General features: G+C 64.3%; 218 protein-coding genes, 2 tRNA genes, 1 other RNA gene, 1 pseudogene and 2 riboswitches (1 of these 224 running past the window's edge). Of the genes and pseudogenes, 101 read left to right on the top strand and 121 right to left on the bottom strand.

What is annotated here, in order from left to right; genetic code table 11:
- Nucleotides 1–24: 24 nt before the first annotated feature.
- Entirely contained in the window at nt 25–1,185 is a 1,161-nt protein-coding gene (locus O9Z70_RS13050) for a hypothetical protein (RefSeq protein ID WP_286019880.1), read from the bottom strand.
- Between the two features lie 133 nt (nt 1,186–1,318).
- On the opposite strand from O9Z70_RS13050, the gene copM reads away from it, so the two are divergent.
- Nucleotides 1,319–1,771, top strand: coding sequence for a CopM family metallochaperone (gene copM / locus O9Z70_RS13045; protein ID WP_286019879.1), 453 nt, complete (start codon nt 1,319–1,321; stop codon nt 1,769–1,771).
- A 41-nt stretch (nt 1,772–1,812) separates the two neighbouring features.
- On the opposite strand, the gene O9Z70_RS13040 is transcribed toward copM, so the two are convergent.
- The 11 genes from O9Z70_RS13040 to ccoN form a co-directional block, all read right to left on the bottom strand.
- Nucleotides 1,813–2,214 (bottom strand): YbaN family protein, encoded by a 402-nt coding sequence (locus O9Z70_RS13040; RefSeq protein ID WP_286019878.1) that lies wholly within the window; start codon nt 2,212–2,214, stop codon nt 1,813–1,815.
- A gap of 300 nt (nt 2,215–2,514) precedes the next feature.
- The gene (locus tag O9Z70_RS13035) at nt 2,515–3,201 is read right to left on the bottom strand and encodes an NnrU family protein (RefSeq protein WP_286019877.1); all 687 of its coding nucleotides are present in this window, start codon (nt 3,199–3,201) and stop codon (nt 2,515–2,517) included.
- Nucleotides 3,198–3,644 carry a hemerythrin domain-containing protein gene (locus O9Z70_RS13030; RefSeq protein ID WP_286019876.1) on the bottom strand — a complete coding sequence of 149 codons (447 nt, stop codon included), beginning with the start codon at nt 3,642–3,644 and terminating at the stop codon, nt 3,198–3,200. Before O9Z70_RS13030 ends, O9Z70_RS13035 begins: the two co-directional genes overlap by 4 nt.
- A gap of 6 nt (nt 3,645–3,650) precedes the next feature.
- Nucleotides 3,651–3,818, bottom strand: a complete 168-nt coding sequence (gene ccoS / locus O9Z70_RS13025) for a cbb3-type cytochrome oxidase assembly protein CcoS (protein WP_286019875.1) — start codon at nt 3,816–3,818, stop codon at nt 3,651–3,653.
- A complete protein-coding gene (locus O9Z70_RS13020; protein WP_286019874.1) occupies nt 3,815–6,052 on the bottom strand; it encodes a heavy metal translocating P-type ATPase in 2,238 nt (745 codons plus the stop codon). The genes ccoS and O9Z70_RS13020 overlap by 4 nt, the downstream gene beginning before the upstream one ends.
- 211 nt (nt 6,053–6,263) lie before the next feature.
- Complete coding sequence (locus O9Z70_RS13015; RefSeq protein WP_286019873.1) at nt 6,264–7,058, bottom strand: DUF2189 domain-containing protein; 795 nt, start codon at nt 7,056–7,058, stop codon at nt 6,264–6,266.
- 40 nt (nt 7,059–7,098) lie between these two features.
- On the bottom strand, nt 7,099–7,311 hold the full coding sequence (locus tag O9Z70_RS13010) for a hypothetical protein (protein ID WP_286019872.1): 213 nt from the start codon (nt 7,309–7,311) through the stop codon (nt 7,099–7,101).
- On the bottom strand, nt 7,308–8,180 hold the full coding sequence (ccoP, locus tag O9Z70_RS13005; RefSeq protein ID WP_286019871.1) for a cytochrome-c oxidase, cbb3-type subunit III: 873 nt from the start codon (nt 8,178–8,180) through the stop codon (nt 7,308–7,310). Before ccoP ends, O9Z70_RS13010 begins: the two co-directional genes overlap by 4 nt.
- Nucleotides 8,171–8,344 (bottom strand): cbb3-type cytochrome oxidase subunit 3, encoded by a 174-nt coding sequence (locus O9Z70_RS13000; protein ID WP_286019870.1) that lies wholly within the window; start codon nt 8,342–8,344, stop codon nt 8,171–8,173. Before O9Z70_RS13000 ends, ccoP begins: the two co-directional genes overlap by 10 nt.
- Nucleotides 8,344–9,075: a cytochrome-c oxidase, cbb3-type subunit II gene (gene ccoO / locus O9Z70_RS12995; RefSeq protein ID WP_286019869.1), complete on the bottom strand. Its 732-nt coding sequence runs from the start codon at nt 9,073–9,075 to the stop codon at nt 8,344–8,346. The genes O9Z70_RS13000 and ccoO overlap by 1 nt, the downstream gene beginning before the upstream one ends.
- 4 nt (nt 9,076–9,079) lie before the next feature.
- Nucleotides 9,080–10,726 carry a cytochrome-c oxidase, cbb3-type subunit I gene (ccoN, locus tag O9Z70_RS12990; protein ID WP_286019868.1) on the bottom strand — a complete coding sequence of 549 codons (1,647 nt, stop codon included), beginning with the start codon at nt 10,724–10,726 and terminating at the stop codon, nt 9,080–9,082.
- A gap of 248 nt (nt 10,727–10,974) precedes the next feature.
- Between ccoN and O9Z70_RS12985 the strand changes: the two genes are divergently transcribed.
- Genes O9Z70_RS12985 through O9Z70_RS12970 form a run of 4 tightly spaced genes read left to right on the top strand, consistent with a single transcriptional unit; the run spans nt 10,975 to nt 13,397 of the window.
- Nucleotides 10,975–11,223 carry a DUF2249 domain-containing protein gene (locus O9Z70_RS12985; RefSeq protein WP_286019867.1) on the top strand — a complete coding sequence of 83 codons (249 nt, stop codon included), beginning with the start codon at nt 10,975–10,977 and terminating at the stop codon, nt 11,221–11,223.
- 22 nt (nt 11,224–11,245) lie between these two features.
- Nucleotides 11,246–12,586, top strand: a complete 1,341-nt coding sequence (locus tag O9Z70_RS12980) for a hypothetical protein (protein ID WP_286019866.1) — start codon at nt 11,246–11,248, stop codon at nt 12,584–12,586.
- Entirely contained in the window at nt 12,583–13,089 is a 507-nt protein-coding gene (locus O9Z70_RS12975) for a DUF2249 domain-containing protein (protein ID WP_286019865.1), read from the top strand. The genes O9Z70_RS12980 and O9Z70_RS12975 overlap by 4 nt, the downstream gene beginning before the upstream one ends.
- Nucleotides 13,086–13,397, top strand: a complete 312-nt coding sequence (locus tag O9Z70_RS12970) for a metal-sulfur cluster assembly factor (protein WP_286019864.1) — start codon at nt 13,086–13,088, stop codon at nt 13,395–13,397. Before O9Z70_RS12975 ends, O9Z70_RS12970 begins: the two co-directional genes overlap by 4 nt.
- 480 nt (nt 13,398–13,877) lie before the next feature.
- Here O9Z70_RS12970 and O9Z70_RS12965 read toward each other — a convergent pair whose 3' ends face one another.
- From O9Z70_RS12965 to nirK, 4 genes are all read right to left on the bottom strand, one after another.
- Nucleotides 13,878–15,083, bottom strand: coding sequence for an NnrS family protein (locus O9Z70_RS12965; RefSeq protein WP_286019863.1), 1,206 nt, complete (start codon nt 15,081–15,083; stop codon nt 13,878–13,880).
- Nucleotides 15,084–15,248: 165 nt separating this feature from the next.
- Nucleotides 15,249–15,971, bottom strand: coding sequence for a Crp/Fnr family transcriptional regulator (locus O9Z70_RS12960; protein WP_286019862.1), 723 nt, complete (start codon nt 15,969–15,971; stop codon nt 15,249–15,251).
- 64 nt (nt 15,972–16,035) lie between these two features.
- Nucleotides 16,036–16,926 carry an SUMF1/EgtB/PvdO family nonheme iron enzyme gene (locus tag O9Z70_RS12955; RefSeq protein ID WP_286019861.1) on the bottom strand — a complete coding sequence of 297 codons (891 nt, stop codon included), beginning with the start codon at nt 16,924–16,926 and terminating at the stop codon, nt 16,036–16,038.
- Between the two features lie 70 nt (nt 16,927–16,996).
- Nucleotides 16,997–18,124, bottom strand: coding sequence for a copper-containing nitrite reductase (nirK, locus tag O9Z70_RS12950; protein ID WP_286019860.1), 1,128 nt, complete (start codon nt 18,122–18,124; stop codon nt 16,997–16,999).
- Nucleotides 18,125–18,341: 217 nt separating this feature from the next.
- On the opposite strand from nirK, the gene O9Z70_RS12945 reads away from it, so the two are divergent.
- On the top strand, nt 18,342–18,785 hold the full coding sequence (locus O9Z70_RS12945) for a pseudoazurin (protein ID WP_286019859.1): 444 nt from the start codon (nt 18,342–18,344) through the stop codon (nt 18,783–18,785).
- 52 nt (nt 18,786–18,837) lie between these two features.
- Here the strand turns inward: O9Z70_RS12945 and O9Z70_RS12940 are convergent, their stop codons facing one another.
- Nucleotides 18,838–19,452 (bottom strand): pyridoxamine 5'-phosphate oxidase family protein, encoded by a 615-nt coding sequence (locus O9Z70_RS12940; RefSeq protein ID WP_286019858.1) that lies wholly within the window; start codon nt 19,450–19,452, stop codon nt 18,838–18,840.
- 152 nt (nt 19,453–19,604) lie between these two features.
- On the opposite strand from O9Z70_RS12940, the gene msrB (O9Z70_RS12935) reads away from it, so the two are divergent.
- A complete protein-coding gene (gene msrB, locus O9Z70_RS12935; RefSeq protein WP_286019857.1) occupies nt 19,605–20,009 on the top strand; it encodes a peptide-methionine (R)-S-oxide reductase MsrB in 405 nt (134 codons plus the stop codon).
- Between the two features lie 518 nt (nt 20,010–20,527).
- On the opposite strand, the gene hrpB is transcribed toward msrB (O9Z70_RS12935), so the two are convergent.
- Nucleotides 20,528–22,990, bottom strand: a complete 2,463-nt coding sequence (hrpB, locus tag O9Z70_RS12930) for an ATP-dependent helicase HrpB (RefSeq protein ID WP_286019856.1) — start codon at nt 22,988–22,990, stop codon at nt 20,528–20,530.
- A 101-nt stretch (nt 22,991–23,091) separates the two neighbouring features.
- On the opposite strand from hrpB, the gene O9Z70_RS12925 reads away from it, so the two are divergent.
- Entirely contained in the window at nt 23,092–23,988 is an 897-nt protein-coding gene (locus O9Z70_RS12925) for a DUF72 domain-containing protein (protein ID WP_286022016.1), read from the top strand.
- A 91-nt stretch (nt 23,989–24,079) separates the two neighbouring features.
- The gene (locus O9Z70_RS12920; protein ID WP_286019855.1) at nt 24,080–24,949 is read left to right on the top strand and encodes an aldose 1-epimerase family protein; all 870 of its coding nucleotides are present in this window, start codon (nt 24,080–24,082) and stop codon (nt 24,947–24,949) included.
- A gap of 133 nt (nt 24,950–25,082) precedes the next feature.
- On the opposite strand, the gene O9Z70_RS12915 is transcribed toward O9Z70_RS12920, so the two are convergent.
- From O9Z70_RS12915 to O9Z70_RS12905, 3 genes are all read right to left on the bottom strand, one after another.
- The gene (locus O9Z70_RS12915) at nt 25,083–26,606 is read right to left on the bottom strand and encodes an AAA family ATPase (protein WP_286019854.1); all 1,524 of its coding nucleotides are present in this window, start codon (nt 26,604–26,606) and stop codon (nt 25,083–25,085) included.
- 364 nt (nt 26,607–26,970) lie between these two features.
- Nucleotides 26,971–29,517, bottom strand: a complete 2,547-nt coding sequence (locus O9Z70_RS12910; protein WP_286019853.1) for an ABC transporter permease — start codon at nt 29,515–29,517, stop codon at nt 26,971–26,973.
- Nucleotides 29,517–30,218, bottom strand: a complete 702-nt coding sequence (locus O9Z70_RS12905) for an ABC transporter ATP-binding protein (protein WP_286019852.1) — start codon at nt 30,216–30,218, stop codon at nt 29,517–29,519. Before O9Z70_RS12905 ends, O9Z70_RS12910 begins: the two co-directional genes overlap by 1 nt.
- A gap of 294 nt (nt 30,219–30,512) precedes the next feature.
- Between O9Z70_RS12905 and O9Z70_RS12900 the strand changes: the two genes are divergently transcribed.
- Together O9Z70_RS12900 and O9Z70_RS12895 are read left to right on the top strand one after the other, a co-directional pair.
- Nucleotides 30,513–31,013: a hypothetical protein gene (locus O9Z70_RS12900; RefSeq protein ID WP_286019851.1), complete on the top strand. Its 501-nt coding sequence runs from the start codon at nt 30,513–30,515 to the stop codon at nt 31,011–31,013.
- A 62-nt stretch (nt 31,014–31,075) separates the two neighbouring features.
- A complete protein-coding gene (locus tag O9Z70_RS12895) occupies nt 31,076–31,414 on the top strand; it encodes a GFA family protein (RefSeq protein ID WP_353057798.1) in 339 nt (112 codons plus the stop codon).
- A gap of 152 nt (nt 31,415–31,566) precedes the next feature.
- On the opposite strand, the gene O9Z70_RS12890 is transcribed toward O9Z70_RS12895, so the two are convergent.
- A complete protein-coding gene (locus O9Z70_RS12890) occupies nt 31,567–32,847 on the bottom strand; it encodes a Gfo/Idh/MocA family oxidoreductase (protein ID WP_286019849.1) in 1,281 nt (426 codons plus the stop codon).
- 208 nt (nt 32,848–33,055) lie between these two features.
- On the opposite strand from O9Z70_RS12890, the gene O9Z70_RS12885 reads away from it, so the two are divergent.
- The 4 genes from O9Z70_RS12885 to O9Z70_RS12870 all read left to right on the top strand — a co-directional run bounded on the left by O9Z70_RS12885 (nt 33,056) and on the right by O9Z70_RS12870 (nt 38,554).
- On the top strand, nt 33,056–33,733 hold the full coding sequence (locus O9Z70_RS12885; protein WP_286019848.1) for a GntR family transcriptional regulator: 678 nt from the start codon (nt 33,056–33,058) through the stop codon (nt 33,731–33,733).
- A gap of 95 nt (nt 33,734–33,828) precedes the next feature.
- Nucleotides 33,829–34,803 (top strand): aldo/keto reductase, encoded by a 975-nt coding sequence (locus tag O9Z70_RS12880; protein WP_286019847.1) that lies wholly within the window; start codon nt 33,829–33,831, stop codon nt 34,801–34,803.
- Between the two features lie 124 nt (nt 34,804–34,927).
- Entirely contained in the window at nt 34,928–37,834 is a 2,907-nt protein-coding gene (locus O9Z70_RS12875; protein WP_286019846.1) for an insulinase family protein, read from the top strand.
- Between the two features lie 135 nt (nt 37,835–37,969).
- Complete coding sequence (locus O9Z70_RS12870; protein ID WP_286019845.1) at nt 37,970–38,554, top strand: exopolysaccharide biosynthesis protein; 585 nt, start codon at nt 37,970–37,972, stop codon at nt 38,552–38,554.
- On the opposite strand, the gene O9Z70_RS12865 is transcribed toward O9Z70_RS12870, so the two are convergent.
- Both O9Z70_RS12865 and O9Z70_RS12860 read right to left on the bottom strand, forming a co-directional pair.
- Entirely contained in the window at nt 38,551–39,021 is a 471-nt protein-coding gene (locus O9Z70_RS12865; protein ID WP_286019844.1) for a DUF305 domain-containing protein, read from the bottom strand. The genes O9Z70_RS12870 and O9Z70_RS12865 overlap by 4 nt on opposite strands.
- Before the next feature lie 55 nt (nt 39,022–39,076).
- Nucleotides 39,077–40,090, bottom strand: a complete 1,014-nt coding sequence (locus O9Z70_RS12860; RefSeq protein WP_286019843.1) for an alpha/beta hydrolase — start codon at nt 40,088–40,090, stop codon at nt 39,077–39,079.
- A 155-nt stretch (nt 40,091–40,245) separates the two neighbouring features.
- Between O9Z70_RS12860 and O9Z70_RS12855 the strand changes: the two genes are divergently transcribed.
- The 4 genes from O9Z70_RS12855 (at nt 40,246) to O9Z70_RS12840 (ending at nt 43,856) form a co-directional block, all read left to right on the top strand.
- The gene (locus O9Z70_RS12855; RefSeq protein ID WP_286019842.1) at nt 40,246–41,247 is read left to right on the top strand and encodes a ligase-associated DNA damage response exonuclease; all 1,002 of its coding nucleotides are present in this window, start codon (nt 40,246–40,248) and stop codon (nt 41,245–41,247) included.
- Nucleotides 41,244–42,809 (top strand): cisplatin damage response ATP-dependent DNA ligase, encoded by a 1,566-nt coding sequence (locus O9Z70_RS12850; protein WP_286019841.1) that lies wholly within the window; start codon nt 41,244–41,246, stop codon nt 42,807–42,809. The genes O9Z70_RS12855 and O9Z70_RS12850 overlap by 4 nt, the downstream gene beginning before the upstream one ends.
- A gap of 39 nt (nt 42,810–42,848) precedes the next feature.
- Complete coding sequence (locus O9Z70_RS16340) at nt 42,849–43,115, top strand: UvrB/UvrC motif-containing protein (protein ID WP_502870131.1); 267 nt, start codon at nt 42,849–42,851, stop codon at nt 43,113–43,115.
- Between the two features lie 105 nt (nt 43,116–43,220).
- On the top strand, nt 43,221–43,856 hold the full coding sequence (locus O9Z70_RS12840; RefSeq protein WP_286019840.1) for a hypothetical protein: 636 nt from the start codon (nt 43,221–43,223) through the stop codon (nt 43,854–43,856).
- A 5-nt stretch (nt 43,857–43,861) separates the two neighbouring features.
- Here O9Z70_RS12840 and O9Z70_RS12835 read toward each other — a convergent pair whose 3' ends face one another.
- Nucleotides 43,862–44,872 (bottom strand): hypothetical protein, encoded by a 1,011-nt coding sequence (locus tag O9Z70_RS12835; RefSeq protein ID WP_286019839.1) that lies wholly within the window; start codon nt 44,870–44,872, stop codon nt 43,862–43,864.
- Between the two features lie 124 nt (nt 44,873–44,996).
- Here O9Z70_RS12835 and O9Z70_RS12830 point away from each other — a divergent pair, with 124 nt between their 5' ends.
- Together O9Z70_RS12830 and O9Z70_RS12825 are read left to right on the top strand one after the other, a co-directional pair.
- The gene (locus tag O9Z70_RS12830; RefSeq protein ID WP_286019838.1) at nt 44,997–45,683 is read left to right on the top strand and encodes a hypothetical protein; all 687 of its coding nucleotides are present in this window, start codon (nt 44,997–44,999) and stop codon (nt 45,681–45,683) included.
- On the top strand, nt 45,680–46,696 hold the full coding sequence (locus O9Z70_RS12825; protein ID WP_286019837.1) for a hypothetical protein: 1,017 nt from the start codon (nt 45,680–45,682) through the stop codon (nt 46,694–46,696). The genes O9Z70_RS12830 and O9Z70_RS12825 overlap by 4 nt, the downstream gene beginning before the upstream one ends.
- A 50-nt stretch (nt 46,697–46,746) precedes the next feature.
- Here O9Z70_RS12825 and O9Z70_RS12820 read toward each other — a convergent pair whose 3' ends face one another.
- Both O9Z70_RS12820 and O9Z70_RS12815 read right to left on the bottom strand, forming a co-directional pair.
- Nucleotides 46,747–47,142: a MerR family transcriptional regulator gene (locus O9Z70_RS12820; RefSeq protein WP_286019836.1), complete on the bottom strand. Its 396-nt coding sequence runs from the start codon at nt 47,140–47,142 to the stop codon at nt 46,747–46,749.
- On the bottom strand, nt 47,139–48,845 hold the full coding sequence (locus O9Z70_RS12815) for a long-chain-fatty-acid--CoA ligase (protein ID WP_286019835.1): 1,707 nt from the start codon (nt 48,843–48,845) through the stop codon (nt 47,139–47,141). The genes O9Z70_RS12820 and O9Z70_RS12815 overlap by 4 nt, the downstream gene beginning before the upstream one ends.
- Nucleotides 48,846–49,194: 349 nt before the next feature.
- On the opposite strand from O9Z70_RS12815, the gene O9Z70_RS12810 reads away from it, so the two are divergent.
- From O9Z70_RS12810 to O9Z70_RS12770, 9 genes are all read left to right on the top strand, one after another.
- Nucleotides 49,195–51,657: an acyl-CoA dehydrogenase gene (locus O9Z70_RS12810; RefSeq protein ID WP_286019834.1), complete on the top strand. Its 2,463-nt coding sequence runs from the start codon at nt 49,195–49,197 to the stop codon at nt 51,655–51,657.
- Between the two features lie 84 nt (nt 51,658–51,741).
- Nucleotides 51,742–53,703, top strand: coding sequence for a 3-hydroxyacyl-CoA dehydrogenase NAD-binding domain-containing protein (locus O9Z70_RS12805; RefSeq protein ID WP_286019833.1), 1,962 nt, complete (start codon nt 51,742–51,744; stop codon nt 53,701–53,703).
- Between the two features lie 187 nt (nt 53,704–53,890).
- On the top strand, nt 53,891–55,174 hold the full coding sequence (locus tag O9Z70_RS12800; RefSeq protein ID WP_286019832.1) for an acetyl-CoA C-acetyltransferase: 1,284 nt from the start codon (nt 53,891–53,893) through the stop codon (nt 55,172–55,174).
- Nucleotides 55,171–55,329, top strand: a complete 159-nt coding sequence (locus tag O9Z70_RS12795) for a hypothetical protein (protein ID WP_286019831.1) — start codon at nt 55,171–55,173, stop codon at nt 55,327–55,329. The genes O9Z70_RS12800 and O9Z70_RS12795 overlap by 4 nt, the downstream gene beginning before the upstream one ends.
- A gap of 309 nt (nt 55,330–55,638) precedes the next feature.
- The gene (locus O9Z70_RS12790; RefSeq protein WP_286019830.1) at nt 55,639–57,255 is read left to right on the top strand and encodes a peptide ABC transporter substrate-binding protein; all 1,617 of its coding nucleotides are present in this window, start codon (nt 55,639–55,641) and stop codon (nt 57,253–57,255) included.
- Between the two features lie 105 nt (nt 57,256–57,360).
- Entirely contained in the window at nt 57,361–58,284 is a 924-nt protein-coding gene (locus O9Z70_RS12785) for an ABC transporter permease subunit (protein ID WP_286019829.1), read from the top strand.
- Nucleotides 58,284–59,204, top strand: coding sequence for an ABC transporter permease (locus O9Z70_RS12780; RefSeq protein WP_286019828.1), 921 nt, complete (start codon nt 58,284–58,286; stop codon nt 59,202–59,204). The genes O9Z70_RS12785 and O9Z70_RS12780 overlap by 1 nt, the downstream gene beginning before the upstream one ends.
- A 10-nt stretch (nt 59,205–59,214) precedes the next feature.
- Nucleotides 59,215–60,057 (top strand): ATP-binding cassette domain-containing protein, encoded by an 843-nt coding sequence (locus O9Z70_RS12775; RefSeq protein ID WP_286019827.1) that lies wholly within the window; start codon nt 59,215–59,217, stop codon nt 60,055–60,057.
- Nucleotides 60,054–60,920 carry an ATP-binding cassette domain-containing protein gene (locus O9Z70_RS12770; RefSeq protein ID WP_286019826.1) on the top strand — a complete coding sequence of 289 codons (867 nt, stop codon included), beginning with the start codon at nt 60,054–60,056 and terminating at the stop codon, nt 60,918–60,920. Before O9Z70_RS12775 ends, O9Z70_RS12770 begins: the two co-directional genes overlap by 4 nt.
- A gap of 14 nt (nt 60,921–60,934) precedes the next feature.
- Here O9Z70_RS12770 and O9Z70_RS12765 read toward each other — a convergent pair whose 3' ends face one another.
- Entirely contained in the window at nt 60,935–61,420 is a 486-nt protein-coding gene (locus O9Z70_RS12765; protein ID WP_286019825.1) for a response regulator, read from the bottom strand.
- A gap of 183 nt (nt 61,421–61,603) precedes the next feature.
- Here O9Z70_RS12765 and ykgO point away from each other — a divergent pair, with 183 nt between their 5' ends.
- Nucleotides 61,604–61,729: a type B 50S ribosomal protein L36 gene (gene ykgO / locus O9Z70_RS12760; RefSeq protein ID WP_046139985.1), complete on the top strand. Its 126-nt coding sequence runs from the start codon at nt 61,604–61,606 to the stop codon at nt 61,727–61,729.
- Between the two features lie 87 nt (nt 61,730–61,816).
- On the opposite strand, the gene O9Z70_RS12755 is transcribed toward ykgO, so the two are convergent.
- From O9Z70_RS12755 to O9Z70_RS12745, 3 genes are all read right to left on the bottom strand, one after another.
- Entirely contained in the window at nt 61,817–62,641 is an 825-nt protein-coding gene (locus O9Z70_RS12755) for a class I SAM-dependent methyltransferase (protein WP_286019824.1), read from the bottom strand.
- A 165-nt stretch (nt 62,642–62,806) separates the two neighbouring features.
- Nucleotides 62,807–64,246 (bottom strand): pyruvate kinase, encoded by a 1,440-nt coding sequence (pyk, locus tag O9Z70_RS12750; protein ID WP_286019823.1) that lies wholly within the window; start codon nt 64,244–64,246, stop codon nt 62,807–62,809.
- Nucleotides 64,243–64,788 (bottom strand): DUF1036 domain-containing protein, encoded by a 546-nt coding sequence (locus tag O9Z70_RS12745; protein ID WP_286019822.1) that lies wholly within the window; start codon nt 64,786–64,788, stop codon nt 64,243–64,245. Before O9Z70_RS12745 ends, pyk begins: the two co-directional genes overlap by 4 nt.
- A 232-nt stretch (nt 64,789–65,020) precedes the next feature.
- Here O9Z70_RS12745 and O9Z70_RS12740 point away from each other — a divergent pair, with 232 nt between their 5' ends.
- Nucleotides 65,021–65,284, top strand: coding sequence for a DUF2312 domain-containing protein (locus O9Z70_RS12740; protein ID WP_286019821.1), 264 nt, complete (start codon nt 65,021–65,023; stop codon nt 65,282–65,284).
- Nucleotides 65,285–65,406: 122 nt separating this feature from the next.
- On the opposite strand, the gene dxs is transcribed toward O9Z70_RS12740, so the two are convergent.
- The 6 genes from dxs to O9Z70_RS12710 form a co-directional block, all read right to left on the bottom strand.
- Nucleotides 65,407–67,335 (bottom strand): 1-deoxy-D-xylulose-5-phosphate synthase, encoded by a 1,929-nt coding sequence (gene dxs / locus O9Z70_RS12735; RefSeq protein WP_286019820.1) that lies wholly within the window; start codon nt 67,333–67,335, stop codon nt 65,407–65,409.
- A 150-nt stretch (nt 67,336–67,485) separates the two neighbouring features.
- On the bottom strand, nt 67,486–69,138 hold the full coding sequence (locus O9Z70_RS12730) for a peptidoglycan L,D-endopeptidase MepK (RefSeq protein ID WP_502870130.1): 1,653 nt from the start codon (nt 69,136–69,138) through the stop codon (nt 67,486–67,488).
- A 175-nt stretch (nt 69,139–69,313) separates the two neighbouring features.
- On the bottom strand, nt 69,314–71,011 hold the full coding sequence (locus O9Z70_RS12725; RefSeq protein ID WP_286019819.1) for a L,D-transpeptidase family protein: 1,698 nt from the start codon (nt 71,009–71,011) through the stop codon (nt 69,314–69,316).
- Nucleotides 71,012–71,162: 151 nt separating this feature from the next.
- Nucleotides 71,163–71,843: an outer membrane protein gene (locus tag O9Z70_RS12720; protein ID WP_286019818.1), complete on the bottom strand. Its 681-nt coding sequence runs from the start codon at nt 71,841–71,843 to the stop codon at nt 71,163–71,165.
- Nucleotides 71,844–71,948: 105 nt separating this feature from the next.
- A complete protein-coding gene (locus O9Z70_RS12715) occupies nt 71,949–73,433 on the bottom strand; it encodes a sigma-54-dependent transcriptional regulator (protein ID WP_286019817.1) in 1,485 nt (494 codons plus the stop codon).
- Nucleotides 73,434–73,625: 192 nt separating this feature from the next.
- Nucleotides 73,626–73,802: a YdcH family protein gene (locus O9Z70_RS12710; RefSeq protein ID WP_286019816.1), complete on the bottom strand. Its 177-nt coding sequence runs from the start codon at nt 73,800–73,802 to the stop codon at nt 73,626–73,628.
- A gap of 152 nt (nt 73,803–73,954) precedes the next feature.
- Here O9Z70_RS12710 and O9Z70_RS12705 point away from each other — a divergent pair, with 152 nt between their 5' ends.
- The 4 genes from O9Z70_RS12705 to rpsU all read left to right on the top strand — a co-directional run bounded on the left by O9Z70_RS12705 (nt 73,955) and on the right by rpsU (nt 76,260).
- On the top strand, nt 73,955–74,170 hold the full coding sequence (locus tag O9Z70_RS12705; RefSeq protein ID WP_286019815.1) for a YdcH family protein: 216 nt from the start codon (nt 73,955–73,957) through the stop codon (nt 74,168–74,170).
- A gap of 73 nt (nt 74,171–74,243) precedes the next feature.
- Nucleotides 74,244–74,735, top strand: coding sequence for a 5-(carboxyamino)imidazole ribonucleotide mutase (gene purE, locus O9Z70_RS12700; RefSeq protein ID WP_286019814.1), 492 nt, complete (start codon nt 74,244–74,246; stop codon nt 74,733–74,735).
- A 4-nt stretch (nt 74,736–74,739) separates the two neighbouring features.
- Complete coding sequence (locus tag O9Z70_RS12695) at nt 74,740–75,834, top strand: 5-(carboxyamino)imidazole ribonucleotide synthase (RefSeq protein WP_286019813.1); 1,095 nt, start codon at nt 74,740–74,742, stop codon at nt 75,832–75,834.
- A 186-nt stretch (nt 75,835–76,020) separates the two neighbouring features.
- Entirely contained in the window at nt 76,021–76,260 is a 240-nt protein-coding gene (gene rpsU, locus O9Z70_RS12690; protein WP_286019812.1) for a 30S ribosomal protein S21, read from the top strand.
- Between the two features lie 50 nt (nt 76,261–76,310).
- On the opposite strand, the gene O9Z70_RS12685 is transcribed toward rpsU, so the two are convergent.
- The 4 genes from O9Z70_RS12685 to O9Z70_RS12670 all read right to left on the bottom strand — a co-directional run bounded on the left by O9Z70_RS12685 (nt 76,311) and on the right by O9Z70_RS12670 (nt 79,650).
- On the bottom strand, nt 76,311–77,516 hold the full coding sequence (locus O9Z70_RS12685) for a multidrug effflux MFS transporter (protein ID WP_286019811.1): 1,206 nt from the start codon (nt 77,514–77,516) through the stop codon (nt 76,311–76,313).
- The gene (locus O9Z70_RS12680) at nt 77,513–78,322 is read right to left on the bottom strand and encodes an alpha/beta hydrolase (protein ID WP_286019810.1); all 810 of its coding nucleotides are present in this window, start codon (nt 78,320–78,322) and stop codon (nt 77,513–77,515) included. The genes O9Z70_RS12685 and O9Z70_RS12680 overlap by 4 nt, the downstream gene beginning before the upstream one ends.
- Nucleotides 78,323–78,373: 51 nt before the next feature.
- Nucleotides 78,374–79,012 carry a DsbA family oxidoreductase gene (locus tag O9Z70_RS12675; protein WP_286019809.1) on the bottom strand — a complete coding sequence of 213 codons (639 nt, stop codon included), beginning with the start codon at nt 79,010–79,012 and terminating at the stop codon, nt 78,374–78,376.
- 86 nt (nt 79,013–79,098) lie between these two features.
- Nucleotides 79,099–79,650: a hypothetical protein gene (locus O9Z70_RS12670; protein ID WP_286019808.1), complete on the bottom strand. Its 552-nt coding sequence runs from the start codon at nt 79,648–79,650 to the stop codon at nt 79,099–79,101.
- A 149-nt stretch (nt 79,651–79,799) separates the two neighbouring features.
- Between O9Z70_RS12670 and O9Z70_RS12665 the strand changes: the two genes are divergently transcribed.
- Complete coding sequence (locus O9Z70_RS12665; RefSeq protein ID WP_502870129.1) at nt 79,800–80,012, top strand: SlyX family protein; 213 nt, start codon at nt 79,800–79,802, stop codon at nt 80,010–80,012.
- Between the two features lie 81 nt (nt 80,013–80,093).
- On the opposite strand, the gene O9Z70_RS12660 is transcribed toward O9Z70_RS12665, so the two are convergent.
- Entirely contained in the window at nt 80,094–81,911 is a 1,818-nt protein-coding gene (locus O9Z70_RS12660) for an ABC transporter ATP-binding protein (protein WP_286019807.1), read from the bottom strand.
- Nucleotides 81,912–82,123: 212 nt separating this feature from the next.
- Between O9Z70_RS12660 and rpmE the strand changes: the two genes are divergently transcribed.
- Nucleotides 82,124–82,345: a 50S ribosomal protein L31 gene (gene rpmE, locus O9Z70_RS12655; RefSeq protein ID WP_286019806.1), complete on the top strand. Its 222-nt coding sequence runs from the start codon at nt 82,124–82,126 to the stop codon at nt 82,343–82,345.
- Between the two features lie 97 nt (nt 82,346–82,442).
- Here rpmE and rcdA read toward each other — a convergent pair whose 3' ends face one another.
- The gene (rcdA, locus tag O9Z70_RS12650; protein WP_286019805.1) at nt 82,443–82,964 is read right to left on the bottom strand and encodes a protease adaptor protein RcdA; all 522 of its coding nucleotides are present in this window, start codon (nt 82,962–82,964) and stop codon (nt 82,443–82,445) included.
- Between the two features lie 322 nt (nt 82,965–83,286).
- Nucleotides 83,287–83,469 carry a DUF1192 domain-containing protein gene (locus tag O9Z70_RS12645; protein ID WP_286019804.1) on the bottom strand — a complete coding sequence of 61 codons (183 nt, stop codon included), beginning with the start codon at nt 83,467–83,469 and terminating at the stop codon, nt 83,287–83,289.
- Between the two features lie 80 nt (nt 83,470–83,549).
- Here O9Z70_RS12645 and O9Z70_RS12640 point away from each other — a divergent pair, with 80 nt between their 5' ends.
- From O9Z70_RS12640 to O9Z70_RS12605, 8 genes are all read left to right on the top strand, one after another.
- A complete protein-coding gene (locus tag O9Z70_RS12640; RefSeq protein ID WP_286019803.1) occupies nt 83,550–84,572 on the top strand; it encodes an NAD(P)H-quinone oxidoreductase in 1,023 nt (340 codons plus the stop codon).
- A gap of 116 nt (nt 84,573–84,688) precedes the next feature.
- Complete coding sequence (locus tag O9Z70_RS12635; protein WP_286019802.1) at nt 84,689–85,426, top strand: DUF1013 domain-containing protein; 738 nt, start codon at nt 84,689–84,691, stop codon at nt 85,424–85,426.
- 434 nt (nt 85,427–85,860) lie between these two features.
- Entirely contained in the window at nt 85,861–86,619 is a 759-nt protein-coding gene (locus O9Z70_RS12630; protein ID WP_286019801.1) for a sulfite exporter TauE/SafE family protein, read from the top strand.
- Between the two features lie 67 nt (nt 86,620–86,686).
- Entirely contained in the window at nt 86,687–88,486 is a 1,800-nt protein-coding gene (locus O9Z70_RS12625) for a M3 family oligoendopeptidase (RefSeq protein ID WP_286019800.1), read from the top strand.
- A 51-nt stretch (nt 88,487–88,537) separates the two neighbouring features.
- Nucleotides 88,538–88,702, top strand: coding sequence for an aa3-type cytochrome c oxidase subunit IV (locus tag O9Z70_RS12620; protein ID WP_286019799.1), 165 nt, complete (start codon nt 88,538–88,540; stop codon nt 88,700–88,702).
- Between the two features lie 66 nt (nt 88,703–88,768).
- The gene (locus O9Z70_RS12615; RefSeq protein WP_286019798.1) at nt 88,769–90,130 is read left to right on the top strand and encodes a Re/Si-specific NAD(P)(+) transhydrogenase subunit alpha; all 1,362 of its coding nucleotides are present in this window, start codon (nt 88,769–88,771) and stop codon (nt 90,128–90,130) included.
- Nucleotide 90,131: 1 nt separating this feature from the next.
- Complete coding sequence (locus O9Z70_RS12610) at nt 90,132–90,440, top strand: proton-translocating transhydrogenase family protein (protein ID WP_286019797.1); 309 nt, start codon at nt 90,132–90,134, stop codon at nt 90,438–90,440.
- An 11-nt stretch (nt 90,441–90,451) separates the two neighbouring features.
- Nucleotides 90,452–91,855 (top strand): NAD(P)(+) transhydrogenase (Re/Si-specific) subunit beta, encoded by a 1,404-nt coding sequence (locus O9Z70_RS12605; RefSeq protein ID WP_286022013.1) that lies wholly within the window; start codon nt 90,452–90,454, stop codon nt 91,853–91,855.
- A gap of 432 nt (nt 91,856–92,287) precedes the next feature.
- Here the strand turns inward: O9Z70_RS12605 and O9Z70_RS12600 are convergent, their stop codons facing one another.
- Entirely contained in the window at nt 92,288–92,977 is a 690-nt protein-coding gene (locus O9Z70_RS12600) for a thiamine diphosphokinase (protein WP_286019796.1), read from the bottom strand.
- A gap of 27 nt (nt 92,978–93,004) precedes the next feature.
- A riboswitch (TPP riboswitch) is annotated at nt 93,005–93,103 on the top strand.
- 72 nt (nt 93,104–93,175) lie between these two features.
- On the opposite strand from O9Z70_RS12600, the gene thiB reads away from it, so the two are divergent.
- From thiB to O9Z70_RS12585, 3 genes are all read left to right on the top strand, one after another.
- A complete protein-coding gene (gene thiB / locus O9Z70_RS12595; protein ID WP_286019795.1) occupies nt 93,176–94,180 on the top strand; it encodes a thiamine ABC transporter substrate binding subunit in 1,005 nt (334 codons plus the stop codon).
- Nucleotides 94,181–94,337: 157 nt separating this feature from the next.
- Nucleotides 94,338–95,930, top strand: a complete 1,593-nt coding sequence (locus O9Z70_RS12590) for an ABC transporter permease family protein (RefSeq protein ID WP_286019794.1) — start codon at nt 94,338–94,340, stop codon at nt 95,928–95,930.
- Nucleotides 95,914–96,549, top strand: a complete 636-nt coding sequence (locus O9Z70_RS12585) for an ATP-binding cassette domain-containing protein (RefSeq protein ID WP_286019793.1) — start codon at nt 95,914–95,916, stop codon at nt 96,547–96,549. Before O9Z70_RS12590 ends, O9Z70_RS12585 begins: the two co-directional genes overlap by 17 nt.
- A gap of 13 nt (nt 96,550–96,562) precedes the next feature.
- On the opposite strand, the gene O9Z70_RS12580 is transcribed toward O9Z70_RS12585, so the two are convergent.
- From O9Z70_RS12580 to O9Z70_RS12545, 8 genes are all read right to left on the bottom strand, one after another.
- Complete coding sequence (locus tag O9Z70_RS12580; protein WP_286019792.1) at nt 96,563–98,518, bottom strand: hypothetical protein; 1,956 nt, start codon at nt 98,516–98,518, stop codon at nt 96,563–96,565.
- A 48-nt stretch (nt 98,519–98,566) separates the two neighbouring features.
- Complete coding sequence (locus O9Z70_RS12575) at nt 98,567–99,856, bottom strand: adenylosuccinate synthase (protein ID WP_286019791.1); 1,290 nt, start codon at nt 99,854–99,856, stop codon at nt 98,567–98,569.
- A 248-nt stretch (nt 99,857–100,104) separates the two neighbouring features.
- Entirely contained in the window at nt 100,105–101,688 is a 1,584-nt protein-coding gene (gene serA, locus O9Z70_RS12570; protein WP_286019790.1) for a phosphoglycerate dehydrogenase, read from the bottom strand.
- A 119-nt stretch (nt 101,689–101,807) separates the two neighbouring features.
- Entirely contained in the window at nt 101,808–102,980 is a 1,173-nt protein-coding gene (locus tag O9Z70_RS12565) for a phosphoserine transaminase (RefSeq protein ID WP_286022012.1), read from the bottom strand.
- 220 nt (nt 102,981–103,200) lie between these two features.
- The gene (locus O9Z70_RS12560; RefSeq protein ID WP_286019789.1) at nt 103,201–103,950 is read right to left on the bottom strand and encodes an ABC transporter ATP-binding protein; all 750 of its coding nucleotides are present in this window, start codon (nt 103,948–103,950) and stop codon (nt 103,201–103,203) included.
- Nucleotides 103,940–104,956, bottom strand: a complete 1,017-nt coding sequence (locus tag O9Z70_RS12555; RefSeq protein WP_286019788.1) for a FecCD family ABC transporter permease — start codon at nt 104,954–104,956, stop codon at nt 103,940–103,942. Before O9Z70_RS12555 ends, O9Z70_RS12560 begins: the two co-directional genes overlap by 11 nt.
- Nucleotides 104,957–105,013: 57 nt before the next feature.
- Nucleotides 105,014–105,952: an ABC transporter substrate-binding protein gene (locus O9Z70_RS12550; RefSeq protein WP_286019787.1), complete on the bottom strand. Its 939-nt coding sequence runs from the start codon at nt 105,950–105,952 to the stop codon at nt 105,014–105,016.
- Complete coding sequence (locus O9Z70_RS12545) at nt 105,939–106,667, bottom strand: (2Fe-2S) ferredoxin domain-containing protein (protein ID WP_286019786.1); 729 nt, start codon at nt 106,665–106,667, stop codon at nt 105,939–105,941. The genes O9Z70_RS12550 and O9Z70_RS12545 overlap by 14 nt, the downstream gene beginning before the upstream one ends.
- Nucleotides 106,668–106,766: 99 nt before the next feature.
- Nucleotides 106,767–106,974: riboswitch (cobalamin riboswitch) on the bottom strand.
- A gap of 154 nt (nt 106,975–107,128) precedes the next feature.
- Between O9Z70_RS12545 and O9Z70_RS12540 the strand changes: the two genes are divergently transcribed.
- Nucleotides 107,129–108,430: a PQQ-dependent sugar dehydrogenase gene (locus O9Z70_RS12540; RefSeq protein WP_286019785.1), complete on the top strand. Its 1,302-nt coding sequence runs from the start codon at nt 107,129–107,131 to the stop codon at nt 108,428–108,430.
- A 92-nt stretch (nt 108,431–108,522) separates the two neighbouring features.
- Here the strand turns inward: O9Z70_RS12540 and O9Z70_RS12535 are convergent, their stop codons facing one another.
- The 5 genes from O9Z70_RS12535 to O9Z70_RS12515 form a co-directional block, all read right to left on the bottom strand.
- A complete protein-coding gene (locus O9Z70_RS12535; protein WP_286019784.1) occupies nt 108,523–109,248 on the bottom strand; it encodes a hypothetical protein in 726 nt (241 codons plus the stop codon).
- A gap of 277 nt (nt 109,249–109,525) precedes the next feature.
- On the bottom strand, nt 109,526–110,869 hold the full coding sequence (glmM, locus tag O9Z70_RS12530) for a phosphoglucosamine mutase (RefSeq protein ID WP_286019783.1): 1,344 nt from the start codon (nt 110,867–110,869) through the stop codon (nt 109,526–109,528).
- A gap of 119 nt (nt 110,870–110,988) precedes the next feature.
- Nucleotides 110,989–112,920, bottom strand: a complete 1,932-nt coding sequence (gene ftsH, locus O9Z70_RS12525) for an ATP-dependent zinc metalloprotease FtsH (RefSeq protein WP_286019782.1) — start codon at nt 112,918–112,920, stop codon at nt 110,989–110,991.
- 250 nt (nt 112,921–113,170) lie between these two features.
- Nucleotides 113,171–114,037, bottom strand: coding sequence for an RNA polymerase sigma factor RpoH (gene rpoH, locus O9Z70_RS12520; protein ID WP_286019781.1), 867 nt, complete (start codon nt 114,035–114,037; stop codon nt 113,171–113,173).
- 299 nt (nt 114,038–114,336) lie between these two features.
- A complete protein-coding gene (locus O9Z70_RS12515; protein WP_286019780.1) occupies nt 114,337–115,368 on the bottom strand; it encodes an RluA family pseudouridine synthase in 1,032 nt (343 codons plus the stop codon).
- Between O9Z70_RS12515 and O9Z70_RS12510 the strand changes: the two genes are divergently transcribed.
- Nucleotides 115,367–115,714 (top strand): hypothetical protein, encoded by a 348-nt coding sequence (locus O9Z70_RS12510; RefSeq protein ID WP_286019779.1) that lies wholly within the window; start codon nt 115,367–115,369, stop codon nt 115,712–115,714. The two genes, O9Z70_RS12515 and O9Z70_RS12510, sit on opposite strands and share 2 nt — an antisense overlap.
- 279 nt (nt 115,715–115,993) lie before the next feature.
- Here O9Z70_RS12510 and O9Z70_RS12505 read toward each other — a convergent pair whose 3' ends face one another.
- Both O9Z70_RS12505 and O9Z70_RS12500 read right to left on the bottom strand, forming a co-directional pair.
- On the bottom strand, nt 115,994–117,163 hold the full coding sequence (locus O9Z70_RS12505; RefSeq protein WP_286019778.1) for a coiled-coil domain-containing protein: 1,170 nt from the start codon (nt 117,161–117,163) through the stop codon (nt 115,994–115,996).
- A gap of 181 nt (nt 117,164–117,344) precedes the next feature.
- The gene (locus tag O9Z70_RS12500) at nt 117,345–117,914 is read right to left on the bottom strand and encodes a DUF1134 domain-containing protein (RefSeq protein ID WP_286019777.1); all 570 of its coding nucleotides are present in this window, start codon (nt 117,912–117,914) and stop codon (nt 117,345–117,347) included.
- Nucleotides 117,915–118,035: 121 nt separating this feature from the next.
- Here O9Z70_RS12500 and O9Z70_RS12495 point away from each other — a divergent pair, with 121 nt between their 5' ends.
- From O9Z70_RS12495 to O9Z70_RS12485, 3 genes are all read left to right on the top strand, one after another.
- Nucleotides 118,036–118,503 carry a YHS domain-containing (seleno)protein gene (locus O9Z70_RS12495; protein ID WP_286019776.1) on the top strand — a complete coding sequence of 156 codons (468 nt, stop codon included), beginning with the start codon at nt 118,036–118,038 and terminating at the stop codon, nt 118,501–118,503.
- A 76-nt stretch (nt 118,504–118,579) separates the two neighbouring features.
- Entirely contained in the window at nt 118,580–119,260 is a 681-nt protein-coding gene (gene chpT / locus O9Z70_RS12490; RefSeq protein WP_286019775.1) for a histidine phosphotransferase ChpT, read from the top strand.
- Nucleotides 119,261–119,340: 80 nt separating this feature from the next.
- A complete protein-coding gene (locus O9Z70_RS12485; protein ID WP_286019774.1) occupies nt 119,341–119,706 on the top strand; it encodes a response regulator in 366 nt (121 codons plus the stop codon).
- Between the two features lie 358 nt (nt 119,707–120,064).
- Here the strand turns inward: O9Z70_RS12485 and O9Z70_RS12480 are convergent, their stop codons facing one another.
- Both O9Z70_RS12480 and ctrA read right to left on the bottom strand, forming a co-directional pair.
- Complete coding sequence (locus O9Z70_RS12480) at nt 120,065–121,357, bottom strand: RNA polymerase sigma factor (protein ID WP_286019773.1); 1,293 nt, start codon at nt 121,355–121,357, stop codon at nt 120,065–120,067.
- 370 nt (nt 121,358–121,727) lie between these two features.
- The gene (gene ctrA, locus O9Z70_RS12475) at nt 121,728–122,435 is read right to left on the bottom strand and encodes a response regulator transcription factor CtrA (protein WP_286019772.1); all 708 of its coding nucleotides are present in this window, start codon (nt 122,433–122,435) and stop codon (nt 121,728–121,730) included.
- 462 nt (nt 122,436–122,897) lie between these two features.
- Here ctrA and fliI point away from each other — a divergent pair, with 462 nt between their 5' ends.
- Nucleotides 122,898–124,226, top strand: coding sequence for a flagellar protein export ATPase FliI (gene fliI, locus O9Z70_RS12470; protein ID WP_286019771.1), 1,329 nt, complete (start codon nt 122,898–122,900; stop codon nt 124,224–124,226).
- Between the two features lie 62 nt (nt 124,227–124,288).
- Entirely contained in the window at nt 124,289–124,702 is a 414-nt protein-coding gene (gene fliJ, locus O9Z70_RS12465) for a flagellar export protein FliJ (protein ID WP_286019770.1), read from the top strand.
- A 58-nt stretch (nt 124,703–124,760) separates the two neighbouring features.
- Here fliJ and O9Z70_RS12460 read toward each other — a convergent pair whose 3' ends face one another.
- On the bottom strand, nt 124,761–125,450 hold the full coding sequence (locus O9Z70_RS12460; RefSeq protein ID WP_286019769.1) for a PRC-barrel domain-containing protein: 690 nt from the start codon (nt 125,448–125,450) through the stop codon (nt 124,761–124,763).
- A gap of 152 nt (nt 125,451–125,602) precedes the next feature.
- A complete protein-coding gene (locus O9Z70_RS12455; protein WP_286019768.1) occupies nt 125,603–126,061 on the bottom strand; it encodes a GNAT family N-acetyltransferase in 459 nt (152 codons plus the stop codon).
- On the opposite strand from O9Z70_RS12455, the gene O9Z70_RS12450 reads away from it, so the two are divergent.
- Nucleotides 126,060–126,356: a DUF2934 domain-containing protein gene (locus tag O9Z70_RS12450; protein WP_353057797.1), complete on the top strand. Its 297-nt coding sequence runs from the start codon at nt 126,060–126,062 to the stop codon at nt 126,354–126,356. The two genes, O9Z70_RS12455 and O9Z70_RS12450, sit on opposite strands and share 2 nt — an antisense overlap.
- A gap of 160 nt (nt 126,357–126,516) precedes the next feature.
- Here O9Z70_RS12450 and flhA read toward each other — a convergent pair whose 3' ends face one another.
- The 6 genes from flhA to fliF all read right to left on the bottom strand — a co-directional run bounded on the left by flhA (nt 126,517) and on the right by fliF (nt 133,919).
- On the bottom strand, nt 126,517–128,652 hold the full coding sequence (gene flhA / locus O9Z70_RS12445; protein ID WP_286019767.1) for a flagellar biosynthesis protein FlhA: 2,136 nt from the start codon (nt 128,650–128,652) through the stop codon (nt 126,517–126,519).
- Between the two features lie 148 nt (nt 128,653–128,800).
- On the bottom strand, nt 128,801–130,168 hold the full coding sequence (flbD, locus tag O9Z70_RS12440) for a sigma-54-dependent transcriptional regulator FlbD (RefSeq protein ID WP_286019766.1): 1,368 nt from the start codon (nt 130,166–130,168) through the stop codon (nt 128,801–128,803).
- Between the two features lie 11 nt (nt 130,169–130,179).
- Nucleotides 130,180–130,470, bottom strand: a complete 291-nt coding sequence (fliN, locus tag O9Z70_RS12435) for a flagellar motor switch protein FliN (RefSeq protein ID WP_286022010.1) — start codon at nt 130,468–130,470, stop codon at nt 130,180–130,182.
- A 50-nt stretch (nt 130,471–130,520) separates the two neighbouring features.
- Nucleotides 130,521–131,192, bottom strand: coding sequence for a FliH/SctL family protein (locus tag O9Z70_RS12430; protein WP_286019765.1), 672 nt, complete (start codon nt 131,190–131,192; stop codon nt 130,521–130,523).
- A gap of 4 nt (nt 131,193–131,196) precedes the next feature.
- Complete coding sequence (fliG, locus tag O9Z70_RS12425) at nt 131,197–132,273, bottom strand: flagellar motor switch protein FliG (RefSeq protein WP_286019764.1); 1,077 nt, start codon at nt 132,271–132,273, stop codon at nt 131,197–131,199.
- Nucleotides 132,274–132,278: 5 nt separating this feature from the next.
- A complete protein-coding gene (gene fliF / locus O9Z70_RS12420; protein WP_286019763.1) occupies nt 132,279–133,919 on the bottom strand; it encodes a flagellar basal-body MS-ring/collar protein FliF in 1,641 nt (546 codons plus the stop codon).
- Between the two features lie 268 nt (nt 133,920–134,187).
- Here fliF and O9Z70_RS12415 point away from each other — a divergent pair, with 268 nt between their 5' ends.
- Nucleotides 134,188–134,469 carry an AbrB/MazE/SpoVT family DNA-binding domain-containing protein gene (locus O9Z70_RS12415; protein WP_286019762.1) on the top strand — a complete coding sequence of 94 codons (282 nt, stop codon included), beginning with the start codon at nt 134,188–134,190 and terminating at the stop codon, nt 134,467–134,469.
- Between the two features lie 2 nt (nt 134,470–134,471).
- Nucleotides 134,472–134,810 carry a type II toxin-antitoxin system PemK/MazF family toxin gene (locus O9Z70_RS12410; RefSeq protein ID WP_286019761.1) on the top strand — a complete coding sequence of 113 codons (339 nt, stop codon included), beginning with the start codon at nt 134,472–134,474 and terminating at the stop codon, nt 134,808–134,810.
- Between the two features lie 97 nt (nt 134,811–134,907).
- On the opposite strand, the gene sciP is transcribed toward O9Z70_RS12410, so the two are convergent.
- The 3 genes from sciP to O9Z70_RS12395 all read right to left on the bottom strand — a co-directional run bounded on the left by sciP (nt 134,908) and on the right by O9Z70_RS12395 (nt 137,768).
- Nucleotides 134,908–135,186 (bottom strand): CtrA inhibitor SciP, encoded by a 279-nt coding sequence (sciP, locus tag O9Z70_RS12405; RefSeq protein WP_035085775.1) that lies wholly within the window; start codon nt 135,184–135,186, stop codon nt 134,908–134,910.
- Nucleotides 135,187–135,584: 398 nt separating this feature from the next.
- The gene (locus O9Z70_RS12400) at nt 135,585–136,307 is read right to left on the bottom strand and encodes a flagellar hook assembly protein FlgD (RefSeq protein WP_286019760.1); all 723 of its coding nucleotides are present in this window, start codon (nt 136,305–136,307) and stop codon (nt 135,585–135,587) included.
- Nucleotides 136,308–136,319: 12 nt separating this feature from the next.
- Nucleotides 136,320–137,768, bottom strand: a complete 1,449-nt coding sequence (locus O9Z70_RS12395) for a flagellar hook-length control protein FliK (protein WP_286019759.1) — start codon at nt 137,766–137,768, stop codon at nt 136,320–136,322.
- Between the two features lie 242 nt (nt 137,769–138,010).
- On the opposite strand from O9Z70_RS12395, the gene mnmA reads away from it, so the two are divergent.
- On the top strand, nt 138,011–139,162 hold the full coding sequence (gene mnmA, locus O9Z70_RS12390; RefSeq protein WP_286019758.1) for a tRNA 2-thiouridine(34) synthase MnmA: 1,152 nt from the start codon (nt 138,011–138,013) through the stop codon (nt 139,160–139,162).
- A gap of 90 nt (nt 139,163–139,252) precedes the next feature.
- On the opposite strand, the gene O9Z70_RS12385 is transcribed toward mnmA, so the two are convergent.
- Nucleotides 139,253–139,441 carry a hypothetical protein gene (locus tag O9Z70_RS12385; protein ID WP_286019757.1) on the bottom strand — a complete coding sequence of 63 codons (189 nt, stop codon included), beginning with the start codon at nt 139,439–139,441 and terminating at the stop codon, nt 139,253–139,255.
- A 109-nt stretch (nt 139,442–139,550) separates the two neighbouring features.
- On the opposite strand from O9Z70_RS12385, the gene O9Z70_RS12380 reads away from it, so the two are divergent.
- From O9Z70_RS12380 to O9Z70_RS12370, 3 genes are all read left to right on the top strand, one after another.
- On the top strand, nt 139,551–140,105 hold the full coding sequence (locus tag O9Z70_RS12380) for an RNA polymerase sigma factor (RefSeq protein ID WP_286022009.1): 555 nt from the start codon (nt 139,551–139,553) through the stop codon (nt 140,103–140,105).
- Nucleotides 140,102–142,060 carry a YfbK domain-containing protein gene (locus O9Z70_RS12375; RefSeq protein ID WP_286019756.1) on the top strand — a complete coding sequence of 653 codons (1,959 nt, stop codon included), beginning with the start codon at nt 140,102–140,104 and terminating at the stop codon, nt 142,058–142,060. Before O9Z70_RS12380 ends, O9Z70_RS12375 begins: the two co-directional genes overlap by 4 nt.
- A 203-nt stretch (nt 142,061–142,263) precedes the next feature.
- On the top strand, nt 142,264–142,920 hold the full coding sequence (locus O9Z70_RS12370; RefSeq protein ID WP_286019755.1) for a hypothetical protein: 657 nt from the start codon (nt 142,264–142,266) through the stop codon (nt 142,918–142,920).
- A 112-nt stretch (nt 142,921–143,032) separates the two neighbouring features.
- Here O9Z70_RS12370 and O9Z70_RS12365 read toward each other — a convergent pair whose 3' ends face one another.
- Nucleotides 143,033–143,983, bottom strand: a complete 951-nt coding sequence (locus O9Z70_RS12365; RefSeq protein ID WP_286019754.1) for a ring-cleaving dioxygenase — start codon at nt 143,981–143,983, stop codon at nt 143,033–143,035.
- Between the two features lie 266 nt (nt 143,984–144,249).
- Here O9Z70_RS12365 and O9Z70_RS12360 point away from each other — a divergent pair, with 266 nt between their 5' ends.
- Both O9Z70_RS12360 and O9Z70_RS12355 read left to right on the top strand, forming a co-directional pair.
- On the top strand, nt 144,250–144,912 hold the full coding sequence (locus O9Z70_RS12360) for a UdgX family uracil-DNA binding protein (RefSeq protein ID WP_286019753.1): 663 nt from the start codon (nt 144,250–144,252) through the stop codon (nt 144,910–144,912).
- A 58-nt stretch (nt 144,913–144,970) separates the two neighbouring features.
- Nucleotides 144,971–145,047 (top strand) — tRNA-Met (locus O9Z70_RS12355).
- Between the two features lie 120 nt (nt 145,048–145,167).
- On the opposite strand, the gene O9Z70_RS12350 is transcribed toward O9Z70_RS12355, so the two are convergent.
- The 5 genes from O9Z70_RS12350 to O9Z70_RS12330 form a co-directional block, all read right to left on the bottom strand.
- Nucleotides 145,168–145,545: a DUF4260 domain-containing protein gene (locus tag O9Z70_RS12350; protein WP_286019752.1), complete on the bottom strand. Its 378-nt coding sequence runs from the start codon at nt 145,543–145,545 to the stop codon at nt 145,168–145,170.
- A gap of 260 nt (nt 145,546–145,805) precedes the next feature.
- Nucleotides 145,806–146,645, bottom strand: coding sequence for an alpha/beta hydrolase family protein (locus O9Z70_RS12345; RefSeq protein ID WP_286019751.1), 840 nt, complete (start codon nt 146,643–146,645; stop codon nt 145,806–145,808).
- 116 nt (nt 146,646–146,761) lie between these two features.
- A complete protein-coding gene (locus tag O9Z70_RS12340; RefSeq protein ID WP_286019750.1) occupies nt 146,762–147,145 on the bottom strand; it encodes a GFA family protein in 384 nt (127 codons plus the stop codon).
- 40 nt (nt 147,146–147,185) lie between these two features.
- Nucleotides 147,186–147,434 (bottom strand): hypothetical protein, encoded by a 249-nt coding sequence (locus O9Z70_RS12335; RefSeq protein WP_286019749.1) that lies wholly within the window; start codon nt 147,432–147,434, stop codon nt 147,186–147,188.
- A gap of 190 nt (nt 147,435–147,624) precedes the next feature.
- A complete protein-coding gene (locus tag O9Z70_RS12330; protein ID WP_286019748.1) occupies nt 147,625–148,473 on the bottom strand; it encodes a sugar phosphate isomerase/epimerase family protein in 849 nt (282 codons plus the stop codon).
- A 262-nt stretch (nt 148,474–148,735) separates the two neighbouring features.
- Between O9Z70_RS12330 and O9Z70_RS12325 the strand changes: the two genes are divergently transcribed.
- From O9Z70_RS12325 to O9Z70_RS12300, 6 genes are all read left to right on the top strand, one after another.
- Nucleotides 148,736–149,725, top strand: a complete 990-nt coding sequence (locus tag O9Z70_RS12325) for a C4-dicarboxylate TRAP transporter substrate-binding protein (protein ID WP_286019747.1) — start codon at nt 148,736–148,738, stop codon at nt 149,723–149,725.
- A 23-nt stretch (nt 149,726–149,748) separates the two neighbouring features.
- Entirely contained in the window at nt 149,749–150,237 is a 489-nt protein-coding gene (locus tag O9Z70_RS12320; RefSeq protein ID WP_286019746.1) for a TRAP transporter small permease, read from the top strand.
- Between the two features lie 8 nt (nt 150,238–150,245).
- Nucleotides 150,246–151,526 (top strand): TRAP transporter large permease, encoded by a 1,281-nt coding sequence (locus O9Z70_RS12315; protein WP_286019745.1) that lies wholly within the window; start codon nt 150,246–150,248, stop codon nt 151,524–151,526.
- 91 nt (nt 151,527–151,617) lie between these two features.
- Nucleotides 151,618–152,301 (top strand): GntR family transcriptional regulator, encoded by a 684-nt coding sequence (locus O9Z70_RS12310; RefSeq protein ID WP_286019744.1) that lies wholly within the window; start codon nt 151,618–151,620, stop codon nt 152,299–152,301.
- Nucleotides 152,298–153,026, top strand: a complete 729-nt coding sequence (locus tag O9Z70_RS12305) for an SDR family oxidoreductase (RefSeq protein WP_286019743.1) — start codon at nt 152,298–152,300, stop codon at nt 153,024–153,026. Before O9Z70_RS12310 ends, O9Z70_RS12305 begins: the two co-directional genes overlap by 4 nt.
- Nucleotides 153,027–153,033: 7 nt before the next feature.
- Nucleotides 153,034–154,080, top strand: a complete 1,047-nt coding sequence (locus O9Z70_RS12300; protein WP_286019742.1) for an Ldh family oxidoreductase — start codon at nt 153,034–153,036, stop codon at nt 154,078–154,080.
- A 52-nt stretch (nt 154,081–154,132) separates the two neighbouring features.
- On the opposite strand, the gene O9Z70_RS12295 is transcribed toward O9Z70_RS12300, so the two are convergent.
- The 3 genes from O9Z70_RS12295 to O9Z70_RS12285 are packed head-to-tail and all read right to left on the bottom strand — an operon-like array spanning nt 154,133 to nt 157,100.
- Nucleotides 154,133–154,777: a response regulator gene (locus O9Z70_RS12295; RefSeq protein WP_286019741.1), complete on the bottom strand. Its 645-nt coding sequence runs from the start codon at nt 154,775–154,777 to the stop codon at nt 154,133–154,135.
- Nucleotides 154,774–156,588 (bottom strand): sensor histidine kinase, encoded by a 1,815-nt coding sequence (locus O9Z70_RS12290; RefSeq protein WP_286019740.1) that lies wholly within the window; start codon nt 156,586–156,588, stop codon nt 154,774–154,776. The genes O9Z70_RS12295 and O9Z70_RS12290 overlap by 4 nt, the downstream gene beginning before the upstream one ends.
- On the bottom strand, nt 156,585–157,100 hold the full coding sequence (locus O9Z70_RS12285; protein WP_286019739.1) for a putative pterin-binding protein: 516 nt from the start codon (nt 157,098–157,100) through the stop codon (nt 156,585–156,587). Before O9Z70_RS12285 ends, O9Z70_RS12290 begins: the two co-directional genes overlap by 4 nt.
- 196 nt (nt 157,101–157,296) lie before the next feature.
- Here O9Z70_RS12285 and O9Z70_RS12280 point away from each other — a divergent pair, with 196 nt between their 5' ends.
- The 4 genes from O9Z70_RS12280 (at nt 157,297) to O9Z70_RS12265 (ending at nt 161,704) form a co-directional block, all read left to right on the top strand.
- Nucleotides 157,297–158,271: a hypothetical protein gene (locus tag O9Z70_RS12280; RefSeq protein ID WP_286019738.1), complete on the top strand. Its 975-nt coding sequence runs from the start codon at nt 157,297–157,299 to the stop codon at nt 158,269–158,271.
- Nucleotides 158,272–158,294: 23 nt separating this feature from the next.
- Nucleotides 158,295–160,325, top strand: coding sequence for a vWA domain-containing protein (locus O9Z70_RS12275; protein WP_286019737.1), 2,031 nt, complete (start codon nt 158,295–158,297; stop codon nt 160,323–160,325).
- A 41-nt stretch (nt 160,326–160,366) separates the two neighbouring features.
- On the top strand, nt 160,367–161,155 hold the full coding sequence (locus O9Z70_RS12270; RefSeq protein ID WP_286019736.1) for an SH3 domain-containing protein: 789 nt from the start codon (nt 160,367–160,369) through the stop codon (nt 161,153–161,155).
- 87 nt (nt 161,156–161,242) lie between these two features.
- Complete coding sequence (locus O9Z70_RS12265) at nt 161,243–161,704, top strand: pseudoazurin (protein WP_286019735.1); 462 nt, start codon at nt 161,243–161,245, stop codon at nt 161,702–161,704.
- A gap of 564 nt (nt 161,705–162,268) precedes the next feature.
- Here O9Z70_RS12265 and O9Z70_RS12260 read toward each other — a convergent pair.
- Together O9Z70_RS12260 and O9Z70_RS12255 are read right to left on the bottom strand one after the other, a co-directional pair.
- The gene (locus O9Z70_RS12260; RefSeq protein WP_286019734.1) at nt 162,269–162,595 is read right to left on the bottom strand and encodes a DUF983 domain-containing protein; all 327 of its coding nucleotides are present in this window, start codon (nt 162,593–162,595) and stop codon (nt 162,269–162,271) included.
- Between the two features lie 117 nt (nt 162,596–162,712).
- Nucleotides 162,713–164,101, bottom strand: a complete 1,389-nt coding sequence (locus O9Z70_RS12255) for an NAD(P)H-dependent flavin oxidoreductase (RefSeq protein ID WP_286019733.1) — start codon at nt 164,099–164,101, stop codon at nt 162,713–162,715.
- 414 nt (nt 164,102–164,515) lie between these two features.
- Between O9Z70_RS12255 and O9Z70_RS12250 the strand changes: the two genes are divergently transcribed.
- A complete protein-coding gene (locus tag O9Z70_RS12250; protein WP_286019732.1) occupies nt 164,516–166,024 on the top strand; it encodes a catalase in 1,509 nt (502 codons plus the stop codon).
- A 78-nt stretch (nt 166,025–166,102) separates the two neighbouring features.
- Here O9Z70_RS12250 and O9Z70_RS12245 read toward each other — a convergent pair whose 3' ends face one another.
- The 10 genes from O9Z70_RS12245 to O9Z70_RS12200 all read right to left on the bottom strand — a co-directional run bounded on the left by O9Z70_RS12245 (nt 166,103) and on the right by O9Z70_RS12200 (nt 177,239).
- Nucleotides 166,103–167,806 carry a hypothetical protein gene (locus O9Z70_RS12245; RefSeq protein ID WP_286019731.1) on the bottom strand — a complete coding sequence of 568 codons (1,704 nt, stop codon included), beginning with the start codon at nt 167,804–167,806 and terminating at the stop codon, nt 166,103–166,105.
- Entirely contained in the window at nt 167,803–168,951 is a 1,149-nt protein-coding gene (locus tag O9Z70_RS12240; RefSeq protein WP_286019730.1) for a protein-glutamate methylesterase/protein-glutamine glutaminase, read from the bottom strand. Before O9Z70_RS12240 ends, O9Z70_RS12245 begins: the two co-directional genes overlap by 4 nt.
- Before the next feature lie 9 nt (nt 168,952–168,960).
- Entirely contained in the window at nt 168,961–169,836 is an 876-nt protein-coding gene (locus O9Z70_RS12235; protein ID WP_286019729.1) for a CheR family methyltransferase, read from the bottom strand.
- Between the two features lie 63 nt (nt 169,837–169,899).
- Nucleotides 169,900–170,364, bottom strand: coding sequence for a chemotaxis protein CheW (locus tag O9Z70_RS12230; protein ID WP_286019728.1), 465 nt, complete (start codon nt 170,362–170,364; stop codon nt 169,900–169,902).
- Nucleotides 170,365–170,446: 82 nt separating this feature from the next.
- Entirely contained in the window at nt 170,447–172,534 is a 2,088-nt protein-coding gene (locus tag O9Z70_RS12225; protein WP_286019727.1) for a HAMP domain-containing methyl-accepting chemotaxis protein, read from the bottom strand.
- Nucleotides 172,531–173,028 carry a chemotaxis protein CheW gene (locus tag O9Z70_RS12220; protein ID WP_286019726.1) on the bottom strand — a complete coding sequence of 166 codons (498 nt, stop codon included), beginning with the start codon at nt 173,026–173,028 and terminating at the stop codon, nt 172,531–172,533. Before O9Z70_RS12220 ends, O9Z70_RS12225 begins: the two co-directional genes overlap by 4 nt.
- Nucleotides 173,025–175,025: a chemotaxis protein CheA gene (locus O9Z70_RS12215; RefSeq protein ID WP_286019725.1), complete on the bottom strand. Its 2,001-nt coding sequence runs from the start codon at nt 175,023–175,025 to the stop codon at nt 173,025–173,027. The genes O9Z70_RS12220 and O9Z70_RS12215 overlap by 4 nt, the downstream gene beginning before the upstream one ends.
- Entirely contained in the window at nt 175,022–175,390 is a 369-nt protein-coding gene (locus tag O9Z70_RS12210) for a response regulator (RefSeq protein WP_286019724.1), read from the bottom strand. The genes O9Z70_RS12215 and O9Z70_RS12210 overlap by 4 nt, the downstream gene beginning before the upstream one ends.
- A gap of 12 nt (nt 175,391–175,402) precedes the next feature.
- The gene (locus tag O9Z70_RS12205; protein WP_286019723.1) at nt 175,403–175,723 is read right to left on the bottom strand and encodes an STAS domain-containing protein; all 321 of its coding nucleotides are present in this window, start codon (nt 175,721–175,723) and stop codon (nt 175,403–175,405) included.
- 466 nt (nt 175,724–176,189) lie between these two features.
- A complete protein-coding gene (locus O9Z70_RS12200; RefSeq protein ID WP_286019722.1) occupies nt 176,190–177,239 on the bottom strand; it encodes an HD domain-containing phosphohydrolase in 1,050 nt (349 codons plus the stop codon).
- 144 nt (nt 177,240–177,383) lie between these two features.
- On the opposite strand from O9Z70_RS12200, the gene O9Z70_RS12195 reads away from it, so the two are divergent.
- A complete protein-coding gene (locus O9Z70_RS12195) occupies nt 177,384–178,595 on the top strand; it encodes a TIGR03862 family flavoprotein (protein ID WP_286019721.1) in 1,212 nt (403 codons plus the stop codon).
- Nucleotides 178,596–178,616: 21 nt separating this feature from the next.
- Here the strand turns inward: O9Z70_RS12195 and O9Z70_RS12190 are convergent, their stop codons facing one another.
- The 20 genes from O9Z70_RS12190 to tkt form a co-directional block, all read right to left on the bottom strand.
- Nucleotides 178,617–179,594, bottom strand: coding sequence for a cation diffusion facilitator family transporter (locus tag O9Z70_RS12190; protein WP_286019720.1), 978 nt, complete (start codon nt 179,592–179,594; stop codon nt 178,617–178,619).
- Between the two features lie 392 nt (nt 179,595–179,986).
- Nucleotides 179,987–180,307 (bottom strand): ArsR/SmtB family transcription factor, encoded by a 321-nt coding sequence (locus O9Z70_RS12185; RefSeq protein WP_286019719.1) that lies wholly within the window; start codon nt 180,305–180,307, stop codon nt 179,987–179,989.
- A gap of 67 nt (nt 180,308–180,374) precedes the next feature.
- Nucleotides 180,375–182,252 carry an ABC transporter ATP-binding protein gene (locus O9Z70_RS12180; RefSeq protein ID WP_286019718.1) on the bottom strand — a complete coding sequence of 626 codons (1,878 nt, stop codon included), beginning with the start codon at nt 182,250–182,252 and terminating at the stop codon, nt 180,375–180,377.
- A 42-nt stretch (nt 182,253–182,294) separates the two neighbouring features.
- Nucleotides 182,295–182,984 (bottom strand): pyrimidine 5'-nucleotidase, encoded by a 690-nt coding sequence (locus O9Z70_RS12175; RefSeq protein ID WP_286019717.1) that lies wholly within the window; start codon nt 182,982–182,984, stop codon nt 182,295–182,297.
- Between the two features lie 79 nt (nt 182,985–183,063).
- A complete protein-coding gene (locus tag O9Z70_RS12170) occupies nt 183,064–184,284 on the bottom strand; it encodes an aq_1923 C-terminal domain (protein WP_286019716.1) in 1,221 nt (406 codons plus the stop codon).
- A 95-nt stretch (nt 184,285–184,379) separates the two neighbouring features.
- Nucleotides 184,380–185,906, bottom strand: coding sequence for a threonine ammonia-lyase, biosynthetic (ilvA, locus tag O9Z70_RS12165; RefSeq protein ID WP_286019715.1), 1,527 nt, complete (start codon nt 185,904–185,906; stop codon nt 184,380–184,382).
- A gap of 65 nt (nt 185,907–185,971) precedes the next feature.
- Complete coding sequence (locus O9Z70_RS12160) at nt 185,972–186,748, bottom strand: sulfite exporter TauE/SafE family protein (RefSeq protein ID WP_286019714.1); 777 nt, start codon at nt 186,746–186,748, stop codon at nt 185,972–185,974.
- 70 nt (nt 186,749–186,818) lie between these two features.
- Nucleotides 186,819–187,721 carry an acetylglutamate kinase gene (argB, locus tag O9Z70_RS12155; RefSeq protein WP_286019713.1) on the bottom strand — a complete coding sequence of 301 codons (903 nt, stop codon included), beginning with the start codon at nt 187,719–187,721 and terminating at the stop codon, nt 186,819–186,821.
- Between the two features lie 141 nt (nt 187,722–187,862).
- The gene (gene tilS / locus O9Z70_RS12150; RefSeq protein ID WP_286019712.1) at nt 187,863–189,137 is read right to left on the bottom strand and encodes a tRNA lysidine(34) synthetase TilS; all 1,275 of its coding nucleotides are present in this window, start codon (nt 189,135–189,137) and stop codon (nt 187,863–187,865) included.
- Entirely contained in the window at nt 189,122–190,090 is a 969-nt protein-coding gene (ybgF, locus tag O9Z70_RS12145; RefSeq protein WP_286019711.1) for a tol-pal system protein YbgF, read from the bottom strand. Before ybgF ends, tilS begins: the two co-directional genes overlap by 16 nt.
- A gap of 163 nt (nt 190,091–190,253) precedes the next feature.
- On the bottom strand, nt 190,254–190,703 hold the full coding sequence (gene pal, locus O9Z70_RS12140) for a peptidoglycan-associated lipoprotein Pal (protein WP_286022008.1): 450 nt from the start codon (nt 190,701–190,703) through the stop codon (nt 190,254–190,256).
- Between the two features lie 358 nt (nt 190,704–191,061).
- Complete coding sequence (locus O9Z70_RS12135; protein ID WP_286019710.1) at nt 191,062–192,087, bottom strand: peptidoglycan -binding protein; 1,026 nt, start codon at nt 192,085–192,087, stop codon at nt 191,062–191,064.
- A 3-nt stretch (nt 192,088–192,090) separates the two neighbouring features.
- Nucleotides 192,091–193,077, bottom strand: a complete 987-nt coding sequence (locus O9Z70_RS12130) for a flagellar motor protein MotA (RefSeq protein WP_286019709.1) — start codon at nt 193,075–193,077, stop codon at nt 192,091–192,093.
- 162 nt (nt 193,078–193,239) lie between these two features.
- Entirely contained in the window at nt 193,240–194,034 is a 795-nt protein-coding gene (locus O9Z70_RS12125) for an inositol monophosphatase family protein (RefSeq protein WP_286019708.1), read from the bottom strand.
- Nucleotides 194,035–194,166: 132 nt separating this feature from the next.
- Nucleotides 194,167–195,264: a tetratricopeptide repeat protein gene (locus tag O9Z70_RS12120; RefSeq protein ID WP_286019707.1), complete on the bottom strand. Its 1,098-nt coding sequence runs from the start codon at nt 195,262–195,264 to the stop codon at nt 194,167–194,169.
- Nucleotides 195,261–195,863, bottom strand: a complete 603-nt coding sequence (locus O9Z70_RS12115; protein ID WP_286019706.1) for a thiamine phosphate synthase — start codon at nt 195,861–195,863, stop codon at nt 195,261–195,263. Before O9Z70_RS12115 ends, O9Z70_RS12120 begins: the two co-directional genes overlap by 4 nt.
- 196 nt (nt 195,864–196,059) lie before the next feature.
- A complete protein-coding gene (locus tag O9Z70_RS12110; protein WP_286019705.1) occupies nt 196,060–197,088 on the bottom strand; it encodes a class I fructose-bisphosphate aldolase in 1,029 nt (342 codons plus the stop codon).
- Between the two features lie 156 nt (nt 197,089–197,244).
- Nucleotides 197,245–198,447, bottom strand: coding sequence for a phosphoglycerate kinase (locus tag O9Z70_RS12105; protein ID WP_286019704.1), 1,203 nt, complete (start codon nt 198,445–198,447; stop codon nt 197,245–197,247).
- Between the two features lie 148 nt (nt 198,448–198,595).
- A complete protein-coding gene (gene gap, locus O9Z70_RS12100) occupies nt 198,596–199,603 on the bottom strand; it encodes a type I glyceraldehyde-3-phosphate dehydrogenase (protein ID WP_286019703.1) in 1,008 nt (335 codons plus the stop codon).
- Between the two features lie 48 nt (nt 199,604–199,651).
- Complete coding sequence (gene tkt, locus O9Z70_RS12095; protein ID WP_286019702.1) at nt 199,652–201,628, bottom strand: transketolase; 1,977 nt, start codon at nt 201,626–201,628, stop codon at nt 199,652–199,654.
- A gap of 240 nt (nt 201,629–201,868) precedes the next feature.
- Here tkt and O9Z70_RS12090 point away from each other — a divergent pair, with 240 nt between their 5' ends.
- The 8 genes from O9Z70_RS12090 (at nt 201,869) to O9Z70_RS12055 (ending at nt 205,696) form a co-directional block, all read left to right on the top strand.
- A complete protein-coding gene (locus tag O9Z70_RS12090; protein WP_286019701.1) occupies nt 201,869–202,156 on the top strand; it encodes a DUF4164 family protein in 288 nt (95 codons plus the stop codon).
- Nucleotides 202,157–202,160: 4 nt separating this feature from the next.
- Nucleotides 202,161–202,532, top strand: coding sequence for a cell division protein ZapA (locus O9Z70_RS12085; protein ID WP_286019700.1), 372 nt, complete (start codon nt 202,161–202,163; stop codon nt 202,530–202,532).
- Between the two features lie 48 nt (nt 202,533–202,580).
- Complete coding sequence (locus O9Z70_RS12080) at nt 202,581–202,844, top strand: type II toxin-antitoxin system ParD family antitoxin (RefSeq protein ID WP_286019699.1); 264 nt, start codon at nt 202,581–202,583, stop codon at nt 202,842–202,844.
- Between the two features lie 6 nt (nt 202,845–202,850).
- Nucleotides 202,851–203,138, top strand: coding sequence for a type II toxin-antitoxin system RelE/ParE family toxin (locus tag O9Z70_RS12075; protein ID WP_286019698.1), 288 nt, complete (start codon nt 202,851–202,853; stop codon nt 203,136–203,138).
- Nucleotides 203,139–203,268: 130 nt separating this feature from the next.
- Nucleotides 203,269–203,425, top strand: a non-coding RNA gene (ssrS, locus tag O9Z70_RS12070) — 6S RNA.
- Nucleotides 203,426–203,446: 21 nt separating this feature from the next.
- On the top strand, nt 203,447–204,034 hold the full coding sequence (locus O9Z70_RS12065) for a 5-formyltetrahydrofolate cyclo-ligase (protein ID WP_286019697.1): 588 nt from the start codon (nt 203,447–203,449) through the stop codon (nt 204,032–204,034).
- Nucleotides 204,031–204,852, top strand: coding sequence for a TIGR00282 family metallophosphoesterase (locus tag O9Z70_RS12060; RefSeq protein ID WP_286019696.1), 822 nt, complete (start codon nt 204,031–204,033; stop codon nt 204,850–204,852). The genes O9Z70_RS12065 and O9Z70_RS12060 overlap by 4 nt, the downstream gene beginning before the upstream one ends.
- 97 nt (nt 204,853–204,949) lie before the next feature.
- Nucleotides 204,950–205,696, top strand: a complete 747-nt coding sequence (locus tag O9Z70_RS12055; protein ID WP_286019695.1) for a YebC/PmpR family DNA-binding transcriptional regulator — start codon at nt 204,950–204,952, stop codon at nt 205,694–205,696.
- Between the two features lie 194 nt (nt 205,697–205,890).
- Here the strand turns inward: O9Z70_RS12055 and O9Z70_RS12050 are convergent, their stop codons facing one another.
- Nucleotides 205,891–206,634 carry a GGDEF domain-containing protein gene (locus tag O9Z70_RS12050; RefSeq protein WP_286019694.1) on the bottom strand — a complete coding sequence of 248 codons (744 nt, stop codon included), beginning with the start codon at nt 206,632–206,634 and terminating at the stop codon, nt 205,891–205,893.
- 155 nt (nt 206,635–206,789) lie between these two features.
- On the opposite strand from O9Z70_RS12050, the gene ruvC reads away from it, so the two are divergent.
- The 13 genes from ruvC (at nt 206,790) to O9Z70_RS11985 (ending at nt 215,805) form a co-directional block, all read left to right on the top strand.
- On the top strand, nt 206,790–207,296 hold the full coding sequence (ruvC, locus tag O9Z70_RS12045; protein WP_286019693.1) for a crossover junction endodeoxyribonuclease RuvC: 507 nt from the start codon (nt 206,790–206,792) through the stop codon (nt 207,294–207,296).
- Entirely contained in the window at nt 207,293–207,910 is a 618-nt protein-coding gene (gene ruvA, locus O9Z70_RS12040) for a Holliday junction branch migration protein RuvA (protein ID WP_286019692.1), read from the top strand. Before ruvC ends, ruvA begins: the two co-directional genes overlap by 4 nt.
- 60 nt (nt 207,911–207,970) lie before the next feature.
- The gene (locus O9Z70_RS12035) at nt 207,971–208,255 is read left to right on the top strand and encodes an AbrB/MazE/SpoVT family DNA-binding domain-containing protein (protein ID WP_286019691.1); all 285 of its coding nucleotides are present in this window, start codon (nt 207,971–207,973) and stop codon (nt 208,253–208,255) included.
- Nucleotides 208,252–208,650, top strand: coding sequence for a type II toxin-antitoxin system VapC family toxin (locus O9Z70_RS12030; protein WP_286019690.1), 399 nt, complete (start codon nt 208,252–208,254; stop codon nt 208,648–208,650). Before O9Z70_RS12035 ends, O9Z70_RS12030 begins: the two co-directional genes overlap by 4 nt.
- Nucleotides 208,647–209,684, top strand: coding sequence for a Holliday junction branch migration DNA helicase RuvB (gene ruvB, locus O9Z70_RS12025; protein WP_286019689.1), 1,038 nt, complete (start codon nt 208,647–208,649; stop codon nt 209,682–209,684). The genes O9Z70_RS12030 and ruvB overlap by 4 nt, the downstream gene beginning before the upstream one ends.
- On the top strand, nt 209,681–210,175 hold the full coding sequence (locus O9Z70_RS12020; RefSeq protein WP_286019688.1) for an NUDIX hydrolase: 495 nt from the start codon (nt 209,681–209,683) through the stop codon (nt 210,173–210,175). Before ruvB ends, O9Z70_RS12020 begins: the two co-directional genes overlap by 4 nt.
- Nucleotides 210,172–210,570 carry a tol-pal system-associated acyl-CoA thioesterase gene (gene ybgC / locus O9Z70_RS12015; protein WP_286019687.1) on the top strand — a complete coding sequence of 133 codons (399 nt, stop codon included), beginning with the start codon at nt 210,172–210,174 and terminating at the stop codon, nt 210,568–210,570. Before O9Z70_RS12020 ends, ybgC begins: the two co-directional genes overlap by 4 nt.
- Nucleotides 210,571–210,778: 208 nt before the next feature.
- Nucleotides 210,779–211,480, top strand: coding sequence for a protein TolQ (gene tolQ, locus O9Z70_RS12010; protein ID WP_286022007.1), 702 nt, complete (start codon nt 210,779–210,781; stop codon nt 211,478–211,480).
- 1 nt (nt 211,481) lies between these two features.
- Entirely contained in the window at nt 211,482–211,919 is a 438-nt protein-coding gene (locus tag O9Z70_RS12005) for an ExbD/TolR family protein (RefSeq protein WP_286019686.1), read from the top strand.
- A gap of 9 nt (nt 211,920–211,928) precedes the next feature.
- Nucleotides 211,929–213,050, top strand: a complete 1,122-nt coding sequence (gene tolA / locus O9Z70_RS12000) for a cell envelope integrity protein TolA (RefSeq protein WP_286019685.1) — start codon at nt 211,929–211,931, stop codon at nt 213,048–213,050.
- 64 nt (nt 213,051–213,114) lie between these two features.
- Nucleotides 213,115–214,425 (top strand): Tol-Pal system beta propeller repeat protein TolB, encoded by a 1,311-nt coding sequence (gene tolB, locus O9Z70_RS11995; RefSeq protein WP_286019684.1) that lies wholly within the window; start codon nt 213,115–213,117, stop codon nt 214,423–214,425.
- Nucleotides 214,426–214,559: 134 nt separating this feature from the next.
- On the top strand, nt 214,560–215,033 hold the full coding sequence (gene msrB / locus O9Z70_RS11990) for a peptide-methionine (R)-S-oxide reductase MsrB (RefSeq protein ID WP_286019683.1): 474 nt from the start codon (nt 214,560–214,562) through the stop codon (nt 215,031–215,033).
- A gap of 52 nt (nt 215,034–215,085) precedes the next feature.
- Complete coding sequence (locus O9Z70_RS11985) at nt 215,086–215,805, top strand: type 1 glutamine amidotransferase (protein WP_286019682.1); 720 nt, start codon at nt 215,086–215,088, stop codon at nt 215,803–215,805.
- 33 nt (nt 215,806–215,838) lie between these two features.
- Here the strand turns inward: O9Z70_RS11985 and yihA are convergent, their stop codons facing one another.
- The 4 genes from yihA to rpmH form a co-directional block, all read right to left on the bottom strand.
- Nucleotides 215,839–216,483, bottom strand: a complete 645-nt coding sequence (gene yihA, locus O9Z70_RS11980; RefSeq protein WP_286019681.1) for a ribosome biogenesis GTP-binding protein YihA/YsxC — start codon at nt 216,481–216,483, stop codon at nt 215,839–215,841.
- 63 nt (nt 216,484–216,546) lie between these two features.
- Complete coding sequence (yidC, locus tag O9Z70_RS11975; protein ID WP_286019680.1) at nt 216,547–218,385, bottom strand: membrane protein insertase YidC; 1,839 nt, start codon at nt 218,383–218,385, stop codon at nt 216,547–216,549.
- On the bottom strand, nt 218,382–218,789 hold the full coding sequence (gene rnpA / locus O9Z70_RS11970; protein WP_286019679.1) for a ribonuclease P protein component: 408 nt from the start codon (nt 218,787–218,789) through the stop codon (nt 218,382–218,384). The genes yidC and rnpA overlap by 4 nt, the downstream gene beginning before the upstream one ends.
- A 15-nt stretch (nt 218,790–218,804) precedes the next feature.
- A complete protein-coding gene (gene rpmH / locus O9Z70_RS11965; RefSeq protein ID WP_286019678.1) occupies nt 218,805–218,939 on the bottom strand; it encodes a 50S ribosomal protein L34 in 135 nt (44 codons plus the stop codon).
- A 222-nt stretch (nt 218,940–219,161) separates the two neighbouring features.
- Here rpmH and O9Z70_RS11960 point away from each other — a divergent pair, with 222 nt between their 5' ends.
- From O9Z70_RS11960 to O9Z70_RS11950, 3 genes are all read left to right on the top strand, one after another.
- Nucleotides 219,162–220,604, top strand: a complete 1,443-nt coding sequence (locus O9Z70_RS11960; protein WP_286019677.1) for an FAD-dependent oxidoreductase — start codon at nt 219,162–219,164, stop codon at nt 220,602–220,604.
- Between the two features lie 123 nt (nt 220,605–220,727).
- Nucleotides 220,728–222,155 (top strand): sensor histidine kinase, encoded by a 1,428-nt coding sequence (locus tag O9Z70_RS11955; protein WP_286019676.1) that lies wholly within the window; start codon nt 220,728–220,730, stop codon nt 222,153–222,155.
- Nucleotides 222,156–222,282: 127 nt separating this feature from the next.
- Nucleotides 222,283–222,359, top strand: a tRNA-Arg gene (locus O9Z70_RS11950).
- A 754-nt stretch (nt 222,360–223,113) separates the two neighbouring features.
- On the opposite strand, the pseudogene O9Z70_RS16285 reads toward O9Z70_RS11950, so the two are convergent.
- Nucleotides 223,114–223,537, bottom strand: a pseudogene (locus tag O9Z70_RS16285) (recombinase family protein) (its annotated part continues 272 nt past the right edge of the window); the annotation flags it as partial.

Below are 223,537 nucleotides of genomic sequence, written 5' to 3'. Positions count from 1 at the left end.
CCTTCGCTGGATATGGACGCCGGCCTAGGGGGTGGTGGCGTCCAGGTGGGGATGCTCTGCATTGGGCAGGTGCGTCAGCCGCTCGGCGGGGGGCGGTATCTCGGTCGGTGCATTGGCGTAGAGCAAGCCATGCAGCCCCCAATAGGCGCCGCCGATAACGACCATCGCCGCCACCAGGCCCAAAGGCACTTTGAGCACCGCTTGCCAGCCCCGGTCATTGGCCGGAACCAGATATGTCGGGTCGGCGACGATCAGGAGCAGCGTGCCCATGATCAGCGCGTGACCGACAAGGTCGATGCGGCCGAACGGATAGACGGCGAGGGTGAAGATGACGAGCAGGGCGATGGCCGAGAGCCGGCGCACCAGTGGGGTCCAGAGCAGGCCGAAGCCCATGGTGAATTCGGCCACGCCGGCCATGGGAATGAATGGGTCGCGCGGCATGCCCAGCGTCAGGAAGGGGCGTTCCTCGACCAGGGGATAGAACCATTCGGGATAGGCGAATTTCTCCAGGCTCGACCACATCAGGGCGATGGCGACGCCCCAGCGCAGGATGAGAAAGCGCTTGTCGAAATATTTGCTGCCGGGAAAGGCGGCGAGCGCCAGATAGGCGGCGACGCCGATGCCGAGCGCCAGATAATCGAGCAGGTGGAAGAAATCGTAATCGCGCAGGGCGATGACCCAGAGGCCGATAATGCCCGCCGCCGCCAGCGGCATGGTGCGCCGCGAGAAGATCAGGGCGGCGATCAGCAATTGCAGCCACGACACCCATTCATTGGGCGTCTGCAGATCGGGGGTGAGATAGACGCCGCCCACCGCGAAGATGGCGACGAAGAAGGCGGCCGTGACGGCGCGCATGAAATCGTCGGCGCGCAGCCAGAGCGGCCGGGTCGCCCCGTCGATGAGGCTGCTGATCGTGTGGCCCAGGCCATGGCGTTCGACCAGCACCGCCACGGCGAAGAAGGCGAGCACCAGGCCGATGCCGAGCCAGAACCAGATATTGGTCAGGATGTCGGTGACCGGAGCGGGGCTGGCGCCCACCACGAAAGGCGCGAACCATTTGACGTGAGCGAAAGCGGGCAGCGGCATCATCACCGCCAGGGCGGTGGCGGCCGCCGCCAGCCGGCGGAATTGAACCGGGTTCCGGGCAAAAGGCCGAATGCCTTCGGGTCTCCAAGCGCCTGTCATCTTCATCTCCATCCGCCGGGGTCGGATTCCGGCTGGCTCCTCATAACATGTACTATTGAGGTATCTTTGATCTGGCTCAAGACGTGGCTTGTGATTATGCAATTCATTCTTGCTGAAAGCCAAGGAGATGAAAATGGATCTGATCAGAATCGGGGCTGGGGTCGTGCTCGGCCTGGCCTTTGTAGGCGCCCTGCTGGTGCGCAACGATCCGCCCCCCTCCCAGGATGCGGTGCTCGACATGGCGATCTGCGGCCAGGACCATGGCTCGCATGGCGGCGAGGAGATGGCGGCGCATATGGCCGCCATGGCCGTCAATGCCGAGGCCGGTCATGCCGAACTGATCGACACCATGGAGCCGATGCACACCGGCATGATGCGCGGGCTGGCGGCGGCCGATTTCGATGCAGCCTTCCTGTGCTCGATGATTCCGCACCACCAGGGCGCGGTGGACATGGCGCGGGTGGCGGTGAAATACGGCCAGGACCCGTTCGTGACCATGCTGGCGCACCAGATCATTGCCGATCAGGAACGCGAAATCGGCGAGATGGGCCGCTGGCTGGAGCGGCGCGAGGCGGTCGGGCAGTAAGGCGGCCGCCGGAGGTCCGAAGGAATGATCGCGGCGGGCGATCAGTGCGGATGCCGGGCCTGCGGCAATTGCCGGACCGGGCGCGGGCGGCTGAGGATGAAGGTCGAGCAGCAGCTCAGCAGGAGCGCGACCATGGCCTGTATTGGCAGGGCCATGTCGGTGGTGATGAGGAAAATGGCATAACTCGCCAGCATGGCGCCGACGGCGACGGTCTTGATCCGGGGGGCTATGGCCCCGGAATGCCGCCAATCGGCGAGGGGCGGGCCGAAGCGGGGATGGTCGAGGAGCCAGGCCTCGAGGCGCGGGAACGAGCGCGCGAAACAGGCGGCTGCCAGCAACAGGAAGGGCGTGGTCGGCAATAATGGCAGCACCGCACCCAACGCCCCCAGCGCCAGCATGAGCATGCCCAATGCCGACAGCAATATGCGCCTGGCATTGGTCATGGCCGGCGCTCCCGGGCGAGAGGGAAGGGCCGGATGAAGTGGTCCGGCTTGGAACAGACCCCTCCACCCGGCGTTACCGCATCGACATGCCCCGACTCAGCGATACGGTAATGGAAAGTGTGCCGTTTTTCGGCTGACCATAATTGGGGAACGGGTCCGTTCATGGGTCAGCGCTCGGTCTGTTCATGGCCGCCTCTGCTTGCAGATCGAGGGTGAGATTAGCGGGGTTCGCCGGGACCTGCTTTGATGCAGCGCAAGGAGGGGGCAATTGCCGGGGTAAATCCGGGTCTCTTGTCGCGATCAGGACACGGCCGCCATGGTCAGCGGGTCGGCTCCGAACAGGGCCAGATGACCGCCCAGCAGCAGCCAGGCGGTAATGGCGGCGCTGGCTAGGAGGGCGATGGCCAGGTTGCGATCCACGGCCCAGCGGGCCCGCCCGGCGATAAGGGCCGCCAGGGGCAAGACGGACGTGGTTTCGGCGATCGACGGCCAAGCGCTGCCCAGGCGCCGGCGGCCGCGGCGTTCGGCCATGGCGATGCCGAAAACTGCGAAGAGCGTGAAACTGCCGAAAAGCAGCAGGCTGCGCAGGTCACCATTGGCGATCACATGGCCGAAAGCCCAGAGGATGAAACCCCAGAGGACCGGATGGCGGGTGATGGCGGTGATGGCGCCGGCCCCACCCTTGCCGCGAAAGCTGATCGAAGCCGGATTGGGGCTGATCAGGCCGGCAATGAGCAGGAACAGCGCCAGCGGCGACAGGATCAAAGTGGTCCAGGCCTGCCAGGGGGCGGGGGGCCAGAGTTCGATATAATCGAGCCGGAGAGCGGCGTGGAAGACCCAGGCCAGGGCCAGCAGCGAGACCAGCGAATAGAGCACGAGATAGGCGCGGCGCCCCAGCAATTGGATCAGTGTCGTGCGGATGGCCGGCACGGCCGGGACGGAATGGAGGGCGAGAAAGCAGAGCAAGGCCAGGACAAATTGGGTCAATTGTCTGTTCCGAAAGGGTTTTCGCGGGGGCCGAGCAGCGCGATCAGGTCCTGCTCGGTATGGACGTGGCGGCGTGTGCTCTCGAAGAAGGAGCGCAACATATAGCCTTTCGCCTCGGCTGACGGAATCGGATCGTCGCCGCTCATGGCCAGGAGCGCCTCGCCGATTTCCAGCGCGGCCAGGCTGTCGGCGTCGTGTTCGCGCCGCAGCCGGATTGCCAATTGCCGCAATTCGGGCCGCCCGGATTGGGCCAGGAGCGGCAGGAGGACCTGTTCTTCCTCGCGATGGGTGCGGTCCAGGGCCTGCGCCAATTCTCCGCCGAGGGTCCGGCATTGCGCCGGTGGCGGCGGCTTGGGCAGATTATCCGCAATGGTTTCAAGCATATCGCAAAGCGCCAGCAGCTGGCGGTAGCAAGACAGGAGCTTGTTCCATGCGGGCGACATGCGGCCCTAGCTTTCCCAGCGCTCGGAGCGGGGATGGTCGTCCTCGTAGAGGATGCGTTCGGAGGCGCCATCGAGGTCTTCATATTGACCATTGCGCAGGGTCCAGAGAAAGACCAGCAGGCCGATCAGGCCCAAAACGATAGAGATTGGAATGAGATAGAAAAATTCACTCATGCGGTGACCTCCCGCTGGGACAGGGTTTTCCTACCGCCGAACGGATGCCAGCCGAGGCGGAGGGCGTTGAGGACGACGACGATGGAGGAGGCCGACATGGCCACGGCGGCGAGGAAGGGATTGACCAGGCCGGCGACGGCGATGGGCAGGGCGATGACGTTGTAGAGCAGGGCGAGAATGAGGTTCTGGCGCACCAATTCCCTGGCCTCGCGGGCAATGGCGAGGGCCTGGGGGATTGTCAGCAAGTCATTGCGCAAGAAGACGAAATCGGCGGCGCTGCGGCCGATGTCGACGGCGCTGGCCGGGGCCATGGAGACATGGGCGCGGGCCATTGCCGGCGTATCGTTGAGGCCGTCGCCGACCATGAGGACCTGATGCCCGGCGGCGGCCAATTGCCCGATGCGGTCGAGTTTTTCCTGCGGCAGCAGCCCGCCGGAACCGGCAATGCCGAGGCGGTCGGCCAGCTTTTGCACCTGGCCCGGACGATCGCCCGACAGCACCAGCACCTGGCGGCAATCGGTTAGCAGACTGTTAACGCCGGGCACGGCATTGGGGCGCAAATCATCCTCGAACTGGAAGGCGGCGATAATGGCGCCGTCGCGCGACAGGATCGAGCCGGCCTCGGCGTCCTCGGCGGGGCCGGACCAGCCGGGGCGGCCGAGGCGATAGAGGTGCTTTCCCAGACGGGCCTCGATGCCGAGACCGGGATGTTCGGCGACGTCCCGCCAGTCGGGGCGCGGCGATGCGGGAAAGGCGCGGGCGATGGCGATGGAATAGGGATGAGCGGAGAGCGCGGCGAGGCCGGCGCCGATCTCGACGGCCTGCTTGTCACCATGGCTGATCCGGGGGACGGCAAGGCCGGTGGTGAGGGTGCCGGTCTTGTCGAAGACCACGACGTCCACTTCGGCGAGGCGCTCTAGGGCCGAGCCGTCCTTGACCATGATGCCGGCCTCGAACAGGCGGCGGGCGGCCATGACCTGCACCATGGGCACGGCGAGGCCGAGGGCGCAGGGGCAGGTGATGATGAGCACGGCGATGGCCACGGTGGTGGCGTCGTGCAGATTGCCGCTGAAGATCATCCAGCCGATAAAGGCGAGGGCAGCCGCCAGATGCACGATGGGCGAATAATAGGCGGCGGCGCGGTCGGCGATGCGGCGATAGCGGTTGCGGCTGGTTTCGGCGTCGTCGAGCAATTGCACCAGACGGTTGAGGGTGGAATCGCGCTCGCTCGCCGTGGTGCGGACGAGCAACGGCGCCGACAGGTTGAGGGCGCCGGCCGGCACCGGCTGGCCGGGGCCGATGGCCTCGGCAAGGCTTTCGCCGGTGAGCAGGCTGCGGTCGAGGGCGCTGATGCCCTGAAGGACCGTGCCATCGAGCGGAATGCGCTCGCCCTGGGCCACGGAAATGGTGCTGCCGGGGGCTATGTCGGCCAGGGGATGAAAGGCTGGGCCATCCGGCCCGTCAAGCACCAGCGCCCCGGCGGGCGCCAGCCGGGCGAGACCCTTGACGGCGGTGCGGGCGCGCTCGCGCATGGCATGGTCGAGGGTGCGGCCGATCAGCAGGAAGAAGATCAGCGAGGCGACGGCATCGTAATAGACGCGGTCGCCGGAAAAGACGGTGTCGTAGAAGCTGAGGGCGAAGGCCAGGGCGATGCCGATGGTGATCGGCACGTCCATATTGGTGCGGCCCGAGCGGATGGCGGACCAGGCGGATTGATAGAAGACGCGGCCGGAATAGAGCAGGGCCGGCAGGGTGAGGATGGCGCAGATCCAGTGCAGCAGGCCGCTGGTGGCGCCATCGGCGCCGGACCAGACCGAGCCGGAAAGCATCATGATGTTCATCGAGCAGAAGGCGGCGACGGCCAGGGCGCGGATGAGCGCGGCCAGATGGCCGTCCTTGCCCGCCTCCTCCAGCGAGAACAGGTTGGGCTCATAGCCGAGCTCGACCATGCGGCGCACCATGGGCGGCACACTATCGGCGCTCCGCCAGCGCACGGTGACGCGCTTGCTGGAGAGATTGACCCGGGACGAGACGATGCCGGGCAGGGCGTCGAGCGCCGCTTCCAGCGTGCGGATGCAGGCGCCGCAATGAATGGCGGGGGCGGAGAATTCGGATTGGCGCAGGCCAGTGCCGAGATCGCGGCTGGCCAGGCGGACCTCGTTGTCGGAGGGGCCCCGATCGGGGCCGCCGGCAAGGGCGTCGACAAAGGCGGGTGGCGGAGCACAACAGGTCATCGCGGCGCTTCCGGGTTTTTGCGCCGGTCGACGGGCGGGATCGGCGATGCGGTGGCCGCGCCCTCGTGGTTCGACAGGCTCACCATGAGGTCTATGCCGGGTTGGAGAGAGTGATGGGACCGCCACGATCTTCCCGCAGACCTCATCCTGCGCCTGTCGAAGGAGGAGGTCGGTAAATCCGTGGCTGCGACCGGGTGGTGCATGGCGGGTCCTAGTCTCCCCTTACCGCGATATAGGCGTGCCAGGTGGCGTGGCCGAGCAGCGGGAAGATGATGACGAGGCCGACAAGGCCGGTGGCGATGCTGATTAGGACGAGGCCGACGACCAGCGCTGCCCAGACCAGGGTGGCGGGCAGATTGCTGGTGACCAGCGACAGCGACAGGCCCATGGCCGAGAAGGCATCGCGCTTGCGGTCCAGCATCATGGGGATGGAAAAGGCGCCGATGGCGAAGGAGAAGGCGGCGAACAGGCCGCCCACGGCGGTGCCCACCAGCAGCAGCGACAGGCCGAGCGGGGTGGTGAACAGCATCTGGGTGACCTGGTCGAAGCCGGGAAAGGGCCGCCAGCCAAGGAACAGCGCATAGAGCAGCACGGCGGCGCGGACCCAGACCAGCATCAGCGTCATCAATACGGCGCCGACAAAGAACAGATGCAGGCCGCCGCGCGGAAACAGCATGGCGCCGAGGCCGATCTGCTGCCCGGCGGCGAGGCGGCGGCTCTTTTCATAGAGGCCGGTGGCCAGCAGCGGACCGACGACGAGAAAACCGGCCAGAGCCGGGAACAGGATCTGGGCCCAGTCGAAGACGAACATCGAATAGATGAGGCCCCAGGATACCAGGGCAATGCCCAATCCATAGGCCAGGCTGGGCAGCGGATTGGTCCAGAGATCGCGCCAGCCGGCGGCGAGCCAGTGCAGCGGCGCAGTGGCGGCCAGATGGCGATTATGATCGACGGCGCGGGGCAGCGCCGGCTCATAGGGGGGAAGGGTATCGACGGTTTCGGTCATGGCTCTTCCGGGGGTTGGGGTGGGGTCACGGCCAATCTCGCTAGCAGCCCGATTTGGCGGCGCGGAAATGGTCGGTGCTGCCATCGGGGAGTTTGAGGTGGGTGACGCAATCGGGCTGCGAGGTGAAGGCGACATAGACGAGATGGGCATTGGCGATTAACAGCACAGCGACGATGACGAAGCCGATCAGCCAGCCGAGCCGACGCCGCCGGGGCGGCGTCTGGAGCAGGTGCCGTTCGCCCGGGGCGGTCACCGAGTGGCGCTCCGCAGGTCGAGAACGTAAAGGCCGAGCAGGCGAATCTGCGCGGCGCTGAGGCGGCCTTCCCAGGCGGGCATGACGCCCTGGCGGCCATTATAGATCGAGTGCCTGATGGCGGCGGGCTCGCCGCCATAGGTCCAGAAGGCATCGGTGAGATCGGGGGCGCCGAGATCGGTCATCCCCCGGCCATCCTCGCCGTGGCAGCCGGCGCAATTGTCGGCGAAGAGCGTGGCGGCGGCGTCGCGCTCTTCCCGGGCGAGCATGGGGGTTCCCGACAGGTCGGCCAGATAATTGACCAAAAGGGTGATGTCGGGGGCGCTCAGCATCTGGTCGCGGCCAAAGGCCAGCATCTGGGCGTAGCGGGTTTCGGGATGATTGGCATTGATGCCGACGCGGATGGTTTCCACGATGGTCTCGGCGTCGTCGCCCCACATCATCGGCGCCTCGGCGATATTGGGATAGCCGATATTGCCTCTGGCCTCGACGCCGTGACAGGCGGCGCAATTGTCGCCGAACAGCATGGAGCCGGATTGGCGCACCACGGCCATGATGGCGTCGTCGGCGGCGAGATCGGTCAGGTCCTCGTGCGCCAGCCGCGCGGTCCAGACGGCGCGCTCGGCCTCGGCCTCGGCCAGGCTGGCCCGGACCGCCTGCTGCTGGTCGACGCCGAGCAGGCCACGGAAATAACCGCTGAGGCCGGGCCAGGAGGGCATGAGCAGGGTCCAGACCAGAGCGAACAGGGTCATGGAAATCAGGAACAGCCAGAGCAGGCGCGGCACGGGGGTATTGAGTTCCTTGATGCCGTTCCATTCGTGGCCGGTGGTCATCTGGCCGGAAAATTCATCGCGTTCCTTCAGCGCCATGGCCGGTCTTCCTCTTCGAGCAGCGGCATTTTGGCGGCTTCGTCGAAGCCCTTCTTGTTGGAGGGCCAATAGGTCCAGGCCAGGCAGATGACGCTGAGCGTGACGAGATAGAACAGGCCGAACGACTTGGCGAAGCCGGCCACGGTTTCATGATCGAAGGGCATTATTCAATCTCCGCCTGCAAGCTGGTATGGGCGACATCGGTGAGGGTGCCGAGCACCTGGAGATAGGCGACCAGCGCGTCCATGTCGGTGAGCGGGCCGGGCCGGCCGTCAAAGGCGCGGATATTGGTGGCCTCGCCATAGCGCTCGGCCACGCCGGCGGCCTGGGGGCTGTCGGGATTGGCCTGGCCATAGGCGTCGCTGGTGGCGTTGGCGATCTGCTCGTCGCTATAGGGCACGCCGACGGCGCGCAGGGCTTTCAGGTGATCGCCCAGATCGTCGATGCGCAATTGATCGCGCAGCAGCCAGCGATAGGCCGGCATTTTCGATTGCGGCACCAGGTCGCGCGGATTGTAGAGATGGGCGGTGTGCCAGTCGTCGGAATATTTGTTGCCCAGGCGCGCCAGGTCGGGGCCGGTGCGCTTGGAGCCCCAGAGATGGGGGTGGTCATAGCTGCTTTCCACCGCCAGCGAATAGGGGCCGTAGCGGTCGACCTCGTCGCGCAGCGTGCGGATCATCTGGCTATGGCAGGCATAGCAGCCTTCGCGGATATAGATGTTGCGGCCGGCCACTTCGAGCGGGGTATAGACCCGCATGTCCTCGACCTGCTCCACCGTCTCGTCGATGGTGAAGAGCGGCGCGATCTCGATGAGGCCGCCGATGGAGGCCACGAAGATGATGAACACGACCAGACCGATGGCGCTGCGTTCGAGGCGGTAGTGAAATCCAAACATCGGCTTATTCTCCAGCCTGCAGCGCCGGCCGGACCGGCAGATCGCCATGGATGTCCGGCGCGGTGTCGATTGCGGGCATGCGGATGGTCATGATGACGTTGTAGAGGGCGGTGACGGCGCCGAGCACGAAGAGCAGGCCGCCAAAGGCGCGCACGATGTAATAGGGGTGCATGGCCTCGAGGCTCTCCAGGAAGGAATAGGAGAGCGTGCCGGACTCGTCATAGGTGCGCCACATCAGGCCCTGGATGACGCCCGAATTCCACATGGCGAAGACGTAGATGACGGTGCCGGCCAAGGCGAGCCAGAAATGCAGCTCCACCAGCTTCTGCGAATAGATGCGCTCGCGCTTGAACAGGGAAGGCACGATCGAATAGAGCGAGCCGAAGGTGATCATCGCCACCCAGCCGAGCGCGCCGGCATGGACGTGGCCGATGGTCCAGTCGGTGTAATGGCTGAGCGAGTTGACGGCGCGGATGGCCATGAACGAGCCTTCGAAGGTGGTGATGCCGTAAAAGATCGCCGCCAGGGCCATGAAGCGGAGCACGGCGTCGTCGCGCACCTTGTGCCAGGCGCCGTTGAGGGTCAGCAGCGCATTGCCGGCCGAGGCCCAGGAGGGGACCAGCAACACGACCGAGAAGGCCATGCCCAGCGTCTGCACCCAATGGGGCAGGGCGGTGTAATGCAGGTGGTGCGAGCCGGCCCACATATACATGAAGGTGATGCCCCAGAAGGAGATGATCGACATCCGATAGGAGAAGATCGGGCGGCCGGCGCGTTTGGGCAGGTAATAATACATCATGCCGAGGAACCCGGCGGTGAGGAAGAAGGCGACGGCATTGTGGCCGTACCACCATTGGGTCATGGCATCCTGCACGCCGGAGAACAGCGAATAGGACTTGGCGGCGCCGAAGGAGACCGGCACGGCCAGGTTGTTGACGATATGCAGGATCGCCACCACCAGGATGAAGGCCATGTAATACCAGTTGGCGACGTAGATATGCGGTTCCTTACGGCGAGCCAGGGTGCGCATATAGATGGCGAAATAGGTCACCCAGACCACGACCAGCCAGATATCGGCATACCATTCGGGTTCCGCATATTCGCGGGACTGGGTCATGCCCATGAGATAGCCGCTGGCGGCGACGACGCAGAAAAGATTGTAGCCGAGCAGCACGAACCAGGGGCTGATCGCGTCCGGCAGGCGGGCGCGGCTGGTGCGTTGCAGCACGTGGAAGGAAGTGGCGATCAGCGCATTGCCGCCGAAGCCGAAAATGACGCCGCTGGTATGAATGGGGCGCAGGCGCCCGAAGCTCAGCCAGGCGACGTCGAAGGTCAGGTCGGGCCAGGCGAGCAGCGCGGCGACCCAGAAGCCGGCGGCCATGCCGACAATGCCCCAGATAAGGGTGAGGATGATGCCCACCCGGGTCGGGGAATCGTAATATTCGGCGAGGCTCTCGGCGGAGGGCTCGGGCAGGTCATAGCCGCGCACGAAGGCGAAGAAGCCCCAGAGGCCCGCCGCCGCGACCATCCAGCCATGCACGCCCATGAGGTCGTTGCGCCCGCCAATGGCCATGGCCAGGCCGATGAATATCAGGCCCCCGAGCAGAATGAGGGCGGTCACCCGCTCGCTGCGCGTAAAATCAGCCACCATGAATCTTGCCCCCGATGCGTGGATAGGCGGCGAATGCGCCGCGCCTTGGCCACAGCCCTAGCCGAATGGCGCGGACGCACTTTGATCTGGATCAAAGATGCAGGCGGACGCCGGTTGCGGCCGGAACAAATGCCGGCCGGCAGTTTGCGCCGCGACAAAGTGCGCATGGCCGGGCCGGCCTAGGGTGACGACAATCCGGCGCATGGCCGCCGCCGGGGGCTTTGTCCATTCGCGGCCGGGACAGATTCATGCCAGACCAGACCGAGTTCGACATCATCGACGTGCGCACCATTCCGCCGCGCGAACGGCATCCGCAGATCTTCGCCAAGGCCCATGGGCTGGCGGTGGGGGAAAGCTTTGTGATCGTCAACGACCACGATCCGCGGCCGCTGCATTATCAATTGCAGGCCGAATTTCCCGGCCAGTTCTCCTGGACCTATCTGCAGGCCGGCCCCGAAATCTGGCAGGTGGCGCTGGGCCGGGAAGAAGCGGCCTGAGCGAAAGGGCGCGGCGATGCCGATGGGCAGCACATCGCGCTGGACCCTGGCCTTTTTCGGCTGCGCGCTGGCCTGCCTGGTCGGCGCGCTGGGGCTGATGAGCGCCGGCCTGGCCTATCCGCATGCGGCGCTGATGGCGCCGCAGACGCTGATAATGGTGCATCTGGTGGCCATTGGCTGGCTGACCCTGCTGATGCTGGGCGCCTTGCTGCAATTCCTGCCGGTGCTGGTGGGCGGACCCCTGCGCGCCGCCGGCTGGGCGCCGCTGGTGCTGGTTCTGATCGTGGGCGGGCTCGCCCTGTTGCTGGCCGGCTTCGCCGCCATGGATGGCTGGCCCGGCCTGCCCGCCGAGATTTTGCCGCTGGGCGGATTGCTGCTGCTGGGCGGGCTCGGCCTGGCGGCTTTCATGCTGTTCGCCACGCTGTTCAGGGCCAGATCGCTGCCGCTGCCGGCCGGTTTCGTCGCCCTGGCGCTGCTGAGCGTGCTGGTGGCGGCGCTGCTGGGCGAGACGCTGGCCAGCGCCATTGCCGGCCTGTTCGGCGGCGATTTCGCCATGGCGATCGTCACCCATGGCGTGCCGCTGCATGCCGGGTTCGGGCTGGGTGGCTGGCTGACGCTGGCGGCCATGGGGGTGAGCTATCGGCTGGTATCGATGTTCCTGGTGGCGCCGGAGCGGCAGGGCGTGCTGCCGCGCCTCGCCTGGTGGAGCGGCATGGCCGGGCTGGCGGCGCTGTGCACGGGGTTTGGCGTGCTGCTGGCCAGCAATGCGCCGCTGCCGCTGGCGCTGGGCGTGGCGGCCCTGGCCGGGCTGGTGGCCGTTTTCGCCTATGCCGGCGACATTGCCATGCTGTATCGCGGGCGGCGGCGCCGGGCGCTGGAGCTGCATATGGGCGCGGCCATCGCCGCCTTCGCCGCGCTGCCAATAAGCGCCGTCTGGCTGGTGCTGGCGGCGGCGCGGGAGAGCGAGGCGGGCCTTGCCGCCGCGCTCTATCTTCTGGCTTTCGGCTGGCTGGGCGGGCTGGGGCTGGCCATGCTCTACAAGATCATTCCGTTTCTCACCTGGCTCGAATGCTTCGCCCCCTTTATGGGCCGCAAACCGGTGCCGCGGGTGCAGGACCTGGTCCGCGAACCGCGGGCGCGGGCATGGTTCGGCCTCTATTTCGCCGGTGTGGCGCTGGGCGCGGCCATGATGCAATTGGCGCTGCCGCCGGCCGTTCAGGTCGCCGCCGGGTTGCAATTGCTGGCCTGCCTCCTGCTGATCCGTCAATTCTACCGGGCCCGGCTGCTGGCGGACCTGCCCGCCGACTGGCATGATTTCCCCCGACCCCGATTGCTGCTGCCGCAACAAAGGAGCTTGCTATGACCGATCTGGAACTCGATGTGCGCCCCATATTGCGCAATGGCGGCGAGCCATTCGGCGCCATTATGGGCGCCGTCAACAGCCTCCTGCCCGGACAGCGACTGAAGCTGTTCGCCACGTTCCGCCCCGAACCGCTATTCCGCGTCATGGAGGCCAAGGGGTTCGGCTTCGAGGCCACGCCGCTGGCGGACGGGGACTGGCAGGTGCTGTTCACTCCGCAGGCGCCCGATCTGGTTTCCGGCGGCTCGACGCCGGACAATCCCGATAGCTGGGCCGATCCCAACCATTATCTGGACCTGACCGATCTCGATCCGCCCGAGCCGATGGTGCGCATCCTGGCGCGGCTGGAGGACATGGATGAAGGCGAGGTGCTGTTCGCGCTGCTGGCGCGCGAGCCGCTGTTCCTGTTCCCCGAAATCAAGGCGCGCGGCCATGCCTGGGCCGGCGATTTCGACGCCAGCGGCACGGCCTATCGGCTGATGGTGCGGGCGGGGCGCCAGACATGAATATGGCGCCGGGCCCGGAGCTGGAGGCGGCCATCCGCGCGGCCCTGCGCGCGGTGATCGACCCGGAACTGGGCCACAATATCATCGATCTGGGCATGGTCTATGCCATCGATGTCGACAGCGATGGCGCCGTGCTGGTGCTGATGACCACCACGGCCCGCTTCTGCCCGGCCAGCGGCTTTCTGCAGGAGGCGGTCAGCGAAAGAGCGGCCGAGGTGGAAGGAGTGACGCGGGTGCGCGTGGAACTGACCTATGATCCGCCCTGGACGCCGGAGCGCATGGCGCCGGAGATTGCGGTGCGGTTTTGAGGGGATTGGTGACCGCGACCTCGTGCTTCGACGGGCTCGGCATGAGGTCTATGAGCAGTTCCGGCTTTGACGGAATCGGCGTCTCACCCCCCGTTCGTCACCCTCGCGCTTGACGCGAGGGTTTTTTGTTTGTGGGTCTGCCGTAAGAGCCCTCGCGTCAAGCGCGAGGGTGACGATCCGGAATAGGAGAGGATTGTGGCCGCGACTTCGTGCTTCGACGGGCTCGGCATGAGGTCTATGAGCAGTTCCGGCTTTGACGGAATCGGCGTCTCACCCCCCCGTTCGTCACCCTCGCGCTTGACGCGAGGGTTTTTTGTTTGTGGGTCTGTAGTAAGAGCCCTCGCGTCAAGCGCGAGGGTGACGATCCGGGAATAGGAGAGGATTGTGGCGGCGACCTCGTGGTTCGACAAGCTCAGCATGAGGTCTATCGAAGCGGGTAGCGCGAGATTGCCGATTGTGCAGGGCCCGACGGCCCGGCATTTATTCCGGCCGGGCTTTGCGGCGGGTGAGGAGGGCGGGGGCGTATTCGGCGAGATAGAGGGCGAAGGCGAGCATCCAGAACAGGCCGCTGAGCTCGATCAGGCGCAGATAATGGTCGGGCAGGAGCGCGGCGGCCGGACGCAGCAGGGCGCTGAGCAGGAGCAGGCCATAGCTGGCGACGGTGAGCGGCGGGGCGGTGAGGGGCAGGCCGGTATGGCCGCGGGTGGCGCGGCCCATGACGGCGAGGGTCATCAGGCCGATGGCGCCGATGGTGAAGACGTGCAGAGCGGCAGCCTGTTCGGCCAGCTCGAAGGGCACCAGGGCGACGGCGAGGAAGCCGAGCGGCACGAAGCCATAGGCCAGATGCAGCACGAGGACCAGACGCTCGGCCCCGGTCCGCCAGCCCTGCCAGCGCGCCAGGCGCCAGGCATGCAGCAGGGCGGCGGCCAGGCAGGCGATGGCGGTGAGGTAATGGTTGGGGGCAAAAGCCCAGAGGGCCAGGGCGGCGAGGCCGGCGAGCAAAGCGAGCGTGTCGAAACGGCCATAGGAGGCCGGCAGCTCGACGACATGGCGCTTGGCCAGCCAATTGCGGGTGAAGCTCGGGACGATGCGGCCGCCGATGATGGAAATGAGCATGATATAGGCGCCGACGGCGAGGCGGCTGGCGAGGCCCGGATCCTCACCCCAGACGACGAGTGCATGAAAGCCGATATTGGCAAGGCCGAGGGCGCCGACGCCGGCCAGCACCTTGAGGTCGCGCCATTTGCGGCCGGCGACGATCTCGCGCAGGCAGACGGCGAAGAGCAGGGGCAGGAAGGCGGCGTCGACCAGGATGGCGAGGGGCAGGCCGATCAGGTCGGGCGCCATCAGCACCAGCCGGCCGGCCAGCCAGGCCAGGACCAACAGCGCCAGGGGCCGGCCGGAAACGGGCAGCCGCCCGGTCCAATTGGGGATGGCGGTGAGCAGGAAACCGGCCAGAGCGGCGCTGGTATAGCCGAACAGCATTTCATGGGCGTGCCAGGCCGGGCCGCCATAGGAGCCGCCAATGCCGAGCCCGGCGGCGAGGGCGGCGACCCACAGGGCCATGGCGAGCACGGCCCAGATGCCGGCGGCAAGGAAGAAGGGCCGGAAGCCATAGGCGAGGATGACCGGGCCGCTATGGGCAATGCCGCGCGGCACGGGTTTGCGGGGGGATTTGGGGGGCATGGCGAAGCGGGGTCCGGGGACATTCGGCGCGAAGTGTAACGGGGCCAAGCCGGGCATCGTTGCGTTGGCGCAAAGTTGGGCGCCTATCTTCGGTGGATAGGAGCCTCATGTCCTGCGCTAACTGGTCGGGGTGAGTGCCACGTTAGCGCGGCGATATCCTTCCCCTCAGCCTTGTCCTTCGGCGAGGGCTTCGAGGCGGGGGCGGTCGCGGACCAGCAGTTTCTGGCGGCCGCCCTTGACGATGCCCTGGCTTTCCCAGGCGCTGAAAATGCGCGAGACGGTGTGCAGCGTGGTGCCGGTCATCTCGGCCACGTCCTGGCGGGTGAGGGGGAAGTCGATGCGCACCCCGTCCTGCTCGCGCCGTCCGGCCTGGTCGATGAGGCGGAGCACGGCATGGGCGACGCGGCGCTCGACTTCCTCGGTGGCCATTTCGCGGATGCGGGTATGGGCTTCCTGCAGGCGCTGGCCGATGGTGCGCATGGCATTGACTGCCAGATGCGGATTCTGCTCGACGAAATGGCCCCAGACATCGTTGGGCCAGGACATGACGACGCTTTCGGCGGCGGCGATGGGAGTGCCGGGATAATCGTCGCGCTGCAAGGCCTGGGCGAAGCCGAACAGGTCGCCGGGATGGACGACGCGCACGATGATCTGCTGACCTTCGGGCGTGACCTGGGTGACCTTGAGGCGGCCATGCAGCAGCAGGAAGAAATGCGTGGCCTTCTGGCCCTGCTCGAACACCGTCTCGCTGATCTGGACGCGGCGCATGCTGGCGCGGGCGAGCAGGCGGTCGAGATCCTCGTCGGTCATATTGGCGAACAGGGGCAGGGCCCGCACCAGGCTGCGGTCGATTTCGGCCACGTCGCTGTCCTCCGGCTGTTGCTGCATCGCTGATACAGCAAAAGCCGGGGCGGCGAAACCGGCGCGAGGGTCGCACCCATCGGGCGCTCGGCTAGAGGCCAAAGCGGGCCAGCAGCATCTCGTGCCAGGCCGGACGGCGCACCAGGCGGAAGCCGAGATTGTCGGGAGGCACGCCCACCGAGCAGCCGCCGCTGCGGGCGTCGCGGATGAAATAGCTCACCGGGGTGCGGTGCTGTCCCGCCAGGATGCGGATCGTGCAGGCCGGCGCCTGGCTGACGATGTCGCCGGCGGCGTCGATATGGATCCGGGCATGGCAGGTATCGGTCCATTCCCAGACATTGCCGGCAATGTCCATGAGGCCATTGGCATTGGCGCCAAAGCTGCCGAGCGGGCGCGGCAGCGGATCGGCGGCGCGCTTGCGGGCGGCTTCCCGGCGGTAATCGGCGATCCAGCGCAAAGCGGGATTGGTGCGGTCGTCGGCCAGGCCCAGCGCGTCGTCGGCAAAGCGCTCGCCGGCGGCATAGGCCCATTCGGCGTCGCTGGGCAGGGTCCAGGTCTGGCCGGTCTCGGCCGAGAGCCAGGCGGCATAGGCCAGGGCATCGCCATAATTGACGCCGGTGGCCGGGACGTCGCCGCTGCCGAGATGGCGCGGCTCGGCCGTGGCGCAGGCCCCGGCATTGACGCAGCGGGCATAATCGGCGGCGCTCACCTGATATTGCATGATGGTGAGCGGCTCGGCGATGGCGATATCGGTCATGGGGGCATCGACCGGCACGGCGTCGCGCAGATAGTGGCCCGGGGCGCGATAGGTCAGGTGTCCCGGAGGCAGGGTGACCGTTGCGGGCCCAACGGGATCGACGGAACGGACCAGGGCCGGGAGCGGCGCGATCTGCACCGCCATGGCCGCCAGCGCCAGGGCCAGCAGGGTGGCGGGCAGCAGCAGAATGGTCGCGTTCTGAGGATGGGCGGCTTTGGCTGTCATTGTCCTGCCTCCGGGGGAAGCCGGCGCCCATAGGGGCGGGCGCCGGATAGGGATGGCATGCGGGACCCGGTCAGATGGGGCTTGGAGCCAGCACGCTGGTCATCAGGTCGTCGTTCCAGTCGCCCTCGACCACGAAATGGCCGGCGGCGCCGAGTTCGAAGGCCTCGATGAGGTTGTGGTTCACATAGGCGTATACGCCCGGCTGGAGGAAGGTGTAGAAGGCCGCGCCAGCCGCGCCGCCGGGGATGAACCAGGTTTCCTGATCGACATCGGGCGGGGTGTGGAACTTGCCCGTGGGCCAGACGAAATCGCCATGGCCGCCGATCAGGTGGGGCCGGGTGTCGCGATTGGCCTGCGAGTGGACGATCAGCACCTTGTCGCCGACATTGGCCTTGAGGGCGTTGTCGCCGGTCAGCGCCCCTACCCTGCCGTTGAAGACGATGTGGCTGGGCAGCAGGGTGCGCATGACTTCGAGCGTATCGGCATAGCCGTCGCCGACGCTGTCATAGCTGCGGTAATTGCCGTCCGCGTCCTTGGGAATGTAGAAATCCTGCTCGCCGACATAATAGACCCGGTCATAGGTGAGCAGATTGCCCTGGGGATCGCGCAGGCCCTCGCGCGGCAGCACCATGATGGCGCCGTTCATGCCGGCGGTGACGTGCCAGGGCACCATGCCCTCGGGGGCGCAGTGATAGACGAAGACCCCCGCCTTGGTGGCCTTGAAGCGCAGCACCGCCTTCTCGCCCGGATTGACATCGGTGAGGCTCGCACCGCCCAGCGCGCCGGTGGCGGCGTGGAAGTCGATATTGTGCAGCAGCAGGTTGGTGTCGGGATTGATCAGCGTCAACTCGACATAATCGCCCTCATGCACCACCATGAGCGGGCCGGGGATCGAGCCGTTGAAGGTCATGCCCCAGACTTCGGCATTGTCATCGACCTGGTGGACCTTTTCCTCGATGACCATGGTGAACTCGACGATTTTGGGGGCGCCGCTCGCGACCTGTTCATGGGCATGGACGAAGGGTGGGGCGACCAGATCGACCTTGACGCGTTCGAGGGCGTCGAAGGCCACCGGAGCGATGGCCTCGGCGACATCCTGGGCACCGGCAGCGACCATTGTGGTCAATTGCGCCGTTGCACCGATGGCCGCTGCTCCCGCAAGTAAAGCGCGGCGCGAAAGCATGGTATTATTAGCCATTTTCTTCTCCATGATCTGGCACATCTGTGTTCTGTGCCTTCGTGGAGGAAGCTACGATACCTTGCGCAAGCCTACATTGCTCTGGCGCAAATAAAAATCGGCATTTCTCAGCCCGGTTCAGGCTGTGATTATTTGATGTGGATCAAAGATGGGCTGAACGAAAACCGCTAGAAAGAGCGCAACGGGTTGATCGACCCACCTATAAGGAGACCCCCCGATGCGTGCCTTTGCCAGAATTTTCGTCACCCTCGCCGCCCTTGGCGGCATCGCCGCCCCGGCCCTGGCCGCGGATTACGAGGTGCATATGCTCAATAAGGGCGCTGCCGGCACCATGGTGTTCGAACCGGCTTTCCTGCGGATCGAGCCGGGCGACAGCGTGACCTTCCTGCCCACCGACAAGAGCCATAATGTCGAGACGATCAAGGAGATGATCCCGGAAGGGGCGGAGCTGTTCAAGAGCAAGATCAACGAGACCTTCACGGTGACCTTCGAGGTGCCCGGCATCTATGGCGTCAAATGCACCCCGCATTATGCCATGGGCATGGTGGGGCTGATCGCGGTGGGCGACGGCAATGAGAACCTCGACGCGGTCAAGGCAGTGAAGGTGCCCAAGAAGGTGGGGGAGCGCTTCGAGGAGGCCTTTGCGGGCCTCGGCCTCTGACAGCCTGCACAGATGAGGAGGACGGGGCGGCTTCGGGCCGCCCCTTTTTTCATCACCACATCGTCTTTTTGGCGCGCTCGGGCCAAGCCTGGTCATAACCGTCGCCGCCGACCCGGTTTTCGGTCATGGCGGCCAGAATCTGGCCGGGGCTGGGCAGGCTGGCCGGATCGACATGGCGGGCCGGGTTCCAGAGCTCGGAGCGGATGATGGCGCGGGCGCACTGGAAATAGACTTCCTCGATATCGAGCACGATCACCGAACGGGGGGCTTTTTCCTCGACGGCGAAGCTGTCCAATATGGCCGGATCGATGGAGAGATAAGCGCGGCCATTCACCCGCAGCGTGGTGCCCGAGCCGGGAATGAGGAAGAGCAGGGCGCAGCGCGGATCGCGAACGATATTGCGGAGGCTGTCGACGCGGTTATTGCCGCGCCGGTCGGGCATCATCAGCGTCTTGTCGTCGTGGATGCGCACGAAGCCGGGCTTGTCGCCGCGCGGCGAGCAATCGATGCCTTCCGGGCCGATCGTCGCCAGCGCGGCGAAGGGGCTGGCTTCGATCAGGCGCCGGTAATGCGGGGTCACGGACTGGGCGATCTTGGCGGTGGAGGCGGCGGCGGGCGCCGGCTGGTAGAGCGCGTCGAGCTGGTCGAGAGAAATTATCCGGGTCATGGGGGTCGCGTTGTGATGGAACCGCGCTGGGATTGGCGGGTAAGTAAGCCTATATCTGGCGATAATGACAGTCGGCCCCCGGGCCAATGTCGCGTTTTCGAGCGGAAAAGTGGTGGCCACTTGGTCCGCAAACGCCTTGAAGGAGCAATGCCATGGACGCCCATGCCTTTCCCGTGACCCGCAGCGAAGCCGAATGGCGCGAGAAGCTGACGCCGGAGCAATACCAGATCATGCGCGAGCACGGCACCGAGCGGCCGGGAAGTTGCGCGCTGCTGCACGAAGAGCGGCAGGGCACATTTTCCTGCGCCGGATGCGACACGCCGCTTTTCGCCTCGACGCTGAAATTCGAGAGCGGCACCGGCTGGCCGAGCTTCAACGATCCCATTCCCGGTTCGGTGGAAACCACGACCGACCGCTCCTTCGGCATGGTGCGCACCGAGGTGCATTGCGCCACCTGCGGCAGCCATCTGGGCCATGTGTTCCCCGACGGCCCCCCGCCCACCGGGCTGCGCTATTGCATCAACGGCGTGGCGCTGAATTTTTCGCCGGCGGAATAGGGGGCGCGTCCGAGGTTTCGACACCGTCGCTCCCTCCGCTTCCCCTAGCCGGGCTATTGTCCATGGCGTGGATAGCGCCCCCTTCCCGGATCGTCACCCTCGCGCTTGACGCGAGGGCTCTTGCGGTGCCGGTAACGCCCTCGCGTCAAGCGCGAGGGTGACGAGCGGTGGTTGTGGGCGATCGCATGGCCCGCTAATCGCTCCGGGCGTGGGGCCGCACGATTTCCTTATAGACCTCATCCTGAGCGCGTCGAACCACGAGGTCGGCAACACCGTGGCCGCGACCTCGTGGTTCGACAGGCTCACCATGAGGTCTATTGATGTGCCGGGGGGTGTGGGTGGGTATCTTGCCAATCGACGTCGCCCGGCAGTCCCAATTAGGCACCATTTCTCGCAGACTTCATCCTGAGCTTGTCGAAGGACGAGGTCGGCAACACCGTGGTCGCGACCTCGTGGTTCGACAGGCTCACCATGAGGTCTATGAGTGGCTTGGGACGAGGTCGATAAATCGATGCCCGTTAGGTGCCTCTTGGCTTGGCCCTGCTGGTGGCGTTGGCGGCGAGGGGGTCGTCGGGCCAGGGGTGGCGGGGATAGCGGCCCTTAAGGTCTTTGGCGACGTCTTTCCAGCTGCCGCGCCAGAAGCCGGGCAGGTCGCGTGTGGTCTGGATGGGGCGGCGGGCCGGCGAGAGCAAGACCAGCAGCAGGGGAATGCGGCCATTGGCGATGGCGGGGTGGCGGTCGAGGCCGAACAATTCCTGCACGCGGATTTCGAGGGCCGGGCCGTTTTCGGCCCCGTAATCGATCGGCAGATGGCTGCCCGAAGGGGCGTGGAAATGGCTGGGCAACAGGCGCTCGATCTCCTGGCGCCTCGCCCAGGGCAGCAGCGTATCGAGCGCCATGCCCAGGCGGTCGGCGCCGATGGCGGCGAGGCGGGTTTCGCCCAAGAGATGCGGGGCGAGCCAGGCGGAATCGGCGGCGAGGGCCGCGTCGGACAGGTCGGGCCAGTCGCCGCCCAGGCGCCGATGCAGGAAGGTGGCGCGGCTGCGCAGCGCCTGCTGCTCCCTGGACCAGGGCAGGTTTTCCGGACGTTTCACGGCGGCCTCGGCCAATAAAGCCGCGGCGGCTTCGAGATCGGCGACCGGGGCCGGGTCGTCGGCAAGGCGCAGGGCGTCGAGGCGGCGCTGGCGGCGGGCGCGCACCGAATGGGTGGCGGCATCGAAGGCGAGCACGGTCCGGGTGTCGATGCGGGCGGCAAAGAGCGTTTCGAGGTCGGCCGGATCGAGCGCGGCGGCGGCGCGGATGCGGCCCTGATGGGCGCTGCCGGTCAGATCGGCGACGACGATATAGGGGGCGCCGGCCAAAGCATGGGTTTCATCGAGCTGCGCCTGCCGGCCATTGGCGAGGCGGAAGCGGCCGCGCGGACCGGCCGCTTGCGCCGCCCGGTCGGGGAAGGCACGGGCGAGGTGATGGCCGACGCCCGGAGAGTCTTCAGGCCGGGTCTCGGAACGGCCATGGGCCTGGGCCAGCCGGGTCCAGCGCCGGGCGAGGGCGCGGGCATCCTCGGCGCGCCGGGAGCGATCGAGACGGAAACGGTCGAGGCGGCGGGCCAGGTCGATATCGTCGCCGCCCAGGCCGCGTTCGCCGATGAGCACGGCCAGTTCGGCGGCCATCCCGCCGTCGCCGGTTTCGGCTCCGGCCAAGACCATATGGGCGAGGCGGGGATGCAGCGGCAGCCGCGCCAGCGCCTTGCCGGCCGGGGTGAGGCTGCCAGTGGCGTCGATGGCATCGAGCCGCGTCAGCAGCGCCCTGGCCTCGGCCCAGGCGGGGGCGGGCGGGGGATCGAGAAAGATCAGGGAGGCCGGGTCGGCGACGCCCCAGGCGGCGAGATCGAGCACCAGGCCGGACAGGTCGGCGGCGAGAATTTCGGGGGTTTCGAAGGGCTCCAAAGCGGCGGTCTGCCCCTCGTGCCAGAGGCGAATGCAAATGCCCGGAGCGGTGCGGCCGGCGCGGCCGCGGCGCTGATCGGCGCCGGCGCGGGAGACGCGGCGGGTGGCGAGCGTGGTGAGGCCGGTGGCCGGTTCATAGACCGGGATGCGGCGGAAACCGCTATCGATGACGATGCGGACGCCTTCGATGGTGAGCGAGGTTTCGGCAATGGACGTGGCCAGCACCAGTTTGCGGCGGCCCGGACCGGCGGGCTGGATGGCTGCGTCCTGTTCGGCCGGGCTCAACTGGCCGTAAAGCGGGGCCAGATCGACATGAGCGGGCAGGCGGGCGACGAGGCGCTCGGCGGTGCGGGCGATTTCGCCCTGACCGGGCAGAAAGGCCAGGATCGAGCCTTCATGCTGGCGGAGGGCCTGGAGAATGGCGGTGGCGAGCTGATCTTCGAGGCGTTGCAGCGGATCGGGCTCGGCATAAAGCGTTTCGACCGGAAAGGTGCGGCCGGGGCTGTCGATGACCGGGGCGCCATCCAGCAGGGCGGCGATGCGGGCGCCGTCAATGGTGGCCGACATGACCAGGATGCGCAGATCGGGCCGCAGGGCGCGGGCATCGAGCGTCAGCGCCAGGCCGAGATCGGCGTCGAGGCTGCGCTCGTGGAATTCGTCGAACAGCACGGCGGCGATGCCGGTCAGTTCGGGATCGTCGAGGATCATGCGGGTGAACACGCCTTCGGTGACGATCTCGATGCGGGTCCGGACCGAGACCTTCGATTCCATGCGGACGCGATAGCCCACGGTCTGGCCGACATCCTCGCCCAGGAGCTTGGCCATCTGGCGGGCGGCGGCGCGGGCGGCGAGGCGGCGTGGCTCGAGCACGACGATGCGGCCATTCCGGCGCCAGGGCGCGTCGAGCAGCGCCAGCGGCACGCGGGTGGTCTTGCCGGCGCCCGGCTGGGCGACAAGCACGGCGCTCTGGCGCTGCGACAGCGCTTCGCGCAAGGCGGGCAGAACGGCTTGGATGGGCAAAGCGGGCCAGGACATTTCCGGGGCATAGCGGCTGGCGGGGGCCGGGAGCAAGCAGATTGCGCGGCAACGCCGGAGGCAGGGAAGGCGTTGGGCTGGCGAACGAGAGGAGCGACGACGTGGCGGGCGGCGGCAAAGGCGATATCAGGATCGGGGTCTCGGGCTGGACCTACAAGCCCTGGCGCGGCAATTTCTATCCGTCCGGGCTGGTGCAGAAGCGGGAGCTGAACTTTGCCGCTTCCCAGTTCAACGCGCTGGAGATCAACGGCACCTTTTATGGCATGCAGACGCCCAAGGCCTTTCGATCCTGGGGTGCGGCGGCGCCGGAGGGCTTCGTCTTCGCCGTCAAGGGGCCGCGCTATCTGACCCATATGCTGCGGCTGACGAATCCGGAGCCGCCGCTGGCCAATTTCTTCGCCTCGGGGCCGCTGGTGCTCGGCGACAAGCTCGGGCCGGTGCTGTGGCAGTTTCCGGCCAGCTTTCGCTTCGACGCGGCGCGCATCGAGGCATTCTTCAAGCTCTTGCCGCAGGACAGCCGAGCGGCGGCGAAACTGGCCCATAGGCATGACCACAGGCTCAAGGCGCCGGCGGATTATGGCGATGGGGGCGCGCGGCCCATACGCCATGCCATGGAAATCCGGCATGAGAGCTTTCGCGATCCGGCCTTCATCGCGCTGTTGCGGCGATATGGCGTGGCGCTGGTCTGCGCCGATACGGTGGATTGGCCGCTGCTGATGGATGTGACGGCCGATTTCATCTATTGCCGGCTGCATGGATCGGCGGAACTCTACCGATCCGGCTATTCGGATGCGCAGCTCGATCTTTGGGCCCGGCGGGTGGGCAATTGGGCGCGGGGCCGGGCGAGCGACGGCAATTTCGTCAGCGGACCGACCGATGACGGAATGCGGCGCGATGTCTTCGTGTTCTTCGACAATACCGACAAGCTGATGGCGCCGAGGGATGCCAAAGCGCTGATGCAGCGGACCGGTATTGCCTGGCCGGACGAGCCGCATTGAGGACTTGTTCACCGCGGGCGTACCGGCCGGTTCTCCAAACCGCATTCGGACGCTAGGGTGAGCGTCCCGAGGAATCGCCCGGAGAGGCGCCATGCAGCTTACTCGTATCGCCAATGACGATATTACCGTCGACGTCGCCGCCCTGGGGGCGGAGATGCAATCCATCCAGACCCGCGATGGCAGGCATTGGCTATGGCATGGCGACGCCACGTTCTGGACCGGGCGGTCGCCGATCCTGTTCCCCATGGTCGGGCGGGCGCCCAATGACACGATCAGCATCGGGGGGCAGCGCTACCAGATGAGCCAGCATGGCTTTGCGCGGCGCAGCAATTTCACCCTGGTGGTCGAGGAATCGGATCGCTGCGTCTATCGGCTGGAAGCATCCGAGGCGAGCCGGGCGATGTATCCGTTCGACTTCCAGCTCGATGTGGAGCACCGGCTGGACGGGCGGGCCGTATCGGTGACGGCGGAAGTAACCAATCGCGATCATCGGGTGATGCCCTATGGCATCGGCTTTCATCCCGCCTTTGCCTGGCCCTTGCCGGGGGCGGCCGGACAGACGCATTTCGTGACGCTGGACAATGGCGGCGAACCGGACCTCTATCGCCTGTCGCGCGGCCTGGTGCGGCCCGAGGCCTTGGCCTCGCCCTTTGTAGCGGGGCGGCTGGAGCTCGAACACCGCCTGTTCGAGGACGATGCGATGGTCTTTCGCGACGGGGCCGGGGCGGGCCTGCGCTTTGGGACGGATACGGGACCGGCCTTGCGGTTCAGCTGGGAAAACCTGCCCAATTTCGCCTTCTGGAGCAAGCCGGGCGCCGGCTATATCTGCCTCGAGCCCTGGCACGGCACGGCGGCCGAAGTGGGCGGTTCAGACGATCTGGCCGAGCGGCCCTATTCGGAATTGCTGGGGCCGGGAGCCACGGGGCGCTATGGTTTCCGGGCGGAAATCCTGCCGGACTAAAGTGGTCCAATTTTGAGCCGGGACGCTGGGGCCCGCGATGTCATTCCCGCGAAGGCGGGAAACCGGCTTGGCTTGAAACGGAGATTCCCGCTTTCGCGGGAATGACCCGGTGGGGCGAAGGGAAAAGATCCAGCTATTCGGCGGCGCCGCGTTCGTCGATGAGGGCATCGGGGCCGGCCGGATCGCCGGGGGCGGTTTCGGCGCCGAGATCGGGGAAGGCGACGATGCGCTGGCCGCGGAAATCGGTGCGCAGGACGACGAGGCCGCGTTCCTCGAACCAGGTGAGCAGGCGCCGGGCGCGGCTGGCCGAATGGGTGCCGTAGAGCCGAGCGAGGGTGGCGTCGGACGGGCAGGGCGCGGCGGCAAGCGCCGCCTGGGCCAGCACCAGGAAGACGCCCTGTACGTCGTCGGTCAGGGTTTCGGACAGCGACAGCGCCTGCTGCCAGCCTTCGGAGCCGGCCGTCTCCTCGTCGGGGGCGACGCGGGCGACGGCGAGCAGGCGCTTGAAGGCCGGTAGGGCCGGGGGTTCGCCGGGCACGCGGCGGATGCGGCAGCGGACCAGAAAATCCTGGTAGAGCACGGCATGGGTGCGGAAGCCGGCATCGGGGTCGCTGAGCAATTCCGCCATTACCGACTGGATCATGGCCTCGCGCTCGGCCTCGTCGATCTCGGGAAACAGCGAAGCAGGTTCGGATGGCGCCTCGGCGCGGGCCCGGGCCCGGGCTTCGGCGACCTGGGCGAGCAATTCGTTGGTCGAGGGCGGCGGCGGTGGTGGCGGGCGGCGGACGATGGGCCGGCTGAGCTCTTCGGGGTCCTGTGTGAAAATCAGATCGGCGGCGTCAATTGGCGCTTCGGGCAGCGGGGTCAGCTTGGGGCTGGTGGAGCGGGCTGAGGTTTCCACGGGGCCGATGGTGACCGGCAGGGGGCGGCGGGATATGGCCGGGCCGAGAGCGACGAAATGACCGCGGGCCAGGTCGCGGAATTGCTCGGCCTGGCGGCGGTCCATGCCGAGCAGATCGGCGGCGCGGGCCATGTCGATATCGAGAAAGGTGCGGCCCATCAGGAAATTGGAGGCTTCGGCGGCGACGTTCTTGGCCAGCTTGGCGAGGCGCTGGGTGGCGATGACACCGGCCAGGCCGCGCTTGCGGCCGCGGCACATCAGGTTGGTCATGGCGCCGAGCGACAATTTGCGGGCTTCGTCGGAGACTTCGCCGGCCGCGGCGGGGGCGAAGAGCTGGGCTTCGTCCACCACGACGAGGACCGGATACCAATAATCGCGGTCGGCATCGAACAGGCCGCCGAGAAAGGCGGCGGCGGCGCGCATCTGCTGCTCGACATCGAGGCCTTCGAGATTGAGGACCACCGAGACCCGGTGCTGGCGGACGCGGGCGGCGATGCGGGTGAGTTCGTTCTCGGTGCGGGCGGCGTCGACGACCAGGTGCCCGTAGCGGTCCGCGAGCGTTACGAAATCGCCTTCAGGATCGATGACGCATTGCTGCACCCATTGCGCGGATTGCTCGAGCAGGCGGCGCAGCAGGTGGGATTTGCCGGAACCGGAATTGCCCTGGACCAAGAGGCGGGTGGCCAGCAGCTCCTCCAGGTCCATGCTGGCGGCGCCGGCTCCGCGGCTTTCTCCCATGTCGATGGCGACCTGCATTCTCTCTCCGGCTGGACGCGTTCACATCCGGCATGGAAAGGCGAACGCACGGCTACATGATGTCGGGGGCAGTGTTAGCACGAAGCGTCACCGATTCGGCCATGGGGGGTGGAGAGTGTTTACATTGGGTGCTTGCTTCGGCGACAGGGCTGGCGGCTCCTGCGTCCCTCGAAGGGGGGTGGCGGCGCGAGGGCGAAACTCCCGGATGTGTAGGAACCGCAGCACCCCCACCCCTTCCCTCCCCTCAAGGGGGAGGGGGCGAAAGGTCTCAATGCCCGAGACAACTCGACTCAAAGCGCCCGATGTAAACACTTCCGCTGTCGCGGGCACCGAGAAAAATGCCACAGATGCGCCGGTGCCGGCGCTAAAGGTCGCGCAGCAACCTTGCGGGGCGGGCGGAAGCGGCTCGCAGGATGGTCATGGCGCCGAGCAGGGCGGTGATGACGATGGCGGTGGCCAGCACCACGGCGATGATGTCGGGGCGGAAGGTGAATTCCACTTCCAGCATCAGCATGGAAACGGTGCGGCCGATGCCGAGGCCGAGGATTAGCGCCGGAATGGCCGCGAGCAGCGCCAGCAGGAAATATTGCAGGAAAGCGGTGGCGATGAGCTCGAAGCGGGTGGCGCCCAGGACCTTGGTGATGATGGTGTCGGCCTCGCGCTGGCGGCGGCCCGTAGACAGTGAGCCGATGAGCACCAGCAGGCCATTGCCGACCGCCAGGCCGCCGACCAGGGTGGCGGCGAAGGAAAGCTGGCTCAGCGCGTCGGTGACCTGTTTCAGCGTATCGCCGACCGAGATGAAGCGGATATCGGGGAGTTCGCTGGCCAGGAGCCGGGTGACGTTTTCTTCCTGGCCGGGGGCGGCGGTGACGGCGGCGAAGAGCGTCGTCGGATAGGCGTCGAGCACGCCGGGCGAGAAGGTGGCGAGGAAGTCGATGCCGCCCTGCCAGGAATAATCGCGGAAGCTGGCAATGGTGACGTCGACGCTTTCGCCGAAAATGGTGAAGGTCAGCGTGTCGCCCAGATCGACGCCGAGGCCGTGGCGCAGGCTTTGATGCAGGCTGACCAGGCCGGGACCGGCGTGATCGGCGGGCCAAAACTGGCCGGCGGTGACGCGGGAGGAGGCGGGCAATTCGCTGCGCCAGGTGAGCGGTACGTCGCCGGAGAGCAGGAACGTGGCCTCGGGGCCGCGGGTGCGGACAAGCTCGGCGGGAATTCCGTTGACCGCGGCGAGGCTGCCACGCAGCATGGGCGTGGAGACGAAGCGGGTCATGCCATTGCCGGCGGCGGCGAGGATCTGCAAATCCTCCACCTCGTCGGGAAAGAGATCGGAGCCGACCAGGGTGGGGGCGTCGAAGGCCGAGGCGCCGAGGAATTCCTGTTGCAGATTGGCCTGCATGACCAGGACGACGATGAGCATGGCCAGGGCCATGCCGGCGGAGACGACGATGGCGGCGGCATTCTGCCCGGCGGCGGAAATGTTGCGCAGGGCATGGCGGAAAATGCGCGGACCGGCTTCGGGCAGGCGCGCGAGCCCGGCCTGGACGAGGCGGATGAAGAGCTGGAACAGAATGGCGGCGACGGTGCTGGCGAGGCCGAAAGCGGCGACCAGGGCCGCATCGCCGGTCATCAGCCAGGCCAGCAGGAAGAAGGCGGCTATGGCCAGGATCAGCGGCAGCACCTGCCAGGACAGCAGCAGGGCGCGCCAATCGACCGGCGGCGCATCGAGCCCCCGGGAGCGGAACAGCAGGACCGGGCGGATCGCCTGGGCCTGTTGCAGCGGCAGATAGGCGAAGGCGAAGGCGGTGACGAGGCCGGTGCCGGCGGCGATCAGCAGCGGCTGGGCATGTATGGCGGGCTGGAGGGCAATGCCGACGGCGGAGCCGATCGAGGGCAGGATGAGGAAGGCGGTGGAGGCGCCGGCGACCAGGCCAATGCAGACGCCGATAGCGGCCAGGGCGGCGACCTGGGCGAAAAAGTGCACGAAGACCCGGAAGCGGCTGGCGCCGATGGAGCGCATGACGGCGATGACGCCGGAGCGCTCGGCGATATAGGCGCGCATGCCGGTCCAGACGCTGACGCCGCCGATGAGCAGCGAACCGAGCCCGACAATGACCAGGAAGCGCATGAAGAGGTCGTAATAGCGCACCATCTGGCCCAGCCCGTCGCGGGCCGAGCGCACGGTCCAGCCGCTATCGCCGAAGCGTTCGGTGGCGGCGGCGAGGCCCGTTTCGAGGTCGCGGTCGGCCAGCAGGATCTTGTAGCGATACCAGGTGCCGAGGCCGGGCAGGGGCGAGGAACGGTCGCTGACCACGCTGAAACCATCGGCGGTGATCAGCACCGGCAGGCCGAGGCGGAAGCCGCGCACCGGCGCGTCGGGCAATTGGCCGAGCGTGCCGCGCACGGAAAATTCGGTGCCGCCGAGACCGATGGAATCGCCGATCCGGACGTCGAGCTGGTCGAGCATGACTGCATCGATCAGGGCGCCGGGCACGTCATCTTCCGGAGCGAGGAATGTGGCGATATCGGTATCGGCGGGCAATTGCGGGCTGCTGACGGCGCCAAGCAGCGGATAGAGGGGGCCAACGGCGCTGACATCGGCGAAGGCCTCGCCGGTAAAACTCTCGGCGCGCAGATTGGTGTCGATGATATTGACCACCACGCCCAGGGTGGCCATGGCGGCGATTTCCTCGGCGCTGGCGAGGCGGTCGGCGCGCGACAGTTCAATGTCGCCGCCCATGATTTCGGCGGCGCCGGTCTCGATGGCGCGGGTAATGCTGGCGCCCACGGAATTGACGCCGGCAATGAGCGCGGTGCCGACGGCGAGGCAGGTGACCAGGAGCAGGAAGCGGCGCAGATCGCCGCGCATGTCCAGCAGGCCGGTGCGGATGGCGGGCCAGAGCTTGACCATCAGCGCGCCACCGGCGTTTCGGTCAATTCGCCCTGGGTCATGGTGTAGACGCGGTCGGCCTTGGCGGCGAGGGCCGGGTCATGGGTGATGAGCACGATGGCGGTCTTGTTGCGGCGGGCCAGGTCGAACATGAGATCGACGACCACGGCGCCGGTCTTCTGGTCGAGATTGCCGGTGGGCTCGTCGGCCAGCAGCAAAGGCGGATTGGCGACCATGGCGCGGGCCAGGCCGACGCGCTGCTGCTCGCCGCCCGACAGGGCCGAAGGACGGTGGTCGAGCCGGGCTTCGAGCCCGACAGCGGCGAGGGCCGCCGCCGCCTGTTCGCGAATCTGGGCCATGGACAGGCCGGGCTCGGCGATTTCGAGCGCCATGCCGACATTGTCGAGGGCGGTCAATGAGGGGATGAGATGAAAGCTCTGGAAGACGATGCCGAGCGTATGGCGGCGGAAACGGGCTAATTGGTCCTCATTCATCGCGCCGAGATCGCTGCCATTGACCACGACCTTGCCGCCGGTGGCCTTTTCCAACCCCGCCAACAGCATGAGCAGCGAGGTCTTGCCGCTGCCCGAGGGGCCGACAATGGCCACGACTTCAGCGGGGGCGACGCGCAGGGATACCTGGCGCAGGATATGCAGGGGCCGTCCGGCGATTTCGAGCGTATAGTCGACATCCCGCGCATCGATGATGGCCGTCTCGGTCATTGCGTAAGGTCCCCATTCCCCCAGGCGCGGCCCATTCGACGGAATCGATTCGCTGCGCCCCATTGTTGTTGCCGCAACCTGGCCCCCTGAAAAGGGGGTTCATGCTGCCGGCGGCAGTCTTAAGCTCTCTGTGCGCCGCAAAACCGTCCTGGCGGCTATATTGGACAGATCAGTGCCGGCTAATCGTAACAAAGCCGTCAACAGCAACAATTTCCCACTGGCCTAGATCGATCCGGGCTGGCAGAGATTAATATAGTGAAAGTTTGTGAGGGGGACCCCAGAGTGAAGACGTGGTTGCGGGCTGTAATTGCTTTGCTGGCCTTGCAGATGGCCGCCGTGGCGCCGGTACAGGCGCAGGGAGAGCTGGCGCTGCTCGAATCCTATGTGGGCGATTGGCGAGGCGACAGCGCGCTGGTGGGCGCCAATAAGCACGAGCCGTTCCGCTGCCGGCTGGGGGTCAACAAGGGCAATCTGGGCAAGATCAACTATACCGGGCGCTGCACGCTGGTGAATGCGACTTTGTCGATCAGCGGCACCATCGCCTTCAACGAGGCGACACGCCGGTTCGAGGCGGCGATGAGCACCAATGCCGGCTATACCGGGCTGGCGGTGGGCCAGACTTCGAGCGGACGGATCAGCTTCGACCTGCGCGAGCAGCAGAAGGACCGGGCCGGCGGCGACGTGCGCATCGGCGCGCGCATCCTGCTGGTCGCCGAGCGCATCACGGTGGACTTCGAAGTCGAGTTCAACAATTCCGGCGAAGTGATGACCGCGTCGGTGCCGTTCAGCCGGTAGGGGAGGCTATGCATAGGGGCTCGTGTCTTTGCGGGGCGGTGTCGTTTGTCCTCAGGGGAGACATGCCCGAGGCCTCGGCCTGCCATTGCACCAGATGCCGCAAGGTCAGCGGCTCCTATGAAATCGGTATAGATGTCAATAAATCGGCATTGGAGATTTCCGGTGCGGAGCATCTGACCTGGTATTTTTCGTCGGAGAAAGTCCGGCGCGGATTTTGTGCGACCTGTGGTTCACCGATGTTCTTCGATGCTCCGGAGGCCGACTGGATCGGGCTGCATCTGGGCTCATTCGACGGTAAAACGGGGGCGCGGATCGCCAAACATATCTTCGTTGCCGATAAGGGCGATTATTACGAGATTTGCGATGGCGCGCCGCAATATGAGACGGTGCCTGCAGGATAGACACGCCGTTCGTCACCCTCGCGCTTGACGCGAGGGTTCTTTTTTGCCGGGGTCGCCAGGGCCCTCGGGTCAAGCCCGAGGGTGACGATCTGGGATGGGCCCTCGGGTGAAGCCCAAGGGTGACGTCTGTGCTGTAACGGGCATTAGCCAGCTTAGAGCCGCAGCAAGGTTTTCACGTCGACCGGCAGGCCGGTGGCGAAGGATTGGTTGGCGGCGATGCCGGTGAGGATCGACAGGGCGCCGTCGCGGTGATCGGCGCCGTAGCCGGGCCGGGGCTCGGCATTGCCGAAGATTTCCTCCAGCATGATCTTGTCGCCGCCGCCATGGCCGCCTTCGGCGTGGGCGATCGGGATCTGGCGCGGTTCGCCATGCATGGGGAAGTGATAGAGTCGCACCCCCTTGGCGGCCCCTTCGGTGTCGGGGCTGGAGCCGGCATTGATATAGGAATTTTCGTGCACCGTGAGTTCGAGGCGTCCGGCGGTGCCGTTGAGCGCGACGTTGAAGCCTTCCCAGGGCGCATAGGCATAGAGCGAATAGGTCATCACCGCCTTGTTGCGATAGCGCACCATGACCGACATGGTGTCCTCGATGCTGATGCCGTCGCCGAAAACGTTCTGGTCGCGCTGATAGCCGTCTTCCTTCTCGGCATCCCAGTAAAGGCCCTGCTGCACCGGATTGTCGGTGAGGCTGATGGCGAAGGGATCGTTGCGCGCCGCCTCGACATTGGTGGTGCGGGTATAGGGCGTGAAGACGCCGCGCTCTTCGGCATTGGCGCGGCCGTAAAACCGCAAATCGCCCATGGCAAAGACCGTGTCGGGCCGGGAGCCGAGCCAGAAATTGACCAGATCGAAATGATGGGTGGATTTGTGGACCATCAGGCCGCCGCTATTGCGCTTGTCGCGGTGCCAGCGGCGGAAATAATCGGCGCCATGGCGGGTATCGAGCAGCCATTCGAAATGCACCGAGGTCACGGTGCCGATGGCGCCGGCGGCCACCAATTCGCGCAGGGCGGCATTGTGCGGGGCGTAGCGATAATTGAAGGTCACGCGCACCGAGCGCCCGGTGCGCTCGACCGCATCCAGGATTTCCTGGCATTTCTCGCGGTCGGTGGTCATGGGTTTTTCGGTGATGACGTCGCATCCGGCATCGAGAGCGGCGACGATATATTGGTGATGGGTGCGGTCGATCGAGGTGACGATCACCGTGTCGGGCCGGCATTCCTGTAGCATCCTGGCGAAATCGGCGGCCCGGTAGGCGGGCACCGCCTCCCCCGACAATTCCCCAACAATCACCTTATTGGTGTAATCCATGCGGACCTGATTGGTGTCGCAGAGCGCGACCAGACGGGACTGCTCCCGATGCGGCCCCAATATGGCTTCATAGAACATGCGCGCCCGACCTCCGGTCCCCACCAGCGCGTAGGTCTTGGTCATTCGATGATCTCCGGTCTCGATATGGATAGAATGCCGCGCCCCCGAATAGGCGGCGCCGGCTGAATCTACCATACAAGATTGCGCGGCGGTATACTTGTTTCTATATTCCGGTCTTTGCCGGGCCGTGGCCTGATTCCTGTGGATGCCGGCATTGACGGGCAAGCCATGGGACATTTGCTGTCCCATGGTCGAAGGAAGGGAATCACTCATGACCGTCAGCGCCCCCGCGACAAGCGAAGAGACCATGGCGATGCGCGTCGTCGGCGCGCTGCGCGACGATATCGTAACCATGGCGCTCAAGCCCGGCGACGTCATCTCGGAAAGCGATATTGCCGGGCGCTATGGGGTGTCGCGCCAGCCGGTGCGCGAGGCCTTTATCCGCCTGGCGCAGCAGGGGCTGCTGCTGATCCGGCCCAAACGGGCCACCGTGGTCAAGAAGATCTCGCCGGACGGGGTGCGGCAGAGCCGGTTCATCCGCGAAAGCATCGAGGTGGAGATCATCCGCCGGGTGGCCTCCCATCCCGGAGGGGACGCGGCCGGGGTTCTGGCCGGGCTGATCCGGGATCAGGAAGCGGCCTCCTCGGCCAATGACAGGAGCCGCTTCCATATTCTGGACGAGCTTTTCCACCGCACCCTGGCGCGGTATGCCGGGGTGGAATATGCGTGGCAATTGATCGACGATCACAAGATGCAGCTCGACCGGGTGCGCTATCTGACGCTGGGGGCATCCTCCAGCCAGCGGGCCATCAGCGAGCACAAGGCGATCGCCGCGGCGGTGGCCAAGGCCGATCCGGCGGCGGCCGAGGCGGCCATGCGCGCCCATCTGGCCCGGGCCGAAATCTTGCTGACCCAGACGGTCGAGGAATTTCCCGAATATTTCGAATAAGCTGCGGTTCGGCGCGGGGGCGGGGACAGCTTGCCCTGGCGGACCGGGCTCAATAGGTTGCCGCGCCAGAGGCAGAGCAGCGGGAGAGCAAGGCCATGAAGACGCGGCGATTGGGCAAGACCGGATATGAAGTCAGTGAAATCGGCCTGGGCTGCTGGCAATTGGGCGGCGATTTCGGGCCCCTGGGCGATGAGACCGCCATGGCCATTCTCGATCAGGCGCTGAGCGCCGGCATCAGTTTCTGGGACAGCGCCGACGTCTATGGCGACGGGCTGTCGGAAAGCCGGATCGGCGCCCATGCCAAGGGGCCGAATGTCCGGGTGGCGACCAAGCTGGGCCGCTCGGGGGCGCTTTATCCGGACAAATACAGCAAGCAGGGGCTGCGTGAGAGCGTTGTGGCTTCGGCCAAGCGGCTGGGCGTCGCGACGCTGGACCTGGTGCAATTGCATTGCGTGCCGCCCGAAGTGCTGCGCGCCGGCGCCATTTTCGGCTGGATGGACGAATTGGTGGAGGAGGGCCTGGTGCGGCATTGGGGCGCCAGCGTCGAAACCATCGAGGAAGGCCTGCTCTGCCTCGAGCAGCCCGGCTGCGCGACGCTGCAGATCATCTTCAACCTGTTGCGCCAGGATGCGGCGACGCAATTGCTGCCGCAGGCGGCGGAGAAGGATGTGGGCATCATCGTGCGGCTGCCGCTGGCGAGCGGCCTGCTGAGCGGCAAGTTCAGCAAGGACACGACCTTCGACCCGGCCGATCACCGCCATTACAATCGCGATGGCGCGGCCTTTTCGGTGGGCGAGACCTTTTCGGGCATCCGCTTCGAGCGCGGGGTGGAACTGGTGCAGGAATTGAAGGGGCTGGCGCCCGAGGGCATGCCGCTCAGCCAGTTCGCCCTGCGCTGGATTCTGGACCATCCGCAGGTCTCGACGGTGATCGCGGGGGTGAGCAAGCCGGAACAGATCGCCGACAATGTAGCGGCGTCGGAACGCAAGAGCCTGTTCCCGGCGCTGATGATGCAATTGGGCGAATGGTATCAAGCCGAAGTGAAGCCGGAGATTCGAGGCGCGGTTTGAGGGTCACCCCCGGCCTCTCCCCTCATGGGGAGGGGACGATAGACCCAGTCATTTCGGCTGGCCTATAGCGATCCTGCCCTGCCATGCCTAGGTTAACGGCTCCAAGACCAAGAAGAGTATCCTCATGTCCCATCCCGCCTTCGAGCTCGTTCGTGACGAAAAAATCGCCGAAATCAATTCCGAGGCGCGGCTTTATCGGCACAGGAAGACCGGGGCGGAGGTGCTCAGCCTCGTCAATGACGACGAGAACAAGGTGTTCGGCATCACCTTCAAGACGCCGCCGGAGGATTCGACGGGGATCGCGCATATTCTGGAGCATTCGGTGCTGTGCGGCAGCCGGAAATATCCGGTGAAGAAGCCGTTCGTGGAGCTGCTCAAGGGCTCCATGCATACTTTCCTTAATGCCATGACCTTTCCCGACAAGACCGCCTATCCGGTGGCGAGCCAGAACCTCAAGGATTTCTACAACCTGGTCGACGTCTATCTCGACGCGGTATTGTTTCCGCTGATCTCGGAAGACACGTTCGAGCAGGAAGGCTGGCATTACGAGCTGGAAAGCCCGGAGGCGCCGCTGGTCTATAAGGGCGTGGTGTTCAACGAGATGAAGGGCGTCTATTCCTCGCCCGATTCGGTGATGCACAGTCTGAGCCAGAACGCGCTCTATCCCGATATAACCTATGGCAAGAGTTCGGGCGGCGACCCCAAGGTCATTCCCGACCTGACCTATGAGCAGTTCAAGCGCTTCCACCAGACCTATTATCAGCCGTCCAATGCGCTTGTGGTGTTTGCGGGGGACGACGCGCCGGAAAAGCGGCTGGACATTCTCGACGCCTATTTCAGCCAGTTCGAGCCCATCGCAGTGAATGCCGAAGTGGCGCTGCAAACGCGCTGGAATGCGCCGCGCCAGGTTGCGGGCAGCTATGCCGGCAATGTCGATACGGACAAGCGCCGCGACGGCATGGTGTCGGTCAATTGGATGCTCGACCCGCCGGAGAGCCGCGAGGAGGTGTTGAGCCACGGCATGCTGAGCTATCTGCTGGCCGGCAATCCGGCGGCGCCGCTGCGCAAGAAGCTGACCGAAAGCGGGCTGGGCGAGGGCATGATCGGCGGCGGGATTTCCTCGCATCTGCGCCAGCCCATGGGCGGGTTCGGGCTCAAGGGCATCGATCCGGCCAATGCAGGCAAGGTCGAGGCGCTGATTCTCGAAACGCTGGCCGAGATTGCCGAAACCGGCTTTTCCGCCGAGCAGCGGGAAGCGGCGGTCAACACGTTCGAGTTCAATCTGCGCGAGCAGAATACCGGCTCCTATCCGCGCGGCATGAGCTATATGTTCAACGCGCTGGGCAGCTGGCTGCATGGCGGCGATCCGCTGGCGCCGCTGGCTTTCGAGGCGGCGCTGGCCCAGCTCAAGGATAAAGCCGGGCAGGGGCATTTCGAAAAGGAAATCCGCCGGCTGTTCCTCGATAATCCGCATCGGGTGACGGCGAAGCTGGAAGCCGATCCGGAGCAGGGCGCCCGCGAGGCCAGGATCGAGGCGGAGAGGTTGGCGGCGGTGCGCGCCGGGCTCGACGGGGCCGGGCTCAAAAATGTGCTGGAGCGGACGGAACGGCTCAAGGCGCTGCAAGAGGCGGTGGACAGGCCGGAGGACCTGGCCAAGATCCCGACGCTGACCCTGGCCGATCTGGATCGCGACATCCGCACCGTGCCGACCGAAGAGAGCGATATCGGCGGCGCGCGGGCGCTCTATCACGAATTGCCGACGCTGGGGATCGTCTATCTCGATATCGGCTTCGACCTGCATGTGCTCGACAAGGCATTGCTGCCCTATCTGCCGCTGTTCGGGCGGGCGCTGCTGCAAACCGGGACGAGCGGCGAAGATTTCGTGTCGCTGACGCAAAGGATCGGACGCACGACCGGCGGCATCTCGCAGCATCGCGGGCTGGCGACGCGGCAGGACGGGACGGGCAGCGCCGCCTGGCTGTTCCTGTCGGGCAAGGCGGTGCCGGAGAAGTTCGGCGACATGCTGGAGATCATCAGCGATGTGCTGCTCGATGCGCAATTGTCCAACCGCGAGCGGTTCCGGCAGATGGCGCTGGAGGAAAAGGCCGGGTTCGAGGCCCGGCTGGTGCCGCGCGGCAATTTCTTTGTCGACACCCGCATCAAGGCGGGGCTGACCGAGGCGGGCTGGATCGCCGAGCAGATGAGCGGCGTCAGCTATGGATTGTTCCTCAAGGAACTGGTGCAGCGGATCGACAGCGATTGGGCCGGCGTCGAGGCCGCGCTCACCACCATCCGCGACAAGCTGCTCAATCGCGGGCGCATGGTGGTCAATGTCACCGCCGACGGAAAGCTGTGGGATGCGGCGCGGAAGCAGGTGGATACCTTCGTCGCCAGCCTGCCGGACCGGGCCATTGCCGATGCCGATTGGAGCCACCAATTCGCGCCGAGGCATGAGGGCCTGGTGATCCCGGCCCAGGTCAATTATGTCGGCAAGGGCGCCAATCTCAAGGCGCTGGGGATTGAACTCAGCGCCGCATCCGCCGTCGCCTTGCGGCTGCTCAACACCACCTATCTGTGGGACAAGGTGCGGGTGCAGGGCGGGGCCTATGGCGGGTCGAGCCGGTTCGATCTGTCCTCGGGCAATTTCGCCTTTCTCTCCTATCGCGATCCGAACCTCTTGCAGACGCTGGATGCCTATGACGGCGCCGCTGAAGCCTTGCGCGCCGAAATCGGCGAGACCGACCTGGTGCGCTCGGTGATCGGGGTGGTGGGCGATCTCGACCGGCCCGAATTCGTCGATGCCAAGGGCTATGCGGCGATGTGGCGGCTGCTCAACGGGACGACGGACGCGCTGCGCCAGCAGCGCCGCGACGCCATCCTCGCCACCAGCCGGGCGGATTTCCTGGCCCTGGCGGATGCGCTCGACGTGGTGGCCCGCGAGGGGCATATCGTGGTGCTGGGCGGCGAGGCGGCGATCGAGGCGGCCAATGACCAGCGGCCGGGACTGCTGGATGTGAGCAGGGTGGTGTGAGCCACCGGAATTGCCCGGACAGACGGGCAATGGCGATGGAGCGGGAATGATCGCCGGGCCGGTTCCGGCGATCCTGGTGCGGCGGGCGGAACAGCGGCGGCAGGCCGGGCGTTTTCATGCCGAAAGGATTTCCCCATGACATCGCAGGAAGGCGCGCTGGGCCGGCTGGTTCGCAAGGTCGAGGAACGGCTCGAGGCCGGCGATGAGGTTTCGATCGGCCTGATCCAGGCGGTTGCCGGGCACCGGGCGGCGGGGCCGATGCTGCTCTTGCCGGCGCTGCTGGTGATCTCGCCGCTCAGCATCATTCCGGGCGTGCCGACCCTGGTGGGGATCAATACCATCCTGGTGGCCGGGCAGATCGTCTTGGGGCGCGACCAGGTCTGGCTGCCCAAATGGCTGACCGAACGCTGCATCTCGGCCAAACATGCCCGGACATTGATGAAGTTCCTGGTGCCGGCGAGCCGGATGGCCGATGGCGTGGTCAAGCGCCGGGCGCGCTTCATGACCGGGATGGTGATGCGGCGCATCGGCGCGGCCATCTGCGTCCTGGTCGGCGCGATCATGCCGCTGCTCGAATTCGTTCCCTTCACCTCCACCGGCGCGGCCGGCATTATCGCCGTCTATGCGCTGTCGATCACGGCGCGCGACGGCTGGCTGGCCCTGGCCTGGATGGGGCTGGTGGCGGGGGCCGTGGGGCTGGGCTGGCTGCTGCTGGGCTAGAGCCGGTCGAGGATCGTGCGCATCTGCTCGATCTCGGTTCGCTGGGCGGCGATGATGTCCTGGCACAGCGCGGCCAGTTCGGCGTCGGCGAGGTCGGCCTCCCGGCACATGAGGATGGCGCCGGAATGGTGCGGAATCATGGAGCGGACGAATTGTTCGTCGCCGATGGCGCCCTGCAGGCGAATGGCGGCAAAGGCGAGCAGGAAGGCAGCGAGGAAGGCCAGATGCAGAGCCAGGTTGAGACGCCGGCTCGGATACATGGCCGGCATGGTGAGCAGCATCAGCGGCCCCATGGGCGCGGCCATCATCATTGCCATATAGCCCATGTTGAGATTGTGGAAGAAATCGCCGCTCCCGTCGATCATGGCGAACATGACGAAGTACATGATCACGAGGCTGACGAGGATATTGACCGCGAGGGACCAATAGGTCCCGCGCCCGGCATGGCTGTGATCGTCGTCCTGCATGGCAATGCTCCCGCCTGTCCAGCGGATAACCCTCGGGAGGGTGTCGGCGTTCCGCTCAGCCGCTCAGCGCCGCGGCCAGATAGGGCAGGCTGATATCCATGCGATAATCGACGCCGGAATGGTTGTCGGGGAATTCCTCGTAGCGATGGGCGATGCCCTGGCGCTCCAGCGCCTTGTGCACGCGCCTCGTGCCATAAAGGATGTTGTACTGGTCCTCGGTGCCGCAATCGAGGAAGAAGGCCTTGAGCTTGCCGATGGCGCCGGCATGGGTCTCGACCATGCGGGCGGGGTCCCAGGCAAGCCAGTTCTGCCAGCGCTCGTCGATCAATTCGCAGGTATCGAGGGTGACGGGCAGGCGGAGGCCGAGAAAGGTGTCCGGGTCCGGATCGGGATCGAAGCTGGCGGCCTGGGCGAGGATCATCAGGACCAGGGTATCCTTGCCGTCGATCTTGGGCTTGGCCTCGAAGGCTTTCAGCCATTTCTCGATGGAATTGTCCTGCTTGGCGAGGGCGCGCAGGGTGGCAGGAAATTCGGGGATATAAAGGTTCTCGAAACCGGCATCGCCGGAATGGCTGGCGGCGGCCGCCCAGATATCGGGATGACGCATGGCATGGACGAGTGCGCCGAAGCCGCCCGATGACTTGCCGAAAACGCCGCGCCTGCCCGCGCCGCCGCAGGCGAAGCGGCTTTCCACCGCCGGCAGCATGTCACGAATGAGAAAATCCTCGTAATTCCCGATCACCGGCGAGTTCACATATTGATTGCCGCCGAGGCGGGAATAGCAATCGGGGAAGGCGACGATAACGGGTTGCATCAGGCCGTCGCCAATCAGGCGGTCGAGGCGTTCGGGGACGTTTTCGGTGAAGCTTTTCCAGGCGGTGTGGGCCGGGCCGCCAGCGGTGTAGCCGACCAGATCGACCAGGAGCGGCAGGTCCTTGCCCTCGTGGCCATGCGGCACATAGACATCGACGATGCGGTCGGTCGGATCGCCGAGGCGATTGCCGGCAAGAGCCTTGCCATCGACAATCAGGCGGTGGACGGCGCCGGGGGCATGATGGGTCTTGCGCATGGAAACTCCTTTTCGGTTCCGGTTTTAGGCGATGGGGCGCTTTTGGCCAAGCGCGGCCTGGAACAGCCCTCGGGTCAAGCCCGAGGGTGACGAATGGTGGGGATGCGGGCAAGGCGGCTGAACCGGTGAACGGGGCGCCGCGTTAGAGGGGCATTATGGGTTTCATCATCGACCGCGATTTGTATGTGCCGGCCATCGATGCCTGGATCGATCCGGGGGAGCCGAAGCCGCGCGCCATCATCACCCATGGCCATGCCGATCACGCGCGCTCGGGACATGGGGCAGTGCTGGCGACGCCGGAAACCATCGCCATCATGAAGGTCCGTTATGGCGAGGATTGCGCCGGCTCGTTCGAGGCGCTGACATTCGGCGAACGGCTGGCGATAGATGGGGCGGTGGTGAGCCTGCATCCCGCCGGCCATATCCTCGGCTCGGCGCAGGTACTTGTCGAGGTCGCGGGGCAGCGGGCGCTGGTGACGGGGGATTACAAGCGCCTGCCCGACCGGACGGCCGAGGCGTTCGAGACGGTGGCATGCGACCTCCTGGTGACCGAGGCAACGTTCGGGCTGCCGGTATTCCAGCATCCGAACCCGCGAGACGAGATCGGGCGCCTGCTGAAATCGGTGGCTGACCAGCCGCAGCGTTGCCATCTCGTCGGCTGCTACGCGCTGGGCAAGGCGCAACGGGTGATTGCGTTGCTGCGCGATGCCGGCTGGGACCAACCGATCTATCTGCATGGCGCGATGATCCGGCTGTGCGAGCTTTACGAGCAATTGGGCGTGACGCTCGGCGAACTCGTTCCGGCGACGGGCATGCCCAAGCCGGCAATGGCCGGGCAGATCGTCATCGCGCCGCCTTCGGCCATTCGCGATGTATGGAGCCGGCGGTTTCCCGATCCGGTCGTGTGCCAGGCTTCGGGCTGGATGAGCATCAAGCAGCGGGCGCGGCAGGCGCTGGTGGAATTGCCGCTGGTGATTTCCGATCATTGCGATTGGGGCGAGCTCAACCAGTCGATCCTGGAAAGCGGCGCCTCGACCGTCTGGGTGACGCATGGGCGCGAGGACGGGCTGGTCTATTGGTGCCGGAAACAGGGACTGGCGGCCGAACCGCTGGCGCTGCCGGGGCTGGACGACGAGGGCGGGGAGGGCGGGAAATGAAGCGGTTCGCCGACCTGCTGGAATTGCTGGCGCTGACGCCGTCGCGGACGCGCAAGATCGCCGCCCTGGCGCAATATTTCGCCGAAGCGCCGGACCCCGATCGGGGGCTGGCGCTGGCGGTGCTGACCGGGGAAATGGATATAAGCAACGTCAAGTCGGCGCTGCTCAAGCAAACCGTGCTGGCCGAGGTGGACGAGACGCTGTTTGCCCTCAGCTACGATTATGTGGGGGATCTGGGGGAAACCATCGCGCTGATCTGGCCCCATCGGGGCGAAGGGGAATTGCCGCGGCTCAGCCAATTGGTGGCGCTGCTCAACACCACGAGCAAGGCGGAATTGCCCAAAGTGATCGGCGGGCTGCTGACCCAGGCGGCGATCCATGAACGCTGGGCGCTGGTGAAGCTGGCGACCGGGGCCCTGCGTATCGGAATATCGGCGCGGCTGGCGAAGACGGCTCTGGCCGCCATGAGCGGGGAGCAATTGCAGGCCATCGAGGAGGTCTGGCATGGCATCAAGCCGCCCTATGCCGAGCTTTTTGCCTGGCTCGAGGGCAAGCAGGGGCGGCCGGATATCGACCATACGGCGCGGTTTCACCCGCTGATGCTGTCCAATCCGATCGAGGACAAGGATTTCGAACGGCTCGATCCGCGCGATTTCTCGGCGGAATGGAAATGGGACGGCATTCGCGTGCAATTGGTGTTGGGCCCGGACGGAGCGTCGATGTTCTCGCGCACCGGCGACGATATCGCGGCAAGCTTTCCCGATGTGGTCGAGGCGGCGATGGGGCGGGCGGTGCTGGACGGCGAATTGCTGGTGGGGCACGATTTCGAGGCGCGCAGCTTCAACGATCTGCAACAGCGGCTCAATCGCAAGCAGGCATCGGCCAAGCAGATGACGGAATTGCCGGGCTTCGTCAGGCTCTATGACATGCTGTTCGACGGCGACGAGGATATTCGCGCTTTCGGCTGGGAGGAGCGGCGGGCGCGGCTGGAGGCGTGGCTGGCGAACAACCCGCAGACACGGATGGACCTTTCCGAAGTGCTGGCCTTCGAGAGCTGGGACGATCTGGCCGCGCTGCGGCGGCAGGGGGCGGAAAGCCATGGCCATGAAGGGGTGATGATCAAGCTCCGAACCGCGCCCTATGTGCCGGGGCGGCCCAAGGGGTTCTGGTTCAAGTGGAAGCGCGATCCGAACATGGTCGATGCGGTGCTGATGTATGCGCAGCGCGGGCACGGCAAGCGCAGTTCCTATTATTCCGATTACACATTCGGGGCGTGGAAGGGCAACGAGCTCGTGCCCATCGGCAAGGCCTATTTCGGCTTCACCGATGAAGAGCTGAAGCAGCTCGACCGCTGGATCAGAGCCAATACGATCGCCAGTTTCGGGCCGGTGCGCGAGGTGAAGAAGGAGCTGGTATTCGAGGTGGCGTTCGACAGCGCCCAGAAGAGCGGGCGGCATAAATCCGGGGTGGCCTTGCGGTTTCCGCGGATCAACAGGATACGCTGGGACAAGCCGGCCGGGGAAGCGGCGCGGCTTGAGGATATGGAGGCGTTTGTGGGATGAGTGTTCCCATGCGCCGCCGATGATGTGGAGACAGGATCGATGTCGTCGCGAAGCAATCAACAACGGCTGATGGCGCTGGAAAAACAGATGCAGGAGGCCGCTGCCGCCGCCGATTTCGAGCAGGCGGCAGCGTTGCGGGACGAGATCGCGCGGCTCAAGGGGGAGAACGAGGATATTGTCGGCCAGCCGCCGCCGGGGCAGATGGGACTGGGTTCGAATGTGCCGGTGCGCGCGCCGCCCAAGGGCTGGGTGAAGCCGCAAAAACCGGACCTGATGACCGCCGGGCGCAAGGGCCGTAAAGGCTAGATTCAGCTTGTCGTGAAGGATATTTGCCCGGCACTGGAAACTGCATTGCTGTTTCTTGGCATGGTCATGCAAGTCTTGTAGGGTCCTTCTGCTTTGGAGGGCTCTATGAAGACTACACTTTCCCTGGTTTGCGTATTTGCATCGGCGTTGATGCTATCCGTGGTCCCGGCGCTCGGGCAATTTTCGCTCGACGAGATCGAGGCCAGCGTCGGCAAGCTGTCCGACGAAATGGGGCGGGTGGATGCGCTGCTCGGCGACACCGACCCCAATAAGCGGCTGGCGGCCATGGACATGCTCATCAAGTCGGGCAATGCGGATTATGCGACGCGGGCCAGGGAAGTGGGCCTGTTCAGTTCCGACAAGCAGATGCAGCGCCGGGCGCTGGCGGCGGTGTTCGATGCCGGCGGGCCGTTCCGCTTCGATATTCCCCTGACCGGGGTGGCGGAAGATGCCACGCGCATCCGCGCTTATATCAAGAACTGGAATACCGGGGTGCTGCGCGACAATGAAAGTGTGGGCCAGTTCCTCCTCTACACGGCGCCCTTTGACGAGGGAAAGCAGTGCTGGACCTATAAAACCAGCAGCAGTTGCGCCGTCACGCCGACCGGCGAGCAATATGTATTCACCGACGGTTCCTCGTTTGTCGGGTCGTTCAAGCTCATGCCCGACGCTACCCTCGCCGGCGAGGGCTCATATCGCGGCAACAAGACGGTCAGTTTTGTCGTCAATCTGGTCGAGTGAGCGGCTCAGTCGAACCGGATGCAGCTCAGCCCTAGCGGATGGTCTTCGGACCAGGCCGTCGACAATGTGATGGCGACCCGGCTGGCGAAGGGTCGGGCGCCGTTTGTCAAGGTGGCCTGGCCGGTCGGGGTCATGTCCATGGCGCCGAAACGGTTCCAGCGCGGTGTGCCGCGTGTGCTGCTGACGTCGACAGCGATGGCTTTGGGCGTGGCCAGGGTCTCGGAGGTCGGCGCAGCGAGCGTCACGGTGCGCAGCGGCACTGCCGACTCGACGTCGAGTTCGATCTCGATACGCACGGGGCTGCCCTGAACGAAGCCGGCGACGGCCGGAGGCGTCGTGGAAAGATTGGAACAGGCGAGTTCGGCGGCGGGCGGTTCGCTATCGCAGGTGACCAGCCGGATCGGAATGGCACCGGGTTCGCACTGCGCCGGGGTCGTTTCCAGCGCCGCGTCGCCCGGATCGCCGATAGCGACGCGGCGTTCCGGCGTGACGATGCGGCGGATGCGGGCGACGATTTCGTCCATGCGCAGGAATGTCGCCTGCTCGACATTCTCAGACTGGATCGCCATGCCCACCGGGGTGGCGCCGATGCGCAGGATGGCGCCGCTGGTGCCCTGGTAGATCTCGGTATTCCGGGCCGTGGCGGCGATGGTGTCGAAGTCGATGGCGGTGAGGTCCATGCCGGCGCGGGTTTCGCTGCCGGTGGCGTCGACCCGGTGTAATTGCGCGGTGACGGCGCCGTCGAGCAAGGCGCCCAGATCGTCGGGGAGCTGGGCGAAACGGTCCTGGCAACGTGCGTCGAGGCCGGGCGCGACATAGAATAGCGACAGATCCAGTTCGGGCGCGAAGCTGCGCATCAGCGTGGCGTCGCCCACCGCCGATGGCGCCGTGGTGGCAATACTGACGCGCGAGCCGCGCCCATGGACATGGGCGGGCAGGATAAGAAAGCAATTGCCGTTATGGGTGAAGATATAGCCCAGCCCGGCGCCGCGATTGACCGATACGGGCTCGGCCATGGCCGGGGGCGCGAGAACCAAAAGGGCTAAAAAGAGCTGGATAAGCGGCTTGAGATACTTCATCACTACAGCAATGGGTGTGTCCGACAGGGGGATATAACAGGGCATGTGCCGGAATTTGGCAATGGCGCTCGTTGCCGTTTCGCTCCTGGGAGGCGCGAATGCAGCGATGGCGCAGGGCACCGCCTTGGAGGAGCGGGGGGAATTGCGCGAGCGCTATGCGCCCAGCGCCGATATTTCCGGTTCAGCCGTGATCGGGCTGGTGGCGGCCCGGGCCGGTCCGGCGGTTCCCAATGCGATAATCGCCAGCATTCCCGCGGGCTGGGCCGGGCAGGACATTTGCGCCCGCATGGTGTCGAGCGACGGGCGCTATGATGCGACGCGGCCTTTCTTCGTTCCGGCGGCCTGGCCGGCCGGATTGGCACGGCTCGATATTCCTACCCGGTTCGAGGCGCAGTTGAATGCGCTCGAAGAAGTGGCGCTCGGCGTGGCGGTGTCGCTGGGCGATTGCGACCAGGCCAATGAGGAGCGGCAATTCGTGCCGGCCGCCTGGGGCAGCGCCGCGCTGGGCGAAACGTTGCTGCTGCTGGTCAATTCCTTTCGCGCCGACGAAGCCTATCTCTATTTCCCGGAATCGGGAGCGGATGTGGATTGCGCGCCGGCGGCGATCGAGGCCCGCACCGCCTTCGACATGGTCTGTCCATTGCCCGCCGAGCTTGTCGCCCAGGGCGGCGCCCAGGCGGCCGAACTCAATCGCGTGCGCCGGGGGACGATGATGGGCAGCGACTATTTCACCATCGATCTGCGATGAAATCCGCCTGGTCGTCCTGGAGCGGGTCCGCTGTCAGATGGGCCCTGCTCGGCTTCGCCTTTGCCGGCCTGTTCGGCTGCGTCCTGTTCCTGCTCAGGGACAATCCGCGCTCCTTCGCGGTGGAAGCAGCGGCGCGCGGCGCGCAGGTGCGTATCGATCATCCCGCCATGAGCCAATGGCTGCTGGACCGGGCGCAATTATGCATCCGGCGGGAGCGGCGCCTACCCGGCGCCCTGGCCGAAGCGTTCTCGATCTGCGATCCCAGCCTCTATGAGGTGGCAATTGAGCGCAATGTCGAAGTGTTCTGGCCGGCAGGCGCGGAATTCCAGCTGACGCGGACCGGGCCGCAATCGCCGCTATTGGTGCGCCTCGTCTCGGAAGGCGCCGTTCCGGTCGGCGACAGGACGTTGACGCGGTCCGACCTGCTGGTGGTGGACAGCCGGGACTGGATGGCCAATGGCCCGCTGACCATTGCCGGGCACGTGGTGGTGGGCAGCCGTCCGGGGCCGGGCGAAGTGGGAAACCTTTTGGGCGGCACCTATTCGGTCAGCGAGCGGCTGCCGCTCTCGCTGGGACCGAGCCCGATCATGGAAGGGAAACTGCTCTCGGGCGATGCGGTGGAAATCCTGATCCGGCGCAACTGCTCCGGGCGGGCCGACGATGCAGCGCAATGCAGCGACGCCGATCCGAATGTGCGCCGCTTCGGCCCGGCGCAATCCTTCGGTTTCATCGAGCCGCGCGGCGCCGACGATGCGGGCTTCGGCATAACGCTTTATTCGGAAGCCTCGGACAGTTCGCTGTCCATCGACCGTTTCGGGGCCTCGGGCCTGATGGTGACGCCGAACTGGGTGCATCGGGCGCTGGGCAATCCTGTCCTGCTGGGCGCTTCGGCGCTGCTGGCCATTCTGTCGGGGCTGTCCAGTCTCAATTTCCTGGTGCCGCTGCTGGTCTGGGCGAGCAAGGCGGCGAGGCCGGGCGCGGTCTGGCCGGGGCGGGGCAGGCGAGCGCGTTAGGGTGGGTCACGCTCGTTTCTGGTTCAGTCAGTTTTCCACCGGGAACCGCTTTAGCTTGCCTTCCGCTCCAGCCGTTCCTCGGCCAGCTTCCTGATCTCGCGCAATTCGGCAATGGTGGTTTCGAGGTCGTGGCGCTGGCGTTCGAGCAAAGCGAGGCGTTCGTCGACCTTTTCGGCCAGCAGATGGACCTGCTGGCTGCGATCGGCGTCGTAAAGGCTGAGATAATCCGAGATGTCGCGCAGCGAGAAGCCGAGGCGCTTGCCGCGCAGGATGAGGATGAGACGCGCCCGGTCGCGGCGGCGGAAAACCCGGGTGGCGCCCACTCTCTCGGGTGAGAGCAGGCCTTTGGATTCATAGAAGCGGATGGCGCGGGTGGAAATGCCGAACTCCTTGGCGAGATCGGCAATGGCGAACAGGTCCCGACCTTCGGATTCAGGACGATTCACGATTTTGCGGCTTTCATCTGGGCATATTCCTCACGCAGTTCCTTCTTGGAGAGCTTGCCGATCAGGGTCTTGGGCAGGGCGTCCTTGAAAATGATTTCCCGGGGCATCTCGATCTTGCTGAGCCTGCCGGCGGCAAAGCTCTTGAGGTCCGCCTCGGTGGCCGGCTGGCCGGCCTTGAGCTTTACATAGGCGATGGGGGCCTCGCCTCGATATTGGTCGGGCACGCCGATGACATTGACCTCCTCGACCGCCTCATGGGCCATCAAGGCTTCCTCGATGGTGCGCGGATAGACATTGAAGCCCGAGCAGATGATGAGGTCCTTGAGGCGGTCGACAAGGAAGACATAGCCCTCTTCGTCCATATGGCCGACATCGCCGGTCCGCAACCAGCCATCCATGAAGGCGTCGGCGCTGGCCTCGGGATTTTCGTAATAGCCGGACATGACCTGCGGCCCCTTGACCTGCAATTCGCCATTCTCGCCGATGCCGACTTCCCTGCCGCTATCCACGTCGACAAAGCGGATATCGGTGCCGGGCAGGGGCAGGCCGATGGACATGGGCTTGCTGGGCATGCGCAGGGCGGCGCAACAGACCACCGGGGAGGCCTCGGTGAGGCCATAGCCTTCGGCCAGCAGGGCCTTGGATTTCTTGCCGAAGGCGTGCCGCACTTCGTCGGGCAGGGCGGCGCCGCCGGAAATGGCGACGTCGAGGCAGGCCAATTGCTCGGGTGTGACATTGTCGGCGCGGGCGATGGCGTTGAGCAAGGTGGGAACCGAGGGCAGCACATTGGCCTTGGTGCGGGCGAAGACGCCCAGCAGCGCCTTCAATTCGAAGCGCGGCAGCATGATGACGGGGATGCCATTGCCCAGGGGCACGTTCAGGCACACCGTCATGGCGAAGATGTGAAAGAAGGGCAGGACCGCGACGACTTTGGACGGCGCATAGAACAGGCCGTCGCCCCACTTGTCGATCTGGCTCACATTGGCGGCGATATTGGCATGGGTGAGCAAGGCGCCCTTGGGAATGCCGGTGGTGCCGCCGGTATATTGCTGAACGGCGATGTCCTGCCGCGGCTCGATGGTGACCGGGCCGGGTTTGTCATTGCGGGCGAGAAGCGCCTCGAACGAGACGATCGTGGCGGCATAGGGCGGCCTGGCCAGGTCCTTGCGCTTGGCGACGGAAAACAGGAGCTTTTTCACCAGCGGCAAGGCGTTGGGGAAATGGGCGACGATCAGCGTCTTGACCTGACCGGCTTCGAGCAGGGTCTCGGCCTTTTCATAGATCTGCTGCAGATCGAGCGTCACCATGATGTCGGCGCCGGCATTGGCGGTGATGTGGCTCAATTCGGGCACGGTATAGAGCGGGTTGCAATTGACCACCGTGCCGCCGGCGCGCAAGATTCCATAATAGGCGATGGGGTAGAAGGGCGTATTGGGCAGCATCAGCGCGACGCGGCTGCCCTTGGTGACGCCGAACTGGCTCTGCAAGGCGCCGGCAAAGGCGATGATCTGTTCGCCCAGCGCGCCATAGGTGGTTTTTCCGCCGAGGAAATCGAGGGCCAGCGCGCCGGGATTTTTGGCGCAGGCGGCCAGCACCTGTTCGTGCACGGGCGTTTCATCGATCGCCGCATTCCAGTCTATTCCCTCGGGATAGCTGGCGATCCAGGGGCGAAGGCTGTCTTTTTCCGTGGCAGTGCTGCCCATATGTTTCCTCCTCGAAAGACCCTCCTTTGGCGGAGAGCGGCGGGTTTTTCCCGTTGCGTCCGGCAGGGCCGGAACAAAGAAACTATTCCACGGGTTTACGTTAGCGTCAATTCGATGCCCGTGTGACACCGATAGCCTGTGGGAGGCCTGCGCGCTAATGGACGTATTGGGCTTGTAGTTGACGTATAGGTAAACTTGGATAGACTGATCTATATGAGACCCCTTGCCCGCGTTATGATGCGGGCTGGCAAGGGGAGGCCGGGACCCAGCGGCGCCGGCCGGCATTTGAGGAATGGCGGGCACGAGGCCCTGCTCTTGCGGGCAGCGTCCGTGCCGGGAGGATGACGGGATGGCCTTTTTGCTGGTTGCGATCAGTCTTGTCGTATTTGCGACCCTGGCGATGCGGGAAAGCCCGCTCTGGCAATGGGGCGTCGGCTTTGTCGCGATCGGGCTGTTGTCGGGCGCGGATTTCACCCAGAGCGGCGCCGTCTATGAATTGGGCTGGTTCGCTTATGTGCTGTTGGCAATCGGGGCGATCCTGGTGGTGCTGGCGGTCAAGCCGATCCGCATGCTGGTGCTGACGCGGCCGGTCTATGGCGCGGTCAGGTCCATCCTGCCCAAGGTCAGCCGCACCGAGCAGGAGGCGCTGGATGCCGGCACGATCGGTTGGGATGCCGAATTGTTTTCCGGACGGCCCGATTGGGACAAGCTGACCAAGATCCGTCCGCTGACCTTGACGGCGGAGGAACAGGCTTTCCTCGACGGGCCCGCCGAAATCGCCTGCCGGATGATCGACGACTGGGATATCCGCCACAACCGCGCCGACCTGTCGCCGGAACTCTGGCAATTCCTCAAGGAGCAGGGCTTTTTGGGCATGCTCATCGCCAAGGAGCATGGCGGCCTGGGCTTTTCGGCGCAGGCGCAGTCGATGATCGTCTCCAAGATCGCCAGCCGTTCGGTGGCGGCGGGGATCACGGTGATGGTGCCCAATTCGCTCGGTCCGGGCGAATTGCTGGAGAAATACGGGCTGCCGGAGCAGAAGGAAAAATATCTGCATCGCCTGGCCGATGGCCGGGAAGTGCCGTGCTTTGCGCTGACCGGGGTGCATTCGGGGTCGGATGCCGGCGGCATGCGCGATATCGGCGTCGTCACCAGGGGCGTCCATAATGGCGAGGACGTGCTGGGCGTCCGGCTCAGCTTCGACAAGCGCTATATCACCCTGGCGCCCATCGCGACGCTGGTGGGCCTGGCCTTCATCCTCAAGGACCCGGAAAACCATCTGGGGCGCGGCGAGGATATCGGCATCACCCTGGCGCTGATCCCGCATGACCATCCGGGCCTCGATATCGGCCGCCGCCATTATCCGGCACGGCAGGCCTTCATGAACGGGCCGGTGCGCGGCAAGGACATGTTCATCCCCATGGATTTCCTGATCGGCGGCACCGAATATGCCGGGCAGGGCTGGCGCATGCTGATGGAATGCCTGTCCACCGGCCGTGCCATTTCGCTGCCCGCCATCGGCACCACCTCGATCAAGGCGACATTGCGCACCACGTCGGCCTATGCCCGGGTGCGCCGCCAATTCGGCATTCCGGTCGGCATCATGGAGGGCGTGGCCGAGCCGCTGGGCGAGATGGTCAAGCGCGCCTATATGTTCGAAGCCGCGCGCCGGCTGACGGCGTCGATGGTGGATGAGGGTCAGCGCCCGGCGGTTATCGCGGGCCTGCTGAAATATATCACCACCGAAGCCATGCGCGACAGCATGGACGATGCCTTCGACATCCAAGCCGGCCGCGCCATCCAGGACGGGCCGGGCAATTATCTGTTCGGCGCCTATCAATCCATGCCGGTGGCGATCACGGTGGAGGGGGCCAATATCCTCACCCGCACCTTGATGACCTTCGCCCAGGGCGTCTTGCGGGCGCATCCCTATCTGCTGGCCGAAATCCAGGCGGTGCAGAATCAGGACAAGCGCGCCGGACTGGAGGCCTTCGATGCCGCCTTTGGCGGCCATACCAGGTTTATGCTGCGCAATGTCGTCGCCAGCTTCCTGCACGGGCTGAGCAATGGCGCCTTCGCCTCGGCGCCCAATGATGGGCCGATGGCGAAATATTATCGACGCCTGCATCGCTATGCGCAGGATTTCGCGCTGGTGGCCGACTGGACCATCGTGGTCCTGGGCGGGGCGCTGAAGCGCAAGCAGAAGCTGTCCGGGCGCATGGCCGATCTGCTGGGCGAGCTCTATCTGATGTCGGCGACGCTGAAGCGATTCGACGAGGAGGGGCGGATTGCCGAAGACCGGGAATTGGTCGAGGCGATCATGGCCGATCGCATCGCCAATCTGGAACGCATTTTCGGCGAGATCTTCGCCAATTTCCCCAATGCCTTTTTCGCCAATGCCATGCGCTTGCTGTGCTTCCCGCTGGGGCGCCATGCACAGCGCGCTTCGGACCGGGTGAATTACCGCTTCGTGCGGGCGGTGCTGCGCCCCGGCGCCTTCCGCGACCGGCTGACCACCGGAATTTATGTTTCCACGGACCCCAATGACGTCACCGGCGTTCTGGAAGATGCCTTCGTCAAGGTGACCGAAGCCGAGGAGGTGGAGGCGCGCTTCGTCAAGGCGGCGCGCCGGGGTGTATTCGAGCGCCGGCTGGATCGCGACGCCATCGAGGATGCCTTGGCGGCGGGCATCCTCAATAAGAACGAGGCCGGCATCATGCGGGCCGCGGACGAGGCGACAGACCGGGCGGTGCATGTCGACGATTTCGGCATGGACGTGCTGAAGGAGATCGAACCGCCGGCGGTGGAGTAGCTGCCGCCGAGGGCCGGATTGGAATTGTGCAGGTTGAGCCTGCGCCTCCCTCCCTTCAAAGGGGGGAACGTAGCGAGGAAAAACATGATCGCGCCACAGGCAACCGAGACCAAGCATTGGAGCTTTCATACCGATCTCGAAAAGATCGGCTGGCTGACCATCCATACGCCCGAGGCCTCGGTGAATGTGCTGAGCCGCGAGGCGATCATGGAGCTGGAAACGCTGGTGGCGCGGATCGAGGACCTGGCCAGTTCCGGTGAAGTGGTGGGCGTGGTGCTGCTCTCGGGCAAGGATAGCGGTTTCATCGCCGGGGCGGATGTCAGCGAATTCGACGCGATGAGCGATTTTTCGGTTCTGCCGGAAGCGCTGAGGCGCACCCATGCCCTGTTCGCGCGGATCGAGAAGCTGAACGTGCCGGTGGTGGCCGGCATTCATGGCTTCTGCCTGGGGGGCGGACTGGAACTGGCCCTGGCCTGTCATTATCGCATCGCCGTCAATGACGAGAAGACCAGGATCGGTTTCCCGGAAGTCAATCTGGGCATCTTTCCCGGTTTTGGCGGCACCGGGCGCTCGATCCGCCAGGCGGGGCCGGTCGATGCCATGGGGATCATGCTGACCGGCAAGATGTTGCGGACCGGCGCGGCGCGGCGCCTCAATCTCGTCGACAAGCTGGTGCGCCATCGCGACATGCTGCGCTGGGAGGGCCGCAGGGCGGTGCTGTCCCAGCGCAAATCGGCCGGGGCACCCTGGTCCAAGAGGCTGATGGCGATGGGACCCCTGCGGGGCTATGTCGCCAGCAAGATGCGCGACCAGGCCGGCAGGAAGGCGCGCAAGGAGCATTATCCGGCGCCCTATGCGCTGATCGATCTGTTCGAGCAGCACGGCGATGACTGGCAGGCGATGATCAGGGGGGAGGTGGACGCCTTCGTGCCGCTGATGAGCTCGCCGACCGCCACCAATCTCCGCCGGGTTTTCTTCCTGTCCGAGGGGCTCAAGAAACAGGGCATCAAGGGCGCCAGGTTCACCCGCGTGCATGTCATCGGCGCCGGCGTCATGGGCGGCGACATCGCCGCGTGGTGCGCTTATCGTGGCATGAGCGTCACCTTGCAGGACCTCGACATGGCGCGCATTCAGCCGGCGCTGGACCGGGGCAGGAAGCTGTTCCAGAAGCGCTACAAGAACAAGCGCGAGGTGGATGCGGCCATGCTGCGGCTGGCGGCCGACCCGGAAGGCAAGGGCGTCTCCCGCGCCGATGTGATCATCGAGGCGGTGGTGGAAAAGCTGGACGTCAAACAGGCGATCTTTGCGGGTATCGAGGACAGGCTGAAACCGGGGGCGATCCTGGCCACCAATACGTCCTCCATCGAGCTCGAGCGTATCGCCGAGGCGTTGAAAGACAAGGCGCGGCTGATCGGGCTGCATTTTTTCAATCCGGTGGCGCAATTGCCGCTGGTGGAGGTGATCCGCTCCAAGTTCAATTCCGACGAGGCCATCGGCAAGGGCGCGAGCTTCGCCCAGGCCATCGGCAAGTCGCCGGTGGTGGTCAAGTCGGCCCCGGGCTTTCTCGTCAACCGGGTGCTGATGCCCTATATGCTGGGCGCGGTGGAGCGGGTCGAGCGCGGCGAAAGCAAGGAATTGCTGGACGCGGCGGCCATGGCCTTCGGCATGCCGATGGGGCCGATCGAACTCATGGACACGGTGGGCCTCGATGTCGGCAGGTCGGTGGCAACCGAGCTGGGCCATGCCGTGCCCGAAACCAGCAGGTTCGGCCGGCTGATCGCCGAAGGCAAGCTGGGCCGCAAGAGCAATGAAGGCTTCTACAAGTGGGAGAAGGGCAAACCCATCAAGGGGCAGGTACCGCCCCATGCCGACCTGGCCGCCCTGGGCCGCGAATTGGTGAAACCGCTGGTGGACATGAGCGAAGTGGTGGTGAGCGAAGGCGTCGTCGCCTCGCCGGAACTGGCCGATATCGGCGTCATCATGGGCACCGGCTTCGCGCCGTTCCTGGGCGGCCCGCTCAAGGCCCGTGCCGATGGGCGGGCTTGAGGATGGATATGTTTCAATTGAGCGCGGAATCGTTCCCCTCCCCCCTGAGGGGAGGGGCTAGGGGTGGGGGTGCTGCGGTTTTTGCGACCTCTGCATATGTGGATGCTCCGACACCCCCACCCTCAATCCCTCCCCTCAAGGGGGAGGGAGGCGATGGAGCCGGAACGCTGGCGATGGGAGCAAGAAAATGACCGAACTCAAGCGCGTTGCCATTGTCGGCTCGGCCCGTATTCCTTTCGCCCGGGGCGGGACGGCCTATGTGGAGGAAACCAATCTTTCCATGCTAGGCACCACCCTTGCCGGGCTGGCCGACAGGTTCGGGCTCCGGGGCGAGAAGGTGGATGAGGTGATCGCCGGCGCGGTGATCAACCATTCGCGCGATTTCAACATTGCCCGCGAGGCCCTGCTCGATGCGGGATTGTCGCCGCGGACGCCCGGCACGACGATGCAGATTGCCTGCGGCACCAGCTTGCAGGCGGCCTTGGCGCTGGCCGGCAAGATCGCCTCCGGGCAGATAGAGAGCGGCATCGCCGCGGGGTCCGACAGCGTTTCCGACAGCCCCATCGTGTTCGGGTCGACATTCCAGCACCGGCTGCTCAAAGCCAATGCGGCCAAGACGACCGGGCAGAAGCTCAAGGCGTTCAAGGGTTTTTCCTTCGGGGAATTGGCGCCGGTCGCGCCATCGGTCAACGAGCCGCGCACCGGGCTGTCCATGGGCCAGCATTGCGAACTGATGGCGCGGGAATGGCATATCGGCCGGGAGGAGCAGGATGCGCTGGCGGTGGCCAGCCATCGCCATGCCGCCGCTGCCTATGACGAGGGCTTTCACGACGACCTGCTGGTGCAATGCGCCGGGCTGTTGCGCGACAATAATGTGCGCGCCGACGCCAATCTGGAAAAGATGGCGACGCTGAAGCCGGCCTTCGACAAGAAGAGCGGCCATGGGACGCTGACGGCCGGCAATTCGACGCCGCTGACCGATGGGGCGGCGGGCGTGCTCCTGGCCTCCGAGGAATGGGCGCGGGCGCGGGGCCTGCCGATCCTGGCCTATCTCACCACCGGCCGGGTCGCCGGCAATGACTTCGCCCATGGCGAGGGCCTGCTGATGGCGCCGACCATTGCGGTTTCCGAAATGCTCGACAAAGCGGGGCTGAGCTTTGCCGATATCGACTATTTCGAATTGCACGAAGCTTTCGCGGCGCAGGTGCTGTGCACGCTCAAGGCCTGGAGGGACGAGGCCTATTGCCGCGACGTGCTGGGGCGCGAGACGGTGATGGGCGAGATCGACCCGGCCAGGATCAACGTCAAGGGATCGAGCCTGGCCTATGGCCATCCCTTCGCCGCGACCGGTGCGCGGATTCTGGGCGTCGCCGCCAAGATGCTGGCCGCCGAGAGCGGCAAGCGGGCGCTGATCTCGGTATGCACGGCGGGGGGCATGGGCGTGGCGGCTTTGGTGGAAAGCGCCGCATGAGTGACAAGATCGTCAAATTCCGCCGCCCGGAAAAGCCTCCCGAGCCGCCGGTGCGGAAGCCGGCCACTCCCATGCCCGGCCGGGTGCCCTTCGCGGTGCTGCTGGGCCTGGCGCTGCTGATCTTTTTTGCACAAGAGAGCGGTTTGCTTGGATGAGGCGGCAATGCCGCAAACAGGATATGTTTTTTCAGGTTAACCGTTGACATGGCGGTTTTGGCATAAAGTTCTGCTCTCGCTCGATTTTGTGCAAACTGATGCTCAAAAACCCCGGCTTTCGGGCCTATCTCTCCAAAGGATGAAGGTGACGTTTAGGTCAATCTTTCGCTTGTCAGTAGACGGAAGAGCAGGATACCGTCCAGTTACCTCAGCCGACCGACAAAAAGCGGCGGCCATCGGGTTCGGAACCGCGCGGAGGCAATGGCGCGGTCCTAATGATCGAAGAATTCCACAAGGAGATGGGACGAGATGAAGTTCACGACAGCTATGAAGGCGGTCGCGACCGCCAGCGTGTTCGCGCTGATGATGAGCACTGCCGCGTCGGCGGTGACGTTGCAATTGCACAATGGCGGCGATCCGCGCACCCTCGATCCGCACAAGGCTTCGGGCAATTGGGAAGATCGCCCGATCAGCGATTACATCGAAGGCCTGATGACCCTCGATCCCCTGGGCGAGCCGGTCCTGGGCCAGGCCGCCTCCTATGACGTTTCCGAAGATGGCCTGGTCTATACTTTCACGCTGCGCGACGATGCGGTGTGGTCGGACGGCACCCCGGTGACGGCCCAGGACTTCGTGCTGGGCGCGCAGCGCCTGCAGGATCCGGCAACCGCCTCCAGCTACGCCTATCTCAACCATTTCATCGAAAATGCCGAGGCCATCAATAGCGGCGAAATCACCGATTTCGACGAGCTCGGCGTCAAGGCCATCGACGACAAGACCGTCGAGATCACCCTCAATGCCCCCACGCCCTATCTGCTGGCGGCGCTGACCCATTACACCGCCTATCCGGTGCCCTCGCATGTGGTGGAAGAGCATGGCGAGGCCTGGAGCCAGATCGACAATCTGGTTGCCAACGGCCCCTATGTGCCGGTGGAATGGGTGCCGGGCTCCTTCATCCGCTCGGAAAAGAACGACAGCTATTACGACGCCGCCAATGTGGCGATCGACGAGGTGGTCTATCACATCACCGAAGACGACAATGCGGCGCTCAACCGCTATCGCGCCGGTGAATTCGACATTCTCTCCAGCTTCCCGGCCGATCAATATCAGCTGTTGCAGGATCAATATCCGGGCGAAGCCCATGTGGCCCCGTTCCTGGGCGTCTATTATTACGTGATGAACCAGGAGAGCGAAGCGCTCAAGGACATGAATGTCCGCAAGGCCTTGTCGATCTCCCTCAATCGCGAAGTGATCGGCCCGGACGTGCTGGGCACGGGCGAATTGCCGGCCTATGGCTGGGTGCCGCCGGGCACCGCCAATTATGAAGGCGAGCAATATATGCCCGACTGGGCCAGCGAGGATTACGGCACCCGCATCGCCGACGCCACCGCGCTGATGGAAGCGGCCGGCTATAGTGCCGACAATCCGCTCAACCTGCAGCTTCGCTACAATACTAACGAGAACCATCGCCGCATCGCCGTGGCCATCGCCTCCATGTGGGAGCCGATCCATGTCCGCGTCGAATTGTTCAATGCCGAAGTGGGCCCGCACTATGATGCGCTCCAGGAAGGCGACTTCCAGATCGGCCGCGCCGGCTGGCTGATGGACTATAACGACGCCTCCAACATGCTCGACCTGCTCAAGTCCGGCACGGCACAGGCCGGCGGCAATATTGCCTGGGGCAATAATTACGGCCGCTATTCCAATGCCGAATACGATGCGCTCCTGGCCCAGGCCGCGACCGAGCTGGACCTGGTGGCCCGCGCCGGCATGATGCACGAGGCCGAGGCGATCGCCATGGACGAGTTCGGCGTGCTGCCGATCTATTACTACGTGTCCAAGTGGGTGATTTCCCCGCGCATTTCCGGCTTTGAGGACAATGCCGTGGATCGCCACCTGACCCGTTACCTGTCCAAGTCAGAGTAATCCGATCGGGGTGACCGCCGCCGCGGTGGCGGTCACCCATTCATTTGCCGCTCTGCCCGCGCACCGCAAAGCCGGTGCCGCCCGCTGCGGACGAGGACTGCCAAAATGCTCTCATATGCGCTCCGCCGGGTGCTTTCCGCGATCCCGGTGGCCTTGATCGCCATTACGGCGTGCTTCTTCATTCTCAGGCTGGCGCCTGGCGGCCCCTTCGACCAGGAACGGGCGCTGCCGGCCAATATCCTGCGCAATCTGCGCGCCGCCTATGATCTCGACCAGCCGCTGGTGGTGCAATATTTCCTCTATCTGGCGCGGCTGCTGCGCGGCGATCTCGGCCCCTCCATGGTGGTTCAGGATTTCACCGTTTCCCAATTGCTGGCCCTGGGCCTGCCCTTCAGCATCATGCTCGGCCTGGTGGCCTTCGTCATCGCCACGGCCATCGGCTTGCTGGCCGGGATGATCGCCGCGGTGACGCGCAATAAATGGCCCGATTACGTGCTGGTGCTGGTGGTGATGATCGGGCTGGTGGTGCCGAACTTCCTCATGGGCAGCCTGTTGCAGCTGATGTTCGGCGTTTATCTCAAATGGCTGCCCGCCGGCGGCTGGCAGCCGGGCTCGGTGGCCCATCTGGTCCTGCCGGTGACGGTGCTGGCCTGGCCGCATGCGGCGCGCATATCGCGGCTGATGCGGGGATCGATGATCGAGGTGCTGGGCAGCAATTACGTGCGCACCGCCACGGCCAAGGGGCTGGGACAGCGCCTCATCCTGGCGCGCCACGCCATCAAGCCGGCCTTGCTGCCGGTCGTGTCCTATCTGGGGCCGGGCCTGTCCTACCTGCTCACCGGCTCGCTGATCGTCGAGCAGATTTTCGGTCTGCCGGGCATCGGCAAATATTTCATCAACGCGGCCCTCAACCGTGATTACGGCCTGGTCCTGGGTACGGTGATCCTTTACATGTTCCTCATTCTCGCCCTCAATCTCATCGTCGACCTCATCTATGCCTGGCTCGACCCAAGGGTGAGGTATCGCTGATGCCCGGGATCACAGGAAAAGACCAGGTCCTGACGGCCTATGCCGACAAGCTGGCCAATCTGGACGCCCCCAAGGGGCGCTCGCTGACCGACGACGCCATCCGCCGGCTCTTCGCCAACAAGGCGGCGCTGGTCTCGATGTTCATCCTCGCCGCCATCGTGCTCATCGCCTTTCTCGGCCCCTATTTCCTGCCCTGGGGCTATTCGCAGGTCGATTGGTCGGCGATCCGCAAGCCGCCCGATTTCGACAAGCTGCATTATCTGGGCACCGACCAGAACGGGCGCGATCTCCTGGCGCGGCTGCTCCAGGGCACGCAGATGAGCCTGATCGTGGCCGCCGTCGCCACGTTGGTATCGGTGATCATCGGCATCGTCTATGGCGCGGTATCGGGCTATTTCGGCGGCCGGGTCGACGCGATCATGATGCGCTTCGTCGATATCATGTACGCGCTGCCCTATATCCTGTTCGTCATCATCCTGGTGGTGATCTTCGGCCGCAGCCCGGTGCTGCTGTTCGTCGGCATCGGGGCGCTGGAATGGCTGACCATGGCGCGCATCGTGCGCGGGCAGACGCTGTCGCTCAAGGAGAAGGAATTCATCGAGGCGGCGCGCGCCGGCGGGGTGAAGCCCTTCACCATCATCATGCGCCATATCGTGCCTAACCTGACCGGACCGGTGGTGATCTATGCGACGCTGACCATTCCCGAAATCATCATCGTGGAAAGCTTCCTGTCCTATCTCGGCCTCGGCATCCAGGAGCCGCAGACCTCGCTGGGGACGCTGATCTCGGAGGGGGCGCAGGTGACCGAGGTGATGCCCTGGCTGCTGATGGCGCCTGCAGTGGTGCTGGTGGCGCTGCTCTTGTGCCTCACCTATGTCGGCGACGGGCTGCGCGACGCGCTCGACCCCAAGGACCGATAGGACCGCGATCATGACTTTGCTCGAAGTAAAAAACCTCAAGGTGGATTTCGACACCCAGGATGGCGTGGTCCATGCGGTGCGGGACCTGTCCTATACGCTCGACAAGGGCAAGACGCTGGCCATTGTGGGCGAAAGCGGCTCGGGCAAGACCCAGGGCGCCTTCGCCATTCTCGGCCTGCTGCCGGGCAATGGCCGCGCCTCGGGTTCAGTCATGTTCGACGGCAAGGACATCCTCAACCTGCCGCGCAAGCAGATGAATAGCTATCGCGCCGAGCGCATCGGCATCATCTTCCAGGACCCGATGACCTCGCTCAATCCCTATCTGCGCATTTCGCGGCAGATGACGGAAGTGCTCGAATATCACCGGGGCATGAGCCGCAAGGCGGCTTTGGCCGAAAGCGTGCGCCTGCTCGACGCGGTGCGCATCAGCGACGCCAGGAACCGGGTCCATATGTATCCGCATGAATTTTCCGGCGGCATGCGGCAGCGGGTGATGATCGCCATGGCGCTGTTGTGCAGCCCCGAACTGCTGATCGCCGACGAGCCGACCACGGCGCTGGACGTGACCGTGCAGGCCGAGATCATCGACCTCCTGGTCGACCTGCAGGAGGATTTCGGCGCCGCCATCATCCTGATCACCCACGATCTCGGCATTGTCGCGGGCACCTGCGAGGACACGCTGGTAATGTTCGACGGCAAGGTGATGGAATATCGCAAGACCGCCGACCTGTTCGAGCGGCCCGAGCATCCCTATACAAAGGGCCTGCTGGCGGCGGTGCCGCGTCTGGACAAGCCGGTCGAGCGGCTATCGACGATTTCCTATGAATTCATGGCCGGAGTGCGCGAGGTATGAGCGAGCGGGAACCCATGCTCAAGATCCGGGACCTTTCGGTGGATTTTGCCGTGCGCGGCAAGGGCGGGCTCTTTGCCGGGCGGGAGCTGTTCCGGGCGGTCAACAATGTCTCCTTCGACCTCTATGAGGGCGAGACATTGGGCATTGTGGGGGAGAGCGGCTCGGGCAAGTCGACGCTGTCGCGCGCCATTATCCGCCTGGTGCAGGCGTCGTCCGGCGAGTCGGTGTGGTTGGGGCGCGACATCCAGAAAATGTCCGCCAGCGACCTGCTGGCCCTGCGCAAGGACATCCAGATGGTGTTCCAGGACCCGCTGGCCTCGCTCAATCCGCGCATGACGGCCGGGGCGATCATCGCCGAGCCGCTGCTGACTCATTTCCCCAAGCTCGGCAAGGTCGAGCGCATGGGCCGCGTGATCGAGATGATGGAAAAGGTCGGCCTGTCGCCGAGCATGATCAACCGCTATCCGCACGCCTTTTCCGGCGGTCAGTGCCAGCGTATCGGCATTGCCCGGGCGCTGATCACCCGGCCCAAACTGGTCATCTGCGACGAGGCGGTTTCGGCGCTCGACGTGTCGATCCGGGCGCAGGTCATCAATCTGCTGATGGACCTGCAGAAGGAGATGGGCATTTCGATGCTGTTCATCTCGCACGACATCGCCGTGGTGCGGCACATCGCGCAGCGCGTCCTGGTGATGTATCTTGGCGAGGTGGTCGAACTGGGCGAGGCCGAGCAGGTGGTGATGCACCCCCAGCACGATTATACCAAAAAACTCATCGCCGCCGTGCCGGTGCCCGATCCCCGGGTCGAGATGGAGCGCCGCGAACAGCGCCGCCGGATGCGGCGCGAGGCTGCTGCCGCCTGACCGTCCAGCCGCCCTTATCGGCCGCGCCGGTCCGCTGCGCCGATATCGAGCTTGCGGCGGCGGCGGTCGGGACCGGCATAGGAGCCGGCGTCGACGAAGCCGCGCGGATTGGCTTCGATATGGTCGAGCCGCGATTTCAGGTGATTGGCGGCGAAGGGCTTGCGCAGGAATTCGGTGACGCCGGCATCGCGGGCGGCGGCGATGCGGGCGGCATCGGGCGCGGCGGCCATCATGATGATCGGCACCAGCCGATTCTGGCAATTATGGTCGCCGCGGATGCGCCGCACCAGGTCGACGGCGTCGGAACCGGCAATGCCGTCATCGAGCACGATGACATCGAAAATGCGCCGGCGCAGTTCGAGCATGGCCTGGCCGGCATCATTGGCCTCGCGGATGTCGCGCCGGCCGAGAGAACGCAGCATGGTGGCGACCAGCATGGCCATATTGGGCTGCGGATCGATGATGAGAACGCCCTGCTTGGTAATGGTTTCTATGGCCATGGCCCGCTTGCCGCAAAAGTCTTTCCGCCAGGATAGCGCTTGCCGGTCACCCCGGCGTTAACGGCGGCGCAAAAGGGGAAAAGTGTTGTCGCGGCGCGTTGACAGGCGGGGTCAATTCCCCTATGACGAGGCCAGTTTCCGGGCGCCTTGGCGCCCCTTTTGTTTGATCCGAGGATTTAAGAGATGAAAGTCCGCAACTCGCTGAAGGCGTTGATGACTCGCCACCGCGCGAACAAGCTCGTCCGCCGCCGTGGCCGGGTCTACATCATCAACAAGGTCGACAAGCGCTTCAAGGCCCGCCAGGGCTGAGTCTGCCGCAATCCGCGCCTATATGCAAAACCCGCCGCTGGCGGGTTTTGTCGTTTATGGGGGTGGAAAGGGCGGCGTCGCGTGACTTCAAGCTGGAAAGCGGTCACTCGGCTTGATGCCAGTCGCGATCCAGACGCGATGCGGAACTGAGAGCGGGTCACTGGGGAACCGCTTGCGCAGCAATTTCGCCAGGCTCTCGTCGAAGCGCTCGATCGCCTCGGTTTCCAAGCTGGCCTTGATGCCGGCACTGGCTCGGATGCGACCGCGCCACGCTTCATGGCCATAAATAACCGGCAGATCAAACGAGGCCGTCTCCAGTTCATGGAACGACACCTCGGCCAGGTCACGCAGCCAGGCGGGATAGATGCCGCTGCCTCCGGCCATCGTCCAGGCGGGATTGTAGGAAAGGATCAGCTCCTCGGTCGCCTCCACCACGTTGCCAGCAAGCGGAAGCCAGTCGAAATGAGCGATGATCACGCGCCCGCCGGGAGTCAGGACCCGCATCGCCTCAGATGCAGCTCGTGCTCTGTCAAACCAATGCCAGCATTGCCCGGCGGTCACCAGCTCGACGCTGTCATTCGCTTCAGACAGGTCTTCGGCCGTGCCAATGCGGTATTGCACACCAAGGCCCAGTTCCCGATCCATCGATTTCGCTTCAGCTAGAAGCGCTTCGGCCGGGTCGACACCTGTCACTAAAAGGCCCATCGCTGCCAGGCCACGGGCAATTGTCCCGGTTCCCGTGCCGAGATCGAGCGCGCTTTGGCCGGGCAGCGCCCAACCTCGTTTCGCCAGGAGATCGAAGAAGTCCGGCGGGAAACCGGCCCGGAAGGCGCGATAGTCGGAGGCGGTGCGGCCAAAATCAACACTGGCTCCAAAGGAGCGTGTGGCCGATAGGTCCTGGGTGATCGGCATAGCTGTTCCCTGCCATGAACGAAGCCTTGTCGAGCCGATCCTACACGAATCCCGCCTGCTGCAAGATCGCGTTCACACGCCTGACGACCGAAATGGACATCAAAGCTTCCCTACAAACAAAAAGCCCGCCGGATGGCGGGCCTTTTTTATCTGCTTTGGGCAGTTTCAGCTCGATCCGGCGCCGTCCTGGCGGACGAAGGCGATACGCAGCATATTGGTGGCGCCGGGGGTGCCCAGGGGCACGCCGGCGGTGATGGCGATGCGGTCGCCGGGGCGGGCGAAGCCCTCCTGGTAGGCGATGACGCAGGCGCGGTCGACCATGTCTTCCAGGTTCACCGCGTCCTCGGTCTGCACGCAATGGATGCCCCAGACCACCGAGAGGCGGCGGATGGTACGCAGATTGGGCGACAGGGCGATGATCGGCTTGATCGGCCGCTCGCGCGCGGCGCGGATGCCGGTGGAGCCGGAGGCGGTATAGGTGACGATGGCGGCCAGGTCGAGCGTTTCAGCCACCTGGCGCGTTGCCGCCGAAATGGCGTCGGCGGCGGTGGCCTCCGGTTCGGTCTGGGCGGCGCGGATGATGTTGCGGTAATTGGCGTCGCTTTCGACGGCCACGGCCACCTTGTTCATGGTGGCGACGGCCTCGACCGGATATTGGCCGGAGGCGCTTTCGGCCGAGAGCATGACCGCGTCGGCCCCCTCGAAGACGGCGCTGGAGACGTCGGAGACCTCGGCGCGGGTCGGCACCGGCGCGGTGATCATGGATTCGAGCATCTGCGTGGCCACGACCACCGGCTTGCCGTAGCGGCGGCACATGCGGATCATGCGCTTTTGCAGGCCCGGAACGGTTTCGAGCGGCAATTCGACGCCCAGATCGCCGCGGGCGACCATGATGGCGTCGGAGAGCTTGACGATCTCTTCCAGCCGCTCGATGGCCTGCGGCTTTTCGATCTTGGCCATGACGCCGGCGCGGCCCTGCACGATCTTGCGGACATCGATGATGTCCTCGGGGCGCTGCACGAAGGAGAGGGCGACCCAGTCCACTTCGGCCTTGAGCGCTTCGAGCAGGTCGGCATGGTCCTTGTCGGTCAACGCGCCGGTGGGCAGGAGCGTATCGGGCAGGGAAACGCCCTTCTTGTCGGAAAGCTTGCCGCCATAGACGACTTCGGTTTCGATGACGCCGCCGCCGACCTTGGTGGCCTTGAGCTGGAGCTTGCCGTCGTCGAGCAGCAGGCGGTCGCCGACCGAGACATTCTCGATGATTTCGGGATGCGGCAGGTAGACCCGCTCGGTATTGCCGGGCTCGTCGGCATTGCTGTCGAGGCTGAATTTCTGCCCGGCGACGAGATTGACGGACCCTTCGGCGAATTGCCACACGCGCAGCTTGGGCCCCTGCAGATCGGCGAGAATGCCGATCGGGCGCTTGAGGCGCTCCTCGACGCGGCGGATGCGGGCCACGGTCTGGTGCAGCACTTCATGGCTGGCATGGCTCATATTGATGCGGAAGACGTCCGCGCCGGCCTTGACCAATTCCTCGATCATATTCTCCTCGTGGCTGGCGGGCCCGAGGGTGGCGAGGATCTTCGCGCGTCTGATCCGTCTCATTGCGTATCCATATCGTCTGGCGTTGGGAGGGCGTCGGGGTCGACCAGAAAGGCCGGGTCTTCGAGGTCTTCTTCCAGATCCGGTCCGACGACGCTCGGAACGCCGGCGCGTTCGGTCAGCTGCAAGGTCCAGTCGGTCCGGTTCTGTGTATCGATTTCAAAGAACCCGGTGCGCTCATAGCCCCGCGCGAGGCAATCCTCAACCCCGAATATTGTGAAGGTTTCGTCACGGGAGCACATGAAGATGTCTCCGGCCCAGGCACCGCCGCCGATATCGTCCACCGCGTGCAGATAATAGAAGCGGCTTTGCAGCTCGCCCTGAAACAGCACGCGGCAATCGCCGGGCGGGGTCTGCCACCAGCCCTCGCTCATCCAGCCGCGCTCGGCGCGATAGCCCAAAGCCACGGAAATGAGGTTGGCGGTCTGGTTGCAGATGCGCAATTCGGCATGCGCCGGCACCGTGCTGGCCAGGAGGCCGGCAAAGGCGGCAGCCAGCAGGGGCGGAACAAGACGGATGCGGTGCACGAAGAAGCCGGAAATCATGGTGAAAAGGAGTGCCTGTTTGAGCCGATGGAGGTGACAAGGTCAATGGCTAAAGGGGTTCTATGACGGAAATGCGGGGATGTGGCGAAGCGGCGGCGGGACGCGGCGGCGTCAGCATGTGGATTGCCCCATAAAGGGGTTGAACGGGGCCGGTGCATGAGGTTGATGGGGCGCGAGGGTTTTTGAGATTTTCGGGTCCGCCATCGGCCGGCCCAGCGTTAAGAGGTTTGCCATGGCCGTTGAGGACAGCGTCGCGCAGGATCAGCTCCGCGCTTTCATCGAGCGCATCGAGCGGATGGAAGAAGAAAAGGCGGCGATCGCCGCCGATATCAAGGAAATCTATGCCGAGGCCAAGGGCACCGGCTTCGACACCAAGGTGTTGCGCAAGATCGTCTCGATCCGCAAGCAGGATGCCAATGAGCGCATGGAGCAGGAAGCGCTGCTGGAGCTCTACATGTCGGCCCTCGGCATGGTGGAAGCGCCGCCGGAACACTGAACCGGCTTTTTGCGAAGACGGTAACAGCGCCCGCGAAAGCGGGCGTTCGTTTGTGGGGCGGCTGGAGGGGTTCCGGTTTGCTATCCCACCGGGAATGACCCGGTGGAAAGAGACGAAAAGACCTAAACCTTGGCCAGGGCGGCGTTCATGGCCGCCTGATCATAGCCCAGTGTGCTCAATGCCGTTTGCACGATCCCGGCGCGGTCGAGGCCGGCGGCCGCATACATGTCGGCCTGGCTCGAATGTTCAACAAAGCTGTCGGGGATCATCAGCGGGCGGAAGCGCAGCTTGCCGTCGAGCAGGCCATTGGCGGCGAGGAAGGTCGCCGCATGGCTGCCGAAGCCGCCCAATCCGCCTTCTTCGATGGAAATCAGCACGTCATGGCTCTGTGCCAGCTGGGCGATCAATTCCTCATCGAGCGGCTTGAGGAAGCGCGCATCGGCCACACTCGGATTGAGCCCCAAAGCCGCCAGCTTGTCGGCGGCGGCAAGGACTTCCTCGAGGCGGGTGCCATAGGACAGAAGCGCAATGGTCGAGCCCTGCCGGACCATGCGGCCCTTGCCGATGGGCAGGACCTGGCCGCGCGCCGGCATATCGACGCCCATGCCCTCGCCGCGCGGATAGCGGAAGCTGATGGGGCCATCATCGTAAGCCGCTGCCGTCGCCACCATATGGCGCAGTTCCGCCTCGTCGGCGGCGGCCATCTGCACGATACCGGGCACGGCGCCGAGATAGGCATTGTCGTAATTGCCGGCATGGGTGGGGCCGTCGGCGCCGACATAGCCGGCGCGGTCGATGGCGAAGCGCACCGGCAGGCCCTGAATGGCCACGTCATGCACCACCTGGTCATAGGCGCGCTGCAGGAAGGTCGAATAGATGGCGCAGAACGGCTTCATGCCCTCGCTGGCCAGGCCGGCGGCAAAGGTCACCGCATGCTGCTCGGCAATGCCGGTATCGTAGATACGGCTGGGGAAGAGCTCGGCGAATTTGTCGAGCCCGGTGCCCGAGGGCATTGCGGCGGTGATGGCGACGACGCGCGGATCGGCCTCGGCTTCCTGGATCAGCGAGGAGGCGAAGACCGAGGTATAGGACGGCGCATTGGACGGTGCCTTGGCCTGGGCGCCGGTAATGACGTTGAACTTGGATACGCCGTGATATTTGTCGGCGGAATTTTCCGCCGGCTCGTAGCCCTTGCCCTTCTTGGTCACCGTATGGACGAGGATGGGGCCGGTGCCGAAATCGCGGACATTTTCGAGGATGGAGAGCAGATCGTCGAGATTGTGGCCGTCGATGGGGCCGACATAATAGAAGCCCAGTTCCTCGAACAGGGTGCCGCCGGTGAAGAAGGAGCGGGCGAATTCCTCGGTCTTGCGCGCCGGCTCGTGCAGGAAGGGCGGCAGTTTGTGGACGATGTTCTTGGCCGCCTCGCGGGTGCCGCGATAGACCGGCCCGGAGACCAGATGGGCCAGATAGGTGCGCAGCGCCCCGGTGGGCGGGGCGATGGACATGTCGTTGTCGTTGAGGATGACGATCAGCCGCGCATCCATGGCGCCGGCATTGTTCATCGCCTCATAGGCCATGCCGGCGGACATGGCGCCGTCGCCGATCACCGCGATGACATTGCGCGGCGTTTCCAGGTGCTGGCTGGCCACCGCCATGCCGAGCCCGGCGGAAATCGAGGTCGAGGAATGGCCGGCGCCGAAGGGGTCGTATTCGCTCTCGGCGCGGCGGGTGAAGCCGGACAATCCATCCTTCTGGCGCAGCGTGCGGATGCGGTCGCGGCGGCCGGTCAGGATCTTGTGCGGATAGGCCTGGTGGCCGACATCCCAGATGATGCGGTCATGCGGCGTGTCGAAGATGGCATGCAGGGCCACGGTCAGTTCCACCACGCCCAGTCCCGCGCCCAGATGGCCGCCGGTGACCGAAACGGCGTCGATCATTTCAGCGCGCAATTCATCGGCGAGCTGCCGCAGGTCCTCGCGCGGCAAAGCGCGCAGCTCGGCGGGTGTTCCGATGGTATCGAGCAATGGCGTATGGGGTCTGTCGGCCAAGTCGGCCCTCTTGATCTTCTTGTTTCAGCCCCTGTTTAGGCCCCGGGTCCGGGCTTGGCAATGCCGCGGGGGCCACGGGGACAGGGAGGATGGGAGTGAAACGGATCATTCCGACTTTTGCGGGGCAGGGCGGCGGGCGCCGCCCGGCACTCAATTGGTCATGACCGAAATCGGGAACTGCGCCCGCATCTGACCGGGACCGGCATCGCTCACACCCTTGACCAGCACATAGCGGCCCATTTCCGGCGTCGGGTCGAAATCGGCTTCGTCGTGGTCGAAGATCACGGCGAAGTGGCTGGAGGTAAGCGAGACCGGCGCGGTGAAGATGTCGGCCACATGGTCGAGGTCGGGGGCGATCAGGTCGGGGCGGCGCATCCCGCTCTCCGCTGACTGGCTGGCGACATGCCGGGCCAGGGCGTCGGCAAGCGCATCGGGGCCGGCCGCGCCGGTTGCGTCGAAGGTGCGGTCGAAAAGCCCGTCCATGGCGTTCGCCGGTTGATCGGGAGTAGCGTCGAGCGGCGCCGGCAGGCCGGGCAGACGCAGTCCGGCGGCGATGGCGGCGGGCGCGGTGGCGCCGGTAATGATGGCTTCGAGCGTGCGCTGCGCCCCGGCATCGGGCGCCTGGGCCGGCAGATAGGCGGTGAGGATCTCGGCGGGCGGCTCGGTCATGAGCAGGCGGGGCGTCGGCATGGCCGGTGCGGTCAGAGCGGCCAGGGCGGTGACGGCGTCGCCGGAAGGCAGGGCGGAGGCGCGCTGGCTGCGCAAATCGTCCGGCATAGCGACCGGCAGGGCCAGGCTGGCCAATTGCACATGGCCCAGTTCGTCCGGCGTCAGCGGGGCGCTGCCGGCAGTGGAAAAGGGCAAGAGCGGCTCGTCGGCAATGGCCGCCGCCTCGGTCGCGGCCGGGACGCCGGCCCCGAGATCGGCCGGGCGAGCCACCGGCATGACCGGGGCGATGCCGCTAGGTTGCGGCGTCAGGGAAGCGGTCTGCACCTGCGGGGCAGGCGAGGCGGCGGGCTGGCTGTCGCCGCCGCCACCGAACAATACGTCCATGAGCGTGCGGCCGGAGCCGCCGGAACTGGCCACCTGGGTGCCCGAGCTCGAGCCATTGCAGGGATAGGCATGGCAGCGCTTCCATTCGGCGAGGGCGACCTGATAACCCTCCTGGGACAGCGGCTTGCCGTCGGTGGGCAGGTGCATGGTCCGCCCGTCGGGGAAAATCTCCTTGAGCTGGGCGCGGGTCATGCGCGGCCAGGCGCGCACCGAGCCGGTATCCAGATGCACGAAGGGGCTGCCCGAGGTCGGGTAATAGCCGACGCCGCCGACCTGTTTCTTCATGGCCACGGCGCGCAATTTGGTCAGCGGTACGCCGGGGATGAAGAAATCCATGGCGGTGCCGCGCATATGCTGGGAATCGTCGGCGACGCCGGAGGAGTTCTTGGCCAGCATGGCGTTGGTGGCCGGCGAACGATAGGCCGAGACGACATTGATCGGCTGGCTGCCGCCGACTTCCTGATAGACTTCCCAGACCAGGTCGAACAGGCGCGGGTCCATCTTGGCAGGCTCGTTGCGGCGCCAGTCGCGCAGGAACTGGTTCAGCTCATTGAGGCCGGATTGCACATATTGCCCATTGCGCTTGAAGACGATGCGGGCGGTTTCCTTGGTGTGGGTATAATGGAGGTAAAGCGCGCGCTCGGTCGCCGCCTGGGCCGGCGCGGCGGCCAGAAATGCGACCAGGCCCATAAAGCCCGCGAAACACAGCCGGGCCATGCCCCGCCAATTGAAAGTGCCTATCCCCGTCACGCCAAACTCTGCCCGGTTCAATCATCAGATGGGATCGGACGTTAGCGAGCAAATCGATCGATTCTCTTAACGCTAACCGATTGTGAACGGCTTCTCCCCGCCTTCACGGCTTCGTTATTACGGGCAAAACCGGGCGCAACCAAGGCGAAAATGTAAAGCGGGGGTTAACCCGCCCTCACGGCGACAGCTCGTCGGGAATCGGTTCCGCGCCGGCAATGATTGTCGGAACGGGCCCGGTGGCGAGCCCCAGGGCGGCGATCAGCTTCTCGTTGTGACCATAGACGTCGCCATAGGAGCGGATGGTGCCGCCCGCATCGACGCGCAGGGTAAAATAGGTCAGGTGCACCGGAATCCGGGTCTGCGGGTTCACCCATTTTTCGCTGGGCCCGAACATGGCTTCGAGCGAGGCGCGCGAGATATTGGGCTCGTTGGCCATCAGCGCCTCGGCGAATTCCATCGGGTTCTGCACGCGGATGCAACCATGGCTGAAGGCGCGAACGGAGCGGGCGAACAGCGATTTGGACGGCGTGTCGTGCAGATAGACGTCGTGCTTGTTGGGAAAGAGGAACTTGATCTGCCCCAGCGCATTGCCGGCGCCGGGACGCTGGCGCACGCGGAAGGGGAAATTGGCGGCGGAAACCTGCGTCCAGTCGACCTGCCAGGGGCTGACCGGAGTGCCGTTATAGAGCAGGTCCATGTTCTGGCCGTCGATATAGCCGGGATTTCTCAGCACCGCCGGGGCGATTTCGCCGCGAATGATCGAATTGGGCACGTTCCAATAGGGGTTCACCACCAGGTGGCGGATATTGTCCGAGAAGATCGGGGTCTGGTTCTTGGTGGTGCCGACGACGACGCGGGTGCCATATTGCTCCTGCCCGTCGCGATTGATGGCGAGGCGGAATTCGGGAATGTTGACCACGACATTGAACGCGCCCAGATCCGCCGGCATCCAGCGCCAGCGCTCCATATTGGCGATGAGGTCTTCGCGGCGGATGGCGGCGCCGCCATTGAGGGCGGCGATGGTGGCCGGCCCGATAACGCCGTCGACCTCCAGATCCTGGCCCTGCTGGAAAGCCTTGACCGCATCGACGGTCGCCACGTCGTAGAGGCTGGAGGCGGAGCCGGGCAGGGCCAGCCGCTGGCGGATGGCGGGGAGCCGGGCATCGGAATTGCCTGGCCGCAGCACCGCGCCGCCGGCTATGGGCGCCGGGCGTTCGGCGGTTTCGGCCTCGAAATTGGCGAGAGCCGCCTTGAGCGCCAGGAATTCGGGATGTTTGGGCTCGAGTTCGGCAAGGATGGCGGCGGGGTCATGGCTCTTGGCCAAGCGCTCCAGCAGGGCGGCCTCGTCGATCGGCTTGGCGATGATGTCGAAATTCTCGCTGACCGATTGCGGGCGGATGCGGCCATTATGGAGATGATGGGCATAGCGGGTCACCGCCGCCGAAAAGGCGGTTTCGAGCTCGGCCAGGGCGGCGCCGTCACCGGCCACGCGCTTGAGGTCGATGGCCGGGGTCAGGTAATCCTCGGGCCGCAACCCTTCGGCGGCGGCGTCGCGGAACAGGGCGATGATCTTGTCGGCGGCCGGAGAGAAGGCGACCTGGCCATCGGCATTCTCGCTCAGCCAGATCGGCGCGAAATGGCGTTCGCCGTAGAGGAAATAGAGACGCTGGGCGTCGTCATAGGATTGGGTGCCGGTGCGGCTGCCGTAATAGGCGGCGGACAAATCGTCCTTGATGGTGCGGGCAATGGCGCTTTGCGGCGGGGCGATGACGATGCGGCTGGTTTCGAGACTCGCCACCACCTGCTGGGCGCTTGCCGGATATGCCAGAATGGCGGCGAACAGGCCGACCATACCAACCACGAACTTGTTCATCGCCGCTCCTTGCCGCGCATCGGACCCGGCAAGGCGGATGGGCCGTTTTCGACCCATTCCAGGCCATGCCGTACGAATCTCAATAGCCTTGAAAGCTTAACGGGAGCAATTGCTCGCGGCTTTGTGAAACGCCGTTGTGGCGGCGCTGCAACTAGAACTTGTAGTTGACGCCGGCGCGGATGACGCCGAAGCGCTGGCCGACCTCGCGGTCGCCGATGGTGGGAAGGCCGTTATAGGGCTGGCTGCCCAGATCGACATAGAGATATTCGGCCTTGAGCGAGAGATTGGCAGTGGCCTGCGCCTCGAGGCCGACACCGGCGGCCCAGCCGAAATGGTTGGCGGTCTGGGTCGAGGAAATGGTGGTGTCGACGGTGGCCGAGCCGCGGCCATAGGCGACGCCGACCGTGCCATAGGGCATGACCTGGCCGATCGGGATGCCGGCGCGGGCGCGCAGCGTGCCGAAAAGATCGGTGCGCGCGGTAAAAGTGCCGCCGGCAATGGGTTCGGAATAGCCGATATTGGCCCATTGCAGGTCGGCTTCACCGCCCAGCACGAAGCCGCCCATATCCATGTTGTAGCCGAGCTGGCCGCCGATGGTCCAGCCATTGGAATTGTTGTCGGCGGTGCCGCCGGGCAGGGCCGGGGCATTGGTCGTCGTGCCCCAGCCATGGCCACCGGACACGCCGGCATAGAAGCCGGACCATTGGGCGGCGCTGACGGGGGAATAGAGCGACGATGAATTGCCGCCGCCGCCCCAGTTCAGATCGGCCGCCTGGATGGCGGTGGTGGACAGGGCAAGAAGGGCGACGAGCGCAATGCCTTGGAGCTTCATGATGGCCTCGCGGGTTAACACTTTCCTGCAAAATCGACGGAAGATGTTAAGGCCGCGGTAAGGAACAGGGTTAACGGCTTTATTGTGCGTTCACAATTTGTCGCGTCATGCCGCGTCGCTGATCAGCCCTTCGGCCAGGCCATATTCGTGCAGCTTGCGGTAGAGCGTCGAGCGGCCGATGCCCAAGGCGCGGGCGACGCGCGACATGCGCCCGCCATGATGCCGGATGGCGAATTCGATGGCGGCGCGTTCGATCGCGGCCAGGGCCTGCAATTCGCCGGTCGCGTCGAGAAAGCGATCGGGCTGGGCGGCGATGGCGGGCTCGCTCCGGCCGCGGGCCGGAGCGGCGTCGATATGGACGGGCATGGCGGGAATCTCCACCTGCTCGATACTCCGCAGCGCTTCCTCGCGGCCGGCCGATTGCGCCAATATCTGCGGGAAATCCTGGATTTCGAGAAAGGCGCCATCGGTGAGCACGATGGCGCGATAGACCGCGTTTTCGAGCTGGCGGACATTGCCCGGCCAATCATAGCCGTGCAGCAGGTCCATGGCGGCGGGGGAAATGCCCAGTACGCGCTTGCCGGCCTCGGCCGAGAAGCGGGCGACGAAGTGGTCGGTCAGCGCCTTGAGGTCCTCCTGGCGCTCGCGCAGCGGCGGCACATAGATGGGAAAGACGTTGAGGCGGTAATAGAGGTCCTCGCGGAATTCGCCGGATTTGGCCAGGTTGAGCAGCCGCCGATTGGTGGCCGAGATCAGCCGGACATTGACCTTTTCCGTCCGCGTCGCGCCCACCGGTTCGATCTCGCCGTCCTGCAGGACGCGCAACAGCTTCACCTGGGTGTCGAGCGGCAATTCACCCACTTCGTCGAGAAAGATCGTGCCGCCATGGGCTTCGGCGAATTTGCCATGCTGGTCGGCATGGGCGCCGGTGAAAGCGCCCTTTTTGTGCCCGAACAGCACCGATTCCACCAGGTTGGGCGGGATGGCGCCGCAATTGACGGTGACGAAGGGCTTGCCGGCGCGGTCGCTGGTGCCCTGGATGATGCGGGCGACCAATTCCTTGCCGGTGCCGGTTTCTCCCTCGACCAGCACCGGAATGGCGCTTTTGGCCGCCTTGGCGGATAGCGAAAGGACACGCGCCATGGCCGGGGCGGCCGCGATCATGTCCGAGCGGCTGAAAGTGCCGGATTTGCGGGAATGCTCGGCGCGAATGGCGCTTTCGAGCGCTTCGAGCTTCAGCGCGTTGCGCAGCGAGATCACCAGCCGTTCCGGGGCCACCGGCTTGACGAAATAATCGGCAGCGCCCTGGCGCATGGCCGAGATGACGGTTTCGAGCGAGGCATTGGCGGTCTGAATGATGACCGGATTGGTCAGGCCTTCGCGGCGCATGATTTCCATCACCGCCATGCCGTCGAGATCGGGCATGACGAGGTCGAGGATCACGGCGCCGATCCGGCGGTCGTCGCGCAAGGCGGCCAGGGCCTGTTCGCCGCCGGTGGCGGTGATGGGCTTGAAGCCGGCACGATTGGCGATCTCGGCAGTCAGCCGCAATTGCACCGGATCGTCATCCACCACCAGAACGCGCGTCATAAATACTCCGGGTCTCGTCTTTTTCGGCACGAATCGGCATGTGCCGTTTTGGGATGACGATGCCGGGCGGGCCTTAAGAGGGTGTTAATCCTGATGAATTTGTCGCGAGGCCGGTGGAGCGGCGGATATGAAAAAAGGGCCCCGGCTCGCGCCGTGACCCTCCGGGGCAATCAATGCTTCATGCCTGCCGCCTTATTGCCGCATGGCGCCCTGGAGCTTGTAAAGTTCGTCCTTCACTTCGAGTTTCTTGCGTTTCAGCGCCGCCACCATCAAGTCGTCGGCCAGTCGATTTTGCGCTTCCGTCTGAATCTGCCGGTCGAGTTCCTGATGGCGCCGTTCCAGCGCCGCGATGTAGCCTTCAGTCGTCATGACAACTCCTTTAAGCGTGTTGGACCCAGGCATGGTCCCAAATATTTTCCGCTTTGTCGACGCCGATTGCCGGGCGCGGGGAAATCAGATGCAAAACCCGGCGCGATCGGTTAACCAGAGATGAGATCGATGCCTGACCATGTCGTTGCCCCATGCTGACGCCGACCAAGGAACTGGAAGCCCAATTGGGGCTCGAACTGGCGACGAAACGCCAGGAACACGCCGATCTCGACGCGGCCATCCATACTTTGAGCCAGTCGCCTCTGGCCGATAGAATGCTCATCCAGCGGCTCAAGAAGCGCAAGCTGGCGCTCAAGGACCGCATCGTCCAGCTCGAAAATATTCTGCTGCCGGACATCATCGCCTAGCCGGGCGCTACCTTGTTTTGTGGCGGGAATCGGGCTAATTCCGCGCTTTGCGGAGCGGGATCGGGGAATCGCCATGCTCAAGCCGCCAGTCGCCATCGTCATGGGCAGCCAGTCGGATTGGCCCACCATGCGGCTGGCCGCCGAAACCCTCGAAAATCTCGAAGTCGAATATGAAGCGCGCGTGGTTTCGGCGCATCGCACCCCCGAGCGCCTGGTCGATTTCGCCACCAATGCCCGGGCCGAAGGCGTCCGGGTCATCATTGCCGGCGCCGGCGGGGCCGCGCATCTGCCCGGCATGATCGCCGCGATGACGACGCTGCCGGTTTTCGGGGTGCCGGTGCGCTCCAAGGCCCTCAACGGGCTCGACAGCCTCTATTCCATCGTACAGATGCCCGGCGGCGTGCCGGTGGGAACCATGGCGATCGGCGAGCCGGGCGCCATCAATGCGGCGCTGCTGGCTGCCGCCGTGCTGGCGCTTTTCGATGATGAACTGGCCGAGCGCCTCGACGCCCATCGCGACGAACAGACCCGGGCCGTGCCGCATTTTCCATCCGATCTCGAGTAATGCCTTGACCCCACCGACAGCCCCATTGCCTCCCGGTTCCACCATCGGCATTCTGGGCGGCGGCCAGCTTGGACGCATGCTGGCCCTGGCGGCGGCCAGGCTCGGCCTCAAGAGCCACGTCTATTGCCCCGATCCGCAAAGCCCGGCTTTCGACGTCACCCCGTACAGGACGATAGCGGCTTACGACGATGCTGAGGCCCTGCGAGCCTTCGCGGCAGAGGTCGACGTCATTACCTATGAGTTCGAAAATGTCCCCGCCGCGACGGCCGAATTGCTGGCCGGGCTGAAGCCCCTCCATCCCGGCGCAAGAGCGCTGGCGATTGCGCAGGACCGGCTGGAGGAAAAGGGCTTTTTATCCTCCAAGAACATCCCGGTCGCGCCCTATCGGGCCGTGCGGGACCGCGGCGGGCTTGAAACGGCCATCGCCGAACTCGGCCTGCCCGCCGTGCTCAAGACCACGCGGCTGGGCTATGACGGCAAGGGCCAGCGGGTTTTGCGCCAGCCGGGCGATGCCGAAGCCGCCTTCGACCAATTGCAGCCCCATCCTTTGGTGCTGGAAGCCTTCGTGCCGTTCGAGAAGGAAATCTCGGTGGTGGTGGCGCGGGGGCTGGATGGCTCGGTGCGGGCGTTCGACGCCGCCGAAAATGTCCATCGCGACCATATCCTGTTCACTTCCACCATTCCCGCCGACATTGCCCCGGCGCTGGAGCGGCAGGCCGGCATGATCGCCAAGGCCATCGTCATCGCGCTCGATTATGTCGGGGTGCTGGGAGTGGAGTTTTTCGTGGTCGCGGGGGCGGGGCGGCAGACATTGCTGGTCAACGAAATCGCCCCGCGCGTCCACAATTCCGGCCATTGGACCGAGGCGGTCTGCCTCACCGATCAGTTCGAGCAGCATATCCGCGCCATTGCCGGCTGGCCGCTGGGCGATCCCAGGCGCTATGCCGATGTGGTGATGCAGAACCTGATCGGCGACGAAGTGGATATCGTGCCTGCCGGTCTCGATGGCGATAGCCAGCCGCATCTCTACGGCAAGGCCGAGTCGCGGCCGGGACGGAAGATGGGACATATCAACCGGGTCCTGCGCCGAAGCGAATAGGCCGCATCCGGCGCTGGGAAGCGGCAAAAAGGCGGTATTTTTCGCCGGCCGAGTGTGGACAGGCGGGGATTCTTAGGCTATAGAGCCCGCCACGGTGACCGGCCCCGCTGGTCGGCGGGGCGATTATATCGGTCGCGTCGCTATCATCCAAACATATTTGCCAAGCTTTGAAAGGGCGGTTGACCTTTGCAAGTAGTCGTTCGCGATAACAATGTTGACCAGGCGCTGCGCGCGCTCAAGAAGAAGCTGCAGCGCGAAGGCGTCTTCCGCGAGATGAAGCTGCGCAATTATTATGAAAAGCCTTCCGAGAAGAAGGCGCGCCAGAAGGCCGAGGCCGTGCGCCGCGCCCGCAAGCTGGCCCGCAAGCGCGCCCAGCGCGAAGGCGGCGTGGTGGCCACGTCCGGCCGTCCGGCAGCGGCCCGCTAGCATATAGGCTTTAAGAGATTTGCGGACGCCGTCCTTCGGGGCGGCGTTTTTTATTGGCGGCGCCGGCGCCAGCGGTCGGCCAGCGCCACCATGATGGTGAGCAGCGCCGCCAGCGGCAATTGGACGTTAAGGGCGGTGCGCGCATCGGCAAAGAGCGTCCCGGCCGCCAGCGAGCCTGCGAAGCCCCCGCCGACCTGGAAGAAGCCGGTCAGCGCCCCGGCGGCCCCGGCAATGGAGCCGAAGCCGGCCATGGCGGCGGTGGTGGCGCTGGGACTGATAAAGGCGAGGCCCAGCATCCATACGCCCACCGGTGCCATGATGGCGGTGACGGAGAGCGGGAAAAGCTGCGGCAGGATGCCGAAGCCCAGCCCGCTGATGCCGAGCAGCACCATGGCGATGGTCACCAGGCGCTCGCCGCTGACGCGCATGGACAGATAGGACACCGCGATATTGCCGAGGACGAAGGAGGCCGTCTGCACCAGCATCGCCATGGCGAACTGGAACGGCGTCATGCCCAGCCCGTCGATGAAGATGAAGGGCAAAAGCGCGGTGAAGCCGTGAAAGCCGGAAAAGGTGAGGCAGAGCAGCAGCGAGGGAAAGACGAAATCCGGCGCCGTCAGCAGGGCGCGGTAATTGCGGAAGATCACCCTGGCATTGAACGGGATGCGCTTTTCGGGCGGCAGGGTCTCGCGGGCGCCGCCGGCCAGGAGCGCCAGGATGGCGAGACCGAAGCCGGCCATGACCACGAACATGACATGCCAGGTGCCGAGCAGCAGGATGACGCTGCCCAGCGTCGGCGCCACTGCCGGGGTGACCGTCAGGATCAGGTTGATCAGGGTGAGGATGCGGATCGCCTCGCTGCCCGCGAACTGGTCGCGGACCATGGCGCGCGACAGGGCGACGCCGGCCGAGACGCCGAATCCCTGAACGAAGCGGCCGAGAAACAGCATTTCCAGGCTCGGCGCGGCGGCGGCGATGAGGCTGCCCAGCACATAGATGGCGAAGAATGCCATGCCGACGCCGCGCCGCCCATAGCGGTCCGAGAGCGGGCCGCAGATGAGCTGGGCCAGGGCGAAGGCGGCGAAATAGACGGTGAGCGTCAGCTTGCCGGCGGCGTCATCGGTGGCGAAATCGGCGACGATGGTGGGCAGGGCCGGTGCGTAAAGCGTCAGGCTGAGCGGGCCGGTGGCCACCAGCAGCCCGCCGATAATGGCGGTGCGGCGGGCGGACATGCCCGCCGGGGCGGGGATGGTCACGGGGCGCGGGCTTTCTCGAAGAAGGGCCGGGCCTGGTTCCAGATGCCGGCATCCCAGAGATCGGAATGGCCGGCATTGGGCACGATCCAGAGCGCCTGGGGATTGGGGGCCAGGGCATAGAGACGTTCGCCATTGGAAACGCCGATCGTGACATCGGCAGTGCCATGGGCGATCAGCACCGGCTCGGTGACGCCGGCGATCCATTCATTGCTGGGAAATTGATCCTGCATGACCAAAGCGACCGGCAGATAGGGATAGCGTTCCGCCGCCACGGTGAGGGCGGAGAGGAAGGGGGTTTCGAGCAGCAGGGCTTCGGCGTCGCGCTGGCTGGCGACATAGGTGGCGGGGCCCGATCCCAGCGAGCGGCCCCAGATCAGCATTGGCGCACCATTGGCCCCGGCCCAGTCATAGACGGCGAGGGCATCGGCCAGGATATTGGCCTGGCTGATCTCGCCGGGCGTCGCCGGGAAACCGTGATAGTCGAAGGCGACGAAGCCATAGCCATCGGCGACGAATTGCTCGTAGCGCACGTGTTCCTGGCTGAAACTGCCCGAATTGCCCTTGTAATAGACGATGATCGGCATGCCGGGGCGCGGCGGCTGATACCAGCCATTGACCATGCTGTCCCCCACCGGAATGGCGACCTCCCGGGCGTCTGTGAGCCCGGTTTCGGCCAGCGCTATTATCGCGCCGGGCGCGTCATATTGCAGGGCGCGCTGGTTGACGAACATATAGGCCACGATGCCGGCATAGGCGAGGATGCCCAAAAACAGCAGGGCAAGAACAACATTGCGCAACAGCTTCACGGCAGACCCCCGGACACACCCGGCCCATTCTATAGCAGAGCGAAGCGCTTGTCAGAGTTCGGAAACAATCTTGTCGAGCGCCTGTTTAAATACCTCGTCGGGCTGGGCGCCGGACAAGGCGTATTTTTCGCCGAAGACGAAGAAGGGCACGCCGCGAATGCCCTGCTCGGCGGCGCTGGTGGCGAGCTGGGCGGTGATGGCCAGCTCGCTCTCGTCATTGATGGCGTCCAGCGCATCGCCGCGATCCCAGCCGAAATCGGCGGCGATATCGACCAGCACATTGTCATCGTTGATCTGGCGATGGTCGAGGAAATAGGCTTCGGCGATGGCATTGGCCAGTTCGTGCTGGTTGCCATTGGGCTTGGAAAGGCGGGTGATCGTGTGGGCCTTGGCGGTGTTGAACATGCGCGGCTGCCGCGAGAGGTCCAGATCGAGCCCGGCCTTCCTGGCCTCGCCTTCGACCCGCTCCCACATCTCCTTGGGGTCCTTTGCATATTTCTGCTTCAGCATCTCGCCCACATCGACGCCTTCCGGCGGCACGGAGGGGTCGAGGTAAAAGGGATGGTTTTCGACCACCAGTTCGACCTCGTCCGGCAATTCGGCCAGGGCGCGATCGAGGCGGGCCGAGCCGACCAGGCACCAGGGACAGACCACATCGGTGAATACGTCGATCTTGAGCAATTTGGCCATGAGGGGGACTCCCGAACAGATTTGCCTGTCCAGATGGCGCCGGGAAACGGCGCTGGCAAGAGGGCACGTCGGGGTAACCGGATTATTCAGGCGGCCGGCGTGGTGGAATTCTGCCCCTGCATCAGGGCGAAAGGCGGCGTATAGGCGGCGGTGAGCACCAGACCCATGCTGGCGCTGAACCCCACAATGGCCAGCATGGGCGTCAGCAGCCAACCGGCGAGCGGCGAGGTGGCGCCGACGCGGCGCAGGGTCGCCAGCCCGAGCAGGAACAGGGCGGTGCAGACCAAGCTCAATTGCAGCGAATCAAGCGGCGGGGTGATGAAGGGCAGGGCGATATAGGCGGCTATCAAGGCCGCCAGCCAATGGCGTCCGCGCGGCGCCGCCACCGTCAGCAACACTCCGAAGGCGGCGCCGAGCAAAGCCAATTGCCCCAGATGCGCCGCGCCGCCCATCCAACCGGGCAGGCCGAAAGGCGCGAAGAACAGCGGCAGAACGTCCAGCGCCTCGGCGCCGAGATTGACCAGCCCGAACAGGCCGGGCGCCAGGCCGGCGCCGGCCAGCACGATCATGACGGCGCGCAGATGCCCGGCTGTGGAGCGGGTGCCGGCTGTGGCGATGGTGAATTGTGCGGTCGCCATCTGAGGGTTCCCCATGGTGGTCTTTCGGGGGAGTCAATGGCTGGGCCGGCAACGGGTTCCGTAAACGTCAAGATGCTGGCGCTTGCGATGGTACTTGAGCCGGGTCTAATCCGGGCCTATCTGCGAGCGGACGGACATAGGATAGAGCGATGGCGGGCATGGATCAGGATGAGAGAATCGACGCGCTGGAAGCGCGCATCGCCTATCAGGACCAGACGATCGAGGAGCTCAACGCAGCGCTCACCGAGCAGTGGAAGGTCATCGACCTCTTGAGCAAGAAGCTCGCCATGATGGAAGAGCAGGTGCGCTCGGGCAGCTATATCGCCGATCCGGCGACGGAAAAGCCGCCGCCGCATTATTGAGCGGGGCGGCCCGCCAGAACCGGCCCTCGTGAGCGCAGCGGCTCACGCGCCGGGCGCCAAGCGCGGCGCCGGGATTCCGGGCTATTCCATCTCATCCGGCCGGAACTGCAATTTCGCCAGTTCGGCGTAGCGCCCGCCCTTGGCGACCAATTGGCCATGGCTGCCCTGGTCGATGATGCGGCCGCCTTCGAGCACCAGGATGGTGCTGGCGTCGCGGATGGTGGCGAGGCGGTGGGCGATGACCAGGGTGGTGCGGCCCTGCATCAGATGGTCCAGCGCCTTTTGCACCAATTGCTCGCTTTGCGCGTCGAGCGCGGAAGTGGCTTCGTCGAGCAGCAGGATCGGGGCGTTCCTGAGAATGGCGCGGGCAATGGCGAGGCGCTGTTTCTGGCCGCCGGACAGCATGACGCCGCGTTCGCCGACAATGGTGTCATAGCCGCGGGGCAGCTCGGCGACGAAATCGTCCACCAGCGCCGCCCTGGCCGCCGCGATGACCTCGTCGCGTCCGGCATCGGGCTTGCCGAAAAGGACGTTTTCCTCGATCGTGCCGGCGAAAATGATCGGCTCCTGTTCCACATAGGCGAAGTGGGAGCGCAATTCGTGCAGGTCCAGATCGCGGATGTCGATGCCGTCGACCAGGATCCTGCCCGCCTGAATGTCGTAGAAGCGCTGCAACAGCGACAAAGTGGTGGATTTGCCCGATCCCGAAGGGCCGACCAGCGCCACGGTCTGCCCCTTGGCCACCGAAAAACTGACATCGGACAGGACCGGATCGCCGCCTTCGCCCTGATAGGAGAAGCTGACATTCTCGAAATCGACGGTGCCCAGCGGTGGCTGGGGCAGGGGCGAGGGTCGGGCCGGGTCCTGGATCGCCGGCTCGGTATCGAGAATTTCCGTCAGCCGCTCGGTGGAGCCGGCCACCACTTGCAGCGTGCCCAGCACCTCGGAAACATTGGTGAGCGCGCCCGATGCCATCAGCGCATAGACCAGGAATTGCGCCAATTGCCCGGCGGTGACCGAGCCGTCGAACACGGCGCGGGCGCCCCACCAGACCAGGCCGACCAGGGCGGCGGTGCCCAGGAAAATCACCATGGCCACCATGAAGGCGCGGGCGCCCAGGCGGCGCGTTTCGGCGCGGTAAGAGGCTTCGCTGCGGCTGTCGTAGAGATCGGACTGCACCTGTTCCTGGGTGAAGGCCTTGACGGTGCGGTTGGCCCCCAGCATTTCGGTGGCCATGGCCGACAGATCGGCCAGCGCGTCCTGGGTTCGGCGCGACATGCCGCGCAGCCGCCGGGAAAAGGTCATGACCGGCACCAGCACCAGCGGCAGGGCAATGACCACGGCCAGGGTCAGCACCGGGCTGGTGAGGATCATCATCACCAGCGCGCCCACAATGGTCACCATGGAGCGCAGCGCCAGCGAGAGGCTGGAGCCGACCGCGCCGCGAATGACGGCCACGTCGCCATTGAGCCGGCTGGTCAATTCGCCGATGCGGTGGGTGTCGAAATAGCGGGCGTCGAGCCGCAGCAGATGGCGGAACACGGCCTGGCGCAGATCGGCCAGCACCCGCTCGCCGATGACCGAGATGAAATAGAAGCGCGCGCCGCTGGCAACGGCCATGATCAGCGCGATGGTGAGGATCAGCCAGCCATAGCGGCCGACATTTTCCAGGTTCTGCGCCACGAAACCGTCATCGATCGCGCCGCCCAAAGCGGCGGGGATCGCCAGCGAGGTGATGGCCGAGGTCAGGAGGAAAACGATGGTCAGCGACAGCCGGACCGGATAGGCCAGGATGAACGGCACCAGCCGCCGCAGCGGCTTCAGGCGCTTGGGCTCGATACCTTCCTTGGGGACAATCTTTTCGGGATCCGCCTCGATGGGCATGGCCTGGTCGGTCATGGCTTGGTTCGCCGTCTTCTTGCTATGGGCCCGCCGCCGGCGGCGACCGCCTCCATATAGGCCCTGCTCCTGGGGCCCGCAACCTGCGCCGATGGGGCAAAATTGCCGCTGCGCCGGACTTGCGAAACCGGTGCCGGTGCTGTAGGAAGCGGCCCAATACCAGTTTTCTGCTCTCCGGGCGCTGCGGCGCCCGTTTGATTTGAGGCGACGCCATGAAGAGTGACATTCACCCCGACTACCACCTGATCAACGTGGTCATGACCGACGGCACCACCTACCAGACCCGCTCGACCTGGGGCAAGGAAGGCGCCACGCTGCAGCTCGACATCGACCCCAAGACCCATCCCGCCTGGACCGGCGGCACCGGCCAGCTGATGGATCGCGGCGGCCGCGTCTCGCGCTTCAAGGAGCGCTTCAAGGGCCTGGGCATCTGATCAGTCTGCCTGCTCGATATTGCAAAGCCCGGCCATCGCGCCGGGCTTTGTGTTTTGAGATTGGCGATGCCCTGTCTGCCGGTGCTGCGCGGATAGTCTATTCCACGCGGGCGAAGGCCGCCTTGATGCGGGCGAGCTGATCGGCGACGCCATTGACGCGGCTGGGCACGTTTTCGGGCAGATTGCCCTTTTCCAGCGCATCGAGCTGCATCACCCGCTCGAACAGGCGATCACCCTTGTCGATGAAATCGCGCAGCGCGGCGGGAAGCTGGTCATAACCGGGACCGCCGCGTTGGCTGGGCGTGGCCGAGAATTTCACCTTCTCCTTTTCGGAGCGGGCATTTTCGCGGGTGATCTCGCCTTCATTGACCGCCCGCTGCAATAGCAGCCAGGAGGCCAGCTGCATCAGGCGGGTGGTCAGGCGCATGGATTCGGTGGCGTAGAGAAAGCCGGCCTCGCGCGAAAGGATCCGGCTCTCGATCCGGCCTTTATCGTCGAGATAGGTGGCGACGGCCTCGATCAGGCCCATGCCCTCGCGATAGAGCGCATCGAACCCGCCCGACGCCACGATGCGCGGCCCGATGGCTATAGCGGATTTGGTCTCGCCGGTCTCGACCACGGATATCCCTCCATTCGGCCCATGCTAGGCACAATGACGCCAGCCGTCACTCCAAGGTTCCGCCTATCCTAAAGATCGGGTTTAAGTATGGCAGCCAAGCCTGTTACAGATAAAGAAAAAGAGCCGTAGAATTTACGGCTCTCGAAGTTAACAGGGAGGCGTCAAACAGAGGGAGAAACCACTCTGAAATTCAGAACAATCTGAATAATGAGAGATTGCCGTCCAAAGATTAATTTGCCCTTAACGGCACTTTGTTTCTTAACCTTAAGCGTTCACGAAAGCGCGATTGCATTAACCGCCGGCTCGAGCCCGCTCTACCGTGTTACAGCTTGAACGCCGCCTCGGCGGCCTTACGCGAATCTCCCTTGGCGGCCATGGTGGCGCGCAGCCGCAGGATTTCGGCCTCCAGCAGTCCGATCCGATCCTGCAATTCCTCCACCGACAGGGCATCGAGAGCCATGCCGACCTCATGCTTGGCGGGGTGCTGGGGCGCTGCTTCTTCCATGTTTGCTCTCCGGGTAATTGCCGGAGGAAGTTTAGCGCAGCGGCCTTGCGGAGCAAGCCGGGTTGCGCGACCATTCGGTCATGACCTTGCCCCAAGACATGCTCGCCATCGCCATTACCGCCCCCGGCGCCCCAGACGTGCTGGCCCCGCGCCGCCTGCCGCTGCCGGAAATCGGGCAAGGGGACCTGCTGATCCGCGTGGCGGCAGCGGGGGTAAACGGTCCCGATCTGGCGCAAAGGCGCGGGTATTACGATCCGCCGCCCGGCGCCTCGCCGCTGCCGGGGCTGGAAGTGGCCGGCGAAGTGGCGGGACTCGGCACGGAGGTCGCCGATTTTGCCCTGGGCGACCGGGTGATGGCGCTGACCAATGGCGGCGGCTATGCCGAATATGCCGCCGTGCCGGCCGGGCAGGTCCTGCCCATGCCGGAAACCTGGAGCTTCGCCGAAGCCGCCGCCTTGCCCGAGACCTGGTTCACCATGACCCAGACGCTGGTGATGCGCGCCGGGCTCGCCAAAGACATGTGGGTGCTGGTGCATGGCGGGGCCGGCGGCATTGGCGGCGCGGCCATCCAGATCTGCACCATCCTCGGCGCCCGGGCCATCGCCGTGGTCTCGGACGCGGACAAGGCCGATTATTGCCGCCGCATCGGCGCCGCCGCCGTCATCGACCGGACGCGCGAAAACATTGCCCAACGGGCGCTGGACCTGACCGGCGGTCATGGCGTCGACCGGGTGGTGGATCTGGTGGGCGGGCCGATGGCCGCGATCAACGTCGCCGCCGCGGCGCGGGGCGGGCATATCGTGCAGATTTCGACGCTGGAGGGCGGTAATGCCGATATGCCGCTGCGGCAGATGATGGCCAAGGACCTGACCCTGTCGGGCTCGACCCTGCGGCCGCAATCCAGCACGGTCAAGGCCGCCATCGCCGCTCGCATAAGCGATGATCTCCTGCCCAGGCTCGCGGCGCCGGGCTGGATCAAGCCGGCGATCAAGCGCTTTCCGCTGGAACAGGCTGGCTTGGCCCATGCGGAGATGGAAAGCCGCCGCCATCACGGCAAGCTGATCCTGATGACCGCATTCGGCCATGGGAACAAGCCCAGTTAATCATTGCGGATCGGCTGCATTTTCCCTATATTCATCGACAGTTCCCCCTCAGCATTCGACCAAGAGGCGGAGCGGTCCGGAGGAAAACCGGCCGCGCCACCAGGAGAAATTTAACCATGTCCCAGACCCTTCTGATGCCCAAGGCGACCGCCGTCTGGCTGGTGGACAATACGGCATTGTCCTTCGAGCAGATCGCCGCCTTCTGCACGCTGCATCCGCTGGAAGTGCAGGGCATTGCCGATGGCGACGTGGCCGGCGGCATCATGGGCGTCAACCCGATCCAGAACGGACAATTGAGCCGCGAGGAGATCGAGAAGGCCGAAGGCGATCCCAATTACCGCATGAAGGTCTCCGACCCCAAGGTGCGCGTCGCCGCCGTCAAGCGCAAAGGCCCGCGCTATACCCCGATTTCGCGCCGCAATGAGCGCCCCAATGCCATCAGGTGGCTGGTGCGCAATCATCCCGAATTGAAGGATGCGCAGATCATGCGGCTGGTGGGCACCACCAAGTCGACCATCGACTCGGTGCGCGAGAACACCCACTGGAATTCGGCCAATCTCACGCCCATGGACCCGGTGACGCTGGGCCTGTGCAGCCAGATCGACCTCGATCTCGAGGTCAAACGCGCCAGCAAGGATGCGCCGACCCCGAGCGACTTCAACGAAGGCACCACGCTGCTCACCGCCGAGGAAGCCCTGGCCCGCGCCGGCGGCCGCAGCTCCTTCGAAGCCGAAGAGGGGTTCGAGGATGCCGATCGCGCGCCCGCCCACCAGCCCGCCGACGACGCCATCGACGCGGATTCGGTGTTCTCCAAGCTCAAATCGCTCAATACGGATCGCGCCGACGAGGAATAGAGCGGCTGGATTGCCGGTTTTGCAAGCCCCCGCCGCAAGGCGGGGGTTTTGTTTCGGGCATTCGGATAGCGAGGTCACCTGGACAATTGCCGCCGCGCAGACCCCTTCCTCGCAGACCTCATCCTGAGCCCGTCGCAGGATGAGGTCGGGTGACACCACGGCCTCCACCTCGCGCGACCTCGTGGTTCGACAAGCTCACCATGAGGTCTTGGGTAGAATTGGGCGGGTTGAGGGCAGGGCTCCTCGGCAAATCCGGCGATCCGCAGGCCTCACCCCGAGACCCAGTCTTCCGCAGACCTCATCCTGAGCTCGTCGCAGGATGAGGTCGGGTGACACCACGGCCTCCATTGGCGTGGTTCGACACCACCCATGGTTGACAAACCGCGCCTCAAGGCGTGGAGCTAAAAGCTTCTTGTTCCTGGATTCGTTTCCCCATGCTCGATCCCGTTTTCATCGCGGTCTGCGTCACCGCCGTGCTGATTGTCGGCCTGTCCAAGGCCGGGCTGCTGGGCGGGCTCGGCGTGGTCGGGGTGCCGTTGCTGGCTTTGGTCATGGCGCCGCGCGACGCCGCCGGCATGATGCTGCCGGTGCTGCTCTGCATGGATGCGGTGGCCATCTGGATGTATCGCAAGGAATGCGACTGGAGCCTGCTGCGCATCATGCTGCCGGGCGCCGCCATCGGCACTCTGGCGGGCTGGGCCTTCTGGGCCGTGGTCAGCGATGCCGTGGTGCTGCTGATGGTGGGCGTGGTGACGCTGCTCTTCGTCCTCGACGCCATCCTGCCGCTGCGCAAGAAGCTCGAAGGCCTGCCGCCCTCCAGGCCCTGGGGGGTGTTCTGGGGCAGCATTGCCGGCTTCACCAGCTTCATTTCCCATACCGGCGGCCCGCCCTACCAGATCTATACACTGCCGCGCCGCATGCCGCCGGCGCTCTATGCCGGCACCAGCGCCTTCTTCTTCGCCATCGTCAACACGTCCAAGCTGGTGCCCTATTATTTTCTCGGCCAGCTCAATGTGAGCAATCTGACGCTGGCGGCGGCCTTGGCGCCGGTGGGCATGGTCGGGGTATTTCTCGGCGTTTATCTGGTGCGCCGCATCTCGGCCAGGCTGTTCTACCAGGTGGCCTATTGGCTGGTCTTCCTCCTGGCGCTGAAGCTGGTCTGGGATGGTATCAGCGGCATCGTGGCCGGTTGAGCGGCCTTCACAGCGCCCGGTCCACTGGCTAAGGTCCGGCCCGAAACTTTATCGGGAGTCGCGTTCCATGTCCGCCGCATCACAGGGCCATAACCAGTTCGGAAACCTGCCCGTCTGGGACCTCGACGACCTCTATCCCGGCAAGGACAGCCCCCAATTCCAGGCGGCACTGGCCGAAGCCAAGAATCTGGCGAGCAAATTCGAGGCCGATTACAAGGGCAAGCTGGTCGAGCTGACCAGGTCCGGCGGGCTGATACGGGCGATCCGGGACAGCGAGGCGATGGAGGAATTGGGCGGGCGGATCGGCTCCTTCGCCTTTCTGCAATATGCGCAGAACACCACCGATCCCGAGCGCGCCAAGTTCATGGGCGACATCAACGAGGCGCTGACGGCGCTCTCCACCAAGACGCTGTTCTTCACGCTCGAACTCAACCGCATCGAGGATAGCGACCTGGAGGCCGCCTTCGCCGCCGATGCCGAACTGGCCCGTTATCGCATCTGGTTCGCCGATCTGCGCAAGGCCAAGCCGCATCAGCTCGACGACCGGCTCGAGGAATTGTTCCACGACAAGTCGGTCACCGCTTTCTCGGCCTGGAACCGGCTCTATGACGAGACCCTGTCGAGCCTGAAATTCGACGTGAATGGCGAAAGCCTCGACCTCGAAGCCACGTTGCATCTGCTGTCCGACCCGGATGCGGGCCAGCGCGAAGCCGCCTTTCACGCCCTGAGCCGCACCTTCAAGGACAATGTGCGGCTGTTCACCCACATCACCAATGTGCTGGCCAAGGACAAGGAAATCTCCGACCGCTGGCGCGGCTACGAGGATATCGCCGACAGCCGGCATATGGCCAATTCGATCGAGCGCGAAGTGGTGGACGCGCTGCAACAGGCGGTGCAGGACGCCTATCCGCGCCTCAGCCATCGCTATTACAAGATGAAGGCCAAGTGGTTCGGCAAGGACCAGCTCAATGCCTGGGACCGCAATGCGCCGCTGCCGACCAGCGATGAGCGCATCTGGGATTGGGACAGCGCGGTTTCGACGGTGCTCGACGCCTATGGCCGGTTCTCGCCCGAGCTGGCCGACATCGCTAAGCCCTTCTTCAATTCGGGCTGGATCGACGCCCCGGCCGGCAATGGCAAGCGCTCCGGCGCCTTCGCGCACCCGACCGTGCCTAGCGCCCATCCTTATCTGATGCTCAATTATCTCGGCCGCACCCGGGACATCATGACCCTCGCCCATGAGCTGGGCCATGGCGTGCATCAGCGCCTGGCGGCGGCGCAGGGGCCGATCCTGGCCAATACGCCGCTGACCCTGGCCGAGACCGCCTCGGTCTTCGGCGAAATGCTGACCTTCCGGGCGCTGCTCGAGCAGACCACCGATCCCAAACAGCGTTTCGCGCTGCTATCGTCCAAGGTGGAGGACATGCTCAATACGGTGGTGCGGCAGATCGCCTTCTATACGTTCGAGCGCAAGGTCCATACCGCCCGCCGCCAGGGCGAATTGCGCGCCGAGGAAATCAACGCGCTCTGGCTCGACGTGCAGGCGGAATCGCTGGGCGAGGCCATTATCGCAAATGATGGCTACGAGGTTTTCTGGACCTATATTCCCCACTTCATTCACTCGCCCTTCTACGTCTACGCTTATGCCTTCGGCGACTGCCTTGTGAACTCGCTCTATGCGCAGTATGAGAAGGCCAGCACTGGCTTTGCGGAGCGCTATTTCGAGCTGCTCAAGGCCGGGGGAAGCAAGCATCATTCCGAGCTATTGGCGCCTTTCGGGCTCGATGCCAAGGACCCCCAATTCTGGTCGCTCGGCCTGTCGATGATCGAAGGGCTGATCGACGAGCTGGAAGCCACTTCGCCCTGAGGCGGAACTTTCGGCGTAACACCTTTAGACGACTATACTTCCGAGGATCTCATGGCCAAGAAGACCGCCGAACCCCATCCCGCCCCAGTGCTGGAATCCGCGATGGATTATGCCGAGCATGAGCGCACCTATTCCGGTTTCGTCACCGGCGTGAAATGGGCGATCTACGGTTCGGCGGCGACGATGGTGATCCTTTATTTCCTGATCATCCACTGATCGGAAACCAAGCAAGCAGGCCGATGTGACTAGCCTGCCCGTGGGCAGGCGGGTAGGAGAATTTTCATGAAGATTGCCGTCTTGCGCGAGCGTTTCGAGGGGGAGGGCCGCGTGGCCGCCACCCCTGAAACCGTCGCCAAATATATCGGTCTGGGCGCCGAGGTGAGTGTCGAGAAAGGCGCCGGCGCCGGCTCACGCATCGCCGACACATTATATGTCGAGGCCGGGGCCACCATGGGCGCCAATGCCGCCGCGACGCTCAAGGGCGCCGATATCGTCCTGGTCGTGCGCCGCCCCGCCGCCGCCGATCTGGCCGGCGTCAACAAAGGCGCGCTGCTGATCGGCGCGCTCGATCCCTATGGCAATGAGAAGGATGTGGCCGCCCTCGCCAAGGCCGGCATTTCCGCCATGGCCATGGAATTCATGCCGCGCATCACCCGCGCCCAGGTCATGGACATTCTTTCCAGCCAGGCCAACCTGGCCGGCTATCAGGCGGTGATCGAGGCCGCCGCCGCTTTCGAGCGCGCCATGCCGATGATGATGACGGCGGCCGGCACGGTGCGTCCGGCCAAGGCTTTCGTCATGGGCGCCGGCGTCGCCGGCTTGCAGGCCATCGCCACCGCCAAGCGGCTGGGCGCCGTGGTTTCGGCCACCGATGTGCGCGCCGCGGCCGGCGAGCAGGTGGAATCGCTGGGCGCCAAGTTCATCATGACCGAGGCGCTGAAAGACGCTTCGGGCAGCGGCGGCTATGCGCGCGAGCTGACCAAGGACGAACAGGCCGCGCAGGCCGAACTGGTCGCCGGGCATATTTCCAAGCAGGATATCGTCGTCACCACGGCGCTGATCCCGGGCCGTCCGGCCCCCAAGCTGGTGAGCAAGGCCATGGTCGAATCCATGGCGCCCGGCTCGGTGATCGTCGACCTGGCGGCCGAGCGCGGCGGCAATGTCGAGCTGACCCAGCCCGGCAAGGTCATCACCCATAATGGCGTGACCATTATCGGATATACCAATCTGGCCGGTCACATCCCCACCACGGCCAGCCAGCTTTACGCGCGCAACCTGCTTTCCTTCATCGACACGCTGGTCGACAAGCAGGAAAAGAAGCTCGCCATCGATTGGGACGACGAACTGGTGAAAGCCACGGTGCTGACCCGTGACGGCGCTATCGTGCATCCGAATTTCGTCAATGTGGCGCCTGCCGAGGCTGCCAAGCCCGTGGCCGTGCCCAAGCCGGCGCCGAAAAAGCCCGCCGCCAAGGCCGAGGCCAAGGACGCGCCGGTGAAGAAAGGCGCGGTGAAAAAGCCCGCCACCCGCAAGGCGCCGGCCAAAAAGCCCGCCGCGCCCAAGGCCAAGCCGGCCGCCGCCGCCAAGCCGGCGACGAAGACACCGGCCGCCAAAAAGCCCGCCGCATCCAAGGAAGGCCAATAAGATGGATATGTCCGCAATCGACCCCTTCACCTTCCGCCTGGCCATTTTCGTCTTGGCGATCTTTGTCGGCTATTTCGTGGTCTGGAGCGTCACCCCGGCCCTGCATACCCCGCTGATGAGCGTCACCAATGCCATCTCCTCGGTGATCGTCGTCGGGGCGCTGCTCGCCGTGGGCGTGCATCTGGCCCATGACGCCAATTGGGCCTCGCGGATTTTCGGCTTCATCGCCCTGGTCTTTGCATCCGTGAATATCTTCGGCGGCTTCCTCGTCACCCAGCGCATGCTGGCCATGTACAAGAAAAAGGGCTGATCGGGAAAATGATCGACGCAAACATCGCCGCCCTTCTCTATCTGGTTTCGGGCGTTCTGTTCATTCTGGCCCTGCGCGGGCTGTCCAGCCCGGCCTCGGCGCGCCAAGGCAATCTCTTCGGCATGGTCGGCATGGGCATTGCCGTGCTCACCACCCTGGCGGTGGCCGCGCCCGATGACTGGATCAGCTGGCTGCTGATCGTCGGCGGCCTGGGCCTGGGCGGCGGCATCGGCGCCTATATCGCCCGCTCGGTGAAGATGACCGACATGCCGCAATTGGTCGCCGCCTTCCACTCGCTGGTCGGCCTGGCCGCGGTCTTCGTGGCCGCCGCCGCGCTCTATGCGCCCGACGCCTTCGGCATTGGCAGCATCGGCCATATCCACGCCCAGGCGCTGGTCGAAATGTCGATCGGCACCGCCATCGGCGCCTTCACCTTTACCGGCTCGGTCATCGCCTTCGCCAAGCTCAACGGCAATATGAGCGGCCGGCCGATCCTCTTGCCGGCGCGGCACCTGATCCATATCGGCTTCGGCGTCGCCATCGTGGTGCTGGTCTGGGCCTTCACCCTGACCGGCAATCCCATGCTGTTCTGGGCCATCACCATCCTGGCGCTGATCCTCGGGGGCTTGATGATCATCCCCATCGGCGGCGCCGACATGCCGGTCGTCGTCTCCATGCTCAATTCCTATTCGGGCTGGGCGGCGGCGGGCATCGGCTTCACCCTGGGCAATACGGCGCTGATCATCACCGGCGCGCTGGTCGGCTCCTCGGGCGCCATCCTCAGCTACATCATGTGCAAGGCGATGAACCGCTCCTTCATCTCGGTGATCCTGGGCGGTTTCGGCGGCGATGCCAGCGCCGCGGCGAGCGGCGTGGAAGACGATCGCCCGGTCAAGCAGGGCGCGGCCGACGACGCGGCGTTCCTGATGAAAAATGCCGGCAAGGTCATCATCGTGCCCGGCTATGGCATGGCGGTGGCCCAGGCCCAGCATGCCTTGCGCGAAATGGCCGACATGCTCAAGGCTGCCGGCGTCGAGGTCAAATACGCCATCCATCCGGTGGCGGGCCGCATGCCGGGGCATATGAACGTGCTGCTGGCCGAAGCCAATGTGCCCTATGACGAAGTGTTCGAGCTGGAAGACATCAATTCCGAATTCGCCCAGTCCGACGTCGCCTTCGTCATCGGCGCCAATGACGTGACCAATCCCGCCGCCAAGACCGACAAGACCTCGCCGATCTATGGCATGCCGGTGCTCAATGTCGAGGATGCCGGCACGGTGCTGTTCATCAAGCGCGGCATGGCCGCCGGCTATGCCGGGGTGCAGAACGAATTGTTCTATCGCGACAATACCATGATGCTGTTCGGCGATGCCAAGAAGATGACCGAGGACATCGTCAAGGCCCTGGGGCACTAAACGCGGCTCCTTCCCGCCCTCCCCTCGAGGGGAGGGCCACGTTCGACCACCGCGTCATTCCCGCGAAAGCGGGAACCTCTGTTACCAAACCGAGGCCTCCGCTTGCGCGGGGGTGACACCGGGAAAATCCAGTAATGCGCGCCTCCTTCCCCGAGAAGGGGATGTTGCATATGGCTTCGACGGCGACTCCTTCTCGGATCGTCACCCTCGGGCGTGACCCGAGGGCTCTTGCGGCAGAACCCACAAACAAGGAACCCTCGCGTCGAGCGCGAGGGTGACGAGCAGTGATTTTGGGACACATGGTCCCTCACGCCATATGCGATAGCGCTGCCCTCAAGGAGGAAGGCGAAGGCGCCGCTGAACCTGTCGGTCAAGCCAGCAGCCGGAGTGAACAGTCATTCCTTGAGGGCATGGGCAGGGAGGGGCGTCCCCCTAACCCCATTCCGCCATCAGGTCCCAGAGCCGCTCCCGCCCCAAAATCAGCAGCCAGGGCGTGGCGTCCGCCGGTACGATCTTTACCGGCCCACCAGTGCCGGCATTGGAGGTGCCCAGCCGTCCCACCGGGTCCAGCACCAGTCCATCGAGCGGATAGAGCAGCCCCTCCGAGCGCGTGAAGCCGATCGGGGCCAGGGGATGGATGGAAATGCGCTCGCCCGCTGCGGCCGCGAACGCCAGGGGCCCGCAAACCGCCAGCGCCATATCCACTTCATCCACCAGAATGACCCGGCGCCTCGGCGCCACTTCATGCAGCGCGCTCAATGCCGCCAGCGTATGGTCGAGGCGCTTGCCGGTCATGCCCAGCGCCAGCGTCAGCGGCGCTCGGGTCGAATAGAGCGCCTTCTGGAAATCGGTGGTGATCTGCTCGGGAATATGAATGACGCGGCTGCGGTTCTCCCAGTTGGCGCGGTCGGCGAGCGAATCGAGATCGCCGATAATGGCGACCGGCACCAAGCCGGCCGCATCGATGCTGTCGGCGCCGCCATCGGCGGCGACCAGGGCGACATGGCGCGCCGCCAATTCGCGCAACAGCGCCGGTTCGACATGGCCGCCGCCGACAATGGCCATGGGGCGGTCGAAGCTGAGCGGCGGGGTTTCGCCGGGGTTTGGAATGGGGGATTGCACTCTCAGTCGTCTCTCAATATGGTCCGCATCGTCTCGCTGGGGTGTTCCGGTTGCTGCCGGAGCTGAGAGTTACCCATTGAACCTGAACCAGGTCATGCTGGCGGAGGAAGTTCGAGATGGCAAGGGCGCTTGCTTGGCGTCCTCACCATTGACACACCCTTCACCCATGGCCGCAACCTTGAATGAAGGGATGACCCTATGGTCAAGTTTTCTTCCATCGCGTTTGCGGTCCTGCTTGCCGGAGCCTCCGGCATGGCGTTCGCCCAGGACAAGCCCGTTCTCACGATTTATACCTATGACGGCTTCGCCTCCGAATGGGGCCCGGGCGTGCCGCTCAAGCAGGGTTTCGAAGCCGATTGCGATTGCATCGTCAATTTCGTCGGGGCCGATAGCTCCATCGGCACATTGCGCCGGGTGCAGCTCGAAGGGGAAAGCACCGAGGCCGATATCGTGCTCGGCCTTGACACCGCCATTGCCGGGGAAGCCCGCGCCACCGGCCTGTTCGCCGATCATGGGCTGCAATTGACCGATCTGGCGCTGCCCGAAGCCTGGAACGATGCGCAGTTCGTGCCCTTCGATTATTCGCATTTCGCTTTCATGCACGACACCGACACCATGCCGGTGCCCCCCGGCAATTTCCAGGAGCTGATCGCCCTGCCGGACGATATCAAGATCGTCATCCAGGACCCGCGTTCAGCCACGCCGGGCCTTGGCCTGCTGCTCTGGGTCAAGGCCGCCTATGGCGATCAGGCCCCGGAGATCTGGGCCGGCCTCAAGCCAAAAATCCTCACCATCACCCGCGAATGGAGCGAGAGCTATGCGCTGTTCCTCGATGGCGAAGCCGACATGGTGCTCTCCTACACCACCTCGCCGGCCTATCACATCTATGACGAGGACGATCACACGATCAAAGCCGCCCTGTTCGAGGAAGGCCATTTCCCGCAGATCGAGGTGGCCGGGATTCTCAAATCCTCCGACCAGCAGGAGCTGGCGCAGCAATTCCTGGCCTATCTCGCTTCCCCTGCGGGCCAGCAATATATCCCGACCACCAATTGGATGTTCCCGGTAGTGGATCTGGGCGATGCCCTCGACCCGAGCTTTGCCGGCCTGCCCCAGCCGGAGAAAACCCTGACCCTGCCCGAAGCCGACATCATCGCCCATTCCGCCGAATGGGTCGACGAAATGCTGGCGGCTGTGCAGTAGGGCCGGCAATCGTGGACAAGTCCCCCTCATCCGAGGTTGCGCGCCACCTTCTCCCCGAGGGGGCGAAGAACGGTCATCGCATATACCTGCTAGTCCTCTCCCCGTCGGGGAGAGGGTGCCCGAGGGGCGGGTGAGGGGGACCTCCAGGAGTGACAAGATGCTGATCCTGCCGCGCCGCCCGCTGCGCATCGCGCTCGCCACCGGCCTGTCCCTCGCCATCGCCGCGCTGATCGCGGCGGTGCTCTGGGCCATCCTGGCCGCCGCTACCGATGCGAGCGGGCATTCGCGCGTCGACATTCCGCACCTCCTGCGGATGACTTCTATTCAGGCGGGTCTGACCACCGTGCTGTCGCTCGCCGCCGGCATGGCCATTGCCTGGTCGCTCAATCGCCTGCGCTTTCCGGGCCGCGATCTGGTGGTCGGGCTGTTCGCCGCCGCCATCGTTACGCCCGGCATGGTGGTCGCTTTCGGCCTGTTGTCCATCTGGGGTCGCAATGGCTGGATCAACCAGATCAGCCAATCGCTGTTCGGATTCGGCTTCGACAGCCCCGCCTATGGCCTGTCCGGTATTCTGCTGGCCCATGTGCTGCTCGACGGTGCCTTTGCCGCCCGTATCCTCTTGGCGCGGCTCGATGCCGTTCCGGCCGGCCGGCTCAAGGTCGGTCAGTCGCTGGCGCTCTCCGCCGGGCAGCGGTTCCGGCTGATCGACTGGCCGGCCATGGCGGGCAGCCTGCCCGGCCTCGGCGCCATCATCTTCCTTCTGGCCTTTACCAGCTTCCCCATCGTCCTACTGCTGGGCGGCGGACCGGCCAATCAGACGCTGGAAGTGGCGATCTTTTCCGCCGTGCGCCTCGATTTCGATCTTGCCGGCGCCGTGCGCCTGGCGCTGACCCAGATCGGCGTCTGCGCCATCGTCATTCTCGTCGCCTCGGCCTTCACGCCGGTGCCCGCCGCTTTGGGCCGCTCCGCCGCACCGCGCTGGCGCGACGGGACCGGAGCGCGTCTCCTGCAATGGCTGGTGCTGATCCTGGCGACGCTCGGCTTCGCCCTGCCGCTGCTCTCGGTGCTGTATGACGGTGTCGTCGGCGGCTTCGGGCGGGTGATGGGTCAGCCGACATTCTGGCGCGCCACCGCCACCTCTATCGGCATCGGCACCGCCTCGGCGCTGCTGACGCTGATCCTGGCGCTGATGCTGGCGCTCGGTCGCAGCGCCGCGGGCAATCCGGCGGCGCGGACGCTGCTCGGCATGCCGGCCTATGCCTATCTCGCCGTGCCGGCCGTGGTGCTGTCGCTGGGGTTTTTCCTGCTGGTTCGCAATTTCGGCATTGCCGCCAGCGTTGCGGCGCCATTTGTGGTGGTCAGCGCTAACAGTCTGTTAGCACTGCCCTTCGCCATTGCGACTCTGGTACCGCCTCTCGACGCCATTATCCGCACCCGTGGCAAGCTGATCCGCTCGCTTGGTCTGGATGGCTGGAGGCAGTTCATCCGCATCGAATATCCGCTGCTGGGCCGCGATATCGGCTTGATGCTGGCGCTGAGTTTCTGCTTCTCGCTCGGGGACTTAGGCGTCATCGCCCTGTTCGGTACCCAGGATTTCCAGACCCTGCCGCTGATGATGTACCGGGCGCTGGGCTCCTATCGGAACAACGACGCCGCCGCCATCGCCGCCATCCTGCTGATCGGCACGATCCTGGCCTTCATTTTCCTGCCCCGCCTCATCGAAAGGATCGCCCATGCTGGTCGCCGATGATCTGATCTTCGCCTATCCGGACCAGGCGCCCTATCACTTCTCGCTTGAGGCAAGTCCTGGAGAAATAACGGCAATTTCCGGCATAAGCGGGTCGGGCAAATCGACCTTGCTCGATCTCGTCGCCGGTTTCCAGCGGCCGGTCAGCGGTGTGCTGACGCTGGACGGCGCCGACCTGTTGCCGCTGCCGCCCGAGACGCGGCCGGTATCGCTGCTGCTCCAGGCCGACAATCTTTTCGACCATCTGTCCGCCGCCGACAATGTCCGGCTCGGTCTGCCGAAAAGCACCGGCCGGGCCGAAGGCCGCGACCGCATCGCCGCGGCCCTGGCCGAAGTCGGCCTGTCCGGCTTTGCCGACCAGCTTGCCTCCACCCTGTCCGGCGGCCAGAAACAGCGGGTGGCGCTGGCGCGGACGCTCCTGCGCAATCGCGCCGTGCTGCTGCTCGACGAGCCGTTCTCGGCGCTGGATGACGAGACGCGCAAGACGATCCGTGACCTGGTCGGCGACCTGACGCGCCGCCATGGCTGGCACACCATTCTGGTGAGTCATCATGCCGACGACATCGCCGCCCTGGCCGACCGGCATTACCGCATTGCCGACGGGCGGCTGGAGCGCGTCTGAACGCGCTCCGTCGCTATTGCGCCCAGGCGGCCAGGGCCCGGTCGAACAGGACCTGCGCCTCTTCATCCTTTTCCAGTGTCAGGATGGCATTGCGGCCCGTGCCATAGATGACGGCGAGGTCCATCCAGCGGCGGCTTTGCAGCAATTCGGAATTGGCCGCCACGTCGCTGGGCGAGGCATTGAGCGCGAACAGGAAGGAATTGCCGACGACGCGCGCCGCCGCGCCGCTGAGGGCGGTGCCGGGCACCAATTCCTCGTCCTTGAGCAAGACGCCGGCCAGGGTGGCGATCGAGCCGCCCATGAAGGTGTCGGGCACGTCGAAGCTGATTTCCATCAGATGGCTGGCGGGCAGGATCGGATCGCTGTTCTTGCGGATAGTGATCGACACGTCCAGATTGCGGGCCGGAATGCTGGCGCGTCCTTCCAGGGTCGGCAGACCGATATCGTCGACGCCTTCCGTCCAATCCACGGTGCCCGAGAAGGGCACGGCACCGCTCTGGCCATCGGTCGAGGCTTCCAGCAATAGCGATTGATTGCCGGCCAGATTGATCGGATCGACGCTGGCCGAAGGATCGCTGGCGGCGCCGATAGTGGTGTCCTGGCCGGACAGCCGTTCCTCGGTCTTGCTTTCGCCGGTGCCGATGGAGGGCAAGACGGATTCCGTCCCGGTCGGCGTCACCGCTTCGGGAGTGGGCTCCAGCCGATCATCCGGCTCCAGACCCTCCAGCGCGCTGGTCGGTTCCGAGGCCGTGGTGGTGGCGGTATTGCCCGGACCGGCAGCGCCCTCGACATCGGTCATGGGATCGGCCGGGTTGGCGTCCAGGGTCGGCAAAGCAGGCTGGTCGCTGGTCTGCGCCGTTTCGGTGATCCCGGCGTCGCCGCGCCCGAACATCTGGTCGAGATCGACATAGCCTTCGCGCCAGGCCCACAACCCGGCGCCGCCGACACCGGCCAGCAGCAAGGCAAAAACAATGAGGAAAATCGTGAGGCCCGCGCCCGGGCGGGTCGTGGCTTCGGCAGCAGCAAAACCGGTTTCGTCGCCGCGCTCCCCACCGCCGATCAGGTCGGGCTGAGCTTCAGTTTCGGGCAGCGGCGCGGTGGCCTCGCCCCGCGCTTCGCGGTCCAGGGTCTCGATGGCCCGCTCGATAGCCCCTTCGGCCTCGCGCGCCTCATGGCCCTCCACCTCGACCTCGCGGATGGCGGACAAAGCCGGCTCGACCGGCAGGGGCGGCTCGATAAGGACCGGCTCGGCAACAGGCTGCCGCGCCAAAGCCGTGCTACCCAGGCCCGGCTCGATCCGGGGCGGGACGGAGATCGATCCGGCATTAGCCGCCGGTTCGAAAGGGGCCGGTTGGCGACGCGGGGAGAAGAAGGATGGCGCCGGCGCCGGTTCGGGCCGATACAGCGGCTCGCCGCCAGCCGGGGGAATGTCCTCGGCGGCGGTTTCGGCGGCAGGCGTGTCCACATGGGTAATTTCGATGCCCGAGGTTTCCGCCGCCTCGGAGATCAGGTCTTCGATGGATTTCGTTTTCGCCGGCTCGTCCGGGACAGGCGCCGGCTTGTCTACCGGCGGTTCGGGCTTTACCGCTTCATCCGCCGCCGCGTCATCGATTGCTCCGCCCGGCTCGGGCTGGACCGGCGGTTCATCCGGCGCGGGGACCGGATCGGCCGGCGGCGTGGGCCTTGCCGGTTGCGGTTCGGGGACGACAGGGGCAGGGCGGGCTGCGAGCACGCCCTCGCGACCCAGATTGATGACGGCCTCGCTGGCCTCCTGTTCGACCTGGCGGATGCAGTCTTCGAGCTGCAGGCGGTGCTGAGTGATGTCGCGCGCGGCCAGAGGCGGCTGGATGGCGCGCAATTGACCGACAAGGGCCGAGCGCGCCTTTTCATAGACCGCGCGCCGCGCGGCCCCGTTATTCTCCGGCAGCGCCGAGATTGCCCGACGCAACAGCTCCTTGTAATCCGCCATTGGCTATTTGGTACTCACTCTGACAGCGCAGTCTTTTAACAAAATTTATCAGTCTTGGAATGGGTCGACCACAAGGATGGTGTCGGCCCGTTCCGGACTGGTGGATAACAGGGCCACCGGCGCGCCGATCAGCTCTTCGATATAACGGACATATTTGACGGCCTGCGCCGGCAATTCGGCCCAGGAGCGCGCACCCGCAGTCGTGTCCGACCAGCCTTCCAGCGTTTCGTAAATGGGCTTAACGCGCGCCTGTGCCCCCATTGAGGCAGGCAAATAATCAATGCGTGATCCATCCAGCTCGTAGCCGACGCAGATCTTGATCTCCTTGAGCCCGTCAAGCACGTCGAGCTTGGTCAGGGCAATGCCGGTAATGCCGGAGGTCTTGACGGTCTGGCGCACCAGCACGGCATCGAACCAGCCGCAGCGGCGCGGGCGACCGGTATTGACGCCGACCTCGCGGCCGACGACGGCCAGATGCTCGCCGATCTCGTCATCGAGTTCGCAGGGGAAGGGGCCTTCGCCCACGCGGGTCGTATAGGCCTTGGTGATGCCCAGCACATAGCCGATGGCGGTGGGGCCGAGGCCCGAGCCGGCTGCCGCCTGTCCCGCCACTGTGTTGGAGGAGGTGACGAAGGGATAGGTGCCGTGATCGTTGTCGAGCAGGGCGCCCTGCGCGCCTTCGAAGAGGATGCGGGCGCCATCGCGGCGCTTGTCTTCCAGAACCCGCCAGACCTGGTCCATGAAAGGCAATATATCGGCGGCGATGGAGGTCAGCTCTTCATAGATGGAATTGGCGGAAATTTCCTCGAGCCCCATGCCGCGGCGCAGCGCATTGTGGTGCGTAAGCAGCCGCTCGATCTTGGGCATCAGCGTTTCGGGTTCGGACAGATCGACCAGGCGGATGGCACGGCGGCCGACCTTGTCCTCATAGGCCGGGCCGATGCCGCGGCGGGTGGTGCCGATCTTGAGGCCGGAATTGGCATCCTCGCGTAGGCCGTCCAATTCGCGGTGCAGCGACAGAATCAGCGGCGCGTTATCGGCAATGCGCAGCACTTCGGGGGTGATGTTCACGCCCTGGCCGCGCAGCTTCGCCATTTCGGCGACGAAATGGTGCGGATCCACGACCACGCCATTGCCGATGACCGATAGCTTGCCCTGCACCAGGCCCGAAGGCAGCAGCGACAGCTTGTAGCTTACCCCGTCGATGACCAGCGTATGGCCGGCATTGTGGCCGCCATGGAAGCGCACCACCACGTCGGCGCGCTCGCTGAGCCAGTCCACGATCTTGCCCTTGCCCTCGTCGCCCCATTGCGAGCCGACGACAACCACATTCGCCATATTCCAGTCTTCCCCAAAGAACGCGCGACAACAGGCCCGGCATTACGGCAGGGCCCTTCGATTGATTGGACATCCGTGCCTTCGGTCAGTTGGCCTGCTTCGACTATGGCCGAACGCGGATAAGTCCGATTGTTCTTATATCACTAAGACGGTGATGACCAAGCCGCACTATCGGCAAAATAGCGGCATTTTCGCCTGCCCGTCCGCCCGGCCCTGTCGGGGGCGAGCGGGCGGGCGGTGCAGATGGCTCAGAACTTGAGGGCTTTGGCCTGCTTGACGCCTTCGAGCTGGGCGATCTGGGTCAGTTGATCCTCCGAGAGGGCACCGTCGATCGAGACCAGTGCGATGGCGTCGCCGCCGATTTCGGCGCGGCCGAGGTTGAAATTGGCGATATTGATGCCGAGCGTGCCCAGGAGCGTGCCCAGGCGGCCGATATGGCCGGGCTTGTCCTCATTGGTGACGTAAAGCATGGAGGGCGTCAGTTCGGCCTCCATATTGATCTCCTTGACCTGGATGATGCGCGGCTTGCCGTTGACGAACAGCGTGCCGGCAATGCCCCGGGTCTGGCGCTCGGTGGTCACGGTCAGGCGGATATAGCCCTCATAGGCGCCCTGCTGGTCGCGTGTCGTGGTCTCGACCACGATGCCGCGATCCTTGGCGACCTGCGGTGCCGAGACCATGTTGACATCGCCCAGCGACGGCTTCAGCACCCCGTTGATGGCGGCGGCGATCATCGGGCGGATATTGAGGTTGGCCGGGGTTCCCTCGAACTCGATCTTGATGCCGCTGATCGCCGTTTCGGTGAGCTGGCCGGCAAAGGAGCCCAGGGCTTCGGCCAGCTTCACCCAGGGGGTGATGATGGGGGCTTCCTCGGCCGAAATGGACGGGAAGTTGAGCGCATTGGTGATCTCGCCGGTCATCAGATAGGCCGAAATCTGCTCGGCCACCTGCAGGGCGACGTTTTCCTGCGCTTCCTTTGTCGAGGCGCCCAGATGCGGCGTGCAGATGACATTGGGCAGTTCGAACAATGGGTTGTTCTCGGCCGGCTCGGTCAGGAACACGTCGAGCGCGGCCCCGGCCACCTGGCCGGACTTCAGCGCCGCATAGAGCGCATCTTCATCGATCAGGCCGCCGCGGGCGCAATTGACGATGCGTACGCCCTTCTTGGTCTTGGCCAGGTTTTCTGCGTTGAGAATGTTGCGGGTCGCGTCGATCAGTGGCGTGTGCAGGGTGATGAAATCGGCGCGGCCGAGCAGGTCGTCGAGTTCGACCTTTTCGATGCCCAGGGTCTGGGCCCGTTCCGGCGTCAGAAAGGGGTCGAAGGCAATGACCTTCATCTTGAGGCCCTGGGCCCGGTCGGCGACGATCGAGCCGATATTGCCCGCCCCGATCAGGCCGAGAATCTTGTTGGTGACCTCGACGCCCATGAAGCGGTTCTTCTCCCACTTGCTGGCGCGGGTCGAGGCATCGGCTTCGGGCAATTGGCGGGCCAGGGCCATCATCATGGCGATGGCGTGCTCGGCCGTGGTGATCGAATTGCCGAAGGGCGTGTTCATCACGATGATGCCCTTCTTGGTCGCGGCGGGGATGTCGACATTGTCGACACCGATGCCGGCGCGGCCGATGACCTTGAGATTGGTCGCGGCGGCAAGGATTTTTTCCGTCACCTTGGTGGCCGAGCGGATGGCCAGGCCGTCATATTGGCCGATGACTTCGAGCAGCTTATCCTTGTCCTTGCCCAGATCGGGCAGGTAATCGACCTCGACGCCATTGTCCTTGAAGATCTGGACGGCGGTGGGGCTGAGCTTGTCGGAAACGAGAACCTTGGGCATTTGGGTGTCCCTGAATTGGGTGCGGCGGCACGATCTGAACCGGCGAGACCGCGGAAATCTGAGATGGCAGGCCTCATCCTGCTGGTCGAAGGACGAGGCCGGGTTCCGTGCGGGTCGGGTTAGGCGGCGATCTTGAGAGCGGCCTTTTCCTCGGCGAAGGCCCAATCGAGCCACGGGGTCAGAGCCGCCAAGTCGGAGGCCTCCACGGTCGAGCCAGCCCAGATGCGCAGCCCCGCCGGGGCGTCCTTGTAGGAGCCGAAATCATAGCCGACGCCGAGCTTGTCGAGGCGGGCGACCATGGCCTTGGCGAAGGCGGCCTGCGCGTCATCATCCAGAGCGGTGATCGCGGGATCGACGATGGAGAGGCAGACCGAGGTATTGGACCGCTGGCCGGGGACCTTGGCGAGGAAATCGACCCAATCGGTCTTGTCCACCCAATCGGCCAGCACCCTGAAATTGGCGTCGGCGCGGGCCTGCATGGCCTTGAGTCCGCCGATTTCCAGCCCCCATTGCATGGCGTCGATGGCGTCTTCGATGCACAGCATCGAGACGGTGTTGATGGTTTCGGCCTTGAAGATGCCTTCGATGAGCTTGCCGCTCTTGGTCAGGCGGAAAATCTTCGGCAGAGGACGGTCAGGCTTGTAGGTTTCAAGCCGTTCGACGGCGCGGGGTGACAGGATCAGGATGCCGTGCGCGGCTTCGCCGCCCAGTGCCTTCTGCCAGGAAAAGGTGACGACATCGAGCTTGGCGAAGTCGAGCTTCTGCGCAAAGGCGGCAGAAGTGGCGTCACAGATGGTGAGGCCTTGGCGGTCGGCTGGGATCCATTCGGCGTCGGGGACGCGGACGCCCGAGGTGGTGCCGTTCCAGGTGAAGACCACATCGCGGGTGAAGTCGACCTGGGCGAGATCGGGCAATTCGCCATAAGGCGCTTCGAGCAGGCGGACATCGGGAAGCTTGAGCTGCTTGGTGACATCGGTGACCCAGCCGGCGCCGAACGATTCCCAGGCCAGCATGTCGACGCCTCGGGCGCCGAGGGCGCTCCAGAGGAACATCTCCACCGCGCCGGTATCGGAAGCGGGGACGATGCCGATACGGTAATCGGCGGGCACTTCGAGCAGTTCGCGCGTCAGATCGATCGCCTGCTGAATGCGCGCCTTGGCGGGCTTGGAGCGGTGCGAGCGGCCGGTCAGGGCGCCGGCAAGCACGTCAATCGTCCAACCCGGACGCTTGGAGCAGGGACCCGACGAAAAATTTGGATTAGCCGGTTTTACCGCCGGTGCGGTTTGGGGCATTGCAGCCATATCAAGCGGCCCTCCCAGGCCTATGCGTCTCGCGTTAGGGCGAGATGTCCTGAGGCGGGAGATAAACCTGTGCGGCTCGGGCGTCAATGGGGATTGGTGGCGTTGGTGGTGGTGCTCGGATTTTTTCGCCCTATCGCCCCCTGGAAGGCGAAAGGCCGATGGATTTGCGCGAAAGCAGGCCCCCAAGAAATATTGCAAACCGTTGAGGTCGTCATATCGAGCCGGTCACGGTCAGCTGGCCATCACGGAATTGGCCGTCGACGCGGTAGATTTGGGCCAGGTTCTCGCGGGTGAGCACGGCGTCGACGGGGCCTTGGGCGACCAGCTTGCCGTGGTCGAGCAGTAGCACCTCATCGCAATAGCGGGCGGCGAGGTTGAGGTCGTGGAAGGAGGCGAGAACGGTGCGGCCGCGGCGGCGGACCTGGTCGAGCAGGCGATATTGGAAGTGCAGGTCGAGATGGTTGTGCGGCTCGTCGAGCAGGTAGAGTTCGGGATCGAGCGCCAGCAATTGCCCGAAGAACAGGCGCTGCTGCTCGCCGCCGGACAGGCGTGCCGCATCGTCTTCGGCGCGGTGGCCAAGGCCGATCTCGTGCAGCGCCGCGGCGATGCGGGCTTCGGCCTGTTCGGCGGGCAAGCGCAGCGGCAGCAGCCCCAGCCGCACCACTTCGCGCAGGCTGAGGCCCGCCAGATTGACCTGTTCCTGCACCAGCGCGCCCACCCGGGCGGCGTAGCGGCGGCGGGCCATGGCGCCGATTTCCTCGCCGGCCAGGCCGATAGCGCCCCGGCTGGGGCGATCGGCGCGGTAGAGCAGGCGCAACAGGCTGGACTTGCCGGCGCCATTGGGGCCGAGCAGGCCATAGAAACGGCCGGGTTGCAGGGTGAAGCTCACCGCGTCGAGCAGCGATTTGCCCTGCTTGACCAGGCCCAATTGCCGGACCGTGAGAATGGGTTCAGATGCCATTGCGAACCCTCCGCAGGATGACGATGAAAGGCGGGGCGGCGAACAGGGCCAACAGCACGCCGAGCGGCAATTCCTCGGGCGCCAGCACGATGCGGCAGAGCAGATCGACCACCACCAGCACCAGCGCGCCGAGCAGCACCGCCAGCGGCACCAGCCGGCGATGGGTGGCGCCGATCAGCAGCCGCGCCATATGCGGCACGATGAGGCCGACAAAGCCAACAATGCCGGCCCCGGCCACCGACAGGCCGGTCAGCAGCGCCGCGGCGGTGAAGAAGCCGATGCGCAGCCAGGCGACCGGCACGCCGAGCGCCGTGGCCCGCTCGTCGCCGAGCAGGACGGCATCGAGCATGGGCGCGAACCAGAGCGAGAAGGCGATTATCGGGGGCAAGGCCAGGGCGAGGGGCAGCAGATCGCCCCAGGTCGTGCCGGCCGCCGAGCCCATCAGCCATTGCAAAGCCGCCTGGGTGACATGGGGGTCGGCGATATGCAGGAAAAAGGCGGAGATGGACTGGAAGAACAGCGAGACGGCGATGCCGGCCAGAATCAGCACCAGCCGGTCGAGTCCGCGCGCCGGGCTGAAGGCCAGGCCCAGCGTGACGACAAAGGCGAGAACGGCGCCGCCGAAAGCCAGGAGCGGCAGGCCGATGGAAGCGACGAAGGCGGCCGGCAGCCAGACAATGGCGGCGGTGGCGGCCGCCGAGGCGCCGGAGGAGAGGCCCAGCAGATAGGGATCGGCCAAGGGGTTGCGCAGCAAAGCCTGCATGACCGTGCCCGACAGCGCCAGGGCGCCGCCGACCAAGGCCACCATGAGAACGCGCGGCAGGCGCCATTCCCAGATGATCAGCACCAGATGCCGCTCCGCCTCGGGCAGGCGCAGCAGGGCATCGAGACGCGCGCTCCAGGAAAGATTGGCGGTGCCCCAATAGATTCCGGCTAGCCCAGCCAGCAGCAGCGCGATGGCGGTGACTGCAAAGGCGGTGACGATTCTGCCGCGCGGGCGGATCATTTGGACTTCACTTTCTATCGGCACGGTTTCTATCGGCTCCTGCGCCGCCCTTCCGTCTTAGTCCAGCGCCGCCAGGTCGGCGCCCAATTGCTCGACGCCTTCGACGAAGCGGATGCCGAGGACGGTGGCCGAGAAGGGGATGGTGACGAAACGCTCCTCGCGGACGGCGTCGAGTTCGGAGAGCACCGGATCGGCCTTGAGATGGGCGATCTTATCCTCGGCGGTGGACCATTCGGCCTCGATCAGCACGATGACGTCGGGATCGCCCACAACCACCGCCTCCCAGGCCAGGTCGGCCCAGCGGCCTTCCACTTCGGCGGCGATGTTTTCGAGGCCCACGGCGTCGAGCAGCAGGCCCGGCGCGCCGCAGCAACCGGCGGAGAAGGCGGTTTCGGTGCCCGAATCATAGAGGAAGGCGCGGCGGCCCTGGCCGGGATTGGCGCCGGCGATTGCCGCCAGGCGGGAGCGGATATCGGTGGCTACCGTTTCGGCCCGGTCCTCGACCCCGAACAGGGCGCCGATGCGCTCCAGATCGATGAAAAGCGGCTCGGTGGTCAGCTTGACATCGGCGGGGTGCAGGTTGCGGCATTCGACATTGACCAGATAGGTGCCGATGCCCAGATCGTTCCAGTCCTCTTGGGCGCCCAGGGCCTTTTCGCCGAAGGCGGAATTGAAGCCGGCAAACAGCAGGTCGGGGTTTTCGGCCAGCACCACTTCGCGGGCCGGATAGCGCTCGGACAAAACCGGCACGCTGTCATAGGCGGCCTGCCAGCGCTCCGGGATGGCATCATCGATATAGGCGGTGCCGACCAGATGGCTTTCGAGGCCCAAAGCCAGCATGATTTCGGTGGCTTGCTGGTTGAGGGTGATGACGCGGCTGGGCACCGCTTCGAAGCCGGAGACGGTCTCGCAGCTTTCGATGCTGGGCGTTTCGGCTAGGGCAGGGCTGGAGGCCAGGGCCAGAGCGGCAATGGCGAAGAGGCTAATGGGCTTCATGATGCACCTCGTGGATGAGCAGTTCGGACAGCCTGTCATTGGCTCCCAGGGCGGTCGCAAAGCGGGCGACATCCGCATGGTTTTCCAGCCGATACCAGCGGCCGGAGGGATAGACGGCCAGCATCGGCCCCTGATTGCAGGGAAAGAGGCAGCCGGTCTGGGTGATCAGGCAATCGTCGCGAATGCCGGCGCGGCGCAGCTCGGTGTCGAGCGCCTGCCTGAGCGTTCCGGATTGGCGGAATGTGCAGCGCGGGCCGCTGCAGACCAGCAGGTGATGCCGGAAGGGCGGCGGTTCCTGCCAGCCGGGATTGGTGATGGCGGCCTGTTCCGGCGCGATGGGACGGGCGGCCGGGGCCTTGGCCAGCGCCGAGCCGGCCAGCGCTTGCAGCACGGTAGCGTCGTCCACCTGGTCGGCGGCCAGCGCCAGGGCGACATGCTCCGCCCGGGGCCGGGCTAGCCAATGGGCCAGCGCCCCGGGCAGCCAGGCGGCGAGGCTGTCGGAAAAGGGCAGGCCTACCGGCTGCACCAGAATGGTGCGGGCGCCGGAGGCGACGAGTTCGTCAAGCGCCTCCATCGGCCCCGGTCCGGTGCCTTCCATCCGGGCGATGGCGGCGGGCAGCGTCGAGGCGGCAATCAGCCCCTGGCTGAGATTGCGGAAGCGGCGAGCGCTGAGATAGGGCTGGCTGACGAGATAGAGGACGGCGTCAGGGCGCAAATTCGCCACTCCCCAAAGGGGAAGGCAGCCCAGCGTTTTGCGATAGTGCAGACGTGCAAAAACCCATATGCGCCCCCTGCCGGGACACCTCGCCCGGCTTCATGGTCAGTGCTGGCGGCAGGTCTCCTGGCTCGCGGCTCGGTCGCGTCCCGCCCCTTCCCGATCGCTAAGGATCAGTGGTGAATGCAGGAAGCTCGCCGCTTACAGTTGCGAGGGCAGCTCCGGAATTGGCCCCTGATGGGTAATCCGCACCGGTATTCCCTTTTGATCCGCGCGTCATGGCGGAACCGAAAGCGAGGATCAGATTGCATGTTTGGCCGTTGCTGGCAAGCCGCATCGTCGGCGCGAGATGGCGGGCATCGGAAAAATGTGATTTTTCCGGCGCGGCTCTGGTCCTCGTCCGGTAAACCGATTAGCGTGGTTTTCTTTCCATTCCTTGCTCCAGCATTTCGAGACGACCCATGGCCGAGCCTACACTTTTTGCCCGCCTTGTAGCTCTTGTCGGCGGCGTAGCCGTCGCTGTCCGCCATTCCGGCGACGGACCGCGCCCGCCGGCCTATGGCACGGCGCCGGCCATTCCCGATCCCAAGCCGCAGGGCAAGATTCCGACGCTGAAAATGCCGACGGCCAAGGGCTGGGAAGGCGATCACCGGCCGACGCCGGCAGCGGGGCTCAAGGTCAATGCCTTCGCCAAGGGGCTGGACCATCCGCGCAATATTCTGGTCCTGCCCAATGGCGACGTGCTGGTGGCCGAATCGATGGGCGAGGACGGCAAGCCCAATTCCATCTTCGACCATGCCATGGCCGCGACGATGAAGCGGGCCAAGGCGCGAGGCGAGAGTCCCAATCGCGTCACATTGCTGCGCGACGCCGATGGCGACGGGGTGGCCGAGGAACGCCATGCGCTGATCGAGAATGTACGCCAGCCTTTCGGCATGGTGCTGATCGGGGACATTCTCTATGTCGGCGCCAGCGATGCGGTGCTGGCTTTTCCCTATGAAGCGGGGACGACGCGGATCACCGCGCCGGGCCGCAAGCTGATGGACCTGATCCCCGGCGGGCACTGGACGCGCAACCTGATCGCCAGCAAGGACGGCACCAAGCTTTATGTGGCGGTGGGCTCGCTGAGCAATATCGCCGATCACGGCATGGCGGTGGAGGAAAACCGCGCTTGCATCCACGAACTGGACCTGGTCAGCGGCACGTCGCGGATCTTCGCCGGCGGCCTGCGCAATCCGGTGGGCATGGCCTGGGAGCCTGAAGGCGGGCAGCTCTGGACCGTGGTGAATGAACGCGACGGCCTGGGCGACGAGACGCCGCCCGATTACCTGACCTCGGTGGTGGATGGCGGCTTTTACGGCTGGCCCTATTGCTATTGGGACCGGGTGGTGGACGACCGCGTGCCCCAGGATGCAGCCAAGGTGGCCGCAGCCCTGCAGCCCGATTATGCCTTGGGCGGCCATACCGCGTCGCTGGGCCTGTGCTGGCTGCCGGAGGGCACCTTGCCGGGCTTTCCGCAGGGCATGGCCATTGGCCAGCATGGCTCGTGGAACCGCTCGAAACTCTCCGGCTACAAGCTGGCCTTCGTCGAATTCCAGAACGGCAAGCCGGTCGGCATGCCGCGCGACATCCTCACCGATTTCCTGTCGCCGGACGAGAAGCATTCTTATGGCCGCCCGGTGGGCGTGGTCATTGCCGGCGATGGGGCGGTGCTGATGGCCGACGATGTCGGCGATGTCATCTGGCGCGTCACCGGCGCCTGAGCGGGAAGGCGAAACAAGAAAAGGCCGGTGTCGTTTAGACACCGGCCTCCAGAACCGTCATCTGGCGGACGTGGCGCTCCACCCCCTGCCGATCAGTTGAAGCGGTAGCGTACTGTGCCGCGGACTTCGTGCACCCAATTGTCATCGATGGAATAGGGCGCGGTCGCGGTGCTATTTTCGATGCGGTTGATATAGAGGGCGCGATAGCCCAGATCGGCGACGACCTGGCCGAAATCGTAGCCGAGGCCCGCCATGCCGGCAGCGGCAAAGCTGGTATTCTTGCCCCAGGTGTCGGCCGGTCCGGGACCGGTGGTGACCATGTCGTTATAGGCAACGCCAACGCCGCCGCCGACATAGCCGAAGGGGCCGCCGGCCGCCGAATAGCCGTCGCCGAAGCCGACATCGTAATAGGCGTTGGCCAAGACGACCGTGGAGCGAAGATTGAGGCTGTGGACGCCATTGGCGACATTGCCTGAAGAATCGTTAATCGTGGCGCGCATGCCGTCATTATGCAGCCGGTCGACCGTCAGATCGACACGCAGGCCGGTTCCCGTCTCGTAACCGGCGCCGACGCCGTAGGAATAGCCATAGCCGAAGCCATCGACCTCGAAGGCCGAAGGGGTGGCGGTCGGATGGTTCACCTGACCGGCCCACATCAGGTTCAGCCCGGCGCTGCCGCGCAAATAGAGCGAGCCGGTATAGCCGTAATCCACGTCGGGGATTTCGATGATGGGCGGATAATAGGGCATGTCGGCGGCAATGGCCGGCCCGATCAGGGCAGCTCCCGCCGCCAGCACCGCAAGGGTGAGCTTACGCATGGAAGTAATTCCTTTGGTTGCCACGACACCAGTCGATACAACCTTTATCGAGGAAACTTCTTAAGGCTCACTTAACCTAAAACTTTAACCTTAATGCCGGCAAGGAACAGGTATTGCCAAAGTATTGCCGTGCGAATGCGGGCAAGTGATCTGTTGGAAGTGGCCGGTCTCCTTGCGCCCCTCAAGAGGACGGTTATCGCCTATGACCTCGACCGGCGTCTTTCCCGGACGAGCGCGGTTTGGGCCACATCATCGCTGCCGCGAAAATGGAAAGAGCCTAGGCGACGTCGCGGATCGCCGCTTCGACCTGGCCGACGACCTTTTCCACCAGGCGCGCATCGTCGGCTTCGCCCATGACGCGGATGACCGGTTCGGTGCCGGAGGCGCGGACGACCAGCCGGCCGCCATTGCCGAGCATGGCCTGGCCATCGGCTATGGCCTGGATGACCTGTTTATGTTCGAGCGGCTTGCCGGATTTGAATTTCACGCTGCGCAGGAGCTGCGGCACCTTTTCGAAGCGGGCGCAGATTTCCGAGATCGGCACGCCCTTCTGCTTCAGCACGCCGAGCAATTGCAGGGCGGCAACGAGGCCGTCGCCGGTGGTGGTGAAATCGGAGAGGATGATGTGGCCCGATTGCTCGCCGCCGACATTGAAGCCCTTGGCCCGCATGGCTTCGAGCACGTAGCGGTCGCCCACCTTGGTGCGTTCGAGGGTAAGGCCGAGATTGGTCAGGTGCCGTTCGAGCCCGAGATTGGACATGATGGTGGCCACGATGCCGCCGCCGGTGAGCATGTCGCGCTCCATCCAGCTTTCGGCGATCACCGCCATGAACTGGTCGCCATCGACCACCTGGCCCTTTTCGTCGACGATGATGACCCGGTCGGCATCGCCGTCCAGGGCAATGCCGATATCGGCGCGCACTTCCTTGACCTTGGCGGCCACCGCTTCGGGGGCGGTGGAGCCCACCTTGTAATTGATGTTGAAGCCATCGGGCTCGGCGCCGATGGTGAAGACTTCGGCGCCCAGTTCCCACAGCGCGATGGGGGCGACCTTGTAAGCGGCGCCATTGGCGCAATCGAGCACGACCCGCAGGCCGGCCAGGTCGAGATGCCGGGGCAGGGTGCGCTTGGCATATTCGATATAGCGGGTGCGGGCTTCCTCGTCGCGGTGGGCGCGGCCGATATCGCGGCCCCGGGCGAGATAGCGGGTCATGTCGCTGTCGAGCAGCCGTTCGATTTCCAGCTCGATCTCGTCGGAGAGCTTGTAGCCATCGGGGCGGAACAGCTTGATGCCGTTATCGTCGTAAGGGTTGTGCGAGGCCGAGATCATGACGCCCAGATCGGCGCGCAACGAGCGGGTGAGCATGGCGACGGCGGGCGTCGGCATGGGGCCGAGCAGATAGACATCCATGCCCACGGCGGTGAAGCCGGCGGTCAGCGCCTGCTCGATCATATAGCCGGAACGGCGCGTATCCTTGCCGATGACCACGCGATTGCGGTGATCGCCGCGCACGAACTTGGTGCCGGCGGCCATGCCGATCTTGAGGGCAAGCTCGGGCGTGAGCTTGTCGCCATTGGCGAGACCGCGGATACCGTCAGTGCCGAAATATTTGCGGACCATGATCTTTTCCCGGAAACTGGGTTGCTTATGCGAATATGACTTTGCGCTGAATAGATCAGGTAGCGGCAAAGAGAAAGGGTCACCTTGCGGCGACCCTTAATTGTGATCCTTAATCGGGCCTAGCTTCCGGGCTGCGGTTCCATGCCCGGCTCCGGCGGGGCATCGGGGCGCTTCTTGCCGGCCTTGCCGGCCGAGGGCACGCCGCTGGCCTTGGGGGCCGCACTGCCGTTATCGTCCGGGCGCACCGGCTGCTTGCCGTCCATCAGCGCCCGCAATTCGTCGCCGGTCAGGGTTTCGAATTCGAGCAGCGCCTGAGCGATGGCCTCCCATTGATCGTGATAGGTGGTGAGGATGTCGCGGGCCGAGGCTTCGCCGTCCTCGATCAGCTTGCGCACTTCCTGGTCGATGATGCGCGCCGTGTCGTCGGACATATGCTGGCTTTGCGTCACCGAATGGCCCAGGAACACCTCCTGGTCATTGGACTTGTACCGCACGCGGCCGAGTTTTTCGCTCATGCCCCATTCCATCACCATCGAGCGGGCCAGATTGGTGGCCATCTGGATGTCGCCGGAGGCGCCGGAGGTGACCTTGGCGGGGCCGAACTTGATGATCTCGGCCTCGCGGCCGCCGAACAGCATGGTCAGCCGGGCCAGGGCCTTTTCGCGGGAGAAGGAATAGGAATCGCTCTCGGGCAGGGTCATCACCATGCCCAAAGCGCGGCCGCGCGGGATGATGGTGGCCTTGTGGATCGGGTCGATGCCGGCGACCTTGAGGGCGATGATGGCGTGGCCGGCCTCGTGATAGGCGGTCAGCTTCTTCTCGTCGTCGGTCATGGCCATGGTGCGGCGCTCGGCGCCCATCATGATCTTGTCCTTGGCATCCTCGAATTCGGCATGGGTGACGAAGCGCTTGTTGCGCCGCGCCGCCATCAGCGCCGCCTCGTTGACCAGGTTCATCAGGTCGGCGCCGGAGAAACCGGGCGTGCCGCGAGCAAGAACCTTGAGATCGACGTCGGGTGCCAGCGGCACCTTGCGCACGTGAACCTTGAGCACCTTTTCGCGGCCGGCGACGTCGGGATTGGGCACCACGACCTGGCGGTCGAAGCGGCCGGGACGCAGGAGCGCCGGATCGAGCACGTCGGGACGGTTGGTGGCGGCGATGAGGATGACGCCCTCATTGGCCTCGAAGCCGTCCATCTCGACCAGCAACTGGTTGAGGGTCTGCTCGCGTTCGTCATTGCCGCCGCCGAGGCCGGCGCCGCGCTGGCGGCCAACGGCGTCGATTTCGTCGATGAAGATGATACAGGGGGCGTTCTTCTTAGCCTGTTCGAACATGTCGCGGACGCGGGAGGCGCCGACGCCGACGAACATTTCCACGAAATCGGAGCCGGAAATGGTGAAGAAGGGCACATTGGCTTCACCGGCGACCGAACGGGCCAGCAGCGTCTTACCGGTGCCCGGGGGGCCGACCAGCAGCACGCCGCGCGGAATGCGGCCGCCCAGGCGCTGGAATTTGCCCGGATCGCGCAGGAATTCGACGATTTCCTCCAGGTCCTGCTTGGCCTCGTCGACGCCGGCGACGTCTTCGAAGGTCACCTTGCCCTGGGTTTCGGTCAGCAGCTTGGCGCGCGACTTGCCGAAGCCCATGGCGCCGCCGCGACCGCCGCCCTGCATCTGGCGGATGAAGAAGAACCACACACCGATAATGACGAGGAAGGGCAGCCAGCTGGACAACAGTATCGACCAGAAGGGGCTCGATTCCGGCGCGCGGGCGGTGATGCTCACATTGCGGTCTTCGAGCTTGGTGATGAGATCGGCGCCGGTCGGCACGATGGTCTCGAACCGGGTGCCGTCATTGAGCTGGCCGGTCACCACATCATTGGTGACGGTGACGCTGGAAACGCGTCCCGAATCGATGTCGGAAACCAACTGGCTGTAACTCTTTTCCGCTACGGAAATAGAGCGCGTCGAGGACTGAAAAACCTGGAACAGGCCCATCAGCATAAAAAGGATAACCAGCCAGATGGCGAAGTTGCGGAAATTTCCGTTCATCAATTCTGTCCCGGAAGGGGGTGGGCGAGGATTAGCGCCAATAACAGGCCGAATGTAAGACCCTCATTAGGGCGTTACAAGGGCAAGTCCTCGACGGTTCGGGCTTCATCGTCCAGTCATATTGTCGCGATGGGGTTAATATGGCGTGGCGGACTGGCGATTGTCCCGAGCGAGAACCGCCAGCCCGCACAAAACAAAAAACGCCCCGGCCGGTGACCGGGGCGTTGGATTGGCGGCGATTGCCCTCTGGCTAGGCGCCGGCGGCTTCGCGGACGGCGTCCTGGACCTTTTCGAAGGCGCGAACCTCGATCTGGCGGATGCGTTCGCGGCTGACCGCATATTGCTGGGCCAGTTCCTCCAGCGTGGAGGGATTGTCCTGCAGGCGGCGGGCCCGGAAGATGGCGCGTTCGCGCTCGTTGAGCACGTCCATCGCCTGGTTGAGCATGGACATGCGTTCGTCGAATTCCTCGGTTTCGCCCAGAATGGTTTCCTGGTTAGGCGTGTCGTCGACCAGCCAGTCCTGCCATTCGGAGGCGCCTTCATCCGCCCGCATGGGCGAATTGAGCGATGCGTCGCCGGAGAGGCGCGAATTCATCTGCACCACGTCTTTTTCGGTGACGTTGAGAGTGGTGGCAATCTGCTTGATCTGGTCGGGATGCAGCGCCCCGTCGTCCAGGGCGGCGATCTGGCCCTTGACCTTGCGCAGGTTGAAGAACAGGCGCTTCTGGGCGGCGGTGGTGCCGATCTTGACCAGGCTCCAGGAGCGCAGGACATATTCCTGGATGGCGGCCCTGATCCACCACATGGCATAAGTGGCCAGACGGAAGCCTTTTTCCGGCTCGAAGCGCTTCACCGCATGCATGAGCCCGACATTGCCCTCCGAGATCACCTCGGAAATCGGCAGGCCATAGCCGCGATAGCCCATGGCGATCTTGGCCACGAGCCGCAGATGGCTGGTGATCAGCTTCTGGGCGGCGCCGGGGTCTTCATGTTCCTTGTAGCGCTTGGCCAGCATATATTCTTCATCCGGTTCCAGCATGGGAAACTTACGGATTTCCTGAAGATAGCGGCTGAGGCCCCCTTCGGATGAGAGGACCGGCAAATTGGACTGGGCCATGAAACGCACCCCCTTTGGTGTTCCCCCGCACAGCGCGGGCGGAATGGCAGCCCATGTCCCGCAGGCACATCGGCTGACATGGGGATATATAGGCTGCACTATGTCAATTTTAAGAGCCCGAACCATTGGAAACGCTACAAATTGCAGTGGGTTCCAAGCTGGACGGCGTTATTCATCGGTATAATACGATATAAGAACGAAAAGTTCAAACACGTTGGCGTGAGCCCTCGCGATGCTGCGTGGTGAGCCGGTCGAACCACGCGGTCAGGATGCCGCGTTCAGGAGGCTGAGGATGAGGGCTACCGCGCCAGCGCCCGGTTATACGGTGCCAGCGCGTCTTCCAGCGCCTGCAGATCGTCCGGCAGTTCGGCTTGGAACAGCATTTCCTCGCCGGTGGCGGGATGTTCGAATCCCAGTTCGGCGGCGTGCAGGGCCTGGCGGCCAAGCCCGCTGACAATCCCGGCCACTTCGTCCGGCAGCTTGTTGACCTTGGTGGCGAAGCCGGGCGCATAGAGCAGGTCGGACACCAGCGGATGGCCGATATGGGCCATGTGGACGCGAATCTGGTGGGTGCGGCCGGTTTCGAGCTGGCATTGCACCCGGGTGATGTCCCAGCCCGGCTCGCCGAACCGCGCCTCGACGGCATAATGAGTGATGGCTTCGCGGCCCTGGCGCAGCACGGCCTGCTTCAGCCTGTTGCCCGGATCGCGGCCCAGCGGGGCGTGGATCGTGCCCATGCCGGATTGGGTCGAGCCCCAGACAAAGCCGAGATAGGCGCGGTGCAGCGGGCCGGTGCGGCCGTGATCGGCGAATTGCTCGGAAAGATGCTTATGGGCCTGCTCGGTCTTGGCGGCGACCATGACTCCGGACGTGTCCTTGTCGAGCCGATGGACGATGCCGGGGCGGCGGACGCCGCCGATCCCCTTGAGGCTGTTGCCGCAATGATGGATCAGCGCATTGACCAGGGTGCCCGAGGGCGATCCGGGGGCAGGATGAACCACCATGCCGACCGGCTTGTTGATGACGATGAGGTGCTCGTCCTCGTAAAGAATGTCGAGCGGGATGTTTTCCGGCTGCGGATCGGGGTCTTCGGGAGGCGGGGCGAGAAGAATGATTGTCTCGCCGGGCTTGACCCGGTATTTGGGTTCGCCGACCGGCCGGCCGTCCACCGAGACGGCGCCGGTCAGGATCAGATCCTTGATGCGATTGCGGCTCAGCGCGTCATGCGCCCGGGCCAGAACGACATCGAGTCTGCCGCCGGCGAAACCTTCGTCGACCACAATTTCAACGGGCTCGCCCTCGAACTCGAAATCGGTATCATCATCCGCCATGAGCAATCCTGATCAAAACCCGCCGCAAGCCGCCGACAATGAATTGTCGCCCGAGGCCCTGGCCATGCTGGGGAAAGCCCGCAGGTCATTCGCCATCTCCATGGGCATCCTGTTGCTGGGCTTTATGGCGATTGGCTTTGCGCTTGTCTATCGGGTCATGCGCGACAGCCCGCCGCCGGTAATGGCGGAGACGGTCAGCATTCCCGCCGGGGCCGAGGTGATCTCGGCGATCAATAATGACGGCACGGTGCAGGTGACTTATCGGGCCGGCGGCGCGGTGCTGCTGTCGATCTTCAATGCCGGCACCGGCGAATTGGTGCGCGTGGTGCAGATCGGAGCGGAATAGGGGCGGCGGTGTCAGGCCGCTCCTGCCTGGATCGTCACTCTCGCGCTTGACGGGAAGGTGACGAGCGGAGAGTGCCGATAAATCCGGGCCTACGCCCCTATGGTTCGACAAGCTCACCATGAGGTCTGAACGCGTCACGGATGGTGGCAACGGATAGACGCAATCTCTCGTAGACCTCATCCTGAGCTCGTCGAAGGACGAGGTCGGTAACACCGGGGCTGCGCCCCGTGGCTCGACAAGCCAACCTGAGGCTACGACAGCGCGAGCGCCACTCCGCCGCTACCGCTCCTGAATTTCCCGCAATGCGGCAAGGCGGTCGGAGACGGAGCCGCGCTGGCTTTCGCTGGGGCTGGGCAGCATGTCGTGGCTCTCCCCGTCATCGGCGAAGCGCTGGACGCGGTCGAACAGGCTTTCCTCGGGGAAGGCATGGGCGGGCGCCTCATTGTCCACGGCATAGACCAGCCGGCTGACGCTGGCGGCGATGTCGTTGAGCTTTTCGCGCAGATGCGCCTCCTCGAAGCGTTCGGTCTGCCAATCTTCCATGATCGAGGCTTCGACATTGCTCACCTTGGCGCGGAGCTTTTCCAGCTCCTCTTCCATGGAGAGCTTGTCGGCCAGCAATTGCTCGGCGCGGTCCTCGCTGCGGGCCACGGTCTCGGTGGTTTCGGCCAGGAGCGCGTTGAGACGGTTTTCGGCGCTGGCAATGCGGGCCTCGGCCTCCAGTAATTGCTCTTCACTGGCTTCCCGCTCGGCATCGCGGCCAGCCAGGGCGTCGCGCATCCGGGCGATGGCGTCATTGGCGTCGGCGCTGCGGCGATCCGAGTTTTCGAGGCGGGAGAGCAGGCTATGGGCCTGATCTTCGAGGAAAGCGGCGCGCTTGCGTTCGATGGCCAGCGCGGTGGTCAGGCGTTCAACATCGTCATTATAGCTGCCCGACAGCGATATGCCGTCGATTTCGGTGGCCTGGGCCAGGCCGCCGCGAACCGAATGGCGCAGGCTTTCGATTTCGCCGAGACGGGTTTCGAGGTCCCGGTCGCGCATGCGCAGGCGCTGGGCGAGGTCGGCGCCGTGCTTTTCCAGCTCGAGGATGCGGGCGCGCAGCTCCGCTTCGCGGCTTTCCAGCTCGCGCACGACCGTCAGATGGTTCTCACGCTCGGCTTTGAGGGCGCCCAGATCGGTGCGCTTCTGGTTGACGTCGCTGAGCTGTTCGGCCAGCCGCTTGCGCAGCGCCTCGACATTCATTTCGAGCCGGCGGGTGGACAGGGCGAATTCGGCGCGCAACTGGTCCTTGTCGGCGCGGAACTCGGCCATGGTGATGGGCGTGGCCGCCTCGATGCGGCGCTTGGTCAGGCGCACGGCGCGCTTCCACACCGCCGGCATGATGACGAGCGCCACCAGTCCCGCCATCAGCAGGCCCAGCGCGAAATACATGATGTTCTCGATCAGCATCGAACATCTCTCCGGCGGCGTAACGGCGCCACCTGCCGGTCATTCCTGACCTATCTGGCAGCAAAGACGGCGCCAGGCTATCTTCGGCACTCGTTAACCCTAACGGGTTTGACGGGCTCCGTCACGAAAAAGCCGGGGCGCAAAACCCCGGCTCACCGAAGAATTGATCGGGGAAAGGGGCTCAGAAGGGGTTCCAGGTGGGCTCGCTGGTGAAGTTGAGATAGCCGACATTGATGCCCAGTCGCGCGCCGACGCCGGAGCGGATCGGCACCACCACGACATCGCCGCGCTTGGTGACGGTCATGCCGAAGCCGCCGAACACATAGGCGGAGCCGTCGACGCCCGGATAGCGGCCCAGAATGTCCTGGATGGTGGCGAGATTATAGACCAGCATCATCACCTTGGAGCCGTCGCCGCCGATATCGAAACCGATGGAGGGGCCCTGCCAATAGATGGAGAACTGGCCGGCATTGCGGGTATAGAGCGTGCCTTCCCCATATTTGGCGCCGACGATGAGGGCGCCGCCGGCTTCCTCGCCCAGGACATAGCCATTGGGCAGGCCGAACTGGCTGACCGCCCGCTCCACCACCGAGGCCAGGCCCTGGGCGGCCGAACCGAAGAATTCGCGCCCGCTATCGACCAGTTCTTCGCCGGAAAAGGTGTCGCTCAGCGAGCCCTGGGCAAATACCGGGGCCGCAGGCAGCAGCGCGGCGAGAAACGCGACGAGCAGGGCAAGGGGTTTGAACATCATGCAGTCTCCTAAGGACCGGGCAGTTTACGAAGACCTTAAGGTCTCTTGCGTCAGAATTGCGACGCCGACAGGCCGATCGATCGGGGCGATGATGAAGCAAACCTCTAAACAAATCTTAACCATGATCGCCCTTGTTCTGCCGCTTTTCGGGCTTTTTCCGGCCATGGTCCGCGAGAGCGCCGCCCAATCGGTGGTGACCTATATATTGACCGACCCATTGTCCGGCCTGGCGATCGGCGGCATGGACCCGGTCTCCTATTTCACCGAGCCGGCGCCGTTGCCGGGGCGGCCGGAGCTGGAGCTGGAATGGATGGGTGCGCCCTTTCTGTTCGCCAGCGAGGCGAACCGCGAGGTGTTCCGGCGCCATGCCGAGACCTATGCGCCCCAATATGGCGGCCATGGCGCCATGAGCATGGCGCGGGGCTTCGTCTCCGATGCCGATCCGCTGATCTATGTGATCTACAAGCAGCGGCTGTTCCTGTTCTATTCGGCTTCCAACCGCGAAGCCTTCCTGCTGGCGCCCGACGCGGCGGCTTTGCGGGGCGAGGAGCATTGGCAGGTTCTGTCCAAAACCCTGTCGATACAGTAGTGCGCCCGGCCAAGCCGCTTTAATGTCCCCCATATTGATTCTCGCCGCCTGCCGGCATTGCACGGAGAAATTCATCATGGCCGACATTATCGAGCTCAAGGCAACCGATCTGGCCGCCATGCTGTGCTCCAGGGTCTGCCACGACCTGATCAATCCCATCGGCGCCATCGGCAATGGGCTGGAAGTGCTGGCCGACCCGGCACAGGGCGAAATGGCCGAGGGCGCGCGCGACCTGATCGCCAGCGCCGCCAAACAGAGCCGGGCCAAGCTGGAATTCGCCCGCCTCGCCTATGGCGCTTCCTCGACCGCCGGCACCGATATCGACACGCGCGAATGCGAGCGGGTCGCCCGCATCCTGTTCGAGATCGAAAAGGCGGATCTGGAATGGAGCGTGCCGCTGATCCTCCTGCCCAAGCATAAGGCCAAGCTGTTCATGAACATGCTGCTGATCGCGGCCGGCTCGGTGCCGCGCGGCGGGGTGGTCGCCGCCTCGATCACCGGCCCGGCCGGCGAGGAGAAATTCGAGTTCACTTCGCGCAGCGATCCGGAAAAGCGGCAGAGGACGCTGGTGCCCTCGGGCTCGGCGGGCCTGCTTTCGGGCATGCCGGAAGAGGGTTCGGTGGATGCGCGGGGCATCCAGCCCTTCTATACCGGCCTCTTGGCGCGCATGACCGATATGACGCTCGATATCGGCATCGAGAACGACGTCTTCTTCTTCACCGCCGTGCCGCAGGCCAGGGCGGAAGCCGCCGAATAGCGGCGTTTCGCTAACCATTCGCCAATATATGGGCTGGCATAATCGGCAAAGCGTTCAACCTCTTCCGAGGATTTTTGCTCATGCGCAGCTGTCTGATCGTCGATGATTCCAGCGTGGTGCGCAAAGTGGCGCGCCGGATTCTGGAAGATCTCGACTATATCGTCGACGAGGCCGAGGATGGGCAGGAAGCCATCGACAAGTGCCGGCAGCAAATGCCGGACACGATCCTGCTCGACTGGAACATGCCGATCATGAGCGGGCTGGAATTCCTGAAGCTGCTGCGCGCCTATATCGGCGGCGAAACCCCCCATGTCATCTATTGCACGGTCGAGAACGATATCGGCGCCATCGCACTGGCGCTGAAGGCGGGGGCCAACGATTACATGATGAAGCCCTTCGACCGGGCGATATTGGAAGCCAAGTTCGAGGCGGCGGAAGCCGCCTAGGGCGTTTCAGCTCTTCATGGAAGCGGTGACCTTCGCGTCCTCCCCGTCGCAAGGTTATCGCCTATGGCGTGGATGGCGTATCTTTCCCGGATCGTCACCCTCGCGCTTGACGCGAGGGCTTTGCGACAGACCACAAACAAAGAACCCTCGCGTCAAGCGCGAGGGTGACGAGCGAGGGTGAGACGCCGATTCCGTCAAAGCCAGATCTAGGCGCGTCTTTCGACAAGTTCAGGATTTCCATAGACCTCATCCTGAGCCTCCTGAGCCTCCTGAGCCTCCTGAGCCTCCTGAGCCTCCTGAGCTTGTCGAAGGGCGAAGGGCGAAGGACGAGGTCGCGGCCGCCGAGCTCGCCCCGGTGTCAACGACCTCGCGGCGGCTCGAAGGTTTCCGAAATTTCTTCCTCGGCCCGGCCCAGCAGGAAGGCCTTTTCGCGCTGGTTGCGGGCGAGGTCGGCCGCTTTGCGGAAGTCGAGATTGGCTTCGGTGTGGCGACCGAGTTTGCGCAGCAGGTCGCCGCGGACGCCATAGAACAGATGATAGTTCTGCAGTGCCGGCGCGGCCTTCAGCGCCTCGATGAGGGGCAAAGCGGCGGCGGGGCCCTCCGCCATCGACACGGCCACGGCGCGGTTGAGGTCGATGATCGGGGAGGGGGTGAGCTGGGCGAGCAGGTTATAGAGCGTGGCGATCTGGCCCCAATCGGTTGCCTCCGGCTCGCTGGCGCGGGCATGGCAGGCGGCGATGGCGGCCTGGAGCGTATAGGGGCCGGCAATGCCGCCCAGCCGCTGGGCGCGCGCCAGGCCATCGAGGCCGCGGCGGATCAGCGACTGATCCCAGAGAGCGCGGTCCTGGTCGGGCAGCAGCACCGGTTCGCCCCGGGCATTGATGCGGGCGGCGGCGCGGGAATGCTGCAATTCCATCAGCGCCAGCAGGCCATGGACTTCCGGCTCTTCCGGCATCAATCCCGCCAGGATGCGCGCCACGCGCATGGCCTCTTCGCAGAGCTGCGGGCGCATCCAGTCCGCACCGGCCGTGGCCGAATAGCCTTCATTGAAGATGAGGTAGAGCACGCCCAGCACCGAGGCCAGCCGTTCCTTGCGCTCGGCGCTTTGCGGCACTTCAAAGGGCAGGCCGGCATCGGCGATGGCGCGCTTGGCCCGCACGATGCGTTGGCCGATCGTGGCGTCATTGGCGAGGAACGCCCGGGCGATTTCCTCGGTGGTGAGGCCGCCGATCAGCCGCAGGGTCAGCGCCACCCGGCTTTCGGGCGGCAGGATGGGATGACAGGAGGTAAAGATGAGGCGCAGCAGGTCGTCGCCGACCTCGTCGTCCAACTGCTCGTGGATGGCGGCTTCATTGTCGGGCGCCTCGTCATCCATGATGCGGCCCACTTCCGCCAGCTTTCCCGCCGCCATCTTGCGGTGGCGGAAATAATCGATGGCCTTGCGCTTGCCGGCCTGCATCAGCCAGGCGCCCGGATTGCGCGGCACCCCGGTTTCCGGCCAGGCCTTGAGGGCGGCCAGCAAGGCGTCCTGCGCCAGTTCCTCGGCCAGCGAAATATCGCGCACCATGCGGGTGAGCCCGGCAATGACGCGGGCCTGCTCGACACGCCAGACCGTGTTGATGGCGCGATCTGTCGCGATGCGGTCGCTCATGGCAAAACCTCGTCATGGCCGGACGACGAACGATGCTAGCAGATTTCGACCGTCCATTGCGACGATTTCCATGGGCATCCCGAGACAGCTTGGCTCGAAGTGCCCGATGTAAACATTCCCCCTTTGAGGGGAGGGAAAGGGGTGCTGCGGCTCGTGCAAACTATGCGGTCTTAGAGCGGTTCCGGCTTTGACGGAATCAGCGTCTCACCCGGATCGTCACCCTCGCGCCTGACGCGAGGGTGACGATCCGGGAAAGATACGAGGGAAGAGCCCGCGAATGTCACCGCTGCCATGACAGGCCGAAACACGCCAAACGAAAAACCCCGCGCCGGAGGCGCGGGGTTGTAATTCTGTCGAGCGGCGTGGCGGCTTATGCCACGTTCTCGTTATAGGTCTCGGTTTCCTCGGGCTCGCGCAGCACATAGCCGCGGCCCCAGACCGTCTCGATGTAATTCTTGCCGCCGGTGGCGACGGAAAGCTTCTTGCGGAGCTTGCAGATGAAGACGTCGATGATCTTCAGCTCCGGCTCGTCCATGCCGCCATAGAGGTGGTTGAGGAACATTTCCTTGGTGAGCGTCGTGCCCTTGCGGAGCGAAAGCAGCTCCAGCATCTGATATTCCTTGCCGGTCAGGTGCACCCGGGCGTTCTGGACCTCGACCGTCTTGGTATCGAGATTGACCATGAGGTCGCCGGTGGTGATGACCGATTGGGCATGGCCCTTGGAACGGCGGACAATGGCGTGGATGCGGGCCACGAGTTCGTCCTTGTGGAAAGGCTTGGTCATGTAGTCGTCGGCGCCGAAGCCGAGGCCGCGCACCTTGTCCTCGATGCCCGCAAGGCCGGACAGGATCAGGATCGGCGTCTGAACCTTGGCGACGCGCAGCGTGCGCAGCACTTCATAGCCGCTCATGTCCGGCAGGTTCAGGTCGAGAAGAATGATGTCGTAGTCGTAAAGCTTGCCGAGATCGACGCCCTCTTCACCGAGATCGGTGGTGTAGACATTGAAGCTCTCGGACTTGAGCATCAGTTCGATGCTCTGCGCCGTGGCGCTATCGTCCTCAATAAGGAGTACCCGCATTATATTCCCCTTGTCATTCGTTCCTGCTGGAACCCGCGGGAGGTTGGGCCATATCGCCCGTCCCGCTCCAACCCTACTGGATATGACTGAAGCCTAAGCCCAACTAGTTAACAAAGTTTAATTCTGATCCGCAATACGCAAAGGGCGGTAAGATGAATTTATATTAAGTTATTGAAAATTAATGATAAATGTCTTATAAAAATCTTAAGGTAAAACATTAAGAAGCCGTTCCAAGCGATTCTTGGGACTCAAGCAATTGTGGCAATTGGGGGAGTTTGGCCACATTTGTGGCGGCAGGCGGATTTCGCCAATCCTCCATGGCGATACAGCTTTTCAGTTAACGATCGGTTACGATCCGATTCGCGATGCGGCGCGATTCGAGCCGCGGCGAAAACCATAATCATGGCAAAACCCGCCCTAGGCGTTAACGCTTGGCACGGGCGTCACCAGACCTGGCAGAGCATGAAAGCGCTGATTTCGGCCATCGACGCCATCGAAGAGGTTGAGGTGTTCGGGCGGGTGAAATCCGTCCAGGGCCTGCTCATCGAGGTCGTCGGTCCGGTGCGCGAATTGCGCGTCGGCGGGCGGGTGGTCATCGAGGCCAGCGACGGCGAGCATCTGGCCGCCGAGATCATCGGCTTCCGCGACGGCCATGCGCTGTGCCTGCCCTTCGGGGAATTGCGCGGGGTGCGGCTGGGCTGCAAGGCGGTGTTCCGGCGGCATGACGGCTCTGTCGATCCGTCTCCGGCCTGGCTGGGCCGGGTGGTCAACGCCAATGGCGAGCCCATAGACGGCAAGGGCCCGCTGGCGCGCGGCGCGGTATCCTATCCCCTGCGCCAATCGCCGCTAGCCGCGCATGACCGCACGCGGGTGGGCGAGCCGATCGAATTGGGCGTGCGGTGCCTCAACACCTTCGCCACCATGTGCGAGGGCCAGCGCATGGGCATCTTTGCCGGTTCGGGCGTCGGCAAGTCGGTGCTGATGTCGATGCTGGCGCGCAATACCGATGTCGATGTCTCCATTATCGGGCTGATCGGCGAGCGCGGCCGCGAGGTGCAGGAATTCATCCAGGAATATCTGGGCGAGGAGGGATTGAAGCGCGCGGTGGTGGTGGTGGCGACCTCGGACGAGGCGGCGCTGATGCGGCGGCAGGCCTGTTATATCGCCATGGCGCTGGCCGAATATTTCCGCGACCAGGGCAAGCGGGTGCTGTGCATGATGGATTCGCTGACCCGCTTCGCCATGGCGCAGCGCGAGATCGGCCTGGCCATTGGCGAGCCGCCCACGGCCAAGGGCTATCCGCCGACCGTGTTCACCGAATTGCCGCGCCTCCTGGAACGGGCGGGCCCGGGAAAACCGGGTTCGGGGTCCATTACCGGTCTATTTACCGTTTTGGTGGAAGGTGATGATCACAATGAGCCCATTGCGGACGCCGTGCGCGGCATTCTCGACGGGCACATCGTGATGGAGCGCGGCATTGCCGAGCGGGGACGCTACCCCGCCGTCAATGTGCTCCGGTCCATTTCGCGGACCATGCCAGGATGCGTGCCGGAAGAGGTTCGGCCCATCCTGTCGCGGGCGCGGGAGCTCATGTCCATCTTTTCGGACATGGAGGAACTGATCCGGCTGGGGGCTTACCGGAAAGGGTCAGATCCGAACGTGGACCGCGCCATCGCCATCCATCCGCAGCTGGAAGCCTTTCTAGGCCAGCAGCGGCAGGAGACGACGACGATCATCGAGGGCTATTCCCAGCTCGCCGAAATCGTCGCCGCGGCGGATGCGGGGTCCTAGCGGGGCGGTGCCTGGATTTGGTGCCGCGCCGGAGCTGACTTGATGTGTAAGGAGTACAGGTCTTGAAATCGCGCAGCGAGAGCCTCATCCGGCTCAAGAAGTTCCAGGTGGACGAGAAGCGCCGGCAGGTCGCGCAGATCGAGATGATGATCGCCGATTTCGAGCGGATGGCGTCCGAACTCGACCAGCAGATCGAGATCGAGCATACCAAGACCGGCATCGCCGATGTCGCGCATTTCGCCTATTCCACCTTCGCCAAGGCGGCGCTGACCCGGCGCGACAATCTGCTGGCCTCGGCCAATGACATGAAGGGCAAGCTCGAAGCCGCGCAGGATGCGCTGGCCGAGGCGCTGGAAGACCTCAAAAAGGTCGAATTGCTCGACCAGCGCGAGCATCAGCGCGAGCGCGACGAGCAGAACAAGATCGAGCAGGCCGAATATGACGAAGTGGCGCGGATGCGCTTCCGCCGCCAATAAGGTCTAGCTAGAGACGAAAAGGCCCGCCGAAGCGGGCCTTTTGCATTCATGGGCCGGTTTATTGCGGCACGACCGGATCGACCGGAGCCATGGGATCGACTGGCGCCATCGGGTCGGCCGGGGCCATGCCCGGATCGACCGGCTCATCTTCCCGCCAGACGAATTCCGGGGCCGCTTCGAGCGCTTCGGCCGTGGTCGGCAGCACCCAGCGTTCGGTATTGTCAGCGGCCAGGACGAAGTCCAGCGACTGGAAGTCGACGGCTACACCCTTTTCACCGATGCCGAGGAACCCGCCGACGCCCAGGATCACGGCGGCAATATCGCCATCGGCATTGAGCACGATATCGGTCACGGTGCCGATCTGCTCGGCATCGTCGGCGCTGCTGGAATAGACCGGCGAACCGAGAATCTGGGTGACGAGATTGTCACTATCGGCGGCGGTATAGCCGGCCGAGATATCCCAGGGCTCGTGGATTTCGGTGGTCTGGGCCGCGCCGGTATCGATATCCGTGCTCGGCGCCGGATCGGTGGTTACCGTGGTGTCGGCAGGGGCGGCGGGATCGGCAGGGGCCATCGGATCAGCCGGGGCCATCGGGTCGGCCGGGGCCATCGGATCGGCCGGGGCCATCGGATCGGTCTGGGTCGCGTCGGGGGCCGGGACGGCCGGATCGGTGGTGGTCGTCTGCGCGATCGCAGCGGTGCTCAGGACCAGGGCGATTGCCGAGGTGGTCAAAAGGGTGCGGATCATATTAGGCTCCATGGGTTCATCGATTGCGGTGAACAGGGTCGTGCGGCGCAAAACTTGCCGGTAGCGCGCCGTGCGGCCCATTCATGGTGATCAACGCAAGTGGCCGGGGAGCCGTTCCGCAGCTTTTTTGAACCGGCCCTGGAACGGCCGGCTCAATCGCTGAGAACGGCGTCCTGCTTGTCATAGTCGCGCATGGCGCGGTGCGGCATGCCGCCATCGCTGAATTCGGGCCCGAAGGCCACGAAACCCAGGCTCTCGTAAAATCCGAGCTTGTCCGCTTGCGCGGTGAGATAGAAGCGCTCGCGTCCATTGGCGCGGCCATGATCCATCGCCGCCACCATCAGTTTCCTGGCGATGCCGCGTCCGCGGAATTGCCCACGCACCGCGACGCGGCCGATCTTGACGTGTTCGGGCCGGTCGATCAGCCGCAGCGTTCCCACCACCTCGCCGTCGAGGATAGCGACGAAATGGGTCGCCGTCAGGTCGTCTGCGTCGTGCTCTTCTTCCTCGGGCACCCGCTGCTCCCAGACAAAGACTTCGCGCCGCAGCGCAAAAGCGGCGTTGCACAGGGTGGAGAATACCGGAACGGGGAGAATGACGGGTGCGGACATGGTCGGTGTTCTAGCGCCTGGCGCGGCGGCGCACAATCATCGGGCGGAGCGCAACCGCTGGGCCGGCTCGACGTTGTCGGCAGACAAGGAGGACCACATCATACAAACATTCGATCAGGAAAAAATCCGCGCCCGCGCCTTCCAGCTCTGGGAGCGCGCCGGCCAGCCGGACGGACGTAGCGACGAATTCTGGTTCGAAGCCGAGCGGGAAATGGTGGAGCAGGGCGACACTGACAGCTCCGAAGCGGCATCCGAGGTCGAGATACCGCCGGTGGTGCCGGGACGGCTGAGCTAGGATTTTGCCGCCGGCACCGATTCCAAAAACCGGTTCACCCCCGCCTAGGCGGGGGTCGCACCGGGAAAACGCGGCAATAAATCGCGAAATGAGTTGCGGGCCAGGTGATCGTCCTAAAATCCCTACGATCTGGCAGGGGACGCATCGCAATGCGGGCCCTCTACACGCTGCCCACCGTCTTGAGCCGCACGCGCGGATGCACTTCGTTCTGGCTCAGGATCACGGTTTGCGGGCGGAAGCGCTCGACGATGGACCGGACATGGGGGCGGATAGCGGGCGAGGTGATCAATACCGGGATTTCGCCCTGCTGGGCCGCGCTTTCGTAGGCGTTCTGCACCGCGCCGATGAATTGCTGCAGCTTGCTCGGCGCCATGGCCAGGTGCCGCTCCTCGCCGGCGCCGGCCATGGCCTCGGCGAAATCGCGCTCCCATTGCGGCGAGAGCGTCAGCAGCGGCAGATTGCCGTCGGGGCCGAGATTGGCGGCGCAGAGCTGGCGTGACAGGCGCGAGCGGACATGTTCGGTAATGGTCTGCACCGAGCGGCCATTGCCGGCGATTTCCGCCACTGCTTCGAGGATCGAGGACAGGTCGCGGATGGATATGCGCTCGGTGAGCAGGGCCTGCAATACGCGTTGCAGCCCCGAGACGGTGATCATGCCGGGCACGATGTCTTCCACCAGCTTCTGCTGGTCCTTGGGCAGGCCCGAAAGCAACGATTGCACATTGGCATAGCTCAGCAGGTCGGCGACATTGGCCTTGAGGATCTCGGTGAGATGGGTGGAGATCACCGTGGACGGGTCGATGATCGAGAGGCCGCGCAATTCGGCCTCGTCGCGCAGGGCGGGCTCGATCCAGGTGGCCGGCAGGCCGAAGGTGGGCTCGGTGGTATGGGTGCCCGGCAGATCGATCTGGTTGCCATAGGGGTCCATGACCATCAGCTGGTTGGCGAAAATCTGCCCGGCGCCGGCTTCCACCTCCTTGATGCGGACCTTGTAGTCATTGGGCTCCAATTGCATGTTGTCGAGGATGCGCACCGGCGGCATGACGAAACCCAGCTCCAGCGCGAGCTGGCGGCGCAGGGCCTTGATCTGCTCGGTCAGCCGGTCGGTGCCGGTTTCGTCTTCCTTGACCAGGTTCAGCAGCCCATAGCCCAGTTCGAGTTTGAGATCGTCGATCTTGAGGGCCTCGGAGATCGGCGGCTCGGCGGACTGGGCCGTGGCGACGGGGCCGGCGGCCATGGCCTTTTCCATCTCCCTGGTTTCTTCCTCCATCACCCGTATCGCCTTGGATATGCCGGCGCGCCAGGCCGCATAGCCGACGCCTCCCGAAAGGGCGAGGAAGGGCAGGAGCGGCATGCCGGGCAGGAAGGCCAGCGCCGCCATGACGGCGGAGGACATGCCCAGGGCGCGCGGATAGCCGGCAAATTGGGTGGACAAAGCCTTGTCGGCGGCGCCGGAGACGCCGGATTTCGACACCAGGATGCCGGCGGCAGTGGAAACGATCAGCGCCGGAATCTGGCTGGTGAGGCCATCGCCAATGGTGAGCAGCGTATAGACGCTGCCCGCGTCCTGAAACGACAGCCCTTCTTGCAGGATGCCGATCAGCATACCGGCGGCGACATTGATAAAGGTGATGATCAGCCCGGCAATGGCGTCGCCGCGCACGAATTTGGAGGCGCCGTCCATATTGCCGAAAAAAGCGCTTTCGCCTTCCAGTTCGGCGCGGCGCTTCTTGGCATGGTCCTCGTCGATGAGCCCGGCCGAGAGGTCGGCATCGATGGCCATCTGCTTGCCGGGCATGGCGTCGAGGCTGAAGCGCGCGGCGACTTCGGCGATGCGGCCCGAACCCTTGGTGATGACGATGAAGTTCACGATCACGAGGATGATGAAGATCACCGCGCCGATGACGAAATTGCCGCGGGTGACGAAATTGCCGAAGGCTTCGATGACATGGCCGGCCGAGGCGGTGCCGTTATGGCCGTCCGACAGGATCAGGCGGGTGGTGGCCAGGTTGAGGCCCAGCCGCAGCATGGTGGCGATCAAGAGGACGGTCGGGAAAGCGGAAAATTCCAGCGGCTTCTGAATGAACAGCGCGGTCATCAGGATCATGACCGAGAAGACGATGGAAATGGCGAGCAGCATGTCCACCAAAATGGGTGGCATGGGCACGATGAGGATGACGATCAGCCCCATCACCCCGGCGGCGAGCGCGATGTCGCCGGAACGCAGCATGTCGATCACGCTGGTGACGGAAGGCAGCTTGAAGCCGGAGCGGGGCGTGGTGGGAAGATCGGTCATCAGACACCCTCACCGACTCGGCTGCGCCGAGCTACCTTTCCCCGAGGGGGAGAGGAATAGGAGGCGCGCGCGATATTATTCTTCTCCCCCTGGGGGAGACGGTGGCGCGCAGCGCCGGATGAGGGGGAGCGTTCCGCCCGCAAATAGCTCACGCCACGCTCCGCTTCTCGCCCGGTTCGGGCACCGGCATGCCTTCATCGGCATATTGGTTGAGCTTGTTTCTGAGGGTGCGGATGGAGATGCCGAGAATATTGGCGGCGTGGGTGCGGTTGCCCAAAGTGTGGTCGAGGGTGTCGAGGATGAGATCGCGTTCGACATCGGCCACGGTGCGGCCGACCAGGGCGCGGTTCATGGCTTCGGCGGTCTGGGCGGCCATGGCGGCGGGCGAAGCGGCGCGGGCGGCTTCATGCAGGCCCATGCCGTCGGGCAGGACGATGGCGTCGGGCTCGATCGTGTCGCCCGAGGAGAGCAAGACGGCGCGGTGCAGGGTGTTTTCCAGTTCCCGCACATTGCCCGGCCAGGGCGCCTTGACCAGGGCGTCGCGGGCGGCCGCCGACAGGGCGCGCGGTGCTATGCCATTGGCCTTGGCATATTTGGCGACGAAATGCTCGGAAAGGGCGACGATGTCGCCGGGCCGGTCGCGCAGCGGCGGCAGCTTGAGATTGACCACGTTGAGGCGGAACAGCAGGTCCTCGCGGAAGCTGCCTTCGCGCACCGCCTCGCCGAGATTGCGGTTGGAGGTGGCGAGGATACGGATATCCACCGGCACCGGCTTGCTGCCGCCGACGCGGTCGATGACCCGCTCCTGGATGGCGCGCAGCAGCTTGGCCTGCAAGCGCACGTCCATTTCGCTGATTTCGTCGAGCAGCAGCGTGCCGCCCGAGGCTTCCTCGAACTTGCCGATGCGGCGGGCGATGGCGCCGGTAAAGGCACCCTTTTCATGGCCGAACAATTCGGATTCGAGCAGCGCTTCGGGGATGGCGGCGCAATTGACCGAGATGAAGGCCTTGTGGGCGCGCTTGGAGCGGGCATGGACGAATTTGGCGACGACTTCCTTGCCGGTGCCGCTCTCGCCGGTAATCAGGATGGAGGCGTCGGAGCCGGCCACCTGTTCGGCCATCTTCACCACCCGCTCCATGGCCGGATCGCGATAGAGGAAATCCGAGCTTTCGCGGGCGACGGCGGCGATGACGGCGGCGATCAGCTCGGCATCGGGGGGCAGGGGGATATATTCCTTGGCTCCGGCGCGGATGGCGTTGACGGCGGCGGCGGCATTGGTTTCGACGCCGCAGGCGACGACCGGGATGGCGATGCGTTCGGCTTCGAGCCCGGCGATCAGCCCGGCAATGTCCATCATCACGTCGACCAGCAGCAGATCGGCGCCCTTGCCGGCGCGCAGGGCCGCCAGCCCGATCTCGATGGAGGGGGCATGGGCGACCTTGGCGCCGCCATCCATGGCCATCTTGGTGGCGGTGCTGAGCTGGCCTTCCAGGGCACCGATGATGAGGAGGCGCATTGTCTGCTTCCTTATTGGGGCTTGATGATTTCGGTCATGGTGACGCCGAGCCGGTCTTCGACCAGCACGATTTCGCCACGGGCGACCAAGCGATCATTGATGAAAATTTCGACGGCCTCGCCGACCTGCCGGTCCAGTTCGATCACCGTGCCGGTATCGAGCTTGAGCAGGTTGGAGACCGGCATCTTGGTGCGGCCGAGCACCACGGAAACCCGCACGGGAACGTCGAACACCGCTTCGAGGTCGGCGGCGCTGCGCTCCGAATGCTGCTCGCCGCCCGGGCCATGCTCGTTCGGTTCCATGGCGTCCAGCGGCAGGCCTTCGGTGGCGGTGACGTCGTCTTCGGGATCGGTCATGCCCCATACTCCTCATGGTCGGCGCGGCCACGGGCCGCCAGATAGGATGCGATCTGCCGGTCGATTTCGCCGGCGGTCTCGGCAATGTCGCGCACCACCCCGCCATCGACCCATTCCAGGCGCCCGTCGCCCAGCCTGATATCGGGCTCGCCCATGACCACGAGGCGTCCGGAAAACCCCGATTGGGCCATATGGGCGCTGGCCTTGTCGCGAATGGCATCGGCCAGGTCGGGATGGCAGCGGATGACCAGATGCGGCACCCCGCCCAGGCTGGCCAGGCATTCGGCGATCAAGGCTTCCAGTTCGAGCTGCGGATAGCGGGCGACAAGATGCAGGGCGAGCTTGCGGGCAATGCTCAGCGCCAGGTCGACGGCTTCCCGGCGATGCTCGGCAATGGCCCGGTCGAGCGCAGCGGCCAGGGGCGCGGTCTGGGTCGCCAGGGCGCCGGCGGCGGCGGCAATGGTCTGCGCTGCCATATTGGCGGCGTTCCTCTCGCCGGCCGCCAGCCCTTCGGCATAGGCTTCCTCGCGCGCCGACGCGATGAGCTGGGCCACGACATTCTCGGGCAGCGAGGGCATGGGCGGCGGCGGCGGATCGTTGGCGGCCTCGCCATGGACGGGCCGGGATTCCAGATCGAGATCGAAGGTGAAGCGGGCGAGCTGGGACATGGCGCTACACAATCATCTGATCGTCGGACTTGGTCTTGAGGATGACGATGTCGCCCTTGGCGGCGAGGTCCTTGGCGATGCCGACCATGCGGGTCTGGGCCTCGTCGACATCCTTCAGGCGCACCGGGCCCATATCGTTCATGTCGTCCTGCAACAGCTTGGCGGCGCGGCCGGACATGTTCTTGAAGAAGCTCTCCTTGACGCTGTCATTGGCCCCCTTGAGCGCCAGGGCCAGTTCGCGCTTGTCGAGCCTGGTGAGCAGCGTCTGGATCGAGGCCATTTCCAGCCGCGCCAGGTCCTCGAAGGTGAACATCAATTGCTTGATGCGCTCGGCGTCGTCGCGGTTGATCTCTTCCAGATTGGTGATGAAGCGCGCTTCGGTCTGGCGGTCGAAGGCGTTGAAGATTTCCGCCATCTGCTCGTGGCTGTCGCGGCGCTTGGTGTGGTTGAGCGTCGACATGAATTCGGTGCGCAGGGTCATCTCGATCTTTTCGAGGATTTCCTTCTGCACCGGATCGAGCCCCAACATGCGCTGCACCACGTCCATGGCCAGTTCCTCGGGCAGCACGGTCAGCACTTTGGAGGCATGTTCGGAGGCGATCTTGGACAGCACCACGGCGATGGTCTGGGGATATTCGTTCTTGAGATAGGCGGCCAGCACGTCCGCCTGCACATTGGAGAGCTTTTCCCACATATTGCGGCCCGCGGGACCGCGGATTTCCTCCATGATGGCGTCCACCCGATCCTGCGGCAGGAAGGAGAGCAGCAGCCGCTCGGTGGAATCGGTATTGCCCGAGAGCGAGCCATTGGAGGAAATGGTGGTGACGAAATCGATCATGAGTTCGTCGAGCATTTCCTGGGTGATGGGGCCCAGTCGCGCCATGGCGCGCGAGAGCTGGCGGATTTCGAGTTCGTCGAGCTCCTCGAAAATCGGCTTGCCGTAATCGGGGCCGAGCGCCAGCAGCAGGGCCGCCGCCTTCTCGTCGCCCTTGAGCAGGCGCTGCTCGCCGCCCACCTGCAATTGCGTCTTGGAGGACTTGGCGTTTTCGTCTGACAGATCGGATTGGGAAACCAGGGCCATGGATATTACGCCGCGCTACCAAGCCAGTCGCGCACGATGAGCGCGGCCTGTTTGGGGTTTTCCTCGACCAGCGTGCCGACCGTCTTGAGGGTCTGCAACTGGGTTTCGCCCATGGATTTGGCATTGGAGACCCAGGCGGGCGTCTTGTCGCGGGGCATGTCGGTTTCCGGTTCCTCCTCGGGCGCGACGACGCCATCGGCCAGCAGCGTGCCGTGCTGGCCCAGTTCGGCGGCGACCGGCAGGGCCAGCGGCGCGGTCTCGGGGGTCAGGACCTTGCGCAGCAGCGGGCGCATGACGAAGAAGACCAGGGCCAGGGCGATCAGCAGCGTCACCGCCATTTCGGCGCCGTTCATCAGGTCGTCACGGGTGAAATCGAGCAGGCCGCCGGTCTGGTCGGTGCCGGGCGCCAGCAGATCGGGCCGCTCGGCGAATTGCATATTGACCACCTCGATCGCATCGCCGCGTTCGGCTGAATAGCCGGCGGCGGACCGCACCAGGGTGAGCAATTGGGCGATCTCGTCGGCGCTGCGCGGCATATAGGTGATATTGCCGGCGCCATCGTCGGCATAGGTGCCGTCGATCACCACGGCGACAGAGAGGCGCTTGATCGAGCCGGCTTCGGTCACGGCGGTCTGGGTGGTCCGGGAAATCTCGTAATTGACGATTTCCTCGGCCGAGACGCCCTGTTCGGTGAGGCCCTGGGCGGCGGCGTCATTGCTGGCGCCGGGCAATTCGTTGGCGACGGTCACCTGCCCGCTATTGGCGCCGGACAGGTTCTCGGTCTCCCTCGTCTGGGTGGAGCGCACCACCTGGCTTTCGGGGTCGAAAATTTCCTGGGTGGTGGTGGAGCGGTTGAGGTCGAGTTCGGCGGCGACCTCGACGCGGGCGCGGCCGGCGCCGACCACATTGGCCAGCATATCCTCGATACGGGTGCGCAGGCGGTTCTCGATGCCCAGGCGGCGTTCGTCGCTCTGGCTGGAGATCAGCCCGTTTTCGTCGTCGCCGGTACCGGAAGCGAGAAGATTGCCCTGGTCATCGACGATGGAAACGCGGGTTGGGGTCAGGCCCTCGATGGCCGAGGCGACCATATGCTGGATGGCGCGGATTTCTCCCCCCGACAGCGCGCCGCGCACCGAGAGCACGATGGAGGCGGAAGGGTCCTTGCGTTCGCGGCGGAACAATTCGCGCTCGGGAAGCACCAGATGCACGCGCGCGCCCTTGATGCGGGTGAGCGAGGCAATGGTGCGGGCCAATTCGCCTTCCAGCGCCCGGACATTGTTGATGTTCTGCACGAAGCTGGTGGCGCCCAGGGTCGATTGCTGGTCGAAAATCTCATAACCGACCTGGCCGCGCGTCGGCAGGCCCTGGCCGGCCAGGCTCATGCGGGTGGTGGTGATCTGGTCGCGGGGAACAAGGATCGTGTCGCCTTCGCCGCGCAATTCATAGGGAATATTGAGCGTCTGCAGTTCGGTGAGGATCGCCGAGGAATCTTCCAGACTCAGCCCCGAATAGAGCGGGGCCATTTGTGGCGCTTGCGCCCGCAGGATCAGGAAGCCGAAGAAACCCAGCATCAGCACGGCGACGATGGCCATGGCCGCCAGGCGTGGCATGCCGATCCGGTCGATGAGGTTGGTCAGACTTTCCACGCCACACTCTGGGTTCCGTCCATCATGCTCCGGCGGGAAAAGCGCTGGCGCGTTCCGCTGGAGCATTCAGGCGACTCAATGCGGTCATGGAGCCCCCAAGACCGATGGGCAAAAATTACCTAGTGGATGGTAAACAAGTTATTAACCGGCTGTTCCGATTTGCAAATTCAGGCAGAAATTGCCGGCCGGCGTTAAGGAAATTTGACGGTTGGACATTGCAGCAGCGGAACCTTGATGTTATACATTTGTCAAACATTGGAGGCCGATCATGACAGCGCATCCGGGTTATCTCACTAAGACCAGGCTGAAAAAGGCAGGCGGTTCGCTGATCGTCACCGTACCCGCGGCGGCGCGTCATTCGCTGCTGCTGCGCGAAGGACAGGAATTAGCGGTGTCCATCGAGGGAGATCGGCTGATTTTGCAGCCAGTCGCCAAGACGCCACGCTATAGGCTCGAGGACCTGATGGGCCAATGCGAGTTGGACGCGTCTCATCCGGATGAGACGCGTGACTGGCTCGATGCGCCACCGGTCGGACGGGAAATCCTCTAGCCATGGAGCGGGGCGAGATCTGGTATATCGACCTGTCGCCGGCGGCCGGACGCGAGCCGCAGGGGCGGCACCCCGTTCTGGTCATTTCGCCCCGAGCCTTCAATCGCAGCGGCATGGCGCTGGTCGCCCCCATTACCACGATCGGCAAGGCATCAAGGATGCGGGGTTTTGCCGTCAATCTACAGGGAGCCGGCACGGCCACGACTGGCGTGATCCAATGCGACGCCATCCGCGTCGTCGACATGGTACAGCGCAATGCCCGTCAGGATCGGGATCGCGATGCAGTGCCGCCCGATATATTGGATGACGTCTTGGCGCGCATCGCCACCATCGCGCAATAATCGCCGGCAAGTAAAACCCGCCGGATCGCTCCGGCGGGTTTGGAATCGTGTTTGCCGATGTCTTCAGCCCGGCATTCGGGGCGCCGGCAATTGCCGATCACCCTTCGCGGTAATGCTGAATCCAGGTGGTTCTCAATCCGGCAAGGCCATGTTTGTCGATGGCGGCCTGCCAGTTGAGGAATTCATCGACGCTGAGCGTATAACGCTCGCAGGCTTCTTCGAGGCTGAGAAGGCCACCGCGCACGGCGGCAACGACCTCGGCCTTGCGGCGGATAACCCACCGTCTGGTATTGGCTGGCGGAAGATCCGCTATCGTAAGCGGACTACCATCCGGGCCGATAACGTACTTTACGCGCGGACGCATCTGTACGGTCATTTTACTCTCTACTCAAACCTGACCATATCCAGGCAGAGTAGGGGAGCGGCCTTAAAATACCCCTAAGGGGAAACTTACAACAGGTTAAGAAAAGTCAGGCGTTTCAAGCAATTGAAACCGGGTTGCCCGCCATTGCGTCCCCTCCCCCTTGAGGGTGGAGTGTTTACATTGGGCACTTCGAGCCAAGTTGTCTCGGGGCGTCAGGCTCTTAGCTCCCTCCCCCTTGAGGGGAGGGAAGGGGAGGGGGTGCTGCGGTTTCTACACGTCCGGCAGCCTCGCCCTGGCTCCGACACCCCCATTCTCAATCCCTCCCCTCAAGGGGGAGGGAGGCGCAGGAGCCGGGCGCATAGATTTTTCCATCGGCGATGGCCAGGCCCGGCGCCGCGCCGCCGGGGGCGTCAGGCCGCCGGATCGTCCGCTTCGTCGTCTTCGCCATCGCCAGGACCGGCCGGCGGCGGCGTAGTGGTCTCGGCCACCAGGCGGACATTGGTGACGTCCTTGAGGGCGATCTTGTTCTGGCCCACGGTCAGCATGGGCTCGGGGCCGGAGAAGTCCACGGCCGTGACGATGCCCACCGAACTGGTGGCGACTGCCACCGTATTGCCCGACAGGTTGGTGCCCTTGATCTCGATCGTATAGATGCCGTCCGGCCGCTTGCTGCCATCGCTGCCCATGCCGTCCCAGAGGAAGGCGCCATGGCCGGCCTCGAGCGAGCCTTGCTCGGTATAGACCACGCTGCCGGCGGCATTCTTGATGGTGACGGTCGCATTGGCGACATTGGCGGCGGCGTTATAGGTCCAATAGGCCCCGCCATCCCTGAGTTCGGCCGTCTCGCCGGAGGCCGAGATTTCCTTGCCGATATAGGAAACCGCGTCGGAGCGGGCCGTGCTCTGGGTGTTGAGCAGCAATGCTTCGAGGAAGTCATTGGTCTTCAATTGCTGCTCGACGCCGGTGAACTGCACCAATTGCTGGGTGAACTGGTTGGTGTCGAGCGGTTCGAGCGGATTCTGGTTGCGCAATTGCGTGGTGAGGATGCTGAGAAAGGTATCGAAATTCTGCGCGATCGTCGCGCGGGACGCATTATTGGCGCTGGACGTACCGGAAACACCTGAAATCGACATGATACCTGTTCCTTACGCGATAATGTTGACGCCGCTGGCCTGAAGGCTGCCACGGTAGAGATGGACGCTGGGCATCGCTTCCTGGGCCTCGCCCTGACCGGGCTCGCCGCCGCCGCCGCCGAAGGGCTGGCGGTCGCCGGGGCGATCCTGTCCGTCCTGGCCGGCAAAGGGATTCTGCTTCAGCGAGAATTCCAGATTGGTCTTGCTGCTATCGAGCCCGGCCTGTTGCAGGGCACGCTCCAGGACGCGCTGGTCGCGCTGCATCAGGTCCAGCGTCTCGGATTTTTCCACCGTCAGGCGCGCATGCACCTGCCCGGTCTTGTCGATATCGAGCCGCACGTCGATCTTGCCCAATTCGGGTGGATCGAGGCGGATCTGGAAGCGGGTATTGCCGTCCTGCACCTGCCGGGCCAGTTCGAAAGCGAGTTGCGGCAGGTTGAGCTGCTGCTGGCTGGTTTGATAGCCGGCCTGGATCAGGCGCGGGCCGGCATCGGCGCGGAGCGCCGCCGGGTCCTGCTGGACCGGGGCCGCGGCAGCGGCGGCGGCCGGGTCGCTCGGGGCCGAGCCATTGGGCGCGTTGGCGGCGCGGGCCTCCGGTCGCGGCGGCTCGTTCCGCCGCTCGGACGAGCGCTCATCGCCTGAATTACCCGTGTCGTCCAGCTTGACCGCATCGCCGGCTTGCGGAGGCGCGTCGGCGGACTTGCCGCCCAGCACCGGCTCGCTGGTCCTAAGGCTCGGGGCGGCCAGCGCCGGCTCTTCCGGCAGCTCTTCGGCGAGGGCGGCGGCAAAGCGGGCCAGGGCCGCTTCGAGTTCCGGGGCGCCCCGCTTCATGCCGAGGGCCGCCAGTTTCTCCTCGCTCACCGCGCCGGCTTCGAGCGCGGCCAGCAAGGCGGAGAGCTTGTCATCCAGCCCTTTGAGCCGCGCGGCGATCGCGGAGGGGATTGCGTCTTCGGCCTGCATCTGGACCAGGAATGCCGACAAAAGATCGAGCGTCGCCGCGAAGCCGGTGGGCTCCGCCTCGGCCTGATCGAGCGCAGCGGCGAGATCGTCGGTTCCGGCCAGTTCGTCGAGCGTCAGGCCCAGCATGGCGGCCAGGGCTTCAAGGGCGTCTTCCACCCGGCCAAGCAATTCGGGATCGAGCGGCGCGCCGCGATCGAGACCGGCCTTGAGCGCTGTCAGCGCCTCGATGAAATCGACGAGGGGCGCGGGGTCGGCAGGTGCAATATCCGCGCCCTTGAGGTCCAGCGCAGCGGCAAGGATTTCGGCGCTCTCGGCATCTTGCCGCTTCCCGCCCGCCGGCGCGCCATTGGCGGTCCTGCCGGCTGCGGCGGCATTCGGCTCGCCAGCGATAAGAGCGGCGAAGGGGCTGGTCGTGCCGCCGCCATCCTCGTTCCGGGCGCCAAAGTTCCGGCTGTTTACGCCGCCGGGCATGGCGCTGATAATGGTCAAATGTGATGCCACGATGGGCGCCCTTGAAAACAGACTGATCCAGCAGAAGCAATGCAAGAGCCTTGCCAGATTGCGATAGAGAAAAACTCTGCCTTATTTCAAAGACTTAACTGAAAATGGCTCGGACCTGCCGGTGCAAAGGCTGCCCCATGGCGGCAAAAGCTGCCGGGTCGAATGGACAGATTGGCCGGCGCGGCGTAAAAGCCGGGCTCACTGTTTCCGCTGGCCCTTGAACCCAACCGGATACGAGAAAGATGCTGAACTCGCTTGATATCGCCAAGCGCCCGGAGGACACGCGCGTCGTCGTCGCCATGTCCGGGGGCGTGGATTCCTCAGTCGTTGCCGGATTGCTCGCCCGCCAGGGCTATGAGGTTGTCGGCGTCACCCTGCAACTTTACGATCATGGCGAGGCCATTCATCGCAAGGGCGCCTGCTGCGCCGGGCAGGATATCCACGATGCCCGCCGCGTCGCGGCGAAGCTGGGCATTCCCCATTACGTGCTCGATTATGAAGAGCGCTTCAAGAATGCGGTGATCGAGCCTTTCGCCAATGCCTATCAGCAGGGCGAGACGCCGGTGCCCTGCATTGCCTGCAACCAGTCGGTGAAATTCGTCGACCTCATGACCGTGGCGCGGGAACTGGGCGCCGATGTGCTGGCGACCGGCCATTATGTGCAGACCAGGCTCGGCGAGGATGGCCGGCGCCAGCTCTTCCGCCCGGTCGACCACGAGCGCGACCAGTCCTATTTCCTCTTCGCCACCACACGGGAGCAGCTCGATTTCCTGCGCTTTCCGCTGGGCGGGATGAGCAAGCCGGAGGTGCGCGACCTGGCGCGCGAACTGGGCCTCGAAATCGCCGACAAGCATGACAGCCAGGACATCTGCTTCGTGCCGCAGGGCAAATATGCCGACATCATCGCCCGCATGCATCCCGAGGCCCTGAGCCGGGGCGAGATCGTGCATCTGGATGGCCGGGTGCTGGGTGAGCACGAAGGGATCGTCCATTACACGATCGGCCAGCGCAAGGGCCTGGGCATCGCCGCGAGCGAGCCGCTTTACGTGGTCAAGCTCGATCATCGCAGCGGCCGCGTCATTGTCGGCCCGCGCGAGGCGCTCAAGACCCATATTGTGCGCCTGCGCGACGTCAATTGGCTGGGCGCGCTGCCTTTGGCCGAGGCCAGCGCCGGCAATGGCGCGCCGGTCGAGGTCAAGGTGCGCTCCACCCGCGGCCCGCAGCCGGGCGTGATCCAGATGCGGGACGGGGAAGTCTATGTGACGCTGGTTTCCGGCGAATACGGCGTCTCGCCCGGCCAGGCCTGCGTGTTCTACGCCGATGACGGCACCGCCAGCGAAGTGCTGGGCGGCGGCTTCATCGCCGAAGCGGTGCCGCAGGCTTTGGTGGCTTAGCTTTTTTTGTCGGCCTCAGGTCGCGGCCACGGCGTTACCGGCCTCGTCCGTCGACAGGCTCAGGATGAGGTCTGCCGGCGCCTGGCGCCTTCACTCCCCCTGCAATTGCTCCGCCGTCGGCTCCTTGGCGGCGTTGGAGGCCTCCTTGAGCGCCTGATAGGAGCCGGGGCCGCCCATGATGATCGAGAGCGAGATCATCAGGACCAGCGCGCCCATGGCGAGGATCATGATGCGGATGGGATTGAGGCCGAAGGGCCCGGTCTTTTTTTCGTCCGTCATGGTAGAGTTTTCCGAAAATAAAAAAATTGCTGGCACCGGCCCAAGGACAGGCGCGGTCGTGTCGTCTTAATGCCAGAATAGCCCGGAGAGGCGATACGTGCATGCACAGATGTTGGGACTGACCGCCGCACCCCCGCCGGACCCGGCCGCGCCGACGCAGGCGCTGGTCGCGCGCGCCCGTCAGGGCGACGCCGAGGCTTTCGCCGCGCTGATCGAAAGCCATTACGATGCCATCTATCGCACGGCCTGGCGCTGGTGCGGCCATCGCGACGATGCCGAGGACATCGCCCAGGAGGTCTGCGTCAAGATCGGGCGGGCCATTGCCCGCTTCGACGGGCGCAGCGCCTTTTCCTCCTGGATCTATCGCATCACCCTTAATGCGGTGCGCGACTGGCAGCGGGCGGGGGCGCGGCGTGGGCGGAACGTGGATGCCTATGCCGAAATCTCGCCCACCGAACAGCAGGCCGAACAGGAAGCGGTCATCGCCAATCGCCAGCTCTGGGAGGCGGTGCGGTCGCTGCCGGAAAAACAGCGCGACGCGGTATTGCTGGTCTATGCCGAAGAACTGAGCCACGCCGAAGCCGCCGGGATCATGGGGATCAGGGAAGCGACCGTCTCCTTCCACGTGCACCAGGCGCGCAAGACATTGAGGGGGCTGCTATGAGCCGCCGGAACGATCCGTTTGAAAAGCTGAATTCCGCGCCGCCGCCCGCGCCCGGCAGCGCAGCGCGCGCCCGGGCGCTCGCCGCCGCCCGTCTCGCCTTCGAGGCGGGCCGGGCCGAGGCGGCAAGGACAGCCGCCGCCCCGGCCAAAGGAATTTCGCCTGGGCAGCGTCTCATCTCCATCATCAATTCCTGGAGAAGGATTTCGATCATGGACATGCGCATTCCCATCGGCACCGCCGCCATCGCCCTGCTGGTGCTGCCGCTTGGCTGGCAGCTCTATAGCTCGACGGCGCTGCCGCCCCAATGGGAGCATCCTAGCCCCGCGCCGCCGCCGGTCGCCGATCAGGCCGCGCCGGCTCCTGTCGATGTCGCGCCCGCGCCGGCCATGGCGGAAAGCGCCGTGGACGGCGCCCGGCCGGCGGCGCCCGCCGGCGGCGTCACCACCACCATGCGCACCATTGCGAGCGACCGCTCATTGCCATCGCTGTCCTATGCGCCGAGCGGCGACAGCTTCGCGGGCTTTGACGAACAGCGCCTCAAGCTGGCCGCCGAGGAGCCGGTCTCGACCTTTTCGCTCGATGTCGACACTGCCAGCTATGCCTATGTCCGCCGCATGCTGGAGGACGGTTATGTGCCCGATCCCGATGCGGTGCGGGTCGAGGAATTGATCAATTATTTCCCTTATGATTATCCGGCCGCGCCCAGTGCCGCCCTGCCGTTCCAGCCCGATGTGAAGGTCTTCCCCACGCCCTGGAATGCGCGGACGCAAATCCTCCAGATCGGCATCAAGGGTTTCGAGCCGGTGCTGGCCGATACCAGGAGCAATCTGGTCTTCCTGATCGACACCTCCGGCTCGATGGACGCGCCCGACCGGCTGCCGCTGCTCAAGCGCGCCTTCGGCTTGCTGCTCGACCAGCTTTCGGCCAATGACAATGTGTCTATCGTCACTTATGCGGGTTCGGCCGGCATCGCCCTGCCGCCGACCAGCGCCGACAACAAGGCGGTGATCCTGGCAGCGCTCGACCAGCTTGCCGCCGGCGGCGGCACGGCCGGCGCCGAGGGCATCGAGCTGGCCTATCGGCTGGCCGAAGAGGCGATGATCGCCGGCGGCACCAATCGGGTGATCCTTGCCACCGATGGCGATTTCAATGTCGGGATCAGCGATCCGGAAAAGCTGACGCAATTCATCGCCGGCAAGCGCCAGAGCGGCATCGGCCTGTCGGTGCTCGGCTTCGGCCGGGGCAATCTCGACGATGCCGCCATGCAGGCCCTGGCCCAGAACGGCAACGGCAATGCCAGCTATATATCGAACTTTGCCGAGGCGAAGAAAGTGCTGGTCGAGGAAATCGGCGGCACGCTCCATACCATCGCCGAGGATGTGAAGGTGCAGGTCGAGTTCAATCCCGCCCGGATCGCTGAATATCGCCTGATCGGCTATGAAAGCCGCGCCCTCAACCGCGAGGATTTCAACAATGACGCGGTCGATGCGGGCGAGGTCGGGGCCGGCACCACGGTCACCGCGCTTTATGAGATCACGCCCCATGGCGCCGGATCGGTGGACCCGCTCCGCTATGGTCCCGACGACGATGCGGCCGCCGCCGCCGATAGCGCGGAAATCGCCTTCCTCAAGATGCGCTACAAGCTGCCCGGCAACGCAGTCAGCCAGCTCATCGAGGTGCCGGTGACGGCCGATCTGGCCTATGGCGACATTGCCGATGCCGGCATGGATGCGCAATTCGCCGCCGCTGTGGCCGCTTTCGGCCAGAAGCTGCGCGGCAGTCTTTATGGCGCGGCCATGGAGTGGGACGAGATCGCGGCGCTGGCCCGGGCGGGCCGCGGCGCCGATGACGGCGGCTATCGCGCCGAATTCATCCGCCTGGTGAACCTGGCGGCGATGCTCAAGCCGGATAGGGTTACGCAGAGCTGCGAAGCCGGGGAGACCTGCGCGCCATAGCCGGCCCCCTCAGCGATTCAGCCGTTCACGGAAACGGCAATGGAGCCAATGCTGGCGCCATTGCCGCTGCCGATCGGGCGAAATCGTCCTCTCCCCGATCGGCAATGGCTGGCGGTGCTTTCCTCGCTCCCGAACCCATGCCACTCTTGTCGCAACGATAGGAGGCGAAGCTGCGCTCTTTCGATTTCAGTTCCTGGGCCAGCGTGCTCACCACCTTGCTCGGCCTGGCCTTGTTCGCGCTGGTGGGCGTCGGCATCCGTCTCATCATGATGACCACGATCCAGCAGCGCCAGCAGCGGGCGAACCGGCAGATTAACGAGCGGCTGAAGACGCTGATCGCTGCCTATAAGGTTCTGGGCGGCTCGTTCACCGGCACGCTGACCGTCAGCCCGGCGCATAAGCGCGGCGAGATGCGCCCGGCCGAAACCGCCGAGGGCGAGGCCATGGCCGAGATCATCACCGGTTCGGACCGGCAGCGGCGCATCCGCGACGATGTCGAGGCGGCGCTTGCCGACATCATCCTGCTGGGCACCGAAGACCATGTGCGGCTGGCCGAAAAGGCGGCGCGCGAACTGGTCGAGGGGCGTCCGGTGCCCACCGGCGCGCTGGTTGTGTCGCTGCGCGATTTCATCCGCAAGGCCCTGGATCTCGATCCCATTCCCGCCGACCTCGCCATTCCCCTGCAAGGACCGAAACGGCCAGCCGCCTCCGGTGGCGGACGCGGCAAAGGCGAAGGCGGCGGCCAGGGCGGCGGCGGCGGTGGAGGCGGCGGGGGAATGGGCGGCGGCATGGGAGGAGGCGGCATGGGCGGCGGCGGCGGCCGGCTGGACGATCCCAACGCCGCCGACACCGCCCGATAAAGCGCAGCATTTCCCGGCAGCGCCGGCGCCATAGAAGGTCCGGGTTCGGCGGAACGAGGAAGCCCCCTCCCTTTGACAATGGGTGGGGGCCGCCTCTGCCGAACCTGGAATTTTAAGCCAGCGGCTTCAATCCGGCCTCGATCGCGGCCCGCTGCGTCTCGAGGAAAGGCGGCAGTGCCAGGGTCTCGCCCAGGCTCTCCAGCGGTTCGTCGGTGGCAAAGCCGGGCACATCGGTGGCAATCTCGAACAGGATGCCATTGGGCTCGCGGAAATAGAGCGAGGTGAAATAGAAGCGCTCGACTTCGCCCGAGGAACGGATGCCGAAACTGTTCACCCGCTCGATCCACTGGCGCAGGCTGTCCTGGTCCGGGGTGCGGAAGGCGACGTGATGCACGCCGCCGGCGCCGGGCCGCACTCGCGGCAGGCTCGGATCGACGCTGACATGCAATTCGGCCGCCGGGCCGCCGGGACCCATTTCATAGACGAACATTTCGCCATGGCGCTCGCGCGCCGGATAATGGCGCACCTGCCGCATGTTCATCACCCGGGTCAGCACGGCATCGGTCGGCTCCAGCTTGGGCACCGACAGGGTGATGGGGCCCAGGCCGATGATCTGCTTGTCGGCCGGCACCGGCGACTTTGCCCAGGGCACGACCTTGTTGTTGCCATCGACCACCAGGCGGAAGCGCTGGCCTTCGAAATCCTCGAAATCGAGCGAGAGATGCCCGAAACGCTCCTTGATGCCGCTGGTAGAAACCTCGTTGGCTTCCAGATGCTCCTTCCACCATTTCAGCGTGTCCTCGCTATCCACCCGCAGACCGGTGCGGCCGACGCTGTGATTGCCCCGACGCTCGCGCAGCGTGTTGAAATCGAAAAAGGTCAGGTCGGCGCCGGGTGAGGCGACGCCGTCGCCGTAAAACAGGTGATAGACCGAGGTGTCGTCCTGGTTCACCGTTTTCTTGATCAGGCGCATGCCGAGCGTCTGGGTGTAGAATTTCAGGTTCCGCGGCGCATCGGCCGTGACTGCGGTGAGGTGATGGATGCCGCCAAATTCAAGACTCATGTCAATCTCCTTGTGCGGCGCGGCTGCGCCTAGTTTCGAGAGTGAATGTATGGGGCCGGGCGCGGCTTGCCTAGCAGGCCCAATCGCAACGCATTGGTGCCGATTATCGAACGAAGATGACAATTGCCGTCAACGGTGCCTGAAATGCATCGTAACGTGACGGATAAAGCTAACAATCTGTTAGCACCAAGGGGCGGGGCGCAACCCCTGCGAAGCTGAATGCATTGCCTTCCTGATCCGCAACGCCGAGGCGATGGAGCAGGAAAATGACCGTGACCCATGAGCCGCGAAAAGACGAGGATATTCAATCGCTTGCCGATGCCGGCGTCGCGGTGCACGATTGCCGCCGCTGCCCGCTTTACCAGCAGGCGACCCAGGCCGTCTTCGGTGAAGGCCCCGACGATGCCGCAATCGTTTTCGTCGGCGAACAACCCGGCGACCAGGAGGATCTTCAGGGCCGGCCCTTTGTCGGCCCGGCGGGTCAAGTGCTTGATGATGCTATCAAAAAAATCGGGATTGACCGCCGGCGGGTCTATGTGACCAATGCGGTCAAGCACTTCAAATTCACGCCCCGCGGCAAGCGCCGCATCCACCAGCGCCCGGATGGCGGCGAGATACAGGCCTGCAAATTCTGGCTCGATCTCGAAATCGGTTTCATCAAGCCCAAAGTCGTCGTCGCCCTGGGGGCGACCGCCGCCCGAAGCCTGCTCGGCAAAGCCGGCATCACCATCTCCAAGCTACGCGGTCATCCCATGCAAATGTCTGATGGAACTATGCTTTTCGTGACGAACCACCCATCGTACCTCTTGCGCATCCCCGACGCCGAAAGCAAAAGGCGCGAGCGCGAAAAGTTCGAGGCGGACCTCGCCCAGATCCGTGACATGATGGGAAAAATAGAAAAGTTACAACCAATGCATGGCAACGCTTGACAGGCCAAGCCGGCAAACCTTAGTAAGGCCCGCACCGGCCCCGGCTGGCGTCCCTTGGGGCGGAGTAGCTCAGTTGGTTAGAGCAACGGAATCATAATCCGTGTGTCCCCAGTTCAAATCTGGGCTCCGCTACCAAAATCCTCAATAAAATCAGCACCGATTTCGATTCAGCCAGCCTTGGCCAAAACGGGGCGTATGGAGACCCATCCCTAGCGGGCGGTGATTCCGTACGCGGGGAACTGGTCTTCTTGGCAGTCATTCGCGAGATTGTTTGCCTATCCTGCCAAGGTGGGTGAAGCTAAATCCTTGTGGAGATTTCAGCCCGTATCCCAGCAGGCGATCGAGTCCGGAGTGAGCGAGCCAAAGCGCCCCCAGAGCGGCCAAGACAGGAGCGGATAACGCAGTGCCGAGTACGATGAACACCGTGCCGAAGGCATAGATATGAACCAAATTGTAGATGGCGGCGCCAATCTTTGGGCCCAACAGATAACTTGCGAAGCTCAGGTCAGGGGCGAAAAAGGCGAGAACTGCTAACCACCATGAAAGCTCGGCGCTAACGAGGCTGAAAAGCGTGACGCCCGCAATGAAAATGACCGCCCCTTCGGCCTTTTGCCATAATACGGTCTGTTCCATGCCATTCCTCTCCAGTCCATGGCCCTGAGATTGACGGGAGACTGGCGGAGGAGCAAGAAGTTTCAGCAGCGCAGAGCGGCGGCAATTCCTTGCTCATCTAGGAGGAGGCAAGTTGGAGGATTTGGTTTGAAGCAGCCGGCCTAAATGGCCATCAGCCCCGCGCGAAAAAGATTGCCTCGGCTTTAATAGTCCCAGCCTCAATTCGATAAGCTATCGCCAGCGAAATGGCTCTGGCGGAGGTCCGCCGCCAGAGCGCTGAGTCAGAGCGTTGTGGCGAAGCGGTCGACTGTCAACTGCATCAATTCGTCGAACGCAGTCATGTCTCCCGAGAAAATGTTGAAGGTATGATCGGCGCCTTCGATGATCTCTTTGGCCTCGTCATCGCTACCGGCAGCCTGCAAGATGGTGTCGGTCACTTCCGGCAATACCACGTCGTCATTGGAACCAGCGATGGCGAGCACCGCCCCATCATAGCCGGCCAGGTCGGTGGCGAGGTCTAGCGCTCGGACTTCATCGAACCAGTCGACTGACAGGTTGAGGGGTTCGCGCCAATCGAATTCCATGACAGTAAAACCATTGGCTTTGGCCTCATCATATTTGTCGGCCATATAGTCCGACATATCGACGACGCCGGCCCAGGTTACGAGACTTTTGACCTCGTCGGGCGTATGGATAGCGGCCATCATGGCGATCATGCCGCCCTGGCTCCAGCCCAGAAGGCCCAGACGATCATCCGCAACCTGGTCCAGGCCCTGCATGTAGGCGATGACGTCTTGCCCGTCCTGAAGACCGCTGGATGGCGTGTACTCGACATAGTCGACCGGGCTGTCGCCATTGCCGGCAAAGTCGAAGCGAGCACTGGCGATTCCTGCCTCGGCAAGTTTAGGGGCCAAGAGGTCATAGCCGCCGCCGGCTTCGTGACGATCCGAGCCGGTGCCATGAAACATCACGACGAAGGGGAAGGGACCATCGCCGTCAGGCAGGGTAATCGTGGTGGGAATTTGGCGCTGGGTGCCGTCGATCATAACGACCTCCTCGCCGGCCAGGGATATCGAGGGCAACGCCAGGAGCGCCACGGAAGCTGCGGTGAGCATTCGCATTTTTGTTCTCCTTCAAAACCTTAGGAGATGAATATTCCGGCAATTGGCGGGAATCGGCAAGGCCACAATGATGGCGAGGGGTACGCTCAGCGCATAGCGCCAGTTCGGAAATGGCGTTAGCTGCTATTGGTCTCACGATCACGCTGAAAACTATGAGTGAGCGGAAACGCCGGCAACCATGTTTCGCGGCGGATCGTCCAAAGCTCGTATGTCGGTACAAACCGGTTGGGTGCGTCCAAGGAGCCCAGGTTCACTTCGATTTCGCCGCCGGTGCGGGAAAATATTGACGAGCCGCAAAGGGGGCAGAAATATCGTCCGGCATAGTCCCGTGTCTCGCCCTCTATCGTCACCGCATCTTCAGGGAATATCGCCGAGGCGTGGAAAAGCGCCCCGTGATGTTTGCGGCAATCAAGGCAGTGACAAATGCCAACTCGGTTGGGAGGACCTGAGGCCGATATTCTAACGCGACCGCACAGGCACCCGCCAGTGACTACGCCCATGGCGCCTCTCTCAATTTATGGCCGATGCCTGTCCGGCTGTTCAAGGTTGGCCTTTGTCGGCCGCTTTGCCGGAGCGATTGCCCTTTCCAAGGTCATCACGGGCTCGCTTGTCCTTATCGAGCTTTTCGAAGCTTTCAATCACGCCGTCGGTTTCCTGGTTTTCGTCCGGCACCGCTTGGCGCTGATTGGGAACGTTCGTCTGGTCATCGCCTTGCAGGCTGTTGCGGCCCATGCGCTCGGCGGCAAGGTCGCTCTCGGACAGCCGCGAGGCTGCTTTCTCCTTGTTCATGGCCCTCTCCATCATAGGTGCCTTGATCAACGGAGTCGGCAGGGACGCGTTCCATATCGCCGCGTCCGGGCGGTTTTTCGTGTCCCGGTCTTGGCAGGCGAGAGTGCCAGAAAGACTGAGCGCCATAGACGTGACCGGCGCCCTGCCGGCGGCTCTCGGTGCGCCGCCGGGCTGGTGCTGCGCCGACAGATCAGAAGCCGTGTCGGGCCATGAGTTCGACGCCTTCACGGGCGACGTCGTCGCCATTGTCGAACATGTTGCGCCAGGCGCCCACACCGGCGGTGATGTCGGGGTGTGAAATGGCGGACGAGAATGCCTCGACGCCGATGAGGCCGGTATATTGAGCCTGTTTCAGGCGCTCGAGGAAGGGCGAAAAGTCGATCGTGCCCCGGCTCAGCAGGCCCCGATGGTTCTGGTCGATTTCGAAATAGGCCAGATGGGGCAGCGCCAGTTCCAGCGCCGCCATCATGTCATCTTCTTCGATGTTCATGTGGAACGTGTCGAGGTGAACCTTCACATTGTCGGCGCCAATGGTCTCGATGAGGCGCACCGCGTCGGCGGCGGTGTTGATGAGGTTGGTCTCATAACGGTTGACCACTTCGAGCGAGAGGATCATCCCCATTCCGCGCGCCTTTTCCGCAACCAGCGCCAAGCCCTCGGCGGCGGCCTTGAAATTATCTTCGCCGGCGACCCGCGAGGCCTTGCCGAAGGCTGAGTAAAGAATACCGCCCATGCGGTCGGCGCCTATTTCCGCCGCCAGATCGAGCGCCGCCTTGTGCCGGTCGACACCGCGCTGCCAGATCGTCCGGTCAGTGCTCGATATGTCGTTTTCCGGCTGGAGCGGCGATGTCGTCACCGGCTTGATCGCGGCTGCGGCGAAGATCCCGGCTATAGCCTTGGCATCGATATTTTCGTGATTCCGGATTGGCACGACCACGTGGTGATAGCCCAGAGCGGCGGCACGATTTACCGCATGTTCCCCATATTCGGTGGTCCACATCGGGGCCCAAGTATATGCGTGTATGGAGCGCTGTCCCATAAAATATCCTATATATCAAGCACTTGCACCAGGAATTTCCCCGGAAGGCGATTACAGGCCGCAATGCGTCCTGCTCATACCTGATATCTTGCATCTGATATGCAACTATGCAAGATCACCCGAGCCTGATCCATGGGACTCGCAAAACAAGGCCGTCTCCAAGCGGCCGAAGCGGGATTCTGCGGTGAAGGAGGAGGACGAAATCCTTCAAATATCTGTTCTGCGGCTGCCTTCGCGTGGTCCAAACTTTTGGGAGTTACCAATGGCGCTCAACAAGCGTATCGCCGCCCTTCTGGGCGCAACCGGGCTTGCACTGCTTGCAGCCGCTCCAACGACGGCGCAGGAATTCGTGCTGCGCTTCAACCACGTCCATACCCCGACCGAGGCCTATCACGAGGCGTTCGAGAACTGGGCCGAGCGGGTGGCGGAACGCACCAATGGCGGCCTCAAGATCGAGGTGTTCCATTCGGGCCAGCTGGGCGTCGAGGAAGACATCATCGAGCAGCTCCGCATGGGCGCCAGCTTCGGCCTCAATACCGACGCGGCTCGCCTGGGCAATTACGTGCCCGAGATCGCGGTGCTGAACGGTCCTTATCTGGTGGAATCGTTCGACGAAGCCTTCCAGCTTGCCGAACTGCCATCGGTCCAGGGCTGGATCGACGAATTGGCGAATGATCATGGCCTGCAGGTCGTATGTTTCGACTTCTCCCAAGGCCTGCGCCACGTCTTTACCAACCAGCCGATCACCAATCCGGAAGAGCTTTCGGGCCTGCGCATCCGCACTCCGCCCGCGCCGATCTGGCAGGAAGCCACCCGTGCCCTGGGCGCCGCCCCGACGGCCATGGCTTTTGGTGAGATCTATCCGGGCCTGCAGCAGCGCGCCGTGGACGGCGCCGAAGTCACCTATGCCAATATCCGCCCCAACAATCTTCAGGAAGTGCTCAGCCACGTCTCCGAGACCGGCCACATCCTCCTGATGAATTTCGAGGTGGTGTCCGCCTCCTGGTTCCAGTCGCTTCCGGCCGATTACCAGACGGCGCTGGTCGAAGAGTGCCGCGTTGCCGGCCAGGAAGTGACCGCCGTGCTCGAGGGCCAGGCCGAAACCGAAAAGGCCGCGCTGGTGGAAGCCGGTCTGATCGTCACCGACAATGTCGATATCGAAGCCTTCCGCGCCAAGAGCATCGAAGCCTATGAGGCGCTCGGCCTCGTAGAGGTTCGCGACGCTCTCTACAAAGAACTGCGCGGCGAATAATCCAAACCGGCGAGGGCCTTACCATGCAAGCAATCTATCGTTCCCTCCTGCGGCTGGAAGTGGTTCTCGCCGGTTTATGTCTGGTCGCCATGATCATCATGGTGCTGTTGGGCGGGGTGGCGCGCATGCTGCACCATCCCCTCAACTGGACGATCGACCTGGCAACCTGCTTCATCGCCTGGGCCGTTTTCCTGTGCGCCGACATTGCCTGGCGCACCAATACGCTGATGTCGCTGGATCTGTTTACCGAAATGATGTCGGAAAGGGCGCGGCGTATCCTCGATACCATCAACCTGCTGATCATCTCGGCCTTTCTGGCCTATGGCGTCTGGTACGGCATCCAGCTGGCATGGGCCAGCCGTTCCCGTACCTTTAACGGCATTCCGAATGTCTCCTATTCCTGGGTCACCAGCTCGATTGCCGTTGGCTGCGGGCTGATGCTGATCACCACCCTTCTCAAACTTCGCAAGCAGCGCATCGACCGTGCCGCTCCGACTGCATCCCTGAGCTGAGCCCCGCCATGTTGCTCGTATCCCTGGCCTTTGCCGTCCTTCTCGTCATCGGCATGCCCGTCGCCTTCGCCATCGGCATTTCCGGCATGCTGTTCTTCTTCCAGCATCCCGAATTGCCGATATCCATCCCGCTGCAGGTGACGGTATCGTCGACGCAGAACTTTTCGCTGCTGGCGGTGCCCCTCTTTATCGTCGCGGGCAATCTGATGAACCGCTCGGGCATCACCGAGGGCCTGCTCAACCTGGCCTCGGTGCTGACGGGCCGCCTGCGCGGCGGGCTGGCTCAGGTGTCGATCGCCCTGTCGGCCCTGATGGGTGGCGTGTCCGGTTCGGCTATCGCCGATGCCGCGATGCAGTCGCGCATCCTCGGCGACCAGATGATCAAGCGCGGCATGACCAAGGGCTTCACCGCCGCGGTCCTGTCCTTCACCTCGCTCCTGACCCCGATCATTCCGCCCGGCATCGGCATGATCCTGTTCGGCACTATCGGCTCGGTCTCGATCGGCCGCCTGTTCGCGGCCGGTATCGTGCCGGCGCTGATCCTGGGCGTGGCGATGAGCTTCACCGTCTGGGTCACCGCCACCAGGCGCGGCTATCCGCCCGAGCGGACCACGGCGCCCACCATGTCCGAAACGGTCAAGGCGTTCGGCGGCGGCATCTGGGCGCTGATGTTCCCGATCTTCCTGCTGCTCGGGCTGCGCATGGGGGTATTCACCCCGTCCGAAATCGGTGCCTTTGCCGTGGTCTATGCTCTGTTCATCGGTTTCCTGGTCTATCGCCAGCTGACGGTGAAGAGCTTCCTTGAGGCGCTCGAAACCAGCCTCGGCGACGTGGGCGCGGTGATGTTCCTGATCAGCCTGTCGGCCATTTTCGGCTATGGCATCGTCTTCGATCGTCTGCCCGAGCTGATGGCGGGCGGCCTCTCCGGTATCACCGATAATGTGCAATTGGTGATGGTGCTGATCGTGCTGCTGGTGGTGTTCCTGGGCTTCTTCATCGACGCGACCGTGCTGATCATCATGATGACGCCGATCGTTCTGCCGGTGGTGACCAAGCTTGGCGGCGACCCCGTCCATTTCGGCGTGGTCTTCATCATCTCGGCAACCCTGGGCAATTTCACGCCCCCGGTCGGCGCGGCAATGTATACCGTCTGCTCGATCCTGAAAGTCTCGGTAAAGGACTATATCCGCGAAGGCTGGCCGCTGCTGCTGGCAATCGTGGTGGTGACGATGCTGCTGATCTTCATGCCGCAAGTCGTCCTTTTTGTTCCCAATCTGATTTTCGGCTAACGGGTTAGTCTTGCATCTTGGAATCGGATCGTGGTGCGATCGTGCCACGATCCGGCACAATTGCCGAATTGCCAGCGGTTTGGGAGGTGGAATGAAACTGACTCGACCGAAGTCACTGAAGGAAATGGTTGTCGACGAACTGCGCGAACGCATCATCGATGACCGGCTGAACCTGGGCGCATCGCTGTCGGAGAATACGCTGGCAGCCGATATGGGCCTGTCCAAGACCCCGGTGCGCGAAGCGCTGCAGCAATTGCAACTCGAAGGCCTCGTGGAGGTGATGGCGCAAAAGGGCACGTTCGTGGTGCGCATCGGCGCCGAAGACGTGTTGCAGATCAGCGAATTGCGCAAAGTGCTCGAACTGGCCGCCATCCAATTGGCGATCGAGCGCAATCACGAGGCTCTGGTCGACATCATGTCGGAGATCATGGTGGGTATGCAATTGGCATATGACACCAAGGATATGGTGTCCTATCAGAAGCTCGATGGGCAGTACCATCAGGCCTTTATCGACCTGTGCGGCAACAAATATCTGCGCGATGCCTATAGCCAGATCGCGGCGCGAACCCAGGCTTTGCGTTCGCGCTTGTCCCGTCTCACCGAACTCAATTCCCGCTCGATCGTCCAGCATCACAAAGTGCTTGGCGCCATACGAACAAAAGATATCCCGGCACTGCTCAAGGAACTGGAACTGCATATCGAGGAGACCAAAGTGGCCTATCTCGAAGTGCTGGAACACGGCGCCATGAGCGAGAGGGAGACGGAGACCCCATGACCAGACTGCGCCTTGAAGGCAAAACCGCCATTATCACCGGCGCCGGCGCTGGTATCGGCCGCGCCATCGCATTGGCCTTCGCCGCCGAGGGCGCGAAGGTGATAGCGACCAGCCGCTCGCCATTTACGCTGCCGGCTCCGATCGAGACGCACAGCCTCGATGTCGGCGATCATCACGCCATCGCCGCCTTTGCGGGCAGCGTGGGGGCTGTCGATATTCTGGTCAATGTCGCCGGTTATGTGCATGCCGGAACCATCCTCGATTGCGACGAGGATGATTGGGCCCGCTCTTTCGACATCAATGTCAGCGCCTGTTTCCGCCTCGCCAAGGCGCTGCTGCCCGGCATGCTCGAGCGGGGCAGCGGTAATATCATCAATGTCGGCTCGATTGCCGGCGCCATAAAGGGTACGCCCAACCGCTTCGCCTATGGCGCGAGCAAGGCGGCGCTTCTGGGTCTGACCAAGGGCCTGGCGGCCGATTTCGCCGATCGCGGCATTCGCGCCAATCTCATTGCTCCAGGGACCACGGAGAGTCCGTCACTCGATCAGCGGGCGCGGGATACCGGCGATTATGAAGCCGCCCGCGCCGCCTTTGTCGCCCGCCAGCCCTTGGGGCGGCTCGGGCGTCCGGAAGAGATCGCGGCTCTGGCCGTGCATCTTGCCTCCGATGAATCAGCCTACACCACCGGCGCCGTTTATGTCGCCGATGGTGGCGCAACCATGTGAGTAGACTATGCAGAGCGACAATCAGATCCTGGTCCCCGCCGAAGAACTCGAAAAGCGGGTGCTCGCAGAACTGACCAAGGCCGGGGCCAGCCAGGCCTCCGCCGATGCCGCCACGCGCGCGCTGATGCATGCATCGATGGTCGGCGTGGACAGCCATGGGGTTCGGCTCACCGAGCATTATTGCAAGATGATGGTTGGCGGCCGCCTCAACAAAAATCCGGAACTTCGCGTACGCCGTACCGCGGCGGGCAGCGCCATGGTGCATGGCGATGACGGGCTGGGGCATTACGCGGCCTACAAAGCGGTGGAAACCGGGATCGAGATCGCCCGTGAAAGCGGGATCGCCGGCGTGGGCATCGAGCACTCGTCGCATCTGGGAGCCGCCGGAGCCTATGCCATTGCCGGCGCCGAGCAGGGCTTTGTCACTTTTGCCACCACCAATACCGATGCCATGGTGGCGCTGTTCGATGGCGCCCAGCGCTTTCACGGCACCAATCCATTGGCGTTTGCCGCGCCGGTGCCCAATAGCCGCCCCTGGCTCCTCGACATGGCGACTTCGTCCATTCCCATGAACCGCGTGCTGCTGCACCGCTCGCTCGAAGCCGAATTGCCGCCCGGGGTGGCGGCGGATGCCGAGGGTCGCCCAACCAGCGATCCGCATCAGGCGGAAATGCTGCTGCCGCTGGGCGGAGAGGAATATGGCTATAAGGGCGCGGGACTGGCGGGGGTTGCAACCTTGTTCTCCGCGCTGCTGACCGGGACGACGCTCGACCCGGATTTCATTCCCATGTACGACGCCGACAATATTCGCGAGCCGCGCAATATGGGTCATTTCGTCATCGTCATCGATCCCAACAAGTTTGTCGGCGCACAATTGTTCGGCCAGGCCATCGGCAGCTATTTGGCCTCGTTGCGCGGCGCGCCGGTCCGCCCCGGCGGGGGGACGGTCATGGCGCCGGGCGACCGGGAATGGGCCGAAGCGGAGCGCCGTTCGCTGACAGGCGTCCCCATCGATCCCGATACGGCGCGGTTCCTGAAATTCTCTCCGGCTTGATGGTGTGCCTTTGCCGGTAGGCGGGCCCGCAAGCTTACCGGCTGCCCCGTTCTCAGGGAATTTGCACCTGGAGCAGCAGCGAGACCAGCTCGGCCTGGCGGCGAGTTCCGGTCTTGTAGAAAATATTGCGCATATGGAAGGCGACGGTGGTGCGCGATACGCTGAAGTCGATAGCGATTTGCGCCAAGGGCCTGCCTTGCGTGAGCGCTTTGGCTACGCGCGCCTCGGTGGGCGTCAGCCCGAAAGCAGCGGATAGGGCGGCGGCGTCAATGCCGGCGCTCTTTAAAGGCTTTGCCGAGCGGATGCGCGCGATCTGGCGCAGACGGGCCTGAACGGTGGCCAGCAGGAGATCGTAATCGATCGGCTTGACCAGATAATCGTCGGCCCCGAGACGCTTGCCCTGGACGATTTCGCGCGGATCGCCGAGCGCCGAAAGGAACACGAACGGAATGTCGGCATGGTCCGGCCCGCTGGCCTGAACGGCTTTCAATATCTCATAGCCGTTGAGACCGGGCATGGAGATGTCGCATAGGATCAGGTCGGGACGGGCCGTGCGCATCAGTTCGAGCGCCTGCCCGCCATCGCGTGCTTCAATCACTTCGTAGCCGGCCTCGATCAGCTCATCGGCAATGTCGCGGCGCAAATCATCCTCATCCTCCACGCAAAGCACGATGGGGCGATCCGGCAAGCAGGTCATGCCGGCTCTGACAGCAGCGCGGCGGCGGAACTATCCTTGGCGAGCGCTTGTGCATGCGGAAGGGACAGGGTGAAGGTTACCTGCTCGTCATCGCCGGCCTCAAGTCGGACATCGCCGCTCTGCATCCGTGCCAACGTTCTGGCCATGTATAAGCCGATGCCGATCCCCGGATGGCCCTCGGCATTGCTGCCGCGGAAATAACGCTCGAACAGGGCGTCGCGCTCGGCAGGGCAGGCGATGCAGCCGATATTGCTGATCGCGCATTCGACGCCGTCGCCTGCTATCGAGACCGCGACGCGGATCGGCGTGTCGGCGGGCGAATATTTCACGGCATTGGAGAGCAGGTTGACCAGAATGTTCTCGGCATGGACGGGATCGCAATAGGCGATGGCGGCCTCTCCGTCATTAAGCTCGATGGCGATCCGCTTTTCCGGCGTCTGTTCGGTCTGCCGGGTACAGAGGTCGGCGGCGAGTTGGCCGAGGTCGCAGAATTGCGCGCGAATTTCGATCTGGCCGGTATCAAGGCGCGCCGCGTCGAGCGTACTTTCCACCAGCCTGATCAGGCGGGAGATCGCCTGGCGGGCCCGGCCGCCCCGTTCCAGAACTTCGGCAGGCGACAGCCTGTCGCTGCGCCGCATCAGCCGTTGCAGGGCGGAATCGACAATTGCCAGGGGCGTACGGAATTGGTGTGAGATCATCGTGCCGAAATTACGGTAGAGCTCCGCCGTCGCCCGTTCGCGGGTGAGGGCGGCGTCGAGTTCCTGGGTGCGGGCCTGCACCAGATGCTCCAGATGATCGCGGTGTCTGGCAATTTCCCTTTGTGCCGCCCGCCGCTCGGTTACATCGGAGATCAGCAGGATCGAGCCGATGATCCGCTCGTCATCGCGTAACGAGAAACAGCGCAGATCGACATAAAGCGGCTCGGCCTGTCCGGCTGGAAAGAAGGGCTGGTCGAGCAGGACAGCATGCTGTCCTCCAAAGGCATCGCCGATGGCCTGCCGAAGCCGGTCGATCTGGAAAAAGCCGGCGACGTCATCCAGGGTGCGGCCGATCGTTCTGGTCGCGGGCAGGCCGAACAGACGCTCCGCAGCTTCGTTCCAGACCGTGCAACGGCGATCGAGGTCCACCGCCACGATGCCTTCGCCGCTGGAGCCGATGAGCAACTCGGAGAACGCCTTTTCCTTGTCGAGAAGCCGCGTGCGTCGCCGCGCGTCGCGGATCGCCATGAGGAAATGGGCGCAGAGAGCCGCGCCCGCCAGGGATATGCCGATCAGCGAGACGATGATCTGCCAGAGCTGTGCGCGGGATGTATCGAGCTTGGTGCCGAGATCGTCCCATTCGGCAATCATCGCCTTGTTGGCCGCCTGGCCGAGCATCTCGTTATAGGGGACGAGCAGGGTCCGGACACGATGGAGGTCGTCCGGTTCGGGGGATGCCACCAGGGCGCTGAGTTCCGGAAGGTTGCGGCGAAAGCCATCCAGCGCCTCGCCGAAGCCGAGGCTCTCCATCTGGCGGCGCTGCGGGCCGTCATCGAGCAGTGCCAGCCGGCTCAGGAACACGTTGTAGCGCAATTCCAGTGCGGATCGGTCGGTGTCGTCCGGCTGCCGCCTGGCGGCTGCCGCCTCGCCGAGTTGCAGGCTCGCGACATGCGCGCGCGAGATCACCCAAAGCATGTTCTGGGTGGCCTCGATACGCATATCCCGTTCGATGTCGGAAAGACGCATCAGCGAAAATGCCAGGAGCACGACGAATATGACGATGGTCAGCGCCGGCAATATGACGCCCAGCAATGCGCGCGCGGACCGGCTCACCTGACGTCGAGCCGCCGCAATTGCCACACCCAGCGATAGTCGTATCGGATGTCCTGAAGTTCAGCGTGCTGGTCGCGCGGATAGACGATCCATAAGGGCCCTTTGTCGTTGGGCAGCAGTAATTCGTCATCCATCCGGTAGGCGACGAGAACATCGAAGCGATCGAATTCCTCGGCTTCGAACTCTATGACGTAATCGTTGAGCGCACTGGCGATCACCGTCGAGCCCTCTGCTCCGACCAGTTTGAGCAGATCACGCATCAAGAAGCCATCGAACCGGTGCACCCCATCGGTGACGGCCGTTTTCGTCTCCATGCGGATAACGGGCAGGGTTTCGAGCATGTTCAGGTCGAAATGGGCGGCATCAGCTGTATTGACGTTCGAAATTCTGCCGTGCACCTCGAGCACCGGCGGATCTTGCGGCGGCGGCAGTGCTGTGGTTTTGTGCTCCTGTGCCGTGGCCGGACAGATAAGCAGCATAGCCGCCAGCGCGGATAAGAAGAAACGCTGCAAAAGTCTCATCCTCCCGCAGAACAGCCCCATTGCTGTTTGACGCCAATAGCGGATTGTTTTTGTTTTACCTGGCGGCTGCGCGTAGCTGGTTTCTTATAGCGCAGTTTTCCTGCACGTCCCCCCTTCAAACGAACGGGGCGCTTTTACTCATGCTCCGCTAGGCTGCGCGAATCCTGTCTGATGGGTGGAGGAATATATGTGGGATTTCAGCATTGGCAGCGCACTGGGCATGATGGCACGGACCACGCCCTTCATCGTGTTGCGGATGGCGGTCTATTTCGGCATCGCTCTGGGCTACATCCTCGTGACGGGGACCGGCGCCGGCATCGGCTATGGCGTTGGTGGCTTCGGTGATGACGGATTCCAGGCCAGTTCGACCTTTTGGGGCGGAGCCATCGGCTTCGGTGTTTTCGGCGCCGTCATGTATTGGGCCCGCGAATATATCCTTTATGTGGTCAAGGCCGGGCATATCGCCGTCCTGGTCGAATTGATCGACGGCAAACCCATGCCGGAGGGGAAATCCCAGATCACCTATGCCGCTTCGGTCGTGCAGCAGCGTTTCGCACAGGCCAGCGTTCTCTTCGCCATCGACCAGTTGATCAAAGGCGTGATCGGGGCGATTACCGGATTGATGCGCGGCGTTCTGTCGGTCCTGCCCTTGCCCGGCGTGCAGCAGCTCGCCGGTATCCTGAATGCTTTCCTGAAAGTCGCGGTCGGCTTTATCGATGAAGTCATTCTGGCCCACGCCATCCGCACCGGAGCGACCAATCCCTGGACGTCCGCCAAGGAAGCGCTGGTGCTCTACGGTCAGAACTACAAGGTGATGCTCAAGAATGCCGCCTGGCTGGCGGTGATCGTCTATGTGCTGAGCTTTGTGGTGTTCCTGGTCATGCTGGCTCCGGCGGCGCTGGTGGTTTATCTGATGCCCGGCGCGTGGGCTGCCGGCGGCCTGGTCTTCGCCCTGCTGTTCGCCTGGAGCGTCAAGGCGGCGCTGCTGGAGCCCTTCGCCATTACCTGCCTGATGCAGGTCTATTTCAAGACGATCGAAGGCCAGAGCCCCAACCCGGAATGGGAAGCGCGGCTGGAGCAGATGTCGGGTAAATTCCGCAAGCTGAAGGCCCGCGCTACGGGCGCGTCCGAGGTGGAAACCGGCGGTCTGCGCCCGGCATGACGCATCTTGCGGTACAGGAGACGATGATGAAGGTTTTTCAGGCAGTTCTGGTCGCGACCATGGCGGTCATCATGCCCGGCGCGGCGACTTTGGCGGCCGACGATGTGGTGATCGTCTATGATGCGTCCGGCTCGATGTGGGGCCAGATCGATGGCGTCAGCAAGATCGAGATCGCCCGCGAGGTGATGGCCGACCTGGTGAACGGCTGGTCGGACGAAACCAATCTCGGCCTCGTTGCCTATGGCCATCGTTCGGAAGGCGATTGCCGCGATATCGAAACCCTGATCGAGCCGGGGCCGCTGGATCGGGCGAGTTTCATCGGCATGGTCAATGCCATCCGCCCCAAGGGCAAGACCCCGATTTCCGCCTCGGTCCAGCACGCCGCGGACCTGCTCTCCTATCGCGACAATCCCGCCACGGTGGTGCTGATTTCGGATGGGGTGGAGACCTGCCAGGCAGATACCTGCGCGCTGGCCGAGCAATTGGCCCGGCAGGGCGTGAACTTCACCGCCCATGTGGTCGGCTTCGACCTTGAGGACGATGCCCATGCAAGCCTCGCCTGCATCGCCGAGAATACCGGCGGCGTCTTTGTCCCGGCCCAGAACGCCAGCGAGCTGAAAGATGCGCTGGCCCATGTGCAAAATGTCATGGACCTGCAACCGATCACGCCGGAGCAAGCCGAGCCGGAGCCAGAGCCGGAGCCGCAGGTTGAGGCGGAAATCGAACTTACAGCACCGGCTAGTGTTACGACCGGCGCAAGCTTTTCGGTGTCCTGGTCCGCTTCCATCCATCCGGAGGATTATGTCACCATCGTCCCGGCCGGTGCCGACGCGGGCGCTTATACCAATTACCAGCGGGTGCGCAGCGATACCGAGAATCGGCTGACCGCGCCGGCCGATCCCGGTCTCTACGAAGTACGCTATGTGCTGCGCGAAGGCGGGCGCACCTTGGCTTCCGCGCCGGTGGAAGTGGTCGAGGCCGAGATCGGCATTGCCGCACCCGAACAGGTGACGACCGGCGCGAGCTTTTCGGTGTCCTGGTCCGCCTCTGTTCATCCGGAGGATTATGTCACCATCGTCCCCGCCGGTGCCGACGCGGGCGCTTATACCAATTACCAGCGGGTGCGCGGCGATACCGAGAACCGGCTGACCGCGCCGGCCGATCCCGGTCTCTACGAAGCGCGTTATGTGCTGCGCGAAGGCGGGCGCACCTTGGCTTCCGCGCCGGTGGAAGTGGTCGAGGCTGAGATCGGCATTGCCGCACCCGAACAGGTGACGACCGGCGCGAGCTTTTCGGTGTCCTGGTCCGCCTCCATCCATCCGGAGGATTATGTCACCATCGTCCCGGCCGGTGCCGATGAGGGCGCTTATACCAATTACCAGCGGGTACGTGGCGATACCGAGAACCGGCTGACCGCGCCGTCCGAGCCCGGTCTCTACGAAGCGCGTTATGTGCTGCGCGAAGGCGGGCGGACGCTGGCTTCCACGCCGGTGGAAGTGGTCGAGGCCGATGTGACCATCAGCGCCCCCGAAATGGTGCGCGCGGGCACCGGCCTGCGGGTCAACTGGTCGGTGTCGATCCATCCGGAAGACTATATCACCATTGTCCCTGCCGGCGCCGACCAGGGAAGTTATGCCGACTATATCCGGGTCCGGGACAAATTGCAGGGCGACCTCAAGGCACCGGGAGAGCCCGGCCTATATGAAATCCGCTACGTGCTGCGTGAAGGCGCGCGCACGCTGGCCAGCCAGGATCTGGAGGTGGTGGAAGCGGACGCGCCGCTGGATGAGGGGGCCGGCCTCAGCGCACCGGCGCAATCCAGCGCCGGCGGGACGATTACCGTTTCCTGGACGGGCGGGGCTGACAGCGCCGACCAGCGTATTTCGCTGGCCCGCGCCGATCAGGCCGATTTCAGCTGGATCGTCGCCCACAAGGTGGCAACGGAGAAAACGTTGGAGCTGAAAATGCCGGACGAGCCCGGTCGTTATGAAGTGCGCTATCTTGATGTTAGTGGCCGCAGCGTTCTGGGCCGTGCGATTGTGGAGGTGAAGTGATTATGGGGAGCAATAATCAATGGCCGAACCGGGCAAGGGCGATGATCGTCAGCTGCGCTCTCGTCCTGCTCACGTCGTCGGCTCATGCCGAGATCGACGGCCATGGACCGGATGCCTGGCGAGTGACCGGGGTATCGGCCGGCGATGTTCTCAACGCGCGCATGGGTCCCGGAACCACTTATCCGGTCATCGAGACCTTTGCTCCCAATGAGCGCAACATGCAGCAGATCACCTGCGTCCCCTTCTACACGGCGGCTCATTATATCGCGATGACGCAGGCCCAACTCGACGCCCTGCCGCCACGCTGGTGCCTGATGCGCAATGCATCGATGAGCAAGGCCGGCTGGGTGGCGCAGCGCTATATAACGCCTGAAGGCGAAGCGACCGATATCGCTCCGAACGCCACCTCGGCGCAGCCCGAGCGCGATCCTTACGCCGCAGCCGCCGATATCGATCCGGTTGCCCAGGCTCAGGATCTGGTGCGCGAAATCTACGAGCGTCAGTTCCAGTCCGAGAGCGGCGGCCTGCCCAGCGCATTTGAGCCGTCGGTGGCGCGCAATTACTTCACCGACGATATTGTGGCCTGGCTTGCCTCCGGCAATGTCGGTGCCCATCCGCTCTATGGCGCGCAGGATTTCGATGGCGTCATCGGAGAGCCGATGCCCGATCCCGATCAGCCCATGTTCCGCGGCATGATCACCATCAATGTGGATTTTACCAATTTCGGCCAGCGGCAACGCGCGGTCTATTTCCTGCGCGCCGACACGACCAAGCAGAATAGTCCGCTGCGCATCTTCCGCGTCGAGCATGAGGGCTGGTCCTATCCATAGGCGGAGCGGCTGCGCCATAAGCGCGCGCCTGGTGAACCATCCCCAGGCTACCTCGTTAGGCTCGAACCAACATCGAGGAGTTCCCCTATGAAGAAGGAATTTTTTGCAGCGTCTCTTGGCGCGGCGGCCCTGCTCATGAGTTCATCGGTCATGGCCGAGGATCATCAGGTTCAGATGCTGAACAAGGATTCCACCGGCCGGACCATGCAATTCGAGCCGGCCTTTATCAAAATCGCCCCCGGCGACACGATTACCTTCGTGCCAACGGACAAGACGCATAATTCGGAAGCGCTTCCAGGACTGATCCCGGAAAATGCCGAGGCCTGGAAGGGCAAGATCAATCAGGAAATCACCGTCAGTTTCGATGAGGCCGGTTTCTATGCCTATAAATGTACACCGCATCTGGCCATGGGCATGGTCGGCCTAGTGCAGGTCGGCGAACCCATGGAGGACCTTGACAGCGCCGCAGTGGAAAAACTGCCGAATAAGGCGAGGGAACGTCTGACCGAACTGGTCGCGGAAGCCGAAAGCGCCAGCGAAGCGCCATAGAATAACGGCCCGCCTAGGCGGGCCTTTTTCTATTCGCTTCTCTCGGTAGGGAAATGTGGGGCGAGCGCAGGCAGGCCAGCGCTCCAGCCCCGGCGGCGCCGTCATTTCTGGCAGACGCCGCGCCGCATTATCGGCATTCTGCCATGAAAGGCCATGAGACCTTTGGTCCTACCGGATTATGGCGCGAGCCAGTAGCCGGGTAAGGGATCGGCCTGCCTTGCCTGCCCGCCTGGCGGAGGCGGAAGCGGTTGGCGTGGCTCCGGAGTGGAGGTCACCAGACACCATGGGCAGCGGATAGCGGCGCGTGGCCACGTTCCTGCGCATGACCGGCATTGCCTCGGGGCAGACATACAATCCTCCTTGCTGGCGTTATACCGCGAGCGTTCATGTGTTGATTTGGGCAGGCAGGCCCAGACCAGGACCTTGCTTTCGATGTCGTGCCGATTGGCGAATCTTCAAGTGCGACCAAACGCCCGGATCGGGGTATGGCCGTGGTAAATCATGGCAGCGAGGTGCTGATGGCCGACAAGCAGGCAGGCCTGAAAGCGGGCAAGACCGGCTGGGTCAGCGGTCCTGTTCGTCGCTCCAGCCATTGGCCCACATCAGCCCGATCAGCCCGCCCTTGGCGCTGGGCAAGATAAGAAGCGGCACTATCACCGAGAGCGGCACCAGCACATAGAGATAAATGAGCGGGTTGCTATGGCCGCCGAGTTCCATCCCCAACATCACAAACCCGATGATGTTGACGATCACCGTGATGACCACCAGCGGCAAGAAGAGGCCGACCCGGTAATAGGCGAGGGGTTCGTGGCAGGCCGGACATTGGTCCACCTGCTCGATATAATGGTGAAACAGCCAGGCTTTGCCGCAGCGCGGGCACTTGCACTTCATGCCGCGCCAGATTGCTGGCCACATCCGCTTGGTGGCGCTGTTTGTGTCTTGGTCTGTCATCCGTATTGTACCGCGTGTCGAGCTGCAATGCGCAGACACAACGATTGTTCCTCTCTGTTATCCAGTCTGCGGATCCGCCTGCAGCTCTTCTGCCAGGGCCAGCAATATCGATCGCCGACGCCCCTCGGCCAGTTGCGGCAGCAGGGTGTGCAGGTGCTGTCGCAACAGGGCAGGGAGGGCATGGGGCGCGCTATCGGCGAGATCAGGGATTGTGGCGCCCGGATCGATGAAATCACGCAATATCGATATGTAACGGGCGTAGAATAGGCCGTTCTTGGTGAAAGGCGGCTGCTCAGCGCTCTCGCCCATGCCGGCGAGCGAAGCTGCCAGGCCGGCACGAAGCAGATGGACCAAGGCCGTTGTCTCAGCGGCCGCGGCCGGCTCTTCCAGCAGCCCCATATAAGTGTTGCTCACCTCGTCGGCATAGCAGACCGGTGAAGCTCGTTCGATGGAGTCCGGGGAGGCCGGCAGGGTCAGGAGCGCTTCCGCCTCCTCCAGAATATCGTCTATGACTGTCCCTGCCGGCTTTATTTCGGTGATGCTGCCGACGCCGGTGCCCGCATAAAGCGCCATGGAAGCGAAATCGCCGGTCATCGTGCGCAGCGGGGAATCGGTGCTGAAGAGGTAAATGGGTCGCCCTTCCTCCTCTCCGATCGGCCGCTCGGCGCCAGCTCCCGGATTGTCGATCCGGCCCGCGGTGACGGCGCTGCGCAAGACGCGCACCATGGCCCCTGGCGGCCAGTTTATGTGGAAGATGTCGGTGAGCAGGGTGTCGGCGGCGGTCGCCGCCAGCAATCGCTGTTGGTGAAAGGAATGGGCAAAGGATTCCGTCGTGGCGATCAAGGCCGTTCCAAGAACGATGCCCGCCGCCCCCAGGGCTCGGGCAATGACCAGATCGGCGCCGCTGGCCAGCCCGCCGGCAGCCAGGACCGGAATGTCGACTTTTTTTACTATGGCTGGCAGCAGGCGGCGCAGTGGCGTGGCGCCACGGACATGGCCGCCGGCCTCCTGTCCCTGGGCGATGATGATCTGCGACCCCGCCCGTTCGGCCATCAGCGCCTCGTCAACCGAGCCGACCTGATAGACAACGACAATGCCGGCGTCGCGCAAGCGGCGGATGACGGCTCGATCGATCTCCCAGAACAGGCAGACTGCCGGCACCTCAAGGTCGATAATGGCGTCGAGCTGTCGCGCGAGCAGATCGCTGTCGGTGGCGCCGGGAATGATGTTGACCCCGAAGCGCCGATGCCCTCCCTGGCGCAGCGCCTCGACTTCCCGGCCTATCAGGCTGACAGGCTCGCGCACCATGCCGAGGAAACCGAAGCCCCCGGCATTGGTGACCGCCGCCACCAATTCCGACCGCGCCACGCCGCCCATTCCCGCCGATATTATCGGGTGACGACAGCCGAGCAGCGTTTCGAGGGTATTGCGTATCTGATCTTTCATCGGCGGGCCGCCAGGCGTTCGCGCATCATTGGGATCGCAGGGGGCGGATTCAGCCGTTCATCCGGCTAGAACTCTTTGTTCAGCAAAAGCGGCCAATCGGTTCCGCGCCCGCTTCGATCACGATCAGTCTTGCGCGAAAAGGGCCGGGGAGCAAGGGCATAGGGCCGCCTGCGTCGGAGTGTCATCTTCGCCTAAAATGCGGCCCCGCTTTCGTTTTCCCCATTTGACGCGAGCGCGCAATAATCCGATCATAGTCGCCGTCATCGCAAGTTCAGGCGGCGAGTGCTATTGGTCCTGCCGGATTCGCGTTTCCGCGAAACGGTGGCTAAGACACGTCGCCAAACCGCTCCCCACCAGTTCGACCCAAGGCTCAAACTGGCCCCATTGCCTCATCCAGACCTGTCAGGAGATTTCATGTCAGATCAAAGCAATTCCAAAAACTTTCATTCCGGTGCTTCGACCACCGGTGCCGGCGCTCCGGCCCCGAGCGACCGGAATTCGCTGACCATCGGTGCCGATGGTCCGATCGTGCTGCACGATGTGCATTTCCTCGAGCAGATGGCGCATTTCAATCGCGAGAAGGTTCCCGAGCGCCAGCCGCATGCCAAGGGCGCCGGCGCTTTCGGCGTGTTCGAAACCACCGAGGACGTCTCGGCCTATACCAAGGCGGCTCTGTTCCAGAAGGGCGCCTCCACCGAGATGCTGGCGCGCTTCTCCACCGTGGCCGGCGAAATGGGCAGCCCCGATACCTGGCGCGACGTGCGCGGCTTCTCGCTCAAATTCTATACCAGCGAGGGCAATTACGACCTCGTGGGCAATAATACGCCGATCTTCTTCGTGCGCGATCCGATGAAGTTTCCCCACTTCATCCGCAGCCAGAAGCGGCTTCCGGATTCCGGCCTGCGCGACAATCACATGCAATGGGATTTCTGGACCAATAATCCGGAAAGCGCGCATCAGGTGACCTATCTGATGGGCATACGCGGCCTGCCGCGGACCTGGCGCCACATGAACGGCTATGGCTCGCACACCTATATGTGGGTCAATGACCAGGGCGAGAAATTCTGGGTCAAATATCACTTCCATACCGAGCAGGGCATGGAATTCTTCAGCAATGCGGAAGCCTCGACCATGGCCGGCGCCGATGCCGATTTCCACCGCCGCGATCTGTTCGACGCCATCGAGCGCGGCGAACATCCGAGCTGGATCCTGTCGGTGCAGGTCATGCCCTATGAGGAGGCCAAGACCTATCGGATCAACCCGTTCGACCTGACCAAGACCTGGCCGCATGCCGATTATCCGCTGATCAGGGTCGGCAAGATGATGCTGAACCGCAATCCGGAGAACTTCTTCGCTCAGATCGAGCAGGCGGCGTTCTCGCCCGGCAATACTGTGCCCGGCATCGGGCTGTCGCCGGACAAGATGCTGCTGGGCCGCGCCTTCGCCTATAATGACGCGCAGCGCAACCGCATCGGCACCAATTTCCATCAATTGCCGGTCAACCAGCCGAAAGTGCCGGTGAACACCTATATGTTCGACGGCCATATGGCCTATCATCATTCGGGCAATGCGCCGGTCTATGCACCCAATAGCCATGACCGCCAATGGGCCGACGATACCGGACCGGTGGCGGAAGGCTGGGAGGCCGATGGTCAGATGGTGCGCAGCGCCTATACGCTGCGCAGCGACGACGACGATTTCGGCCAGCCGGGCATTCTCGTGCGCGACGTGTTCGACGACGCGCAGCGCGCCGCCCTGGTGGACACGGTGGCGGGCAGCCTGCTTGGCGGCGTCCGCGAGCCGGTTCTGGGCAGGGCCATCCAATATTGGAAGAATGTCGATGGCGATATCGGTCAGCGCATCGAGGACAAGGTGCGCTCGGGCACGGCTCCGCGGCCGGCCGAAGGCATGGGCGAAGGCTGAACGGCCTGACGGATTGTCGCAATCTCAACGCGCCGCTGCCACAGGCAGCGGCGCGTTATCGTCTCAGCATCCCCGCGCCTACAACATGAAGGCGTCGAGCTCCGTTTCGCCTTGCGGCTCGGGAGCGGCGTTGAGAGGGAATATTCGGTCGTGGATCATGCGCTCGGCTTCCATCGTGTAGCTGCCGCGCAATTGGCCGAGAATGTCGGTCAGGGGCGATGACAGCGTCGAGGGCAGGGACTGGCTCGTGAGGCTGGCAATGGCGAGAGCCGTATCGTCCAGAATTTCGGCCAGAGCGGACTGGCCGGACAGGCGGCGCGCCGCCCCATCGAGCAGGCCGATGACCTTGGGACCATCGGAATTGAGGCGGGCGAGGGCAGCGGCGATGCGCTGGTCGAGCTGACCGAGGATATCGAGGGCCAGATTGGCCTGTTCTTCCAACTCGCCGATCTGACCGGCGCCATTGCCGCTGGCGGCGGCGCCGAAGGAGCCGGCAAGGGCCGAGGATTGATCGAGTTGGGTCATGGCGGCTTCGGCCGCGACGACCGTTTCCGTAGTCAGCTCCCGCAATTGCATGGCGATGACGGTCAGCGAAGCGCCGCGCGGCCCCAATTGGGCGCAGCGCACGGCGGCGTTGAGGCTGACCAGGCGCATATTGGCCTCGATGTCCTGCACGGCACCGACATGATCGAGCAGGACGCGGACCGTTTCCTGCACCGCATTGGCCACGATTTCCAGCTTGGCCCGTTCGCTCTCGAAGTCCTTGAGAATGGTGACGGCGGTGCGCAATTGGGCGCTGAGACTGGCAATGGCCGAGGATTGGCCCCGGTCGTCGCCGTGGAAATCGCGGCTGCGCGCCATGATGGTGCCGGCGTCGCTGGCCAGGGCGTTGAGGTCCTGCTCGGCCTGCTCGACTTCCTGGGCGAAAGCGGCGGCGATGTCGGTGAGCTGGGTTTGTTGAAGCATGGTCAGCGCAGCGATGGCGCCGGGCCGGTCTGTCGGCTCGATCGTGTCGCCGGCAACGAGCTCTTCGAGGCGCGCCAGGCCGGCTTCGACATGTTCGAGGCGTTGCCGGGTGGCATCGCCCACCTGCAAGGACATCACGGCGCTACCGATCCGGCCGACGATCTGCCGTGAGACGCGGCCGGTTTCGGCGCTGCTGTCGACGGCGGCGGCGCGTTGGCGGTCCAGGGCCTCGATGGTGGCCGTGAGGCTTTGGGCAAGGCCGGAAAGCGTATCGGCATGAGCCGCCTCGAAGCGGGCGCGCTGAGCGGCGGCGCGATCCACTTCGGTGGTCAATTGCCGATAGACCTGGGCGAATTCCTGAATGGTCTGGCTGGCCGAGTCGGAGAGGGTAGCGATATCGGTGGTGAAGACGTCGAAATCGTCGCTGTCCCCGACAATGCTGGCGGCGGTGACCCGGGCGTTGATCGAGACGATGCCCATCATCTTCACGGCGCGCCGTAGATCGGAAATGGGCGAATTGGCGGCCGCGACAACTTCGACCAGCCGCGCCAGATCGGCCTTTTCCTGGCCGAAAGTGCCGGAGAGCGCATCGGCTCTCGCAACCACGGCGCCAAGATGGGCCAGCGCCTCCTCGACCTCGGCGCCTTGCAGGGCATCGGGCAGGGCTCCGAACAGCTTGCTCAGGGTATTGAGCAAGGCGGCGCCTTCGGTCAGGCGCATACCCACTGCGACGAAGGCGGTTTCGATGTCCCGCCTCGGGCGGGCGAGGTCGTCGGCGAGACGATGGATCCGGGCTGGATCGAGCGGCGTGGTCATGCTTTGTCTCCTGCGCCCGTTCTGGCCTTGCGGCCGAAAGCGGCGATTTCTCCGGCCATCTTGTTGAGCGGCAGAACGCGGCTGGCGGCGCCGCGTTGAATGGCTTCCTTGGGCATGCCGAAGACCACGCTGCTCGCCTCGTCCTGGGCGAGGGTGGGGCTGCCCATCTGGCGCATTTCCAGCAGGCCCCTGGCGCCGTCATCGCCCATGCCGGTCAGCAGCATGCCCATGGCGTTCCGGCCGGCCGATTGGGCGGTGGAGCGGAACAGCACGTCCACCGAGGGGCGGTGGCGCGACACATGCGGACCATCCGCGATCCGCACCGTATAGCGCGTGCCGTTGCGCACCAGCAGCATGTGCAGGTTGCCCGGCGCGATCAGCGCCAGGCCGGATTGCACCAGGTCGCCATCCTCGGCTTCCTTGACGCGGATGGCGCAGGTGGCGTCGAGCCGCCGGGCGAAGGCGGAGGTGAATTTCTCGGGCATGTGCTGGACGATGAGAATGGCCGGGCTGTCCGCGGGCAGCGCTTCCAGCACTTCCCGCAACGCCTCGGTGCCGCCGGTGGAGGCGCCAATGGCTACGAGGGACTCGCTGACTGGCAGGCGGCTCATGAGGCTGTGCCGTCGGGCCTCCGACAAAGGCGGCATGATGGCGTCGGCGGTCAGCTTGGCTTCGACCTTTAGGTCCGATTGCGCTTGAATGACGGGCGAGGATTTCTGGACGCCGCGCATCTTGGCCTGGGCGGCTGCTTTGGCGGCGTCACAGATGCGCATGCGCGATTCCTGCAGGAACTGGGCGGTGTCGACCCGGGGCTTGGCCACCACATCGACCGCGCCGGCTTCCAGCGCCTGCATCAGCGTCTCGGAGCCGGACTGGGCGAGGCTGGAGCAGATGACCACGGGAATGGGCCGCTGCGACATGATTTTGCGCAGGAATGTCAGCCCGTCCATGCGCGGCAATTCGATGTCGAGGAAAATGACATCGGGCACTTCCTGGCGGATGCGTTCGACCGCCACATAGGGGTCGGCGGCCGTGGCCATGACCTCGAGGTCGGGATCGGCAGAGATGATGTCGCTCAGCGTCGTGCGCACGGAGGCGCTGTCGTCGACGATCAGGACGCGGATTTTACCGCTTTTGGCGCTCATAACACGGACTCAGATCTTCTGAAACACCGACGGGGCAACCTGCCGCATGGTGATGGATGTCCCCACCATAGACTCGGAATGTCCAAGCAAGAGGTAACCGCCGGGCCGCAAATGGCCGATCAGGCGGGAAATGACCGCTGCCTGGTCGGGCTTGTCGAAATAGATCAGCACATTGCGCAGGAAAATGATGTCGACGTCCCGATCGACCCGATAGGTATCCGACATGAGGTTGAGCCGGCCGAACCGCACCAGCCGGCGCAATTCGGGCGCGATGCGGATATCGGGCCGGATGCCGGCTTTGCGGGCGAACATCAGATAGCGCGACTGCATGGTTTGCGGCACGGGCGCGATCATCTCGGCCGGATAGACGGCGCGGCGCCCTTGCGCCAAAACCTCGGTGGAAACATCGGTGCCCAGGATGGCGAAGCGAAAATCGCGGCGTTGCGCCGCCATGTCGGCCAGTACCATGGCGATGGTATAGGCTTCGGCACCGGTCGAACTGGCGGCGCTCCAGATCTTGAGTTGCGGATTGCGCTCGCCGGCGCGCAATGTCAGCAATTCGGGCACCAGCAATTTCTCCATCAGGTGGAAATGCTCGGGCTCGCGGAAGAAATCGGTCTTGTTGGTGGTGACGGCGTTGATGAGAAAGGGCAGTTCGCTGTCCAGCCCGTTCTGGCGGAACAGGTAGTCGCCATAGGCGCGCAGATTGTTCAGTTCGAGCGCGCGCATGCGCTTGCGCAACCGGCCCTCCACCATCAGCCGCTTGGTCGGGGGCAGGCGGATGCCCACCTGCTCCCCGATCAGGCTGGAGATGCGCTGGAAGTCGGCGGTGCTCAAATGGTCGGGGTCGGCGGATACGGGCAGGGCTCGGGCAAGATTGGACAAGGCGAACTCCGGATACTCATAAAAGCGGCGGGCATGGACTAGCCAGCCGATGAGGCGGGTGGATCATGCGGCCTGGCCGGCCAGATCCGCGACCTCGCCGAGCAAGCGGTCGAGATTGAGCACCGTGACGAATCTGCCATTGCGGCGGCCGATGCCCTCGATGCAATGCCCGCTCCAGCCGGCCTTGATGGCCGGCGGCGGACCGAGTTCGTCGCTGTCGAGCACCGTGACCTCGAAGACCCGGTCGGCCCGCAGGCCGAGGATGACCTCGCCAGTCGAGCCCGTCACCGAGAGCACCACGATACGGGTGTTTTCGGTATCCGCGGCCTCGGCCATGTCCAGCGTCAGGCGCAGATCGAGTACCGGTACGCCCTGCCCGCGCACGTCGATCATGCCGAGCAGGTTTTCCGGGGCGCGGGGCAGGCGGGCTATGGGCCGCATGTCGAGGATTTCCTGGACGCGGCTGACGGGCGCGGCGAACATTTCCTCGCCGACGCCCAGGGTTACATATTGCGATCGTTCGGCCATGACGTTTTCCCTATTACTCGGCGCGAGATGGACGGCTGATCCCGGCCAGCCTTCTGGACGGCCGGGATCGGAGCACCGTCGATCAGGCGGCGCCGCGGCGGGTGAACTCGCTGTCGAGATCGTCGTGATCATCGCCGTCGAGGTCGAGGTCGAAACCGCCGCCCTGGGCCATCTTGCCCTGGCCGGACCGGCGCATATGCGGCGCCTTGGCCAGGATGGCCTGCTTCAGGTCGCCGGATGACCTGGCCGGGCTATTGGCCGTCACCGGCATGGCGCCCGCCTCGATGCGGAAATAGCTGATCGCGGCCTGCAATTGCTCGGCCTGGCTGGCCAGTTCCTCGGCGGTCGAGGACATTTCCTCGGCGGCGGAGGTGTTTTGCTGGGTCACCTTGTCGAGCTGCTGGATCGCGGTGTTGATCTGCGCCGCACCGGCATTCTGCTCGCGGCTGCCGGCGGAGATTTCCTCCACCAGTTCCGCCGTGCGCTGGATGTCGGGCACGAGCTGGCCGAGCATCTCGCCGGCCGACTGAGCGGCCTTGACCGTGGTGCCGGACAAGGTCGAGATTTCGGCCGCCGCCGCCTGGCTGCGTTCGGCGAGCTTGCGCACTTCCGAAGCCACCACGGCGAAGCCACGGCCATGTTCGCCGGCGCGGGCGGCTTCCACCGCGGCGTTGAGGGCGAGCAGGTCGGTCTGGCGGGCAATCTCCTGCACGACCATGATCTTTTCGGCGATGGTCTGCATGGCGGCGACGGCATTGTTCACCGCTTCGCCGGAGGCGATGGCGTCGGCAGCGGACTGGCGGGCGATCTTCTCGGTCTGGGAGGCATTGTCGGCCGATTGCTTGATGGTGGCGGCCATTTCCTCCATCGAGGCCGAGGCCTCTTCGGTCGAGGATGCCTGTTCGGTGGCGCCCTGGCTCAACTGCTCGGCGGTAGCCGACATTTCCTGGCTGCCGGCGGTGACGTTATGAGTGGCGGCGGTCACCTCGGAGACCACTTCGCGCAGCTTGGCGGTCATGGCGTTGAGGGCCTTGATCAGATCGCCGACCTCGTCGTCGGACTTGAGATCGGCAGTGGCGCTGAGATCGCCATTCGACACGTCGGTGGCCAGGCGCACGGCGCTGTTCATGGCCCGGGTGATCGAAACCACGATCCAGGTGGCGGCGACCGCGGCGATGATGACCGAGCCGATCAGCAGCGCGATCAGGAACAGGCGGCTCTGTTCATAAAGCGTATTGGCCTCGGCGAGGGCGGTGGCCACGGTCTGTTCGTTGCGAGCAACGATCCGGTCGATCGTGGCGACGGCCTCGGCCCGCAGCGGCGCGCCGATCTTGTCGACGATTTCGGTGGCGTTGAACTGCGAGCGCTGGATGGCAATGGTATTGCCCTTTTCCATCGCCGTGAACATGGCGTCGAAATCGGACCGCAATTCGGAGACGAGCGCGGCTTCGGACGGACCTGCCAGGCGCGCTAGCCGGTCGATATTGGGCTGCATGCGGTCATAGACGCCGTCGAAGTCGCCGAACCATTCATCCTGCTTGGCCGGGTTGCTGGACGCCAGCAGCACATTGCGGTGCTGGCGGAATACGTCGCTGGCGTCGAGGAAGAGGGTGCTGGCGGCCTCATAGGCGGGGAAAGCCGAGGCATCGCCGGCCATCACGCGCTGCGACAGGGCGGGCAGCAGCTTGCCCATGGTGTTTTCGACGGCGGTGATCGCGGCGCTGCCTTCCGAAGTGGTGATGGCGAAAGCCGTCGTATCGGTATTCTTCATGGCCTCGGCCCTGGCATCGCCAAGCGTGGCCCAATAGGTATCGAGCGTAGCGATGAAGCTCTGCATGTCGCTGGCATTGTCGACATTGGTGAAGCTGCCGGCCAGATCGTGCGCGACAGCGTTCAGCTCGTCAAAATTCTGCTGCATGGCGGCCTGCCGCGTGATCAGTTCCGCATCCTCATTGCTGAGCAGCATGGCCCGCATATTGTTGGACAGGGCGGTGAGCTCGACCTGGATTTCCTTGAGCTGCTGCGAGCGCTGGACCGGTCCATTGATCACCGTGTCCATGGATTGGTTGATCGTTCCCAAGCCCTGCAAAGCCAGGAACATACTGGCGCCGGACAGCGCAACCACGGCAACGAATGTCGCCGCCAGTTTTGTCTTGATAGTCAGTCTCACGATGCTGGCCTTTCTTCTGATGCTGCCAAGGGCGGGGTTCTGCCGCCCTGTGTTTCGAAAATCCGTTCCATGTTCGGAATGATGATGAAGCCGCCATTGCGCTTGCCGATGCCCTTGACGAATTCGGGGCGCCAGCGCATGCCGACCTTGGGAGCCTCCTCGATGGACGCGGTCTCGATATCGGTGACGTCATGCACCTTGTCGGCGAGGATGCCGGCAATGGTCGGCTCGCCATCTATGTCCACTTCCATGACGACGATGCGGGTATCCTCGTCCGGTTCGGGCCGTTCCATGCCGAACATGACCCGCAGGTCCGCCAGCGGCACGACGCGCCCGCGCACATTGATGAGGCCGCCAACATAAGGCGGCGCATTGGGCACTTCGGTGATGGGGACGAGATCGAGAATCTCGCGCACCTTTCCAGCCTCGACGGCGAACAATTCGTCCTGGAGGCGAATGGTGAGCGCGTTCATCGGTGTATCAGGCGCACTCATGCTGCCCTCCCGGCGATGGAATGGTCGACATAGGCCTGCCCGGACGCCGCCAGATGGGCGGTGTCCAGAATGAGCGCCACCGAACCGTCGCCGAGAATGGTGGCCCCGGAAAAGGATTTGAGCGACGAGTGGAGCTTGGAGAGCTGCTTGATGACCGTCTGGTTGTTGCCGATGATCTGGTCGACGACGAGGCCGACACGGCCTTCTCCGGACGAGACGATCACCACCTTCTGGTGCTGCTCGGCCGGCGCCGTGGTGCCGAAGACCTCGCGCAGCCGCAGATAGGGCACCAGCGCGCCGCGGATATCGAGGAAGTTGCGGCCCTTGGCATGGGCCTCGATGCCTTCGGGTAGCTCGACGCATTCCTCCACGGCAGCCAAGGGAATGGTGTAGCGGCCATTGCCGACGCGCACCAGCATGCCGTCGATGATGGCCAGGGTCAGCGGCAGGCGGAGCGTCGCCGTGGTGCCCTGGCCGGGAATTGTCGACAGCTCTATGGTGCCGCGCAGTCCGTCAATGGTGCGCTTGACCACGTCCATGCCGACGCCGCGGCCCGAAAGCGAGGTCACTTCATTGGCCGTGGAAAAGCCCGGTGCGAAGATCAGTTGATAAAGTTCTTGTTCGGTCAGCTTGCTGTCCGCAGCGATGATGCCGTTTTCCTCGGCCTTGGCGCGGATGCGGGCGGCGTCGAGGCCGGCGCCGTCATCGCTGACCGCAATGGTTACTTCCGCGCCCGAATACACCGCCGACAAACGGACGCTGCCCTGGGCCTGCTTGCCGGAGGCCCGCCGCTTTTCCTCGCTTTCGAGGCCATGATCCACCGCGTTGCGGATGAGATGCACCAATGGATCTGCGAGGCGCTCGATCATGGTCTTGTCGAGCTCGGTTTCCTCGCCGGAGGTGATGAACTCGATCGGCTTGCCGAGCTCGCCGGAAAGGTCGTGCACGAGGCGGCGGAAACGGCCGAATAGCGAACCGATGGGTACCATGCGAATGCCCATAGTGGTATCGCGCAGGCCCGAGGACAAACGCTCCAGTTCCTCGGCGATGGTCTTGAGCGCGGTGTCGGAACTGAGGGCGGCGATCTGGCTGAGGCGCGCCTGGGCAATCACCAATTCGCCCACGCGGTCCATGAGCTCGTCCAGCCGTTCGGCCGGGACGCGCAGCGAGGTCGCGGCCGGGGCGCCATCCGGCTTGTCGCTCGGGCGTGGGCGCGGCGCCGGCTCCTTAGGCTGCGGCGCGGCGGCAGCCGGTGCGGCTTCGGCGGGAGATGTGTCGGGATTGTCCAATGGCGTCAGCGTCAGTTCCATATTGTCGCGCAGGAACAGGAAGACATCGTCGATGGCGCCGGATGGATCGTCGGCCTCGATATCGACCTGCCAGCCGATATGGGGCACTTCGGGATCGAGGATGCCGAGTTCCGGTACGCGGTCGGTCAGCGCGGTCACCTTGGTGGGACCGATCTCCGCCAATTCATCGAGCAGCAGCAGCGGATTGGTTCCATAGATCAAGGCGTCGGCGGGGAGATAGAAGACCAGCCGCCAGAACCTGGATGCCTTTGCCGGGGCAGGGGCCTGCGGTTCAGATACGCGCCGCTGCGCTGGTGTTTCCTGTGCTTCGGCCGGACCGCCCTCGACGACGTTCCGCAGATGGGCGAGAATCCTGTCGCCGCCTTCGACCCGGGTTTCGGGGCTCTCGATCAGCAGGTGGATATGATCCTTGGCGTCGAGCGCCACCTGGATCAGCGCGGCATCGGCCTGGCTCTGGCCCTTGCGGACCCGGTCGAAGGCGGTCTCGAATTCATGGACGAATTCGGCCACGGCGGTGAAGCCGAACATGGCGCCCGAGCCCTTGATCGTGTGCAGCGCCCGGAAGGACGAATTGATCAGGTCGTCATTGGCGGGGTCCTGCGCCAGATCGAGCAGGCCGGCTTCGAGCTGGTCGAGCAGTTCGCGGGCTTCCTGCCGGAAGGTTTCGGTGGGGTCTGAGATGTTCATGCGCCTGTCACCTTTTTAATGACGGCCAGCAATTGGTCCTGCTTGAAGGGTTTGACGATCCAGCCGGTGGCCCCGGCTTCCTTGGCCTGGCGCTTGAGCTCTTCGTCGGATTCCGTGGTCAAAAGGATGATCGGCACGCCCTTGCTGGCGGGGTGCTGCCGGTATTTCCTGATGAACTCGATGCCATTGAGGACCGGCATGTTGAGGTCGGTCAGGATCGCGTGGACTGTATTGGCGATGGCCTTGTCATAGCCTTCGGCGCCATTGGCGGCCTCGATGACGTCGAGCCCGGCCGAGATCAGCGTCATGGACACCATCTGCCGGATGGAAGCGGAATCATCGATGGTCAGAATGGTCTTGCTCATGCCGTTGCGTCCTTAAGGCTGATCGGAGGAAATGGCCCAGAATCCCCGGTTGGGCTGGGCGGGCGACAGGAAGCCGGCATCGCTCAGGACAGCGTGCAGCGCCGGGCTCACCGGCGCGGCCATGAGCAAGGTCCGGCCCTGCGCCTCTGCGGAAACGCGGGCGGCGATCAGCGATTGCACGGTGGTGAGATCGGCGGCGGTCAGGGACCGGGTGTCGACGCTGACGGCCTGGTGGCTCTTGAGGGCTGCGCCGAGGCCGGCTGCGACGTCCGCCGCGAACTTGATGCCGGCATCACCCGACAATAGGTGCGTGTGGATTGGTGTCCCGGTCATGAGCCTGACCGGGTTTGGCTGCTTGTAATGGGCGACATTCTGTCTTTCTACCGTAAGTGCCTTCTGGGAATCGGTAGCCGAAAATAGGACTGGCGCGTACCTGACCCGCTTTGTTGCAGTGAACTGGTTCCATTCGCCGTATTCCCATCCGGCTTGTTACTATATTCGCACTCACTACTTAACCGACGGTTACTTCTTGAAATGTTTTAAAAACCTTCATAGCAAGTATTATTAGTTAAACTGGAAATACATATGATACATCATTCCCTGTTCTTGAATCATGGGTGAATTGACTCTGGCGCCCTGCGAGTCGATTCAGAATCGAGACGCAAGAAAACCAAATGTAATATTTTTGATTCAGCGGTGGAGCCGGCGATGCCAGGGCTCGCTTGCCAAGATCAGGCAGCAGGACACATTCGGCAATCGTCCCGCGCGGCGGTCCGGAGGCGGGAACGATTGGTCAGGTCTAGAGACCAGCGGCCTTGAGGGGCGGCTCGCCCTGCATGATGGTGTGGATGTCCGCCCATTTGGCCTCGAAGGCGGCGACGCAGGCCGGATCGAAATGGCTACCGCCGCACTGGACGATTTCAGCATAGGCTTTTTCGATCGGCCAGGCGGCTTTGTAGGGCCGCTCTGAACACAGGGCATCGAAGACATCGGCCAGGGCCACGATGCGCGCCTCGACCGGAATGTCGGTGCCGGCCAAGCGGTCGGGATAACCGGTGCCGTCCCATTTCTCGTGATGGCTCTGGGCGATCAGCTCCGCGGTGCGGATCAGGTCGGAATCGCCGCGTTCGAGAATACGTGCCCCGATGCTCACATGTTCGCGCATGATGGTCATTTCCTCGGGCGTCAGCTTGCCGGGCTTGGAGAGGATGGCGTCGGCAATGCCGATCTTGCCGATATCGTGCAGGGGGGCGGCCAGATAGATCATGCGGCAGCGATCGGGCGGCAGGCCGATGCCCTCGGCGATAATCTGGCTGATCTGGGCCACGCGGGAAACATGTTCGCCGGTATCGCCATCGCGATATTCGATGGCCCGGGCCAGGCGGTAGATGATCTCCTCCTCGCGGGCCAGCAGATGGGCGGTGGCGCGCTCGACTTCGCGGGTCAGCCATTGGGCGCGGTCGGCCAGTTCCACCTGCGCCTGACGCAGAGCCAGCAGGTTGGAAACCCGGGCCTGTAATTCGATGCGGTCGAAAGGCTTATGCAGGAAATCGGTGGCGCCGGCCTTGATGGCGCCGATGCGAAGATCTTTGTCCATGTCGGAGGTGACCATGATCACCGGCACAGTGCGATAGGCGGGACGCGAGCGCAGGGCCCCGGTGAAGGCGACCCCGTCCATTTCCGGCATGATATGGTCGACGATGACGAGGTCGAACTGTTCGGTGCCGCATTTTTCCAGCGCCGCGAGCGGACTGAGACAAAGCTCCGGCTTGTCCCCCAACGTCTCCTGGACGATGGAGCCGATCAGGGCCAGGCTCGATCGGCTATCGTCGACGACCAGAAGGCGCATGCGCAGAGATCCCCCATCTCCTATCGGGGGAATGATAGCCAAGAAGCTCTTAGGCGAAACTTAACGGGCGAAATCGCCGCGAATGGCGATCTTTGCCTAAGGTCATGCTATGGCGGGGCCGAACTGGACAGATGAAAGCCGGATATGGGCGCAGGACGGATCGGCATTGTGGGTGGTGGGCCGGCGGGGCTTATGGCGGCGGAAGCCGCGGCTCGGAAGGGCGCGGGCGTGACCCTGTTCGAGGCGATGCCCAGCGTCGGCCGCAAGCTGCTCATGGCGGGTAAGTCCGGGCTCAACATTACGCATGCCGAGGACCATGAGGCGCTGCTCGGCCGCTATGGGGCAGGGCGCCTGCGGCTCAAATCCGCGCTGGACCATTTCGGCAGCGCGGCGGTGCGCGAATGGTGCGCCGGGCTCGGGGTGGAGATCTTCGTCGGGTCCTCGGGCCGGGTCTTTCCCAGGGCGATGAAGGCGTCGCCGCTGCTGCGGGCCTGGCTCGGCCGCTTGGCTGAACTGGGTGTCGAAATCCGCACGCGGCATCGCTGGGTCGGGTTCGAGGGCGATCGCCTGCTGTTCGACACGCCGAATGGCCGGCCGGCCGAAACCTTCGACGCCGTGGTGCTGGCATTGGGCGGGGCGAGCTGGCCGAAACTGGGTTCGGATGGCGCCTGGCTGCCATTTCTTGAAGGGAAAGGCGTGAGCGTGGCGCCGTTCCGGCCGGCCAATAATGGCTTCGAAACCGATTGGAGCCCGGTCTTTGTCGAAAGATTCGCCGGCGCACCGGTCAAGGCCGTGACCGCCCGGAGCGCGCTGGGAGGAATGCCGGGTGAATTCGTGGTCACCGCCTGGGGCGTCGAGGGGAGCTTGATTTACGCGCATTCCGCGGCACTGCGCGAGGCGCTGGAGCGGGGCGAGCCAGCCGCGCTGGAACTCGATCTGGCTCCGGGGCGGAGCCTCGACCGGCTGTGCCGTGATCTCGAGCGCCAGCCGGCTAAGGCCAGCTTTGCCAACAGGCTGCGCAAGGGGGCCGGGCTCGATGGCGTCAAGCTGGGCCTGCTGCGTGAATTGGTGCCCGACATAGCCGGCCTCGCCGCGCCGGTGCTGGCGCAGCGGATCAAGTCGCTCAAGCTCCCGGTCAAGCGCGCGCGGCCGATCGCCGAGGCGATCTCGGTGGCCGGGGGCGTCGCCTGGGATGGGGTGGACGAGCAGTTCATGCTGAAATCGGCACCGGGCCTGTTCGTCGCCGGCGAGATGCTGGATTGGGAGGCGCCGACCGGCGGCTATCTGCTGACGGCGTGCCTCGCTACCGGACGAGCGGCGGGAATGGCCGCGGCGCATTATGCGGCAGAATCATAGCCGTGCTGCCAGAGCGGCCGATCAGGCCGAGCCGCCGGGAGACTGCGCCGGGCAGGCGGCGCCCTCACCGCTCCAATCGATTTCGATAGTGGCGTGGTTGACGCCGTGTTCCCGCCATAGGGCGTCGCGCACGGCGGCGGTTAGCTTGGCCGGATCGGCTCTCGGCGCCAGTTGAATTTCCAGCGTCGCCATGGTCTGGCCCGATGACAGCGACCAGACATGCAGGTGCCCGACGCCGGCGAGACCGGGAATATTGGCCAGCAATTCCTGCTGCAATTGCGCCGGATCGAAGCCGTCGGGAGCGCCTTCCATCAAGATGTTGAAGGTGCGCATCAGCAGAGCCCAGGCGCTGCGCAGGATCAAGAGGCTGACCAGAACCGACAGGATCGGGTCGATGGGCATCCAGCCGGTCAGCCAGATGATGATGGCGGCGGCGATGGCGCCGACCGAGCCGAGCAGGTCGCCCAGCACATGCAGCAGCGCGCCCTTGATGTTCACATGGTCGGCATCGGCGGTGGAGAGGATGCGGAACACCAGCAGGTTGATCAGCAGGCCCAGGACGGCGACCACGAGCATAGGGCCGGCCAGAACCTCCTGCGGCTCCAGGAAGCGCTGCACGGCCTCATAGGCGATCCAGGCGACCAGCGCGAAGAGGGTAATGGCATTGATCAGCCCGGCCAGTACTTCGAGACGCGAATAGCCGAAACTGCGGCGCGCATCGGCGGGGCGACGGCCGAGCCGGAAACCCAGCCAGGCGAGGAACAGGGCCACGGTATCGGTGAGCATATGGCCGGCATCGGCGATCAGGGCCAGCGAGCCGGAGAGAACGCCGCCGATTAATTCGACGAGCATGAAGCTGCCGGTCAGCAGCAGGCCGATCAGCACAGCGCGCTCATTGCCGGCGCTGACCTTGGGCGCATGGCTATGGCCGGCATGATCGTGGTCATGAGCATGGCCGGAATGCTGGTGATGATGGTGGGGGTCAGGCGCGGACATCATGGCATCTTTCTTAGATGCATATATGAATACTCGTTCATATGATAAAGTCAAGGATGAATGTGGAGCCTTGCCGAGAGCAACAGCGCGGCAGGATCGGAACCCCTCCGCAAGACGAACGCGGCTGCTTGCTGGTGCTCATGAAAGGTCCTGCGGTTCCTTCGCCCCCTCCCCCTTGAGGGGAGGGCCGGGGTGGGGGTGCTGCGGTTCCTACACAACCGGCAGCCTCGCCCTGGCTCCGACACCCCCACCCTCAATCCCTCCCTTAAAGGGGAGGGAGGCGATGGAGCCGCCCCGTTCGGCTGTCACCCTGTGATTTCCGCTGGTCCGGAATGAAGTTATGCCCGTTCGCCATCTGAGCCCATCAATGGCCCTGATCCGATGCTCACCCTTATCTACGCCTCGTCGTCCTCGCCCCCATCATGCTCTTCCATCGCATGGTCGAGCATGTCGGTGAGCATATTGGCGATGTGGTCGTCGGCGGCTTCGTAGAAGACCTGTTTGTTGCGCCTGGTGCCGCGGACGAGGCGGGCGGCGCGGAGCAGGCGGAGGTGGTGGCTGACCAGCGATTGGCTGGCGCCGGTGGCCTTGGCGATGTCGCCGACGGCGATGGGGCCTTCGAGGCAGGTCAGCAGGACCTTGAGCCTGGTGGGGTCGCCGAGCAAGCGATAGGTCTCGGCGATGACCGTGATGTAGTTTTCTTCGGGCAGGGGCAAGGACGGCGTCCTTCTGGGCTTGCTACATCTCTAGGTAAGGCGCTTTGCCGGACTTGGCCAGATAGGCTCAGCGATAGCCGGCGGCCTGCAATTCGAACAATTCTGCATAGCGGCCCTGGCGCTTGACGAGTTCCTCATGGGTGCCGGATTCGAGAATGGCGCCATTGTCGAGCACTAGGATGCGGTCGGCCATGCGCACTGTCGAGAAGCGATGCGAGATGATCACTGCCGTCTTGCCCTGGGCCAGGCCCTTGAAACGGGCGAAGACCTCGGCCTCGGCCTTGGCGTCGAGGGCGGCGGTGGGCTCATCGAGAATGATGAGTTCGGCGTCGCGCATATAGGCGCGGGCAATGGCGACCTTCTGCCATTCGCCGCCGGAAAGGTCGCGCCCCTGCTTGAACAGGCGGCCCAATTGCTGGTCATAGCCCTGGGGCAGCTTGGCGATGACGCTATCGGCCAGGCTCTGTTCGGCGGCCTGGTCGATGCGGGCCTGGTCCTCGCGCGCCTCGATGCGGCCGACGCCGATATTGTCGCGGGCGGTGAAGCTGTAGCGGATGAAATCCTGGAAGATGACGCCGACATGGGCATGGATGTCCTTGGGGTCCATGTCCCTGACATCCACACCATCGATGCTGATGCGGCCTTCGCTGGGATCGTAGAGGCGGGTCAGCAGCTTGGCGATGGTGGTCTTGCCGGCGCCGTTCTCGCCCACCAGCGCCAATGTCTCTCCGGCGGGCAGGGTGAAGGAGAGGTTGCGCACCACCCAATTGTCGGTTTCGGGATAGCGGAAGCCGACATTTTCAAAACAGATCCCCTTGGCGATCGGCACCGGAAAGGGCTTTGGCTCGGCCGGCGGCAGCACGGTCGGCTCGATCTCGAAGAAGGAGAAAAGATCGTCCAGATACATCGATTGCCCGGCGATCTGGGTGAAGCCGAGAAGGATTTTCTGGAACAGGCCATTGAGCCGGAGGAACGAGCCGGACAGGAATGTCAAATCCCCCAGGGTGAATTCGCCGGCAATGGTGCGCCAGACGATGAAGCCATAGGCGGCGTAATAGGCCAGGCTGGCAACGCCGGTGAACAGGGCGCCCCAGCCGGCGCGCAGCAGGGCGATGCGGCGGTTTTCGAGGAAAATCTGATGGGCGAGGGTGCGGAAGCGGGCGATGAGATAATCGCCCAGGCCGAACAGCTTGACCTCCTTGGCGGTTTCGGCGCTGGCCCCGATATGGCGCAGATATTCGATCTCGCGCCGTTCCGGCGTGCGCCAGCGGCTTACCATATAGGCCAGGGTGTTGAAGCGGGTCTCGCCCCAGATGGAGGGGATGAAGCTCAGCGGCAGCAGCAGGATCAGCCAGGGCGCATAGATGAACAGGCCCGCCGCCAGGGTCAGGACGGTGAGAATATCCTGGGCCTGGCCGAACATCTGGCTCAATAGCGCATTGCGCCCGGCGGCCTGGCGCCGCGCCCGCTCGAGGCGGTCCTGATATTCGGCGCTTTCGAAATGTTGCAGGTCGAGCCGGGCCGCATGGGCCATGAGTTCGATGCTGACCTGGTTGGCATGGAGCTCGGAGAGGATGGAATCGACGAGGCCGGTGGCCCGCGCGATTATGTCATTGGCCAGGACCAGCGCAAATTCCAGCAGCAGGAAGCCGAGCACCGGATTGAGCAATCCGGTCTCCCACCAATCCATGATGCCGGGTCCGGGCGGGGTGGTGCCGCTCAGCCGCACCACTTCGTCGACGATGAGCTTGGCCGTAAACAGCACCGCCACCGGTTGCAGCGCCGCGATCAGGCGCAAGCCGATACTGGCCAGGGTCAGCCAGCGGCTGGTGCGCCAGATCTGGGCGACCAGGCGGCCCAGATGAGCCAGGTTTTCGAGGCGTTGCCGAAGAGTGGGATTTTCGTCGGGAAGCGGGGGCGGACGGCGTCCGGGCAGGTCGGTCATGGCGCAATATGTAGCGCGCGGCCGGCGCGGCGGAAATAGGGCCTAACGCAGATTGCGCAGAAAACCGGCCAGATCGGCGGTGACGTGATGCACATGCGGGCCATCGGCCCGGTCCATCTCCCAGGCATCGATCTGTTCATGAACAAAATCGTCGCCGGCTACCACCTGAACCGTGGCCATGCCCATTTCGTGCGGCACGACGAGGTTCTTCTCCAGATCGTCGAACATGATGGCGCGGGTCGGGTCGATGCCGTGGCGGGCGAAGAAGCCGTCATAGGCCGCGCGGTGCGGCTTGGGCACGAAGGTCATGGCGCGGATATCGTGGACGTCTTCGAAAAGGTCGGTGCCGCCCAGGCGCGACAGCACCGAGCGGGCATGGCCGGTATCGCCATTGGTGAGGATGAATTTCCGGCCGGGCAGGGCGCGGATGGCATCGACCAGTTCGGGATGCGGATCGACCGGGGAATAGTCGATGGCGTGGACATTGTTGAGGAAATGGTTGGGATCGATGCTGTGCTGCTGCATCAGCCCGTTCAGCGTGGTGCCGAAATCGCGGTAATAATTCTTCTGCAGGATGCGGGCGGCGGCGAAATCCAGCCGGGTGATATCCATCACATAATGGGTGATGCGGATATCGATCTGCGCGAACAGATTGCATTGGCGGGGATAGAGGGTGTTGTCGAGATCGAACACCCATTCGGTGACATGGCTGAAGCTGGAAAACATGGACATGGCGGCATGATGCCACAAAAAGATAAACGCTTCATCAGAGGCGATGCGGGAGCCGGTGGCCGGCTCCCGCAAAAACACGTTACTGGTTGGCCGCGACCGTCAGCCCCAGGGCCGTGATCAGGCCGGCCGGATTGGCGGCCGCGGCGGCCAGGACCAGGAAGCTGGTGGGGCTGGGCGGCGCCACGGCGATCTCGAAGCTCTGCGGATCGTCGAGGAAGGCATTCACCTGGGGAACGACCAGTTCGGTCAGGGCGGGCACGCCGGCCTGGCCGATCATGGCGGGAACCATGGGCTTGATGACTTCGACGAACTGGGCGCGGCCGACACCGGACTGGGCCGCGAACATGTCGAGGAGATTGCCGGCCAGCCCGGCATCGTCATAGCGGACCGAGGCGCTGACAATGCTCAGGGCCTGGGCGATTTCCATGCCGGTCATCATCTGCCGGGCCTGGGCTTCCTCGCTGGTCGATTCGAGATCCAGCGCCTGCATGGCATAGACCTTGTCGAGCACGTCCATGGTGAAGCCGGTGATCTCGAAGGTGAAATCCAACGCGCCGATATCGGCGAAATCGAGCAGAAGCTGCTCGATCGCCAGATGTCCGTCCTCCATGGTCCAGCTCATCGACTGGGTGATGTTGCCGCTGACCGTGTCGAGGCCCAGCGCCTCGATGATAGCGGCGGTCTCGGGTTCGTCCTCGCCTATAATGGACAGATCGGCCCAGATATTGGCGATCGAGACATCCGAGCGGACGCTTTCGAGGGATTCGTCGGCGGCGTAGGAAAAGTCCGAGAGCATTTCCATGCTTTCGATCCTGATGATCTCGGCGCCGTCGCGGCTGACGACCAATGGACCGGTCGCGACCCGGGCAACGGTCTGCATCAGCGATTCCGCGCTGGTATCGCCCTCGGGCGGCAGCCAGATATCCTGCGCCACCATGCCGGTAAGGCTGACATGCCCGACCGGATCGCTGGCGAATTCGGTGTCGATGTCGGGAATGCGCAATTCCCGGGCGGTGAAGCTGCCGTCCTCGTATTCCTCGACGCCGGTAAAGGTCAGCGTGATATCGAACTGGGTGGGTTCTTCGTCGACGCCGGCAATGCCGATCCGGACGCCCTCGACAATGACATCGCTGCCCTGGACGCTGGCCGGGCCGAAGCTGAATTCGTAGCCATTGGCCTGATAGACCGTCTCGATGCGATCGATGAAGGCGTCGGCGTCCAGCGCCATGGCGGGCTGCATCATCGCCAGCGTGGCCAGGCCGGTGGCCAGCATGAGGCCCTTTGTCTGCATCGTCTTCATCGTCCATTCCCTCAATATTGAAAATCGGGGCAGTTGCGCCCCGGCGCCGTCATTTGAAAATTGCCGCTTGTCCCGCCAATTGCAAGGACATGGGGCTAAAATGCGTCGCCCAGATCGAGGAATTGCCGATAGGCCGGATTTTCGGTTTCGTCCCAATAGGGGAAGCCGATGGCGTCGATATGGGCCAGCAGGTCGGCGCGGGTGTCTTCGGATACCTGGATGCCCACCAGCACCCGCCCGTAATCGGCGCCGTGATTGCGGTAGTGAAACAGGGAGATGTTCCAGGAATCGTTGAGCCCTTCGAGGAATTTCAGCAGCGCTCCCGGCCGCTCCGGGAACTGGAAACGGAACACTCTTTCGTCGGCGAGGCCGGCGACCCGGCCGCCCACCATATAGCGCACATGGAGCTTGGCGACCTCGTTGTCGGTCATGTCGGTAACGCCCAGGCCATGGGCTTCGAGCAGCGCGATGATCTCGCGTTTTTCCGCATCGCCGCCCGAGAGCTTGACCCCGACAAAGATATTGGCGCTGGCGCCGGGGGCGAAGCGATAATTGAATTCGGTGATGGCGCGCTGGCCGATCAGGCGGATGAAGGCGCGATAGGAGCCGGGCCGTTCCGGGATGGTCACGGCCAGCAGCGCCTCGGCCCGCTCGCCGATCTCGGCGCGTTCGGCGACATGGCGCAGGCGATCGAAATTGACATTGGCGCCCGAATTGATGGCGATGAGCGCGCCCTGGGGCGCGGTACCGTTCTCGACGTCGCGCCGCAGGCCGGCCAGGGCCAGCGCCCCAGCCGGCTCGGTAATGGCGCGGTGATCGTCGAAAATATCCTTGATGGCGGCGCAGATCTCGTCGGTGCTGACGGTGACGATGTCGTCGAGCAGGTCGCGGCAGAGGCGGAAGGTTTCCTCGCCGACCTGGCGCACCGCCACGCCATCGGCGAACAGGCCCACCTGGTCGAGCGGCACCGGTCTACCGGCGGCGATGGCGGCCTTCATGCTGGCCGCTTCCTCCGGTTCGACGCCGATGACGCGGATGTCGGGGCGCAGGAATTTGACGAAGCTGGCAATGCCGGCGGCGAGCCCGCCGCCGCCTATGGGCACATAGATGGCGCCGATGGGCTCGGGATGCTGACGCATCAGTTCGAGCCCCACCGTGCCCTGGCCGGCAATGACATCGGGATCGTCGAAGGGATGGACGAAGACATAGCCGTGCCGTTCGGCCAGCCCAGCCGCATGGGCGCGGGCCGCGTCGAAACCGTCGCCGAACAGCACCACCTCGCCGCCCAGGCGCTTGACCGCATTGACCTTGATGAGCGGGGTGGTCGTGGGCATGACGATGACGGAGCGGATGCCCAGCCGGGTCGCCGACAGCGCCACGCCCTGGGCGTGGTTGCCGGCCGAGGCGCAGATGACGCCGCGGGCGCGCTCGCCGGCGCTCAGATGCACGATGCGGTTATGGGCGCCGCGAATCTTGAAGGAGAAGACCGGCTGCAAATCCTCGCGCTTGACCAGAATATCGCGTCCGAGCCGTTCGGAGAGCAGTTCCATGGGCTCGAGCGGGGTCTGCTCGGCCACTTCATAGACCGAGGAGGTCAGGATCTTGCGGATATAATCGGTCATGGCGGGCTCCGGAAACTGCCGGTGATGGACGCCCGCAGGGGCGAAAAGTCAACAGCGTCGGCGCTTCAGCTCAGCAATTGCCAGGTCTGGAAACAGGCCAGGGCCATGACGAGACCGCCGACCAGCATCATCAGCCGCTGGGCCGGGATCATGCGCACGACGAAGCCGGCCAGCGGCGCTGCCAGGACGCCGCCCACGACCAGGCCGGCCACCGACCAGATATGGCGCTCTATGCCATCGGCCTCTTCCCAATGGCCGGTCAGGAGCGCGGTGACGAAGGCGATGGAGACGGCGGTGGTGACGAAGAATTCCACCGTATTGACCGTGCCCACGACATAACGCGGCGCGCCGCCGGAGCCGATCAGGCTGGAGGTGACGATAGGCCCCCAGCCGCCGCCGCCCGCCGCGTCGACAAAACCGCCGGCCACGCCCAGCGGCAGCACGATGCGGGTTCTGGGGTCTTTATAGGCGCCGCGAATGCGGAAGGCGCGGAAGAGGATATAGATGCCGAGCAGGCCGAGATAGATGGTGACGAAGGGGCGCAGGACCGCGCCGTCGATGGCGGTCAGCACATAGGTTCCCAGAATGCCGCCCAGAATGCCCGCTGGCGCCAGGCGCCAGAACAGCCGCCAGTTCACATTGCGGTGGCTGACATGGCTGGTGGCCGAGGCGGCCGTGGTGAACATTTCGGCGGCATGGACGCTCGCCGAGGCGGCGGCGGGCGGCACGCCGAAGGCCAGCAGCATGGTGGAAGAGACCACGCCATAGGCCATGCCCAGCGCCCCGTCGACGATCTGGGCGAAGAAGCCCACGGCTGCGAAGATGAAGAACTCTGGTCCCAAGAGGCTATTCGCTCCGCGGCTGGCCGTGACGTCCGCGGTGACAACCGGGCCGGGGGGCGCGGCGTTCCATTCAGCGCACGATCAGCGTGCCGGCGCCGTGCTCGGTGAACAATTCCACCAGCACGACATGCGGCGTCTTGCCATTGAGGATCACCACCCCCTCTACGCCATTGTCCAGCGCTTCGAGGCAGGTTTCGACCTTGGGGATCATGCCGCCGGAAATGGTGCCGTCGGCGATCAGCGCCTTGGCTTCGCGCACCGTCAGCTCCGGCATCAGTTTGCCTTGCCGGTCGAGCACACCGGGCACGTCGGTGAGGAACAGGAGGCGCTTGGCGCCCAGCGAGCCGGCAATGGCGCCGGCAAAGGTATCGGCGTTGATATTATAGGTATTGCCGTCATGGCCCGGCGCCACCGGGGCGATGACCGGGATCATTTCCGAGCGCGCCAGCAGATCGAGCAAGGTCCGATCCACCTCCACCGGCTCGCCGACAAAGCCCAGATCGAGCACGCGTTCGATATTGGAGCCGGGGTCCTTGACGGTCTTTTCCGCCTTTTTGGCGAAGACCATATTGCCGTCCTTGCCGCATAGCCCGATGGCCCATTCGCCTTCGGCATTGATCAGGGCGACGATTTCCTTGTTGATCGAGCCGGCCAGGACCATCTCGACCACTTCCATGGTGCGGGCGTCGGTGACGCGCAGGCCGCCCTCGAACTTGGATTCGATGCCCAGATTCTTGAGCATGGACGCGATCTGCGGACCGCCGCCATGTACGACGATGGGATTGACCTTGGATTGCTTGAGCAGGGCGATATCGCGGGCGAAAGCCTGGCCCAGCGCGGGATCGCCCATGGCATGGCCGCCATATTTCACCACGACGGTCTTGCCCTCATAGCGCTGCATATAGGGCAGGGCCTGGGCCAGGATGCCCGCATCGTGGCTGAACCGGTCGGTGGACGGATTATCGTTGGACATGGCTCAGGGGCTCCTCAGGACGGTCGGGGAAAGGGTCTATTCGATTTTGCCGGGGGTTTAAATCGGCAATGCGGATAAATTTCTTGCACAGCCCCGATAGGCCTCATGGCGTTTCTCACGCCATGTTGCGCACATGAAATGTCAGTCAATCAGAAATTCCATACGCACCCGCTCATCGAACGACCAATTGCCCAGCGCCAGGAGGTTTCCATCGGCGTCGCGCACCAGCGGGGCGGTGCGGATGGCTTCGGTGGGACTGGCGACCTTGACGCCCAACAGGCTTTCGAGCTGGTGGCGCGGCATGGCATCGGTGGCGCCGGCGACGAGGCCGATAGTGCCGGACCGATTGGCGATGCGGAAGCGCCGGTCCCAGACCAGTTCGCCGTCCGGCGGCAGTTCCCGGTCTTCGGGCAGGGCCCGGCCCGGTTCGCGCGCGATGGCCAGCCTGTCGCCCCGGAGCCGGACCACGGCGCCCAGCAGCGTGACGGCGCGGGGCAATCCGTGGTCGGCGATCTGGTCGTAAAGCCGTTCCACCTGGCCAAGGGCCCGCGGTTTCTGGCGGCCGCCGACAATCTTGAGTACCCGGCCCAGAACCCGCCTGCCGATCGCGGGGCTGAGGCTTTGCAGGGCGGCCAAGGGCAGGGTGGCGGCGCCGAAACCGTCAAACCCGACCAATTCGGCAAAGACCGGCCCGGCCATCTCGGTCAAGGCCGCGTCGGCCTCCGCCATCCGGGTGGCGAAGCGCGACAGGACGGCGCTGTCCAGCCCTTCCTCGGCCAGGGCCGGCAATAGCTGGCGCCAGCGGACGCGCTCATAGCTGGTATCGTCGTTGGAGGGATCCCGGGCGGCCACCAGGCCGGCCTCGTCCACCAAAGCGGCGAGAATGGCCGGCTCGATATCGAGCAGGGGGCGGAAGATGCGCAGGCCTTCGACATGGGCCAGCGGCGTCATGGCCTTGAGCCCCTCGATGCCGCTGCCATGAGCCAGCCGCATCAGCACGGTTTCGGCCTGGTCGGCGCGGTGATGGGCGGTGAGCAACAGGGTGGCGCCATCGGCGCGCATGGCCTCGCCGATCAGCCGGTAGCGCGCCTGGCGCGCCGCCTCCTGCAGGCCGGTTTCCGGCTTTGGGCCGGTCCAGGCCAGTCCGCGCGCCGGCAGGCCTGCTTGGGCCGCGATGTTGAGCACCATGGCCATTTCGTCCGCCGCTTCGCGGCGCAATCCATGGTCGAGGCTATAAACGAAGAGCCTGGGAGCATTGGCCAGGCCGGCGGCCCAGTTCCGGGCCAGGAGCATCAGCGCCAGACTGTCCGGCCCGCCGGAAACGGCAAGGCCGATGGCCGGCTCGGCGGCAGCCGGCGCGAAAAGACGCGCCAGCATCGCCGGATCGCGCAGGCCGGCGGTCAGGCCGGCGGACATTCGGCCCGGGTCTTCTCCTCGGCCAGCCGGGTCTGGAAGGCCGGAATGGTGTCGGTATAGCGCCGCTCGATCTCGGCGAAGGTGCGGCAGGCGGTTTCGCGCTCGCCCACGCCGGAAAGCGACATGCCCAGCTTGAGCAGCAGGTCCGGCGCCCGCGGATGGTCGGCATTCTTCTGATAGGCTTCCACCAGCACGTCCGCCGCTTCGGCATAGGCCGAGCGGGCCATCAGCGCCTCGCCCAGCCAATTGGCGGCGTCGGCCGCCTGGGGATTGTCCGGATAGAGTTCCAGGAACTGGCCGAATTGCTGCTCGGCGAAATCGTAATCGCCGTTGATCAGCGCTTCATAGCCGGCCCGGAACTGCGCATCGGCGTCGGGATTGCCGCTGGCCTCGGCGCGGGGATCATAGCTGAGATTGAGCGGCTGGCCGGTGATGAGGTCGATGCCTCCCGCCTGGCCGGTGCCCACCAGCGGATCGGACGATTCGCCGATGGAGCCGTCGTCGAAGGAAGGATCGAATTCCTGCTCGCCCGGCAGTGGCCGCACCCCCTGCTCGGGGATGATGGTGGGGGAAACGGTTTCGTCGGTGGATGGGGCAGGGTCCTGCGGCAACGCCTCAGGCTGCGTCGCGCCGCCTGGTGGGGTTGCCGCCTCAGTTTTTCCCGGCGCACCGCCTTCCAGCTGCTCGAAGCGGAATTCGCTGTCTTCCTGGAAGCGGTTGAGGATTTCCTGCAATTGGGTGAGCTGGAAGGTCAGTCCCTCGATCTGGCCATTGAGCAGGCGGATCTGCTCCTCCATCTGCTGGATGCGCACCATGACCTGGGCGCTGTCGGCCTGGGCGACGAGCATGCGTTGCGGCGGCAGGGTCTGCGCCTGGACGCCATTGGCCGCCAGGCCAAGGCCGAGAGCGCATAGCGCCACGCCGCTCCATTTTGAAATTCGTCCTAAGGTCAAGCCTGGTCTCCAATGTTGCTGCCAGCCAAGATGGGTTCTTTCCCGGTGCCGATAAAGGGCAATTTTGGTAAAAAGAAAGCACCCGGGCCTTTTTAGGGGCTCCGGGCGCTCTTGCCTCCAGTTTGCACTGGATCAGGTCGGCTTTGATGAAAAGCCGTGTCTCTTACTGGACCACGGTGACCGCGCGGCGGTTCTGGCTCCAGCAGGAAATGTCGTTGCAGATGGCGACCGGGCGTTCCTTGCCGAAGGACTGGCTGGTGATGCGCTGGGCATTGACGCCGCGGCTGACCAGATAATTGACCACCACCGAGGACCGGCGGGCGCCGAGCGCGATATTATATTCGCGGGTGCCGCGTTCGTCGGCATGGCCTTCGATCATCACGCGGTAATTGGCATATTGGTTGAGCCATTGGGCCTGCTTGTCCAGCGTGGCCATGGCTTCGCTGGTCAGCGAGCTGGAATCGGTGGTGAAAAAGACGCGATCGCCGACGGTGACGATGAATTCCTGCTGGCTGCCCGGCGCGCCGGCGCCGGTATTGCCGACGCCGGTCAGACCGACATTATCGGTGGCGCTGCGGGAACAAGCGGCAAGCACGATGACGAACAGCATCATCGCGGCGGCGCGCAGAACATTGTTGATGGGTGCGGGGATGACCACGTGAGGCTCCTGAAAGCTACAATCTTAAGCGCAGCATTTACCGCGCTTAATCTTAAAAGCCGGTGTGCCAACGTGGTTAATCTTTGCCTATTGGGGCGCGGATGTGGCAGGAATCGGGGCTTTTTTGTGATGTTGCCCTTCGGCCACAGCGGGAGAGCGCCTGGGCGTTAAGGTTAAAGGGGATGAATCCACCAAAGCGCGTCACCCTCGGGCTTGACCCGAGGGCGTTCACGATGGTGCCGCATGGCTCCGGGCGTGATTTCGCCAAATCGTTCCACTGGAGCGCTTTGTTTCGCCGGCGGCGAGCCGGAAATCACCCCTCGGTCAGCTTGAACTCGATGCGGCGATTGCGACGATAGGCTTCGTCGTTCTCGGCCGGATCGAGGGGGGCGAATTCGCCGAAGCCGGCGGCGACGAGCCGGGCCGGGGGCACGCCCTTGAGCACCAGATATTGCGCCACCGAAATGGCCCGGGCGGCGGACAATTCCCAGTTCGAGGGGAAACGCGCATTGGAGATGGGCCGGCTGTCGGTATGGCCGTCAATGCGCAGCACCCAATTGATGTCGGGCGGGATTTCCTGCTCGAGCTGGAGAATGGCGTCGGCCAGGGCGTCGAGCTCGGGCAGGCCGGCGCTGGCGATATCGGCCTGGCCGGGATCGAACAGCACTTCGGACTGGAAGACGAAGCGGTCGCCCACGACGCGCACATCGGCGCGGGTTTCGAGAATTTGCCGCAGCCGCCCGAAAAAGTCGGAGCGATAGCGGGACAGGTCCTGCACCCGTTGCGCCAGGGCCAGGTTGAGCCGCCGGCCGAGATCGGCGATCTGGGTGCGGCTTTCCGTGTCGCGGGCTTCGGAGGCTTCGAGGGCGGCTTCGAGGGCGCTGATCTGCATGCGCAAAGCCGCCAATTGCTGATTGAGCAGGGCGACTTGCGCATTGGCCTCGTCCGATAGCCGTTCGGCGTCCATCAGGTCCGCTTGCAGCCCGGCAATGGCGTCGTCGCGGTCGCCCAGTCCCGAGCCGATGCCGGCAAGCTGGCCGGCCAGGCTCTGGTTCTCGGCCTCGGCGCCGGCCAGGGTGGCGGTGAGGGTCGCCAATTGCGAGGTCAGGTCGTCGGAATTGGCGCGTTCGAGCTGCAGCAATTCGGTCAGTTCGGCGATCTGGTTGTTGAGCCGGGCCAAAGCGGTATCGCGGCCCTGGATTTCCTGGCCGAGGAAAAACTGGGTCAGCATGAACAGCGATAGCATGAAGATGATGACGAGCAGCAGGCTCGACAGCGCATCGACGAAGCCGGGCCAGTAATTGGCCTCCTGGCGCCGGCGGGAACGGGCTCCCGGCATGGATCAGCTCCGCCGCTCGTTATCGGCTTCGTTGAGCATGGCCTCGATCAGGTCCCGCAGCTTCTTGTTGGTTTCGCCCTGTTCGGTGATATAGCGGCGCAGATCGTCCTGCTCGGTGCGGATATGTTTGACCAGCCCGTCAATGCCGCGCGCCAGCTCGGCCATGGCCCGGATGGCGTTCTGCGAGGAATTCTGGTTCTGCGTATTGGCGCCGAGGCGTTCGATCAGGGCCTGGATGTCGGGGCCGCCGGCATTGACCTGCATGGCGGTGACCGGATGATCGAGTTCGGTCATCGAGGTCATCCAGTCTTCGAGATCGGTATAGAAGGCGTTCTGCGCCTGGCTGGTCTGCAGATCGAGAAAGCCCAGCACCAGTGAGCCGGACAGGCCGAACAGCGAAGACGAGAAGGCGGTGCCCATGCCGCCGAGCGGGGCGACGAGCCCTTCGCGCAGATTGGTGAACAGGGTCGCCGAATCCCCGGCTGTCACGTCGAGCGCGTTGATGACGGTGCTGACCGAGGTGACGGTTTCCAGGAGGCCGTAAAAGGTGCCGAGCAGGCCGAGAAAGACCAGCAGGCCCGTCAGATAGCGCGAGGTGTCCTTGGCCTCGTCCAGCCTGTTGCCGACCGAATCCAGGATCGAGCGCATGGAGGAGGGGGTGATGATGGCTTCCCCGATCCGCTCGCGCAGAATGCCGGCCACCGGGGCCAGCAGGATCGGCGGACGCGCCGTGGTCACGGTGCCGTCCTGAAGCGAATTGACCCAGCTTACCTCGGGAAACAGCCGGAAAACCTGCCGGAAGCTGAGAAATATGCCGATCGCCAGGGTGAAGAAGATCAGCGAATTGATGAAGGGATTGGCCCAGAAGAAGGTGATGATGGTGGAGAACAGGATTGCGGCGACCAGGCCCACCAGCACCAGAAAGATCAGGATCTTGACCAGATAAACGGCCGGGCTGGCGAGGTGATAGGGATCGTAACCTTGCGTCATCTTTGCTGAACCTAGCCCCTCGCGCACAAATCAACCGCCACGAGTCTAGAGGCGGGTGAAAGGCGTGACAATGGAAAAGGTTAACAGGGCCTTCAACACCGCGCGCGCTGGCTTTGCGAAGCGGGTCAGCGGTCGGCCTCGTCCTTCAACGAGCTCAGCAGCTTACTGGATCGGCTTCAGCGCCTTGAGCAACGCGCCTTGCAGGGCCTCGTTGCCGGCGACGATCTGGCCGTTCCACACCGATCCGGGCTGGCCGGCATAATCGGTGACCAGGCCCCCGGCTTCCTTCACCATCAGCAGGCCCGGGGCCACGTCCCAAGGCTGGAGCCCGGCTTCCCAGAGCGCATCGTAGCGGCCGGCGGCGAGCCAGGCCATGTCGAGGCAGATCGAGCCGGAGCGGCGGATGCCGGCCACGGCCGGGTTGATGGCGGCCAATTGGCGCAATTGCAGCGTATCGTTGGCGGTGCCCTGGGTCTTGATGCCGGTGCAGACCACGGCGTCGGACAGGTGCCGGCGGCTGGCGACGCGCAGGCGCTTGCGGTCGGACAGCCAGGCCCCGCCACCCTTTTCCGCGGTATAAAGCTCGTCCATTATCGGATTATAGATCACCGAGGCGACGATCTCGTCGCCCCGTTGCAGCGCGATGCCCACGGCGAAAAGCGGGATGGAGTGGAGGAAATTGGTGGTGCCGTCGAGCGGGTCGACGATCCAGGTATGCTGGCCGTCCGTGCCGGCGACCTCGCCGCCTTCTTCCATCAGGAAGGCATAGGTGGGGCGGGCCTTGCGCAACTCGTCAAAGACGATCTGCTCGGCCCGCAGATCGGCCTTGGAGACGAAATCGGCCGGACCCTTGCGCGATATCTGCAGGTTCTCGACCTCGTTGAAATCGCGGCTCAGCGACCTGCCGGCCTTGATGGCGGCATTGACCATGACGTTGAGAAGGGCGGAACGCGCCATAGGAAAGTGCTCGCTGGCTCATGCGACCCGCCCGGCATCGGCGTTTTCCGCTGCCGTCCGGCCAATGGACCCGGAAGGTCCCGTCGCTGGGTTTAAATGTGGCGGGCTTATTGCCCCAGAAAGAGCCCTGGTTCAAGGGTCTTGCGCTTCGGGCTCCGTCGCTTCGGGCTCGGCCTCGTCCGCGGGGGCCGGCGCCGGGGCGTTTTCGGCATCCATGGGACTGGGCAGGATAGGCGGTCCGGCTGCCGGCTGGGCATTGATGCTGACCGTCCCGCTATCGGCGCCGGGCGGGGCGGAGGGCCAGAAGCGGGCCCGTTCCTCGGCGCGAGCCAGCCCATCGGCGGGAATGGAGACCAGCAGGCGGTCGAGCGATGGGTCCGACAGGCCCTGGCGGCGCGCCAGCGCCCGCCACATGGCGGCCTCCTCCAGATCGAGCTGGATGCCTTCGCCCACGGCCAGCAGCTTGGCAAAACGGTTCTGCGCCACCGCATTGCCGCCCTCGGCGGCGCGGCCATACCAGGATGCCGCCGCTTCGAGATCGCGGTCGACGCCCTGTCCGAGATAGAACAGGGTTGCATAATCGATCTGGGCGGCCAGCAGGCCCTGTTCGGCGGCCAGCCCGATATAATGCGCGCCTGCCGCCAGATCGGGCGGCATACCGGCGCCTTCGAGCAGCATGGCGCCATAATCATATTGGGCTTCGGGCAGTTCGGCCTCGGCGGCCTGCTTCATCAGCTCCGCCGCCATGGCGAGGCTGGGTTCGGCATAGATGCCTTCCACATGCAGCAGCGCCATATTGTATTTGGCGGGCACATAGCCCGCTTCGGCGGCGGCGCTGAACAATTCGGCGGCGCGCTCGCGATTCCGGGGCACGCCCAGGCCTTCCTGATAGAGCATGCCCAGTTCGAACATGGCCAGCCGGTCGCCATTGCGGGCGGCGAGTTGATACCAGCCGGCGGCGCGCTCGGGATTTTGTGCCACGCCCTGGCCCTTGGCGTAGATTTCGGCGATCAGCGTCTGGGCGGCGGCGTCGCCCTGTTCGGCGCGGGGCAGGGCCAGTTCCATCGCCGTCAGGTAATAGCCCAGCTGATAGGCACCATAGGCATAATCTACCGGATGGCGCGGGCCGAAGATTTCCGTGCTGATCTGGTCGGCCGCATCGTCCTGAGCGAGGACCGGCAGCGGCAGGCACAGCAAAGCGACGGCGAGAAGGCGCCTTGATCCGATCATGCTTCCTCCCGCGCCGCCCGGTCGAAATCGCCCAATGCGGCGGCCGGGTCGGCATCGCTCCAGATGCAATCGGACAGGGCGATGAATTCGGTCTCGAGATCGGCCAGCAGCGCGATATTGGCGGCCGGGTCGGAATAAACCGCCGGCACTTCGAAGGTGTGGGCCCACCATTGCGCCAGTTCGGCGGCCTGCTTGTCGGCTGCGCCGCCCAAGGGGCCGAACATCACATAATCGACATCCAGTTCGCCGAAGCTCATGGCATCGTGGCGCGAGCGGATATTGCCGGCTCCGACAATGGCGGCGGGCTTGAGCGCGGCAATCGCCTCGCTGATGGCCTTGGCGCCGCCGGTGACGTGGACGCCATCGGCGCCGAGCCGGCGCACCAGGGCCACATCGTCCTCCAGCAGCACGGCGGCGCCGGCGGCCTGGCCGATCTGGATCAGCCGCTCGGCGAGGCTTGCATAGGCCGCGTCGTCCAGCGTGCCGCGGCGCACCAGCATTGCGGCAATTTCCGGCCCGGTCAGCGCGGCCATCAATAGGCGCGGAAACTGCACCGGGTCCGGATCGGCCGGGGTGATGAGATAGAGAAGCGGCGCCATGACGGTCCCGAATTAAAGGCAATGCTCCCTATTTGGCCATTTTGGCGATAAAGGGACAGCCCCCAAATAGGACCTGGGCGATATCGAGGCAATGGCGGTCTGCCGCAGCCGGCGCCGCTCGGGTAAAAGCGAGGCGCGTGCCTCGGGGGGAAGCACGCGCCTTCAGCGACGTTGGGAGGACGTCGGAGGGATGGGATCAGGCGGCCTGATCGAGGCTGTTGGACCATTCGCCCAGGGCGGCGAGCGAGTTCATATGGGCGCGATGGGCGAAGGCCTGGCGGGCAGTGCTGAAATTCTCGCGGCGGCCGGCCCAGTCGCGCAGGGCGACATTCTGCAATGCCCGGCCATAGGAGAAGGTCAGCGGCCAGGGCTTGCCGGCGATCTTGTTCATGGCCGAAAGATGCGCCGTGGCTTCTTCGTCGGTCTGCCCGCCGGACAGGAAGGCGATGCCCGGCACGGCGGCGGGAACGTGTTGCTTGAGCACTTCCACGGTGCGCTGGGCCACTTCCTCGACCGAGGGACGGTCGCGCGAATTGACGCCGGACAGGACCATGTTGGGCTTGAGCAGCATGCCGGCGAGATCGACCCCGGCGAGCCGCAATTCCTTGAACACGTTTTCCAGCACGTCGCCGGTCACCTGGGCGCAGCGCTCCATGGAATGATTGCCCGGCTCGCCATCGCCCACCACTTCAGGTTCGACGATCGGCACGATGCCGGCTTCCTGGCAGAGCATGGCATAGCGGGCCAGCGCATGGGCATTGGCGCGGATATTGTTGCGGGTGGGGGCGATGTCGTTGATGGTGATGACGGCACGCCACTTGGCGAAGCCGGCGCCCAGTTCGGCATAATGCTCGAGCCGCTGGCGCAGCCCGTCGAGGCCCTCGGTGATCTTCTCGCCGGATTCACCGGGCATGGGGAAGGCGCCGCGATCCACCTTGATGCCGGGAATGCAATCGGCATCGGCGAGGATGGCGCGGAACGGGATGCCGCCGGCCGATTCCTGCTTCAACGTCTCTTCGGTGAGGATGACGCCGGAGATATATTTCTGCATCGCCTCGGTGGCACCGAACAGCATCTCGCGATAATCGCGGCGCAATTCGAGCGTATTGGGCAGGTTGATCTTGGAAAAACGCTTACCGATCGTGCCTTCCGATTCATCGGCGGCGAGAATGCCCTGGCCGGGCGTCATGAGCTTCTGGGCGATCGCATTGAGCGATTTGGTCATCGGTCTAGCCTCGGATATGAACTGGCCCAAGATTAGACTTTCGTCAGCGCGCTTGCGATTAGACCTCCGGTTATGCGACGAAAGGCTAATCTTGTATGGAAGATGCGCCCAATGGTCGGCTTGGCTCGCGGCGCGAGGCTCGGAATGAGGTTTCCCCTACTTCTTCAGCGCTTCCACGCCCGGCAGGGGCTTGCCTTCCATCCATTCGAGGAAGGCGCCGCCGGCGGTGGAAACATAGGTCAGCTGGTCCTTGACCCCGGCATGGGCCAGCGCGCTCACCGTATCGCCGCCGCCGGCCACCGAAATCAGGTGGCCGTCATGGGTGCGCTTGGCGACATGTCTGGCGATGGCCACGGTGCCGGCGTCGAAAGGCTCCATTTCGAAGGCGCCGACCGGGCCGTTCCAGACCACGGTATGCGCATCGTCGATGACGGCATTGATGCGCTCGATCGAGGAGGGGCCGATATCGAGGATCATGCCGTCGGGATCGATGGCGTCGACGCCATAAAGGCGGGTGGGCGAATTGGCCTTGAAGTGCCAGGACACCACCGCGTCGATGGGCAGGATGATGGCGCAATTGGCCTTTTCGGCCTTTTCCATGATGCGGCGGGCGGTGTCGGCAAGGTCCTTTTCGCATAGGGACTTGCCCACGCCCTGACCCTGCGCGAACAGGAACGTATTGGCCATGCCGCCGCCGATGACCAGGCCATCGACCTTGGTGACCAGATTTTCCAGCAGGTCGATCTTCGAGGACACCTTGGCGCCGCCGACAATGGCGACGACCGGCTTTTTGGGCTTGCCCAGCCCGGATTCGAGCGCTTCCAGTTCCGCCTGCATGGCGAGGCCCGCCGCCGCCGGCAGCAGGCGCGCCAAGGCCTCGGTCGAGGCATGGGCGCGGTGCGCCGCCGAGAAGGCGTCGTTCACATAGACATCGCCGAGGCTCGCCATGCGCTGGGCCAGCTCGACATCATTGGCTTCCTCGCCCGGATGGAAGCGGGTGTTTTCCAGCACCAGGACCGAGCCGGCGGGCGCCGCGTCGATGGCCTCTTGGGCGGCGCTCACGTCAGTCCAGTCGGTGGCGACGAAGCCCACCGGATGGCCGGTCTCGTTGGCGATCGCCGCGCAGACCTGCTCCAGCGAGAATTCCGGGTTCACCTTCCCCTTGGGCCGGCCGAAATGCGAGAGCAGGATGACCTTGCCGTCCTTCTTGACGATTTCGCGGATAGTGGGCATCAGCCGCTCGATGCGGGTGGCGTCGCTGACCTTGCCGTCGGCTACCGGCACGTTGAGGTCGGCGCGCAGCAGCACGCGCTTGCCCGAGAGATCGAGTTCGTCGAGGGTCTTGAAGCTGTCGCTCATCGTGCAGGCTCCGGGTGGTGATTTCTGGCCGTGGGGTAGCAGAGTGCCACGAATGGCGGAAGGGTGAAAAGCGCCTGTCTGGCGGATGGATGCCGCAAACGAAAAAGGCGCCCCGAAGGACGCCCTTTCATATTCGCTTTCCGGCGGCTCAGAGCGTCTTGCCCAGGGCGACGGCGGTGTCGGCCATGCGGTTGGAAAAGCCCCATTCATTATCGTACCAGCCCATGATGTTGACGAAATTGCCGTCGATCACCTTGGTCTGGTCGAGCAGGATAGTGCAGGAATGGGGGTCGTGATTGAGGTCGCTCGAGACCAGCGGATGGGTCGTATAGGTCATCACGCCCTTGAGCTTGCCGTCGGCGGCGGCCACCAGGGCGGCATTGACTTCCTCGGCGGTCACGTTGCGGCCCGCGACGAATTTGAGATCGACCAGCGACACATTGGGGGTCGGCACCCGGATGGAGACGCCGTCCAGCTTGCCCTTGAGCTGGGGCAGGACCAGGCCGATGGCCTTGGCGGCGCCGGTCGAGGTCGGGATTTGCGACAGGGCGGCGGCGCGGGCGCGATAGAGGTCCTTATGCATGGTGTCGAGCGTCGGCTGGTCACCGGTATAGGAGTGAACCGTGGTCATCATGCCTTTTTCGATGCCGACCAGGTCATCCATCACCAGGGCCATGGGCGCCAGGCAATTGGTGGTGCAGGAGCCGTTGGAAATGACCACGTGTTCCTTGCCCAGCAGGTGGTCGTTGATGCCATAGACCACGGTGAGATCGGCGCCGTCGCCGGGGGCGGAAATGATCACCTTCTTGGCGCCGGCCTTGAGATGGGCCGAGGCCTTTTCCTTGGAAGTGAAGATGCCGGTGCATTCCAGCGCGATATCGACCTGCATTTCGGCATGCGGCAAATCGGCCGGATCGCGGATCGCCGTGACCCGGATCGGGCCGCGGCCGGCATCGATACTGTCGCCATCGACAATCACTTCATGAGGGAAACGGCCATGTACGCTGTCATAGCGCAGAAGATGGGCATTGGTCTCGACCGGACCGAGATCGTTGATCGCCACGACTTCGATATCGGTGCGGCCCGATTCGATGATGGCGCGCAGGATATTGCGGCCGATGCGGCCAAAGCCATTGATGGCGATGCGAACTGCCATGTTAGACGCTCCTAGGGCGGGAGAAAGAAAAAGGGAGGCGCGGCTCTCTTACAATTGTCCGGTGACCGCTTCAACAACGGCCTTCGATGTAATGCCAAAGTGGGCATAGAGGTCGTCGATGGGGCCGGAAGCGCCGAACGAATGCATGCCGACAAAGCGGCCCTTGTCGCCGAGCAGCTTGTTCCAGCTCATTTGGATGCCGGCTTCCACCGCGACGCGGGCCCTGGCGCTGCCCAGCACTTCGGCCTTGTAGGCGTCGGATTGCTTGGCGAACAGCTCCATCGAGGGCACCGAGACGACGCGGGCGGCAACGCCCTGCTCGGTCAGCTGCTTCTGCGCCTCGACGGCGATGGCCACTTCCGAGCCCGTGGCGAAGATCACCGCATCGGCATCGGCGGGGCCGATCAGGTTATAGGCGCCCTTGGCCGACTTGTTCTCGGCGGAATATTCGGTGCGGACCGCCGGCAGGTTCTGGCGCGACAGCGCCAGGATCGAGGGGCGGTCGGCAGTTTCCATTGCCAGTTCCCAGCATTCGGCGGTTTCCATGGCATCGGCCGGGCGGAACACCAGTAGGTTGGGAATGGCGCGAAGGGCGGTCAGATGCTCCACCGGCTGGTGGGTCGGACCGTCCTCGCCCAGGCCGATGGAATCGTGGGTCATCACATAGATGACGCGCTGCTCCATCAGCGCCGACAGGCGGATGGAAGGGCGGGCATAATCGGTGAAGACCAGGAAGGTGCCGCCATAGGGGATGAGGCCGCCATGCAGCGCCACGCCGTTCATGGCGGCGCCCATTTCATGCTCGCGGATGCCGTACATCATGTAGCGGCCGGTGCGGTTATCGGCCTGGAAAGGCAGGGTCTCGGGCGTATTGGTGAGGTTGGAGCCGGTGAGGTCGGCCGAACCGCCCAGCGTCTCGGGCACATGGCTGTTGATCACTTCCAGCGCCATCTGGCTGGCCTTGCGGCTGGCGACCTTGGGCTTGTCCGTGGCGAGCTTCCGCTTGTAATCGGCCATGGCCTTGGCGAAGCCGGCGGGCAGCGTGCCGGACATGCGGCGGGTGAACTCGTCCTTTTTGTCCGACTTGGCGAGACGGGCTTCCCACTCGCCGCGAATATTCTGGCTGCGCTTGCCGGCGGCGCGCCAGGCATCGAGGATCGCGGCGGGGATTTCGAAAGCCGGATAGTCAATGCCCAGGGCCGCCTTGGCGCCGGCCAGTTCCTCGGCCCCGAGCGGGGAGCCATGGACCTTTTCGCTGCCGGCCTTTGTGGGCGCGCCATAGCCGATCGTGGTCTTGGCGGCGATCAGGGTCGGCTTGTCGGTCGACTTCTTGGCGTCGAGCAGGGCCTTTTCGATGGCGTTCTGGTCATGGCCGTCGATTTCGATAGTGTTCCAGCCCACCGCCTGGAAGCGGGCGATCTGGTCGGTCGAGTCGGCGTTGGACACCTTGCCGTCAATGGTGATGTTGTTGTTGTCCCAGATCAGCACCAGCTTGTTGAGCTTGAGGTGACCGGCGAGCGAAATCGCTTCCTGGGAAATGCCTTCCATCAGGCAGCCGTCACCAGCCAGTACCCAGGTATGATGGTCGACGAGGTCGGAGCCGAATTCGGCGGCGAGCTTGGCTTCGGCCACGGCGAAACCCACCGAATTGGCCAGGCCCTGGCCCAGCGGCCCGGTCGTGGTCTCGATGCCCTGGGCGTGGCCGAATTCGGGATGGCCGGCGGTCTTGTAGCCGAGCTGGCGGAAATTCTTGAGCTGCTCGATATCCATGTCCTCGTAGCCCAGCAGGTAGAGCGAGGAATAAAGCAGCATCGAGCCGTGGCCGGCGGACAGGATGAAGCGGTCGCGATCGGCCCAATGGCTGTCGGCGGGATCGAACTTCATCACCTTGGTGAAGAGTACGGTGGCGATATCGGCGCAGCCCATCGGCAGGCCGGGATGGCCGGAATTGGCTTTCTCGACCGCGTCCATCGACAGGGACCGGATCGCATTGGCCAAATCGTTCTGCTGGGCTGTGTTCGTCATGGGCTGACCGCTCTCTCAGGAAGGCTGCAATTTCAAGGGAGCAGAGGCCTGTCCGGCCTTCTCCCGAGGCGGGTTGAGGCATAACAGGTTCGGCTCACCTGTCAATGTCGCCAGCCTCGTTTCCGCTGCGGCATGGCGCCGGATTTCGGGGGTTTCAGGCAGGGATATGGTTGCAATGGTCCGCCGGCTGGGGCAGGTTATTGCGGCTGGAATCGATGCGTCTTGAGGGCGGTAGCGGCCATGAGTGAGACGGAACTTGAAGAGGGGCTGGCTGCGGCCAACGCCCATTTCGACCGGGCGCTGGCCCGGCTCGAAACCAGTACGCGCGAACTGGCGGCGCGCTTGCAGCGGCATCAGCGTATCGAGGTCGATACCCAGCGCCTGGTGCATGAGCGGGCGCGGCTGGCCACCGAGCTCGACAAGACCTCGGCGCGGGCCAAGCGGCTCGACGACAGCGCCCATGAAGTGTCGCGGCGGCTGGTCGACGCCATGGAGACGGTGCGCTCCGTCCTGCAGAAAGCGGAGTAGCGCAGTGCCCGAAGTCAATGTCGAGATCAATGGCCGCAAATATCGCATGGCCTGCGAAGAGGGCCAGCAGGGTCGTCTGATCAGCCTGGCCGAGCGCTTCAACAGCCAGGTCGAGAATCTCAAGGAGGCGGTGGGAGAAATCGGCGACAATCGCCTCACCGTCATGGCCGGCATCGCGGTGCTGGACGAATTGAGCCAGGCGGAGCGCAAGATCGCCGCGCTCCAGGAACAGGTCGAGGCGCTCAGCCAGGCCGGGCAGGATATCACCACCGAGCTTGAAAGCACCGAAACCCGCTTCGCCCGCCGGCTTTCCGAAGCCGCCAAGGCGCTCGAAGGTGTGGCCGACACGCTGGACGGCGCGGCGATCCTGCCGTAATCTGTGGCAAACTTTGGCAAAGATTGCCAAAGTTGTTGGAGATTTGCCATGGCCACGATGAATGTATCGCTGCCCGACGCGATGAAAGACTGGGTCGAGAAACAGGTCGAAACCGGCCAATACGCCAATGCCAGCGATTATGTGCGCGACCTGATCCGCATGGATCGGAAGCGGGCTGACGCGCGCGAAAAACTCCAGCAGATGGTGGATGACGCGCTGGCGAGCGGCATCACCAATTACAGCAAAGAGGAGTTGCTGGAGCGGGTGATGGGGAAGGCGGAGGCCGCGGTCCGACACAAGAAAAGCGCGTGAATCAGAATGGCCTGGAGCACAACGCAGGAGGCCAACGAAGATATTTCCGAGATTGCTTTGGCCGGCGCGCTTGCCTTCGGCCTGCCCCAGTCACGCCGCTACGTGCAACGGCTTATCGCCATGTTCGATACCTTGGCCGCCCATCCGGAGCTGGCTCCCGCGCGCCAGGCGGCCGGCCGATCGGTCCGCCTCATGCCTTGCGAAGCGCACCATATTCTCTACGTGGTTGATGGCGCGGACGTGATTGTCCTTCGGGTCCTGCACCATCTGCAGGATTGGTTCGAGCTTCTTTGACATGCCATGGCGACCATAGCGGCGAATATGGCGATGGCCCCCCATGGCGCCTCGGCGCTCACAGGGTTGTGCAATCCTCTCATAAGTTGTGCCTGCCTCTTTGCATGGGGGGAGGGAAGCGCCTATATCTTGGGCGCTGCCCGGTGCGTGAGGACATCACATCCCCGGGGCCTTAATCGATCCTAAGGGAGCTGTCCCTGACCGGGCCCGTGGGCTCGGACATACGGCGCCCACCTACGTGAGTAGGTTCCCGGGATCGACGATCCCACGGCCAGGGCGGCACGAAATTCGGTGTTTTCAGAGGGCGCATGGCCGATTCTGCAATCGAGGAAACCAAGGCCGCCCTTCGCAGGGAAGCGCATATTGCCCGGGCGGCGCTTTCCAGCGAGGAGCGCGCCGACGCCGCCCGGCAGGTGGCGCGGCTGTTCTTCGAGGACATCGCCTTTGCGCCGGACGACGTCATTGCCGGCTATTGGCGCATCCGCGACGAGCTCGATTGCCAGCCCATTCTCGTCCGGCTGATCGATAGCGGTCAGCAAGTGGTGCTGCCGGTGGTGCAGGGTGCCGAGGCGCCGCTCGATCTGCGGGTCTGGGAAGCCGACCAGCCGCTTTACGAGGCCGGATTCGGCACGCTCGCCCCTTCCGACCTCGCTCCGCGCGCCGAGCCGGACCTGGTGCTGATGCCGCTTCTGGGGTTCGATGATGCCGGGACGCGGCTGGGCTATGGCGGCGGCTATTACGACCGGACGCTGGCCGAGATCGGCAAGAAACCCATGCTGGTGGGTCTGGCCTTCGCGGCGCAGGAATTGCCCCATATTCCGCGCGGTGACCATGATATCCCGCTCGATGTCGTCATCACCGAAGCCGGTGTGCGTTTCTTCGGGAAATCGGCATGAGGCTGCTGTTTCTCGGCGATGTGGTCGGCCGCGCCGGCCGCGATGCGGTGGCCGAGCGCCTGCCGGGGCTGATCGCGCGCTACCAGTTCGATTTCGTGGTGGTCAATGGCGAGAATGCCAGCCATGGCAAGGGGCTGATCGAAAACCATTATCGGGCCTTGCGCGATGCCGGCGCCGACATCGTCACGCTGGGCGATCATGCCTTCGACCAGCGCGAGGCGCTGAGCTATATCGAGCGCGAACCCAATCTGATCCGCCCGCTCAATTACGCCCCCGGCACGCCGGGGCGTGGCGCCATGCTGGCCGAGGGCCGCAATGGCCATCGCGTGCTGGTGGTCAACGCCCTGGGCCGGGTGTTCATGCCGCCCATCGACGATCCGTTCCGCGCCGTGGAAGCGGCCATCGCCGCCTGTCCGCTGGGCGAGCAAGCCGATGCGGTGATCGTCGATTTCCACACCGAGGCGACGTCAGAAATCCAGGCCATGGGCCATTTCCTCGATGGCCGCGCCAGCCTGGTCGTGGGCACCCATACCCATATCCCTACCGCCGATTACCGCCTGCTCAAGGGCGGCACTGCCTTCATGGCCGATGCCGGCATGTGCGGGGATTTCGATTCCATCATCGGCACCGAGACCGACGAGCCGCTCAATCGCTTCCTCACCGGCATCCCCAATGGCCGCTTCACCCCGGCCGAGGGGGAGGCCACTTTGTGTGGCGTCGCGGTGGAAACCGATCCGCGCAGCGGTCTCGCCCGCCATGTGGCACCGTTGCGGCTGGGTGGGGTGCTGGCGCAGACCCTGCCGGATTTCCGCGATTGAAGCCCCGCACCGGCGTCTGCCGCGCGGCGTCGCTTTATTTTTGGCGTCCCGCCTCCTATAAGCGGGCCAATTTCAGAATGTTACGTTCGAGGTAAACATGGCTGGCCATTCCCACGCCAAGAACATCATGCATCGCAAGGGCCGGTCGGATGCGATCCGGTCCAAGGTCTTTTCCAAGCTGGCGCGCGAAATCACCGTCGCCGCCAAGATGGGCCAGCCCGATCCCGCCTTCAATGCCCGGCTGCGCCTGGCCGTGGCCAATGCCCGCGCCCAGTCCATGCCCAAGGACAATATCGACCGCGCCATCAAGAAGGCGTCGGGCGCCGACAGCGAGAATTACGACGAGATCCGCTATGAGGGCTACGGCCCGGGCGGCGTCGCCGTCATCGTTGAGGCGCTGACCGACAATCGCAATCGCACCGCCTCCAATGTGCGCTCCTATTTCTCCAAGAATGGCGGCGCGCTGGGCGAGACCGGCTCGGTGGGCTTCATGTTCGACCGCGTCGGCGAGATCACCTATCCCGCCGGCGCCGGTTCGGAAGACCAGGTGATGGAAGCGGCCATCGAGGCCGGGGCCGAGGATGTCGAGAGCGACGAGGACGGCCATTACATCTATACCAGCTTCGAAGGCATGGCCGAAGTCGCCGCTGAACTCGAAAAGGTGCTGGGCGAGGCCGAGGCGGTGAAGGCGATCTGGAAGCCGCAGAACTCCACCCCCATCGACGCCGAAAAAGGTGCCACCTTGATGAAGCTCATCAATACGCTGGAAGAAGACGATGACGTGCAGAACGTCTATTCGAACTTCGACATGAGCGACGAGGACGCTGCCAAGCTGGATCAGTAGGCATTTTCCGGCGGCTCCTTCCCTCCCTTGAGGCAGGCTATCGGGCCATGACATTGGCCCGCCCCACCTTGGTCACCCTCGCGCTCGACGCGAGGGTTCTTTTTATGGGTCTGCCGCAAACGCCCTCGCGTCGAGCGCGCGGGTGACGATCCAGGAATAAAGCCGTCACCGCCGGCGTAAAGGATGGAAAAACTCTACGCCGCGTCGATCAGGGCGATCCGGTCCCGCCCGGCCGACTTGGCCTGGTAAAGGCAGATATCGGCCATTTTATACAAGGTCCGGAAATCGGTCTGGCCGCTGAACGTGGCGCCGCCGATGCTGATCGAGAGCGGGCAGCCATGGCCGTCGGTGACGAAGGCCAGGCGCGCCACGGCGGCGCGCAGCCTTTCGGCCATCCGGGCGACGCCGCGCTCGTCGAGGCGATGCAGGAAGATGCCGAATTCTTCTCCGCCCAGGCGGCCGAGCGGCGCGTTCTCGCCGGCCGTCTGCTGCAAGGTGGTGGCGATCAGCTTGAGCGCGTCGTCGCCGCGGTCGTGGCCGTGATTGTCATTGATGCTCTTGAAATGATCGACGTCGATGACCAGCAAGGCCCCCGAAACGGAACCGCTCGACAGCGACTGGCTGACCATGGCGGTGAAGGCGCCGCGATTGAGGCACCCCGTCAACCAGTCGAAGCTGGCCAGCTTCTGCAATTGGGTGTTGGCGGCGCGCAATTGCTCCTGCTTGTAGAGGACCAGCCCGATGGCCGGTGCGCCCAGGGCCAGTGGCGTGACGATGGACACCATCAATCCCGCGACATTGATGCCGGACGAGAAAGTTTCCATGATCGCGTTGGTCATGACGATCGACAACACCACCGAGATCGCCGTCAGCAACCCGGTTTTCCGATAGACCCGCAACCATGCCTGCCTGTTGAGCCTGTTTTTCGCTCCGAGCATTCTCATTCCACATTTCTGCATTCCCGGCGGCAAACTAGACAGGCGTTCGTGAACACAATGTTGCCGGCATGGATCAAATTTTGCCAATGCACTATGTTGCTGATTTGTTCACTTTGATCTTGGTAGGCTGCACCAAGCCCGGTACAAGGACGAACATGAAACATCCCGTACGAATCATCGGCATAGATCCGGGGCTGCGGCGTTGCGGCTGGGGTATTATCGAAGCTGTGGACAACCGGCTCGGCTTCGTCGCCGGCGGCACGCTGACCCCGCCGGTCGCTGGCGCCCTGGCCGAGCGGCTGGCGGCCCTGGCCGAAGCGCTCAACGATGTGCTCGATGCCCATCGGCCCGACGAGGTGGCGGTGGAGGAAACCTTCGTCAATGCCGGGATGCGTTCGGCGCTGACCTTGGGGCAGGCGCGGGGGGTCATCCTGGTGACTCCGGCCCTGCGCGGCCTGCCGGTGGCCGAATATGCGGCCAATCTGGTCAAGAAATCCGTGGTCGGCACCGGCCATGCGGCAAAGGACCAGGTGGCCCTGATGGTCAGGACGCTGTTGCCGACCGCAGTGGTCAAGGGATCCGATGCCGCCGACGCCCTGGCCATCGCCATTTGCCACGCCCATCACCGGGTGTCGGCGCGTCGCATGGGAGTGGTGGCATGATCGGCAAGCTCAAGGGCGTGGTGGACGCCTTCGGGGACGATTGGGTGCTGATCGATTGCGGCGGCGTCTGCTACCAGGTTTTCGGTTCCGCGCGCACCCTGCAGGCGCTGCCGCGCGTCGGCGAGGCGGCTTTGGTGTTCATCGAGACCATTGTGCGCGAAGACCTCATTCGACTTTACGGCTTTGCCGACGAGGCGGAAAAGAGCTGGTTTACCCTGCTGACCGGCGTGCAGGGCGTCGGGGCGCGGGTGGCGCTGGCGATTCTCTCGGTGCTGTCGCCGGCGGAATTGTCGAGCGCCATCGCCCTGCAGGACAAGGCCATGATCGGCCGGGCTAATGGCGTCGGTCCCAAGCTGGCCACGCGGGTCGTCACCGAACTCAAGGGCAAGGTCCCGGCCCTCGGCGCTGTCGATGCCGGTACGCTGGGCCTGCAAGCCGCCCTGGGCGAAGGCATTGCCGCCAGCAATGTCGCCGATGCGGCCTCGGCCCTCACCAATCTGGGCTATTCCAGCGCCCAGGCCTCGGCGGCCCTGGCGCGGGTGGTGGCCAAGGAAGGCGACGACACGGCAACGGAAAAGCTGATCCGGCTGGGCTTGCGGGAATTGAGCGCTTAGCCTTGTTTTGGTATTTTTCCTTACTACTATTATAAAGTAAGGATAAGCGGGGGTTCCCAGATGAACAGCGTTTTTCAGGTGGATGCTTCTTCTTCGGTGACGAGCAAGGGGCAAACGACCATTCCAAAATCCGTTCGCGACGCGCTGGGCATCAAAGAGGGCACTCCGCTGCGGTGGAGGCTCAAGGATGGTGTGCTTGTCGTCACCGCCAAGACAAAAAGGCTGGAGGATTTTGCCGGTCTTCTGGGGAAACCGCCGAATGGCCGGCAGGTCGACATTGAAGAAATGAACCAGGCCGTTCTTGATGAGGCCGCGGATCGCTTTCGGCGCAAGACATCACGATGATCGGTCTCGATACCAATGTACTTGTACGCGTGTTTGTCGAGGATTCGTCCGCGCAGACCGAAGCAGCGCTGCGCCTGCTGGGCGAGCTGTCCCAAGATGATCCGGGATATGTTGGCATAGTGGTGTTGGTGGAACTGGCCTGGGTGCTCAAACGCAGCTATGGCTTTGCCGATGACGCTATCTTCGCTGCGCTCGAATCGCTGTTCGAAAGCGCGAACATTGAAATCGAGCGCGCTGACCTGGTGCAGGAGGCCGTGCTGGCCGCGCACGATATCGGTGTCGATATCGCAGATTTTCTGATCGCCCTGACGGCTGCGGAAGCGGGAGCCAGAAAAACGATGACCTTCGATAGGAACGCCGCCAAGCGCATCCCCGGAATGGAATTGCTCGCGTGACCGACCTCACCTCCGCCGCCGCTGGCCGCGACGACAATCTCGACGTTGCCCTGCGGCCATCCGGCTTTGCCGATTTCGTCGGCCAGGCGGCGGCGCGGGCCAATCTCGAAGTGTTCATCCAGGCGGCGCGGCAGCGCGGCGCGGCTTTGGACCATGTGCTGTTCGTCGGCCCGCCGGGGCTGGGCAAGACCACATTGGCGCAGATCATCTCCAGGGAATTGGGCGTCGGCTTTCGCGCCACTTCCGGCCCGGTCATCGCCAAGGCCGGGGACCTGGCGGCATTGCTGACCAATCTCGAAGAGCGCGACGTGCTGTTCATCGATGAAATTCACCGGCTCAACCCGGCCATCGAGGAAGTGCTCTATCCGGCGATGGAGGATTTTCAGCTCGACCTCATCATCGGCGAGGGGCCGGCTGCCCGGTCGGTGCGCATCGATCTCGCCAAGTTCACCTTGGTCGGGGCGACGACGCGCGCGGGTCTGCTCACCACGCCCTTGCGCGACCGCTTCGGCATTCCGGTACGGCTCAATTTCTATACGCCCGAGGAATTGGTGCAGATCGTCACGCGCGGCGCGCGGCTGATGGGCATGCCCATGGCGGCGGATGGGGCGATGGAGATTGCCCGGCGTTCGCGCGGCACGCCGCGTATTGCCGGGCGATTATTGCGGCGGGTGATCGATTTCGCCCAGGTCGATGGCGCTTCGGAGATCAACAGCGCCATTGCCGACAAGGCATTGCTGCGCCTCGACGTCGATGCGCGCGGGCTCGACCAGCTCGACCGGCGCTATCTCACCACCATTGCCGATTTCTACAATGGCGGTCCGGTGGGCATCGAGACCATCGCCGCCGCGCTCAGCGAGCCGCGCGACGCCATCGAGGAAATCGTCGAGCCCTATCTGTTGCAGCAGGGCTTCATCCAGCGTACGCCGCGCGGCCGCATGCTCACCGCCATTGCCTTCCAGCATCTGGGCAAGACGCTGCCGCAGGGTTTTGTCGGCATGCAGTCGAGCCTGTTCGAGGAGAACGGCGAATGAGCGCCCGCCACGTCATCAGCTTTCCCATTGGCGGGCAGCGCTTCAATTACCGCGTCGCCGCCATTATCATCGTGAACGATCATGTCCTGCTCTGCCGCGAGGATGACGATACCTATACGATGCTGCCCGGCGGGCGGGTGGAACTGGGCGAGCCGAGCCTGTTCAGTCTCGAGCGCGAAATCGCCGAGGAATTGGCCATGCCGGCCGCGATCGGACCGCTGGTGGCGACTTCGGAAAGCTTCTATCGCCGCGAGGAACAGGATTTCCACGAATTGGGCTTCTTCTACGCCGCGCAATTGCCGGGGCAGGGACCGAACGGCAATTCCCCCTGGCTGGTGCGGCAGGACGAGGGGCACGACCTGTCCTTCTACTGGGTGAAGCTCGCCGGCACCGCGCTGGAGCAATTCAACCTGCTCCCCGCTTGGCTGCCGAATTTCCTGCGCGATCTGCCGCCACAGCCGGTTCATGTCGTTCACGACGAGCGATCATGACCCGGCACCGCTTTCCCATTCGCATCTATTACGAAGACACCGATTTTTCCGGCAATGTCTATCACGCCGCCTATCTCAAATTCTTCGAGCGCGCCCGCACCGAATTTCTGCGCGATGCCGGCATTCACCATTCCGAACTGGCCGAACAAGGCATCGCCTTCGCCGTCCGTTCGATGCATCTCGACTTCCTCGCTCCCGCCCATATCGACGACATGCTGACAGTGATCACCGAGCCGCTTGCCGCCACCGGTGTCCGGCTCGAATTGCGTCAGACAATTTTGCGTGAAGACGTCGCGCTCACCAAAGCCGAGCTGACAGTCGTTGCCATCAAGACCAGCGGCGGTCCGGCGCGCCTGCCGTCAGCGTTACGCGCGTTGTGCGAGCCTCAACGTTAGCAGTCTGTCAGCGAATACCCTTTTCCGGATTCTCTTTGTTAACCCTTTGGTGACCATAAAGGGCGCAAAGGCGGAACTGTCATGCGCCGGCGCGCCTATCGCCCGGAAAAGCCGGCATTTCTCTTAATTTTGACAGATTTTGTCCCCATCGCACCGACGATGGGGCCGCTTATGTGAGCCGGGCCGAGAAGGAATTTTCATGGAAGCCATGGATGCAGTTGGAGCGGTTGCTCCACATACCGATCTGTCCATCTGGGGCCTGTTCTGGATGGCCGACATCGTCGTCAAGTCGGTGATGCTGGGCCTGCTTGCTGCCTCGGTCTGGTGCTGGGCGATTATTATCGACAAGACAATCACTTACCGGCGCCTGCGGTCGGAAATGAACCGCTTCGAGCGCACCTTCTGGTCGGGCCAGTCGCTGGAAGAGCTCTACCAGCAGCAATCCGAAAAGCCTTCGGGCGGCCTCGGCGCCGTCTTCGTCGCGGCGATGAAGGAATGGAAGCGCAGCCATGAGCAGAACGCGGCGAGCTTCGTCGGCATGCAGCAGCGTCTCGACAAGGTACTGGACGTCGCCATCGCCCGCGAAAGCGAATATCTCGAGAAGCGCCTGGGCTTCCTCGCCACTATCGGTTCGGCCGGCCCGTTCATCGGCCTGTTCGGCACGGTCTGGGGCATCATGAACGCCTTCACCAATATCGCGGCCTCGTCCGACACCAACCTGGCCGTGGTGGCCGGCCCGATCGCCGAAGCCCTGTTCGCCACGGCCATCGGCCTGGTGGCCGCCATTCCGGCGGTTATCGCCTATAACAAGCTGTCCTCGGATGCCGGCAAGCTGACCGGACGCCTTGAAGGCTTTGCCGACGAATTCTCCACCATCCTGTCCCGCCAGCTCGAAGCACGGAGCCGCTGACATGGGTATGGGTGTCGCATCGGGCAGTGGCGGCGGCGGACGCCGCCGGCGCCGCAGGAAGAACGCGGTGATGAGCGAGATCAACGTTACGCCGATGGTGGACGTCATGCTGGTGCTGCTGATCATCATGATGGTCGCGGCCCCGATGATGACCTCGGGCGTGACGGTGGACCTGCCGCGCACCGCGGCCAATGAAATGCCAAGCCAGACCCGTCCGATCACGGTCGCGGTCACCCCGGAGGGCGCCATTTTCGTCGACGACACGCCAGTCTCGGAGACCGAGCTCGTGGGCCTGGTTGGCACGCTGGCGACCCCCGAAGACCGCATTTACCTGCGCGGCGACACCACCGCCAATTACGGCACGGTCATGCGCGTCATGGGCATGCTGTCTGCGGCTGGATATACCAAGATCGGGCTCGTCACCGAGCGCGAGAGATAGGCCGGGCTCATGCGGACGGGCCTGACCGTTTCGATATCTGCGCATGTGCTGCTGCTGGTTCTGGGTCTCATCAATCTGGGGTCCACCGAGCCGTTGGAAGCGAGCGTGCAGTCCATTTCGGTCGACCTCGTGCCCATCGAGGAATATTCCAATATCCGCCTGGGCCAGCTCGACAGCGATGTTGTCGAGACCGATACGCCCTCGGTTGTCGATACGGATGTGCCGGCCGAACTGGCCCAGCCGACCGGGAATACCGAGCAAGATCAGGTGACGCCGTCGCCCGCCGAAGTGCCGACGCCCGCGCCGGTGACCGAGACGGCGCCGGCCCCCGAGCAGCAGCCGGAGCCGGAACCGGAACCTGAACCGGAGCCTGCTCCGGCGCCCGAACCGGTGCCGCAGCCCGAGCCCGAACCAGCGCCGGCGCCGCCTGCATTGCCGCAGACACGGCCCTCGGACCTCGTGCCGGAGCCGGCCCCGACGCCCGAGCCCGAACCGGAGCCGACCCCCGAGCCCACGCCGGAACCCGAGCCGGAACCAGAACCTCAACCCGAGCCGGAGCCACAGCCGGCCCCGCAGGTCAATGTCGCCATGCCTACGGCGCGGCCGAACGATCTGGCCCAGATCCGCGAGCAGACGCAGGCCGCCGAACGCCGCCGCCGCGAGGAGGAAGAGCGCCAGCGCCAGGCCGCAGCGCAGCAGCCGCGCCCGACTCCGCCGGCAACCCAGCCCAGCCAGACCGCCGCCGACCAGATCAACAATATCATCAACAATGCCCCAACCACCGGCGGCACGACGGGGCAGGGCGGTTCGACCACATTGGGCGATACCACCGGCACCTCGGCCCGTCTCAGCCAGACGGCCATTGACGGGCTGGTGGCGCGGATCAAGACCTGCTGGAACCTGCTGCCCAGCGATTTCAACAGCGGCATGAACGTCACCCTGCGGGTTTCGATGAACCGCGATGGCAGCGTCAACGGCACGCCGCAGGTGGTTTCGGCCGATCCTTCGCCCACCGGACAGGGGATCGCGCGGGCCGCGCAGCGGGCGGTGATGCAATGCGGCCCCTATTCAATGCTGTCCGCTGACGCCTATGACCAATGGCGCCAGATCGAAGTGGAACTAAGACCTTGACCTTGAATTTGCCTGTTTGCTGACCAAAGAACGGTCCCAACGGCGAGACTGGAGACGAACCGAGATGAATCTTGTGAACCGGCGCACCGCGCTAAAGCTTGGATTGGCGGGCGGCGCCCTGCTGGCCACTGCTCCCATGTCCCTCGCCCAATTGCGCATCGTGGTGGAAGGGGCCAATTTCCAGCCGCTGCCCATCGCCATTCCGGACTTCGCCTCGTCCGATGCCGGTTTCGGGCGCGAGATCGCCGAAATCGTGCGCAACAATCTCCGGCGCTCCGGCCTGTTCCTGCCGCTCGATCCGGCCTCGCTGCCGGTCCGCGTCGGCGACGTCAACGCCACGCCCGATTTCAACGTGTGGCGCACCGCCAATGTCGATGGCGTCGTGATGGGCGCGGTTGAGCGCGGCGGGCAGATTTCCGCCTCGGTTCGTGTCTGGGATACCCAGCAGGCGGCGCAGGTCGTCGGCAATAGCTATTCGACCGATCCCAATTCGGCCCGGCGCATCGCCCACCAGATTTCCGATGCCATCTATTCTCAGCTTTCGGGCGGCACCGGATATTTCGATACGCGCGTGGTCTATGTCGCCGAGAGCGGCCCCAAGGCCAACCGCACCCGGCGCCTGGCCATCATGGACCAGGACGGCGCCAATGTGAGCTATCTCACCGATGGTTCCACCATGGCGCTGACCCCGCGCTTTTCGCCCGACGGCGACCTGTTGACCTATATGAATTTCGCCGACGGCAATCCCCAGGTCTATCTGCTGCAGCTCTCTACCGGCCGCCAGCAGCGCCTGGCCTCGGTGGGCGCAATGACCTTCGCGCCGCGCTTTTCGCCCGACGGGGGAACAGTGGCCTTTTCCGTCGAGCAGGGCGGTGCCACCAATATCTATGCCATCGCCACCGGCGGCGGCCAGCCGATGCAGCTCACCTCGGGCGCAGCGATCGACACGTCGCCGTCCTATTCGTCCGATGGCAGCCGGCTCGTCTTCGAAAGCGACAGGGGCGGCTCGCCGCAAATTTACATGATGAGCGCCGGGGGCGGGAATGCTCAGCGCATCAGCTATGGCCAGGGCAGCTATTCCACCCCGGTCTGGTCGCCGAGCGGCGATCTGATTGCCTTTACGCGCCAGTCCGGCGGGCAATTCCATATCGGCATCATGAATGCGGACGGGTCGGGCGAACGCCTGCTGTATTCGGGCTATCATGCCGAGGGTCCAACCTGGGCTCCCAATGGCCGGGTGATCATGTTCTTCCAGGACCCGGGTGGCAATGACGGCCCGCGCCTGATGAGCGTCGATATCTGGGGCCGGAGCGCCCAGACCATCCCCACAGAAAGCTATGCTTCGGACCCGGCCTGGTCGGGCCTGCGCCGTTAAATTTTTGACCACTGGATGGCGGCGATGGGAAGGCCGGATTGGCGGCCCAATCCCATCGTCTTCGGCGCCTCACCAAGTCTTGACGGCGCTTTCCCCCTGGCGGGCCTATAATGGCTGCGAGGAGGGATGCCATCATGCCGCTCAATCGTCGTCACGTTCTGCTGGCCGGTCTAGCGGCGCTGGTGCCATGGCGCCCGGCCTTGGCCGAAGAAGCGGTGTTTCCGTTCCAGCTCAGCGATGCGGAATGGCAGGCGCGGCTGGAGCCGGCGGCTTATCAGGTGCTGCGGCACGAGGACACCGAGCGGGCCTTCACCTCGCCGCTCAATGACGAAAAACGCGCCGGGACTTTCCATTGCGCCGGCTGTGACCAGCCATTGTTCGAATCCGCCAAGAAATACGACAGCGGCACCGGTTGGCCCAGTTTCTGGGACTTCATTCCCGGCGCCGTGGGCACCAAGCAAGACAATTCGCTGTGGATGACCCGTATCGAGGTGCATTGCGGCAATTGCGGCGGGCATCAGGGCCACATCTTCGAAGACGGGCCGCCACCGACAGGCCTGCGCTATTGCATCAATGGCGTGGCATTGCGTTTTCAGCCGGCGGCTTGAGGTCGGCTCCGCTATCGGCTACCTGACGAACAATCAAACAGCGCTGGTGGCAATGAAACTCTCAATCATTGAAGTCGGGCGAGTTCCGGAGCGCATCGCGGATCGTTTCGTCTCATTTCCCCGCAAGTTCATGGCCATGTTCGAGGCTTCGGGCCTGCCATTCGCCTTCGAAACCGTCAATGTGCTTGATGGTCAGGAACTGCCCGATCCCAGCAGCCTCGAAGGCGTGGTCATTACCGGTTCGCCCGCCGGGGTCTATGAGGATCACGCCTGGCTCGATCCTTTGCGCGCCTTCATTCGCGAAGCTTATGCCGCGCAAACGCCGATGGTGGGGATTTGCTTCGGCCACCAGATCATGGCCGATGCCCTGGGCGGCACGGTGCAGAAGTCGGATAAGGGCTGGGGGTTGGGACGGCACAGCTATAATGTCGTGGGGCGGCCGGGCTTTATGCGGGACGCCCCGCCGACGCTGGCCATTGCCTGTTCGCATCAGGACCAGGTGATCGTACCGCCGGCGGAAGCCGAGGTGATTCTGGCGTCGGATTTCGCGCCGCATGCGGGCCTGTTCTATCGGTCGGGAAAAGCGCTCAGCTTCCAGCCGCACCCGGAGTTTTCCGATGGTTTCGCCATGGCTCTGGCCGAGATGAGGCGGGACAGCGTGTCCGAAGCCCAATTGGACAAAGCGCTGGCGTCCTTCGCCAACAGGTCGGATAGTGCCTTGTTGCGCGACTATATCGCCCGCTTCCTGTATCAGGCAGCAAAGCCACGATAATCGAATGGCCGGGCCGGCGCGCCGCCTGCAGCCTCAGCTCTCCAGCAGCAGCGCGATTTCGGTGCGCAACTGGCTGAGACCCGTGCCCTTCTCGCTCGAGGTCTGGATGATGCCCGGATGGGCGGCGGGACGCTTGGCGATAGCGGCGCTGGTTTTGGCGACGATGTTTTCCACGTCCTTGGCCAAAGGCTTGTCCACCTTGGTGAGCACGACCTGATAGCTTACGGCGGCCCGGTCCAGTTCGTTCATGACGCTGAGATCGTTGTCCTTGGGGCCATGGCGGCTGTCGACCAACACATAGACACGCCGGAGCGTGGCGCGGCCCGTCAGATATTGGTGGATGAGCTGGGTCCAGGCCCTCACCTTGGGCTCGGGCGCCTTGGCGAAACCATAGCCGGGCATGTCGACGATGCGCAGGTTTTCACTCTGGCTCTCAAAGATATTGAGTTCCTGTGTCCGGCCCGGCGTATTGGAGGTGCGCGCCAGACCGGACGTGCCGCAAAGCGCGTTGATCAGGCTCGATTTGCCGACATTGGAACGGCCGGCAAAAGCGATCTCGATGCGGTCCATCGGCGGCAGGTCGGCAATGCTGACGCAACCTTTCACGAAAGCGAAGGGGCGGGCGAAGAGCAGTCGCCCGCGCTCGATGATATGGGGGGAATAGTCCGGCTGGGTCATGTTTCTGCCCCTTAAAGAGCAAGCCCGCCGGGATAAGCGGCGGGCTCGCAGGATTGATGTGGTTCAGCTCTTGCCGACTTCTTCCGTCGCCTTGGGCTTGCGGCGGAAGCTGTTCATGATGTTGCCGAACAGGTTCACCTCGACGCCGTGCCGCCGCATGATCACCCATTGCTGCATGATCGAGAGCAGGTTGTTCCAGGCCCAGTAGATCACCAGCCCGGCCGGGAAGGTGCCCAGCATGAAGGTGAAGATCACCGGCATCCAGTTGAAGATCATGGCCTGGGTCGGATCGGGCGGCGGCGGATTGAGGCGCATCTGCACCCACATGGTGATGCCCATGATGACCGGCCAGACGCCAAGATGCATGAATGCGCCGAGGAGCGGAACCACGGTCGGGTCCCAGGGAATCAGGCCGAACAGGGTAAAAATATTGGTCGGATCGGGCGCCGCCAGATCCTGAATCCAGCCGAAGAACGGCGCGTGCCGCATTTCCAGCGAGATGAAGATGACGGTGTAAAGCGCAAAGAAAACCGGAATCTGGATGAGGACAGGCCAGCAGCCGGAAAGCGGGTTGATCTTCTCCTTCTTGTAAAGCTCCATCATCGCCTGCTGCTGAGCGGCGCGGTCATCCTTGAGACGTTCCTGGATAGCCTTCATTTCCGGCTGTACGCGGCGCATCGCGGCCATGGAGGCATAGGAGCGGTTGGCCAGCGGGAAGAAGAGCGCCTTGACGATAACGGTCACCGCCAGGATCGCGAGGCCGAAATTGCCCAATACGCCGTACAGAGTGACCAGCAGCCAATGCATGGGCTTGGTGAGGAAGTGGAACCAGCCCCAGTCGATCAGCAGTTCGAGGCGGTCGAAGCCATATTGCTGTTCGTAGGACGCAATGACCTGGTCTTCCTTGGCGCCGGCGAACACATAGGCGGCGTGGCCCACGGTTCCGCCCGCGGGAATGATCACCGGCTGGGTTTCGACGTAATTGGACTGGTAGACATGCGTGCCGGCGGGGGCGCTATAGGCAAATCGCGCATTGATCGCGGTGCCGGCCGCGGGCAGAACCGCTGTCGCCCAATATTTGTCGGCCATGCCGAGCCAGCCAGTGGTCGCGGCGAAGTCGACCTGCCGGTCGTTCTGAAGGTCGTGATATTTGCGGGCCACGTAATTGTTGGACCCGAGCACGCCAATCGGGCCTTCGTGCTGGATGAAGAAGTTCTGCACCTTGGGATCGCCATGGCGAACCACACGGGCGAAGGGGAACAGAGCAATGTCGCCCGATCCGCCATTCTCCACCGTCTGGGTGACGGTGAACAGGTAATAGTCATCGACTGCGAAAGTGCGGCGGAAGACCAGGCCCTCGCCATTGTCATAGCGCAGCGTCACCGGGGTTTCGGCGGTAAGAGTGGTAGCGTCTCCTTCCGCCGTCCAGACGGTCTGGCTGTCGGGCAAGGTGATATTGGAGCCAGCGGCAGCCACCCAGCCCTGCTCGATGAAATAGGCGTCGGGGAGACCGGCCGGCTTGAGCAATGCGATAGTGGGAGAATTGGGTTCCACCGTCTCGCGATAATGCTTGAGCTCCAGATCGTCGATCCGGGCGCCGATGAGATTGATGGAGCCTTCAAGGTCGAGCGTGGAAATGGCGACGCGATCGCTTGCGGCCAGGGCGCTGTCCCGGTCGGCGAAGACCTGAGTACCGGCTGCGGCCGGAGCGGCCCCCGGGTCCTGAGCGCCGGCCTGCGGCGTGGCAAGCTGCTCGTTGGCCTCCGTCTGCTGGGCGGCGCGGATTTCGGCTTGGCGCTGGGCCTGTTCGAGCTGGGGACCGGCAATGAAAAACTGCCAGCCGAACAGCACCATCATGCTGAGCACCACGGCGAGGATCACATTGCGATTGTCAGAGTTCATTGTCTCGTGTTCCGTTGACCGTGGCCGGGACTATTGCGTTTGTGGCCCGCATTCTCGTCATGCACGCGGGTGATGAGGCCGCCCAGATCGGCGACCAGTCTGGCGAAGGGAAGGCTCAGGGCCTCCCGCCGCGCCAGGAGGACATAGTCATGTCCCGGGCGAAAGTCACGCGCACAGGCTGACGCAGCAGCGCGCAGACGTCTTTTTATGCGATTGCGCTCGGGCGAATTGCCGATTTTTTTGGTGACGGTAAAACCGACACCCGGTTCGGATTCGCTGGTGGCGATCATCTGCAGTCCAAACGCAGAACGCCCGGCGCGACTGCCCCGGGCGGCTTTCAGAAACTGCGAACGCCGCTTCAAACGGCGCAATGTCGGTTCAGGCTTGAAATCGTCGGCCGTCATCCGGCCAGCAATCCGTTAGGCCGACAGCTTCTTGCGGCCATCGCGGCGGCGGCGATTGAGAATCGTGCGGCCGTTCTTGGTCGCCATGCGCGCGCGGAAACCGTGACGGCGGGCACGCACGAGCTTGCTGGGCTGGTATGTACGCTTCATAACATCAGACCGCGCTCAGCACGGTTCCTCTTATTGCAGCTGCTTGCAGCAGAAATGGTCTTGGCGGCGAGCATGTCATGCCGCCTTCGGGTTGGTGCGGTCTATAGGGAAAAGCGGTGCCCAAGTCAACGCGCCTTACCGGCCGGATCGCGCGCGGCGTCACGGTTGTCAAGCGCGGCTTTCCCTCGCATAAATGCGCAATCTATTCTGGCCCAAGCGGACATGGCTGATCAATCTCGACCCGATTTGTGCGTTGTCGGCGCTGGCGCGCTGGGAATCGCGTTAGCGCAATATGCCCGGCGGCTGGGCGCACGCGTCACCCTTGTGGATCGCGGCCCGCCTGAGCCGGGCGATGGGCCGCAACAGGCATTGCGCCTGGCCGCCCTGCAGGCCAGCGCCGCCCGCGCCCACGCAATCCGCCATGCGGCGGCGCTCGGCCTGGGCGAGGTCGAGCCAAAAATCAGCATGAAGGCGGTAAGAGAGCGGGCCTCGGCCGCGGCGCTGGAGCAGGCGCCCATGGTTGATCGCGATCGGTTGACCGCCCTGGGGATCGACATCGTCCGGGGCGCATTTTCCTTCATCGATCAAAACAGCCTGCTGGTCGGCGATATCCAGGTCAGGCCGCGCTCCATTATTCTCGCTCTGGGGGCCTCATGCCCCGTTCCAGCGATTCCCGGCCTGGACCAGATCGACTATTTTACGCCCGACACCATTCTCGACAACAATCGCAAGCTAACGCATCTGCTGGTGATCGGCGGCGATGCTGCGGCATTCAGCCTGGCGCAGATATTTGCCCGGCTCGGTTCGGAGGTGACCCTGGTGCCCCAAGGGGCCGCCCTGCCGGATTACGACCAGGACCTCGCCGCAATCCTGCTGACGACGCTGGCCGGCGAGGGAATCCGCATCCTGGATGGCGCGCGCATCGAAGAAATCGTCCCGCGTTCGCAGGGCACCGGGGCATTGGTGGAGCTATCCTCCGGCGAGCGGGAGGCGCTCGACATATCGCATGTTCTGGTGTCTCAAGCCGGCCATGCTGACCTGGAAGCGCTGATGCCCGAAAAGGCACGATTGCGGCCGGGGCGCGACATTGCCGGACAATATGCATTGGGACCGTTGGGCCAGACCAGCAACCGCCGGATCAGGGTCGTGGGGGCAGCGGCGGGCATTGACCAATGGCATCATGCCATCAGCCATGGCCGCGCCGTCGTCGAAACATTGCTGCTCGGTTCGCCGGTCGCGAAGCTTGCGCCCCAGCCGCGCCTGGTGCCGACCGATCCGCCGCTGGCGCAGATCGGCATGCTGCCGGCAAATAATGGCAAGGCGCTGCCGGGCCATCATCTCCTGCGCGCCAGTCTGGTGGAGAATGAGCAAGCGCGGGCTCTGGGCGGGGCACAGGGCCTCGCCAAAGCTCTGATCGCGCCCAATGGCAATATTGCCGGCGCCGGATTTGTCGGGCCCGGGGCAGCGGAAATGGCCGCCATGTCGGGCGTGGCCATGGAAAAGAACATCGCGCTAGCAGCGTTGGCCCATCTGTCCTTGCCACATCCGAGCCTGATCGATTCACTGGCGGGGTTGGGCGAGAGTGCCGCCTTCCTCAAGCCGGTTCCGCTCTGGACAAGGCGCTGGCGCGCGGCGCGGCGGCGGCTCTTGTTCTGGCGGAAGTGAAGGTTCCTGCCGGTCTGGTTGAGTCTGACCGGCGAAGCCGAGGCAGCAAAAAATCTCGGGCACGGTTCTTTCCGGCGGTGGGGGCTGACGCCAGGAGCGGGACTGACATATGATCGGGAGGAGATGAAAGACCAGTCACGCGTCATCAATAGTCGGTTTTCCGGCCTGTCCAACAAGTTGATCGTCACCATTATCGGGGTGATCATGCTGGTCGAGATCGTCATTTATCTGCCCTCGCTCGCCAGCTTCCGCACCACCTGGCTGGAAGACCGTCTGCGGGTCGGCATCGTAGCGGCCCGGGTACTGGATGCGGTTCCCGATGTCATGGCGCTACCACGCGACCTGACCGACAGATTGCTGCTTTCGGCGGGCGCCGATGCTATTGTCTATCGGCGGGAGGGGCAGAGCCAGCTCATCGAACTCACCGAACCGATCATGCCGGAGCGCGCCGTGACAGCCGATCTGCGGCAGCGCGATCTGCCCAGCCAGATCGCCGGGGCACTCGATACGCTGCTGGCCGGGCCCGGCCGCACCCTGCGTATCGTCGGCGAAGGCGACATCAATGAAAGCCTGCTGGAACTGCTGATGCCCGAGGCCCCGTTGCGCCGCGACATGCTGGATTATTCGCGCAGCATCGTCCTGGTTTCGCTGGGCATTGCGGCGATCACCGCCTTTGCACTCTATATGCTGGTGAGCAGCCTGTTCATCGATCCGGTTTTGCGCCTGACGGCCAATATGCTGGCCTTCCGCAAGGCGCCGGAAAATGGGGCGCTGATCCTCAATCCGTCGACGCGTAACGACGAAATCGGCATTCTCGAACGCGAACTGGCCGCCATGGAGAGCGATCTGTTCGCCATGCTCCGGCAACGGCGGCATCTGGCCGATCTCGGCCTGGCGGTGGCCAAGATCAATCACGATCTGCGCAATACATTGACTGCGGCGCAATTGCTGTCCGATCAGGTGGCGACGCTGGACGACCCACAGGTGCAGAGGTTGGCGCCGAGGCTGGTGATGACCCTGGACAAGGCGATAGGTTTCGCCCAATCGGTGCTGGATTATGGCCGGGAGGCGGTGCTGCCGCCGCAATTCACCACGGTGCCGCTGCGGGCCCTGGTGGATGATGCCGGCTTCGAAGCGCGGGTGACCAGCGATCCGCTTATCGGCTTCAGCAATGACATTCCCGACAATTTCCAGATTGTGGCCGATGCCGGCCAGATCGGGCGACTCCTGGTCAATCTGCTTAAAAATGCCCGTGAAGCGCTCGAGACGGTCGCCAAGGAAGGACGGGACAGCCATATTTCGGTAATGGCCGAGGCAGGTCCGCACGAGGCGGTCATATCCATTATCGATAACGGGCCGGGCCTGCCGCCGCGCGCCCGAGAAAATCTTTTCGTCGCCTTCGAGGGATCGGCCCGCTCGGGCGGAACAGGTCTTGGCCTCGCCATCGCCCGCGAGATCGCCGAGGCCCATGGGGGCCGGCTGGAACTGGTTGAAACGGAACACGGTACGCGGTTCGACCTCACTCTGCCGCTGCAGCAGGGTCGCGTTTGAATCCTTCCCAGGAAAATCGCATGGCGCCGCTTGCAATGGTTCTTCCAGCCATGTATGGGTTGCCCCGCTTCGGGATTGGAAGGAACTTTTACCTACATCCCGACAGCCCGCCGCATAGTCGGCTTGCGCGCCCGTAGCTCAGCTGGATAGAGCACCAGACTACGAATCTGGGGGTCAGAGGTTCGAATCCTTTCGGGCGCGCCATTTTGTTTTCACCACATTCAAAAGCACCTAAGACCTTGAACGGTAAGGTTAAATTTGCGGTTCTAAACCCCTCATTTCGTGCATAACGAAGTCGCTCTGCGAACATCAATTTCAGCACTGCGCGACGCCCATCGAAGTCCTCGGAAGCCCATAAATTCCAAGGGTTTGCGAGGAAGGTCAGCGCGGTTCTAAGTGTATCGTCGAAGTTACTGGCAGGTCGCAATGATTTCGCCGCGCGCTCCTTCGCAATGATCTTCTCATCTTCGAGATCGCGAATGCGTTCTTCGAACTTCGCGATCACGCGCGGCTCGCTCACATCGAGGATTCGCTCCAGCAGTTTATCGACATCGCGTTCGATCTTCGCGATATGCGCTTGCAACGCTTTCGCCTGGTCCTTCGAGTTTGCTGAAAGGCCATTCCACCACTTGCGCAACATGCGCTCGGCGACATGGAAGAGTTTTTCATTTGGCTGCACCGCGTGGAGCAATGCTTCGAACTCGCCGTGAATTTGATCACGGCGGATCGACTTGCCGTAGCTCGTGCAACCACGCTGCGGGCAGAGATAATAGGGATGGCGACTGACCCGACCTTTTGACCAACAGGCGGTCAGCGGCGTCGAGCAATCATTGCAAAGCACATAACCGCGAAGCGGGAAGTCCTCGCTCACATTCTGACGACGCGGGGCTGTCGTCTTGCCATTCAGCTTGTTTTGGATGCGCTTGAAGGTCTCATACGAGACCAAGCCCTCATGCTGCCCCTCACGCAGCGGGATATCCCACTTCGGCGCTTCGACATAACCGGCATAGACACAATTGCGCAGCAGGATCGAGACGCGCTGATGGCGCACAATGCCGCGTGTGTCTTTAGGGAAGAGTGGATTGTCCCGAAGGAAGCGCATCACGTCCGCCGCTGTCTCGAAGCGGTTGGAGGCAAAGCCTTCCAACGCTTCTTGCACGACCGAGGCGACTGGCTCGCAGCGGCGGAGCATGCGCCCGCCATTCTTCACCGAATAATATTCGTACCCGATAGGTGCCTGGAACGGCCAGTAGCCGTTCATCAGGCGCGCCTTCATGCGGCGAAGTGTTTGCTCCGCATTCTTCTGCCGGAAGTGCTGCGCAAACGTCGCATGAATGTTCTCGACCATCATCGAGTCCGCGTCGTCGTTAAACTCCATCTTA

Origin of the sequence: Devosia sp. YIM 151766 (assembly GCF_030285925.1) — a bacterium.
GTDB lineage: Bacteria > Pseudomonadota > Alphaproteobacteria > Rhizobiales > Devosiaceae > Devosia.
Note: the sequence above shows the minus strand (reverse complement) of the source record. Positions and strands in the feature narration are given on the sequence as shown.

Bases quoted from the DNA above. Each gene is read 5' to 3' on its own strand.
- O9Z70_RS12615 (WP_286019798.1), top strand. From the start codon at position 88,769: ATGAAGATTGCCGTCTTGCGCGAGCGTTTCGAGGGGGAGGGCCGCGTG.
- O9Z70_RS12785 (WP_286019829.1), top strand. From the start codon at position 57,361: ATGCTCTCATATGCGCTCCGCCGGGTGCTTTCCGCGATCCCGGTGGCC.
- O9Z70_RS13040 (WP_286019878.1), bottom strand. From the start codon at position 2,214: ATGACCAATGCCAGGCGCATATTGCTGTCGGCATTGGGCATGCTCATG.
- rpmH (WP_286019678.1), bottom strand. From the start codon at position 218,939: ATGAAGCGTACATACCAGCCCAGCAAGCTCGTGCGTGCCCGCCGTCAC.
- O9Z70_RS12620 (WP_286019799.1), top strand. From the start codon at position 88,538: ATGGCCAAGAAGACCGCCGAACCCCATCCCGCCCCAGTGCTGGAATCC.
- O9Z70_RS12055 (WP_286019695.1), top strand. From the start codon at position 204,950: ATGGCTGGCCATTCCCACGCCAAGAACATCATGCATCGCAAGGGCCGG.
- O9Z70_RS12675 (WP_286019809.1), bottom strand. From the start codon at position 79,012: ATGGCCAAATTGCTCAAGATCGACGTATTCACCGATGTGGTCTGTCCC.
- ccoO (WP_286019869.1), bottom strand. From the start codon at position 9,075: ATGTTTGGATTTCACTACCGCCTCGAACGCAGCGCCATCGGTCTGGTC.
- O9Z70_RS12415 (WP_286019762.1), top strand. From the start codon at position 134,188: ATGACAGCGCATCCGGGTTATCTCACTAAGACCAGGCTGAAAAAGGCA.
- O9Z70_RS12940 (WP_286019858.1), bottom strand. From the start codon at position 19,452: ATGACCCGGATAATTTCTCTCGACCAGCTCGACGCGCTCTACCAGCCG.
- O9Z70_RS12955 (WP_286019861.1), bottom strand. From the start codon at position 16,926: ATGACAGCCAAAGCCGCCCATCCTCAGAACGCGACCATTCTGCTGCTG.
- O9Z70_RS12265 (WP_286019735.1), top strand. From the start codon at position 161,243: ATGAAGAAGGAATTTTTTGCAGCGTCTCTTGGCGCGGCGGCCCTGCTC.
- yidC (WP_286019680.1), bottom strand. From the start codon at position 218,385: ATGAACTCTGACAATCGCAATGTGATCCTCGCCGTGGTGCTCAGCATG.
- O9Z70_RS12765 (WP_286019825.1), bottom strand. From the start codon at position 61,420: ATGGCCATAGAAACCATTACCAAGCAGGGCGTTCTCATCATCGATCCG.
- O9Z70_RS12495 (WP_286019776.1), top strand. From the start codon at position 118,036: ATGATCGCCCTTGTTCTGCCGCTTTTCGGGCTTTTTCCGGCCATGGTC.
- purE (WP_286019814.1), top strand. From the start codon at position 74,244: ATGCTCAAGCCGCCAGTCGCCATCGTCATGGGCAGCCAGTCGGATTGG.
- O9Z70_RS12505 (WP_286019778.1), bottom strand. From the start codon at position 117,163: ATGCTGATCGAGAACATCATGTATTTCGCGCTGGGCCTGCTGATGGCG.
- O9Z70_RS12890 (WP_286019849.1), bottom strand. From the start codon at position 32,847: ATGACCAAGACCTACGCGCTGGTGGGGACCGGAGGTCGGGCGCGCATG.
- O9Z70_RS13000 (WP_286019870.1), bottom strand. From the start codon at position 8,344: ATGCCCTTCGATCATGAAACCGTGGCCGGCTTCGCCAAGTCGTTCGGC.
- O9Z70_RS12740 (WP_286019821.1), top strand. From the start codon at position 65,021: ATGGCCGTTGAGGACAGCGTCGCGCAGGATCAGCTCCGCGCTTTCATC.
- O9Z70_RS12670 (WP_286019808.1), bottom strand. From the start codon at position 79,650: ATGGCGACCGCACAATTCACCATCGCCACAGCCGGCACCCGCTCCACA.
- O9Z70_RS12195 (WP_286019721.1), top strand. From the start codon at position 177,384: ATGGGCGCAGGACGGATCGGCATTGTGGGTGGTGGGCCGGCGGGGCTT.
- O9Z70_RS12365 (WP_286019754.1), bottom strand. From the start codon at position 143,983: ATGAGTCTTGAATTTGGCGGCATCCATCACCTCACCGCAGTCACGGCC.
- O9Z70_RS12240 (WP_286019730.1), bottom strand. From the start codon at position 168,951: ATGAGCGCCAAAAGCGGTAAAATCCGCGTCCTGATCGTCGACGACAGC.
- O9Z70_RS12460 (WP_286019769.1), bottom strand. From the start codon at position 125,450: ATGATCCGCACCCTTTTGACCACCTCGGCAATCGCCCTGGTCCTGAGC.
- tolB (WP_286019684.1), top strand. From the start codon at position 213,115: ATGAATCTTGTGAACCGGCGCACCGCGCTAAAGCTTGGATTGGCGGGC.
- O9Z70_RS12320 (WP_286019746.1), top strand. From the start codon at position 149,749: ATGCAAGCAATCTATCGTTCCCTCCTGCGGCTGGAAGTGGTTCTCGCC.
- ccoN (WP_286019868.1), bottom strand. From the start codon at position 10,726: ATGGTGGCTGATTTTACGCGCAGCGAGCGGGTGACCGCCCTCATTCTG.
- pal (WP_286022008.1), bottom strand. From the start codon at position 190,703: ATGATGCTGTTCGTCATCGTGCTTGCCGCTTGTTCCCGCAGCGCCACC.
- O9Z70_RS12305 (WP_286019743.1), top strand. From the start codon at position 152,298: ATGACCAGACTGCGCCTTGAAGGCAAAACCGCCATTATCACCGGCGCC.
- O9Z70_RS12835 (WP_286019839.1), bottom strand. From the start codon at position 44,872: ATGGCCGAGCCCGTATCGGTCAATCGCGGCGCCGGGCTGGGCTATATC.
- O9Z70_RS12850 (WP_286019841.1), top strand. From the start codon at position 41,244: ATGAAGCGGTTCGCCGACCTGCTGGAATTGCTGGCGCTGACGCCGTCG.
- O9Z70_RS12565 (WP_286022012.1), bottom strand. From the start codon at position 102,980: ATGCCCCAAACCGCACCGGCGGTAAAACCGGCTAATCCAAATTTTTCG.
- O9Z70_RS12310 (WP_286019744.1), top strand. From the start codon at position 151,618: ATGAAACTGACTCGACCGAAGTCACTGAAGGAAATGGTTGTCGACGAA.
- rnpA (WP_286019679.1), bottom strand. From the start codon at position 218,789: ATGACGGCCGACGATTTCAAGCCTGAACCGACATTGCGCCGTTTGAAG.
- O9Z70_RS12105 (WP_286019704.1), bottom strand. From the start codon at position 198,447: ATGAGCGACAGCTTCAAGACCCTCGACGAACTCGATCTCTCGGGCAAG.
- O9Z70_RS12975 (WP_286019865.1), top strand. From the start codon at position 12,583: ATGACCGATCTGGAACTCGATGTGCGCCCCATATTGCGCAATGGCGGC.
- O9Z70_RS12855 (WP_286019842.1), top strand. From the start codon at position 40,246: ATGGGTTTCATCATCGACCGCGATTTGTATGTGCCGGCCATCGATGCC.
- O9Z70_RS12540 (WP_286019785.1), top strand. From the start codon at position 107,129: ATGGCCGAGCCTACACTTTTTGCCCGCCTTGTAGCTCTTGTCGGCGGC.
- O9Z70_RS12710 (WP_286019816.1), bottom strand. From the start codon at position 73,802: ATGACGACTGAAGGCTACATCGCGGCGCTGGAACGGCGCCATCAGGAA.
- O9Z70_RS12205 (WP_286019723.1), bottom strand. From the start codon at position 175,723: ATGACCGGGACACCAATCCACACGCACCTATTGTCGGGTGATGCCGGC.
- ruvA (WP_286019692.1), top strand. From the start codon at position 207,293: ATGATCGGCAAGCTCAAGGGCGTGGTGGACGCCTTCGGGGACGATTGG.
- O9Z70_RS12555 (WP_286019788.1), bottom strand. From the start codon at position 104,956: ATGATCCGCCCGCGCGGCAGAATCGTCACCGCCTTTGCAGTCACCGCC.
- O9Z70_RS11960 (WP_286019677.1), top strand. From the start codon at position 219,162: ATGGCTGATCAATCTCGACCCGATTTGTGCGTTGTCGGCGCTGGCGCG.
- O9Z70_RS12860 (WP_286019843.1), bottom strand. From the start codon at position 40,090: ATGCGCAAGACCCATCATGCCCCCGGCGCCGTCCACCGCCTGATTGTC.
- O9Z70_RS12005 (WP_286019686.1), top strand. From the start codon at position 211,482: ATGGGTATGGGTGTCGCATCGGGCAGTGGCGGCGGCGGACGCCGCCGG.
- O9Z70_RS12630 (WP_286019801.1), top strand. From the start codon at position 85,861: ATGCTCGATCCCGTTTTCATCGCGGTCTGCGTCACCGCCGTGCTGATT.
- O9Z70_RS12280 (WP_286019738.1), top strand. From the start codon at position 157,297: ATGTGGGATTTCAGCATTGGCAGCGCACTGGGCATGATGGCACGGACC.
- O9Z70_RS12905 (WP_286019852.1), bottom strand. From the start codon at position 30,218: ATGACCGAGACGGCCATCATCGATGCGCGGGATGTCGACTATACGCTC.
- argB (WP_286019713.1), bottom strand. From the start codon at position 187,721: ATGTCCAACGATAATCCGTCCACCGACCGGTTCAGCCACGATGCGGGC.
- ccoS (WP_286019875.1), bottom strand. From the start codon at position 3,818: ATGAGTGAATTTTTCTATCTCATTCCAATCTCTATCGTTTTGGGCCTG.
- rpoH (WP_286019781.1), bottom strand. From the start codon at position 114,037: ATGGCCCAGTCCAATTTGCCGGTCCTCTCATCCGAAGGGGGCCTCAGC.
- O9Z70_RS12210 (WP_286019724.1), bottom strand. From the start codon at position 175,390: ATGAGCAAGACCATTCTGACCATCGATGATTCCGCTTCCATCCGGCAG.
- tkt (WP_286019702.1), bottom strand. From the start codon at position 201,628: ATGACGAACACAGCCCAGCAGAACGATTTGGCCAATGCGATCCGGTCC.
- O9Z70_RS12275 (WP_286019737.1), top strand. From the start codon at position 158,295: ATGATGAAGGTTTTTCAGGCAGTTCTGGTCGCGACCATGGCGGTCATC.
- O9Z70_RS12800 (WP_286019832.1), top strand. From the start codon at position 53,891: ATGACCGAACTCAAGCGCGTTGCCATTGTCGGCTCGGCCCGTATTCCT.
- O9Z70_RS12120 (WP_286019707.1), bottom strand. From the start codon at position 195,264: ATGATCGGATCAAGGCGCCTTCTCGCCGTCGCTTTGCTGTGCCTGCCG.
- nirK (WP_286019860.1), bottom strand. From the start codon at position 18,124: ATGGCTAATAATACCATGCTTTCGCGCCGCGCTTTACTTGCGGGAGCA.
- O9Z70_RS12375 (WP_286019756.1), top strand. From the start codon at position 140,102: ATGAGCCGCCGGAACGATCCGTTTGAAAAGCTGAATTCCGCGCCGCCG.
- O9Z70_RS12815 (WP_286019835.1), bottom strand. From the start codon at position 48,845: ATGGGCAGCACTGCCACGGAAAAAGACAGCCTTCGCCCCTGGATCGCC.
- O9Z70_RS12050 (WP_286019694.1), bottom strand. From the start codon at position 206,634: ATGCTCGGAGCGAAAAACAGGCTCAACAGGCAGGCATGGTTGCGGGTC.
- fliI (WP_286019771.1), top strand. From the start codon at position 122,898: ATGAAAGCGCTGATTTCGGCCATCGACGCCATCGAAGAGGTTGAGGTG.
- O9Z70_RS12410 (WP_286019761.1), top strand. From the start codon at position 134,472: ATGGAGCGGGGCGAGATCTGGTATATCGACCTGTCGCCGGCGGCCGGA.
- O9Z70_RS12790 (WP_286019830.1), top strand. From the start codon at position 55,639: ATGAAGTTCACGACAGCTATGAAGGCGGTCGCGACCGCCAGCGTGTTC.
- O9Z70_RS12945 (WP_286019859.1), top strand. From the start codon at position 18,342: ATGCGTGCCTTTGCCAGAATTTTCGTCACCCTCGCCGCCCTTGGCGGC.
- rpmE (WP_286019806.1), top strand. From the start codon at position 82,124: ATGAAGAGTGACATTCACCCCGACTACCACCTGATCAACGTGGTCATG.
- O9Z70_RS12400 (WP_286019760.1), bottom strand. From the start codon at position 136,307: ATGTCGATTTCAGGTGTTTCCGGTACGTCCAGCGCCAATAATGCGTCC.
- O9Z70_RS11985 (WP_286019682.1), top strand. From the start codon at position 215,086: ATGAAACTCTCAATCATTGAAGTCGGGCGAGTTCCGGAGCGCATCGCG.
- O9Z70_RS12455 (WP_286019768.1), bottom strand. From the start codon at position 126,061: ATGTCCGCACCCGTCATTCTCCCCGTTCCGGTATTCTCCACCCTGTGC.
- ruvC (WP_286019693.1), top strand. From the start codon at position 206,790: ATGAAACATCCCGTACGAATCATCGGCATAGATCCGGGGCTGCGGCGT.
- O9Z70_RS12500 (WP_286019777.1), bottom strand. From the start codon at position 117,914: ATGATGTTCAAACCCCTTGCCCTGCTCGTCGCGTTTCTCGCCGCGCTG.
- O9Z70_RS12830 (WP_286019838.1), top strand. From the start codon at position 44,997: ATGGCGCTCGTTGCCGTTTCGCTCCTGGGAGGCGCGAATGCAGCGATG.
- O9Z70_RS12260 (WP_286019734.1), bottom strand. From the start codon at position 162,595: ATGAAGTGCAAGTGCCCGCGCTGCGGCAAAGCCTGGCTGTTTCACCAT.
- ccoP (WP_286019871.1), bottom strand. From the start codon at position 8,180: ATGGCGCTGAAGGAACGCGATGAATTTTCCGGCCAGATGACCACCGGC.
- O9Z70_RS12880 (WP_286019847.1), top strand. From the start codon at position 33,829: ATGAAGACGCGGCGATTGGGCAAGACCGGATATGAAGTCAGTGAAATC.
- thiB (WP_286019795.1), top strand. From the start codon at position 93,176: ATGGTCAAGTTTTCTTCCATCGCGTTTGCGGTCCTGCTTGCCGGAGCC.
- O9Z70_RS12865 (WP_286019844.1), bottom strand. From the start codon at position 39,021: ATGCAGGACGACGATCACAGCCATGCCGGGCGCGGGACCTATTGGTCC.
- O9Z70_RS12190 (WP_286019720.1), bottom strand. From the start codon at position 179,594: ATGATGTCCGCGCCTGACCCCCACCATCATCACCAGCATTCCGGCCAT.
- O9Z70_RS12215 (WP_286019725.1), bottom strand. From the start codon at position 175,025: ATGAACATCTCAGACCCCACCGAAACCTTCCGGCAGGAAGCCCGCGAA.
- O9Z70_RS12175 (WP_286019717.1), bottom strand. From the start codon at position 182,984: ATGTCCATGTTTTCCAGCTTCAGCCATGTCACCGAATGGGTGTTCGAT.
- O9Z70_RS12035 (WP_286019691.1), top strand. From the start codon at position 207,971: ATGAACAGCGTTTTTCAGGTGGATGCTTCTTCTTCGGTGACGAGCAAG.
- O9Z70_RS12915 (WP_286019854.1), bottom strand. From the start codon at position 26,606: ATGCAGGTCGCCATCGACATGGGAGAAAGCCGCGGAGCCGGCGCCGCC.
- O9Z70_RS12315 (WP_286019745.1), top strand. From the start codon at position 150,246: ATGTTGCTCGTATCCCTGGCCTTTGCCGTCCTTCTCGTCATCGGCATG.
- O9Z70_RS12585 (WP_286019793.1), top strand. From the start codon at position 95,914: ATGCTGGTCGCCGATGATCTGATCTTCGCCTATCCGGACCAGGCGCCC.
- O9Z70_RS12770 (WP_286019826.1), top strand. From the start codon at position 60,054: ATGAGCGAGCGGGAACCCATGCTCAAGATCCGGGACCTTTCGGTGGAT.
- O9Z70_RS12090 (WP_286019701.1), top strand. From the start codon at position 201,869: ATGAGTGAGACGGAACTTGAAGAGGGGCTGGCTGCGGCCAACGCCCAT.
- O9Z70_RS12580 (WP_286019792.1), bottom strand. From the start codon at position 98,518: ATGGCGGATTACAAGGAGCTGTTGCGTCGGGCAATCTCGGCGCTGCCG.
- O9Z70_RS12985 (WP_286019867.1), top strand. From the start codon at position 10,975: ATGCCAGACCAGACCGAGTTCGACATCATCGACGTGCGCACCATTCCG.
- tolQ (WP_286022007.1), top strand. From the start codon at position 210,779: ATGGATGCAGTTGGAGCGGTTGCTCCACATACCGATCTGTCCATCTGG.
- fliN (WP_286022010.1), bottom strand. From the start codon at position 130,470: ATGGAACCGAACGAGCATGGCCCGGGCGGCGAGCAGCATTCGGAGCGC.
- O9Z70_RS12755 (WP_286019824.1), bottom strand. From the start codon at position 62,641: ATGCCGATCACCCAGGACCTATCGGCCACACGCTCCTTTGGAGCCAGT.
- O9Z70_RS12360 (WP_286019753.1), top strand. From the start codon at position 144,250: ATGACCGTGACCCATGAGCCGCGAAAAGACGAGGATATTCAATCGCTT.
- O9Z70_RS12920 (WP_286019855.1), top strand. From the start codon at position 24,080: ATGCAGCTTACTCGTATCGCCAATGACGATATTACCGTCGACGTCGCC.
- tilS (WP_286019712.1), bottom strand. From the start codon at position 189,137: ATGTCCGCCGGCCTGACCGCCGGCCTGCGCGATCCGGCGATGCTGGCG.
- glmM (WP_286019783.1), bottom strand. From the start codon at position 110,869: ATGGTCCGCAAATATTTCGGCACTGACGGTATCCGCGGTCTCGCCAAT.
- O9Z70_RS12255 (WP_286019733.1), bottom strand. From the start codon at position 164,101: ATGAAAGATCAGATACGCAATACCCTCGAAACGCTGCTCGGCTGTCGT.
- chpT (WP_286019775.1), top strand. From the start codon at position 118,580: ATGGCCGACATTATCGAGCTCAAGGCAACCGATCTGGCCGCCATGCTG.
- O9Z70_RS12810 (WP_286019834.1), top strand. From the start codon at position 49,195: ATGGCCTTTTTGCTGGTTGCGATCAGTCTTGTCGTATTTGCGACCCTG.
- O9Z70_RS12745 (WP_286019822.1), bottom strand. From the start codon at position 64,788: ATGATTTCCGGCTTCTTCGTGCACCGCATCCGTCTTGTTCCGCCCCTG.
- O9Z70_RS16340 (WP_502870131.1), top strand. From the start codon at position 42,849: ATGTCGTCGCGAAGCAATCAACAACGGCTGATGGCGCTGGAAAAACAG.
- O9Z70_RS12720 (WP_286019818.1), bottom strand. From the start codon at position 71,843: ATGAAGCTCCAAGGCATTGCGCTCGTCGCCCTTCTTGCCCTGTCCACC.
- O9Z70_RS12075 (WP_286019698.1), top strand. From the start codon at position 202,851: ATGGCCTGGAGCACAACGCAGGAGGCCAACGAAGATATTTCCGAGATT.
- O9Z70_RS12110 (WP_286019705.1), bottom strand. From the start codon at position 197,088: ATGACCAAATCGCTCAATGCGATCGCCCAGAAGCTCATGACGCCCGGC.
- mnmA (WP_286019758.1), top strand. From the start codon at position 138,011: ATGCTGAACTCGCTTGATATCGCCAAGCGCCCGGAGGACACGCGCGTC.
- O9Z70_RS12875 (WP_286019846.1), top strand. From the start codon at position 34,928: ATGTCCCATCCCGCCTTCGAGCTCGTTCGTGACGAAAAAATCGCCGAA.
- O9Z70_RS12910 (WP_286019853.1), bottom strand. From the start codon at position 29,517: ATGGTCAAGCTCTGGCCCGCCATCCGCACCGGCCTGCTGGACATGCGC.
- O9Z70_RS12220 (WP_286019726.1), bottom strand. From the start codon at position 173,028: ATGAGTGCGCCTGATACACCGATGAACGCGCTCACCATTCGCCTCCAG.
- ykgO (WP_046139985.1), top strand. From the start codon at position 61,604: ATGAAAGTCCGCAACTCGCTGAAGGCGTTGATGACTCGCCACCGCGCG.
- fliG (WP_286019764.1), bottom strand. From the start codon at position 132,273: ATGGCCCTGGTTTCCCAATCCGATCTGTCAGACGAAAACGCCAAGTCC.
- O9Z70_RS12775 (WP_286019827.1), top strand. From the start codon at position 59,215: ATGACTTTGCTCGAAGTAAAAAACCTCAAGGTGGATTTCGACACCCAG.
- flhA (WP_286019767.1), bottom strand. From the start codon at position 128,652: ATGACCGATCTTCCCACCACGCCCCGCTCCGGCTTCAAGCTGCCTTCC.
- O9Z70_RS12060 (WP_286019696.1), top strand. From the start codon at position 204,031: ATGAGGCTGCTGTTTCTCGGCGATGTGGTCGGCCGCGCCGGCCGCGAT.
- O9Z70_RS12130 (WP_286019709.1), bottom strand. From the start codon at position 193,077: ATGACGCAAGGTTACGATCCCTATCACCTCGCCAGCCCGGCCGTTTAT.
- O9Z70_RS12575 (WP_286019791.1), bottom strand. From the start codon at position 99,856: ATGGCGAATGTGGTTGTCGTCGGCTCGCAATGGGGCGACGAGGGCAAG.
- tolA (WP_286019685.1), top strand. From the start codon at position 211,929: ATGCGGACGGGCCTGACCGTTTCGATATCTGCGCATGTGCTGCTGCTG.
- O9Z70_RS12625 (WP_286019800.1), top strand. From the start codon at position 86,687: ATGTCCGCCGCATCACAGGGCCATAACCAGTTCGGAAACCTGCCCGTC.
- O9Z70_RS12030 (WP_286019690.1), top strand. From the start codon at position 208,252: ATGATCGGTCTCGATACCAATGTACTTGTACGCGTGTTTGTCGAGGAT.
- O9Z70_RS12270 (WP_286019736.1), top strand. From the start codon at position 160,367: ATGATCGTCAGCTGCGCTCTCGTCCTGCTCACGTCGTCGGCTCATGCC.
- O9Z70_RS12485 (WP_286019774.1), top strand. From the start codon at position 119,341: ATGCGCAGCTGTCTGATCGTCGATGATTCCAGCGTGGTGCGCAAAGTG.
- hrpB (WP_286019856.1), bottom strand. From the start codon at position 22,990: ATGTCCTGGCCCGCTTTGCCCATCCAAGCCGTTCTGCCCGCCTTGCGC.
- O9Z70_RS12245 (WP_286019731.1), bottom strand. From the start codon at position 167,806: ATGACCACGCCGCTCGATCCAGCCCGGATCCATCGTCTCGCCGACGAC.
- O9Z70_RS12780 (WP_286019828.1), top strand. From the start codon at position 58,284: ATGCCCGGGATCACAGGAAAAGACCAGGTCCTGACGGCCTATGCCGAC.
- copM (WP_286019879.1), top strand. From the start codon at position 1,319: ATGGATCTGATCAGAATCGGGGCTGGGGTCGTGCTCGGCCTGGCCTTT.
- O9Z70_RS12645 (WP_286019804.1), bottom strand. From the start codon at position 83,469: ATGGAAGAAGCAGCGCCCCAGCACCCCGCCAAGCATGAGGTCGGCATG.
- O9Z70_RS12840 (WP_286019840.1), top strand. From the start codon at position 43,221: ATGAAGACTACACTTTCCCTGGTTTGCGTATTTGCATCGGCGTTGATG.
- O9Z70_RS12705 (WP_286019815.1), top strand. From the start codon at position 73,955: ATGCTGACGCCGACCAAGGAACTGGAAGCCCAATTGGGGCTCGAACTG.
- sciP (WP_035085775.1), bottom strand. From the start codon at position 135,186: ATGACCGTACAGATGCGTCCGCGCGTAAAGTACGTTATCGGCCCGGAT.
- O9Z70_RS12325 (WP_286019747.1), top strand. From the start codon at position 148,736: ATGGCGCTCAACAAGCGTATCGCCGCCCTTCTGGGCGCAACCGGGCTT.
- O9Z70_RS12725 (WP_286019819.1), bottom strand. From the start codon at position 71,011: ATGAACAAGTTCGTGGTTGGTATGGTCGGCCTGTTCGCCGCCATTCTG.
- O9Z70_RS12535 (WP_286019784.1), bottom strand. From the start codon at position 109,248: ATGCGTAAGCTCACCCTTGCGGTGCTGGCGGCGGGAGCTGCCCTGATC.
- O9Z70_RS12825 (WP_286019837.1), top strand. From the start codon at position 45,680: ATGAAATCCGCCTGGTCGTCCTGGAGCGGGTCCGCTGTCAGATGGGCC.
- O9Z70_RS12345 (WP_286019751.1), bottom strand. From the start codon at position 146,645: ATGCGAATGCTCACCGCAGCTTCCGTGGCGCTCCTGGCGTTGCCCTCG.
- O9Z70_RS12380 (WP_286022009.1), top strand. From the start codon at position 139,551: ATGTTGGGACTGACCGCCGCACCCCCGCCGGACCCGGCCGCGCCGACG.
- O9Z70_RS12635 (WP_286019802.1), top strand. From the start codon at position 84,689: ATGTCCCAGACCCTTCTGATGCCCAAGGCGACCGCCGTCTGGCTGGTG.
- O9Z70_RS12480 (WP_286019773.1), bottom strand. From the start codon at position 121,357: ATGAGCGACCGCATCGCGACAGATCGCGCCATCAACACGGTCTGGCGT.
- ftsH (WP_286019782.1), bottom strand. From the start codon at position 112,920: ATGAACGGAAATTTCCGCAACTTCGCCATCTGGCTGGTTATCCTTTTT.
- O9Z70_RS12340 (WP_286019750.1), bottom strand. From the start codon at position 147,145: ATGGGCGTAGTCACTGGCGGGTGCCTGTGCGGTCGCGTTAGAATATCG.
- O9Z70_RS12665 (WP_502870129.1), top strand. From the start codon at position 79,800: ATGGCGGGCATGGATCAGGATGAGAGAATCGACGCGCTGGAAGCGCGC.
- O9Z70_RS12590 (WP_286019794.1), top strand. From the start codon at position 94,338: ATGCTGATCCTGCCGCGCCGCCCGCTGCGCATCGCGCTCGCCACCGGC.
- O9Z70_RS12640 (WP_286019803.1), top strand. From the start codon at position 83,550: ATGACCTTGCCCCAAGACATGCTCGCCATCGCCATTACCGCCCCCGGC.
- O9Z70_RS12065 (WP_286019697.1), top strand. From the start codon at position 203,447: ATGGCCGATTCTGCAATCGAGGAAACCAAGGCCGCCCTTCGCAGGGAA.
- yihA (WP_286019681.1), bottom strand. From the start codon at position 216,483: ATGACCCAGCCGGACTATTCCCCCCATATCATCGAGCGCGGGCGACTG.
- O9Z70_RS12200 (WP_286019722.1), bottom strand. From the start codon at position 177,239: ATGCGCCTTCTGGTCGTCGACGATAGCCGATCGAGCCTGGCCCTGATC.
- O9Z70_RS12430 (WP_286019765.1), bottom strand. From the start codon at position 131,192: ATGTCCCAGCTCGCCCGCTTCACCTTCGATCTCGATCTGGAATCCCGG.
- O9Z70_RS12805 (WP_286019833.1), top strand. From the start codon at position 51,742: ATGATCGCGCCACAGGCAACCGAGACCAAGCATTGGAGCTTTCATACC.
- pyk (WP_286019823.1), bottom strand. From the start codon at position 64,246: ATGAGACGGATCAGACGCGCGAAGATCCTCGCCACCCTCGGGCCCGCC.
- O9Z70_RS13030 (WP_286019876.1), bottom strand. From the start codon at position 3,644: ATGTCGCCCGCATGGAACAAGCTCCTGTCTTGCTACCGCCAGCTGCTG.
- O9Z70_RS12515 (WP_286019780.1), bottom strand. From the start codon at position 115,368: ATGGCGGATGATGATACCGATTTCGAGTTCGAGGGCGAGCCCGTTGAA.
- O9Z70_RS12115 (WP_286019706.1), bottom strand. From the start codon at position 195,863: ATGGCGCCGCTTCTCTATCTCATCACCCCGGCCGATCCGGACCCGGTG.
- O9Z70_RS12895 (WP_353057798.1), top strand. From the start codon at position 31,076: ATGCCCGAGGCCTCGGCCTGCCATTGCACCAGATGCCGCAAGGTCAGC.
- O9Z70_RS13015 (WP_286019873.1), bottom strand. From the start codon at position 7,058: ATGACCGAAACCGTCGATACCCTTCCCCCCTATGAGCCGGCGCTGCCC.
- O9Z70_RS12550 (WP_286019787.1), bottom strand. From the start codon at position 105,952: ATGAAGCCCATTAGCCTCTTCGCCATTGCCGCTCTGGCCCTGGCCTCC.
- O9Z70_RS12560 (WP_286019789.1), bottom strand. From the start codon at position 103,950: ATGGCATCTGAACCCATTCTCACGGTCCGGCAATTGGGCCTGGTCAAG.
- O9Z70_RS12020 (WP_286019688.1), top strand. From the start codon at position 209,681: ATGAGCGCCCGCCACGTCATCAGCTTTCCCATTGGCGGGCAGCGCTTC.
- O9Z70_RS12715 (WP_286019817.1), bottom strand. From the start codon at position 73,433: ATGACGCGCGTTCTGGTGGTGGATGACGATCCGGTGCAATTGCGGCTG.
- O9Z70_RS12610 (WP_286019797.1), top strand. From the start codon at position 90,132: ATGGATATGTCCGCAATCGACCCCTTCACCTTCCGCCTGGCCATTTTC.
- O9Z70_RS12970 (WP_286019864.1), top strand. From the start codon at position 13,086: ATGAATATGGCGCCGGGCCCGGAGCTGGAGGCGGCCATCCGCGCGGCC.
- O9Z70_RS12350 (WP_286019752.1), bottom strand. From the start codon at position 145,545: ATGGAACAGACCGTATTATGGCAAAAGGCCGAAGGGGCGGTCATTTTC.
- ybgC (WP_286019687.1), top strand. From the start codon at position 210,172: ATGACCCGGCACCGCTTTCCCATTCGCATCTATTACGAAGACACCGAT.
- O9Z70_RS12125 (WP_286019708.1), bottom strand. From the start codon at position 194,034: ATGGCGCGTTCCGCCCTTCTCAACGTCATGGTCAATGCCGCCATCAAG.
- O9Z70_RS12965 (WP_286019863.1), bottom strand. From the start codon at position 15,083: ATGCCCCCCAAATCCCCCCGCAAACCCGTGCCGCGCGGCATTGCCCAT.
- serA (WP_286019790.1), bottom strand. From the start codon at position 101,688: ATGCCCAAGGTTCTCGTTTCCGACAAGCTCAGCCCCACCGCCGTCCAG.
- flbD (WP_286019766.1), bottom strand. From the start codon at position 130,168: ATGCGCCTCCTCATCATCGGTGCCCTGGAAGGCCAGCTCAGCACCGCC.
- O9Z70_RS13020 (WP_286019874.1), bottom strand. From the start codon at position 6,052: ATGACCTGTTGTGCTCCGCCACCCGCCTTTGTCGACGCCCTTGCCGGC.
- O9Z70_RS12660 (WP_286019807.1), bottom strand. From the start codon at position 81,911: ATGACCGACCAGGCCATGCCCATCGAGGCGGATCCCGAAAAGATTGTC.
- O9Z70_RS12180 (WP_286019718.1), bottom strand. From the start codon at position 182,252: ATGACCGACCTGCCCGGACGCCGTCCGCCCCCGCTTCCCGACGAAAAT.
- msrB (WP_286019857.1), top strand. From the start codon at position 19,605: ATGGACGCCCATGCCTTTCCCGTGACCCGCAGCGAAGCCGAATGGCGC.
- O9Z70_RS12295 (WP_286019741.1), bottom strand. From the start codon at position 154,777: ATGACCTGCTTGCCGGATCGCCCCATCGTGCTTTGCGTGGAGGATGAG.
- ctrA (WP_286019772.1), bottom strand. From the start codon at position 122,435: ATGCGGGTACTCCTTATTGAGGACGATAGCGCCACGGCGCAGAGCATC.
- O9Z70_RS12080 (WP_286019699.1), top strand. From the start codon at position 202,581: ATGGCCACGATGAATGTATCGCTGCCCGACGCGATGAAAGACTGGGTC.
- O9Z70_RS12250 (WP_286019732.1), top strand. From the start codon at position 164,516: ATGTCAGATCAAAGCAATTCCAAAAACTTTCATTCCGGTGCTTCGACC.
- O9Z70_RS12870 (WP_286019845.1), top strand. From the start codon at position 37,970: ATGACATCGCAGGAAGGCGCGCTGGGCCGGCTGGTTCGCAAGGTCGAG.
- O9Z70_RS12135 (WP_286019710.1), bottom strand. From the start codon at position 192,087: ATGCCGGGAGCCCGTTCCCGCCGGCGCCAGGAGGCCAATTACTGGCCC.
- O9Z70_RS12230 (WP_286019728.1), bottom strand. From the start codon at position 170,364: ATGGCCGAACGATCGCAATATGTAACCCTGGGCGTCGGCGAGGAAATG.
- O9Z70_RS12980 (WP_286019866.1), top strand. From the start codon at position 11,246: ATGGGCAGCACATCGCGCTGGACCCTGGCCTTTTTCGGCTGCGCGCTG.
- O9Z70_RS13050 (WP_286019880.1), bottom strand. From the start codon at position 1,185: ATGACAGGCGCTTGGAGACCCGAAGGCATTCGGCCTTTTGCCCGGAAC.
- O9Z70_RS12385 (WP_286019757.1), bottom strand. From the start codon at position 139,441: ATGACGGACGAAAAAAAGACCGGGCCCTTCGGCCTCAATCCCATCCGC.
- O9Z70_RS11955 (WP_286019676.1), top strand. From the start codon at position 220,728: ATGAAAGACCAGTCACGCGTCATCAATAGTCGGTTTTCCGGCCTGTCC.
- O9Z70_RS12330 (WP_286019748.1), bottom strand. From the start codon at position 148,473: ATGGGACAGCGCTCCATACACGCATATACTTGGGCCCCGATGTGGACC.
- ilvA (WP_286019715.1), bottom strand. From the start codon at position 185,906: ATGACCGATTATATCCGCAAGATCCTGACCTCCTCGGTCTATGAAGTG.
- gap (WP_286019703.1), bottom strand. From the start codon at position 199,603: ATGGCAGTTCGCATCGCCATCAATGGCTTTGGCCGCATCGGCCGCAAT.
- O9Z70_RS12450 (WP_353057797.1), top strand. From the start codon at position 126,060: ATGGTCGGTGTTCTAGCGCCTGGCGCGGCGGCGCACAATCATCGGGCG.
- O9Z70_RS12300 (WP_286019742.1), top strand. From the start codon at position 153,034: ATGCAGAGCGACAATCAGATCCTGGTCCCCGCCGAAGAACTCGAAAAG.
- O9Z70_RS12795 (WP_286019831.1), top strand. From the start codon at position 55,171: ATGAGTGACAAGATCGTCAAATTCCGCCGCCCGGAAAAGCCTCCCGAG.
- O9Z70_RS12960 (WP_286019862.1), bottom strand. From the start codon at position 15,971: ATGCAGCAACAGCCGGAGGACAGCGACGTGGCCGAAATCGACCGCAGC.
- msrB (WP_286019683.1), top strand. From the start codon at position 214,560: ATGCCGCTCAATCGTCGTCACGTTCTGCTGGCCGGTCTAGCGGCGCTG.
- O9Z70_RS12335 (WP_286019749.1), bottom strand. From the start codon at position 147,434: ATGAACAAGGAGAAAGCAGCCTCGCGGCTGTCCGAGAGCGACCTTGCC.
- O9Z70_RS12170 (WP_286019716.1), bottom strand. From the start codon at position 184,284: ATGAAGACGATGCAGACAAAGGGCCTCATGCTGGCCACCGGCCTGGCC.
- O9Z70_RS12510 (WP_286019779.1), top strand. From the start codon at position 115,367: ATGAGCAATCCTGATCAAAACCCGCCGCAAGCCGCCGACAATGAATTG.
- O9Z70_RS12885 (WP_286019848.1), top strand. From the start codon at position 33,056: ATGACCGTCAGCGCCCCCGCGACAAGCGAAGAGACCATGGCGATGCGC.